The sequence below is a fragment of the Confluentibacter citreus genome (assembly GCF_002807055.1).
In the GTDB taxonomy this organism is placed as follows: domain Bacteria; phylum Bacteroidota; class Bacteroidia; order Flavobacteriales; family Flavobacteriaceae; genus Confluentibacter; species Confluentibacter citreus.
Genome location: NZ_NIXN01000007.1, coordinates 1 through 230,686 on the forward strand (window position 1 = coordinate 1; position 230,686 = coordinate 230,686).

General features: G+C 33.7%; 211 protein-coding genes, 2 tRNA genes, 1 rRNA gene and 1 riboswitch (1 of these 215 cut by a window edge). Of the genes, 80 read left to right on the forward strand and 134 right to left on the reverse strand.

Annotated elements, in window-relative coordinates; translation table 11 throughout:
- Positions 1–152 precede the first annotated feature (152 nt).
- Together rrf and CDH49_RS12800 are read left to right on the forward strand one after the other, a co-directional pair.
- Positions 153–260: ribosomal RNA gene (rrf, locus tag CDH49_RS12795) — 5S ribosomal RNA — on the forward strand.
- A gap of 124 nt (positions 261–384) precedes the next feature.
- Entirely contained in the window at positions 385–891 is a 507-nt protein-coding gene (locus CDH49_RS12800; protein ID WP_100615934.1) for a hypothetical protein, read from the forward strand.
- A gap of 1 nt (position 892) precedes the next feature.
- Here CDH49_RS12800 and CDH49_RS12805 read toward each other — a convergent pair whose 3' ends face one another.
- The 5 genes from CDH49_RS12805 to CDH49_RS12825 all read right to left on the reverse strand — a co-directional run bounded on the left by CDH49_RS12805 (position 893) and on the right by CDH49_RS12825 (position 7,513).
- On the reverse strand, positions 893–1,123 hold the full coding sequence (locus CDH49_RS12805; protein WP_100615935.1) for a DUF6095 family protein: 231 nt from the start codon (positions 1,121–1,123) through the stop codon (positions 893–895).
- The gene (gene murQ / locus CDH49_RS12810; RefSeq protein WP_100615936.1) at positions 1,110–1,931 is read right to left on the reverse strand and encodes an N-acetylmuramic acid 6-phosphate etherase; all 822 of its coding nucleotides are present in this window, start codon (positions 1,929–1,931) and stop codon (positions 1,110–1,112) included. The genes CDH49_RS12805 and murQ overlap by 14 nt, the downstream gene beginning before the upstream one ends.
- Before the next feature lie 88 nt (positions 1,932–2,019).
- A complete protein-coding gene (locus CDH49_RS12815; RefSeq protein WP_100615937.1) occupies positions 2,020–2,844 on the reverse strand; it encodes a DUF4249 family protein in 825 nt (274 codons plus the stop codon).
- 4 nt (positions 2,845–2,848) lie between these two features.
- Positions 2,849–5,224, reverse strand: coding sequence for a TonB-dependent receptor (locus CDH49_RS12820; protein ID WP_100615938.1), 2,376 nt, complete (start codon positions 5,222–5,224; stop codon positions 2,849–2,851).
- Positions 5,225–5,302: 78 nt separating this feature from the next.
- On the reverse strand, positions 5,303–7,513 hold the full coding sequence (locus CDH49_RS12825; protein WP_100615939.1) for an NADP-dependent isocitrate dehydrogenase: 2,211 nt from the start codon (positions 7,511–7,513) through the stop codon (positions 5,303–5,305).
- A gap of 402 nt (positions 7,514–7,915) precedes the next feature.
- On the opposite strand from CDH49_RS12825, the gene CDH49_RS12830 reads away from it, so the two are divergent.
- Both CDH49_RS12830 and CDH49_RS12835 read left to right on the forward strand, forming a co-directional pair.
- Positions 7,916–9,256 carry a glycoside hydrolase family 2 TIM barrel-domain containing protein gene (locus tag CDH49_RS12830; protein ID WP_100615940.1) on the forward strand — a complete coding sequence of 447 codons (1,341 nt, stop codon included), beginning with the start codon at positions 7,916–7,918 and terminating at the stop codon, positions 9,254–9,256.
- A 67-nt stretch (positions 9,257–9,323) separates the two neighbouring features.
- The gene (locus tag CDH49_RS12835; protein WP_162296722.1) at positions 9,324–13,019 is read left to right on the forward strand and encodes a glycosyltransferase family 2 protein; all 3,696 of its coding nucleotides are present in this window, start codon (positions 9,324–9,326) and stop codon (positions 13,017–13,019) included.
- Positions 13,020–13,728: 709 nt separating this feature from the next.
- On the opposite strand, the gene rplS is transcribed toward CDH49_RS12835, so the two are convergent.
- The 5 genes from rplS to CDH49_RS12860 all read right to left on the reverse strand — a co-directional run bounded on the left by rplS (position 13,729) and on the right by CDH49_RS12860 (position 17,378).
- Positions 13,729–14,079 (reverse strand): 50S ribosomal protein L19, encoded by a 351-nt coding sequence (gene rplS, locus CDH49_RS12840; RefSeq protein ID WP_100615942.1) that lies wholly within the window; start codon positions 14,077–14,079, stop codon positions 13,729–13,731.
- Positions 14,080–14,215: 136 nt separating this feature from the next.
- Positions 14,216–14,893, reverse strand: a complete 678-nt coding sequence (gene trmD, locus CDH49_RS12845) for a tRNA (guanosine(37)-N1)-methyltransferase TrmD (RefSeq protein WP_100615943.1) — start codon at positions 14,891–14,893, stop codon at positions 14,216–14,218.
- A 208-nt stretch (positions 14,894–15,101) separates the two neighbouring features.
- Positions 15,102–15,503 (reverse strand): hypothetical protein, encoded by a 402-nt coding sequence (locus CDH49_RS12850; protein WP_157805317.1) that lies wholly within the window; start codon positions 15,501–15,503, stop codon positions 15,102–15,104.
- A gap of 185 nt (positions 15,504–15,688) precedes the next feature.
- Positions 15,689–16,444 carry a DUF2490 domain-containing protein gene (locus tag CDH49_RS12855; RefSeq protein ID WP_157805318.1) on the reverse strand — a complete coding sequence of 252 codons (756 nt, stop codon included), beginning with the start codon at positions 16,442–16,444 and terminating at the stop codon, positions 15,689–15,691.
- A complete protein-coding gene (locus CDH49_RS12860) occupies positions 16,422–17,378 on the reverse strand; it encodes a TerC/Alx family metal homeostasis membrane protein (RefSeq protein WP_100615946.1) in 957 nt (318 codons plus the stop codon). The genes CDH49_RS12855 and CDH49_RS12860 overlap by 23 nt, the downstream gene beginning before the upstream one ends.
- Positions 17,379–17,667: 289 nt before the next feature.
- Between CDH49_RS12860 and CDH49_RS12865 the strand changes: the two genes are divergently transcribed.
- From CDH49_RS12865 to CDH49_RS12885, 5 genes are all read left to right on the forward strand, one after another.
- The gene (locus CDH49_RS12865) at positions 17,668–18,153 is read left to right on the forward strand and encodes an Hsp20/alpha crystallin family protein (protein WP_100615947.1); all 486 of its coding nucleotides are present in this window, start codon (positions 17,668–17,670) and stop codon (positions 18,151–18,153) included.
- A 186-nt stretch (positions 18,154–18,339) separates the two neighbouring features.
- On the forward strand, positions 18,340–19,068 hold the full coding sequence (locus tag CDH49_RS12870) for an energy transducer TonB (protein WP_100615948.1): 729 nt from the start codon (positions 18,340–18,342) through the stop codon (positions 19,066–19,068).
- Between the two features lie 363 nt (positions 19,069–19,431).
- Positions 19,432–20,778 carry a histidine kinase gene (locus tag CDH49_RS12875; RefSeq protein WP_100615949.1) on the forward strand — a complete coding sequence of 449 codons (1,347 nt, stop codon included), beginning with the start codon at positions 19,432–19,434 and terminating at the stop codon, positions 20,776–20,778.
- Between the two features lie 11 nt (positions 20,779–20,789).
- The gene (locus CDH49_RS12880; protein ID WP_100615950.1) at positions 20,790–21,089 is read left to right on the forward strand and encodes a 2TM domain-containing protein; all 300 of its coding nucleotides are present in this window, start codon (positions 20,790–20,792) and stop codon (positions 21,087–21,089) included.
- Positions 21,090–21,181: 92 nt separating this feature from the next.
- The gene (locus tag CDH49_RS12885; RefSeq protein ID WP_100615951.1) at positions 21,182–21,937 is read left to right on the forward strand and encodes a LytR/AlgR family response regulator transcription factor; all 756 of its coding nucleotides are present in this window, start codon (positions 21,182–21,184) and stop codon (positions 21,935–21,937) included.
- Between the two features lie 296 nt (positions 21,938–22,233).
- On the opposite strand, the gene miaA is transcribed toward CDH49_RS12885, so the two are convergent.
- The 7 genes from miaA to CDH49_RS12920 form a co-directional block, all read right to left on the reverse strand.
- Positions 22,234–23,139, reverse strand: a complete 906-nt coding sequence (miaA, locus tag CDH49_RS12890) for a tRNA (adenosine(37)-N6)-dimethylallyltransferase MiaA (protein WP_100615952.1) — start codon at positions 23,137–23,139, stop codon at positions 22,234–22,236.
- On the reverse strand, positions 23,132–23,977 hold the full coding sequence (locus tag CDH49_RS12895) for an ion transporter (protein ID WP_100615953.1): 846 nt from the start codon (positions 23,975–23,977) through the stop codon (positions 23,132–23,134). The genes miaA and CDH49_RS12895 overlap by 8 nt, the downstream gene beginning before the upstream one ends.
- Before the next feature lie 45 nt (positions 23,978–24,022).
- Entirely contained in the window at positions 24,023–25,981 is a 1,959-nt protein-coding gene (locus CDH49_RS12900) for a DUF3857 domain-containing protein (RefSeq protein ID WP_100615954.1), read from the reverse strand.
- The gene (locus CDH49_RS12905; protein ID WP_100615955.1) at positions 25,978–27,348 is read right to left on the reverse strand and encodes an exonuclease domain-containing protein; all 1,371 of its coding nucleotides are present in this window, start codon (positions 27,346–27,348) and stop codon (positions 25,978–25,980) included. The genes CDH49_RS12900 and CDH49_RS12905 overlap by 4 nt, the downstream gene beginning before the upstream one ends.
- Before the next feature lie 43 nt (positions 27,349–27,391).
- Positions 27,392–28,060: a YggS family pyridoxal phosphate-dependent enzyme gene (locus CDH49_RS12910; protein WP_100615956.1), complete on the reverse strand. Its 669-nt coding sequence runs from the start codon at positions 28,058–28,060 to the stop codon at positions 27,392–27,394.
- Between the two features lie 64 nt (positions 28,061–28,124).
- Positions 28,125–29,015, reverse strand: coding sequence for a 3-hydroxyacyl-CoA dehydrogenase family protein (locus CDH49_RS12915; protein WP_100615957.1), 891 nt, complete (start codon positions 29,013–29,015; stop codon positions 28,125–28,127).
- Between the two features lie 146 nt (positions 29,016–29,161).
- On the reverse strand, positions 29,162–30,121 hold the full coding sequence (locus tag CDH49_RS12920; protein ID WP_100615958.1) for a Gfo/Idh/MocA family protein: 960 nt from the start codon (positions 30,119–30,121) through the stop codon (positions 29,162–29,164).
- A 158-nt stretch (positions 30,122–30,279) separates the two neighbouring features.
- Here CDH49_RS12920 and CDH49_RS12925 point away from each other — a divergent pair, with 158 nt between their 5' ends.
- On the forward strand, positions 30,280–30,921 hold the full coding sequence (locus CDH49_RS12925; protein WP_100616135.1) for a protein-L-isoaspartate(D-aspartate) O-methyltransferase: 642 nt from the start codon (positions 30,280–30,282) through the stop codon (positions 30,919–30,921).
- A gap of 194 nt (positions 30,922–31,115) precedes the next feature.
- On the opposite strand, the gene CDH49_RS12930 is transcribed toward CDH49_RS12925, so the two are convergent.
- From CDH49_RS12930 to CDH49_RS12960, 7 genes are all read right to left on the reverse strand, one after another.
- Entirely contained in the window at positions 31,116–31,892 is a 777-nt protein-coding gene (locus tag CDH49_RS12930; protein ID WP_157805319.1) for a carboxypeptidase-like regulatory domain-containing protein, read from the reverse strand.
- Positions 31,889–32,707, reverse strand: a complete 819-nt coding sequence (locus CDH49_RS12935) for a carboxypeptidase-like regulatory domain-containing protein (protein ID WP_100615960.1) — start codon at positions 32,705–32,707, stop codon at positions 31,889–31,891. The genes CDH49_RS12930 and CDH49_RS12935 overlap by 4 nt, the downstream gene beginning before the upstream one ends.
- Positions 32,708–32,873: 166 nt before the next feature.
- A complete protein-coding gene (locus CDH49_RS12940; protein WP_100615961.1) occupies positions 32,874–33,662 on the reverse strand; it encodes a carboxypeptidase-like regulatory domain-containing protein in 789 nt (262 codons plus the stop codon).
- 106 nt (positions 33,663–33,768) lie between these two features.
- A complete protein-coding gene (locus tag CDH49_RS12945) occupies positions 33,769–35,652 on the reverse strand; it encodes a DEAD/DEAH box helicase (protein WP_100615962.1) in 1,884 nt (627 codons plus the stop codon).
- Between the two features lie 438 nt (positions 35,653–36,090).
- Positions 36,091–37,323, reverse strand: coding sequence for a M48 family metallopeptidase (locus CDH49_RS12950; protein ID WP_100615963.1), 1,233 nt, complete (start codon positions 37,321–37,323; stop codon positions 36,091–36,093).
- A gap of 74 nt (positions 37,324–37,397) precedes the next feature.
- Complete coding sequence (locus CDH49_RS12955) at positions 37,398–38,219, reverse strand: TrmH family RNA methyltransferase (protein WP_100615964.1); 822 nt, start codon at positions 38,217–38,219, stop codon at positions 37,398–37,400.
- Complete coding sequence (locus CDH49_RS12960; RefSeq protein WP_100615965.1) at positions 38,212–39,294, reverse strand: DUF3810 domain-containing protein; 1,083 nt, start codon at positions 39,292–39,294, stop codon at positions 38,212–38,214. Before CDH49_RS12960 ends, CDH49_RS12955 begins: the two co-directional genes overlap by 8 nt.
- Positions 39,295–39,367: 73 nt before the next feature.
- Here CDH49_RS12960 and CDH49_RS12965 point away from each other — a divergent pair, with 73 nt between their 5' ends.
- A complete protein-coding gene (locus CDH49_RS12965; protein ID WP_100615966.1) occupies positions 39,368–40,831 on the forward strand; it encodes an aminoacyl-histidine dipeptidase in 1,464 nt (487 codons plus the stop codon).
- Positions 40,832–40,931: 100 nt separating this feature from the next.
- Here CDH49_RS12965 and CDH49_RS12970 read toward each other — a convergent pair whose 3' ends face one another.
- From CDH49_RS12970 to CDH49_RS12990, 5 genes are all read right to left on the reverse strand, one after another.
- Positions 40,932–41,738, reverse strand: a complete 807-nt coding sequence (locus CDH49_RS12970; protein ID WP_100615967.1) for a hypothetical protein — start codon at positions 41,736–41,738, stop codon at positions 40,932–40,934.
- Positions 41,739–42,027: 289 nt separating this feature from the next.
- On the reverse strand, positions 42,028–42,402 hold the full coding sequence (locus CDH49_RS12975) for a DUF2200 domain-containing protein (protein WP_100615968.1): 375 nt from the start codon (positions 42,400–42,402) through the stop codon (positions 42,028–42,030).
- 447 nt (positions 42,403–42,849) lie between these two features.
- Positions 42,850–43,428 carry a YciE/YciF ferroxidase family protein gene (locus CDH49_RS12980; protein WP_100615969.1) on the reverse strand — a complete coding sequence of 193 codons (579 nt, stop codon included), beginning with the start codon at positions 43,426–43,428 and terminating at the stop codon, positions 42,850–42,852.
- A gap of 30 nt (positions 43,429–43,458) precedes the next feature.
- The gene (locus tag CDH49_RS12985) at positions 43,459–44,433 is read right to left on the reverse strand and encodes a manganese catalase family protein (RefSeq protein ID WP_100615970.1); all 975 of its coding nucleotides are present in this window, start codon (positions 44,431–44,433) and stop codon (positions 43,459–43,461) included.
- Positions 44,434–44,509: 76 nt separating this feature from the next.
- Positions 44,510–45,058: a hypothetical protein gene (locus CDH49_RS12990; RefSeq protein WP_204524829.1), complete on the reverse strand. Its 549-nt coding sequence runs from the start codon at positions 45,056–45,058 to the stop codon at positions 44,510–44,512.
- 476 nt (positions 45,059–45,534) lie between these two features.
- Here CDH49_RS12990 and CDH49_RS12995 point away from each other — a divergent pair, with 476 nt between their 5' ends.
- A complete protein-coding gene (locus CDH49_RS12995) occupies positions 45,535–47,502 on the forward strand; it encodes a hypothetical protein (protein WP_100615971.1) in 1,968 nt (655 codons plus the stop codon).
- A 1-nt stretch (position 47,503) separates the two neighbouring features.
- Positions 47,504–48,304: a DUF2490 domain-containing protein gene (locus CDH49_RS13000; RefSeq protein ID WP_157805320.1), complete on the forward strand. Its 801-nt coding sequence runs from the start codon at positions 47,504–47,506 to the stop codon at positions 48,302–48,304.
- 27 nt (positions 48,305–48,331) lie between these two features.
- On the opposite strand, the gene yidD is transcribed toward CDH49_RS13000, so the two are convergent.
- From yidD to CDH49_RS13025, 5 genes are all read right to left on the reverse strand, one after another.
- Positions 48,332–48,553 (reverse strand): membrane protein insertion efficiency factor YidD, encoded by a 222-nt coding sequence (gene yidD / locus CDH49_RS13005; protein WP_100615973.1) that lies wholly within the window; start codon positions 48,551–48,553, stop codon positions 48,332–48,334.
- 152 nt (positions 48,554–48,705) lie between these two features.
- Positions 48,706–50,187 (reverse strand): cysteine--tRNA ligase, encoded by a 1,482-nt coding sequence (gene cysS, locus CDH49_RS13010; RefSeq protein ID WP_100615974.1) that lies wholly within the window; start codon positions 50,185–50,187, stop codon positions 48,706–48,708.
- Between the two features lie 57 nt (positions 50,188–50,244).
- Complete coding sequence (gene folE, locus CDH49_RS13015) at positions 50,245–50,922, reverse strand: GTP cyclohydrolase I FolE (RefSeq protein WP_100615975.1); 678 nt, start codon at positions 50,920–50,922, stop codon at positions 50,245–50,247.
- A gap of 174 nt (positions 50,923–51,096) precedes the next feature.
- Positions 51,097–52,614, reverse strand: coding sequence for an OmpP1/FadL family transporter (locus CDH49_RS13020; RefSeq protein ID WP_193434739.1), 1,518 nt, complete (start codon positions 52,612–52,614; stop codon positions 51,097–51,099).
- A 120-nt stretch (positions 52,615–52,734) separates the two neighbouring features.
- Positions 52,735–53,775, reverse strand: coding sequence for a hypothetical protein (locus CDH49_RS13025; protein ID WP_157805321.1), 1,041 nt, complete (start codon positions 53,773–53,775; stop codon positions 52,735–52,737).
- A 103-nt stretch (positions 53,776–53,878) separates the two neighbouring features.
- Between CDH49_RS13025 and proS the strand changes: the two genes are divergently transcribed.
- From proS to rpsT, 3 genes are all read left to right on the forward strand, one after another.
- Positions 53,879–55,357: a proline--tRNA ligase gene (proS, locus tag CDH49_RS13030; protein ID WP_100615977.1), complete on the forward strand. Its 1,479-nt coding sequence runs from the start codon at positions 53,879–53,881 to the stop codon at positions 55,355–55,357.
- 149 nt (positions 55,358–55,506) lie between these two features.
- Positions 55,507–55,578: transfer RNA gene (locus CDH49_RS13035), tRNA-Glu, on the forward strand.
- 24 nt (positions 55,579–55,602) lie between these two features.
- Complete coding sequence (gene rpsT / locus CDH49_RS13040; protein ID WP_100615978.1) at positions 55,603–55,854, forward strand: 30S ribosomal protein S20; 252 nt, start codon at positions 55,603–55,605, stop codon at positions 55,852–55,854.
- Between the two features lie 255 nt (positions 55,855–56,109).
- Here the strand turns inward: rpsT and CDH49_RS13045 are convergent, their stop codons facing one another.
- The 6 genes from CDH49_RS13045 to rho all read right to left on the reverse strand — a co-directional run bounded on the left by CDH49_RS13045 (position 56,110) and on the right by rho (position 61,768).
- Positions 56,110–56,871 (reverse strand): YoaK family protein, encoded by a 762-nt coding sequence (locus CDH49_RS13045; RefSeq protein WP_100615979.1) that lies wholly within the window; start codon positions 56,869–56,871, stop codon positions 56,110–56,112.
- The gene (locus CDH49_RS13050) at positions 56,855–57,346 is read right to left on the reverse strand and encodes a hypothetical protein (protein WP_100615980.1); all 492 of its coding nucleotides are present in this window, start codon (positions 57,344–57,346) and stop codon (positions 56,855–56,857) included. Before CDH49_RS13050 ends, CDH49_RS13045 begins: the two co-directional genes overlap by 17 nt.
- Before the next feature lie 4 nt (positions 57,347–57,350).
- Complete coding sequence (locus CDH49_RS13055; RefSeq protein ID WP_100615981.1) at positions 57,351–57,836, reverse strand: hypothetical protein; 486 nt, start codon at positions 57,834–57,836, stop codon at positions 57,351–57,353.
- Between the two features lie 94 nt (positions 57,837–57,930).
- Positions 57,931–59,301: a sensor histidine kinase gene (locus CDH49_RS13060; RefSeq protein ID WP_100615982.1), complete on the reverse strand. Its 1,371-nt coding sequence runs from the start codon at positions 59,299–59,301 to the stop codon at positions 57,931–57,933.
- Positions 59,285–59,998, reverse strand: a complete 714-nt coding sequence (locus CDH49_RS13065) for a response regulator transcription factor (protein WP_100615983.1) — start codon at positions 59,996–59,998, stop codon at positions 59,285–59,287. The genes CDH49_RS13060 and CDH49_RS13065 overlap by 17 nt, the downstream gene beginning before the upstream one ends.
- A gap of 114 nt (positions 59,999–60,112) precedes the next feature.
- Positions 60,113–61,768: a transcription termination factor Rho gene (gene rho, locus CDH49_RS13070; protein WP_100615984.1), complete on the reverse strand. Its 1,656-nt coding sequence runs from the start codon at positions 61,766–61,768 to the stop codon at positions 60,113–60,115.
- A 194-nt stretch (positions 61,769–61,962) separates the two neighbouring features.
- On the opposite strand from rho, the gene CDH49_RS13075 reads away from it, so the two are divergent.
- Entirely contained in the window at positions 61,963–62,373 is a 411-nt protein-coding gene (locus tag CDH49_RS13075; protein ID WP_100615985.1) for a DUF4293 domain-containing protein, read from the forward strand.
- Positions 62,374–62,465: 92 nt separating this feature from the next.
- Here the strand turns inward: CDH49_RS13075 and CDH49_RS13080 are convergent, their stop codons facing one another.
- Positions 62,466–62,963 (reverse strand): metallophosphoesterase family protein, encoded by a 498-nt coding sequence (locus CDH49_RS13080; RefSeq protein WP_100615986.1) that lies wholly within the window; start codon positions 62,961–62,963, stop codon positions 62,466–62,468.
- 113 nt (positions 62,964–63,076) lie between these two features.
- Here CDH49_RS13080 and truA point away from each other — a divergent pair, with 113 nt between their 5' ends.
- The gene (gene truA, locus CDH49_RS13085) at positions 63,077–63,820 is read left to right on the forward strand and encodes a tRNA pseudouridine(38-40) synthase TruA (RefSeq protein ID WP_100615987.1); all 744 of its coding nucleotides are present in this window, start codon (positions 63,077–63,079) and stop codon (positions 63,818–63,820) included.
- Positions 63,821–65,587 carry an ABC transporter ATP-binding protein gene (locus CDH49_RS13090; RefSeq protein WP_100615988.1) on the forward strand — a complete coding sequence of 589 codons (1,767 nt, stop codon included), beginning with the start codon at positions 63,821–63,823 and terminating at the stop codon, positions 65,585–65,587.
- Between the two features lie 3 nt (positions 65,588–65,590).
- On the opposite strand, the gene CDH49_RS13095 is transcribed toward CDH49_RS13090, so the two are convergent.
- From CDH49_RS13095 to folP, 4 genes are all read right to left on the reverse strand, one after another.
- Entirely contained in the window at positions 65,591–66,373 is a 783-nt protein-coding gene (locus CDH49_RS13095; RefSeq protein ID WP_100615989.1) for a DUF3667 domain-containing protein, read from the reverse strand.
- The gene (locus tag CDH49_RS13100) at positions 66,373–67,158 is read right to left on the reverse strand and encodes a diadenylate cyclase (RefSeq protein ID WP_100615990.1); all 786 of its coding nucleotides are present in this window, start codon (positions 67,156–67,158) and stop codon (positions 66,373–66,375) included. Before CDH49_RS13100 ends, CDH49_RS13095 begins: the two co-directional genes overlap by 1 nt.
- A 35-nt stretch (positions 67,159–67,193) precedes the next feature.
- A complete protein-coding gene (locus CDH49_RS13105; protein WP_100615991.1) occupies positions 67,194–67,877 on the reverse strand; it encodes a hypothetical protein in 684 nt (227 codons plus the stop codon).
- Between the two features lie 107 nt (positions 67,878–67,984).
- Positions 67,985–68,809 carry a dihydropteroate synthase gene (folP, locus tag CDH49_RS13110; RefSeq protein ID WP_100615992.1) on the reverse strand — a complete coding sequence of 275 codons (825 nt, stop codon included), beginning with the start codon at positions 68,807–68,809 and terminating at the stop codon, positions 67,985–67,987.
- Between the two features lie 161 nt (positions 68,810–68,970).
- On the opposite strand from folP, the gene CDH49_RS13115 reads away from it, so the two are divergent.
- The 7 genes from CDH49_RS13115 to CDH49_RS13145 all read left to right on the forward strand — a co-directional run bounded on the left by CDH49_RS13115 (position 68,971) and on the right by CDH49_RS13145 (position 74,318).
- The gene (locus CDH49_RS13115; RefSeq protein ID WP_100615993.1) at positions 68,971–69,516 is read left to right on the forward strand and encodes a DUF1599 domain-containing protein; all 546 of its coding nucleotides are present in this window, start codon (positions 68,971–68,973) and stop codon (positions 69,514–69,516) included.
- 32 nt (positions 69,517–69,548) lie between these two features.
- Complete coding sequence (locus tag CDH49_RS13120; protein ID WP_100615994.1) at positions 69,549–70,643, forward strand: BT_3928 family protein; 1,095 nt, start codon at positions 69,549–69,551, stop codon at positions 70,641–70,643.
- A gap of 60 nt (positions 70,644–70,703) precedes the next feature.
- Entirely contained in the window at positions 70,704–71,780 is a 1,077-nt protein-coding gene (locus tag CDH49_RS13125) for an ABC transporter permease (RefSeq protein WP_100615995.1), read from the forward strand.
- A gap of 26 nt (positions 71,781–71,806) precedes the next feature.
- The gene (locus CDH49_RS13130) at positions 71,807–72,295 is read left to right on the forward strand and encodes a TlpA family protein disulfide reductase (RefSeq protein ID WP_100615996.1); all 489 of its coding nucleotides are present in this window, start codon (positions 71,807–71,809) and stop codon (positions 72,293–72,295) included.
- Between the two features lie 73 nt (positions 72,296–72,368).
- Positions 72,369–73,118: a triose-phosphate isomerase gene (tpiA, locus tag CDH49_RS13135; protein ID WP_100615997.1), complete on the forward strand. Its 750-nt coding sequence runs from the start codon at positions 72,369–72,371 to the stop codon at positions 73,116–73,118.
- Positions 73,119–73,159: 41 nt separating this feature from the next.
- Positions 73,160–73,996, forward strand: a complete 837-nt coding sequence (gene prmA, locus CDH49_RS13140; RefSeq protein ID WP_100615998.1) for a 50S ribosomal protein L11 methyltransferase — start codon at positions 73,160–73,162, stop codon at positions 73,994–73,996.
- Positions 73,997–74,045: 49 nt separating this feature from the next.
- Positions 74,046–74,318, forward strand: a complete 273-nt coding sequence (locus tag CDH49_RS13145; RefSeq protein WP_100615999.1) for an ATP-dependent Clp protease adaptor ClpS — start codon at positions 74,046–74,048, stop codon at positions 74,316–74,318.
- Positions 74,319–74,388: 70 nt separating this feature from the next.
- On the opposite strand, the gene CDH49_RS13150 is transcribed toward CDH49_RS13145, so the two are convergent.
- From CDH49_RS13150 to CDH49_RS13175, 6 genes are all read right to left on the reverse strand, one after another.
- Positions 74,389–74,595 carry a YgaP family membrane protein gene (locus CDH49_RS13150; protein ID WP_100616000.1) on the reverse strand — a complete coding sequence of 69 codons (207 nt, stop codon included), beginning with the start codon at positions 74,593–74,595 and terminating at the stop codon, positions 74,389–74,391.
- Positions 74,596–74,617: 22 nt separating this feature from the next.
- Positions 74,618–76,030 carry an MBL fold metallo-hydrolase gene (locus tag CDH49_RS13155; protein ID WP_100616001.1) on the reverse strand — a complete coding sequence of 471 codons (1,413 nt, stop codon included), beginning with the start codon at positions 76,028–76,030 and terminating at the stop codon, positions 74,618–74,620.
- A gap of 82 nt (positions 76,031–76,112) precedes the next feature.
- Positions 76,113–76,901 (reverse strand): sulfite exporter TauE/SafE family protein, encoded by a 789-nt coding sequence (locus CDH49_RS13160; RefSeq protein ID WP_100616002.1) that lies wholly within the window; start codon positions 76,899–76,901, stop codon positions 76,113–76,115.
- A 1-nt stretch (position 76,902) separates the two neighbouring features.
- Positions 76,903–77,316: a DUF6691 family protein gene (locus CDH49_RS13165; protein ID WP_100616003.1), complete on the reverse strand. Its 414-nt coding sequence runs from the start codon at positions 77,314–77,316 to the stop codon at positions 76,903–76,905.
- Positions 77,317–77,318: 2 nt separating this feature from the next.
- Positions 77,319–77,876, reverse strand: coding sequence for a YeeE/YedE family protein (locus CDH49_RS13170; RefSeq protein ID WP_100616004.1), 558 nt, complete (start codon positions 77,874–77,876; stop codon positions 77,319–77,321).
- Between the two features lie 82 nt (positions 77,877–77,958).
- Positions 77,959–78,591, reverse strand: coding sequence for a Crp/Fnr family transcriptional regulator (locus CDH49_RS13175; protein ID WP_100616005.1), 633 nt, complete (start codon positions 78,589–78,591; stop codon positions 77,959–77,961).
- 84 nt (positions 78,592–78,675) lie between these two features.
- Between CDH49_RS13175 and CDH49_RS13180 the strand changes: the two genes are divergently transcribed.
- From CDH49_RS13180 to CDH49_RS13225, 10 genes are all read left to right on the forward strand, one after another.
- Positions 78,676–78,749, forward strand: a tRNA-Arg gene (locus CDH49_RS13180).
- A gap of 425 nt (positions 78,750–79,174) precedes the next feature.
- Complete coding sequence (locus CDH49_RS13185) at positions 79,175–83,341, forward strand: hybrid sensor histidine kinase/response regulator transcription factor (protein ID WP_100616006.1); 4,167 nt, start codon at positions 79,175–79,177, stop codon at positions 83,339–83,341.
- A 273-nt stretch (positions 83,342–83,614) separates the two neighbouring features.
- On the forward strand, positions 83,615–86,638 hold the full coding sequence (locus CDH49_RS13190; protein WP_100616007.1) for a SusC/RagA family TonB-linked outer membrane protein: 3,024 nt from the start codon (positions 83,615–83,617) through the stop codon (positions 86,636–86,638).
- Positions 86,639–86,668: 30 nt separating this feature from the next.
- Positions 86,669–88,360, forward strand: a complete 1,692-nt coding sequence (locus CDH49_RS13195; protein ID WP_100616008.1) for a RagB/SusD family nutrient uptake outer membrane protein — start codon at positions 86,669–86,671, stop codon at positions 88,358–88,360.
- Positions 88,361–88,476: 116 nt separating this feature from the next.
- Entirely contained in the window at positions 88,477–90,294 is a 1,818-nt protein-coding gene (locus CDH49_RS13200; protein ID WP_100616009.1) for a glycoside hydrolase family 2 protein, read from the forward strand.
- Between the two features lie 89 nt (positions 90,295–90,383).
- Positions 90,384–91,553: a glycoside hydrolase family 5 protein gene (locus CDH49_RS13205; RefSeq protein ID WP_100616010.1), complete on the forward strand. Its 1,170-nt coding sequence runs from the start codon at positions 90,384–90,386 to the stop codon at positions 91,551–91,553.
- Positions 91,554–91,624: 71 nt separating this feature from the next.
- The gene (locus CDH49_RS13210) at positions 91,625–92,995 is read left to right on the forward strand and encodes a hypothetical protein (protein WP_100616011.1); all 1,371 of its coding nucleotides are present in this window, start codon (positions 91,625–91,627) and stop codon (positions 92,993–92,995) included.
- Positions 92,996–93,005: 10 nt separating this feature from the next.
- Positions 93,006–94,379, forward strand: a complete 1,374-nt coding sequence (locus CDH49_RS13215) for a glycoside hydrolase family protein (protein ID WP_100616012.1) — start codon at positions 93,006–93,008, stop codon at positions 94,377–94,379.
- 232 nt (positions 94,380–94,611) lie between these two features.
- The gene (locus CDH49_RS13220; RefSeq protein ID WP_204524830.1) at positions 94,612–96,012 is read left to right on the forward strand and encodes a 3-keto-disaccharide hydrolase; all 1,401 of its coding nucleotides are present in this window, start codon (positions 94,612–94,614) and stop codon (positions 96,010–96,012) included.
- A gap of 14 nt (positions 96,013–96,026) precedes the next feature.
- A complete protein-coding gene (locus tag CDH49_RS13225) occupies positions 96,027–96,974 on the forward strand; it encodes an SMP-30/gluconolactonase/LRE family protein (RefSeq protein WP_239970666.1) in 948 nt (315 codons plus the stop codon).
- A gap of 107 nt (positions 96,975–97,081) precedes the next feature.
- On the opposite strand, the gene CDH49_RS13230 is transcribed toward CDH49_RS13225, so the two are convergent.
- From CDH49_RS13230 to CDH49_RS13295, 14 genes are all read right to left on the reverse strand, one after another.
- Complete coding sequence (locus CDH49_RS13230; protein WP_100616013.1) at positions 97,082–98,623, reverse strand: GMC oxidoreductase; 1,542 nt, start codon at positions 98,621–98,623, stop codon at positions 97,082–97,084.
- 2 nt (positions 98,624–98,625) lie between these two features.
- On the reverse strand, positions 98,626–98,970 hold the full coding sequence (locus tag CDH49_RS13235) for a hypothetical protein (RefSeq protein ID WP_100616014.1): 345 nt from the start codon (positions 98,968–98,970) through the stop codon (positions 98,626–98,628).
- 457 nt (positions 98,971–99,427) lie between these two features.
- Positions 99,428–100,420, reverse strand: coding sequence for an L-glyceraldehyde 3-phosphate reductase (gene mgrA, locus CDH49_RS13240; protein WP_100616015.1), 993 nt, complete (start codon positions 100,418–100,420; stop codon positions 99,428–99,430).
- Between the two features lie 20 nt (positions 100,421–100,440).
- On the reverse strand, positions 100,441–101,133 hold the full coding sequence (locus CDH49_RS13245) for a carbohydrate-binding protein (RefSeq protein WP_204524831.1): 693 nt from the start codon (positions 101,131–101,133) through the stop codon (positions 100,441–100,443).
- Between the two features lie 176 nt (positions 101,134–101,309).
- Positions 101,310–102,644 carry a glycoside hydrolase family protein gene (locus tag CDH49_RS13250; protein WP_100616016.1) on the reverse strand — a complete coding sequence of 445 codons (1,335 nt, stop codon included), beginning with the start codon at positions 102,642–102,644 and terminating at the stop codon, positions 101,310–101,312.
- 6 nt (positions 102,645–102,650) lie between these two features.
- A complete protein-coding gene (locus CDH49_RS13255) occupies positions 102,651–104,852 on the reverse strand; it encodes a glycoside hydrolase family 3 N-terminal domain-containing protein (RefSeq protein WP_100616017.1) in 2,202 nt (733 codons plus the stop codon).
- A 24-nt stretch (positions 104,853–104,876) separates the two neighbouring features.
- Complete coding sequence (locus tag CDH49_RS13260; RefSeq protein WP_100616018.1) at positions 104,877–105,779, reverse strand: sugar phosphate isomerase/epimerase family protein; 903 nt, start codon at positions 105,777–105,779, stop codon at positions 104,877–104,879.
- Complete coding sequence (locus CDH49_RS13265; RefSeq protein ID WP_100616019.1) at positions 105,779–107,092, reverse strand: MFS transporter; 1,314 nt, start codon at positions 107,090–107,092, stop codon at positions 105,779–105,781. The genes CDH49_RS13260 and CDH49_RS13265 overlap by 1 nt, the downstream gene beginning before the upstream one ends.
- Positions 107,093–107,114: 22 nt before the next feature.
- Positions 107,115–108,296, reverse strand: a complete 1,182-nt coding sequence (locus CDH49_RS13270) for a Gfo/Idh/MocA family protein (protein ID WP_100616020.1) — start codon at positions 108,294–108,296, stop codon at positions 107,115–107,117.
- A 21-nt stretch (positions 108,297–108,317) separates the two neighbouring features.
- Positions 108,318–109,316 carry a glycoside hydrolase family 5 protein gene (locus CDH49_RS13275; protein WP_100616021.1) on the reverse strand — a complete coding sequence of 333 codons (999 nt, stop codon included), beginning with the start codon at positions 109,314–109,316 and terminating at the stop codon, positions 108,318–108,320.
- Positions 109,317–109,334: 18 nt separating this feature from the next.
- Positions 109,335–110,219 (reverse strand): phosphotriesterase family protein, encoded by an 885-nt coding sequence (locus tag CDH49_RS13280; RefSeq protein ID WP_317044395.1) that lies wholly within the window; start codon positions 110,217–110,219, stop codon positions 109,335–109,337.
- A gap of 17 nt (positions 110,220–110,236) precedes the next feature.
- Positions 110,237–111,256: a glycoside hydrolase family 5 protein gene (locus CDH49_RS13285; RefSeq protein WP_100616023.1), complete on the reverse strand. Its 1,020-nt coding sequence runs from the start codon at positions 111,254–111,256 to the stop codon at positions 110,237–110,239.
- A gap of 10 nt (positions 111,257–111,266) precedes the next feature.
- The gene (locus tag CDH49_RS13290; protein ID WP_100616024.1) at positions 111,267–112,220 is read right to left on the reverse strand and encodes a sugar phosphate isomerase/epimerase family protein; all 954 of its coding nucleotides are present in this window, start codon (positions 112,218–112,220) and stop codon (positions 111,267–111,269) included.
- Between the two features lie 318 nt (positions 112,221–112,538).
- Complete coding sequence (locus tag CDH49_RS13295; RefSeq protein WP_100616025.1) at positions 112,539–114,143, reverse strand: PKD domain-containing protein; 1,605 nt, start codon at positions 114,141–114,143, stop codon at positions 112,539–112,541.
- A gap of 334 nt (positions 114,144–114,477) precedes the next feature.
- On the opposite strand from CDH49_RS13295, the gene CDH49_RS13300 reads away from it, so the two are divergent.
- Genes CDH49_RS13300 through uxuA form a run of 3 tightly spaced genes read left to right on the forward strand, consistent with a single transcriptional unit; the run spans position 114,478 to position 117,876 of the window.
- Positions 114,478–115,824 (forward strand): Gfo/Idh/MocA family protein, encoded by a 1,347-nt coding sequence (locus tag CDH49_RS13300; protein WP_100616026.1) that lies wholly within the window; start codon positions 114,478–114,480, stop codon positions 115,822–115,824.
- 25 nt (positions 115,825–115,849) lie between these two features.
- Complete coding sequence (locus tag CDH49_RS13305; RefSeq protein WP_100616027.1) at positions 115,850–116,677, forward strand: SDR family oxidoreductase; 828 nt, start codon at positions 115,850–115,852, stop codon at positions 116,675–116,677.
- A gap of 20 nt (positions 116,678–116,697) precedes the next feature.
- On the forward strand, positions 116,698–117,876 hold the full coding sequence (gene uxuA / locus CDH49_RS13310) for a mannonate dehydratase (RefSeq protein ID WP_100616028.1): 1,179 nt from the start codon (positions 116,698–116,700) through the stop codon (positions 117,874–117,876).
- A 521-nt stretch (positions 117,877–118,397) separates the two neighbouring features.
- Here the strand turns inward: uxuA and CDH49_RS15890 are convergent.
- Positions 118,398–118,532, reverse strand: coding sequence for a hypothetical protein (locus CDH49_RS15890; RefSeq protein WP_262496641.1), 135 nt, complete (start codon positions 118,530–118,532; stop codon positions 118,398–118,400).
- 13 nt (positions 118,533–118,545) lie between these two features.
- Here CDH49_RS15890 and gntA point away from each other — a divergent pair, with 13 nt between their 5' ends.
- Together gntA and CDH49_RS13320 are read left to right on the forward strand one after the other, a co-directional pair.
- On the forward strand, positions 118,546–119,214 hold the full coding sequence (gene gntA, locus CDH49_RS13315) for a guanitoxin biosynthesis heme-dependent pre-guanitoxin N-hydroxylase GntA (RefSeq protein ID WP_100616029.1): 669 nt from the start codon (positions 118,546–118,548) through the stop codon (positions 119,212–119,214).
- The gene (locus CDH49_RS13320) at positions 119,211–119,840 is read left to right on the forward strand and encodes a DUF1989 domain-containing protein (protein WP_100616030.1); all 630 of its coding nucleotides are present in this window, start codon (positions 119,211–119,213) and stop codon (positions 119,838–119,840) included. Before gntA ends, CDH49_RS13320 begins: the two co-directional genes overlap by 4 nt.
- 100 nt (positions 119,841–119,940) lie before the next feature.
- On the opposite strand, the gene CDH49_RS13325 is transcribed toward CDH49_RS13320, so the two are convergent.
- The 21 genes from CDH49_RS13325 to CDH49_RS13415 form a co-directional block, all read right to left on the reverse strand.
- Positions 119,941–121,965: an outer membrane beta-barrel protein gene (locus CDH49_RS13325; protein ID WP_100616031.1), complete on the reverse strand. Its 2,025-nt coding sequence runs from the start codon at positions 121,963–121,965 to the stop codon at positions 119,941–119,943.
- A gap of 13 nt (positions 121,966–121,978) precedes the next feature.
- The gene (locus tag CDH49_RS13330; protein WP_100616032.1) at positions 121,979–123,703 is read right to left on the reverse strand and encodes an Ig-like domain-containing protein; all 1,725 of its coding nucleotides are present in this window, start codon (positions 123,701–123,703) and stop codon (positions 121,979–121,981) included.
- A 287-nt stretch (positions 123,704–123,990) separates the two neighbouring features.
- Positions 123,991–124,551, reverse strand: coding sequence for a helix-turn-helix domain-containing protein (locus tag CDH49_RS13335; RefSeq protein WP_100616033.1), 561 nt, complete (start codon positions 124,549–124,551; stop codon positions 123,991–123,993).
- 229 nt (positions 124,552–124,780) lie between these two features.
- Positions 124,781–124,951 carry a hypothetical protein gene (locus CDH49_RS15760; protein WP_193434740.1) on the reverse strand — a complete coding sequence of 57 codons (171 nt, stop codon included), beginning with the start codon at positions 124,949–124,951 and terminating at the stop codon, positions 124,781–124,783.
- 35 nt (positions 124,952–124,986) lie between these two features.
- Complete coding sequence (locus tag CDH49_RS13340; RefSeq protein WP_100616034.1) at positions 124,987–125,148, reverse strand: DUF1328 domain-containing protein; 162 nt, start codon at positions 125,146–125,148, stop codon at positions 124,987–124,989.
- A gap of 77 nt (positions 125,149–125,225) precedes the next feature.
- Positions 125,226–125,891: a hypothetical protein gene (locus tag CDH49_RS13345; RefSeq protein ID WP_100616035.1), complete on the reverse strand. Its 666-nt coding sequence runs from the start codon at positions 125,889–125,891 to the stop codon at positions 125,226–125,228.
- 11 nt (positions 125,892–125,902) lie between these two features.
- Positions 125,903–126,235, reverse strand: coding sequence for a hypothetical protein (locus CDH49_RS13350; protein ID WP_100616036.1), 333 nt, complete (start codon positions 126,233–126,235; stop codon positions 125,903–125,905).
- Complete coding sequence (locus CDH49_RS13355) at positions 126,222–126,614, reverse strand: phage holin family protein (protein WP_100616037.1); 393 nt, start codon at positions 126,612–126,614, stop codon at positions 126,222–126,224. The genes CDH49_RS13350 and CDH49_RS13355 overlap by 14 nt, the downstream gene beginning before the upstream one ends.
- A 29-nt stretch (positions 126,615–126,643) precedes the next feature.
- Positions 126,644–126,910: a YtxH domain-containing protein gene (locus CDH49_RS13360; protein WP_100616038.1), complete on the reverse strand. Its 267-nt coding sequence runs from the start codon at positions 126,908–126,910 to the stop codon at positions 126,644–126,646.
- Between the two features lie 38 nt (positions 126,911–126,948).
- A complete protein-coding gene (locus tag CDH49_RS15645) occupies positions 126,949–127,104 on the reverse strand; it encodes a lmo0937 family membrane protein (protein WP_157805323.1) in 156 nt (51 codons plus the stop codon).
- Between the two features lie 25 nt (positions 127,105–127,129).
- Complete coding sequence (locus CDH49_RS13365; RefSeq protein WP_100616039.1) at positions 127,130–127,552, reverse strand: hypothetical protein; 423 nt, start codon at positions 127,550–127,552, stop codon at positions 127,130–127,132.
- 17 nt (positions 127,553–127,569) lie between these two features.
- On the reverse strand, positions 127,570–128,136 hold the full coding sequence (locus tag CDH49_RS13370) for a hypothetical protein (protein ID WP_100616040.1): 567 nt from the start codon (positions 128,134–128,136) through the stop codon (positions 127,570–127,572).
- 294 nt (positions 128,137–128,430) lie between these two features.
- A complete protein-coding gene (locus CDH49_RS13375; protein ID WP_100616041.1) occupies positions 128,431–130,218 on the reverse strand; it encodes a CHASE3 domain-containing protein in 1,788 nt (595 codons plus the stop codon).
- Positions 130,219–130,222: 4 nt separating this feature from the next.
- Positions 130,223–130,669 carry a response regulator gene (locus CDH49_RS13380; RefSeq protein WP_100616042.1) on the reverse strand — a complete coding sequence of 149 codons (447 nt, stop codon included), beginning with the start codon at positions 130,667–130,669 and terminating at the stop codon, positions 130,223–130,225.
- 19 nt (positions 130,670–130,688) lie between these two features.
- A complete protein-coding gene (locus tag CDH49_RS13385; protein ID WP_100616043.1) occupies positions 130,689–131,240 on the reverse strand; it encodes a helix-turn-helix domain-containing protein in 552 nt (183 codons plus the stop codon).
- 111 nt (positions 131,241–131,351) lie between these two features.
- Positions 131,352–132,470 carry an AI-2E family transporter gene (locus CDH49_RS13390; RefSeq protein ID WP_157805324.1) on the reverse strand — a complete coding sequence of 373 codons (1,119 nt, stop codon included), beginning with the start codon at positions 132,468–132,470 and terminating at the stop codon, positions 131,352–131,354.
- 120 nt (positions 132,471–132,590) lie between these two features.
- Positions 132,591–132,776 carry a CsbD family protein gene (locus CDH49_RS13395; protein ID WP_100616045.1) on the reverse strand — a complete coding sequence of 62 codons (186 nt, stop codon included), beginning with the start codon at positions 132,774–132,776 and terminating at the stop codon, positions 132,591–132,593.
- A 26-nt stretch (positions 132,777–132,802) separates the two neighbouring features.
- Positions 132,803–133,309 carry a Dps family protein gene (locus CDH49_RS13400; protein WP_100616046.1) on the reverse strand — a complete coding sequence of 169 codons (507 nt, stop codon included), beginning with the start codon at positions 133,307–133,309 and terminating at the stop codon, positions 132,803–132,805.
- 143 nt (positions 133,310–133,452) lie between these two features.
- Complete coding sequence (locus CDH49_RS15840) at positions 133,453–133,605, reverse strand: SsrA-binding protein (protein WP_100616047.1); 153 nt, start codon at positions 133,603–133,605, stop codon at positions 133,453–133,455.
- Between the two features lie 499 nt (positions 133,606–134,104).
- On the reverse strand, positions 134,105–135,883 hold the full coding sequence (locus CDH49_RS13410; RefSeq protein ID WP_100616048.1) for a M56 family metallopeptidase: 1,779 nt from the start codon (positions 135,881–135,883) through the stop codon (positions 134,105–134,107).
- Position 135,884: 1 nt separating this feature from the next.
- Positions 135,885–136,244, reverse strand: coding sequence for a BlaI/MecI/CopY family transcriptional regulator (locus CDH49_RS13415; RefSeq protein WP_100616049.1), 360 nt, complete (start codon positions 136,242–136,244; stop codon positions 135,885–135,887).
- A 141-nt stretch (positions 136,245–136,385) separates the two neighbouring features.
- On the opposite strand from CDH49_RS13415, the gene CDH49_RS13420 reads away from it, so the two are divergent.
- Positions 136,386–137,339, forward strand: coding sequence for a calcium/sodium antiporter (locus tag CDH49_RS13420; RefSeq protein ID WP_100616050.1), 954 nt, complete (start codon positions 136,386–136,388; stop codon positions 137,337–137,339).
- Positions 137,340–137,428: 89 nt separating this feature from the next.
- Here the strand turns inward: CDH49_RS13420 and CDH49_RS13425 are convergent, their stop codons facing one another.
- On the reverse strand, positions 137,429–138,451 hold the full coding sequence (locus CDH49_RS13425; protein WP_100616051.1) for a glutamine synthetase beta-grasp domain-containing protein: 1,023 nt from the start codon (positions 138,449–138,451) through the stop codon (positions 137,429–137,431).
- Positions 138,452–138,742: 291 nt separating this feature from the next.
- On the opposite strand from CDH49_RS13425, the gene CDH49_RS13430 reads away from it, so the two are divergent.
- The 4 genes from CDH49_RS13430 (at position 138,743) to CDH49_RS13445 (ending at position 145,989) form a co-directional block, all read left to right on the forward strand.
- A complete protein-coding gene (locus CDH49_RS13430) occupies positions 138,743–140,929 on the forward strand; it encodes a glutamine synthetase III family protein (protein WP_100616052.1) in 2,187 nt (728 codons plus the stop codon).
- Between the two features lie 81 nt (positions 140,930–141,010).
- Positions 141,011–142,189 (forward strand): AIR synthase related protein, encoded by a 1,179-nt coding sequence (locus tag CDH49_RS13435; protein WP_100616053.1) that lies wholly within the window; start codon positions 141,011–141,013, stop codon positions 142,187–142,189.
- A gap of 103 nt (positions 142,190–142,292) precedes the next feature.
- Complete coding sequence (locus CDH49_RS13440; RefSeq protein ID WP_100616054.1) at positions 142,293–143,252, forward strand: DUF3078 domain-containing protein; 960 nt, start codon at positions 142,293–142,295, stop codon at positions 143,250–143,252.
- 184 nt (positions 143,253–143,436) lie between these two features.
- Complete coding sequence (locus tag CDH49_RS13445) at positions 143,437–145,989, forward strand: adenosylcobalamin-dependent ribonucleoside-diphosphate reductase (RefSeq protein WP_100616055.1); 2,553 nt, start codon at positions 143,437–143,439, stop codon at positions 145,987–145,989.
- A gap of 59 nt (positions 145,990–146,048) precedes the next feature.
- On the opposite strand, the gene CDH49_RS13450 is transcribed toward CDH49_RS13445, so the two are convergent.
- Genes CDH49_RS13450 through CDH49_RS13460 form a run of 3 tightly spaced genes read right to left on the reverse strand, consistent with a single transcriptional unit; the run spans position 146,049 to position 148,254 of the window.
- Positions 146,049–146,603, reverse strand: a complete 555-nt coding sequence (locus CDH49_RS13450) for a hypothetical protein (protein ID WP_100616056.1) — start codon at positions 146,601–146,603, stop codon at positions 146,049–146,051.
- Positions 146,604–146,630: 27 nt separating this feature from the next.
- Positions 146,631–147,554, reverse strand: a complete 924-nt coding sequence (locus tag CDH49_RS13455; protein WP_162296723.1) for a hypothetical protein — start codon at positions 147,552–147,554, stop codon at positions 146,631–146,633.
- 37 nt (positions 147,555–147,591) lie between these two features.
- Positions 147,592–148,254: an ATP-binding cassette domain-containing protein gene (locus CDH49_RS13460; RefSeq protein WP_100616058.1), complete on the reverse strand. Its 663-nt coding sequence runs from the start codon at positions 148,252–148,254 to the stop codon at positions 147,592–147,594.
- 404 nt (positions 148,255–148,658) lie between these two features.
- Between CDH49_RS13460 and prfA the strand changes: the two genes are divergently transcribed.
- From prfA to pyrF, 3 genes are all read left to right on the forward strand, one after another.
- Positions 148,659–149,735 (forward strand): peptide chain release factor 1, encoded by a 1,077-nt coding sequence (gene prfA / locus CDH49_RS13470; RefSeq protein WP_100616060.1) that lies wholly within the window; start codon positions 148,659–148,661, stop codon positions 149,733–149,735.
- A gap of 61 nt (positions 149,736–149,796) precedes the next feature.
- On the forward strand, positions 149,797–150,156 hold the full coding sequence (locus tag CDH49_RS13475; RefSeq protein WP_100616061.1) for a four helix bundle protein: 360 nt from the start codon (positions 149,797–149,799) through the stop codon (positions 150,154–150,156).
- A 34-nt stretch (positions 150,157–150,190) separates the two neighbouring features.
- Positions 150,191–151,009, forward strand: coding sequence for an orotidine-5'-phosphate decarboxylase (gene pyrF, locus CDH49_RS13480; RefSeq protein ID WP_100616062.1), 819 nt, complete (start codon positions 150,191–150,193; stop codon positions 151,007–151,009).
- A 248-nt stretch (positions 151,010–151,257) separates the two neighbouring features.
- Here pyrF and CDH49_RS13485 read toward each other — a convergent pair whose 3' ends face one another.
- Positions 151,258–151,455, reverse strand: a complete 198-nt coding sequence (locus tag CDH49_RS13485) for a Lacal_2735 family protein (RefSeq protein ID WP_100616063.1) — start codon at positions 151,453–151,455, stop codon at positions 151,258–151,260.
- A 92-nt stretch (positions 151,456–151,547) separates the two neighbouring features.
- Positions 151,548–152,249 carry a DUF4197 domain-containing protein gene (locus tag CDH49_RS13490; protein ID WP_100616064.1) on the reverse strand — a complete coding sequence of 234 codons (702 nt, stop codon included), beginning with the start codon at positions 152,247–152,249 and terminating at the stop codon, positions 151,548–151,550.
- Positions 152,250–152,410: 161 nt separating this feature from the next.
- Between CDH49_RS13490 and CDH49_RS13495 the strand changes: the two genes are divergently transcribed.
- Positions 152,411–153,886: a catalase gene (locus tag CDH49_RS13495; RefSeq protein ID WP_100616065.1), complete on the forward strand. Its 1,476-nt coding sequence runs from the start codon at positions 152,411–152,413 to the stop codon at positions 153,884–153,886.
- A 6-nt stretch (positions 153,887–153,892) separates the two neighbouring features.
- Positions 153,893–154,471 carry a hypothetical protein gene (locus CDH49_RS13500; protein ID WP_100616066.1) on the forward strand — a complete coding sequence of 193 codons (579 nt, stop codon included), beginning with the start codon at positions 153,893–153,895 and terminating at the stop codon, positions 154,469–154,471.
- On the opposite strand, the gene purU is transcribed toward CDH49_RS13500, so the two are convergent.
- Positions 154,468–155,322, reverse strand: coding sequence for a formyltetrahydrofolate deformylase (gene purU, locus CDH49_RS13505; RefSeq protein WP_100616067.1), 855 nt, complete (start codon positions 155,320–155,322; stop codon positions 154,468–154,470). The two genes, CDH49_RS13500 and purU, sit on opposite strands and share 4 nt — an antisense overlap.
- A gap of 501 nt (positions 155,323–155,823) precedes the next feature.
- Here purU and CDH49_RS13510 point away from each other — a divergent pair.
- The gene (locus CDH49_RS13510) at positions 155,824–156,402 is read left to right on the forward strand and encodes a Crp/Fnr family transcriptional regulator (RefSeq protein ID WP_100616068.1); all 579 of its coding nucleotides are present in this window, start codon (positions 155,824–155,826) and stop codon (positions 156,400–156,402) included.
- Positions 156,403–156,643: 241 nt separating this feature from the next.
- On the opposite strand, the gene CDH49_RS13515 is transcribed toward CDH49_RS13510, so the two are convergent.
- Positions 156,644–157,039, reverse strand: coding sequence for a hypothetical protein (locus tag CDH49_RS13515; RefSeq protein ID WP_100616069.1), 396 nt, complete (start codon positions 157,037–157,039; stop codon positions 156,644–156,646).
- A gap of 117 nt (positions 157,040–157,156) precedes the next feature.
- Here CDH49_RS13515 and CDH49_RS13520 point away from each other — a divergent pair, with 117 nt between their 5' ends.
- Positions 157,157–157,600 carry an Lrp/AsnC family transcriptional regulator gene (locus tag CDH49_RS13520; RefSeq protein WP_100612506.1) on the forward strand — a complete coding sequence of 148 codons (444 nt, stop codon included), beginning with the start codon at positions 157,157–157,159 and terminating at the stop codon, positions 157,598–157,600.
- 103 nt (positions 157,601–157,703) lie between these two features.
- Here the strand turns inward: CDH49_RS13520 and CDH49_RS13525 are convergent, their stop codons facing one another.
- On the reverse strand, positions 157,704–158,672 hold the full coding sequence (locus tag CDH49_RS13525; RefSeq protein WP_239970671.1) for a YpdA family putative bacillithiol disulfide reductase: 969 nt from the start codon (positions 158,670–158,672) through the stop codon (positions 157,704–157,706).
- Positions 158,672–159,877, reverse strand: coding sequence for an MDR family MFS transporter (locus tag CDH49_RS13530; RefSeq protein WP_100616070.1), 1,206 nt, complete (start codon positions 159,875–159,877; stop codon positions 158,672–158,674). The genes CDH49_RS13525 and CDH49_RS13530 overlap by 1 nt, the downstream gene beginning before the upstream one ends.
- A gap of 471 nt (positions 159,878–160,348) precedes the next feature.
- Between CDH49_RS13530 and CDH49_RS13535 the strand changes: the two genes are divergently transcribed.
- Positions 160,349–160,954 (forward strand): DUF1684 domain-containing protein, encoded by a 606-nt coding sequence (locus CDH49_RS13535; protein ID WP_100616071.1) that lies wholly within the window; start codon positions 160,349–160,351, stop codon positions 160,952–160,954.
- 371 nt (positions 160,955–161,325) lie between these two features.
- Here the strand turns inward: CDH49_RS13535 and CDH49_RS13540 are convergent, their stop codons facing one another.
- The 4 genes from CDH49_RS13540 to CDH49_RS13555 all read right to left on the reverse strand — a co-directional run bounded on the left by CDH49_RS13540 (position 161,326) and on the right by CDH49_RS13555 (position 166,094).
- Entirely contained in the window at positions 161,326–162,522 is a 1,197-nt protein-coding gene (locus tag CDH49_RS13540; protein WP_100616072.1) for an FG-GAP repeat domain-containing protein, read from the reverse strand.
- 238 nt (positions 162,523–162,760) lie between these two features.
- Positions 162,761–163,231, reverse strand: coding sequence for an OsmC family protein (locus CDH49_RS13545; RefSeq protein WP_100616073.1), 471 nt, complete (start codon positions 163,229–163,231; stop codon positions 162,761–162,763).
- Positions 163,232–163,535: 304 nt separating this feature from the next.
- On the reverse strand, positions 163,536–164,843 hold the full coding sequence (locus tag CDH49_RS13550) for a voltage-gated chloride channel family protein (protein WP_100616074.1): 1,308 nt from the start codon (positions 164,841–164,843) through the stop codon (positions 163,536–163,538).
- Positions 164,844–164,873: 30 nt separating this feature from the next.
- Positions 164,874–164,941, reverse strand: a riboswitch (Fluoride riboswitch).
- Between the two features lie 130 nt (positions 164,942–165,071).
- Positions 165,072–166,094, reverse strand: a complete 1,023-nt coding sequence (locus tag CDH49_RS13555; protein WP_100616075.1) for an SRPBCC family protein — start codon at positions 166,092–166,094, stop codon at positions 165,072–165,074.
- A gap of 171 nt (positions 166,095–166,265) precedes the next feature.
- Between CDH49_RS13555 and CDH49_RS13560 the strand changes: the two genes are divergently transcribed.
- The gene (locus CDH49_RS13560; protein ID WP_100616076.1) at positions 166,266–168,305 is read left to right on the forward strand and encodes a dipeptidyl-peptidase 3 family protein; all 2,040 of its coding nucleotides are present in this window, start codon (positions 166,266–166,268) and stop codon (positions 168,303–168,305) included.
- Between the two features lie 533 nt (positions 168,306–168,838).
- A complete protein-coding gene (locus CDH49_RS13570; RefSeq protein WP_100616078.1) occupies positions 168,839–169,225 on the forward strand; it encodes a pyrophosphohydrolase domain-containing protein in 387 nt (128 codons plus the stop codon).
- Between the two features lie 166 nt (positions 169,226–169,391).
- Here CDH49_RS13570 and CDH49_RS13575 read toward each other — a convergent pair whose 3' ends face one another.
- Positions 169,392–170,456, reverse strand: coding sequence for a branched-chain amino acid aminotransferase (locus CDH49_RS13575; RefSeq protein ID WP_100616079.1), 1,065 nt, complete (start codon positions 170,454–170,456; stop codon positions 169,392–169,394).
- A gap of 87 nt (positions 170,457–170,543) precedes the next feature.
- Between CDH49_RS13575 and CDH49_RS13580 the strand changes: the two genes are divergently transcribed.
- The 3 genes from CDH49_RS13580 (at position 170,544) to CDH49_RS13590 (ending at position 172,853) form a co-directional block, all read left to right on the forward strand.
- The gene (locus CDH49_RS13580; RefSeq protein ID WP_100616080.1) at positions 170,544–171,044 is read left to right on the forward strand and encodes a DUF4920 domain-containing protein; all 501 of its coding nucleotides are present in this window, start codon (positions 170,544–170,546) and stop codon (positions 171,042–171,044) included.
- A gap of 2 nt (positions 171,045–171,046) precedes the next feature.
- The gene (gene mnmD / locus CDH49_RS13585; protein WP_100616081.1) at positions 171,047–171,721 is read left to right on the forward strand and encodes a tRNA (5-methylaminomethyl-2-thiouridine)(34)-methyltransferase MnmD; all 675 of its coding nucleotides are present in this window, start codon (positions 171,047–171,049) and stop codon (positions 171,719–171,721) included.
- A gap of 226 nt (positions 171,722–171,947) precedes the next feature.
- Positions 171,948–172,853, forward strand: coding sequence for a TIGR01777 family oxidoreductase (locus tag CDH49_RS13590; protein ID WP_100616142.1), 906 nt, complete (start codon positions 171,948–171,950; stop codon positions 172,851–172,853).
- A gap of 26 nt (positions 172,854–172,879) precedes the next feature.
- On the opposite strand, the gene CDH49_RS13595 is transcribed toward CDH49_RS13590, so the two are convergent.
- Together CDH49_RS13595 and CDH49_RS13600 are read right to left on the reverse strand one after the other, a co-directional pair.
- Positions 172,880–173,293, reverse strand: a complete 414-nt coding sequence (locus tag CDH49_RS13595; RefSeq protein ID WP_100616082.1) for a Dabb family protein — start codon at positions 173,291–173,293, stop codon at positions 172,880–172,882.
- Between the two features lie 74 nt (positions 173,294–173,367).
- Positions 173,368–174,051 carry a TonB-dependent receptor plug domain-containing protein gene (locus CDH49_RS13600; protein ID WP_100616083.1) on the reverse strand — a complete coding sequence of 228 codons (684 nt, stop codon included), beginning with the start codon at positions 174,049–174,051 and terminating at the stop codon, positions 173,368–173,370.
- A gap of 164 nt (positions 174,052–174,215) precedes the next feature.
- Here CDH49_RS13600 and CDH49_RS13605 point away from each other — a divergent pair, with 164 nt between their 5' ends.
- The 6 genes from CDH49_RS13605 to CDH49_RS13630 all read left to right on the forward strand — a co-directional run bounded on the left by CDH49_RS13605 (position 174,216) and on the right by CDH49_RS13630 (position 180,790).
- Positions 174,216–174,767, forward strand: a complete 552-nt coding sequence (locus CDH49_RS13605) for a nucleotide exchange factor GrpE (protein WP_100616084.1) — start codon at positions 174,216–174,218, stop codon at positions 174,765–174,767.
- Positions 174,768–174,819: 52 nt separating this feature from the next.
- Entirely contained in the window at positions 174,820–175,938 is a 1,119-nt protein-coding gene (dnaJ, locus tag CDH49_RS13610) for a molecular chaperone DnaJ (RefSeq protein ID WP_100616085.1), read from the forward strand.
- Between the two features lie 284 nt (positions 175,939–176,222).
- Entirely contained in the window at positions 176,223–177,149 is a 927-nt protein-coding gene (locus CDH49_RS13615) for an ABC transporter ATP-binding protein (protein ID WP_100616086.1), read from the forward strand.
- Positions 177,150–177,153: 4 nt separating this feature from the next.
- Positions 177,154–178,467: an ABC transporter permease gene (locus tag CDH49_RS13620; protein WP_100616087.1), complete on the forward strand. Its 1,314-nt coding sequence runs from the start codon at positions 177,154–177,156 to the stop codon at positions 178,465–178,467.
- 1 nt (position 178,468) lies between these two features.
- A complete protein-coding gene (locus CDH49_RS13625; RefSeq protein WP_100616088.1) occupies positions 178,469–179,374 on the forward strand; it encodes a mechanosensitive ion channel family protein in 906 nt (301 codons plus the stop codon).
- 252 nt (positions 179,375–179,626) lie between these two features.
- A complete protein-coding gene (locus CDH49_RS13630; RefSeq protein ID WP_100616089.1) occupies positions 179,627–180,790 on the forward strand; it encodes a sigma-54-dependent transcriptional regulator in 1,164 nt (387 codons plus the stop codon).
- Between the two features lie 58 nt (positions 180,791–180,848).
- Here the strand turns inward: CDH49_RS13630 and CDH49_RS13635 are convergent, their stop codons facing one another.
- Positions 180,849–181,595 carry a hypothetical protein gene (locus CDH49_RS13635; protein ID WP_100616090.1) on the reverse strand — a complete coding sequence of 249 codons (747 nt, stop codon included), beginning with the start codon at positions 181,593–181,595 and terminating at the stop codon, positions 180,849–180,851.
- Between the two features lie 125 nt (positions 181,596–181,720).
- Between CDH49_RS13635 and CDH49_RS13640 the strand changes: the two genes are divergently transcribed.
- The gene (locus CDH49_RS13640) at positions 181,721–182,587 is read left to right on the forward strand and encodes a PPK2 family polyphosphate kinase (RefSeq protein WP_100616091.1); all 867 of its coding nucleotides are present in this window, start codon (positions 181,721–181,723) and stop codon (positions 182,585–182,587) included.
- 89 nt (positions 182,588–182,676) lie between these two features.
- Here CDH49_RS13640 and lysA read toward each other — a convergent pair whose 3' ends face one another.
- Positions 182,677–183,912 carry a diaminopimelate decarboxylase gene (gene lysA, locus CDH49_RS13645; RefSeq protein WP_100616092.1) on the reverse strand — a complete coding sequence of 412 codons (1,236 nt, stop codon included), beginning with the start codon at positions 183,910–183,912 and terminating at the stop codon, positions 182,677–182,679.
- A 203-nt stretch (positions 183,913–184,115) separates the two neighbouring features.
- On the opposite strand from lysA, the gene sucC reads away from it, so the two are divergent.
- On the forward strand, positions 184,116–185,309 hold the full coding sequence (gene sucC / locus CDH49_RS13650; protein WP_100616093.1) for an ADP-forming succinate--CoA ligase subunit beta: 1,194 nt from the start codon (positions 184,116–184,118) through the stop codon (positions 185,307–185,309).
- 32 nt (positions 185,310–185,341) lie between these two features.
- On the opposite strand, the gene CDH49_RS13655 is transcribed toward sucC, so the two are convergent.
- On the reverse strand, positions 185,342–185,707 hold the full coding sequence (locus tag CDH49_RS13655) for a DUF1456 family protein (RefSeq protein WP_100616094.1): 366 nt from the start codon (positions 185,705–185,707) through the stop codon (positions 185,342–185,344).
- 359 nt (positions 185,708–186,066) lie between these two features.
- Here CDH49_RS13655 and CDH49_RS13660 point away from each other — a divergent pair, with 359 nt between their 5' ends.
- Positions 186,067–186,468, forward strand: a complete 402-nt coding sequence (locus CDH49_RS13660) for a hypothetical protein (RefSeq protein WP_100616095.1) — start codon at positions 186,067–186,069, stop codon at positions 186,466–186,468.
- Positions 186,469–186,533: 65 nt separating this feature from the next.
- Here the strand turns inward: CDH49_RS13660 and uvrB are convergent, their stop codons facing one another.
- From uvrB to CDH49_RS13690, 6 genes are all read right to left on the reverse strand, one after another.
- A complete protein-coding gene (gene uvrB / locus CDH49_RS13665; RefSeq protein WP_100616096.1) occupies positions 186,534–188,537 on the reverse strand; it encodes an excinuclease ABC subunit UvrB in 2,004 nt (667 codons plus the stop codon).
- A 27-nt stretch (positions 188,538–188,564) separates the two neighbouring features.
- Positions 188,565–190,271, reverse strand: coding sequence for a T9SS type B sorting domain-containing protein (locus CDH49_RS13670; protein WP_100616097.1), 1,707 nt, complete (start codon positions 190,269–190,271; stop codon positions 188,565–188,567).
- 86 nt (positions 190,272–190,357) lie between these two features.
- Positions 190,358–195,253 (reverse strand): T9SS type B sorting domain-containing protein, encoded by a 4,896-nt coding sequence (locus CDH49_RS13675; RefSeq protein ID WP_100616098.1) that lies wholly within the window; start codon positions 195,251–195,253, stop codon positions 190,358–190,360.
- 126 nt (positions 195,254–195,379) lie between these two features.
- Positions 195,380–198,103, reverse strand: a complete 2,724-nt coding sequence (locus CDH49_RS13680) for a T9SS type B sorting domain-containing protein (protein WP_100616099.1) — start codon at positions 198,101–198,103, stop codon at positions 195,380–195,382.
- Between the two features lie 28 nt (positions 198,104–198,131).
- Positions 198,132–198,962, reverse strand: coding sequence for an ABC transporter permease (locus CDH49_RS13685; RefSeq protein ID WP_100616100.1), 831 nt, complete (start codon positions 198,960–198,962; stop codon positions 198,132–198,134).
- Position 198,963: 1 nt separating this feature from the next.
- On the reverse strand, positions 198,964–199,860 hold the full coding sequence (locus CDH49_RS13690; RefSeq protein WP_100616101.1) for an ABC transporter ATP-binding protein: 897 nt from the start codon (positions 199,858–199,860) through the stop codon (positions 198,964–198,966).
- Positions 199,861–199,998: 138 nt separating this feature from the next.
- On the opposite strand from CDH49_RS13690, the gene CDH49_RS13695 reads away from it, so the two are divergent.
- Positions 199,999–201,057 (forward strand): hypothetical protein, encoded by a 1,059-nt coding sequence (locus tag CDH49_RS13695; protein ID WP_100616102.1) that lies wholly within the window; start codon positions 199,999–200,001, stop codon positions 201,055–201,057.
- 12 nt (positions 201,058–201,069) lie between these two features.
- Here CDH49_RS13695 and CDH49_RS13700 read toward each other — a convergent pair whose 3' ends face one another.
- The 6 genes from CDH49_RS13700 to CDH49_RS13725 all read right to left on the reverse strand — a co-directional run bounded on the left by CDH49_RS13700 (position 201,070) and on the right by CDH49_RS13725 (position 206,267).
- Positions 201,070–201,585 (reverse strand): IS1096 element passenger TnpR family protein, encoded by a 516-nt coding sequence (locus CDH49_RS13700; protein WP_100616103.1) that lies wholly within the window; start codon positions 201,583–201,585, stop codon positions 201,070–201,072.
- Between the two features lie 36 nt (positions 201,586–201,621).
- Positions 201,622–202,644: a COX15/CtaA family protein gene (locus tag CDH49_RS13705; protein ID WP_100616143.1), complete on the reverse strand. Its 1,023-nt coding sequence runs from the start codon at positions 202,642–202,644 to the stop codon at positions 201,622–201,624.
- A 60-nt stretch (positions 202,645–202,704) separates the two neighbouring features.
- Positions 202,705–203,076, reverse strand: a complete 372-nt coding sequence (locus CDH49_RS13710; protein WP_100616104.1) for a four helix bundle protein — start codon at positions 203,074–203,076, stop codon at positions 202,705–202,707.
- 73 nt (positions 203,077–203,149) lie between these two features.
- Positions 203,150–204,568 (reverse strand): CCA tRNA nucleotidyltransferase, encoded by a 1,419-nt coding sequence (locus CDH49_RS13715; protein ID WP_100616144.1) that lies wholly within the window; start codon positions 204,566–204,568, stop codon positions 203,150–203,152.
- A 59-nt stretch (positions 204,569–204,627) separates the two neighbouring features.
- Positions 204,628–205,188 (reverse strand): L-threonylcarbamoyladenylate synthase, encoded by a 561-nt coding sequence (locus tag CDH49_RS13720; RefSeq protein ID WP_100616105.1) that lies wholly within the window; start codon positions 205,186–205,188, stop codon positions 204,628–204,630.
- Positions 205,189–205,199: 11 nt separating this feature from the next.
- Positions 205,200–206,267, reverse strand: coding sequence for a glycosyltransferase family 4 protein (locus CDH49_RS13725; protein WP_100616106.1), 1,068 nt, complete (start codon positions 206,265–206,267; stop codon positions 205,200–205,202).
- A 96-nt stretch (positions 206,268–206,363) separates the two neighbouring features.
- Here CDH49_RS13725 and CDH49_RS13730 point away from each other — a divergent pair, with 96 nt between their 5' ends.
- Together CDH49_RS13730 and CDH49_RS13735 are read left to right on the forward strand one after the other, a co-directional pair.
- Entirely contained in the window at positions 206,364–207,140 is a 777-nt protein-coding gene (locus tag CDH49_RS13730) for a DUF5672 family protein (RefSeq protein ID WP_100616107.1), read from the forward strand.
- Between the two features lie 45 nt (positions 207,141–207,185).
- Positions 207,186–207,950, forward strand: a complete 765-nt coding sequence (locus CDH49_RS13735) for a Kdo domain containing protein (RefSeq protein WP_239970669.1) — start codon at positions 207,186–207,188, stop codon at positions 207,948–207,950.
- Between the two features lies 1 nt (position 207,951).
- Here the strand turns inward: CDH49_RS13735 and CDH49_RS13740 are convergent, their stop codons facing one another.
- The 3 genes from CDH49_RS13740 to CDH49_RS13750 are packed head-to-tail and all read right to left on the reverse strand — an operon-like array spanning position 207,952 to position 210,587.
- Entirely contained in the window at positions 207,952–208,707 is a 756-nt protein-coding gene (locus tag CDH49_RS13740) for a glycosyltransferase family 2 protein (RefSeq protein ID WP_100616108.1), read from the reverse strand.
- The gene (locus tag CDH49_RS13745) at positions 208,704–209,771 is read right to left on the reverse strand and encodes a glycosyltransferase family 9 protein (RefSeq protein WP_100616109.1); all 1,068 of its coding nucleotides are present in this window, start codon (positions 209,769–209,771) and stop codon (positions 208,704–208,706) included. The genes CDH49_RS13740 and CDH49_RS13745 overlap by 4 nt, the downstream gene beginning before the upstream one ends.
- The gene (locus tag CDH49_RS13750; RefSeq protein WP_100616110.1) at positions 209,772–210,587 is read right to left on the reverse strand and encodes a 2,3,4,5-tetrahydropyridine-2,6-dicarboxylate N-succinyltransferase; all 816 of its coding nucleotides are present in this window, start codon (positions 210,585–210,587) and stop codon (positions 209,772–209,774) included. It abuts the gene before it with no gap.
- 331 nt (positions 210,588–210,918) lie between these two features.
- Between CDH49_RS13750 and CDH49_RS13755 the strand changes: the two genes are divergently transcribed.
- The 4 genes from CDH49_RS13755 (at position 210,919) to CDH49_RS13770 (ending at position 212,886) form a co-directional block, all read left to right on the forward strand.
- Positions 210,919–211,212 (forward strand): hypothetical protein, encoded by a 294-nt coding sequence (locus CDH49_RS13755; RefSeq protein WP_100616111.1) that lies wholly within the window; start codon positions 210,919–210,921, stop codon positions 211,210–211,212.
- A gap of 96 nt (positions 211,213–211,308) precedes the next feature.
- Positions 211,309–211,719 (forward strand): Holliday junction resolvase RuvX, encoded by a 411-nt coding sequence (gene ruvX / locus CDH49_RS13760; RefSeq protein ID WP_100616112.1) that lies wholly within the window; start codon positions 211,309–211,311, stop codon positions 211,717–211,719.
- A gap of 90 nt (positions 211,720–211,809) precedes the next feature.
- Positions 211,810–212,397: a peptide deformylase gene (gene def, locus CDH49_RS13765; protein WP_100616113.1), complete on the forward strand. Its 588-nt coding sequence runs from the start codon at positions 211,810–211,812 to the stop codon at positions 212,395–212,397.
- 54 nt (positions 212,398–212,451) lie between these two features.
- Positions 212,452–212,886, forward strand: a complete 435-nt coding sequence (locus tag CDH49_RS13770) for a DUF5606 family protein (RefSeq protein WP_100616114.1) — start codon at positions 212,452–212,454, stop codon at positions 212,884–212,886.
- Positions 212,887–212,924: 38 nt separating this feature from the next.
- Here CDH49_RS13770 and CDH49_RS13775 read toward each other — a convergent pair whose 3' ends face one another.
- The 11 genes from CDH49_RS13775 to CDH49_RS13825 all read right to left on the reverse strand — a co-directional run bounded on the left by CDH49_RS13775 (position 212,925) and on the right by CDH49_RS13825 (position 226,983).
- Positions 212,925–214,895 carry a DUF349 domain-containing protein gene (locus tag CDH49_RS13775; RefSeq protein ID WP_100616115.1) on the reverse strand — a complete coding sequence of 657 codons (1,971 nt, stop codon included), beginning with the start codon at positions 214,893–214,895 and terminating at the stop codon, positions 212,925–212,927.
- Positions 214,896–215,008: 113 nt separating this feature from the next.
- Positions 215,009–215,746, reverse strand: a complete 738-nt coding sequence (locus CDH49_RS13780; RefSeq protein WP_100616116.1) for a shikimate dehydrogenase family protein — start codon at positions 215,744–215,746, stop codon at positions 215,009–215,011.
- Positions 215,739–216,758, reverse strand: coding sequence for a DUF368 domain-containing protein (locus tag CDH49_RS13785; RefSeq protein WP_100616117.1), 1,020 nt, complete (start codon positions 216,756–216,758; stop codon positions 215,739–215,741). Before CDH49_RS13785 ends, CDH49_RS13780 begins: the two co-directional genes overlap by 8 nt.
- Positions 216,758–217,678 (reverse strand): DUF368 domain-containing protein, encoded by a 921-nt coding sequence (locus CDH49_RS13790; RefSeq protein WP_100616118.1) that lies wholly within the window; start codon positions 217,676–217,678, stop codon positions 216,758–216,760. The genes CDH49_RS13785 and CDH49_RS13790 overlap by 1 nt, the downstream gene beginning before the upstream one ends.
- Before the next feature lie 51 nt (positions 217,679–217,729).
- On the reverse strand, positions 217,730–219,118 hold the full coding sequence (locus tag CDH49_RS13795) for a tetratricopeptide repeat protein (protein ID WP_100616119.1): 1,389 nt from the start codon (positions 219,116–219,118) through the stop codon (positions 217,730–217,732).
- A 147-nt stretch (positions 219,119–219,265) separates the two neighbouring features.
- The gene (locus tag CDH49_RS13800) at positions 219,266–220,447 is read right to left on the reverse strand and encodes an aspartate aminotransferase family protein (RefSeq protein ID WP_100616120.1); all 1,182 of its coding nucleotides are present in this window, start codon (positions 220,445–220,447) and stop codon (positions 219,266–219,268) included.
- Positions 220,447–222,246: an OstA-like protein gene (locus tag CDH49_RS13805; RefSeq protein ID WP_239970670.1), complete on the reverse strand. Its 1,800-nt coding sequence runs from the start codon at positions 222,244–222,246 to the stop codon at positions 220,447–220,449. The genes CDH49_RS13800 and CDH49_RS13805 overlap by 1 nt, the downstream gene beginning before the upstream one ends.
- 109 nt (positions 222,247–222,355) lie before the next feature.
- A complete protein-coding gene (locus tag CDH49_RS13810; protein WP_100616121.1) occupies positions 222,356–223,627 on the reverse strand; it encodes an adenylosuccinate synthase in 1,272 nt (423 codons plus the stop codon).
- Positions 223,628–223,639: 12 nt separating this feature from the next.
- Positions 223,640–224,092 carry a Fur family transcriptional regulator gene (locus CDH49_RS13815; protein ID WP_100616122.1) on the reverse strand — a complete coding sequence of 151 codons (453 nt, stop codon included), beginning with the start codon at positions 224,090–224,092 and terminating at the stop codon, positions 223,640–223,642.
- A 26-nt stretch (positions 224,093–224,118) separates the two neighbouring features.
- Positions 224,119–226,338, reverse strand: coding sequence for a RelA/SpoT family protein (locus CDH49_RS13820; RefSeq protein WP_100616123.1), 2,220 nt, complete (start codon positions 226,336–226,338; stop codon positions 224,119–224,121).
- Between the two features lie 72 nt (positions 226,339–226,410).
- Entirely contained in the window at positions 226,411–226,983 is a 573-nt protein-coding gene (locus tag CDH49_RS13825; RefSeq protein ID WP_100616124.1) for a non-canonical purine NTP diphosphatase, read from the reverse strand.
- A 77-nt stretch (positions 226,984–227,060) separates the two neighbouring features.
- Between CDH49_RS13825 and CDH49_RS13830 the strand changes: the two genes are divergently transcribed.
- Entirely contained in the window at positions 227,061–227,429 is a 369-nt protein-coding gene (locus CDH49_RS13830; protein ID WP_100616125.1) for a DMT family protein, read from the forward strand.
- A 103-nt stretch (positions 227,430–227,532) separates the two neighbouring features.
- Positions 227,533–227,832, forward strand: coding sequence for an HPF/RaiA family ribosome-associated protein (locus CDH49_RS13835; protein WP_100616126.1), 300 nt, complete (start codon positions 227,533–227,535; stop codon positions 227,830–227,832).
- A 79-nt stretch (positions 227,833–227,911) separates the two neighbouring features.
- On the opposite strand, the gene rlmH is transcribed toward CDH49_RS13835, so the two are convergent.
- A complete protein-coding gene (rlmH, locus tag CDH49_RS13840) occupies positions 227,912–228,385 on the reverse strand; it encodes a 23S rRNA (pseudouridine(1915)-N(3))-methyltransferase RlmH (protein ID WP_100616127.1) in 474 nt (157 codons plus the stop codon).
- Positions 228,386–228,510: 125 nt separating this feature from the next.
- Here rlmH and nadC point away from each other — a divergent pair, with 125 nt between their 5' ends.
- The 3 genes from nadC to priA all read left to right on the forward strand — a co-directional run.
- Entirely contained in the window at positions 228,511–229,371 is an 861-nt protein-coding gene (gene nadC, locus CDH49_RS13845; protein WP_100616128.1) for a carboxylating nicotinate-nucleotide diphosphorylase, read from the forward strand.
- Between the two features lie 90 nt (positions 229,372–229,461).
- Complete coding sequence (locus tag CDH49_RS13850) at positions 229,462–230,400, forward strand: YihY/virulence factor BrkB family protein (protein ID WP_100616129.1); 939 nt, start codon at positions 229,462–229,464, stop codon at positions 230,398–230,400.
- A gap of 3 nt (positions 230,401–230,403) precedes the next feature.
- On the forward strand, positions 230,404–230,686 hold the 5' end (the start) of the coding sequence (gene priA / locus CDH49_RS13855) for a replication restart helicase PriA (RefSeq protein WP_100616130.1). It continues 2,171 nt past the right edge of the window; only the first 283 of its 2,454 coding nucleotides appear in the window; it begins with the start codon at positions 230,404–230,406; its stop codon lies beyond the right edge, outside the window.

Consider the following 230,686-nt stretch of genomic DNA (forward strand, 5'->3'; position numbering starts at 1 on the left):
TATTAGTTTTAAATGATTGTTGTTGTAGTTCATGATCTTGTTTCAATATGTTAAGATATTTGGCAGTCCACACTGCCGGTTGATGGTCAATGGTTATTGGTTGATGGCATTAGTGCCAATGGCCATGGGCAGACGGCCAACAGCCAAAAGTTTAAGGTGGTTATAGCGACGGGGCTCACCTCTTACCATTCCGAACAGAGTAGTTAAGCCCGTTAGCGCCGATGGTACTGCGAAAGTGGGAGAGTAGGTCGTTGCCTTTTTTGGAAGCCCTGCATGGTAATCATGCAGGGCTTTTTGTTTTTGTATAGGTGTGGTGAGTGGGTTATTTTAAATACTAAGGGAAAATAGTTTTTAAACCTAAAAATTTTAATTAATTTAGGCTACATGAACGTAATTATCCAATCTACTTTAAAAACACTTCAAAAGTCTCAATATATTCTTGCCAATTTATCTAATGAACAACTGTCTAACAACTCTATACCTCCTTATTATTCAAGTATTGGGTCCCATATTAGGCACATTTTGGATTTTTATGATTGTATATTGAATAAAGATTTACATAATCAAATTGATTTAACAGCTAGAAGTAGAAATAGAGCTGTTGAAAATTGTTGTATTCTAGCATTAGAGTATTTAAGTATAATTATTGAAAGGCTTAAAGATTCAGATTATAATATAGATGAAATAATTATAGTCAAAGATGACTTGGGTTTAGGAAAGATTGAGATGCCATATACTTTAGGAGCAGTATTATCGCAAGCTAATAGTCATACCATACATCATTATGCTATTATAAACTATATATTAAATGGTTTAAATATTCCTTTAGAAGATTCCGATTTTGGATATAATCCTAGTACTCCAAAGCAAGCAATACAAATTAATGAATAGTTTACTTTTTAAACATGCTATTCATTATAATGTTAATGCCTTTGAATATTAAAAAGATAGCCAATGCAGAAACTAGACACCCAAGTATGAGTATAGGTAAGTAAAGAGGTTTTTCTTTGTTACTAAAGGCTATACTAAGTAAAATAGGACCAGTAAAAAGGCTTAGAATGGCAAAAATCAAAATTTTTATGCCTTTTGCCAAAACGTTTTTATCTGTTTTACTTGTTTCCATGCTTGTAGTTTTTTATTGCTAATCGTACATTTTTATAAGTATCTAATAAACTTTTTGCTTCTTCTTGTTGGATATTCAGTTCTGCCATTATCATTTTGGTGCCTCTATCAACGAGTTTATTGTTGCTTAGTTGCATATCCACCATTTTGTTTCCTTTAATATGCCCTAACTGAATCATAGTCGTGGTGGTGATCATATTTAGAACCATTTTTTGGGCAGTTCCAGCTTTCATTCTAGAGCTTCCTGTTACAAATTCTGGACCGACGATGACTTCAATAGGAAACTGAGCGGTCTTAGACAACGGGCTATCCTGATTACAGGTGATACAGCCTGTTATAATATTGTTGTTATTGCAAAGTTCTAAAGCGGATATAACATAAGGGGTTGTACCAGAAGCGGCTATTCCTACAACTACGTCGTTTTGGTTAACATTGTAAAATTGTAAATCTTCCCAACCCAGTGTTGTGGAGTCTTCAGCAAATTCAACGGCTTTTCTAATAGCTGTATCGCCTCCAGCTATGAGTCCAATTACTAGATCATGAGAAACACCAAACGTGGGTGGACATTCTGAAGCATCTAAAATACCTAACCTACCACTAGTACCTGCACCCATATAGAATAAGCGTCCGCCTATTTTTAATTTAATAATTATCTGTTCGATTAAAGTTTCTATTTGAGAAAGTGCCTTTTCAACAGCTATAGCCACTGTTTTATCTTCATTATTAATATTTTTAAGCAATTCTGAGACACTCATCATTTCCAGATGGTTATAATTAGAATCTTGCTCGGTAGTTTTAATAAAGTTCATTTGATAAAAATACGATTTTAGATAATGTGATTGTAAACCAATATCATCCTTTTAATACTTAATAAATATTTTTCAGTATAAACAAATTTTATTCTATGGTATAAATAAATTGATCCGCTTCAGAGAGTCTGAAATAGCCAAAAGGATAATTGCTAGGATTCGTTATATTAACACAGTTCCCCCTTATACTGGTAGGTTGGGTTTCAAAAGGGCTGCCATTTTCATCACTTTTTTGTTGGAGCAAAAGAAAAATAAATTCATAAAATCGCTTTGAAACCCCATAATTTCTGATGATTATTTCATCTCCTGGTTTTAGGTCTTCTTTACTGAAAAATCCAAATATCTCATTTCCGTTGGTAAATTCATCATCATAAATTTCTAAATCAACTAGAGAATTTTTATCATTAATAAATTCGAAGAAATAATAATTCTCTTCATTTTCAGGATCATTATAATAGGCTTTGAGCTCTGTTTCGTCACCTGAAAAACCTTTATCGTTTTCTTGTTCTACACGGGTTATAGAAGTGACCGATTTTAAGAGTTCAGTACCAACATAGGTTTCATTTTGGTAGATAATAGTTAGGGTATATGTTTCATTAATCTTAGGAATGAAATTATAGGTTACATAGATACCTGTGTCTTCATTCTCAGTGAAAACAAAGGTATTATTACTGCTATCCGTAACTGTTATTTCGGCATTGTTGGCAGGTAGAATTTGTGTGTCAAAGTAAGGAGCTGATAATGATAATTTTATTGCTTGAAAATTACCAGGAGTACCTTTAAACCAATTAATAGAAGCTTCAATGACCAATTTTGGAGGAATATTGGGAGCATCGATTTGAATAACATCTTCGCAAGCTGTTGCCAATATACAGATAAATACGAGTAGTGTTTTTTTGAATAATGAATTCATAACATTAAAACTTAAAATTATAAGATACAGACGGTACTATGCCGAATATAGATAATCGCGTTGCTTCGTTAAGCCCACTTGTTTCATTACTTCCAAAGCGAATGGAAGCAGCATTTCTTCTATTATAAATATTATAAATTCCAAAAACCCAATAGCTTTGCAAGCCTACTTTTTTGTCTGGTTTTGGTGTGTATGTAGTCGAAATATCCAACCTGTGATACGAGGGTAATCTATTGGAATTCCTTGGCTCGAAATTAGGAACATTCACGCCATTATATATGTATTGCGAGTTAGGATACGTTGTTGGTCTACCCGTTTGAAATAAAAAATTGGCATTTAGCTTCCATTTTTCAGAATACTTATAGTTTGCTGTTAATGAAACATCATGTGTTCTATCATGTGGGGTGTTGTACCAATTACCATTGTTAATACCTAATTCATTTGGTGCTCTGCCCTCTGTTTGTTGTTTTGATTTTGAAAGTGTATAAGCTATCCAACCATTCAACCTGCCTTCATTTTTTTTAAATAAAACTTCTAAGCCATAAGCTTCGGCGTTACCATTTAATATAACCTGTTCAATGGCATTATTGGCTATCAGATCGGCTCCATCAATATAATCAATTCTGTTTTTTACTGTTTTATAAAAACTTTCAATCTCAAGCGAGTAATCTGTATAGTTGAAGTTTTTAAAATATCCAATAGCATACTGGTCTAGTAATTGGGGTTTAATATATTTTCCACTGGGTGTCCAAACATCAAGTGGTGTTGGAGAGCTTGTATTGGATAATAAATGCAAATACTGGCTCATTCTATTGTAACTTGCTTTTATAGACGATTTATCGTTAAGTTGGTAAGCCATTGACAACCTTGGTTCTGCGTTAAAGAATGATTTTATTACATCGCTTCTTTTGAAATTTTCTGTACCAATGGGATTTGCCTTTTCATAAATCTGTAAATTGTCATTAAAGACAACTGCTTGATCATTTTCATAAACATTGAGTTCATCTTGTCCTAAACTTAAGAAGGAACTAAGTCTTAACCCAAAGGAGACTGCCAATTTATCTGATAATTGATATTCAGAATCTAAATAGATAGCATTCTCAAAAGCATATTTGTCTATCAGTTTAAAAGTACTAATACCTGAAGTTGGAGTTGTAGGCTCTATTTTTCCCGGATTAAATTTGTAATATATACTGTTTAAACCAAATTCGAGTTTCATTTTATTATTCAAATAATATTTAAAATCGTATTTTAAATTGAAGTTTTGAATACCAGAGTTCCATTTAAACTCCACAAAATTGAGTTTTAAATCATAATAATAATCTGAGTAAATTAATGATAAATTGGTAAACAGTTTATTTGAGAACAGATGGTTCCATCTTAAATTAAGAATGGAATTACCATAAATGTTCTCAAAAGAATCTGCAATTGTAAATACATCGCGACCAAAGTAACCAGATAAGTAAATATTGTTTTTATCATCTATTTTGAAGCTTAGTTTGGTATTTAAATCATAAAAATAGGCTTCATTATTAATATCAAACAGCGGTAAAAATAAATGGGCATAACTGGAACGTCCTCCAAAGAGAAACGAACTTTTATCTTTTTTTAAAGGGCCTTCAATAAGTAACCTGCTAGAAACTATACCAATGCCGCCGTTAGCATGAAATTCTTTGCTATTGCCATCTTTTTGATAAATATCCAATACTGATGATACTCTACCTCCATAGCGAGCAGGAATACCTCCTTTGTATAACTTTAAGTCTTTAATAGCATCTGGATTAAAAACAGAGAAGAAGCCAAATAAGTGAGACGAATTATAAATGGTAGCTTCATCTAAAAGAATCAAATTTTGGTCTACTGCACCACCTCTAACATTAAAGCCAGAAGACCCTTCGCCTGCATTTGTTACCCCAGGTAACAAGGTGATTGCCTTTATAACATCTGCCTCACCCAAAACAACAGGTATGTTTTTTATGGTATTGGATGTTAAGCTGTTAATGCTCATTTGGGGCTTTTTTATATCTAGTTTCTCAACGTTTTCGATAATTATTATTTCGTTTAGGGTTTCTACATTTTCTTCTAAACTATAGTTTTTAGTAATATTTTGAGAAAGATTTATAGTGTCTATTATTGTATTATAACCAATGGATGATATCATTAATTTATATGTTCCTTTGGGAACTGTGATGGAAAAAAAACCATATTCGTTTGAAGATGTACCTAATTCAATTTCAGGGAAGTATAGATTAACCCCTATGACCGTTTCGTTACTTTTTATTTCAAATATAGTTCCGCTTAAAGTGAATTTTTCTTGTGAATTTGAATGGAAACAATTGAAAAAGAAGAGTATAGTGAAGCAGACAAAGATGTTTTTCATCAATCAATTTTTTTTGATAAATGTAAAAAAAATGCCTCTTATTAAGAGGCATTTTATATAAACTTTATATTAATAGTTTTAGCTTAGAATAGTATTGAAGGTTTTGCTTGGTCGCATCGCTTCATTAACAAGCTTTTCATTTGGGAAATAATAACCCTCTATGTTTACAGGGCTTCCTTGAATGCTGCTGAGCTCATTTAATATGACAGATTCATTGCTTGCCAATTCTTTAGCAATAGGAGTGAACTCTGCTTTTAAACTGCTGTTCGAGTTTTGTTTAGCTAGTGCTTCAGCCCAATATTTAGCTATGTAGTAATGGCTTCCTCTATTATCTACTTCTCCAACATTTCTAGAAGGACCGTTATTGTTTTCCAATAATTTTTCAGTAGCTTCATCAAGTGTTTCGGCTAAAATTTTGGCTTTCTCATTTTTGTTTACTTCACTAAAATGTTCTAGTGATACCGCTAAGGCTAAAAATTCACCTAAGGAATCCCAACGCAAATGGTTTTCGTTTATAAATTGTTCAACGTGTTTTGGCGCAGAACCACCAGCACCTGTTTCAAACAAACCGCCGCCATTCATTAAAGGTACAATGGACAGCATTTTCGCACTGGTACCAACCTCTAAAATAGGGAACAAATCGGTTAAATAATCACGTAATACGTTTCCGGAAACCGATATGGTATCTTTGCCTTCTTTTAATCTTTTGCAAGTAAATAATGTGGCATCAACAGGGGATAAAATTCTTAAATCTAATCCTGTCGTATCGTAATCTTTTAAGTATGTGTTTACTTTTTTAATCAATTCAGCATCATGGGCTCTGTTCTCGTCTAACCAAAAAACGGCAGGTGTTTCGGAAGCTTTGGCACGGGTTACTGCTAATTTCACCCAATCTTGTACTGGGGCATCTTTAGTTTGGCACATTCTCCAGATATCTCCTGTTTCCACAGGGTGTTCTAATAATGTTTTTCTAGAAGCATCTAAAACACGTACAACACCATCAGATGCGATTTCAAAAGTTTTATTGTGAGAGCCGTACTCTTCAGCCGCTTGCGCCATTAAGCCAACATTAGGTACTGTTCCCATTGTTTTAGGATCAAAAGCACCGTTTTCTTTGCAAAAATCGATAGTTGCAGTATAAATACCAGCATAACTACTATCTGGAATGACGGCTTTAGTGTCTTGAAGTTTGCCTTCTGGGTTGTACATACGTCCCGAAGTTCTAATCATAGCAGGCATGGAAGCATCAATAATCACATCACTTGGCACATGAAGGTTTGTAATACCTTTTTCTGAATTCACCATGGCAATGGCAGGACGTTTTTTAAATTCAGCAGCAATATCAGCTTCAATGTCTTTACGTTTTGCTTCGGGCAATTCTTTAATTTTTTCAATTAAATTACCAAAACCATTGTTGACATCAACGCCTATTTTATCGAGAGTTTCACCATGTTTTTCAAATACATCTTTAAAGAATACTTTCACAGCATGTCCAAAAATAATAGGATCACTAACTTTCATCATGGTGCCTTTCATGTGCAAAGAAAATAGCAAATCTTTCGCTTTCGCGTCAGCCACTTGGTCTTCAAAAAAGGATACTAACGCTTTTTTGCTCATTATGGTAGCATCAATTATTTCACCTTTTAGCAGAGCAAATTTATCTTTTAAAATGGTTATGTTTCCTTTGCTATCAGTATGTTCAATTGTGATACTTGTTGCTTCTGGTAAGGTTAAAGATTTTTCATTACTAAAAAAATCGCCACTAGACATGGTGGCAACATGTGTTTTGGAATCTTTGCTCCATGCACCCATGGAATGTGGATTCTTTTTGGCATAATTTTTAACCGCTTTTGGTGCACGTCTATCTGAATTCCCTTCACGAAGGATTGGGTTTACAGCACTACCTTTTATTTTGTCGTATCGAGATTTTGCTTCTTTTTCTGAATCGGTTTGTGGCTCATCTGGATAGCTTGGAATGGCATATCCTTTGGATTGTAATTCTTTTATAGCTGCTTTTAACTGTGGAATGGAAGCACTAATATTTGGAAGTTTCACAATATTTGCTTCAGGTTTTGTGGCTAATGCACCAAGTATCGCCAAATCATCAGATACGCGTTGTTCTTCTTTTAAAAAATCTGGAAAAACAGCTAAAATTCTTGCAGCTAAAGAAATATCTTTAGTTTCAATTTCAATTCCTGAAGATTTAACAAAGGCTTTTACTATTGGTAATAATGAACGTGTTGCTAAAGCAGGAGCTTCATCTGTTTTTGTATAAAAAATTTTAGACATTCGGGTCCAGTTTTTAAGTTAGTAAAATAAAAAATGCAATTTCATAAAATCCATAAAGACTTTTTTCGCGATGCGAATATACAAAATCTATAAGGTTTTTATAGGGTTATAAATACTATTGTAGAAGTTTTATTATTGTTAGTAAATACAAATATGGTTTTTTATTAATTCTTAAAATATTACATTATATAGTATTAATTCTTGAAATTGATATTCAAGAAACAATCTATTTTTTGGTTTTATATTGTATTTGAAATTGGTTTTGTATGTTATTATAATTCCAGTCTATTATCAAGTTTTGTTAAAAAAGCTTTACAGGATTGCTTTTTTAAATGTTTTAATTATTAGTGTAAGATTTAATTGATACATTTGTATGCTATTAATTTTGACCACATAATTTTAATGAAGAGACTTATTAAAATAGTTTTCTTGTTTATTGTTGTTTTTTTAGTTTCACTAGTTTTTCTCCTCCTATATACCCATAGAGATAAAAAAAGCGTTGTAGACAATACAAAAGATGTTTACATTGTTGAAGATTCAGTTGGTTTTAAGCTTTTTAGAAAAGGTGAACCGTTTATAATTAAAGGAGCTGCTGGCAATGGAGAGCATTTAGAAGCCTTATCTGATATTGGGGGAAATACCATTCGTTTATATGACACTACAAATATTCAATCGATTTTAGATAGAGCTTATAATAATAACATAGCTGTTATTGTTGATATACCCATTCCTAAATATGATAAAGAATATAATTTCTATTCTAATGAAGAAAACATCACGGCTTTAAAAAGTACTGTTAAAAATTTTGTAAATGCCTATAAAAATCATCCTGCTCTGCTATTCTGGAGTATGGGGAATGAACTTGAATATCCAGAGGTTTTTATAAAGAATGATTTTATAAAAACATTCAATGATTTAGTTGATATGGTTCATGATTTAGATCGTAATCATCCAGTTGGGACGAGTAATCAATATGACAGATGGCAAATTTTAAGTATTAATCTTCATTCTCCCAATCTTGATTTCATAGGGTTAAATATATTTGGCAGCTTATATGGTCTAAGTAGTCGATATGATGAACTAAGTTATTTAATAAAGCAATTGCCTTACTATATAAGCGAATTTGGAAGTAGTGGACCATGGGAGTCAAAGACGACATCTTGGGGTGCGCCTATAGAATATATAAGTACCAAAAAAGGAGAGCAATATGTAAATCAATACAATTCGTTTATAGCTACAGATAAAAAATCCATGGGTAGTTTAGTTTTTTATTGGGCCCAAAAACAAGAGCGTACTCATACGTGGTTTAGCATATTTGACGAAGAAGGAAGAAAATCTCAAATTTATTATGACATGCAAGCATGTTGGGGCGAATCCGCAATTAAAAATGATTTTCCGCCAAAATTAAAGGATATGACGATAAATGGGAAAAGAGCTGAAGATGAATTGATTTATAAACCGAACGATGTCAAAACAGCCACCTTACATTTAGAGGGTATAATCGATGCTGCTTTTAAGTATCAATGGGAAATTTATGAAGAAGGTTGGTATTATAAACTATATGATAATGAAAAGAAGCCTAAATTGATTTTGAAGAGTTTAGAGAATCAGGGCGATTTAACATTTACGTTTATAACCCCAAATATTGAAGGACCATATAGGATTTTTGTTCATGTGTATGATGAAAAAGGAAATTTTTCCACAGCCAACATACCTTTTTATGTTTTAGAAGCCCATGATTGATGCTAATTTTTTAACAAATCCTAGAAAAAGGGACTTATTTGCCCTAAGGTTAATTATTATAATTGCCTTGTTAACTATTTTTAATTTTTTTTTCTGGTTTCTTCAACCTGAATTAATAGAAAACCCCTTTTTATTTTGGCTCCTTACCAGTGTTATACTATTTGATAGTCTGAGAATTATTTATATATGGTATCACTATTGGGATGTAAGTGTACCTGTAAAGCCAATTTCCGACAAACAATTTACGGTAGATATATTAACTACTTACTTCCCTGGCGAACCTTACGACATGATAGTTGAAACGCTTTTAGCTATCAAAAAAATTAATTATCCTCACACCGCTTATTTATGCGATGAAGCTAATGATGCTTATTTAAAGGATTTTTGTAATAATAACGGCATTATCCATGTCACAAGAGATAACAGGATTAACGCTAAAGCGGGTAATATTAACAATGCCTTACAGCAAGCAACGGGTGAAATTTGTCTAATTCTTGATCCAGATCACGTTCCCTTATCAAATTTCTTAGACGAAGTAATACCTTACTTTGAAGATGAAAATATAGGATTTGTTCAAACCGCTCAAGTATACTATAATGTAGAGGAATCGTCTGTGGCCAAAGGAGCTGCACAGCAAACATTTCATTTTTACGGTCCTCTTATGATGTGTATGAACTCATATGGAACGGTTAATGCCATAGGCGCGAATTGTGTTTTTAGACGAAAGGCGTTAGATTCCATAGGTGGACATGCTCCCGGATTATCTGAAGATATGCATACTGCCATGCAACTCCATGCCAAAGGATGGAAATCTATATACGTTCCACAGGCATTTACAAAGGGATTGGTGCCAGCGTCGCTAACCGCATATTATAAACAACAGTTAAAGTGGTCTAGGGGTACTTTGGAATTATTAGTATCGGTTTATCCTAAGTTATTTAAGAATTTTACATGGAGACAAAAAATACATTACGGAATATTACCTATGCATTATTTGTCGGGTATTTTTTTTCTGATTGGTTTTTTGGTGCCTATAATTTCTTTATTCAATGCTTCTCTGCCTTGGAAAGGGAATATTATAAATTTTGGTCTTATCTACATGCCTATGTTCATTTCTATCATAGGTATTCGTCTGTATATTCAGCGCTGGGTAATACATAAAAGCGAACGTGGACTCCACATACTGGGAGGTTTGTTAATGATTTGTTCATGGTGGGTTTTACTAATTGGATTTATATATACGGTAATTAGGAAGAATGTTCCTTATTTGCCAACCCCAAAAAATGATAAGGAGTTAACAAATTTTAAGTTATTGATTCCAAATCTAGTAATTGCTATATTGTCTATTGTAGCGGCCATCTATGGATTAAGTGTAGATTATACGCCATTTTCACTATTTATGGCGGGCTTTGCTCTAATGAATGCTTTTTTCATGTTTTATACTCTAGTTTTTGCTTATGAAAAGCCTCCATTAGAGAATATAAAATTTGATGAAAACCATAAGTTATATACCAAGACCATAAGGAACAGTGCCTTTAATTTTTTTAATAAATTGGCTTTGCCTATAATTTTGTTTTCAATTTTTATATGTGGAAGTCTTCTATACTATAGGGAATACATTAAATGGACTGGTGTTTCCCCAATTGTTAAAGAAAAAAATATTATTAATTATTTGGGCATTTATGCCCCTAGCTCAGATAATGGTCTTACCGATTTTAATGAAATAAAAAAAACATTAAATAATACTGATGAAAATTTTGATTTAATTTCTATATACATAAGTTGGGATGCCAATACTGAATCCAATTTTCCCAGAACATTGGTAGATTCAATATTTGAGCAAAAATCCATACCTTTTATTACATGGGAACCTTGGTTAAACACTTTTGAAAGTGACAAAAGCATAGAAGGAAAGCATGTTTACGATCTTATAGTAGAGGGATATTTTGATAATTTCATGGCCAATTTTGCAGATGATTTAAAATCATATAATCGTCCCGTTTTTCTCAGATTTGCCCATGAATTCGACAATCCTTTTTATCCCTGGTATGTAGAAGGGGAAGATGCAGCAACAAAGTTTAAAACCGCGTGGATTCATACCTACGAAATATTTAGAAAACGGGGGGCAAATAATATTGTTTGGATATGGAATCCGTGGAAATCAGAAAATATGGTGTCTTATTATCCTGGAGAATCATATCTGGATTGGATTGGTGTCAATATTTTAAATTATGGAGAGTTCAATGAAGATAGAACAGGACATGATTTTAAAAGTTTGTATCAACCTTTTCATGATGAACTCAAAAACCTACCATTAACTCCCGTAATCATATCTGAGTTCGGGTCTTTGAAATCCAGTCATCAGGAAAAGGATCAAAAAGATTGGCTAGACGAAGCATTTGAAGTCATGGCAGATGATTACCCTGAAATTAAATCCATTATTTATTTTAATAGCAAATATGATAACAATTGGCCTGAAGGAGAACGCCATAATGAGTATTTAGATTGGTCTGTGGCCTCAAAGCAACTTACAGAAACTTCATTTGCTAATAAAGAAGTGCCTAGCTATGTATTCCAACCTTTAGCAAATTTAAAAACACATGACACACAGTTTATTAAAAAAAATAACACCTTAGAGAATATTAAAGGGATTAATTATAAAAAGGGTCATAATTGGAAAAGTGACTATTATGTGCTAAATAGAAATAATTTAATTGACGACTTTCAAAAGCTTAAAACGCTTGGGGTAAATACCATCAAATATCAACTAAATTCTACATACGATTATAATGTATTAATGATTAGTGAGATGTTTGAAATGGATGTTTCACTCAGTTTTTGGATCCCTGAAGATGTTGATTTTATGATTGATACATTAAAAACGCAATCATTAAAATTTGAAATTCTAAAAAAAGTAAAGTCTTTAAAAGAGAATAAACATATTATCTCATGGAATATTGAAAATGATGTGCAATACAATCAAAAAAACTTTTTCCATAAACCAGAGCTTTTGTATCAAAATAAAGCTTACCTATTGTGGTTGAAAAGTCTTGTGGAAGAAATTAAAATATTAGATCCTAATCGACCATTGGTAGTAGATGTTGAAATAAATAAGCAATCCATTTTTCATATAAATAGGATAATAAGTAATATAAATGGAATAGACGCCATTGGGATTGTAGTTAAAGAGGATGGTTATTTGGATGAAGTTTTAAATCATATTAAAAAATCAGGAAAGAATTTTGTCCTTAGGGAAATTGGCACAGATAATTTTGTAAAACATGAAAACAGTATTCAAAATGAGCCTTTTTACATCACCTCATGGCAGGATAAGCATGAGAGTAATAAATTGGATTTTTATGGATTAGTAGACCGAAAAGGCAGATATAAAGAAGACTATTACACATTACATTCTAAATTAGCAAAAACAAACTACAAAGCTGTCTTTCCTAAATTTAAAATTTTAAAACCATCAAAATTGATATTTGATAATACCCCATATACTTATCGTGCTATGTTTTATGATGATAGTAAGGGCTGGACATTTGCAACAGATAATGATGGTTTTAAATTTGAATGGTCTTTGATAAAATGTGATGATTATGGTAACTACCTTGCCGTAAAAGATGTAGGTTTTAATGCTACTTTAAATTTAACAGCACCGGAAAAGAATGAGAATTATAAGCTGCTTTTAACTATTATAAAGGGAGATAAAATAACTACCTCCCTTACAAGTTTGAAGACGCCTGTATTGAATAAATAGGTATATGACTTAAAGGTAACACTAGAAATTGAAGAATACTCTAAAAAACAAAAGCCATATCACATAGAAATTAATCTATTTTGATATGGCTTTCTTTGAAGTAGTAGGACCTGACCTATTTAGTATTACTACTAAATCAACTTAATCTTTCGAGTAAATCTTTTCAATGCAAGTATTACTATTTCAACGAAACATTTTAATTGTAATTATCAAAATGTATTGACATATTACTAAAATGTTTCAGTTTATTGTTTCTTTTGATGCTTTTCAATCTATTGTTTGTTTTTCACAATCAATACACTTCTAAGCATTGCTCCTACCAAAGCAAGCCCTTTCGGAACCTACTTTTTTTCAAAGCTTTCAATCACATTAGTTATTTAGCTGTTGTACATCTAAATCTATCTATGATATCATGGTTTTTTGCTCACACACGCTTACACGTGGCACAACAAAACCTCAAAAAACAATTTTTTTATAAAGAACGTTACTTCATTTAGAATGTCAATATAAATTCACTTTTACATGAAACCAACCGAGGTTGTTATTTAATTCTTATGCTAAGATACTTTAAGAAATCAAAAAAACAAATTTTTCAGACTATTAGATATCAACGCGTTATGAACTAGAGTTATTAACTTTTGTTAATAAAAAAAGCCTTGATACTATCAAGGCTTTTAAGTTTCTGTCTGAAAAACAGAAAGTATATTTATTAGTGTCTACTTTCTTTAATTCTAGCTTTTTTACCAGTAAGACCTCTAAAGTAGAAGATTCTAGCTCTACGAACTTTACCTCTTTTGTTAACTTCAATTTTTTGCAAAGCTGGTAAATTAACTGGAAATATACGTTCCACACCTACAGTACCAGACATTTTTCTAATGGTAAATGTTTCTGATGCTCCACTACCTCTTCTCTGAATAACTACACCTCTAAAAAACTGGGTACGAACTTTTTCGCCCTCTCTAATTTCATAGTAAACAGTAATTGTGTCTCCAGCTCCAAACTCTGGAAAGTCTTTTTTCGTTACAAACTCGTCTTGAACAAATTTTACTAAAGATTCCATATCTTTAAATTTAATATTGATTAATTCGAAACAACATTCACGATTCTCGCCAGAGGTTAACCCGAAATTGGGTGCAAAGATAATTAAAAAGTTAAAAGTTAAAAGCTAAAAGCCAAAAGTTTTTAAAAATAAGTATTTAATCTTCTAGCAAGTCGGGCCGTCGTTCTTTGGTGCGCTCGTAAGCCTGTTCTTCACGCCATTTTTCTATTTTTGGTAGGTTGCCGCTAAATAAAAGTTCGGGAACTTTCCAACCTTTATACTCACGTGGTTTTGTGTAAATAGGAGGCGCCAATAAATTATCTTGAAACGAATCGGTTAGGGCAGATGTTTCGTTGCCCAAAACCCCTGGGATTAATCTAATTATAGCATCACAAAGTACGGCGGCTGCCAACTCGCCTCCAGATAACACATAATCACCAATAGAAATCTCACGGGTTATAAAATGGTCGCGTACACGTTGGTCTACACCTTTGTAATGGCCACATAAAATAATGATGTTTTCTTTTAATGATATGTGGTTTGCTATGCCTTGTTTTAGGGTTTCGCCATCGGGTGTCATATAAATAACCTCGTCGTAATGGCGTTTTGCTTTTAGTGCAGAAATACATTTATCAATAGGTTCAATCATCATAACCATACCTGCGCCACCACCAAATTGGGTGTCGTCAACCGATTTATAATTATCACTCGTATAATCCCTTAAATTGTGAAAATGCACTTCGACCAAATTCGCTTCAATAGCGCGTTTTAAAATGGAAGCTTCAAACGGACTTTTAAGTAATTCAGGTAAAACGGTAATAATATCTATGCGCATGATGTTGTTTTAAAACATGCAAATATAGGTTATTTGGAGGATAGTTTATTGGTGAGGATTTTGGTTTTGTTTAACGTGTCGCGGCTTCACGAAGTGGCGAACTTCCTAATCGCATATTTTCCACTAAGATATATTTCTTGCGAAAGATAAACGTCAACTTTGCATTTTTTTCGCCATTTTGCGAAACCGATGTTAGCGATAGTTATTATTACCATAAATTGGTTTCTATTGAGTAGATTAAAAAACATACAAGACAAATTTCGTTTTGCTCTTTTTCATTTTCATTAGTAAACTCTAAAATTAAATTATACCCATCTAAATCAAAAACTTTTTTTAAGGATACTTCTGCAATTAAAACATTATCGCAATAAATTTTGGAATACGGTTTCTTTAAATAAAAGTTTAATAAATTGTGAGTTATTTTTATAGAAAGATTATTTACGTAAAACACATTAGTAAATAAATTTTGCTTGACGATTTCAATTTTATAATTAAAGTCTTGAAATAACACTTTCTTTCTTAAAAAACCAAACCTTATTTTGGCTCGAAATTTATCATCAAAGATTTCTCCATATGTAAAGGAAAATGGGATTTTAGTTTTTCGAATCATTTTAAACGATTCTTTTCCATTTTGTTTAACAGATATATTTCCTTTATTTTGAATGTTGATTTCGACCATTTATATAATTATCGCTAACTTTTAAGATATGAATAATTTCAATTACCTATATCAAACGTTAAACGAATGTAATAGAAATCTTCTACAATATCAATTTTAGAAAGTAAAAATGTAGGTTACTCAGTCTTATTACTTTTACTTAAATCCAAATTATGCCGTATTTGCAACCAAAATACATTTGTTTGTCTGTAAGTTCCAGATGTGGATGTTGAGGCATATTGACTGTTCCAAGTGGGAGAAATGGAAAGACTTTTATTTAATTGAAAGGTTGGGCTTACTACAAACCTATTTTGATCAAATGTTTTATTAACCGTTTGCTTTCCTGAGTTAATGAAAATTTCATCATTAATCCTTAATAAAAACAGGCTTTCAGGATTGGTTTTTGATAATTTAAATAGGGTGAAGCTTACCGCAAAACTATACCTAAAACGAAAATTGAAGGTGTTATTTGAATCATTTAAGGGATTGAAAAAACGTTCTTCAACACGAAGTCTGTGATTGATTTTAATGTTGTTAAGGGTATTTGTAAACACCAACTCTTGATGCGGACGGTATTCCATTCTATTTAAAGTATCTTGTGAATAAAAGCCAGAATAGGCAAAACCGGCTGAAATCCTAAAATTTTGCTTTATGGTATATCCTAAAGCAGACCTTACAATAAATTGGGAACTTTCATTAAAGTCATCTTTCCATCTATGACTGGCATCAGCAAGCAGCGTCCAATTTTTGTTTAATTTGGTTTCATTATAATATTGGAGCCATTGTTGGTTTTCGCGTGTTACAATTTTGTTTTGCGCACTCGTTTTATGAATTAAAACGGACGAAAAAAAAAGAACAATAACTAAACGTTTACATATCTTTTTTAGAATCAATCTTTCTGATATTTAAAGTCGAAATATAGATACCAACCCCTAATGAAAGGCCAATAAAAGATAGCGAGAACCATTCCGGGATATGAAAAAACTGTGAGCTAATCAATTTTATCGAAACAAATAACAGGATGGAAAAAACGCTGTATTTAAGGTAGGCAAATTTTTCCAGCATGCTTGAAAGGAAAAAATAAAGCGAACGCAAACCCATAATGGCAAAAATGTTAGAACTGTAAACAATAAAAGGGTCTGTGGTGATTGATAAAATGGCAGGAATACTATCCAATGCAAACAATAAATCCGTAAACTCAATCGTAATTAAGGCACCAAATAGGGCAGTGAATACTTTTTTGCCATCAACAACAGTCGTGAATTTTTCGCCATCAATAATTTTGGTAAGCCTAAAAAACTTTGATAAACCTTTGCTTTGTTCCTTTTCTTTATGTTCTACGTCATTTTTCAACATTTTTATAGCTGTAAACAATAGGAAAAGTCCAAAAACAATACTCATTCCATGTACTTTATTCATAAGAACCAATCCTAAATTAATTAAAATGGCCCTAAACACAATGGCACCCAAAATACCCAAAAACAAAAGTCTATGCTGAGATTTAAGTGGGATTTTAAATGAGGCAAAAATGGCTGCGATCACAAATAAATTATCAACACTTAATGATAATTCAACCATATAGCCGGTTAAATAATTTAAGACAGCCTTATTAGGAGTAAGGTTGGTAGGATTATCAACAATCTGGGAATTATAAAACCAATAGATTAAAATAGAAAATAAAAGGCCGTTGGAAACAAAAAAGATAGTTTCATAAATGGCTTTTTTGGTAGATGATTGTGTGCCTTTTTTGTGCAATACAAAAAAATCAAAAAACAAAAGCGCGAAAGCGTAAACTATTAAAATTATCCAAGGTGTTGTAAAGTCCATTTTGAATTAGGGGTTAAAAATCAAACGAAATTAATTGATTTCTACTCAAAAACAATGCATGTGCCCTAGTTTATTTTTTTTGATATAATAGGCTGTTTTTTAGAAACTTAACATTGTGTACTTGTGAAATTATGACAGTTTTTTATACTTCAAAAATGAAAAACTGTCATTCGTTTGTTAACGTAACATTAAAAAAAAGACTATTATCTGTCAGTTTGTGTTTTGGTATTTTTTTTGTCACTTATTTATTAAAATAGATAAAATAATGTTTAACTAAAAATTTTTAATTATGAGCAATTTAGCAACAGTAACAAAAAATGGAGGTTTAACAACAACTAATAAAAATAGATTGTCAAACTTCCCAAATTTATCAACATGGCTAGAAGATTTTCCTCTAGGTGAATTTCCAACCTTGTTTTCGTCAAATTTTAATACAGGTATTTCGCTGCCTAAAGTAAATATTAAAGAAGTAGCGGATGCTTTTATTGTTGAAATGGCCGTCCCAGGATTGAAAAAATCTGATTTCAACATCGATTTAGAGAACCATGTGCTATCTATTTCAGCAGAAATTAAAGAAGAAAACAAAGAAGAAAAGGAAGCAGGTTATACCCGTAGGGAGTTTGGTTATTCATCATTTAAAAGAACCTTTACGTTGCCAGAAACTGTACAAGACGACAAAATTAAGGCCACATATAATGAAGGTATTTTAAGTGTGCATCTTCCCAAAAAAGAAGAAGCCAAGCAAAAACCAGCGAGAACCATTAGTATTTCTTAAAACTAAAATTTACTGGTATTTAATACACTTAAACCAGTTAAAAACACTACAAGCTGCCTTATTAAAAGGCGGCTTTTTTTATTTTATGAAATTAAAAATTTTGATGATTTTTTTGGGTACGACATGATAATTGTCATAGTAAATAATGGTTCATTGGAATAATTTTACATCATAAAAACAAGAGTCATGCAAGTTAAAAAGAACCCAGAAGCAGAAATTGGCAGAAATAGCAGTTTGTATTTTGCCATTGGACTTAATATCATGTTATTCATCACATGGCAGGCATTAGAATTTAAAACTTATGATAAAGCAGATATTGATATTGGGGTATTGAATTTAGAGAAAGAAATAGAAGAAGAAATACCAATTATGAATATAAATACGCCGCCACCTCCACCGCCACCGGCCATATTGACCGAAACAGTTCAAATTGTTGAAGATATTGAAGATGTTGAGGAAACGATAATCGAAAGTACCGAAACAAATCAGGATGATAGAATAGCAGATGTTGTTGTTAATGTTCGTGATGTAGCCGTTAAGGAAGTTGAGGAGGAAGTAGAGGTACCTTTTGCGATTATTGAAGATGTTCCTGTTTTTCCTGGCTGCGAGAAGGTAAGTAAAGCTCAAAAAAGAGCTTGCTTTGAACAGAAAATGCAAGCACATGTGGTGAAAAACTTCCAATATCCACAAGTAGCGTTAGATTTAGGAATACATGGTAGGGTTTCTGTGATATTTACAATCGATAAAGATGGTAGTATTACAAAAATAAGAACACGGGGACCAGATGCGACTTTAGAAAATGAGGCTGTACGGATCATAAATACATTGCCAAAGATGATACCTGGTAAGCAAAGAGGAAAACCAGTACCAGTGCCATTTAGTTTGCCAATCAACTTTGTTATGGCAGCTAATTAAAAAGATAAACCATTAGTTAGGTTTTATATTGAGTTTGATTGTTTTAAACGGTTAACCATAGATTATGTGGTTAGCCGTTTTTTATATGGTTGCTTTTAAATTACAATTCAGCGGTTATAAATTACAATTCGGTTAATACCTTTTTTATTTTCTCTACTCTCATAAGATATTTGTTTCATAATTAAAAAAAACGAAAACATGAAACATCTAATCCCTATAACCACCTTATTGGTTTCGGCATTGCCAAATGGGCAGCCAAATTTAAAATCCCATTGGAACTTTTTATTAACTTTAAAGCAGAAATACCATTAAAAAATTGACTACAATAACCTTGCAAAAGCATTGTAATCTTGAAGAAACACTATGACAAAATTGATTAAAAATATCATCGTAACGTTTATAATTGGTTGCTTGGTTTATATAATTAGCAGCTTTTTATCCCATGGATTCAGATATGAAAGTTTCAATGAAGGTATTATCGATTTTTTAATGTATCAGTTATATGCTTTTCTTCTCGGGTTTTCCAATCTGTATTTTTTCAATTATTTAGAAAGACTTACATGGAAAAAAAGAGATAAAATAAAACGTATAAGTATTGGTATTATTGGTTCGACGGTAGTAACGTTACTAGGGTTGTTTTTAATTAGGGCACTAACGGCCATGATGTTTAACGGTAAAACATTTTTTGCTTTTATAGCAGACGAACGTTTTAGGTATTACCAATTCGGACTATGGATTACCATAACCATCGTTATCATTTTTCACATTGTATATTATTACAATAAGTATCAGCAAAACAAAATAAAAGAACAAAAGGTTATTGCGGGTACGGCAAGTGCTAAGTTTGATGCTTTAAAAAATCAGTTAGACCCCCATTTTTTATTCAACAGTTTAAATGTGCTGACGAGTTTAATTGAAGAAAATCCAGAAAATGCTCAAAAATTCACCACATCGTTATCCAAAGTATATCGCTATGTTTTAGAACAAAAGGATAAAGAATTGGTCTCGGTTGATGAAGAATTGGAGTTTGCTAAAACGTATATGTCTTTATTAAAAATGCGTTTCGAGGACAGCATTGTTTTTGAAATGCCCGAAAAAGCATCCAATCCAGAAAGTAAAGTGGTGCCTTTATCCTTGCAATTGCTTTTAGAAAATGCCGTAAAGCACAATATGGTAACCTCTAGTAAACCATTGCATATTAAAATTTATGAAGACGGTAACTATTTAGTTGTAGAAAATAATCTTCAATTAAAAGACATCGTAAAAAAGAGTAGCGGCGTGGGCTTAAGCAATATCATGCAACGCTACGATTTATTAACAACCAAAAAAATAAGTATAAACAAAGAAGCCAATAGGTTTGCAGTAGCCATCCCTATGCTCACAAAACAAATATCAATTATGAGAACACAACAATCAGAATCTAGAATGGAAGATAGCTATATAAGAGCTCGTAACCATGTTGAAGAACTTAAGAATTTTTATTACAGCCTAGTATCCTACGTCTTTGTAATACCCTTTTTAATATTCATTAATTATAGAACCTATTGGGGTTTCCAGTGGTTTTGGTTCCCCATGTTAGGCTGGGGAATCGGGTTGGCAGTTCAAGCCTTTAGGGTATATGTTAGCGATACATTTTTAGGAAGTACTTGGGAAAAACGCAAGATAGAACAGTTTATGAGACAAGAAGAAGAACAAAAACGTTGGAACTAAACACCTTTATCATGGAAAAATATAAAAAAGAAGATGCTTATATAAGAGCAGAAAAGAGGTTAAAAGAGCTAAAAGGCTTCTACTGGCATGCGTTCTGGTATGTTGTGGTCAATTTATTTTTAATCGGAATGGTTGTGGTAAATGGGGGTGATATAATGCATTTTGGCACATTTTCTACAGCGCTTTTCTGGGGGATTGGTTTGGGTTTTCATGCCTTAGGTATATTTGGTAAAAACCTGATGTTCTCTAAAGATTGGGAAGATCGAAAAGTTCAGGAATTTATGGATAAGGAGAAAAAGAAATGGGAGTGATTTGGTTTTCAGTCGCAGTCGCAGTTTTCAGTTTCAAATAAAATCTTGATAGCTTAGCATCTTTGTAACTTTGAACCTTTACAATTAAAAAAATGAAAGTAATTATTATAGAAGACGAAAAACCATCCGCTCGCCGTTTGCAACGTATGTTGGAAAAACTAGGAATTCAAGCAAAAACCATGTTGCATTCGGTGGAAGAATCCTTGGAATGGTTTCAAAACAACCAGCATCCCGATTTGATTTTTCTGGATATTCAATTGAGCGATGGTTTGTCGTTTGAAATTTTCGAAACCATAGATATTAAAAGTGCTGTTATTTTCACCACAGCTTATGATGAGTATGCGTTGCAGGCGTTTAAACTGAATAGCATCGATTATTTGTTAAAACCCATTGATGAAGACGATTTGGCAAAAGCCGTAAAAAAATACCAAGACCGTATACCACAAAAGCAAACCGTAAATATCGATTTTAATGATATTAAAAAACTGTTGGTAAACCCAATAGACCGCGAGTATAAAAAACGCTTCTCAGTAAAGGTTGGACAACATATCAAACTGATTAATATAGATGACATCGAGTGTTTTTACAGTGAAAATAAAGGCACGTATTTGCATTGTACCGATGGTAGGAATTATTTATTGGATACCACGTTGGAACTCTTGGAAAATGAGTTGGAACCAAGAACCTTCTTCAGGATAAACCGTAAGTTTTTTGTAAACATTCGCGCCATAAAAGATATGGTAAGTTATACCAATTCGCGTTTACAAATAAAACTAAAAACGTATAATGCTGACGAGGTTATTGTAGCAAGGGAACGGGTCAAGGATTTTAAGGAGTGGTTGGAGTAGAGGTTTTAAAGGTTGCTTTTAACTTTCAAAATATGGATAGTTTCAATTATCTATATCGATAGTTAAACGAATTTAGAATTTTTTTCTCACAAAGTCATTTAAATATTTAACAAAGCAATGGTTTATGTATATATTTAATTAAATGAGCTTCTCGATACAATTTTCTCATGCTTCGAAAATCACTCGAAGTGACATTTGGTTAATAATATCAAATTTAGTTAGCCTGTCAGTTCGAGTGAAATAGTGAGGCACGAGCTATTTTGTATCGAGAACCATCTTTAAAAACAAACACTCAATTAATGTATTTTAGATTCTACACTTTCAATAACAACCTCAAAATCCACCAAATAATCAAACCACAAAATACTGTCATCTTTTTTAAACCAAGTGAGTTGGCGTTTGGCAAAGCGGCGTGTGTTTTTTTTAATCTCAGAAATGGCAAAATCCAAATCACATTCACCATTTAAATAATTAAAGAGTTCTTTATAGCCTACTGTCTTTAAGGCATTTAAATGTTGGTACGGCAACAAACTTTCCACTTCTTTAAGTAAACCTGCTTGCATCATCATGTCTACACGCTGGTTAATGCGGTTGTAGATAATGGGTCTGTCAGCAGTGAGTCCAATCGTAATGGTTTTAAAATTACGTGTGACTTTCTCTTTATTTAAAAAAGACGAATAAGGTTTGCCTGTACCGATGCAAATTTCTAAAGCACGAATCACCCGATGCGGATTATCAATAGCAATGGTTTTATATGAGGTTATATCTAATTGCTTTAATTGTTCTTGTAAATAGGGAAGTCCTTTGGTTTCTAGATCGGTATTTAGTGTCTCACGTATGTTACTATCAACTTCAGGAAAATCATCTAAACCTTTAGTAACTGCATCTACATACAATCCAGAACCGCCAACCAAGACAACTACGTTTTTGGTTTTAAAAAGCGTTTCTAAACATTGCAGTGCATCCTTTTCAAAAGCACCCACGTTATAATTATCTTGAATGGATTTATGATGAATGAAATGATGTTTTACGGTAGCGATTTCTTCTTGTGTTGGTGCCGCAGTGCCAATGTGCATTTCTTTAAAAAACTGTCTCGAATCTGCCGAAATAATCTCTGTTTCAAAGTGTTGTGCCAGTTTAATGCTTAAAGCAGTTTTGCCAATGGCCGTTGGGCCCACAATAGAAATTAAAAACTTAGTCATCATGTAGTTTATGGCCACAATTATGGCAAAATTCGGATTTCTCCATGTGATCTTGTTCACCACAACTCGGACAAGGGTTTCGGTTTCCGATTAAAAAGATACTTCCTTTACGCTTAGATTGTGCAAGTTCTGCGGTAACAATACCTGTTGGTACAGCAATAATGCCGTAACCTAAAATCATGATGAACGAGGCCACTACCTGTCCCAATGGTGTTATGGGGTGTATATCTCCGTAGCCAACCGTGGTTAGGGTTACAATGCACCAATAAATACTCACAGGAATACTTGTAAAACCATTTTCCTTACCTTCAATCACATACATTAATGAGCCTAGAAGTACACATACCACAAGCACAAAATAAATGAATATGACAATCTTGGTTCGACTCGTTTTAAGGGCCAATCTGAGTTGTGATGCTTGTCCCATGAAACTTACCAGATTAAGTATTCTAAACAAACGTAACAGTCTTAATGCCCTAACAACCGAAAGTATCTGGGCTCCACCCAAGAAAAACGAGAGGTACATGGGCAAAATGGCTATAAAATCTATGATGCCATAAAAACTAAAAATATATTCCGAAGGTTTTTTTATGGAGATAATGCGTAGAATGTATTCTATCGTGAAGAAAATGGTAATAATCCATTCACATATAACAAAAAATTGGTGGTACTTATCATCTATAAAATCGACTGTTTCAAGCATCACCATGAGTACACTCAATAAAATTAGCCCAAGTAATACAAGATCGAACAATCTGCCCATCATGGTATTTGTACCATAAATGACAATGTGCACTTTCTGCCGGAAGATATCGAATTTAGATTTTTCTGTATCCATAAAAAACTATAGATTCAAATCTACAAAAATTATAGTTGAGAATCTTTAAATCTTCTTTATTACAATGGTGGCGTTTTTTTGAATATCCACAATTTTGGTCATGAATTCCTTTAGGTAGGGGTAATATTCTGGAGCATAGAGCGCTTCTTTAAAATCGATTCTCAATGTTAAGCTAGCAGTTTGTCCCAAAGTCTTAGAAGATAAAGCTACCATACCAGTATTATTAGGTAAAGCTACTATGAAATCCTTAGGCAATTCCAAAACAGCATACTTGTCTCCCAAATTGATATTAAGCATATAAAAATAGGAGTCCTTGTAGCCAAAATCTATTGGGTAAGTCCGTTCTTGCAATTTAAAAGGGTTTTCGCTGAAGAATTTAACCAAAAAAGGATTTAGATATAGGTTGTCCCCAATAGTCTCTGTCTCTAACGAGATATTATAGGATTCAGAAAAATCTGGACTTGTCTTACCTTCCGTGGTTATTTCATGATTGGTTATTTCAATACTTGGATAATTATTTTCGAGCCCATTAACATAGGCCTCTTTATTTGGATAATAGGACTTTTTAAAATTTAGTGAATGATACCCAGTACTTTTGCCACTAATGCTGCCTACTAATTTGTCGTTTTCATTAAAATTTAGGGTAGCATTATATAAATATTGTGAAACATTTTTTGGTGCGATGTCAATCCAGTTGCTTCCTTTTTTAAAGTCTAGCAGACGACCATATAGATTTAAACATCTAAAAGGAAGTTCCCCAAAACTTAAATAGCTATCTGTGGCATCCAATAAATATGTTTTGTTATCAATGGTAGCTTGAACAATTAAATAATTAAATTCTGAAATTACTGGAAATATTTTAGTTGCAAAGCCATTATTTCTAGTCGATAACAACACAGGTTTTACTTGAATACCAGTTCCTTCCAATAAATTATGGAGCAATATATTTATTTCTGAAACATTCCCAGATTTATCTTTAATAATATCTTTTACAGATACATCCTTAAAAATATGATACTCTTCATTCCATGTATAATTTTCTTGTACATAATTGTAAACAGCCATTGCTTTTTTTAAGGCGTCTGGCTCGTTTAAAATAGTTGATGATAATAATTCATCTGCTTCAACGAACCTAGATAGTTGCCTTCCAATGTTTTGATCTTTCTCCAGCTCTTTATCTACGGTTTCCCAAGTTTTAGCATAATCATTTTTAATACCTTGAAAGTCAGTAAAGGTTTGTAGTTCATACTCCACCCGAGCTAAATAGTTTGTTTTGTGGGTCATGTAGTCCTCCTCAATAAATGCAGGTATATTTTTCATTACATATAGAGAATTGCTACAATCGGCTGAACCGCCATTTGGGACTTCAAGACATCTTTTCTCTATTTTAGATTCATTAATAAACAGTTCCAGTCCACCGACTAATTTTATGTGATAGTTCCAATTTCCGGGGATGCTAGCGGCGTATTCACTATGCAACTTTGGGATACTGCTTTGAAAATTCCATCCTTTATAATTAAACATAAAAGGAGATGTTAATGTGTAACTATATGTTATTACTGACCCTTCTTGTATGTTGGGCATTGTGAATTTTACTAGTGTATGGTTCTCATCATATTTTTCAGTGAAAATATCTTTGGCCTCTAAATTGGTTTTAACAACCTCTCCATTTATTAAGTTATAGATGGTTGCAATAATTTTATCCACCTTTTCTGAATTACGCTCATTATTATAAAGTGGAATGGTAATGTTGGCATTATCAAAACCTTTTCGGTTCAAAATTTTTATTTTATGCTGAACATCCGTTTTTAAATTAAATTCATTTTTATCAACATAACTGTTTCCGCGTTCATATATTACGAGTGCATTTGCAGTTGTATCTCTTTTAAAAGTTCTTGATTTAATATCATCTAATGTTGCCCTATAATTTTCGGAATCATAATTTTCTTGTGAGAAACCTAGAGCGCTTAATGTAAAGGTGAAAAATAAGAAGAATTTTTTCATGTCTGATTGAAGTAATGTTGTTTGACTTGCTTGTTTTTCCTTAAATAACTTTGAATAATATGTTGGGTGTCTCTATTATTTTCCATAGGTGTAATAATAGATTCTAAAACCTCAATATTATTGATTTGATAATTCAAATTAAAAAAGCCTAAGCCCTTAAAAACACCACTTTCAATCAGAATGGCGCTTCGTTCGTCAATATCACGACCTCTATCAATAATCACCAAGTTTTTATTTTTGTAACTATTTTTGTTGATAAGGGCTTCCACACGTCTATTATAATCTTCAGGTGCTTCTTTTTGAATACAGGCACCGGCGCATTCCTTGATGTCATATTTAAAACAGCTTGTTTTTGTGTTGTAAATACCGGCTAATTTTTGACATAATTGGTATTCTTCCACCATATGAAACATAAATGTTTTGGCGCTTTGCCTGTTGGCAAATGTGGTAATGGGATTTTTACGGCCATCTACAATATCAATTTTAAGATTGATGTAGCCATGATCATCAACGAAACTATACAAGGCATGTGTGAAAACTTTTCGGCGTAATGCTCTATTGTAAATGGGATTGTTGCGTTTTATTTCTTCACTTTCTTTTAAAAGCGCTACCAATTCACTGCCTGTAGCTTCGTAGGTTACGGCAGCAACTTGCATTTGTATTTTTTTTGATTTTGGATTTGTATTTGTAAAATGCTGATTGACGCGCTTTTTTATATTGTTGCTTTTGCCAATATATATAATTTCACCGTCAGATTTATGCATATAATACACCCCGGTAACCGCAGGTATTTGTTCAATAATATTAATATGTCTAGGTTCTAATTGATGCTTCGGGTTTAAACGAATGGATTCTTGAATGATGCTTTTGGTGGAATCTTTATCAAGCAACATTTTAAACAGTTTAACGGTCGCCATGGCATCTCCAGAGGCTCTGTGTCTATCGGCTACAGGAATTCCAAGCGATCTTACCAATTTGCCCAAACTATAAGATTCTTGATTCGGGATTAAATCTTTTGCTAGTTCGACCGTACACAGTGATGGGCGTTCAAATTCAAATCCCAATCGTCTGAATTCCGTACATAAAATGCGGTAATCGAACTGGGCGTTGTGAGCCACTAAAATACAATCCTCTGTAATTTCTACAACGCGTTTGGCTATTTCATAAAACTTTGGGGCACTGCGTAGCATACTACTGTTTATACCAGTAAGATTCACTACAAAGGGTTGAATTTCCCGTTCTGGATTTATAAGACTGATGAATTGATCAACGATTTCATGACCATCGTATTTGTAGATTGCTATTTCGGTAATGCCTTCTTCATTATACTTGCCTCCAGTAGTTTCTATGTCTAATATTGCGTACAAAAATATTTGTTTATTTGTTTTTTGTGGAGTTGTTTATTCGTTATTAATTATAATTTCGTTCTCCGAAAATACTGCTTCCAACGCGTATCATGGTACTTCCACAATCTATGGCAAGTTTATAATCGCCACTCATGCCCATGCTTATAATTTCTGGCTTAAAGTTAAAAGATTCCATGGTTTTAAAGCCATCAAAAGTGGTTTTTAACAACGTGAATTCATTTTTTATTTGGTTGAGGTCTTCCGTAAAAGTTGCCATGCCCATAACGCCAACAATCTTGATATTTTTCAATTCTGAAAATGCTTTTGATTGAATAATGTTTGATGCTTCATGAGGTTCCATTCCAAATTTGGAATCTTCTGAAGCTATTTTAATTTGAAATAAACAATCAATCACCCGATTGTTTTTTATGGCTTCTTTATTTATCTCTTCTAAAAGTTTAAAATTATCAACGCCATGTATTAAACGCACAAAAGGGGCCATATATTTTACTTTATTGCGTTGTACGTGCCCAATCATATGCCATTCGATGTCTTTTGGCATCTGCTCATACTTGTCAACCATTTCTTGGATTTTATTTTCCCCAAAAATGCGTTGACCTGCATTATAGACTTCCATCAAATCACTTACGGGCTTTGTTTTAGAAACAGCTACCAATGTAACATGAGGTGGTAACTCGGATTTAATATGGTATAGGTTTGCTTTTATGGACATTAATTGTTGTTTAGGCGTTTAATTGTTTAACTGTTTAATTGTTTTTAAGTTTAAACGCATAAACTTACTTCAAGAATTGTTTAGAGATTTCCTCAGCTTTTTTACTTTCGGAATAATCATAAAATCCTTCCCCAGATTTTACGCCCAATTTACCAGCGTTCACCATATTAACGAGTAAAGGACAAGGTGCATATTTCGGATTTTTAAAACCATCATACATCACATTTAAAATCGATAAGCAAACATCTAGACCAATGAAATCTGCCAATTGCAAAGGGCCCATTGGGTGTGCCATGCCTAATTTCATCACGGTATCAATCTCATGAACACCGGCAACGCCATTGTAAAGTGTTTCAATAGATTCATTAATCATGGGCATTAAAATACGGTTGGCCACAAACCCAGGGTAATCATTAACTTCCACAGGTATTTTTCCTAAGGTTTTGGAAATATCCATAATGGTTTTTATTACTTCTTCGCTGGTGTTATACCCTTTTATGATTTCAACCAAAGGCATTAATGGTACTGGATTCATAAAATGCATGCCAATAACCATGTGTGGTCTATTTATCGCTGATGCTATTTGTGTTATGGAAATAGAGGAGGTGTTGGTTGCTAAAATGGTATCCTCTGGGCAAGCGGCATCTAGCTGTTTAAAAATAGTAAGTTTTAAATCGACGTTTTCAGTCGCAGCTTCAATCACCAAATTGGCATATTCAACGCCTTCTTTAATGTTGGTGAATGTGGTAATATTTGATAACGTGGTATTTTTTATAGCTTCAGTGATGCTTTCCTTTGCCACCATTCTGTCTAAGTTTTTGGAAATGGTTTCTAAGGCTTTTTTTAAGGCAAGGTCATTGACATCAATAAGCTGCACTTTAAATCCGTTTTGAGCAAAGGTATGTGCTATACCATTGCCCATAGTGCCTGCTCCAATAACTGCTACGTTTTTCATTTTAATAGTGCTTTTTTCATTCCCTCAGGAGGGAATCCCATTATTTATTCGTCATTGCGAATCTCACTTTTTTGTGATGAGGCAATCTTTCGAATAAAAGATAAAATTAAACGGATTGCCACGTCATGCTTCCTCCCAATGACGTATTAAAAACAATTAATTATTTGATTAGCCACACGTAACGCTTCGGTACCATCATGTAGCGTAACCGCAGGTTTTGTGTTATTGTTTATCGCATCAGCAAAGCTTTCCAATTCATCTAGAATGGAATTGTTTTCTGGTATCGGCGGATTATCAAAATAGATTTGTTTTTTTACGCCCTCCGCATTTTCAAGAACCATGTCAAAGTCCCCAGGATTTTCAGGGGCATCCTTCATTTTTACGACTTCACATTGCTTGGTTAAAAAGTCCACCGAAATGTAAGCATCCTTTTGAAAAAATCGAATCTTACGCATTTTCTTTAACGAAATTCTACTAGCAGTTAAATTGGCAACACAACCATTTGTAAATTCAATACGTGCATTGGCTATATCGGGCGTATCGCTAATGACAGCGACACCACTGGCCGAAATATGTTTTATTTTAGAATTTACGGTGCTTAAAATAATATCAATATCGTGAATCATTAAATCCAATACCACAGGAACATCGGTGCCACGAGGATTAAACTCAGCTAGTCGGTGAGATTCAATGAACATCGGAGATTTCACCTCGTCCTTAACAGCTAAATAGGCGGGATTAAAACGTTCTACATGGCCCACTTGTCCTTTTACATTGTGCAGGGCAACCAAAGCTCTTATTTCTTCGGCTTCTTCAACGGTATTGGTAATGGGTTTTTCAACAAAAATATGTTTACCTTTTATAACGGCTTGTTTGGCACATTCGTAATGGGAGAGGGTTGGCGTGACAATATCTACGACATCTACGGCATCAATAAGTGTTTCAATGGAATTAAAGAATTTATAACCAAATTCTGCTTCTATTTTTTTACCGTGAGTATCATCGGCATCATAAAAACCAACAAGATTATATTTTTCTGACTGTTGTAGAAGTCTTAAATGAATTTTCCCAAGATGACCTGCACCAAGTACCCCAACGTTTAGCATAATATTTCCGTTTTAAACAAAAATAGCATAATTAACACATGATTTTGGTATAATGCTGCTAAATTTTAATCGTAAATTATTAAAAAATAAATTCTGTTTAAATAGTTTTAAGCTTAAAAATGTTTGACTAATTTTAGCATTGAGAAATGACGCTACTTTTGAAAGATACATTTAAGCATAAAGGATTACGACAGCAATTAGTTACTGTGTTAAAAGGCAAGGGAATAACGGATGCAAATGTTTTGAAAGCCATAGGGAATGTGCCCCGACATTTATTTATGGATTCTGGTTTTTTAGATTATGCTTATAAGGATATGGCGTTCCCGATTGCGGCCGACCAAACCATCTCACAACCTTATACCGTTGCATTTCAAACGGAATTACTTCAAGTTAAAAGAGACGATAAAATTTTGGAAATAGGTACAGGGAGTGGCTATCAAGCAGCCGTTTTATGTGAACTGGGTGCTAGAGTTTACAGTATAGAACGTCAGCAAGAATTATTCAAAAAAACGAGTGTGTTTTTACCAAAAATAGGTTATCGTGCCAAAAAGTTGATTTTTGGAGATGGTTATAAAGGTTTGGTTGAAGATGCCCCGTTTGATAGTATTATTGTAACTGCTGGCGCGCCTTTTGTGCCAAAACCATTGTTAAGTCAGTTAAAAACAGGAGGAAGGTTGGTGATTCCTGTTGGAGAACATACACAAATTATGACTTTAATTATTAGGAAAGACACTAAAGAATTTGAACAACATGAATTTGGTGAATTTCGTTTTGTGCCTTTGTTGGAGGATAAGAATTAATATTTAGAAACTCGTTGGGCAGAATTTGTATTAACAAATCTAATAGTATAGCTTCTCGATACGATTTTCTCATGCTTCGAAAATCACTCGAAGTGACAAATAGTGTTATAATATTAATTTTAGTTAGCCTGTTCTCGAGTGAAATAGTGAGGTACGAGCTATTTTGTATCGAGAACCCTTTAAAAAATTTGGATTTAATCCTTTGTTTTTCCCTTTTCATAATCAGATAAAAAGGTTTTGAAGGCTTTACTGTGTTTGAATAATTCCTCTAACAATAATATTCTTTTATCTTCTTTTAGAAATGTATCATTAATGTTTTGGGCTTCAAAATATTCGAAAAACAAATTCTTATATTCCAAAGGTATTTTTAACTCATTAACTAAAAAGGTATCATTTAATAAGTTGTCTTTAGCAAACAAAGAATCCAGTTGTTTGTAATTAATAGGTTCTACAACATCGGGTTTGAATTTTTCTTTCTTGAAAAGTTTTCCAATAAGTGAAGCTATTGCAATAAAATCCAAACCATAACTTGGTGCCTGTCCATACAAATGTGGATTTTTTTTAATGTCATCAGCAATTTGGGCTTTTAAATCGGTTGTATATGCTTCTGCGTCAAACTCTTTATTTTTTGAACGATCAGTCAGCACAACTTCATCAAGATTGTTCATTATTTTTTTTAATTCAATAACGATGCTGTTTTCAAAATGGTCTTTGGTTAAGACTTCTTTTTTTTGTTCATAAAACAATGAAGAAAAAACGAGCGTGTCGTTAATAGAAGCGTTTATTACGAAGTTACCCGCATCATCTGAATAGGTTGTTACTTGTTTTGAAAGATTGAAAACCTTAATGTCTTTTAGTTTGGATTCTGCATCATAAATAACCCCACGTATGGTTTGGGAATTCATGGCTAATGGTACTAAAAAGATTAAAGCAATTAGCTTTAAAACTTTAAAATATCGTTTTGTTTTCAATATTCTATTTCTACGTTTATGGAATATGCACCCGGGACTTTATACCAAGAGCCTTGACTGTTTTTTCTAAAATAGCCCTTTCCTTTGGTTAAAATACCACCTAAATTAATTTCATAGGGGTTTTTAAAATCAGTTATGAACTCAACACTAACAAAGAAATCTTCGTCAAGATAAATGTTATATGATGTTAAATCCATTTGAATCCAACCTGGTTCAATTCGTTTATGTTGTACAATGTTTTGAAAAATTATTTTTTCTCCCGGAGCATCATCCACATTTTTGTAAAAGTTTATTCTGATGTAGCTGCTATCTATTTTAAAACCACGTAATAGATACATGTTAACATAATTTATTTTAACAGATTTACTTGGAATATTTATTCTTTGTGCTGCTTCAATAACATCCATGTCTTTAGATATGATTGGAGCCGATAAAAACGGATTATAACTTTTAACTCCAACCTTACTATGTCTTTTCTTTTTATTTGAGATGATGACTTCGGCGAGTTCATTGGTTTTAGGCTCTAGATAAAGCGTTTTGTCTTTAATGCTCCTTATGGGGATTTTTAAGGTTTCGTAATTGACATGGCTGATGGTTAAAGAGTCTGTTGAGAGTTCTTGTGGAATCTCTAAGAGGAACTTTCCTTCTAAATTCGATATGGTCCCTTTGTTTTTGTTTTGAATCCCTATGTTAACGAATTCAATAGGTGCTTGCGTTTTGGAATCCATAATGGTTCCGCTCATTTCAATATCTTGTGAAAATACTTGGTAAACGCATATTTGAAGTAAAAAAGATAGGTAGATGTTTCTTTTCATCCAGTTGGTATATTAATTTAGATAGAAATCAAATTAATACAATCTGCGTAATAAAAAACCTATATTTAACACTATTTAACTCGCTTGTTAATAGAATTTTATGAAATTCTGGTGGAATCTTTTTGTTTACTATGGAAGAAGTAAAGAAGTAATTTGTCTGAGACTATTACAATTTGCCTTCTCGGTCTCTGTTAAGTACTTTGTACTCTTCATAGCATTCACTGATGGCATCTAGTATTTGAAGGTCGTTTGCCGTTTGTATAAACCCCTTTGAGTAGTTGCACTGACTTACAATTTCGTCTAAATCCACTTTGTTTACTTGTAGTAAAACGGTTAGCATTTCACGGTCAAATCGTGAGGCGAGTAAGTTTCTTATTTCATCATCTTCCTTCATCTTTTTAAGCTTTCGCAATTCATTTGGTTTTTTACCAAACATACGATGTAAAAAATCGGCAGGATTAAAAATAGAACCTAATACTTTGTTGATGGTAGATTGTCTACCAGCCTCATAACCTGTACTTGGCAGTCCGGAAATACTATAACGGTAATTTGTGTTTATAGCAGGAACTTGTTTAATATCAACTTCCAAATACCCTGTAAGTTTTAATTGGTTTACTACAACTTCTTCAAGCGCAAGGGCTAGTTCGGTAAGTTTAATAGTGGTAGTTGCTCCATCACCATATTTTAACCAATCGTTAGTAACGCGTACTTTTATGGATTTAAAGCCCAAATAAGAGAAGTGCAAGGTGTCATTTACATTTGCGGGAATTTCAAACTCACCATTACTGTTGGTGCTGGTTCCAATGACTTTATTGAGGTTTACAATGTTGACACTTTCTAAAATTTTGTCGTCGGAAGCATCAACAACAACACCTTTTACTCTTCCTGCCTCTTCTTGCGAAAAGCAAAAAGCTGAAGACAATAGTATTGAGAAAAGTAAAAGGTAGTGCTTCATTCTATATGATAGGTTAATTCTAATTTAGTCATAAAAATACTAAACTAAACCTTAATTCTAGTTTTTAGAATTTTATTTTGACTTAAAATTAACAAATTAAGGTTGATTAACGTCTAGAACGTCTTGGTCTTGATGCGCCAGAATCACTTGGTCTGGCATCACCTTCAGAACGTCTAGGGCCTCCTTTTGGCTTAAAATCACCGCCGGTACGTCTTGGTCTGGAGGTATCATCACTTCTTCTATCGCTTCTGTTTCCAAAATCACTTCTAGGAGCAGAACGCCTTTCTCCGCCACGTTTTTCGTCACGTCTTCCGCCGCCTCTTCTATCGTCGCGTCTTCCGCCACCGCCACCGCCACGGTTTTCAGATACTTCAACATTCACATATCTATCATTATGCTTAAAGTCGGTGAAAAAAGCCAATACTTTTTCTTGTAATTCCTTTTCGGTATTAAAGAATGAAAAACTTTCTTTTACTTCCACTTTAAAAACATCATCCCTACCAAGTTCTAAAATATCTTTTAAAAAGTCTTTTAAACTCATCCAATCGTAACCATCCTTACTACCCACGTTAATAAAATAACGTGTAGAATCAGAATTGCTTCCAAAATCACGAGTCCGTTCCCTGCCACCTTCTCTACCATCTTCACGGTCGTCACTTCTGCCTTCGGATATATTAAGGTTTTTAGATTTTTTATAGTAATTATAGAAACGGGTAAACTCTACCGAGAAGAATTTTTTAATTAATTCGTCTTTTGAAGTATCGGCAAATAATTCGTTTATCTTAGACAGGTAGTCATCAATTTCATGATTGATTTCTGTGTTATGGATTTTATTGGCAAGCGACATTAATTGCACTTCACAAATTTCCATACCATCTGGAATATCTTTCTTGATAAAATCCCTTTTAATAATGCGTTCAATGGTTTTTATTTTACGCACTTCACTTTTAGAAACAATAACCATAGAAACCCCCGTTTTTCCGGCACGTCCTGTGCGTCCAGAACGGTGTGTGTAGGTTTCGATTTCATCTGGCAATTGGTAGTTAATAACGTGTGTAATATCATCTACATCAATCCCACGAGCAGCCACATCGGTTGCTACCAACATTTGAATTTGGTTTTTACGAAACGAATTCATAACCATATCCCTTTGGTTCTGACTTAAATCACCATGCAAAGCACCTGCGCTATAGCCATCTTCAATAAGTTGTTCCGCTACTTTTTGAGTGTCGCGTTTCGTTCTACAAAATACCACCGAAAAGATATCTGGATTCGCATCTGCCAAACGTTTTAAAGCATCATATCTGTCACGAGCATTTATTAAATAATATTCATGGGATACCTGACTTGTGCTTTCATTTTTATTTCCTACGGTGATTTCCACAGGATTTTCCATGAATTTTTTGGCAATAACAGACACCTCTCTAGGCATCGTAGCCGAAAACAACCAAGTACATTTTTCTTCGGGAGTATTCGATAGAATATCCGTGATATCCTCATAAAATCCCATGTTAAGCATTTCATCAGCTTCATCTAAAACAGCATATTCTATTTTAGAAATATCAACCAAACGTCTGCTTATCATATCCTTTATACGTCCAGGCGTCGCTACAATAATTTGAGCACCTTTTTTTATATCCCTCGCCTGATCTGTAATGCTTGACCCACCATAAACTGCTACTACGTTAAGTCCTTTGCAGTACTTGCCGTAAAGTTTCATTTCGTTGGTGATTTGCAAACAAAGTTCGCGTGTAGGGGATAAAATAAGACCTTGGGTAGTTCTACTTTCAATATCTATTTTTTGCAACATTGGGAAACCAAATGCTGCGGTTTTGCCAGTTCCTGTTTGTGCAAGAGCGACTAAATCGGTTTCTTTTTCTAATAAAATAGGGATGGCTTGGCTTTGTACATCACTTGGGGTTACAAACCCTAAATCGGTAACAGCGCGTAAAAGGTCCTCATTAAGACCTAAATCTTGGAATGTGTTCATTCTTGTATAAGTATTCGATTTTGTTATGTGGTGTTACATAAGAAGCGAATCGACATACTTAACTTAACCTTCTTGTAACACATCCTCTCTCTGAGGAATTTAACTCATTTTTGAGTTTGAAGCGGCAAAGATAATCTTTTATTTGGGATTGACGATTTTTGATTGACGATTTTTGATTTTTTAATTATTTAGGCGTTTTAACACGCTTTACTCAAGTAATTTTATTTCAATATGGTACTCGTGAATATAAATATTTCACTACTCGCTCCCTCCTGCGGTGGGGAGCTCAAACAGACCGTTCAATCGTTAACGGGGTTACTCACTTAACGTCATTGCGAGTAGGAACGACGAAGCAATCTGTTTAATTATAGTTCCAAATCATGAGATTGCTTCGTGCCTCGCAATGACGGCATGCTTGCTTCGTACTTCGCAATGACGTTATCTCCTCAAATTTACAATCCGTTGCAACAACGTAGGGTGTGAATAATGCATAAACACATACGCTGGATGTGGCGTTAAATTGCTCAAACTGTTTTTAGAAAGTTTTTTAAGTGAGGTTATAAGTGGTTCTGCTTCATAGGTGTTTTTAGCATAATCGTCCGCTTGGTATTCAAATTTTCTGGAAAACAGATTCATGATTAAGCTTGTGATTTCAGAAATAGGAGCATACAATAATCCGAAAGCAATCAAACCAATATGAAAACTGGGTATCTCAACACCCAACGCGTTTGATAACAACGGATTGGAGATAAAAAGCGATAAAATATAAAGCATCAATCCCGTCATTAATATGGAGGCAAATAGGTTAAATATGATGTGTTTCTTTTTATAATGTCCGACTTCATGCGCCAAAACAGCTACAATTTCTTCTTCATCCAAATCATTAATCAATGTGTCATAAAGTGTCACACGTTTTTCGCTACCAAAACCAGAAAAATAAGCATTGGCTTTGGTACTACGTTTAGAGCCGTCAATGACAAAAATTTTATCCAATTTAAAGCCAACGGTTTGGGCATATTCCGATATTTTGTCTCTTAAACTTCCTGCTTCCAATGGTTTTTGTTTGTTGAATATGGGCACAATAAGCTTGGAATAAAACATATTCATAAACAACACGAATACCGCTACTAAAGCCCAAGCATATAGCCAAAAATAAGTGCCTGTAGATTGATAAAACCAAATAATTAATGCTAAAATGCCACCGCCAACAACGGCCATCATAAGCCAACCTTTAAGTTTATCAAGGATGAAAGTTTTTTTGGTTGTTTTGTTAAACCCAAATTTTTCTTCAATTACAAATGTGCTATAATATGAAAAAGGCGTTGTGATAATATCGCTGCCAATCATAATGATTCCGAAGAATATTAAAGCGATCATGATTGGGTTATCACTAATGCTTCTGGCGATAGTATCAACAAATTCAAAACCATCAAAAAACAAAAAAGCGAGTGTTAACACCAAAGAAAATGTAGAAGTTATGAGTCCGAATCGGTAATTGGTGGCTTTGTAATTCTGAGATTTTTTGTATTCGGTTTCATCATAAACATCTTGTAAATCTTTTGGAAGTGCATCATTAAAATGTCTCGCATTTAAGGCATCTAAGATTTTATCAACTATAAAGCTGATGATTATTATGGTGATGATGATGTAGAATAATAGTGTTGAGGTCATGGATTTGGTTTTCAGTTCACAGTTTCAGTTTTCAGTAGCATCACTTTGCAGCTTTGTGTCTTGGCGAGCTAACCTTATTTAAATTTCCGTTGTCTTTTAGCTTCAAAAATAAGAATTCCTGCGGCAACAGAAACATTCATGGAATCGATATCTCCTTCCATGGGAATGATGATATTTTGTGTAGCGTTTTTTAACCACTCATCACTTAATCCTGTGGCTTCCGTGCCAACAACAATGGAGGTTGGTTTGGTGAAATCTTGGGTGTCATAATGAACTGATGCCTGCAAAGCAGCACAATAGATATCTATTTTTTTTGATTTTAGAAATGCAATAATTTCCGAAGTTGTACCAGTGCCTATTGGATTTGTAAACACACAACCCACACTTGAACGAATGATGTTTGGATTGTATAAATCGGTTTTCGGATTGGCTATAATAACAGCATCCACACGAGCAGCGTCTGCCGTTCTCAAAAGAGCACCAATATTGCCTGGTTTTTCGGGAGCTTCGGCCACTAAAATTAATGGATTCTTAGTTTTAAATATCAGTTCACTTAAGTTATGTTCTTTACTTTTTGCTACTGCTAAAACGCCTTCCGTAGTATCGCGGTAAGCTAGTTTTTGATATACCTCTGTGGTAATTTCGATGGTGGTTGGTTGTTGAATTGTTGAATTGTTGAATCGTTTAGTTGTTAAGTTGTCTAGTTGTTCTTGACTGATTATTTCTGGATTGAACAAAATAGTTTCCAACTCGTAACCACCTTTAAGCGCAAGCATGATTTCACGTTCACCTTCAATTAAAAATAAACCGCTTTTTTTGCGTTCGCGCGACTTGTCTTTTAGCTGTATTAACTGCTTGATGTATGGGTTTTGTATACTACTAATTTGTTTATTCATTATAAATTAAATCAGATTCTTTTTCAAAATAATTAACCAATAGAGCCACCACATAACTGTAACTTTCCATGCCTTTTGCTTGGTTGTTGGCTTTTAAGAAATTACTATAAAACACTTTAAAAAATGGTTCTAACGGATTATCGTAAGCATCCATAAAATTACGGACTTCTTCAAAGTTACTTAAAATGCCTTTGTTTACGGTTTCTACTAAAGTATTGAATAAGGCTTCATCCCGCCTGTATATTTCATTCAAACAAAACCGGAGCGCAAAGGTATATCCTGTATATTTAAAATAGATATCATCATGATTTATCGCGGCTAAACATCCAATAAAATTAGCTTCATTTTCTGCGGCATAGCCTAATTGATGAGCGATTTCGTGCGATGTAGTTGTTGGGAATAAATAAATGGGTATCAAGGCATCTACTTGCGCTTCGTTGGTAAACGGATTTAAATAACCCGTAAAACCCATATAGGTTAATGGATAACTAAACAACGACTTTTTAACACTTTTCGAGTGATATTCTAAATCTGGAAATACGCTTTTTAAATTTTTATAACCCAACGGAGCAAGTTCTAAAATATCCGATTTACTATAAGGCAAGTCGATTTTAGTTGTATCATTTTTTTTGATTTCCACATACAGGGCATTCGACTTTTCAATTAATTTTGTAGTAACTAGAATCAATTGTTCCGTGGTGTAATCGGCTTCCAGATTTAGGTTTTTATGCAGTGGTAATCGGTGGTAGTTCATGCCCCATAACAAATGAAACGTCAAGTAAAATAGGGCAACTGCCGAAAACACATCGATAAACCATTGCTTTGTGTCTTGTCTTAAACGTTTTCTGTTTATATAAAACCACCTTAGCATATAAATAATGGCACAGGCATATACCAAATCTCCAAAAGAAAACGGCATCCAACCAAGCGTATATCTAAATATTTTAGAAACAAATTGATAAAAACCATTGCTGTAATACTGTTCAATAAATTCAGGATAATGAGACAACCATTTTATAATGATATACTGCGGAATGATGGACAGCGCCAGTATGGTTTTTTTGTCTTTAAGCATGCTTCAAAAATAAGCAAATGTTTATTAATCCTATTCAGAATAACTACCTTTGTAGAACACCATTACAAATGTTATGAATTCAGAAATAAGAAACATTCAACCAAAATCCCTTTGGAATAAATTCGCCGATTTAAATGCCATTCCTAGAGCCTCAAAAAAAGAGGCACGTGTGATTGCGTTTATGAAAGATTTTGGGAAGTCGTTGGGATTGGAAACCATAGAAGATGCCGTTGGAAATGTCATTATTAAAAAGCCGGCTACTAAAGGTATGGAAAACAGAACTACCATTGTGATGCAATCGCATTTGGATATGGTGCACCAAAAAAATAATGATACTGTTTTCGACTTTGATACACAAGGCATTGATATGTATGTGGATGGTGATTGGGTAAGAGCGAAAGGCACGACTTTAGGAGCGGATAATGGTTTGGGCGTTGCCACGATTATGGCTATTTTGGAAAGTAAAGACATTCCGCATCCAGCTATTGAAGCTTTGTTTACCATTGACGAGGAAACAGGCATGACAGGTGCTATGGGATTGAAAGACGGATTATTGACTGGCGAAATTTTATTGAATTTAGATACGGAGGAAGATAACGAAATAGGAGTAGGGTGTGCTGGAGGAATTGATGTCACGGCGACACGCGAGTATCAAGAAGAAGAAACACCTGAATTTAAAATCGGGTTTAAAATCACCGTGAAAGGTTTGCAAGGTGGACACTCAGGGATGCAAATCCATGAAGGTTTGGGCAATGCCAATAAAATCATAAACCGTTTGTTATTTGATGGTTTTGAGCATTTTGGGTTACGGATTTCTGAAATGGAGGGTGGGAGTTTGCGAAATGCCATTCCTAGGGAAAGTCAAGCTATTGTCGCGATTGATGCCATACATGAAGCGAGTTTTTTATCTGAAATGGATGCTTTGGCAACCGTAATAAAAACAGAATTTAAGACGATGGAACCTTATTTAGAAATCAGTGTTTCTAAATGTGAAACTCCCAAAATGATTATGGATTTAGGAATTCAAGAAGGTTTTACAAGGGCTTTGTACGCAGCCCAAAACGGCGTTTACAGCATGAGTGCCGATATCCCTAATTTGGTGGAAACATCCAACAACATTGCCAAAGTGGTGATAAAAAACGGCACTATTAAAGTAGATTGCCTCACACGTTCATCGGTGGAAACGGCTAAAATGGATTTGGCAAATTCGTTGAGAGCTTGTTTTGAATTAACAGGTTGCGACGTGACGTTTTCGGGTGATTACCCAGGATGGACACCTAATATGGATTCTCCTATTTTAAAAGTCATGACCAAATTGTATGAAGATTTAAATGGCGAAAAACCGCATGTAGCGGCTTGCCATGCCGGATTGGAATGTGGTATTTTAGGAAAAAATTACCCGAACATGGACATGATTAGTTTTGGACCCAACATTAAAGGTGCACACTCACCAGATGAACGTGCGCAAATATCATCGGTACAAAAATATTGGAAGTTTGTATTGGAGATTTTGAAGGGGATTCCTGAGAAGAATTGATTTTTTTATTATGTTGACTAAAAGGCACGGCTCATGGTAGTACCTTTGATTAAAACACGTGTAATTTTTATTTCAGACTATACTAATGATTTTACAATAATCAAGTGTTTAAAGAGCCCAATATGTAGGGGTAGTAAATGGAAGGGGAAGCATACACCTCATTTTCATAATAACTGAAAATTTTCTGAAGAGCTTCTTTTTTATTTGAAATAATAGTATTGGAGTCAATTGTAGGTCCATTTACAAGATTGATTTGTTGCTTGTCAAATTTTGGAATCACTACTGTAATAGGAACACTTGCTAATGTTGCCAGTCTGACAGGGAGTAAAGAAGCATTGCATTTTTTACCAAAGTAAGTTACTTGACAGCAGCGAGATCTATTCTCGTTGTCTCCAATAACAACAACAAATTTTTTGGAATTCAAATGAGAGACTAACTTTCTAATTTGGGATAAACTAGCATTAGAAACATTTAAATGTCCAGTTCGCTTAATCCAAGGACCACCTGCAAAAACTAGTGCAAAATTGTTAGAGCGGCACCATTCGGCAAGTAATTTCGCCCATGGTGTATGAGGAATAGCTATAATGCACCCTAATTCGGGTAAAGTAAGTTTATTGTTAACAAGTTTGATGGCTTTAGAACGAAAAGGAGTCCTAAGTGTAACAGACAATAATCTTCTCATCATTCTTGTAAACCAAATTTTTTGAAGCATTTTTTCATATCCTTCAGGAGAATTAAAAATTATATCTGAAATTTTAGCCCACCTTCTTTTAATTAAAAATACGTGAAAAAAAGCAATCACTATGGAAAGTGTATTTAATAGTTGAATTGGTAAAAGTAAATATAGCGGTTTGGAATACTTTATAGACTCTGCTGATTTGTCGAGTAAATAAATTTCCTTTTTCATCTTGGTTAGGAATTTAATTATGAAGGGATTTTAGCTATTACAAATAAGCATTATCTGTTTTAATGTTTTTTATAAAGCATGTAATTAAAGATAATAAAATTTTGTTTACCAAAAGAATCACACAGATGATCGTGGTTTTTTTTACATGTATAAAGGTTGCTTGTTTAGGTTTGTCATCCTTTTTGATACTTTTGCTATCTATAGAGACAATTCTGATATAGTATAAGTAATATGTGATTTTTTAATATTACACAACTACAATGATATGAAATCGTTTTAATGATTTATATCAGACCTTAAACGAACCTCGCAATATCTTCTCCATCTTACGTCCTTTTGCCAATTCATCTACTAACTTATCTAAATACCTTACTTTTTGGGTTAAGGGATTTTGGATATCCTCTACGCAATAACCACAAATAACTCCGGTAATCAGTTGCGCGTTAGGGTTTATGTGAGCACCCTGAAAAAATTGATCAAAAGTCACTTTGTCTTCAATGAGTTCTTGCAGCTTTTTTTCATCATAACCTGTCAGCCAAGTAATTACTTGGTGTAACTCGTCTTTCGTTCTGCCTTTCTTCTCAACTTTTGTTACATAATGTGGATATACTGCGGCAAAGGTCATGTTTGCTATTCGCGCATCGTGATGGCTTGTATCATTCATAATATTAGCATTGTTGATAAACGAATATAATTGAAATTTTTTATTGAGTCAAGTAAACGTCATTGCGAGGAAGTATGACGAAGCAATCTGTTTAATTTTAGTTCTACATTATGAGATTGTTTCGTTCTTCGCAATGACGTTTAGATTTAGTTCTACATTATGAGATTGTTTCGTTCTTCGCAATGACGTTTAGATTTAGTTCTACATCATGAGATTGCTTCACTGCGTTCGCAATGACGTTTGATTTCAAAATTTTAAACATAAAAAGCCACCTCATTTAAATGAGATGGCTTCAAATATTCAATTCTTAAAATAGGATTAAAACATTCCTAATAACCACCAGATAATTACAAAAACGATGATGGTTCCTAAACAGCCTCCGCCTAATTTTTTAGCGCCATAGCCTGCTATTATTGCTTTGAAAAAATTGTTCATGCTTTATTGAATTTATGCTTTTAATTCAGCTGCTTCCACATTTATAGCAGATGTAGCTACTTTTGATAGTTTCTCATCAGCCGCTTTTTCTTCATTAAGGGTCGCTTCAAGTAATTTCACGGCTTTAGCTAAATTTAATGTTTTTGCAAACTGACGAAGTGTTCCGTAAGAAGCAATTTCGTAATGTTCTACTTTTTGACCAGCCGAAATAATGCCTGCATCGCACATGGCACCTTCTTCGCAGGATTCCATGATGTCTTCAGCCTCTTTAATGAGACCTTCCATAGCATCACATTTTTTGGCACTTGCTTTTTTATCTATCGATTCAAAAACCTCTTCCAATCTGGTCACTTGGTTTTTAGTTTCTTCAAGATGACTTGTTAGCGCATCAATCAATTCTGGGGATGTTGCGTTTTTAATCATCTTTGGAATTGCTTTTGTTAATGCTTTTTCAGCCCAGTAAATGTCTTTCAATTCATCTTCAAATAATTTCATAAGTTGAGATGATTGCATAGAACCATTAGATGATCTTTCTTTTGACTGGTTTCCGTTTTGGGACGTAGTCGTTGAATTTGATTTTTTATTTTCCATTTTTAGTGAATTTAATGATTAAAAAAATTATTATTTATTGTTTTTGTTTGAACTGGCTTCAACCGATTCTTCATAAACTGACCAACTCATGACGCCATTTTTAGGAAGCGTGGCTTTATCTACTTCTGCTTTACGCTTCGCAGATAACGATTTGTTGTCTTTTTGAACAGATTGTTCTGTTCGTTGTGTACCCTTAGCTTTTTCGTCTAGTAAGCCATTGGTTTCTTGAACATGTTCAAGAGGATGGTCAATAACTTCCCATTCTTCTTTCATTTCTGGACTTTTGCCTTCATTCCAAGGGCCTTTAAAATCTTTGCCATTAGACATGTTAAAGTATTTGTTGCTAAAGCGCGGGTCACTTTGTAAAATGCCAGGAGGAAAGTTTGGTTTAATATTATCCAAAGCCGCTTGAAACATTTGAAAGTGGGCAACCTCTCTAGTCATTAAAAAACGCAATGATTCTTTTACATACTCATCGTCTGTAAATTTCATCAAGTTTTCATATACCATTTTTGCACTGGTTTCTGCGCCAATGTTTAAACGAAGATCGGCTGTTAAATCGCCCATACCCATAATGTAAGATGCATTCCAAGGATTGCCAACACTATCGGTAAGTGTTGGTGTACCGCCACTAACAATGAAGAAGTGAGGATCTATCATGGCATCGTGTATGTAACTTTCTTTTGCCGTTTTGCCATCTAACATTTTGGTCAAGTCAGATTCATCCGCAGCATTTTTCAATTCACCGTTAACGCCTGTGAGTAACATTTGAATCGTGGCACCTACAATTTCTAGGTGACTAAATTCTTCTGTGGCAATATCCATGAGCATATCATATTCGGCAGGATATGCTTTTCGGCAACCAAATGCCTGTACAAAATATTGCATAGCGGCTTTTAGTTCGCCATTGGGTCCCCCGAACTGTTCAAGGAGGAGTCTTGCAAAACGCACATCAGGTTTTGAAACCCGGGCGTTGAATTGTAATTCTTTTACGTGATGGAACATAGTTTCTATATTTATCGCTTAGATTTTAAACGGAATGAACTGTATGGTCATTCCGTTTTTAGTTGCAATAGAAATTCTAATTGTAGATTTCTTCACCTTTATTAGTACGCCAGTTGTTTTCAAAATATCTGGCATCTTCATCATTACGAGGTTTAATCCCCATAACTATTTGTCCTTCTTTGATTCCGGATTCATATAACTTTGCACGTGCTTCAGGAATTCCTGAGCCTACGAGTGCACCGATTATTCCACCTGTAAGACCACCTGCACCGGCTCCTGCCAGACCCGCAGCAAGAGGGCCCGCTATAACAATTCCAAGTCCTGGAATAACTAAACTAGTTCCAATGGCTGCAATAACGCCTACAATGGCACCAACAGTACCTCCAATAGCAGAACCTTTTCCTGCACCTTCGGCAGCTTTGGTTCCTATTTCGGTGTTTTTGACATCACCCGAAAAATGTTTTTTCCGTGTCTCGTCAGACATCACTAAATTGATATCGTCTTTTGTATAACCTCTTTCTTGTAAAGTGTTATAAGCATTTTCTGTACTTTCACGGTCGCGAAACATACCTGTAAGCATGCCTCTGTATGTTGTGTTGTTTTCGCCCATTTGATTTTCTTCCATTTTGATATTTATTAAAACTGTGAATAATTAAACGGTTGATTGCTTTTTACAAAGTTGGTAAACATAAAAACGTATAGTGTTATACAATTTCGGAAAGAACTTGTATGATTTACTTATTCCCCCTTGGAAGAAAGGGAAAATAAATATGTTTAAAAAGTTATGGTGCTATGTGTTAAAGGGTTAAAATGAAATTTAAGCGATGGCCTTAGCCTAGCGCAAGGAATTTATTTGTTTTTGTTGACAAAAGAAACAGGGTAGATTGGTGCTAAAAATATTTTTAGAATGATTATTTTATGGGTAAAACCTTTTATGTGTATTCGGAATATTTGTTTAAAATCTAGTTTAGATTGCGTTGGCATCATGATGTTTTTAACAAAACTTTAGAAGTAAAGAGGCGTCCAATACTTAGTAGACGCCCGTAAATGTTAATAGAAACAACGTAAATAGTATAATTTGTAAACATTATTACTTAATAAATGAAATCTTTATCAGCCAACTGCAGTCAAGGGCTCTACTACTTTTTACTGCTTAAATTCTTTTTTTTATCTTTTCCAACCTTTGTGTTTTCACAAGAGATTAAACAGTACGATAGTTTATATAAACCACAGTCATCACATCTAGGACATGCTAAGTTTGATTATTATCTCAATAAAAAAGGCGAAGTTATTAAGCATGGTAAATTTATTTATAAAAGCGAACAGAAAGATAGTATCTCCCAAAGTACTGCCCTCGTTAATTCTTGGAATGGCCAATATAAAAATAACATTAAAGACGGTAAATGGATTTATGAAAGTCAATCCCATGCTGTAAAAATTGAAGGGGTTTCAGAAGCGTCTGTCCAATACACAACTTCAACCAATGAAACATATAAAAGCTTGGGATATAAAGATGGTTATCCAGACGGAGCGTTTAATTTTAAAGCTAATTTGTATGAAGATAAAAATCTTGTTAAAAATACTGAGACGCTCACGGCTAATTTAAAAGATAAAAAAATTAATGGTGATTTTGAGTTGTCTTTTTTGGATAAAGCCCATGAAAAAGTTACTGTAAAAGGAAATGCTACAAATGGTTTGATGCAAGGTTTTTGGGAGTTTTATTACCAGAAAGATAATATTAAAGAAAGAAGGGAATACAAAGAGGGCATTCTTTTAACACTAACTAAAATAAAGGGAAAAGACACTGTTCTAAATTTAATTTATCCACAAAGTAAAACCATAAATGAGGCTCTAACCGGTGGTGCCACCGACCCATTGATCAATAGTCCACTTAGTCTTATTTATAGTGATGGCTATCCCAGAAATTCACCATACATTACGGCTCAATTAGAAGGCGAAAAAATCTTAAATAATGCTTTGCAGACGATATTTAAATACGATACAGACGTGTTTAAGAGTAGCAGTTTGCCGTTAGGAACTAATAGGGCTTTTTACCCATTGAATTCTGATGAAAAAGATCTATTAAAAAAATGGGAAACCACAGAAGCCAACTTTCGGAATAAAATAAACACCATTAAAACATTAGAAATAGATAATCTCACATTTGTAAAGGACAGCACCATCCAAATAATTATCAATTGGGCAATAAAGCAAGATTCCCTTAAAAACTATATCAAGCCTTGGAATGACATTTTACTTAAAGAACAGATAGAGTATTATAATAGGCAAGGGCTGTTAATTGATTATGCAAGGGACATATTAGAAAATGATACAATCACCACAGAAAATGGTGCACACGTGTTTCACTATGAGCCTAAGGTTCAAGAAAAACCAAATTTTCTGTCTTATATAGTGCTTAATTTTGAAGACCGAACACATGTCGCAGACTCATTAATTACTGTTTTTAATAGGAAAGTTGAAGAATTGCATTTAGAAAATGAAGTGCTAAACGTTAACAAGAAAATTGTAAATAAATCTAAAGCTATAGATTCCATTTATAAACAATCATTAGGATATGATAAATTATATACACTCATCACCAAAACAAAAGAGTATTTTGTAAAGGAACAATTTGAAGATAATTTCAATCAATTTATTGCTGAAGTCGAAGTCCCTTCAAAAATCAAACAAGGAGAAGCTATATTATCAAGTTTTGAACTCTTAAATAAAACGTACCAAGTGTCTGCTGATATTGGTAAGAGAGCTAAAGAGTTGGATTCTCTATACACAGATTATGTTTTTGACCCATTTACTTATAGCGACCAGGTTCCAACACGTTTAAAAAAACGTCTATACAATATAATTACAGATGAAATGACTTCCCAGCTTATAGGGCAAGCGCATATTACCTACCAAGAACCAGCAGAAGTGCTAAAGAGAGTGAACAAAATTTATGCACTTCAAGATCGGCTATATTTTCTAGTTGATAAAAACACGATTAAACTCGAACGAAAACTTAGAAGGAATAAATCTTTGGATGAAAGATTAACGTTGCTAAATGCATTTTAATATGAAGCATTTATTAAAATGTATTATTGGTTTAATGTTCGTCTTTCATAATAATTTTGCACAAGACAATACCCAAAAAACCTATAAGAACACGGAAGGTTTATGGCTTGGAGCCTACACTAAATACCGCTTAAACGAAAAGATGTTCTATTATGGTGAATACCATTATAGGCGTACTAATGATTTTATTAAAGATATGGGACAAGTCTATCTAAGATTTGGGCTAACCTATTTGATTAATAAAAATGTTGAAATTACGGGTGGCGTCGTCACACCATTATATTGGGCACCTCAGCAAGATATTGAAGGACAGGATAATGTCGTACCACAGTTCCGATTTTGGGAACAAATTCTTTTTGTACAACCTCTCGAACGATTGAAGCTTTATCATCAATTCCGTTTTGAACAACGCTGGAGGCGCGATTTTATTGAAGACTCGCCATTTGAACTCACCCATAGGTTTCGTTATAAAATATCCGGTTATTATCCTCTTAACAAACCAAAACTGGTTAATAAAACATTGTTTTTATCCTTTTATGAAGAAATATTCATCCAAGCTGGAAAATCAATAACCTATGATTATTTTGAGGATAACCGAGTCTTTTTAGGTTTAGGATATATTGTTAATGAAAACATACAACTTCAAGCTGGATATATGTGGACCTTTAGATTTGCTGGGTCCCCAACTAGTTTTGAGCATCGTCATATACCGCGACTGAGTGTGTACCACAATTTAGACTTTTATAAAAAACGTTTAGAGAGGCGTAAAGAAAGTGTTAGAATTTTAGACAATGAGTTTTAACTTTTATAACCCTAATTAGTAAGGTTATCATGGTACTGGGTCGTAACCAGAACCGCCCCAAGGATGGCAACTAAATATACGTTTTATGGCTAACCAACCTCCTTTAAACAAACCATGTTTTTTTAAAGCTTCTTTACTGTAGTGCGAGCAGGTGGGTTGATATCTACAGCTTGCAGGCGTTAGGGGTGATATCAGTGTTTGGTAAACTTTAATCAAGAATAAGAATGGTATAATGAGGAGTTTTTTCATTTCAATAGTTTAATCGTTTAAAAGAATATCAAGCGGCTTTACAATTATACGACAAACATCTTCACTATATGATGTTAGTTGTTTGTCTTTTGCTGTTTATTCGAAACGTACCAGACAATTAAACAATTACACGATTAAACGAATCCACCAAATTACGACAAAGAAAAAGTCGTTCCTTCTTTACCATCCTTCAACTGGATACCAGCTTCAGCCAATTCATCACGTATTTTATCAGACAATGCAAAATCTTTATTAGCTCTGGCGTCTTGTCTTAATTTGATTAAAATATCAACAGCGGCTGATAATTTATCCGTTCCAGAATCGGTTTTTGTTACGTTTTTTAAACCTAAAACATCAAAAGCAAAAACGTTTAAGGTTTCTTTTAAAAGAGATAAATCTTCAGAGTTTAATGTTTGGGAACCCTCTTTAACTTGATTGATGTATTTAACCGCTTCAAATAAATTAGCAATTAAAATAGGAGAGTTAAAATCATCATTCATCGCATCATAACACGATTGTTTCCATGACTTTATATCTATTGAGGATGTTTCTGAAGCCTTTAAATCATCTAATAAATTAATAGCATCCATCAATCTGTAAAATCCCTTTTCGCTGGATAATAAACCGTCATCCGTTAAATCGAGAACACTTCTGTAGTGTGCTTGGGCATTAAAAAAACGTATAACACTTGGTGCAAACGCTTTACTAAAAAAATTATTATTTCCTGACAATAACTCATCTGGATTCACAATGTTCCCTGTTGATTTCGACATCCGTTGCCCATTTAATTGCAACATATTGGCATGCATCCAATAATTTACAGGTGATTGACCTTTAGCAGCTTGGTTTTGGGCAATTTCACATTCGTGGTGGGGGAATTTCAAATCCATACCACCACCATGAATATCAAAATGATCACCTAAATATTTGGTGCTCATGGCTGTACATTCTAAATGCCAACCTGGAAATCCATCGCTCCAAGGCGACGGCCAACGCATGATATGTTGCGGTTCAGCTTTTTTCCAAAGTGCAAAATCCTGTGGATTTTTTTTATCGTTTTGCCCGTCCAATTCACGGGTATTATGAATTAAATCGTCTAATTTACGTTTGCTCAATATGCCGTAATCGTTGTTCTCATTGTATTTATGAACATCAAAATATACAGAACCATTGGCTACATAAGCAAAACCATTGTCTATAATGTTTTTAATCAATTCAATTTGCTCGATAATATGACCCGTTGCCGTAGGTTCAATACTTGGTGGCAAAAAATTGAATGTATTTAATATGTTATGAAAATCAACCGTATAACGTTGCACGATTTCCATAGGTTCAATTTGTTCTAAACGCGCTTTTTTGGTGATTTTATCTTCACCGGCATCCGCATCATTTTCCAAATGGCCAGCATCGGTAATGTTCCTTACATAGCGGACTTTGTAGCCTAAATGTTTAAGATATCGGAATATCATATCAAAAGACATAAACGTCCTTACGTTCCCCAAATGTACATTGCTATAAACGGTTGGTCCGCACACATACATGCCTACATGACCTTCATTTATAGGTTTAAATTGTTCTTTTTTTCCTGAAAGCGAATTGTATATGTCGAGTTTTTGATGATGATAAAGTTGCATTGGTGTTTGGTTGTTGATTTGTTTAGTCGTTGAGTTGTTTAATCGTCAGGTAACCAACTAAAATTTAGTTTCAAGTTTTATGTAATCTAAAAATTCCCTGCGCGTGGCTTCTTCTTTAAATTTTCCACCAAACTCGGATGTTACGGTGCTACTTTCCACATCTCTGATCCCTCTAGAATTTACACATAAATGTTTGGCATCAATAACACATGCTACATCTTGTGTGTCTAAGACTTCTTGAAGTTCTTTAACAACTTGTATGGTTAAACGCTCTTGTACTTGCGGGCGTTTGGCATAATAATCTACAATACGGTTCATTTTTGAAAGCCCAACAACCCTTCCACTAGAAATGTAGGCAATGTGCGCTTTACCAACGATGGGAAGTAAATGATGCTCGCAAGTGGAATACACGGTAATGTTTTTTTCAACCAGCATTTCGCCGTATTTGTACTTGTTTTCGAATGTTGAGGCACTTGGTTTTTTCTTAGGATCTAAACCACCAAACAATTCCTTTACAAACATTTTAGCAACTCTGTTTGGTGTGCCATTTAAACTGTCGTCTGTCAAATCCAAACCCAACGTTTCCATAATATGGCGAACATCGTCTTTAATGATTTCTATTTTTTCTTCAACAGAAAGTTTAAAAGCATCCGCTCTCATAGGTGTGTTTGATGAGGTTCCAATATGATCTTCACCTAAAGCATCAAAATCCTCAATGTTTTTCTCAATTTTCATGTGTTCAAAAAACTTATTTTTAGTGGCAAAGATAAGTAATTCCGATTTGTTATGTTTTGTATTAACAAACAATTAATGCCTTCAACAACCAATCCAGAATCTATTGTAATTTATTAAATGAAAAACGCCTGGACTATATAGGTTCAGGCGTTTTAAAAAGGTGTTTAAAATATATTAAATATTGAAAGCTAATGATAGTGTTATATTTGAATTCTTATTAAGAACATTAGCTGTATCGGTTAGACCAACATTGTATAATGGTATGTCTGAATCTCTTTCGAAATAATCATAAGTTAAATCCAATTTGGTATTTCCAAAGTTATAGCCTAAACCTAATGAATATCCATTTAAATCGCCTACTGTAAAACCGTTTGCATAGGGACTTTCCTCAAAGCGATAACCACCTCTAAAACTCACTTGTTTTACTTTATATTCTGCACCAATTCTATAAGTAGAAGCGGCGGTTAATACATTGCTAACATCGTTATTTAAACCAACAAAATCTGATGTTGGTTTAAATTTAGTGGTGCTGTAATCTTTATGGGAATAATCGAAACTTATTAAGCCTTGTGTGCCAAACACATAAGCCAAACTACCTGTTATCTTTGCAGGCGTTTGTAATCTGTAATTAGGATATACATTTACAATTTGAGGATTTATGACAGCTGTAATATTTGAGCCATTTTCATCTCGCACAGAAGCTAAATATTGTGTTGTTTCTTCTGAAATTGAGTACCATGTTGACGAATCGTAGGTTAAACCAACCCTGAATTCGTTACTTAGTTTTAAGATACCTCCCAATTGAAAAGAAAAACCATTACCAGATGTGGATAGTGTATTCCCAAATTCTATGCTACTTATTAATGAGTTGTTGTTGGAATTGTCCTCATAAAGAGACGTAGTACGGTTATAATTTATAAAATGGGAATTCAAGTTTAAACCTAAATATAGATTGTCTCCATACTGTGCGGCCATGTTGAAAGCAATTTTGCCATTTAATCCTGTCGCTGCATAATAATAATCATGGTCAAAAGTTCCATTCGCCAGATTCGAGGTGTAGGACGTATTATTGTCGTCATCAACATCTGGCTCAAGTATATATGATTGATATCCTAAAAATGCTTGTTGATGCGCAAAACCAAACACATCGCCAATATCAGAATACGCAGCGGTTATAGATTCATTACCGATTAACGAAATATCTCCTAATCTCACACCGTCAGCATAGTTTAGAAAGTAAAAATCAATGGACTGATTGTTGGTATTGGTTCCAACGGCATTCCAAGTATCATTATAGTTGTTGGTCTTATCGTAAGCCACTCCGATAGTGAATTTTCTCCACGGCGAATTTGAGTTGTTATTGGCAAATACGAAAGATGCGCCACCTTGATGAATGCCGAAGTCAGATTCCGAAATAGAAGTAAATCCATTAAAATATTGGGTATCATTCTTTGTGCTTAAATTTGAAAGGGAAAAGGATGCATGACTTTGGGCAAAAACAGCTGCGCCAGCAGGGTTAATACTTACGGCGCTCATATCGCCACCCAAAGCGCCAAAAGCACCACTCATCGCTCTAAAACGAGCGGTTCCTTGAATTTCACTTTGTGAATATCTTACGGCATCAGAGATGTCTTGTGCGTAAATGTTAGACATAGATAGCAAACCTATGAATAGGAATTGTAACTTTTTCATATATGTAAAATTTGATTTTTTAGCGATCATATATGGTATCACCTTTTGATGTTGGTATTTGTTTGCAACAAACAGTTTTTTAATGGTGATTTCATACAGATTTATTTTTTTATTATGATATTAACGTCTTCTTCCTCCACCTGATGAAGCACCAGAACTATTGCCACTTCCAGAAGATCTAGAGAATGACCCAGAATTACTGCTACCACTGTTAGTAGATCTAGAATAATTTCCAGAATTAGTATTAGAGCTATTAGAATAATTAGTGTTACTTCTCCTAGATTGAGTAGAATTGTTATTGTTGGGAGAAGATGTAGCATTACTGCTATTTCTTCTTAACGAATTATTGTTAATAGTCGATTGAGAATTATTGCTGCCGTTAGTTCTACTATATGGACTAACCGTTGTGCCGCTTCTTCTGTAAGAACTATTGTATCTAGAAGTGTTGTTGTTATTATATGAGCTGCTTCTAGTGCCTATATTATTTGAAGGATAGCTGTTTCGTCTGCTGGCACTGTATGATACATTATTTCTGCCATAAAATCCGTTGCCATAAAAGTTGTTGTACCCATTAAATGCATAAAACCCCGGATTATACCAACCACCATAAAAACCGCCATAGAAACCACCATAAAAAGGATCATAAAACCCCCAATTATTCCAACGATTGCCATAGAAGCCGCCGTAAAAAGGATCATAAAAGCCCCAATTGTTCCAACGGTTACCATAGAATCCGTTAAAAAACGGTCTGTTCCACATACCTATGCCTCCCCAGCCAAAGCTTGGTTGTACATTAATAGTTACTTGGCTGTTAGTTTGTCCCCAACCACCATTACCTTGGTAGTTATTGTTATTTGGATCCTCGTCTGCATAATACTCACTTTGATATGAATCAATATCAGTAAAAATAGCGCCTTCATCATTTATACCGTCATATTCTAAAGCTTTGCTTTTAAAATAATTTTGATAGTAATCATTAGAATTATTTGGGGCGTCAACAACAGCATCTTGATTTTGAGAAATAGTTCTTGGAGCTTCACCATAAATACCATCATTGTCCACACCAACGTATTGGTAAGAACCACATGATGACACCACTAATACCAATGTGAAAATTGCTATTAAGGATGTTTTTCTTTTTAAGTAGTTAATAAATTTCATATTTCCAGAATTTTTTTTATTGTTGAACATAACAAAAATAGTTAGTTTTGCCAAACTATTTCTATATTTAACATAATCACAATTTTTGTGCCAAAACACATGTATGAGCAAAAAACTTACCAGTAGATCAGAGGATTATTCAAAATGGTATAATGAACTTGTTGTAAAAGCTGATCTAGCTGAGAACTCGGCAGTTAGGGGTTGTATGGTGATCAAACCTTATGGCTATGCTATTTGGGAAAAAATGCAGGCTGAATTAGATAAAATGTTTAAGGAAACAGGCCACCAAAATGCCTATTTCCCATTGTTTGTTCCTAAAAGTTTATTTGAAGCCGAGGAGAAAAATGCCGAAGGTTTTGCTAAGGAATGTGCCATTGTAACACATTATAGATTGCAAACCGACCCTGACAGACCAGGTAAATTACGAGTAGATCCAGATGCTAAACTGGAAGAAGAATTGATTGTGAGACCAACATCTGAGGCAATTATCTGGAACACATACAGGGGCTGGATTCAGTCATATAGGGATTTACCCTTATTAATCAATCAATGGGCGAATGTAGTACGTTGGGAAATGCGTACGCGTTTATTTTTACGCACAGCGGAATTTTTATGGCAAGAAGGACATACAGCACATGAAACGAAGGCAGAAGCTATTGCTGAAGCGGAGTTAATGAACAATGTATATGCCACATTTGCGGAAAATTTTATGGCAATTCCTGTTATTCAAGGATTAAAAACTGAGAGTGAACGTTTTGCAGGTGCCGATGAAACCTATTGTATTGAAGCATTAATGCAGGATGGAAAAGCATTGCAAGCAGGGACATCTCATTTCTTGGGGCAGAATTTTGCAAAAGCATTTGATGTGAAATTTGCAAACAAGGAAGGAAAACAGGATTATGTTTGGGCAACTTCTTGGGGAGTATCAACCCGTTTAATGGGTGCGTTAATTATGACGCATAGTGATGACCATGGCTTGGTATTGCCACCAACGTTGGCTCCTAACCAAGTGGTGATTGTACCAATTTATAAAAGTGAGGAAGAACTGAATGCTATTAATGACGTAGCTAATGGTATTTTAAAGGATTTAAGAGCTAAAAACATCTCCGTTAAGTACGATAACAGGGATACGCAGCGTCCAGGAGCAAAATTTGCCCAATATGAGTTACAGGGAGTGCCTTTGCGTATTGCGATAGGTCCAAAGGATTTAGAAAATGGTACTGTTGAAATTGCAAGACGTGATACATTGACAAAAGATGTTGTTCCTGTGGGTAGTTTAACCGAAGTCGTTGAGAATTTGTTGGCAGATATTCAAAAAGCATTATTTAAAAAGGCACTAGATTTTAGGGATTCCCATATAACTGAGGTGGGAAATTTCGAAGAATTTAAGTCTGTTTTAGAAAATAAAGGTGGTTTTATCTCAGCACATTGGGATGGCACTAATGAGACTGAAGAGAAAATAAAGGAGCTTACTAAGGCCACCATTAGATGTATTCCATTGAATAATAAGGAAGAAGCAGGCGTTTGTGTGTACACAGGAAAACCTTCAAAAGAGCGAGTCTTATTTGCAAAAGCATACTAATTTATTTTTTTTTCAAAAAAGATTAAGTAGGTCTTGTGACATTTAAAAATAGTTGTATTTTTGCATCCGCAATGGAAACATTGTGTGTTATTTGAAAAGTGTTGCAAGTTTAATTTTTATAATTATATTTGCACTCTCAAAAAAATAATGGCCCGTTCGTCTATCGGTTAGGACGCCAGGTTTTCATCCTGGTAAGAGGGGTTCGATTCCCCTACGGGCTACAATTAAAAAAAAACAAAATTAAAATGGCAAATCACAAGTCATCGTTAAAAAGAATTAGAAGTAACGAAACTAAACGTACAGTAAACAAATATCAGCATAAAACAACTCGTAATGCTATTAAAAAGTTACGTGAGTTAACTGATAAAAATGAAGCTGAGACGTTATACACTTCAGTAGTTTCTATGTTAGACAAATTAGCAAAGAAAAATGTTATTCACGCCAACAAAGCGGCTAACCTTAAATCTGGCTTGTCTAAACATATAGCAGCACTATAAGACTGAGTTACAAATTGTATTTATAAAAAAAAACCACTTCAAATAGAAGTGGTTTTTTTATTTTATATGATGTCCTGTCCTGAAATAACGTTATGTAAATTACATCGTTATGGAAACACCTAATCCAATGAAACTAATAAATGAAAACTTATAAAATCAAAAACAGCATCCAAAACGTTTTGGATGCTGTCTAATTTAATTATTATTGTCTAATAATCTGTTTCGATTTTTAGGACTAGTGAAAGACATCCAATTTTAAGTAGTTTCTAGAATACTTTTCCTTAGTTTGCTAGTTCTTTTTATGCGAATAAATTTTGTTACTTTAAGCTTATAATACTCATATAAGATAATAAATCCAATAACCGCACTTACGGCAAAGAATACTAAAAACTTAGCTTCATAGTAAATAACTCCCGCTACAATACCCCCAGCTAAATATGATGCGGCGATGGCCAACAAAACATTAAATTTAGAACGCAGTTGTTTGTTTTGTCTGTATTTCTTTTTAGTGAACATGGCCGTTAGTATCCCTACATCTGTAGTCAATCCGGTTAAGTGTGTTGTTTTAACCGAAAAATTTGAAATACTGGCTGTTAATCCATTTTGTATGCCCATTGCAAAAAGCATGGTTCCAACCATTATTTCTGTTTCCGATAGTGTTTCCCGATAATAGAAATGGCCATAATAACCTACAGCCAACAAGCATATAATTTCTATTATTAAAGGAGCTGAGTGAGCCAGATAAGAGTTGTTTTTATTGAAATTTATAATAATAATGTTAGAAACAAAATTTCCTATGAAGAACAAAAATATCCATGCAAACACAACGGAAGCTTGATACCAATTTCCTTTTGATATTTCTTCGGCTAATATGGCATAATGACCCGTAACGTTGGAAGTAAAAGCAAAGAATATAATTAAGGACGTAACATTCACCATGCCAGCAGAGAAAGCCGAAAGTGACCCTAATTGGATGTTGTCCTTTAATGTTCTACTATTACTAAATTTTCTGAGCATATTTGTCTTCTTTTATTCTTTCAAAAGTCATTTTTACAATTCCCTTAGCTTGGATATCTGTACTAAAATAGAGAACCATTTGGTCGTTGTTTAAAACTTGAATATTATAATGTTCAATTTTATTGGTATTATGGGATAACTCTAAAATATTACCTCTTCCTTTCATGGTCCATGACAACATTTCGTTGTTTATGTCAGATGTCAATTCCAGATTTCCGTTTGAAGAGAAATTCCAAACCTCTGCTTCATGGATAATCAATTCTTTACATATTTCAGTTTTTATAGCATCGCTTATTTTTTTGTCAGCGTTGATATTTTCTGATTTTTCATATTCCCATGATATTTCTTTCCACGAACCTTCAATATGCTTCGTTGGAGATACCAATACCATTGTGTTTATAATGGAAATTATGAATCCTACAACTAATAAGGTGCTGGAAACTAAAACAATGAGATTTGAATTTTTTATATTCATAATCTTATGAGGTTAAAAGTTTGAATAGGCTGCTTCCTTGTGTAGATGTAGCATATTCCTTTGCGTAGCTAACGGTTTCAGTATACAAAGAAGATTTTTTTATAAAAGGGACTATATCAAAGCCTTGCTTATATTTATAATCCATAACATCATCAGATTCAGGAATTACGGAATAATTGATTTGATTACCTTCTATAAAGGCGTTGAATGCGTTTTGGTTAAAGCCATGAAAAAGTTCAACCCTTAGAGAGTTGATTTTAGAACTGTATTTGTTCATGATAATTTCTTTAGCCTCTGTGAATTCGTTGTCTTCCAATTCTTTTAGGACACTTTTAGTAGAGTAGAAAAGAAGATCGGATATAGACCATGATAGTCTTTTTCCATATCCAAGAATAATATTTACTTTTTCGTCTTGTTCGCTATTTAAAGCATTTTTTAAAATAGATAATGAGTCTGCGGTAAAATCAGTTGGGATAAGAATTGTTTTCATAGATATTGCTTTTTACGATTTTGTTTGAAGCAAATCTAGAGGGATGGGTTTAAAAGGGGTTTAAAATGAGATTAAAATGAGATTAGAAAATATGTTAAGAAAATTTAAAAAGGGGCAGTTTTATTTCAACCATAGTTTCAACGTTTTCTTCAGAAGATACAATTAATTCGCCATCATGCATTTTTATGAGGTTTCTGGTAAGAGGCAAACCAATACCGTATCCTTCATGAACTCCCACGTTAGAAGCTCTAAAAAAAGGATCGTAAATATAAGGCATATCTTTTTTGGGGATTCCTATACCATGGTCTTTAATAATGATGATGGCATTTGTATCTGAAACTGCTAAAGCAACATATACGTCTTTTTTATCTGAATATTTGCAGGCATTAATAAGTAAATTTGAAATTGCAAGCTCCAATAATTGGGAATTTCCCATGATTTTAAGCTTGTCGGATGTTTCCGGTAGCAGGCTAAAGTCTATATGAACTTTCGTATTGCTGTAAATTTTTTCAACAGTTTGTACAGCATCCATGAGTACTTGGTCTACTCTTAATAGCTTGTTTTTTTGCACTTTCCCATTAAAACCTGTTTGTGCCAAATATAGAAGCGCTTGGGTTTTTTTACTGAGTTTCTCAGCTTCTTCAAGTATATTGGTCAGTGCTGCTTCATAATCTTCTGTGCTTCTCTCTTTGGTAAGGGTAACTTCTGCTTCTCCTATAATATTGGTTAAAGGTGTATTGAGCTCGTGAGAGGCATTGCTTATAAAATTATTTTGTGTTTCAAAGGAGGCTTCCAGCCTGTTTAGCATATTATTAAAGGTAAGCGAAAGTAATCGTAGCTCTGCATTTTTTTTAGGAATATCCAATCGTAAATTCAGATTTTTTGTGCTAATGGTATTCATTTTTTTAATAATGCTCCTTAAGGGTTTTACCACCACGCGAGAGAAAAAGTATGATATTAGAAAAATAATTACAACCGAAAATATGATGGCAGTTATAAGTGAATTCTCTAAATAAGCCATGTGGTGTGTACTATAATAATTTTCGGCAGAAGCAAAAACCAGGTAGTCTTTGTTTTCGGAAGATGTGTAATAGACTAAAGAGTAAAATGTATTGTCTTTTTTATAAAATGCCCGTTTTTCTTCTTTTCCCTTTTGTATGAAATCATTAGGTAATTCTAGTTTTTTTAAGTCTGATTCTGAAGTCTTACTGGCTAAATCTATAATAGTTATTTTTTCATTAGGTAATTCTTCCAGATAGTCTTGCCTAATTTCTTTAATAGTTCTGGTATCGTTTCCACTTTCTAATAGTATGGTTGCTGAAGTTATTGCCCTAATTTCAAGTCTCTTGAAAAAATCATCATAAGAGAAATTGGCAATAGAATAATAGATAAAGCCACTAAATATAAGCGTGAATAGTAAAAAGATGGACGATAAGAATAAAATTATTTTAGTTTGCGTTTTCATCTGGTTCTTTTAGTACATAGCCCATACCAATAATAGTTTGTATTAGCCTAACTGAATTTGGGCGTTCTAATTTTTTCCTTAAATAATTTATATAAACATCTACTACATTTGTTCCAAGATTAAAGTTTATTCCCCAAACATGGTCCAAAATAGTGTTACGGGAGATAACCCGTTCTTTATTATTTAAAAATAGAAGTAAAAGATTATATTCTGTTAATGTTAGGGATAGTTCAACGCCATTTCTTTTGGCTATTTTTTTTGAGTCGTTTACTTCAATATCAGAATATGTGTAGAGCTCTTCTTCAGCATTGAATTCGTAATCTTCAGAGCGTCTTATTAAACTGTTTATTCTTGCCGTTAATTCAATAAACTTGAATGGTTTTACTAAATAATCATCGGCACCCATATCCAATCCATGTGCTATATTTTCAACACTTCCCAGTGCTGTTAAAAACAAGATAGGAACTTGTTGATTGTTGTTTCTTATTCTTTTACAAATTTCAATGCCATTAATATCGGGTAACATGATGTCAATAATAATGAGATTAAATTTATTGCCAAGTGCCCAATCAAGTCCATGTTCACCATTCAAAGCAATCGTTACTTCAAACCCTTTTTCAGTAAGTCCTTTATTTATAAAAGCACATACTTTTGTGTCATCTTCAATAAGTAATATTTTTTTCTTTGAGTTGGGCATACGTTACATGTAAAACTTTACCTATTTAAATATAGCTATAAATTGAATTCTAAAAAAAAAATGCTTTTGAAATTGTGATTCCAAAAGCATTTTTAAAAGTTTGTTAAAATGCTTTTATCCGTTCATGGATATTAAAAATTCTTCGTTATTTCTAGTTTGTTTAAAGCGTTCGTTAATGAACTCCATAGCTTCAACAGGGTTCATGTCTGCTAAATATTTTCGCATCACCCACATACGTTGAATGGTGTTTTCGTCTAATAACAAATCGTCTCTACGTGTACTTGATGATGTTAAGTCGATAGCAGGGAAAATTCTACGGTTGGATATTTTTCTGTCCAGCTGAAGCTCCATATTTCCAGTTCCTTTAAATTCCTCGAAAATGACTTCGTCCATTTTAGAGCCTGTTTCTGTTAAAGCCGTTGCAATAATGGTTAAAGAACCGCCATTTTCAATATTTCTGGCAGCCCCAAAAAAACGTTTTGGTTTGTGCAACGCATTAGCATCTACACCACCACTTAATATTTTACCCGATGCTGGTTGTACCGTATTGTAAGCTCTTGCTAAACGTGTAATGGAATCTAAAAGAATCACCACATCATGTCCACATTCCACCAAACGTTTTGCTTTTTCTAAAACAATATTAGCAATTTTTACGTGCTCGTGTGCTTCCTTATCAAACGTTGATGCAATAACTTCTCCACGGACATTACGTTGCATATCGGTGACCTCTTCAGGGCGTTCATCAATAAGCAATATCATTTGGTAAACTTCAGGATGATTGGCAGCAATAGCATTCGCCACATCTTTAAGCAACATGGTTTTTCCTGTTTTGGGCTGTGATACAATCATACCACGTTGTCCTTTTCCAATAGGAGAAAATAAATCCATGATTCTTGTAGAGATGGTACTTTGTTTTTCTGCTAATTTGAATTTTTCTTTAGGGAACAATGGCGTTAAATGCTCAAAGGATACGCGGTCTCTGACCACATTTGGATTTTGACCATTAATTTTGCTCACTTTTATTAGAGGAAAATATTTTTCACCTTCTTTTGGAGGTCTTACATGACCTAGAACGGTATCGCCGGTTTTTAAGCCAAACAAACGTATTTGAGATTGCGACACATAAATATCGTCTGGTGATGATAAGTAATTATAATCCGATGATCTTAAAAAGCCATAACCATCCACCATAATATCCAATACACCTTCACTTTCTATGATGGCATCAAATTCAAAATCCGGTTCACGATAGCGATTTCTGCCATCTTTATTGCCAGTATCAACATTACCGTTCTTTTGATTTGGGTTTTGGTTTGGATTTTGATTTGGGTTTTGGTTTTTATTTTTATGCTGAGGGTTATTATCTCTTTTTTGATGCGGTTTTTGGGCCTCTTTTGGTCTTGGATTCGGAACATTTTTTGTTATTTGTTCTTCTTTCTTCGGAACAATAGCAGCCACGGGCTCGTTTGCAGATTCAGTTGTAATAGTCTCTACTAAAGGTTTTTCGTCTTTCTTAGGTTGGGGTGTGTTTTTAATAGGTTTTTGAACACGCGCTCTAGGTTTTTTTTCTTCTTTATTAGATATTTCTTTACTAGGCAATGTAGGTTCTGCTACTTCGGTTACAACTTTTGGGTCAGCTGCTTGTTTGTCTAATATTTGGTAAACTAAATCTTGTTTTTTTAATGTGCGGTATTTTGGTATGTCCAATTTCTGCGCAATCTCTTGTAAATCAGAGAGTTTTTTATCGTTTAACTGTGAAATTTCAAACATTGATGTTGAATTGAATATTTTATTTTGAAAAAATTTTGAATTATTCTGAAAAAATGATTTTTTAATCTGAAGAATTAACAACTTACTACTGTGATTGTTGTGAATTGTTACTGCAATTATACAACTTATTTTTAATTTTTAGCACTAATTTTATAAAGAAACTGTTATTTTTGCTTCCAAGTTTTTTTAATGATATGTTACAGCGAATTCAGACTATCTATTTATTAATAGCTTTCATTATTTCTGGTGGATTAATATTTATTTTCCCTATTTGGAAATTAAATGATGGTGTAGAGGTATTTGCAACAAGTAGTATATTGATTTCATGTTTGTTTTTTGGTTCTGCTATATTATCATTAATAGCTATATTTATGTTTAAGAACAGGAAGCTTCAATTTGTATTGGGCCGACTTGCCATCATATTAAACTTTTTTTTACTAGGATTTTTTGTGTATCAATCTCTAACGGTATCTGGAGAGGCAGAAGCTTCCGAGAAAGGTATTGGGATGTTCCTTCCTATTGTTTCTATCGTTTTTTTGGCTCTGGCCAATAAAGCCATCAAAAAGGATGAAGATCTCGTAAAATCTGTAGATCGATTGCGATAAACCTAACATCTTAGTAGTATTAGTGCGTTAGCCCAAGGTGAAGATCTTGGGCTTTTTTTTTGTCCCAAACTAAAAGCATCCTGAATGGAGTATTAATGCCGTTTTTCAAATTCTATGACTTCTAAATTATCAATTTTACTGCCATCAATCGTAAAGCGTAACATGGTACGTGTTTTATGAAATCCATGTTTGCCAACAGCGCCAGGATTCATGTGAAGCAAATTTAATTTTTTATCGGGCATCACTTTTAATATGTGTGAGTGTCCACAAATAAACAGTTTGGGTGGGCGCAACCTAATTTCATCACGTATTCTCATATCATAAGTATTTGGATAACCTCCAATATGGGTTATCCAAACATCCACATTTTCACACATAAAGCGATTGTTTTCTGGAAATTCCATGCGTATTTTGTTGTCATCAATATTGCCGAATACACCTTTCAGGGGCTTTAATTTTTTAATGGCATCCGTTACTTTTAAATCACCAATATCTCCAGCATGCCACACTTCATCTGCTTGTTTTACATATTTTAATATGTCATCATCTATATAGCTATGGGTATCAGAAAGTAATAATATTTTTATCATAAATTAAGTTCGCTGTAGCGAATATCTTTTAATATTTAATTAAGAAAGCTAACTTCGTAGGAATAACAAATCTGTCTATCTTTGTCGTTTTAACAAAAGTATTAAAAAAATAGGTGAGGTATTTTATTGAACTTTCTTATAACGGCAAGGCATATCATGGTTGGCAAAATCAGCCAAAATCTATTTCTGTGCAAGAAGTTATAGAAGATAGTTTGTCTAAGTTATTAAGTGACACTATAGCTATTGTTGGAGCCGGCAGAACGGATACAGGTGTGCACTCATCACAAATGTTCGCTCATTTTGATACCGAAATAGCTTTTAGGGAAGACGATTTGGTTTTTAAACTTAATTCTTTTTTGCCGAAGGATATTGCTGTACATACCATTTTTAAAGTAAGAGACAATGCTCATGCGCGTTTTGATGCGTTAAGCAGAACGTATTTATATAGAATCACATTCCAAAAAAATGTGTTTACATTTGATAACACGTTTTACGTGAAACAAGATTTGGATGTTGATACCATGAATGAAGCTTCAAAAATCTTATTTCAGTATAAAGATTTTCAATGTTTTTCAAAAAGTAAAACAGATGTTAAAACCTTTGATTGTGATATTATGGAAGCTGAGTGGTTTTTTAAAGAGGACGAACTTCATTTCGTCATAAAGGCCGATAGGTTTTTACGAAATATGGTGAGGGCGATTGTTGGAACGATGATAAATATTGGAATAGGTAAATTGAATATGGAGGATTTGCATACCATAATAATATCTAAGAATAGGAGTGAAGCTGGGTTTTCCGTACCTGCTCATGCGTTGTATTTAATAGAGGTTGCATATCCAAATAACTTAAAACTTTAGATGAGCGATAAAAAGGAAAACAAGTTTGATGTTAATTTATTTTCGCGGCTGCTTAAATATATAAAGCCTTATACCACGATTTTTGTAGGCGTTTTGGTGTCTGTGCTTATTATTGCAATATTAGCTGCATTAACGCCTCATATCTTGCAAATAGCTGTCGATGAAAATTTAGCCAAAAACGAACTCGAAGGGTTTTCATTTTATATTATTTTAATGATTGTTCTCTTAATCCTGGAGTTTGCATTTCAGCTTATATTTATTTATTATTCGAGTTGGTTGGGACAAAATGTGGTGAAGGATGTTCGGGTGAAATTGTTTAATCACCTACTTAACTTTAAAATGAAGTATTACGATAATTCTTCAGTAGGGGTACTCATTACACGTTCTGTAACGGATATGGAACGTATTGCAGATATTTTTGGACAAGGATTATTTACTATTTTCAGGGAATTGCTTACCATGATAGTGGTATCAGGTTTTATGATTTACAAAAGTTGGAAACTAAGTCTTATTGTGTTTATAATATTGCCTTTGTTGATGTACGCCACCCGTATATTTCAAAAATACATGAAAATTGCTTTTGAAGATGTGCGTAATGAAGTGTCCAACCTCAATTCCTTCGTTCAAGAACGATTAACGGGCATGAAAATACTCCAGCTTTTTGTTAGGGAAGATATTGAAAGTAAAAAGTTTAGAGAGATCAATGAGCGTCATAAAAAAGCATGGTTAAAAACCATTTGGTACAACTCCATATTTTTTCCGGTAGCAGATTTGGCATCGTCACTCGCCATTGGTTTGGTAGTTTGGTATGCCGGTTTGGCCATGGTCATAAACGATGGGGCAACGCAAGGTCTTATTTTTGCTTTTATCATGTACATTCCTAAACTTTTCAGACCATTGAGCAGGATTGCAGATAACTTTAATGCACTTCAAATGGGTATGGTCGCTGCCAATAGAGTATTTAATATTTTGGATACCAATTCGCAAATTGATGATAAAGGCACTAAAAATATCACGCATTTTAAAGGCGATATTGTTTTTAAAGATATCTACTTTAGCTATGTTGAAGACGAAACGGTTTTAAAAGGTGTGTCTTTAGAAGTTGAAGCCGGACAAACCGTTGCCATTGTTGGAGCTACAGGCGCAGGAAAATCGACCATTATTAATTTATTGAGCCGCTTTTATGAAATAGATAAAGGTGTTATTACTGTTGATGGTATTGATATAAAAGATGTGACTTTATTATCCTTAAGAAATCAGATTTCAGTGGTTTTACAAGATGTCTTTTTATTTGCAGATACCATTTTAAGCAATATTACCCTTAATAAACCAAACATAACCGAAGCCGAAGTTCAGCAAGCTGCTAAAGATATCGGCATACACGATTTTATTATGAGTTTGCCCGATGGTTATCATTATAATGTTAAAGAACGTGGTGCGATGTTATCTTCTGGTCAACGTCAATTAATCTCATTTTTAAGAGCTTATGTATCCAATCCGAGTATTTTGGTTTTGGATGAAGCAACTTCTTCCGTAGATTCTTATTCAGAACAGCTTATTCAAAATGCCACCGATAAAATAACAACAGGAAGAACATCCATTGTTATAGCGCACAGATTGGCAACTATTAAAAAAGCTGATAAAATTATAGTGATGGATGCGGGTGAAATTGTGGAGCAAGGCACACACAATGAGTTGCTTAAAAAAGAAAATGGATACTACAAAAACTTATATGAAGTTCAATTTTTAAAGGAAGAAGTGATTTAGTTTTTATTTTGCGGGAACCAAATCCTGAAGGGATAGGTTTTCTGTAATAATTATCAAAATAGTCATTATTATAGAGAGCACAACGTAAATAATAAAGCCTAAAGGCAAAAACGCCAGTGTTTTCATTAGCATTTGTTTTCCGTTTAATTTGAATAAGCGTTTTAAAAGAAAAATGTGATAAATAAACAATAGGAAATAAATCCCTAAACTAAAAGTCATGTAACTTTTTGGGGCAATCAAAATGATAAATACTGTTAAAAATATGGACACTATGGAAGATAATGACATGGTGTATAAATAAATTACAACATGTTCTGTAAAGTTGTATTTTTTGTTTAGGAACACTATCCAAGAAATGATTGCAAAAGCAGGAATTATAGAAAAATATATAAATGAACTGTAATCGAAAATAAAATTAGATAAAGCCTCATTAAGTTTTTCTTGCCCTTGATAATTAGAAAACCCCGAAAAATCCATGCCCTCTTTCAGGTTGTCTTGAAAAAAGAATAAATAAAAGCCAGAAAGTGTAAAGGAGATGGCTAAAAAATTAACAGGATTTATATACTTTTTTCTAACGCCATTCACATAACTATCAATGACTTCATCAGGTTTTACAAATAAATTAGCAATGGTTCTAAAGAACTTGTTATCGTAGTTTAAATAGGTTTCTGTAAATTGCTGAAATAAATTTTTTAAAGTTAATCTTTTTTTAACAACCTGAGCGCCACAAGAATTACAATATTGGCTTGTATCAGTTAATAGATGATCACAATTTTTACAGTTCATTAAGCCAAATCATTTTTAATAATTTCAGTAAGCTCCGCATTGTCTTTAAACAACACGAATTCGCCATCCTTAAAATAAGAAATATGTCCTGTTTCTTCACTGACAGCCAATGCCACGGCATCTGTTTTTTCGGTAACTCCAATAGCGGCTCTGTGGCGTAATCCAAAACGTCTAGGAATTACTTTATCGTTATTAACTGGAAGAATAACACGGGTTGCTTTGACTATATTATTACTGATTATTATGGCCCCATCGTGCAACGGGCTGTTTTTGAAGAAGATACTTTCTATAATGGGTTGCGTGACTTTAATATTCATTTCGTCACCTGTTGCGGTTAGGAAATCTAAATTATTATTGCGTTCAAAAACAATTAAAGCACCCGTTTTGGACATTGACATTTTATTGCAAGCAGAAATAATGGTATCTACATTGGTTTCATCACCGGTTTCGGTTTGTAAAAATTTAAATTGGGCTAAAAACTTTCCTTTTTTACTAAAATTGGTAGAGCCAACCATAAGCAGGAATTTTCTAATTTCGGGCTGAAAGACCACAATAAGCGCAATAATACCAACCTTCATAAACCCCCCAAGAATGCTGGTAAGCAATGCCATATTTAAAAAATCTGTAAGTCTAAAAATCAAATAAATAATAATGATACCAATAAAAATATTAATGGCAACAGTGCCTTTTATTAACTTGTAGATGTAATAGAGTAGAAGTGCTACCAAAAAAACATCTATGATGTCTATAACCGTAAATTTTAAAAGGTCTTTAAAGATTTCCAAGGTATATGGGTTTTGGTAAATTTAATAAAATATGGTTAATTATGGAGAAACTCTTGATTTGATATTTTGAGATGTTTAAAATCAGATTTTAACAGTATGGATTTATAGGTGATATACTCTTGAAATGACAACTGCTCATTAAAATTTAAATATATAGTAGTTTGCGTGGTGTCCAATTTTTTTAAATGATCTAGCAACTCGTTTTTGTTGGTCATGATTATAAAAGGTTCGGAATTCGGATTGATAATCGAAATCTCGCCATCCAAATTAAAGCTAATCGGTTTTATGTTTTGCTTATTTTTAAATTCTGTAATTTTTGTCATATACGTTTCAGAAGATTCTTCATGGTAAACCAGATCTGTAAATTCAATAAATCCTAAGGTTTTTTTGCTTGTATCATTACAGGTGAAATAATTTTTGGCGTTTTCTCTTTTGTGCTCCGAGTTTTGCTTTTTATTCTGAAGAAATTTTACTTGTGGGAATACTTGCTTTAAGGTTAAGCGCTTATCCACATTTACCAACCAATTGGTAGAGCTTATTAAGTTTTTTCTATTGAGTTCAATATTGTCAGGATTCGATTCGTCATAAAATAAATATGCAGCAGAGATATCCTGTATTTCAGAAATGGTTGAATGATTAATTTCAGGAAGCTGAACCGCTTTATCCTTTCCGCAGGAAATAATAAACAATAAAAAAATAAGTGGGTATGTGTTTTTCATAGAGAAGAGTTAGATAGTTAGATGTTTGGAAAGTTAGACGGTTAGACAAGTTAGATGGTTAGAAATTTAGATAGTTACAAGATTAAACGATTCAACAGTTAAACACATCAACAACTCAACGACTCCACTAATTTAATACATTCCATAGCCTCTTTAACATCATGAACCCGTAAAATGGAAGCGCCTTTTTGTAAAGCAATGGTATTTAAAACAGTGGTACCATTTAAGGTATTTTCCGGTGTTGTTTGTAAGGTTTTGTAAATCATGGATTTTCTTGAAACTCCAACAAGCATAGGTTTTTCCAGCATTTTAAATAATTCCAAATGATTCAATAATTCGAAACTCTGTTCGCGTGTTTTAGCAAAACCAAAACCGGGATCTACTATGATATCTATAATTCCCAAGTGTTTGGCGGCAGCCAACCGTTCCGAAAAATAAAACAAAACATCTTTAATGACATTATTATAATCTGTTTGCATCAACATGTTTTGTGGCGTGCCTTTCATGTGCATCATGATGTAGGGCACTTTTAAATCGGCAACGGTTTGTAACATGTTCTCATCCAATTTTCCGGCAGAAATATCATTAATCAAAGCCGCGCCAGCTTCAATACATTGTTTTGCAATTTGGCTTCTAAAAGTATCAATGGACAGCAAGGTTTTAGGAAATTTATTCAAAATTAAACTGACGATGGGCAATATGCGTTTTAATTCTTCATCTTCTGTAATATGCTCGGCATTAGGTCTGGAACTGTAAGCACCAACATCAATAAACATAGCACCATCATTGAGCATTTTTTCAACATGAACTAATATGTCCTTATCATTTTTATGCTTTCCACCATCATAAAAAGAATCTGGCGTGATGTTTAAAATACCCATCACTTTCGGTGGTATTAAGTCGATAAGTTGCCCTTTACAATTTATGGTCATTTATGCGATTCTGAGTTCAAGGTTTAAAGTTCAAAGTTAAACTAATTATTCAAAAAATTGAAGTGGGTAAAAATGGAACTTGAAACTTTGAACTTTAAATTGTAGAAACTTTGAACTTTAAACTATTTAAGCGAAATTTACAAAAAAATCAATTTATTTAAATGCAGGAAACTTCAAAACAATACGATGCAGTTATACAAATCTGTAAAAATTTATTCATAAAAAAAATGAGTGATTACGGTAGTGCTTGGCGAATTTTAAGATTGCCATCCTTAACCGACCAAATTTTTATAAAAGCCCAACGCATACGAAGTTTGCAGCAAAATGCTGTTAGAAAGGTAGATGAAGGTGAAGTTAGTGAATTTATAGGCATCATCAATTATTGTATTATGGCATTAATACAATTGGAAAAAGGCGTTGTGGAACAACCCGATTTATCAGCTGACGAAGCCATAAAATTATATTCTGAAAAAGTAGCCATCACCAAAAAACTAATGGAAGATAAAAACCATGATTATGGTGAAGCTTGGCGCGATATGCGAGTGAGTAGTTTGACGGATTTAATTTTGCAAAAACTATTACGGGTCAAGCAAATAGAAGATAATGCCGGCAAAACTTTGGTAAGTGAAGGCATCGATGCCAACTATCAGGATATGATAAATTATGCGGTTTTTGCATTAATCCATTTGAACATACATACTAATTAAATAGATTCCTGCCCACACAGGACAACCACATTATGAAAATCATTATTCACATTTCAAGATTCTTAGTAGGAGCCTTATTTATTTTTTCAGGATTTATAAAATTGAACGACCCGCTGGGGTTTTCTTACAAACTTGAGGAATTTTTTTCGACAGATGTTTTAAATATTCCCTTTTTACAACCATACGCATTATTGATTGCTGTTTTTGTTGTTGTTTTTGAAGTGGTTTTAGGTGTTTTTCTGTTGATAGGCTATAAGCCAAAATTTACGGTTTGGAGTTTGTTGATTATGATTGTGTTTTTTACATTTTTAACCTTCTACGCTTGGTATTTTGATAAGGTTAAGGATTGTGGGTGTTTTGGAGATTTTTTAAAGTTAAAACCTGTCGAGAGCTTTATTAAAGATGTCATTTTATTGGTTTTCATACTCATTCTGTTTTTTGGTATGAAGCACATAAAACCCTTGTTTGGAAAATTGGTAACAACGATTTTAGCTTTGTTAGGTTTTATTTTGAGTTTGTGGTTCGCATATCATGTATTGATGCATTTACCTTTAATAGATTTTAGGGCTTATAAAGTAGGGAACAACATTAAGGATGGTATGAGTGTTCCTGAAAATGCCGCAAAGCCCATTCAGGAATTTTATTGGAAGTTTAACATTGATGGTAAAGAAGAAATCATTACAACCAATGGCTCTTATCCAGATGTTAAAGGTGATTATGTCAGTGTAGAGAGTAAAATTATAGATGAAGGTTACCAGCCACCCATATTGGATTTCTCAATTGAAAGTGATGATGAAGACTTAACGGACTATTTTTTAAGTGAAGACAAGCTCATCATGGTTGTTTCCTACAGTCTAGAACACATAGATAGAAGCTCTTTAAATGCATTAAAAAAAGTGACTGATGAAGCCATTAAAAAAGGTTATACAGTTATTGGTTTGACAGCATCTGGGGCTGATGCTAAAAGAAATATTAAAGAATCCTATCACTTAGATTTCGATTTTTATTTGTGTGATGAAAAAGCACTTAAGACGGTTGTAAGAGCCAATCCAGGGATATTAAAACTGAATAAAGGCACCGTCATTCAAAAATTACATTATAATGATATGGATGATTTGGAACTGTAATTAATAATCCAAAATCTAGGGTAAACAACTTAACATTTAAACGATTAAACGTTTTTAACACTGATACGTTATCTACTAAATAAAACTTTTTACGCACTGCTCACATTGTTTGGGGTGGTAACAGTTATTTTCTTTTTATTTAATGTGCTTCCTGGCGATCCAGCTCAAATGATGTTAGGTCAAAATGAAGACAGCGAACAACTGTTAACCATCAAGAAAAAGTATGGATTTGATAAGCCAATCAGTACCCAATATTTGTATTATTTAAACGATTTGTCACTTATTTCCTTTCATTCAAAAACCCCTGAAGATTATACACATTTAACTCCAAACAAATACACTGCCATTAAATTGTTTTCTATTGGAAATACAACAACGGTTTTAAAGTTTCCATATTTACGGGAATCCTTCACAAAACAAGGAAAAAAAGTGAGCGAAGTTTTGGCCGAAACCTTGCCAAACACCTTTGTTTTGGCTGTAACGGCCATCATCATCGCCATGCTTTTAGGCGTGTTTTTAGGAATAGTTTCAGCACTTTATAAAGACACTTGGCTCGACAAAACCATACAAATTTTAAGCACCTTTGGAATGAGCATTCCATCGTTTTTTAGTGCTATTTTATTTGCATGGTTTTTTGGTTATGTATTGCACAGATATACACATTTAGAAATGACTGGTAGTTTATATGAGATGGATGATTTTGGAGAAGCCATACATATTAAATGGAAAAATTTAATACTCCCTGCCGTGGTTTTGGGTATTCGTCCTTTAGCTGTAGTGATACAGCTCATGCGTAATTCCTTATTGGAAGTTTTTAATCAAGATTACATTCGCACAGCAAGGGCAAAAGGCTTAAGTGAGTATCAAATTATCAGGAAGCATGCGGTAAAAAACGCATTAAACCCCGTAGTTACGGCTATTTCAGGTTGGTTTGCATCCATGTTGGCTGGTGCTGTTTTTGTGGAATATATTTTTGGTTGGAACGGGCTAGGCAAGGAAATTGTTAATGCGTTGAATACATTGGATTTACCAGTCATTATGGGGGCGGTTTTAATCATTGCTTTGTTATTTATAATTATCAATATTTTAGTAGACATCATCTATGTTTGGTTAGATCCTAAAGTAAAGCTCGACTAACCTGTTTCAACAAAAATTTCATAATAATGAAAAAGATAATATACATATTAATTTTAGTAGTTAGTTTTTTCAGTTGTAAAACTGATATTCCAACCAAATTTTCAGATGAAGCCTTAAACGATACGTTTATAACACTAGAAGGCGATTCCATTCCATTCAAAGATATTTTACAAGCTCATGAAGGCAAAACCATTGTCATAGATGTTTGGGCGTCATGGTGCAGTGATTGTATAAAAGGCATGCCGAAGGTGAAGGTGTTGCAAGATGATTTTAAAGATGTGGTGTATCTCTTTTTATCATTAGATAGAAGCCAAGAATCTTGGAAAAAAGGTATTGAAAAATATAACGTACAAGGAGCGCATTATTTTATGCAGTCGGGATGGAAAGGCCCCTTCGGAACGTTTGTTGAACTTGATTGGATTCCACGTTACATGATCATTAATCCGGATGGAACCATTAAAGTATTTAAAGCTATAGAAGCTGACGATAATAAGCTGATTGAAGCATTAAAATAACTATTTTTGCATTGAAAACATTTTAATTAGTAACTATAATAAAATCCCTTCCTTTGGGAAGGTTAAGATGGTAATGAGAAAACAAATCGTAGCAGGAAACTGGAAAATGAATAATGATTTAGCGCAAACAGAAGCGTTAATATCCAACTTAAAGAAATACACAAAAATATCTGATGCATCTATTATGGTAGCGCCAACGTTCACCAATTTGTGGCATGCTTATCAATCTTTAAAAGGCACTAATATTGAAGTAATTGCACAAAACATGCATTTTGCTAAAAATGGCGCTTATACAGGAGAAATAAGTGCTAGTATGCTTAAAAGCATTGGTGTGGAAACTGTTATCTTAGGACATAGTGAGCGTCGTGAATATTTTAATGAAACGGATGAGTTATTGGCAAAGAAGGTTGATGCGGCTTTAGAGAGTGGTATGAAAGTAATTTTTTGTTTTGGTGAAGTTTTGGCAGATAGAAAGTCTGGCAATCATGAAAAAGTTGTAGAAAGCCAAATAAAAAATGCCCTATTTCATTTACAAGCGTCATCATTCTTTAATATTATTTTGGCTTACGAACCAGTTTGGGCTATCGGTACGGGCGAAACAGCAAGTCCAGAGCAAGCTCAAGACATGCATGCGTTCATTAGAAAAACGTTATCAAACAAATATGGTTCTGATGTGGCTGAAGGAATTTCTATTCTTTATGGAGGCAGTGTAAAGCCAAATAACGCTCAAGAGATATTTTCCAAACCAGATGTTGATGGCGGTTTAATTGGTGGTGCGGCATTGAGTGCAGACGACTTTTTTGCTATTGTTAATGCGTTTTAAAAAATCATGTTATTTCTACCCAAGTAGAAATTAATTATAAAATGTCAAATACCATTTATATAGGTTACGAGTTCAAAGTGAAACCACTTGAACCAGGGGTTGAAATTTTAATTGCAGAACTAGGATACGCAGGTTTTGAAAGCTTTGTAGAAACCGACGAAGGCGTTTCGGCTTACATTCAAAAAGACGAATGGAACGATGCCATTTTAGAGGATATTCAAATATTAAAATCTCCTGAATTTGAAATTAGCTATAGCTTTAATGAAATCGAGCAAGTTAATTGGAATGCGGAATGGGAGAAGAATTTCAATCCCATCATCGTTGATGGTGAGTGTTCTGTTCGAGCACCGTTTCACGAAAAGCCCAAAACAAAATATGATATTATTATAGAACCCAAAATGAGTTTTGGCACGGGCCATCATGAAACAACGCACATGATGATTCAGCATATTTTAAAAACAGATTTACAAAACAAATCGGTTTTAGATATGGGGTGCGGGACGGGTGTCTTGGCTATTCTAGCGGAGATGAAAGGAGCAAAACCCATAGATGCGGTTGATTATGATAATTGGTGTTATTTAAACAGTTTAGAAAATGTTGAAAGGAACAATCGTAAACACATCACGGTTATAGAAGGTGATGCTTCTGTATTAAAGGGTAAAAATTATGATGTGATTATTGCGAACATCAATCGGAATATTTTATTAAACGATATGGGAGCTTATGTATCATCATTAAATAAAAATGGCATCTTGTTTTTAAGCGGTTTTTATAACGATGATATTCCTACAATCCAAGCAGAATGTGAAAAATATAAGTTAAAGTTTGAAGAAAAATTAGAAAGAAACAATTGGGTTTCGCTAAAATTTTTAAATTAGTAAACTAAATCGTTTTCCTTTCAAAAATTCTTACACACAAATAAGAGCTATGAGTACAAAAGAAAAAGCCTCAGAATTATTAGTTGAAGAAGCAGTAAGCACGCAAAATGAAATTGTTCTCTATAATGATGATGTAAATACGTTTGATCATGTTATAGAAACACTTATTTATGCTTGTGATCATTCCATGGAACAAGCGGAACAATGCTCTATCATTGTACATTATAAAGGGCAATGTACCGTAAAAACAGGATTGTACGACGACTTAAAGCCACGTTGTTCTATGTTGTTGGAAGCGGGTTTAAGTGCTGAAATTATTTAAAAACGTGTTTATTTGATTCTACCTGTAGCACAACCACTACATTTCAAATCTTGTATTTTTAAAGTTGGTTTTATTTTTTCACTTTACATGTATTCATGCCTAATGCTAGGTAAAGCGGACAAAAACTAATAAAACTAGTTAGCACAAAAACAACAGAAAATGCCATTAAAATATAGGCTAAAGTACCTTCAATGGTATCTGTAAAATATAATACAGCAATAGCGATCGCTATTATAATCCTAATGCCTCTGTCTAAATCACCCATATTTTTTTTCATAATAAATAAAATTTAGTTAGAATTAAAGTGTTGTTGGACATACGTAATCCGATAATGGAACATCTGTATTTTTAAGCGTTTCAATACCACCAGATATGTCAATTAAATTATTAAAACCTCTTGCTTTTAATATCGAAGCAGCTATCGCGGAACGATAACCGCCCGCACAATGCACATAATAGGTTTTGTCCTTGCTTATGGCATTCATATTTTCGTTAATATAATCCAATGCGAAATGTTTAACATTTTTTCCTTTCAGATGTGTGGAGTGATATTCACCATCTTTTCTAACATCAAGCACATTCAAATCTTCTTCTTTAAATCGTTTTGAAAAAATTTCTGCAGAAATGGATTCCAATGATTCTATATCCTTACTTGATGCCACCCAAGTATTAAAACCACCTTCTAAATAGCCTAAGGTATTATCGTAGCCCACACGGGATAATCTTGTAACTGTTTCTTTTTCTTTGCCAATGGGAGTCACCAATAAAATAGGCTGTTTCAAGTCGGTTATTAATGCCCCAACCCAAGGTGCAAAAGCACCATTTAAGCCAATAAAAATGGAATTTGGAATATGTCCTTTGGCAAATTCCTGTTCGGTTCTAACATCTAAAACCAATGCATTTTCGTGGTTTGCAACAGTTTCAAAATCCTCAGCAGATAAGGCGATATTTCCTTTTTCAAGAACGGTTTCAAAGGTATCATAACCTGTTTTATTCATCATGGCATTTTTAGCAAAGTATTGTGGTGGTGGTGGAATACCATCCAAAACTTCTTTTATAAACGCTTCTTTAGTCATATCAGCTCGTAGCGCATAATTGGTTTTCTTTTGCTCCCCAAGTAGTCCAACCGTATCCTTACTTAAATTTTTACCACATGCCGATCCTGCACCATGTGCTGGGTAAACAATAACATCATCAGCTAACGGCATGATCTTATTTCTTAAAGAATCATAAAGCATGGCAGCTAAATCTTCTTTTGTAAGGTCGGATTTAATAGCTAAATCAGGTCTTCCAACATCACCTAAAAATAAGGTGTCTCCAGAAAAAATAGCATGGTCTTTTCCGTTTTCGTCAATTAATAAATAGGTAACAGATTCTAAAGTATGCCCAGGTGTATGAAGTACTTTTATAGTTATGTTTCCTAATTGGAATATTTCATTGTCTTTTGCAATATAGGCTTCATAATCGGTTTTTGCTGTGGGACCAAATATGATTTTAGCACCTGTTTTTTTTGCTAAATCAACATGACCAGAAACAAAATCGGCATGAAAGTGGGTTTCGAATATATATTTAATTTTTGCTTTTTCATTGGCGGCTTTATCAACATATGGTTGCGTTTCCCTAAGAGGGTCAATAATAGCGACTTCACCATTAGATTCTATATAATAGGCACCTTGTGCTAAACATCCTGTGTAAATTTGTTCTATTCTCATATGCTTCCTTTTAAATAAAAAATATTTTATTAAAAATACGAAATAGATTAGAGTTGGTTTGTAACTTATGTCACATTAATAGCTATAGTTCTTTGTATATAATATAAATAGCCATTAAAAAGGTGAAATAACCAAATGCTCTTTTAAGAATGTTATTGGAAACAAATTTTGATAGACTACCACCAATTATAATTCCTAAAATAGTTAAAGAAGAAAAAAACAATAAGAATGTCCAATCAACATAAAGGTTATGCAAATCACCCATAAAGCCTATCAACGAATTTATGGCAATAATGACCAAAGATGTACCAACGGCTTTTTTCATGGGTAAATGTGCCCACAGTACTAAAGCGGGAACATAGAGAAAACCACCACCAGCACCAATAATTCCCGTAATAGTGCCAATAATTAAGCCTTGAATAAACGTTTTATAATAGGGTTGATTTATATAAATAAGGGTGTCTTCTTTAGTGTTTTTTATCATGGAAAATGAAGCAAGAATCATGATAATAGCAAAGAATATCATAATTGCCATATTCTTGGTAATGGCAAAATCTCCAATGGTAAAAAGCGTTTCTGGAATGGAATGAACTAAGTAGCGTCTTGAAAAATATACCGCTAAAAATGAAGGAAATGAAAATGCAATGCCTGTTTTAAAGTCAACCAATTTTTTACGATGTTTTTGAATAACACCAGCAAGTGATGATGTACCCACCACAAAAAGGGAATAGGCGGTCGCAATAATGGGACTAAAACCTAATAAATATACCAATAATGGCACCGTTAAAATAGAGCCACCACCACCTACAAGTCCTAAAACCAAGCCTACAATTAAGGCTCCTATATATCCTAGAACGTCGGTTACTTCCATGTTAATGAGGCAATTTATCTTTTATAACTCCATATAGAAAAGTGCCAACTAAGGCTGATGCTATTACAATAAGCATAGAATAAACGCCAGTTCCTAATAATATGTACATGGGGCCCGGACATGCTCCAATGAGTGCCCAACCCAATCCGAAAATAGAACCCCCAATAATATATCTTATAAAGCCTTTGTCTTTTGAAGGGAAACTAATAGTCTCGTTTAGAGTGTTTTTAACAGATCTTTTTTTAGAAATCAAAAAAAACAACATCCCTGAGAGAACGGCAGTGCCGATGATGCCATACATGTGGAAGGATTGAAACCTGAACATTTCATAAATACGGTACCATGAAACAGCTTCCGACTTCACTAAAACGATTCCGAAAAATATACCGACCAATAAAAATTTAAAATGCTTCATAATTAAAATATTAGAGGTAATATTAGATTTGTCATAATCAAACCTCCAATAAAAAAGCCTATGACGGCTATTAAGGAAGGTTTTTGTAAGCTGCTTAATCCCGTAATGGCATGACCCGAAGTACATCCGTCAGCATAGCGTGTTCCAAAACCAACTAAAAGACCACCTATAATTAAGATTAGAAGACCTTTGCCAGACATTATAGATTCAAAATCATATAATTCTTTAGGGACTAAATTAGTGCCTGCATTGTTAAAACCTAAGTCGCTGAGTTCCGAAACGGTTTTAGGGTTTAGGTTAGTAACTACACCATTAGATAGAAAATTAACGGCAATATAACCGCCAATAATAGCACCAATCACAACCACCAAGTTCCATGATTGTTCTTTCCAATCCACTTTAAAGAAGTCTGAAAATTTATTGGCACCCAACATGGTGCACATGGTTTTAAGGTTGGATGACATACCAAATGTTTTTCCGAAATAAACAAGAAGAGCCATTACCAAAGCAATTAAAGGGCCAGAGACATACCATGGCCATGGGTTTAAAATAAAATTCATACCTGATAGATTAGTGTAAATATATAATGAAGTTAAACTTCGTTCTGTAATAAATGTTACGTATGTAATTAACAATGTTTATTTAAACCAATACTTCTATTTTATTACGGCTTATTTTAATTTTATGTTCATTTTCAAGTTGTTTTAAAAGTCTGGAAATAACAACTCTTGAAGTATGTAAATCTTCTGCGATATCTTGATGTTTGGTGTCAAGTGTATTACTATCGTGAAGCATCACTTTGTTTTTTAGGTATTTTAAAAGACGTTCGTCCATTTTCATAAAAGCTAGAGTGTCAATGGTTTCTAGCATTTCATTAAAACGGGTTTGGTAGCTTTCTAATATGAAGTTGCGCCAACTTTCATTGGAGTGAAACCATTTTTGCATGTATTCTACGGGAATCAAAACCAAATAGGAGTCTATTTCTGCAACGGCTCGAATTTTACTTTTAGTAGTACCCATACAACAAGCAAGCGACATGGTGCAAGTTTCACCGGCTTCCAAAAAATAAATTAGCAAATCGTCGCCTTCGTCATCTCCTCTAAGAATTTTAATACTGCCACTAAGCAGTAACGGTATATATTTTAGTGGCTGATCGACATCTATTATGATGTCATCTTTTGAAAAATGCCTAAAAGCGCCTACTTCCAAAATTTCTTTGATGAGGGTTTCATCTAAAATATGATGAAACTTTTGGTGTACCAATTCGTTTGTCATACTCAAAGATAATCATTTTATAAAATTGAAATAAATTGTTTGGTAGAGAATTAATAAAAATACTATATTTGCACCCACAAAAAAGGCCTCGTGGCGCAACTGAATAGCGCACTTGATTACGGCTCAAGAGGTTACTGGTTTGAATCCAGTCGAGGTCACAACAGAATCCTTAACATCCTTTATTTATAAGGTGTTGAGGATTTTTTTATTTTCGTTTAATAGGAACTACTTATAATTTATTCTCTCCTCTAAATAATTTCTAATATTTTCAATTAAGCCGATGCTTTAAAGAAGCAATTTTTAAACTAGTTTCTGAGTATAACATACAAATAGCATTAAATTTCGGTAAGGCGATTTGGGTAAATTTAATACAGTATTAGGACTGCCAAGCCTTGATTTATTAATGTTGAAATTCCAATATCCAAGTATAAAAGAACAAATAGCCCCCTAGTTAAGAACGAATAGAGACTTAGTTATTTTGTTTTTAAATTTATATTGTTTGTTATATAGAATACTTAACTTGTAATTGATTATAAGACTATTAGATATTCAATATTTACTTTATTTAAATCATTCTGCTTTTATGAAGAGTTCATTTGTTTTCAAGATATTTTTGATTTTAAGTTTTCATTTCTCTATAGGTTTGATAGCTCAAGATACTGATCTGCATTTTGAGCATGTTAATTATGATAATGGATTTCCTCAAAGTATGATTTCAAGTATTGAACAAACCGAAAACGGCTTTATTTGGATAGGTACAGAAAACGGTTTAGTTAGATATGATGGATACAGTTTTTTAAGATATGTAAGAGATATAAATAAAAAAAACAGTATTAGTAATAATCATATTAATGTGATATATGAAGATGTTGATAAAAATTTGTGGATAGGGACAAACAATGGCATAAATTATTTTGATAAAAAGAAAAATACATTTTTAGGTGTAGATATTTTGCCAATCAAAGGGGGACGGAATTATATCTCATCAATAATTGAGGACCAAGACAATAATTTAATAATAGGCACTTTTGGTGGTGTTAAGCGTTTAAATAAAGAAAAATTTAGCCTTGAAAATATTTCCGATAATTCAAACCATGAAATATTCACAAGAAGCAGGGTGCTTTCTCTATTCAGTCATAATGAGTTAGGGATCTTAGTAGGTACTGCACAAGGTTTAAAGTGTATAAACCCTAAAAGTGGAGAGTTGGTTGAATTACCTCGTGTTTTTAATGAAAACAAAATTATTTTATCTGCTAAGATTTGGAAAATTATTGAAGAAAAAAATGGTGATTTGTGGTTTGGTACAGAGAGTATGGGTGCGTTTTTATTTTCAAAAAAAAATAACACTATAATAAATTTCTCAACAAACAATACTAGTAATAGTATAGCTTCTAATTGGATACATGATATGGTAATTATGGATACCAACACTATTTGGTTTGCTACTGATAATGGATTAAGTGTTTATAAAAAAGACAAAAACAAATTCCATAACTACAAGCACAACCAATTAAATAATTATAGTATTTCAGATAATGAGGTAAAAAGCATATTAAAAGATAGAGATGGTAGTATTTGGCTAGGAACTACAGGGGGTGGAGTGAATTTTTTTAATCAAGCTAATTTAAATTTTATTAACATTAGCGAAACTATTAAGCCAAATTTTGGTTTAACAGTGCCGATGGTTAGTGCTATAATCAAAGAAGGTGAAGATGCTATATGGGCAGGCACTTATGGCGGTGGCTTAAATTATTTAGATTTAAAGAATCAAAAAAGTTACTCCTATTTAATTAATAATGCTGATGAAAAAAATACTGTTAACAGAATTATATCACTTATAAGTAAAGATAAAGACAATTTGTTATGCGGCACCATTAATGGCGTTTATCAATTTAATAAAAGCACTAAAGAATTTAAAAAAATATCTCTTAATAACAATAACGCATTGCCCCTCAACGAAAGAATTGAAATAACAACGCTCTATTTAGATAATGATGATGTATGGGTTGGAACTTTAGGTAGTGGATTAAAAAAAATCAACAAGAACGGAACTGTAGAAACATACACGGCCGATGATAAAAGTTTAGATAATATAAGTGATAATTTTATTGAGGATATTGAGCATAGAAATGACGGTCTTTGGATTGCTACACAAAATGGATTGAATTTTTTTGATAAAAAAATAAAAAAATTTACAGCAGTTTATAAAAGTAATGGTGCTTTTTCGCTTTCAAATAATGCACTAACGGCATTGTTTACAGATTCTAAAAATAGGCTTTGGATAGGAACAGATTTTGGAGGTTTAAACTATTTTGATGAAAAATCCCAGAAATTTCATTTAATTAATAAAGAAATGGGGTTTACAGATGAACCTATTAAAAGTATTTCAGAAGACATTAACGGAAATCTTTGGGTTAGTTCTAACGGTCAACTTTTTAAGATTAAATTCAAAGATTTCTTATTGCCGTTTAAAGATTCTAATTTTGAGATTACCTCATACTCTTCAAAAGATGGCTTAATTTCCAAGGAGTTTTCTGCAAATTGTAGTATGCGTCTTGATAATAATAATCTTGTTTTTGGTGGATCTAAGGGTTTAACAATTTTTAATCCAAATAAAATAAGTAAAAACACCAACCAAAACGACATAGTTTTTACCAAGTTAATTGTAAATAATGAGGAAATTGCGGCAGGCGAAGCAGATTCTCCCATAGAAAACAACATAACGGAAACCTCAGAGATTACCTTAAATTATGATCAGCGCTATGTTGGACTCGATTTTAGTGCCTTAAATTATGTAAAACCAGAAAGTAATATTTATTCATATAAATTAGATACATCTTCAAGAATTGATGATTGGCATGACATAGGAAACCAACACAGTATTAATTTAACAGCTTTGAATACGGGAACATATTACCTGAAAGTAAAAACGTCAAATGAGGAAGGTGTTTGGAACCCAAAAATAAAAATCTTAAAAATAACAATACTTCCTCCTTGGTGGAAAACATGGTGGGCTTATCTTATATATTTTATTTTATCTATAACTATAATGATTATTGTAGTGAGGTTTTTCAAGAATAGAATTGAATTTAAACGCGCTTTGTTTTTAGAACATGTTGAAAATGAAAGACAACAAGAATTGTCCCAAATGAAATTAGAATTTTTCACAAATGTTTCACACGAGTTTAGAACGCCTTTAACGCTAATAAGCGGCCCTGTTGAAGAGTTAATCCAATCCGCTGAAAAAGACTCAAATCTAGAGAGGAAGTTAAAAACAGTTAAGCTTAATTCCGATCGTTTGTTAAAGCTAGTTAACGAGCTGATAGATTTTAGAAAAGCCGAAAAAGGAAGTTTGAAGATTTACTGTGAGCAACAGGATATTGTTGCATTTTGCTTCGACATCTACGAATCTTTTAGGGGCATTGCAACCGAGAAAAAGATGGATTATAAATTTGTTTTAAATATAAATACTGCTCAGGTCTATTTTGATAAAAATCAAATGGAAAAAGTTATCTATAATTTACTTTCCAATGCTTTTAAATTCACAGGTAAGAAAGATAGAATAACATTGGCTGTTGAGCAAAGAAATGATGACTCCGAATGGATAGACATAAAAGTTAAGGACAATGGTATTGGTATTCCTGAGGATTATAAAACAAAGATTTTCAACAGGTTTTTTCAAGTGAACGACCGTACTATGCACAATAAAGGAAGTGGAATTGGTTTGGCACTTAGCAAAAGTATAGTAGAATTGCACCATGGGGAAATTTTTATACAGGAAGAGAAAGATCCTAATTTTAAAACAATTTTTATAATTTCATTAAGAAAGGGCATGCAACATTTTAAAAAATCTCAAATTATGGAGAACAATTTTGTTTCAGATGATATTGAGATTCCTGTTTTCAAAGTCCAACAGGAAATTGGTTCTAATCAAATCTTACAAGATGAAGACATAGAACACGTGGACGGTAGTAAAAAAACGATTGCCGTAATTGATGATAACGAAGAAGTCTTGTCTTTTATTTTCGATATTCTAAGTCCAGACTATAACATCATAAAATTTAAAAATGGAAAGCTAGCAATAAACCACATGGAAAAAGATATCCCCGATCTCGTGGTGTGCGATGTTATGATGCCTGAAATGGATGGTATAGAATTTTGTAAATACCTAAAAACGAATCAAAGTACCAATCATATACCTATCATTTTGCTTACGGCAAAATCATCAACTGTTAATAGAATTGAAGGGCTCTCCACAGGGGCAGATTCTTATATTTCAAAACCTTTTAGTATAGATGTTTTAAAACTCAATATTGCTAATTTATTGTCATCAAAAGAGATTCTTCGTCAAAAATATAGCGGTAGGTTTATTGTTGACTCCGATCTTGAGCAGCTCTCTTCGCCCGAAGAAATATTCATTAGTAAATTAATGGAAATAATTGAAACCAAAATGGAAAATCCGGAGTTTGATGTCAATGAGTTGGTTAAGGAAATTGGTATGAGTAGAACGGTTCTGTATAAAAAAGTACAAACACTTACAAACCATTCGGTAGCAAGTTTGATAAAGCATATTAGACTTAAAAAAGCTTCAGACATACTTAAGAACACTAATTATCCAGTTTCAGAAGTGGCTTATATGGTTGGTTTTAATGATAGAAAACATTTTAGTAGAGAATTTAAAAAAGTTTTTGATGTATCACCAACTACCTATAAGGCATTTTTGGATAAATCGATAGGTTCCTTAAATTAAAATCTTCTTAAACGGTTAGTTAATCTAAGCTTAGGTTATTTGAGCCGGGATAAGGCGCTTCACAAAAGTTTATGATTATCAAAAATAACTGAATGATTAAGTTTTTTTTTAAAAAATAACCCTTAGTTAATGTAAAAACAGTGGGTTATGCACATTCATACCCCTACAAACGAATATATTCCTCCCCGCATTCCTGTTAATAATATACACTTTTGTATTGTAAATCACTAACGGTTTATTAATCAAACTAAATACTAATTAAATTTATTAACAATGAAAAACAACAATTATGAAAACAAGTTTTTTCAAATAAGAAATTATTTCAAATCAAGCTTAATATTCTTTTTGTGCATTATTTTTAATAATGTCCATGCTCAAGAGAAGACAATTACTGGAAGAGTAGTTGATGAATCTGGTGTTCCGTTAGCGGGAGTGAATATCATCATTGAAGGTACTCAAACGGGTACGCTGTCAGATTTCGATGGTAATTTCACTATCAATGCACCCTCAAATAGTAAATTAGTCTTCTCTTACGTAGGTATGAAAGCCCAAACAGTTTCTATTGGTAATCAAACTCAATTGAATACGGTAATGCAAGAGGATTTATCTGCGTTGGATGAGGTTGTTGTTGTTGGCTATGGAACGAGAAAAAGAAGTGATATGATTGCTTCTGTCACCTCCGTTGACCCTGCAAACATGACAAAGGTGGCTACTGCAGACGTCGCTGAGATGTTAAGAGGTAAAGCGGCCGGTGTAAGGGTGACATTAGGTGATGGCGGACCTCTTGGAAACTCTTCAATAGTAATACGTGGACAAAATGCTCTTAATGGAGAACTAACAGGTGCTTACATAATTGTAGATGGTGTACCCGCAGGTTCAATTAATGATATAAATCCAAATGATATCGAATCACTGGAGGTCTTAAAAGATGCTGCAGCGTTAGCTATATACGGCTCTAGGGGCGCTAATGGTGTTGTTTTAATTACTACTAGAAGAGGTAAATTGGGGATTACTAGCATTAATTATAATGGAGCTACAGGGCTCCAAACATTTAATAGGGCTTTTGATATTTATTCCGGAGATGAGTTTGCCCAATTAAAACGTGAAGCTTTTAGAACTTCCAATGGTGGTGTTTACAGACCTGATTCAGAAATTTTTTCTGCTCTAGAATTGGAGAGTGTACAAACAGGAAATTATATAGATTGGGAAAAATTAATTTTAAGAACAGGTACAACCCATAACCATCAAATAAGTATTTCTTCAGGTACGGAAAAAACTAAAGTTTATTCTAGTTTTAACTTTTTTCAAAATGAAGGGATTATTCCAAATTCTGCAGGAACTAGAGTTTCTGGTAGGTTTAATATTGATCAAGAAGTTACTAAGTGGTTGAAAGTTGGCGTTAATACATCTTTACAGTATTCTAGAGAAGATGGACCTAATGTAGGGGGCATACTTCTTACTGCAATAAGTACATCACCTTTAGGACGGGTCTTTAATGATGATGGTAGCCTCCGGTTTTTGCCGGGTGATTTTTCAGAAAACAGAAATCCGCTCATTGATTTATATGAAACAAATACAAGAGACGATAGTAGAAACGACATAGTAAATATTTTTGCCGATTTAACCCTTTTTAAAGGTTTAAATTATAGAATAAATGCGAGTAGAAGATCTTGGAACAATAAACAAAGAAGCTACAATTCCACAAATTCAGTTACAGGTATAATAAGAGGAGGTATTGGAAGTGGATTTATATATTTTCAAGATAATGAAGAATGGCAAGTAGAGAATATTTTAACCTACAAACCTGAGTTTAAATCGGACAAGCACAAATTAGATATAACAGTATTACATTCGGCATCCGAGCAAAAATATACAAATTTTAGAAATACATCAGATCAAATTCCAAATGACATTCTTGGAATAAATGGTTTAGAGACTGCCTTAATAAATATACCTTTAATTGCGGAATCCAGAAGTGGATTAGTATCTTTTGCTGGTAGAGTAGAATATGGGTATGATTCTAGATATTATATGTTGGTATCCGCCAGAGCTGATGGATCTACAAGATTTGGAGTAAATAATAAGTGGGGATATTTTCCAGCAGTAGGTGTAAGTTGGAATGCCCATAACGAAAGCTTCTTAAAAAACATAACTGCTATCAATCAATTAAAATTTAGTTCAAGTTATGGTGATATTGGTAACCAAACAATAGGTAATGGGGGTACATTAACCTCTGGTGTTCAAAGAGATTACATTTTAGGCGGGCAGCAAGTTTCCGGGCTTATTCCAGGCGATAGATTGGCAAACCCAGATTTAAAATGGGAAACGACTACAACATTGAATGTTAAAATGGATTTTGGATTTTTATCAAACAGGATCAATGGTACTGTTGAGTGGTATGATAGCAGAACTAGAGATTTACTACAAAGTGAATCATTACCAACGGGACTAGGATATACTAATAGACTTGTTAATAAAGGAGAAATACAAAACACTGGTATAGAAGCAAATTTAGATTTAGGTATAGTTAGAACTAACGATTTGAAGGTAAACTTAGGGTTTATATTCACAAAAAACACAAATAAATTACTAAGTCTTGGCGGCATAGATGGTGATGGTGATGGTAGAGAAGATGACAATGTTGGGAACAGATGGTTTATTGGAAAATCTTTAGGAGGACATTTTCAACGAATGGGAATTGGTATTTTCCAGCAAGGTGAAGATATCGTAAATTCTGCTCAACCTACCGCAATGCCTGGTGATATTAAGCAGTTAGATGTTAATGGAGATGGTATCATTAATGATGATTTTGACCGTGTTTTTACCGATGGTGTTGAAGCTTGGTTTGGAACAGTGAGTCTAAATATGGAGTATAAAGGCATTGATTTTTCTGCTGATGTAAACATTGTTGAAGGCAGAACCAGATACAACACCTTCCTGGTAGGTTATAATGAAGGAGGTTCTCTAAGAGGTATTAAAAACGGTATTAAACAAAATTACTGGACTCCAGAAAACCCAGGAGGTAATTTCCCAAGGCCATCAGAAGCTAACGACCCAACAAATCTTTTTACAATAGCACTTCAAGATGCTTCTTACATACGTTTGCAGAATGTTACGTTAGGGTACTCTCTACCTAGTCAAGCATTAGATATATTGGGCCTGAACAAATTGAGATTTTATGTAACAGGAAGTAATTTAATAACAATAACTGATTACCAATCATTTAGTCCAGAGAAAAACCCTAATGAGTATCCAGAAGCTGTAACTATAGTGGCTGGATTACAATTATCGTTTTAATAATAGTATATAATCATTTTAAAATAAAATATGATGAAAAAAAGTTTAATTAAAATATATGTATTTACACTATTTGTGTCAATAGTTAGTGTGTCTTGCGAAGACTTTCTGGAAGATGCAATTTTAGATCAAGTGTCTGAAGAAAGTATTTATTCCACAGTTAATGGTTTAGAGGTAGGTGTGAATGGTCTATACAATCAATACCGTTCATACAATGCTCCAGCAGGGGAAGCTGGTGGTGGAGGCATTAGAGCACAAATGTTTTTTATGGCTGCGGATGATTTAGGCCAATTTAGAACATATACGACACCATATCAAACTGAAAGTCATACACCAGCTGGTTTTCCAGGTTATAAATGGGTTGAAGGCTATCAACTAATTGATAGATGCAATGCAATAATTCAAAATTCTGAAAATATTGCTGTTGAAGGAGCAGATTTAATACGTATGAATCGTATTGTTGCTCAAGCTAGACTAATGCGTGCCGAACTTTATATCGATCTTATAAGAATGTATGACAACATCCTATTAGATACTACAGCAACTACCGCAGAAAATGCAAACGACCCAATTACTTATGAAGTGGCAGATCCAGTGGCTGTATTTGAGGTAATTGATGGTGATTTGGATTTTGCCATAGAACATTTAGGATATAATGAAGATTATGGTAGATATAATAGATCGGTAGCCAGACACCTTAAAGGTAAAAGCTCCATGTGGCAAGCGCAGTATTTGCCAAGTATTGGCATTACATCTATTAATGTAACTGCAAAATACCAAGAAGCTGCAGACCAGTTTGATAAAATAATTACTGAAAGTGGTAGAACTTTAGTGCCAATAAATCAAGTTTTTGGAGAAAATTTAAACCACAACGAAATGTTATTTGCAATAGTTAGAGATCAAGATAGAGGTTCGACAGGTGCAGGTGATAATTTAGCTGGTGGCGCAGGCACTTGGCTTGGAGCTGTTTTTACAAATAGACTTTATGAGCACGGTAGCGGATTATTTATTCACTCTGCAGAGAATGGTGGGGAGGCTTTAGGATGGGCATATCCAAATAACTACTTACAAGAATTATATGGTACACTTGTCATTCCCAATCCTGCCAGACCATGGGGTAGACAAATTATTACCAATGACTTAAGGTACACGGCTTATTTTTATCCAGAAACTTATGTGTCTAACAATCCTAACTCACCAAGATTTGGGGAAGTAATTCCTGTAACAGATTTTGAAAATGATATTAGAAGATACCATTTTAGTTCAAAGAAATTTTTCGATGCTGAAAAAGGAGATAGAACAAATGATAGCTGGAAAGACTATCCTATGTATAGATTGGCAGAAACATTTTTGTTAGGTGCGGAGGCTCATAGCAATCTTGGAGAAACAGCCATCGCTTTAGAATACATGAACAAAGTGAGACGTAGAGCCTATGGATTGGAGTATAATACACCTGCTCCATCAGTAGATTTTACAACATGGACTTTAGATACCTATTTAGAAGAATCAGCAAGAGAGCTTAATTTAGAAAGGAACCGTTGGTTTTTGTTGAAGCGCTTAGGTATTTTGGTAGAAAGACAACGTTTGCATTACAGATTTGGTGCTAATGCAGCTCAAGTGGTAACAAATGCCTTTCCAATGGCAGATTTTATGGTTAGACTTCCAATACCTCAAAATCAGATTGATTTAATGAAAACATTTCCTCAAAACCCAGGATATTAAAAATTTAGTTAATGTTAGTTTAGTTTAATTGTTCAAAAGAGGTTTGAGATTACTTTTCCATTGAGTTTTTAAAAGCCTCTTTTTATTGTTAATTATAATGTGAATATAGAATAGATATGTCAAAACCAATAATTAAAAAACTGATTATAGTATTACTGTTTGTATGCTCTGGGGTATTAAACACCTTTGCGCAAAAAACAATTCAAAACATACATGGTAGAAATCAAGTAAGTCTGAATGGAAGATGGAACTATATTATAGACCCCTATAAAATGGGGTATTTAGATTATAGACAGGAGCCATTCGATGAAACAAAATCTGGTAAAGGTGGTTTTTATGATAATTTAACAAATCTAAAAAAAACAGAAAGAGCTGAGTATGATTTTACTTTTGAACCAACGTTAGAAGTGCCTGGTGATTGGAATTCTCAAGATCCCCGTTTAAATTTTTACGAAGGAACCTTATGGTATAAAAGAGATTTTACTGTAATTACTAACAATAGTAATAGGTATTTCTTGCATTTTGGTGCCGTTAACTACGAAAGCCATGTGTACTTAAATGGGAAAAAATTAGGCGTTCACAAGGGTGGATTTACCCCTTTTCAATTTGAAGTAACAGACAAAGTGGTAGAAGGAAACAACTTTGTTGTTGTTATGGTAGATAATACCCGGAAAAAGGATGAAGTGCCTACTATTAATACAGACTGGTGGAACTATGGTGGTATAACCAGAGATGTAACTTTGGTTGTAACTCCTAAATCGTTCATTACCGACTATAAAGTGCAACTAGAAAAAGGCAATAATAAAGTAATTGAAGGTCATATCCAATTAGATGGATTTCAAAAAAATGAATCTTTAGTCATTGAAATCCCCGAATTAAAAATCAAAAAATCATTTGAATCTGATGATAACGGGATGGTTACTTTTAAAATCCCTATTAAAAACATAACCTATTGGTCACCGGAAACACCTAAGCTATATGATGTAAAAATAAGTTCATTGCATGATAACATTTCAGACAAAATTGGTTTTAGAACCATTAAAACACAAGGAAAAGATATCATTCTAAATGATAAATCCATTTTCTTAAAAGGTATTTCAATGCATGATGAAAATCCATTAATTGAGGGAAGGTTGAGAGGAGAAGGCGATATGAGAATGATGTTGCAATGGGCCAAAGATTTAGGTTGTAATTATGTGCGTTTGGCTCATTATACCCACAATGAAACCATGTTGCGTTTAGCAGATGAAATGGGATTAATGGTTTGGGCAGAAGTGCCTGTATATTGGACGATTTCATGGACAAATGCAGAAACATTCAAAAATGCAGAAAACCAATTAACAACTGCTATTGAGCGCGATAAGAATAGAGCCAGTATCATTATTTGGTCTGTTGGAAACGAAACACCTGTTACCCCTGAAAGGAATGTATTTATGGGAAATTTGGTAGATATAGCCAGAAGCACTGATGATACAAGATTAATAGCCGCAGCGTTAGAAGTTGAAAGACATGGGTATACAGTGACTGTTGAAGATAAACTCGGAGAGAAATTAGATTTAGCAAGTTTTAACGAGTACGGAGGTTGGTATTGGTCTGATGCTAAAGAATTACCAAAATATTCTTTTGATATCAAGTTTGATAAACCGGTAGTGATTTCAGAATTTGGTGCAGGTGCTTTAGCTGGTTTTCATGGAGATGAGGATACCATGTGGAGTGAAGAGTATCAAGAATTAATTTACATCAATCAGTTAGAAATGCTCGATAAAATTGATGGCTTAAGAGGGATGACTCCTTGGATACTTGTAGATTTTAAATCACCAAGACGTCAGAATCCTGTTTATCAAAGTTTTTGGAATAGAAAAGGGTTAATTTCAGAAACAGGCAAAAAGAAAAAAGCCTTCTTTATTTTAAAAGAATATTACAGTAAAAAATAAAAAACGATTATGGAATGCGCTATAAGATCTCTTTAATATGAATATAGATTTATAGCACTGACCACTAAATACAAATTAAAAATAAGCAGATGAAAAAGATAAAATTTTTAATAGGATTAACCATATTGTTGGGATTATCCTGTAGTACAAACGATTCAGTTGAATTGATCAATGGTGATAATGGAAATGGTGGAGGCGAGGTTATTGTAGATGAACCAGATCCAGATACGGGAGATGGCACCGCTTTAACAGCTAAACAAATCGTAACGGCCATGGGGCCTGGTTTTAATCTTGGTAACACGTTTGAAAATGGGAATAATACCACCACCTATGTAGCAGCCAAGCCAATCATAGACCTATTCAAAAATGCAGGTATGAAACATATAAGAATTCCTGTAACTTGGATGGATAGATTTACGGCCAATGATCATCTTGCTGATGGCAATGGGAATGTAGATTATCAAAACACAAGATTTAAAGAACTTGTAAAAGTAATAGACTATGCCATTAGTTTAGATTTGTATGTGGTTATTAATACACATCATGAGCATTGGCTAAAAGATTTTTATAATGGCTCCGCTACCTTTGATAACAAATTTTCTACATTATGGACAGGGATAGCAACATATTTTAAAGACTATTCTCACAAACTTATCTTTGAAGTGCTTAATGAGCCAGAAGGTACTTTAGGAGAATGGGGAGGTACTTGGCCCGATCCAAATAATGCAACAGCACTAACGTACACTAGAAAAGTAAACAAGGTAGGGTATGATGCTATTCGTGCTGCTGGGGGAAATAATACAACGCGCTTGGTTATGGTTGGTACTAACGGACAAGGAAACGAAGTAATGATTGAAGAGGTATATCCTTCAAAAGCAACACTTCCAGGAGGGGGAACAGATAAGTATTTATCAATTCAAGTTCATAGTTATAATCCTTGGGCATTTTGTGGACAAACTGGAAGCAATGCTGCTTTTCCTGGGAATAGCACTTTTGAGAATGCCATAAAAAAGGTAGGCATACATTCAAGACTTTTAGATGTTCCTGTTAATTATGGAGAATTTGGTGTAGGTCGAGATGGAAATACTGCAGAGCGCAATACCGATATTGTTCGTGGATATTATAAAACATTTGCTACAACAACACTGAGTGAAAATATGTCTTACAGTGTATGGTGCGACAGAGGTTGGTTTGGTTTAATAAACTCTACGGGTACAAGTTTTACAAATAATATAGTGCCAACTATGTTAGCTAACTAATCACTATTGAGGTCCTTTTAAAAATTGCCATTCATACTTTTAAGTAACAAAATTAAATACAAGAATTAAGCATGAGAAACAAAGTTGCTTTTGGATTATTATTACTATTTATAAGTGTTTCATGCAAAACACAAGAATCTGCAACAAATAAAAAAAATGATAAAGCATATCAAAGTTCTGATAGAAGTCAGGACAGAAACAAAGTACCTATTAGCCCAATATTAGTTGGAACCAATGTTTGGTACATCGACCCAAGTAAACAGGTTTGGGATTTAACGCAACAATCTGGAGTAAAATCAATTCGAATTGGAGGACATGCCTATGATAAAAAAATGCCTTCCAAAGAACAATTGATAGATTGGGTAACAAAAATTCAAGCGATTGGTGCCGAACCCATATTACAAGTTTCCCAATATAATGATCCCAAAGAAGCAGAAGCTCTTGTTAAACTTTTTAATGTTGATTTAGTTACCGGAAAACCAATTAAATACTGGAACATAGGTAACGAGCCATGGTTGCAAAATGGCAAGCCAGCTTTATCAAAAGTAGGCGACATGGTAGAGGCCTTTTTTAAACCTCGCGCCGTTATTATGAAGGCAATAGATCCTACCATAAAAATTTACGGTCCAGATTTTTGTTATTATATCGATGAGGCCATAAACGATTTATTTGGAGGGGAAAATGATATAGCCGGAAAAATACCTGGTAAAGATTATTATTATAGTGACGGTATTTCTTGGCATCGCTATCCACAAGATGGCAATATCAATTTGGCTTACGAAGGTATTGAAGATTTTAAAAATTCGATTATCAAGTGCAAAGCAAAAGTCGACAGTGTTAATGCTTTGCATAATAGATCAGGAGCTGATGCCTTAGGTTGGGGGTTAGGAGAATACAATGCCAAAGGAGGGCCAGAAGTGCATACTTGGGAAAACGGACAAATGTTTGGAGGTATTCTTGATTTATGTATGAAATATGGCGCCACCTATGCTACTTCTTGGAGTATGTTTGAAAATGGAGGTAATAGAAAAGGAACTGATTTTAGTTTTATAGACGGCAAAAACATGATACCTAGACCCAGTTACATACACATGCAAATGATTGCACAAAATTTTAGTGGTCATTATGTTGAAGGTAAATCCACGTTAGCAGATATTATAGTATTTGGTTCAGTTGATGGTACCAAAATAAGCGTTATGATTATGAATAGATCTAATAGACCAGTGTCATATACATTAAATCTCAATTATGATAATGCTGTTGAAGATAAAGCTTTAACATTATTAAATATCAACGCTGATAGCAACATCTCCCATAGTGATACCATTGAAGGATTAGCTTCACATACCTTGATCTTTAATAATAATGATATAGAAAAGGTTGTTTACAGCAATGAAAATTTTTTAAAGGAAAGTCCTTCAGTACAAACAAAATTTAATTAAAAAAAGAATAATGAAAAAAATAGTTTTCGGTTTAAATCTCTTAATATTTTTATGTAGTATAAGTTGTAGTAATGATACTTCTATCGTTTTTATAGATGGAGATGCTATAGAAAATGAAGAACCCGTTCTCGTGCCCACCGATGGTATTCCAATTAGTCCAATGCTGGTTGGAAATAATGCTTGGAGTTTTTCAAGAAATATCACAGATCAAGTCTGGAATTTAACTGCGGAAAGTGGTGTGCAAAGCATAAGAATTGGAGGGAATGGCTATAATAATGACATGCCTTCTAATGCCATTTTATTAGACTGGGTTACTAGAATACAGGCTATGGGAGCAGAACCTATCATGCAGGTTTCGCAAGTAGCTTCGGCTGCTTCTGCCGCCGCTTTAGTTAAGTATTTTAATGTGGATTTAGCAAGTGGGAAGCCCATTAAATATTGGAACATAGGTAATGAGCCCTGGTTGTTTTTTAATAGACCAGCAACATCCACTTTGGGTGATAGAATAGAGCCTTATTTTAAAGAAAGAGCAGCAGCAATGAAACTTATAGATCCAACTATTAAAATATATGGGCCTGATTTCGCCTATTACATTGAAGATGCTTTAAATGATTTGTTTGGAGGTAAAAACAATATTGCAGGAAAAGTGCCCGGAAAAGATTATTATTATTGCGATGGGATTTCTTGGCACCGTTACCCACAAGAGGATAACATAGATTTAGCATACGCAGGCTTAGAAGACTTTAAAACCTCTATAATAAAATGTAAAGCAAAAATTGATGCTGTAAACATACAATTGGCTAGAACTGGTAATGATGCACTAGGATGGGGTATTGGCGAATATAATGCTAAAGGGGGTCCGCAAGTTCATACCTGGAAAAACGGACAAATGTTTGGAGGCATTCTAGGCCTATGTATGGAGTATGGTGCAACTTATGCGACCAGTTGGAGTATGTTTGAAAATGGAGGGAACAGACAGGGAACGGATTTTAGTTTTATTGATGGAGCCAATATGACGCCACGAGCCACGTATAGGCACATGGAAATGATAGCTAAAAATTTTAGCGGTAATTACATAAAAGGTAAATCATCTAAAAGCGATGTTATTGTCTTTGGTTCTGTAAACGGTAATAAAATTAGTGTTATGGTCATTAACAGGGCAAATGCTGTAACGTCTTTCAATCTTAATTTAAACTATGATACCGTTAATACAAGTGGTGGTATAGGTTTGAATATAGATGCAGATAGTAGTTTGTCATACACAGGTAGCATTGAGGCTTTAGCGACACATACCTATGTTTTTGAAAATAATAAAATTACACGAACCGCTTATACAAGTAGTAATTTTTTAAATTCCCAACCACCCGTAACTACAGAGTTATAAATACAATCCTTCGTATAATGTATTATCATTAGGTTATCATAAAAAAAAATTAAAATATGTCCGGAAGCTATTTTGTTAACAAAAGCTTCAGGATTTTTAATACAATCTTACAACTATTAAAAGCATTGGTTATGTTAAAATGAATGTTTGCTACACTATAAAAGAATTCTTTAATGCCAATTTTTAATATCAATTTAGATATTTGATTAAACTATTATTAAAATTTAAAATCATGAATTTTCACCAAAAAAACGACTTACATAAAACAAAATGGATGGCCAGTATAGTACTGTGCTGTTTTTTAAGCGCATACGCCCACGCACAGGACAATTGGGAACTACTCTTCAATGGAAAAGATTTCTCTAATTTTAATAAAATTAATGGCGATGCTGTTTATCTCATTGAAAATGGTGAAATGGTTGGTGTATCTCAAGCGGGTACTAGAAACACCTTTCTTGCCACTAAGAATCAATATGGTGATTTTATATTAGAGTTTGATGTTTTAGTCGATAATGGTCTAAACTCTGGGGTTCAATTTAGAAGTTTATCAAATTCCGAATACAGAAATGGTGTTGTTCATGGCTATCAATGCGAAATAGAAACAAGTCCAAGAAAATGGTCGGGTGGTATTTATGATGAACAAAGAAGGGGTTGGTTATATCCTTTAACAAGAAATAACAAAGCCCAAAATGCCTTTAAAAATGGGGATTGGAACCATTATAGGATTGAAGCCATTGGGCAAAACATTAGAACTTGGGTAAATGGCTTGCAGTGTACAAATCTTGTAGATGATGTTACCTCTAGTGGTTTTATAGCCTTTCAAGTACATGAAATTTATAATGATGCAGATGAAGGAAAAAAAATTAAATGGAAAAATATTAGAATAAAAACAACCGACTTAGAAGCCTCAAGAAACCAAGTTGATGGAGATGCTCCAGAAATTAGTTTCTTAACAAACGCATTAACACCCAACGAACAGCGATTGGGGTGGAGGTTGTTATGGGATGGAAAAACAACTACGGGTTGGCATGGTGCAAAAACTAAAAACTTTCCAACAAAAGGATGGCTAATTGAAAATGGTGAGTTAAAAGTACTAAGCTCAGGGGGAGCAGAATCTGAGAACGGTGGGGACATTATAACGGATTTAAAATATCATGACTTTGAATTAAGTGTAGATTTTAAAATATCAGAGGGAGCTAATAGTGGTATCAAATATTTTGTGGACCCTCAGTTAAATTCAGGGGCAGGCTCTGCAATAGGATTGGAATTTCAAATTTTAGATGACAATAAACATCCCGATGCCAAATTGGGCACCAATGGCAATAGGACTACCGCTTCTCTATACGATTTAATTACGGCAGACAATCCTGACACGGGAAAAGGAAAATCTTTTAAAGGCATTAATCAATGGAATAATGCTAGAATAGTAGTCAAAGGTGGCCATGTAGAGCACTGGCTAAACAATGTTAAGGTAGTTGAATTTAATCGCTTTAGTCAAATATTTAGAGCTTTGGTAGACAGAAGTAAATATGAGCCATGGAAAAATTTTGGCACGATTCCTTCTGGTCATATATTATTGCAAGACCATGGAGATGCCGTATCTTTTCAAAATATTAAAATAAGAGAGTTTTAAAATAACGATCAAACATGAAATTGAATACTAAAGAAGTAGTAATAATAGTATTGATGCTTGCACTATTTAATGCTTGTAAAGGTAAGTCCGAAAATATTTCTCAAGAGGAAAATGCCGCCCATGAAGAAGAATTACCATTAATTGCAGAAGGGGAAGTTCTTAAATTAGTAGCTGATGATTATGAATTTACAGAAGGACCTGCTGTTGATGCCCAAGGGAATGTATTTTTTACAGATCAGCCCAATAATAGGATTATGAAGTGGGATGCTGAAAAAGATACGGTATCGGTTTATTTGCAGCCCGCAGGAAGATCTAACGGTTTGTATTTTGATAATAATGGGAATCTCTTAGCCTGTGCTGATGAAAAGTTCGAGTTGTGGCAAATAGATGCCAACAAGAATATTACCATATTACTAGATAATTACAAGGATAAAAAACTCAATGGTCCGAATGATTTGTGGATAGATAACAAAGGCGGTATTTACTTTACGGACCCTTACTACCAAAGACCTTATTGGACGCGAACGCTACCAGAAATGGAAAGCAAAAATGTTTACTATTTAACTCCAGACAGAAGCGAACTTAAAGTAGTGGCAGAAAATTTGGTACAACCCAATGGTATTATTGGTTCGCCAGATGGCAAAATGATTTATATATCAGATATAGGTGACACCAAAATTTATTCCTACAGAATTAATGACGATACAAGCCTTTCTAACAAAACGTTATTTGTTGAAGAAAAATCTGATGGTTTGACGTTAGATAATAAAGGTCATTTATACATAACTAATGATAAGGGTGTAACAGCTTTTAATACCAAAGGAAAACAGGTTTTAAATATACCTATAAACCAAAGTTGGACAGCAAATGTGACCTTCGGGGGTAAAGAGCAAAACATCCTTTTTATTACCGCAATGACTTCAGTTTATACGTTAAAAATGAACGTAAAAGGGGTGAGGTAGTTAATCTATATACTATTCTCAAGTATAAGAAAGGAAGTTTAATAGTGTTTGAGTAATACTTTTAGTTTATTAGAAATTTCATTATACTAAGCTGTCTTGTTCTAAAATTACCATTTCATCTTTTCTTTGATAAAATCTGATAACCTAATAGATAATGCTACAATAGTAAGTGTTGGATTTGGACCGCCTGCCGTTGGAAAACAAGCAGATCCTGCAACATATAAATTATTAATACCGTGAACTTGACAATTTATGTCTACAACACCTTTTTTAGGGTCTGCATCCATACGAGTGGTACCTATATGATGATTACCTCCATGCGTATCTTCAGGAAATGTAGGATCGTTTGCATCTCGAAATTCTTCCCTTAATTTTAGCCTGCCAAGACCACTGGCTCCCATTTCTCTTCCAATTAAATAGTATATGGTGCGAATGCTTCTTTTGTCAAGAAAGGTTAAGTCCCAATTCATGTGTGCTTTAGGGACACCAAGACCATCTTTTTCAGTACCTAAGCTTACTCTTGAATTTGGATTTGGAGATTGCTCCATACGTATGTTCAAATGGAATTTTTTGCCTATAGCTCCCATGCCAAATTTAGCTTGTGTATCAGCTTCTTCCCACAAATCTGTCATATCCTTAATATAAGATTCCGTTTCTTCATAATGTTTCCAACGATCTAAACGTAATTGGTTATCTACGGTTTCAGGAAGCAGATTGACAGAGGACGTTCCATTTAGTATTTTTTCTTGTTTTTGAGCCTCATGAGTTATACCTAACTCACCAGAGACTTTTGTAACACCCATTTCAAAATTATATAAATTGGTTGCAAAAGGCTTTATCATATTGAGTTCCGCTACATTCAATTCAATATGTTCCATAAAATAACGACCAACCAAGTCGTTGTCATTACCCAAGCCCGCTTTTGCTTTACTATTTGATGCCAATAAAAGTCGGGTGTTTTGGATAGCACCACAAGCCAAAATAAAGTGCTTTGCCTTTACAGTATGGGTTTTTCCGGAATAATTTTTTACAATTACTTGTTCTATTTGAGATACATTGTCGTTGGTCTGAATGTCGACCGCATTAGCATATGTGTATAGATGAATATTTTTTGCATTTAAAATAGTTTCTTTATATATGTTGCCATAACGAGCTTGGTTATACTGCCAAATTTTTGTACGTATTACTTTTTCGTTTAGTGGAAACGGATACATATATGGCAGTTTTTTTTGCCAAAATTTTAAATCGTAATTATATGGCCCCAATTGTATGGTTTTATGGGCACGGTCATAAAACGGGTCTAAATCTTTTTTCTTTAAAGGCCATCCACTGTAGGGCACCCAGTCTCTTTCTTCAAAATCTAATTCGTCAAATGGTGAACAAAATCCTGCCCAATGGCCAGTTGTTCCTCCAAAGTAATGTAAACGACTACTTGTGAAATCTGGAAATTTTTGTCCCGATGAGGTGCCTTTATATAGTTGTTGTACTTTTTCATCATAATCAAAGCCACCACCTTCAAGCAAGATTACTTTATGGCTGGTATGTATCCATTCTAATGCCATGCTAATACCCGCAGCACCAGCGCCAATGATGCATAAATCACCCTCAATTAATGTATTATTGTTTAGTTGTCTGGCATCAATATGCATGGTTAGTAAGTTCTAGTTAATGAAAATAGAGCGCATTGGCGTCCCTCTGTTATTGATAAAACCCAACCATTTAAAACGAGTGTTTTGCCAGCTTTATAGTCTTCCTCAATTATGTTATCGATGCTGAATCTCTTTTCCAATAATAATTTTAAAAGATAATCTGCATCATTTTCGTTTGGGAAAAGCCTTAAATAGTCTTCACCTATCCAGAGAAGAGTTTCTCTTCCCCATATGTAAGTGAGATGATGAGGGAATTTTAAATTATGTTCCCTACTTATCCAAATAGTTGGTAGGGCAACGGTAGCGGCAGCTAAAGATGATAATAAAATGAAATTTAGTCTTTTCATATCATTATTAATTTTTTAAAATAAGTAATAATCAAATGTGATTATTTATGGATAAAATAGAGGTAGTCATTTATCCGCTTTATGGGTAAGGAATGTTTTAATTAAAAATAAAGGTTCCATAAATTTTATATAGAACCTTTAAAGCTATTAATCATGATTTCATCAAATAAAATGTACAACTCATTCTTTAAGTAAATTTTGAAATGGTTAATTTTCCATTTGATTCTATTTTCAGTAGGTAATCACCGCAATTTAAAAATAATCTCTATAAATGGGGTGGACTAAAATGCGCTTATAGGGTATGTATTGTATTTATTAAAAGTAAATTAAGGGTTGCAATCTGAGTTTTAAAAAACCAGCAGTATCAACCAACTTATTTGCCCTCTTCAGAAAGTATAAAATCTATAAAAGCTTTTATGTTTCTTTCAGGAGTATCATTAGTGATATTTTTAAAAAATCAACTTCTCAAGATGGTTTCTATGGCTTGTAATTCTTCCGAAGAAAATGCCGGATGATTATTTATACCCACGGCATCTTCAATATGCGATACCTTACTGGCACCAATAATGACTGAAGTTACTCTTTTGTCCCTTAAAACCCAAGATAAGGCTAGTTGAGACATTTTCTGACTACGTTTTTTAGCAATCTCATTCAAGGCTATTACTTTTTTTATGTTGGTTTCGTTAATATCGGATGTGGTTAAAAAACTATCTGGTTTTGATGCTCTTGAACCTTCGGGAATACCATGCAAATATTTATCGGTTAATAAACCCTGAAACAGCGGACTAAAGACAACAGAACCAACTCCAGTTTCTCCTAACACATCTAATAATCCATCTTCAATCCAACGGTTAAACATACTGTACGGTGGTTGATGGACTAAACACGGCGTACCTAATTCTTTCAATATGGTAATAGCTTTTCGTGATTGTTCTGGGTTGTAAGAAGAAATTCCTGCATATAAGGCTTTTCCTGATTTAACAAGATGATCTAATGCCATCATGGTTTCTTCTACTGGGGTGTTTGGGTCTGGTCTATGGCTGTAAAATATATCCACATACTCTAATCCCATGCGTTTTAAACTTTGGTCGCAACTCGCAATTAAATATTTACGAGAACCAAAATCACCGTAAGGTCCTGGCCACATGCCCCAACCAGCTTTTGAGGTGATAATCATTTCATCGCGATACGATTTTAAATCGTTCTTTAATATTTTTCCAAAATTTTCTTCCGAAGATCCTGCGGGTGGTCCGTAATTATTGGCCAAATCAAAATGTGTGATACCTAAATCGAAGGCGCGGAGCACCATATTTCTACCATTTTCAAAAACATCAACACCACCAAAGTTGTGCCATAATCCAAGTGAGACTAAGGGTAAGTCTATACCACTTTTTCCACATCGGTTGTATTGCATGCCATCATATCTTTTATTGTCCGCTATGTAACTCATGGTATTTATTTTTAATGTTTTTATTTTAATAATTTGAACTCCAAATAATCATAATTCATTTGGCCAACGGCCACAGTGAGAAGTGTGATGGTTTGAATTCCTTTTTTAAGTGGTATTGTTCCTAAATCATGTATATAATTCCAATGATGCCATTGGCGCCATGCAATTGGGTCGTCTTTATGAAAGGTTGTGGGAACATTCAATATTCCTGAATTTCCTGTTTTATTGGATACCACGGAAATTTTTCCATTTTGGTTAGAGGTGTACATTAATCCAATTTGATAAACGCCAGATATTTTTACATCTATTGTGTATTTAGTCCATTCTCCTGCTTGAGTCCAGCCCACGTATAATTGATCTTTTTCGGGCTGAACGATGTTGTATTTAGAATTGTCTATGCTATCATGATACTTCGTAAATGAAATATCTACAGCTTCATTAATTCTAAAAGTGCTTAAATAATCGGTTCCTCTGTTTAAATTACCACTACCACTATTTTTTGTGTCGTTATCATGATAGGCGATACCTTCACCACCAAAGTTGTAATACTCGCATTCTAGTTTACCGGGAATGGTCTGCATCCCTTTTTTATATACCTCATCTGCATAAATGCTTTTGTGGTTTTTTAATGCGGCATTTTTATGACAAGAAAATAATATAAAGCATAAACTAACTAATATGATGGAAAGGCTAATATTATTTATTTTTTTCATCTAATTTGAATGTTTATGAGATTTACTTATTTACAAGAATATTATTTGTGGCATCTTGTACAATTTTAATATTGTTAAAACCTCTTAAACCACTAAATCCTATAGATATTATTATTTCATTGTTTAAAGTGATGGGTTGACCGCCTTCACATGGTATTAAATCTGGTAGTGCATTGTTAGTTGTTAATAGTTGTTGGGGGCAGGTTGTTTATGGCCATTTCCAGATCATACATTATTTGATAGGTTTTGTTGCCGCTGTTATCAAATTTTAAAAGTATGGTCGATTGCGGCTTGGAAACCAATTTATAGTTAGCCTTTATGTTTTTTGTGGCGCTGATAGTCAAATCATTAGTTCCATTTACCTGATTGTTTATGGTGTTTAAATCGATGTTTAATGAGTTTGTTTCGTGTTGATTCATAATGATAATGGTTGTATCATCATCTGTTTTTGATCCAAACACTTTCAGATAAGGATTGCTAGATTTCATTTTAATGTAAGATCCTTTCATGTTTTCTGCCATCATTTGCATGTGATAATAGGTTGAATGAGGTAAAAATTCAGGAGGACCTCCAATGTAGCCAAAGTAGGTACTCGCTCTGTCACTTTCTTGAATACACCAAGGTGTAACGGTGAAGGCATTGTGTTCCATGGCCATTGAAAATACATCTACCCAAAATTGTCCATTGATGAATGAAGGTACTGCAATACCGGAAACGCTTAAATCATCTGGGTTGTCATAGGTAATATTAAATTCTGTAAGTCCCCAAATCAAAGCATCTTCACCAGCTCTATCATATTTTTTGTTAGCAGCTTCCAAATCTTCTTTTAAGTCTAAAATCATACCCCGCATTTTTGAAACTGAATAAAAAATAACATCCGATCTTGAATAGTCTTTAGCATTTGGATAGTTGTGGAAATTTATGCCATCTACATACCAATTACCATTTTCATCACGACCCGCAAGGCTATTTTTATCATTTAGTAAAAGAGCTTCATAAGCCTCATTGTAATAAGCTGCTAAATCAGGGACATGAATTTTGATGGTAGGGTCAACAGCTTTCATGGCAGAAGCATGTACTTTTATGTATGAAGAAATAGAATCTACCGTCATTTTTGCCATGTGGTAAGGTTCATTTCCAATAGACCAGAACTTTATTTTGGTAGCTTCATTGCTATTAAAAAACGCCACTAATTTTGCGGATTCTTCGGCAGATTTATGTTGCGACACCTGCATTAAAGGCTCTGCGCCAATAGATTTGATAGCAGTTACCCATTTTAATAACGTTTCATTATCGGGCATATTTCTATTAAATCCATTGCCTCCAATTCTAATAATTTTAATGCCACTTTTTTTAATCTTTGGCCATAATTGGTCTATATAACCTGTTCTGTTTTCAGCCTTATCTGTAAGCCACATGTTTTGTCCGAATAAATACGGACTTATTTCTTGTCCTTTTAATTGGTTCACTGTGGTAATGAATACCAGTAATGCGATGCTAATTTTTTTCATTTTTATTTAATCTATTATTTGAAAACTAATTTTCTGTTCATTCACTATAACAAAGTAATCACCTGCTTCTAAATGTTTCTTTCCAAAACTATCTACATAACTTAAATCGCGCATGGGGTCTATTTCAAACCGATATATTGCTTTTTCTCCTGCCTTAATAAATTTTTTATCGAAGAATTGCAGTTCTTTCATGGGCCTGGAAATGGTAGCAACAGGATCTTTTATAAACCATAAAACGGCTTCTTTTCCATCGATGTCTCCCGAATTTGTAACTTCTACTTCAGCAGTTAATGTCTCACTTCTTTTAATTTGAGTTGAAGATAATTTGATATTACTATACTCGTAAGTTGTATAGCTTAACCCATGCCCAAACCAGTATAAGGGATCTCTGGGGATGTCTTGATAATGTCCTAGAGTAGGTCTTGCCGATTCACGCATGTTATAATAAATGGGAATTTGCCCTGTACTTTGTGGAAAGGTTATGGATAATTTACCTGATGGATTATGTCTGCCAGATAAAATACCAGCAACCGCTGAACCCGCCATGGTACCAGGTTGCCATATTTCAACTACGGCATCTGCTAATTTATTTAATCTTATAAGCTCAAGTGGCCTTCCGCTAGAAAGCACTAAAATAATGGGTTTTTTAGCTTTAAGTAATTCTTCAACTAAATCTTCTTGAATTTTTGGTAAAGCAATACTAGAACGCGAACCGTTTTCACCACTCCAATTCTTTTTTTCTCCTAAAAAAACAATGACGACATCCGATTTTTCAGCAGCTTTTAGGGCCTCTGAAAAGCCATTTCTATCATCACCATCAAAATCACAGCCTTTAGCGTAATGCAAATCTGCTTTATTTTTAAACTCTTTTTCCAATCCTTCATAAATGGTTTCAACGTCTTCCGGTCTTCCCATGCCTTCCCAGCTACCCATGATGTTTATTGAATCTTTTGCCATCGGTCCAATAATTGCCAAGTTTTTATACTTTGATGAAATAGGAAGTGTTTGATTATCATTCTTTAATAAGACCATTGATTCAGAGGCAAGTTGTTCGGCTACTTCTAAATATTCTGGCAATAAATAACGGTTCTCTTCTGAAACGACATCAACATAAGGATTTTCAAAAAGGCCTAATTGCATTTTTACACGTAATATTCTTCGAACAGCCTCATCTATGGCTGTCATGGAAATTTTGCCTTCTGCTACCAACTCAGGTAAATAATCTACATATACATCATCAACCATATCCATTTCTACACCAGCTAAAAACGATTTCATTCCAGCTTCTTTTTTGTCTTTAGCGACCCCTTGTTCTACTAAATTTCGAACAGAACCCCAATCTGAAATCACAAATCCATCATGGTTCCATTTTTCTTTTAGTATTTCTGTTAATGTATAATGATTAGCCGATGCAGGAACACCAGAAATATCATTAAAACCACTCATTACCGTAGCTGCTCCAGCTTTAATACCAGCTTCAAAAGGTGGTAAAAATGTTTCCCAAAGGGTTTGCATAGAAACATCACTGTAATGGTAATCTCTACCGCCTTCAGATAGGCTATAACCAACATAATGTTTTAAGCAGGCGGCAATGGTATATTTATCGGCAAGGTTAGCACCTTGATAGCCGTTTACTGCTGCAATGGCGAATTGCGATGTTGCATAAGAATCTTCACCATAACCTTCTGAGACACGTCCCCAGCGGGCATCCCTAGCTACATCCAGCATAGGTGAAAACGTCCAATCTAATCCAGATAGCCAGCTTTCTTTGGCTGATATTTCGCAAGATTTTTTAACCAGATCGGTGTTCCAAGAGCAGGCTTGTGCCAAAGAAATTGGAAAAATAGTACGGTAGCCATGAATACAATCAAAACCAAAAATGATAGGAATGCCTAAACGAGATTCTTCCATAGCTTTTTTTTGAATTTGATTTCGGTATTCAGGATGGGTGCTTCTATAAAGCAGTGAGCCAATTAAGGGACTAACGGCTTTCATTTTATCGCCAATGTTATTTGGGTTAGCGTTTTGCCCGTAGGTCCATTGGTTCATTTGTTTGATTTTCTCATCTAATGTCATCAGTCCTAGTAAATTTTCAATGCGATCCTCAATAGGCGCATTTTTGTCCTTGTAAAGTGGTTGCCTAGTTTGTGAAAAGGAGCTTATATTACAAGTTACTAATAGGATTATGGTTAAAATATTTCTCTTCATTTGCTTATAGTTTGAGGTATTGATTTAATTTAATGCTGAAAGAACGTCTTTAAAAAGTTTTTTTACTTTGATTTTTGGGTCGCCAGAACCGAGCGTTTCTATAGGAATATAGCCTTGATAGCCCGAAGGTTTTATGATGGACATGAGTTTATTTAAATCGGTTTTAGTTTCAATACCGTTCACATAAACATATTCTTTTATTTGCCAGCTAACGGCATAAGGGATACAGGCCTCAATATGGGTGTATGGATTTCCAGATTTAAAACTTCCAATGTCAAGAATCAGTCCAAACCATTCTGAATCAACACGTTTTATGATATCGATAACTTGGTCTGATGTCTTTATAAAATCCCAATGATTTTGAATCCCAATTATAACGCCATGTTGTTTTCCGTATGCAACACATGCTTTAATGGCGTCAATCATGTAGCTAGTTACCTCATCATGGGTAAAACCATTTGGTAATGCTTCACCAGCAAAAATGCGAATGATAGGAATACCCATTTTTTCAGCAGCATCAACCCATGATTTTACTAATTGAATACTTTTATTACGGATTTCACTGTTTGGACTGGTGAAATTAGTTCTAACACCGGTACCACTAATGTCTAAGCCTAAAAGAAAGGCTTGTTGTTTAACTTTATACAGATAATCGTTTGGAGGCACATTGGGGTATCCATCAAAATAGTAGGCTGTAATATCCACGGCATCAAATCCAATAGCGGCACAGTAAGCCATTAAATCGAAAACATCCATACTACCATTTGATAGTGGTTCATTAAATGAATAGGCGTTTAAACTTGATTTAAGCCTTGTTTTTGCGTTTAAAGTTGAATTTTGTGACTGTGCATTCAGTTTAATGGTAAGTAAAACAGACAGCATTAAGCCAAGAAATAGTATTTTTTTGAAGTGCTTTTTGTGGGTCATTATAAATCAACTTTTGGCATTTTTGGAACTAACAAGTTGAATAGCCCCCAAGCAATTAAGTAGGCTAGAGCACAAAAAATAAACATGAAATAATAGCCGGTTTCTATTTCTCCACGGTTATTAAAATGATCTAATAGTAATCCAGCAGATTTAGCAACAATCACACCGCCCACAGCACCAATCATGCCACCAATGCCCACGACCGATGCCACTGCTTTTTTAGGAAACATATCAGAAACTGTTGTAAATATATTGGCAGACCAAGCCTGATGTGCTGATGTTGCCAATCCGATAATTAAAATGGCGTACCAATAATTTATTTTCCCTAATTCTTGTGCGGCCAGCATGGGCAAAGCTAATATGGCGAATAGCAGAAGTGCTGTTTTTCGTGCTTTGTACAAGGGCCATCCTAGTTTCATAAAATAGCCAGAAAGCCATCCGCCCGCAATGCTTCCAAACATAGCCATGGTATATACTACGGCAATTGGCAATGCTAAGTCTAGTTTGGTCATGCCATATTCTTTATTTAAGAAGGAAGGCAACCAAAACAATAAAAACCACCAAACGGGGTCTGTAAAGAATTTTAAAAGTGCAAAAGACCAGGTTTGTTTGAATTTTAATAATTGAACCCATTTTACTTTATCTTCAGTTTTTGTGGAAAGGTCATCCATATCGTCACTATGGATATAATCAAACTCTTCTTTTGAAAGTTTTTTATGTTTGGCAGGTGTTTCATAAAACATAAACCAAAAAATCAGCCAAACAAGTCCAATGGCTCCTGTAATAATAAAAGCCCATTCCCAACCAAGTGTAAGCGCTATAAGTGGTACCGTTAAAGGCGCAATAATAGCACCCACATTAGTACCTGAATTAAAAATACCAGCTGCTAAAGCGCGTTCCTTTTTAGGAAACCATTCGGCCACAGTTTTTATGGCAGCGGGAAAATTTCCAGCTTCACTTACACCTAAAAAACCTCTAGCAACACCAAAACCAAATGTGCTGCGCGCAAAGGCATGACCAATGGCAGCCAGACTCCAAACCACTAATGAAAGGGCATAGCCAAGTTTCGTTCCTATGCGGTCTATAAGATATCCAGCACCCACCATACCCAAGGCATAGGCAACTTGAAAGGCTACAACAATATTGGCGTAATCAGATTCATTCCATCCAAATAAAGGCTCTAAATAATCGTCTTTTAATAAACTAATTACCTGTCTGTCTAAATAATTTATAGTCGTTGCAAAAAATACTAAAGACAGAATTGTCCATCTGTATTTTTTTTTTGTTTCTAAGGGTACTTCTTTTATGGTCATTTATATTGTTGAACTAGATGCGTTAAAAAATGGTAATGGGTAATTCAATACCTTGTTTTGAAGCAGATAGGTAGCCTGTATAAATAGTAGCCATAACATCGGCAGCTAAACTGCTGTTGCTTTGTATGGGTGTATTATTGGCTACCGAATTGTAAAAGGCATCCATTTCATGTTGATAGCCATTAAACCATGCTTCGTCTGGCGATATATTGGACCAGCCTTGTTTTGTTCCTGTTTTTTCAACTACGTATATATCGTGGAAATTTTCATCAACAGGATTATAAGTTTGCATGGCATTATTAGGTGTGATATTGCAAATGGTTCGGTGGTTATTGGCATGAATCTCTAGGTGGTTTTTAACACCCCCATGAACTAATTCACTGGCAATAATATCAGCAATGGTGCCATCTTCAAAAACCACGTGTAAGCTGGCATAATCTTCAATATCGGTATATGTGTCTTTTAAATGGCCTTCATTTTTATAAGTGTCCATACGTGTTATGGCATGAACCCTAGCCGATATGGTTTTAGGGTGAATGGGTTTACCATCTCTGGAAATGCCTTCAACATGTTTTAGATAAATGGCAGCGGTAAGTGGATGTACTCCTTTACCCATTAAAGAGCCACCGCCAGATAATTTCCAAATTCCGTAATCTTTTGAATGGGATCCAGAATGCGATTGTTGCCCTTGAATCCATAAAATTTGAGCATCGGTTTTTTCAATGACTTCACGTTCTTTCTGAATTGCTGGCGCATATACCCAGTTTTCGGCATACATAATTAAGCCTTTGCTGTTCTTTTCAGCATCAAGCATTCGTTTAATGCTCTCAAGTGTTTTTTCTAATCCAACTTCTCTGGAAAAGGTATCACCGCTAAAATTTTCAGATTGGTCTCCAAAATAGCCGGTAAAAGGTTTTTCAACAATTACGTGCTTATTTTTTTTTAAAGCGGCTATAACAATAGGCTCATGGGTAACAGGTGGGGTACAAATATGTACAACATCGCAAACATTAAAGAGGTTATCTATATCATCAAAAGCCTTTATTTGGTATTCCTTGGAGAAAGATTCAAGTTTTTCCGGATTTTTAGAATAGGCACCTTCAACATTTATTTTGGCACTATAAACACGTTTCAATGCTTCCATATGAAACCTTGCTGCAAAACCAGTTCCTATAATGCCGACTTTAATAATTTGATTATTCATTTTTTCTTAATTAAAAATATTTTATTTTGGAATCAAAGCACGATATAGCCCTTCATTCCACTCATTTGTTTTCAAATTATAAATTCCAAAACCTTGATTCAATTCCCAATAACTCCAACTCCAACCTAATGAATCCGCTAATCTCGCAACATAGCTAGTCCATTTAATTCTAAATGCCATTTCTGTTTTGTTATAAACACCAAATTCCCCTAAATGTAAGGGTCTTTTGTGTGCTATGGACCAATCTTGAGCTATTTTAAGATCGTCGATAACAGTTTGCTCGGGCATGGATTCTGTTGGCCATTCAATACCACTTATGTCTTTACGTTTAGGATTCCATTCGGCTCCTTGATGGGTAAAATCAATAGGTTCGTAATAGTGAATGGTTACAATAATATTTCTGTCGGCTTCAGGTAATTCTAAATCCTTTAAATATTTAATTTGATTACCGTAAATAGTGCCAATTAAAATGGTTCTATTGGGGTTACTTTTTCTAATAATTCGGTAGGCCATTTTGTAAAAATCATTCCATAAATCTGGTGCTACATTGGGCTCATTAGCAATTTCAAAAAGTATTTCACTTGGAGCATCTTTATAATGTTCCGCTATTTGTTGCCAAATGGCATAAAAGGCTGGAGCAACACCTAGTGGGTCATTTTGAATAACATGATGCTGATGAAAGTCTATTATTGGGATTAAATTATTGGCTAAAGCGTTGTTTACGGCTTCATCCAGCATATCAAAAAAAGATGGCTTTAGAGTAAAATCCGTTTCACTTAGAGTTTCTTTGAAAGGTGCTATGGGAATCCTTACGTTATTAAATCCAGCCTCTTTAATGATTCTATAATGATTAGCATTCATATTCTCAATATTGGGAATATTAATACCTCTGTTAAGTCTTTTGTTCAATTCAAAAGCGGCATTGTTGATGGAATCTATTTGTGCTTGTAGGATGGTATTGTTGATTAGAAAAGCAACAACAACTACTTTAAATATTTTATTTTGAAAAAGTGATTTCATAGTTTAAAGTTATATTTATTATTGATTTGAAAAAGCATTTTTTGGATTTTCAACTAAAAGTTGGTTAATGTCATTTTCTGTAAATCCAGCAGTTAGTATTTCAGGAATAAGTACATCAGGAATGGCATCGTAGGGTCTTATTTTTTGTCCTCTCGGAAAGCTGTTGCCATCATGGGATATTAATATTTTATGAAGTAGTTTTTTAGATTTGAATTCTTTTAGAATAGTTATATAGTGGTTTGTGTTTGATGCAGTAACACCATCTAAGGAAATCCATAATCCTTTTGAAGCCTGTTCTAATAAGTAAGCCGTATTTTCAATTTTATTGGCATGAACCCAAATTAAAGCATCATAACGAACATGATGCTTTTCTAAAAGGTTAAGTTGTGCTTCTATAGCCTCAATATTTTCAGCGGTATGTACTGCGAGTGTAAGTCCTGTTTTTTTATGGGTTAAAACACCAGCTTCGAATAACTTTTTGTCTATTTCAGAAGGCATGCCGGCATCAAAAGCTAACTTTATAAAACCTGGTTTTATGTTTGTGCTGTCTATACCATTCTCAAATTCTGAAATCCATTTTTTTGAAATAGCTTCTACACTTTCGTTATAGGCAAACTCAGGAATATAATTATCGTTCGCTGCGCCATAATATCCTGTATTAGTAACAATTTGTATACCTGTAGCCTCTGAAATTTTTTTCAACAAGTCCACACGTCTTCCAAAAAAAGCAGTGGTACAATCAAAAATGGTATGGATGCCTTTATCTTTTAAATTTTTTAAATAAGGAATGATTTGTTTGAAGGCCGCTGCTTCATTGTAATTGCTTGCGTCATTGACGTTAGCACCAAAATTAGACATGATATGTTCATGTGTTAATGTCATTCCCATATTATTGATATCTATCGTACCCGTTACGGTATTTAATTTTTTTTTTCGATGGGAAGCAGCGCCTCCTTAATAGGTGTGTTCCATTGGTCTTTGTCGATATCATACACAATAAAATCGGAATCAAATTGCCAATAGCTCCAACTCCAATTCCTGGCTTCGGCTTGTCTGGCAACATAATTGGTCCATCGTACTCTTGATGCCATATCGGCTTTTTCGTAAGCCCCAAATTCTCCAAGAGTGAGTGGTCTGTTATGTTCCTTGGACCAATTTTGTGCTACATCAAAATCTCTATTCACGTCTTGTTCTTCTTTTTCAGTGTTAGTCCAAGTAATGCCACTTAAATCTTTGTTTTTGGTAGACCATGGTGCGCCTTGATGTGTGAATTGAATGGGCGAGTAGTAGTGAATGGCCACAATAATGTTGCGGTCGTTTTCTGGTAATTCTAAATCTTTTAAATAATTTATTTGATTGCCATATATGGTGCCGATTATTAATGTTCGGTTAGGGTTGGAACTTCTAATGATTTTATAGGCTTCATGATGAATCTCGTTCCATAATTCAGGCTTCATATTTGGTTCGTTGGCGATTTCAAAAAGCACCTCATTAGGTAAATCTTTACAATGTTCTGCTATTTGCTTCCACATAGCCAAAAACATGGGCTTTGTTCCTATGGGGTCTTTTTCCATGGCACCGTGCTCATGAAAATCGACAATGGGAATTAAATTGTTTTTTAAGGCTTCTTTAATAATCCAATCTAGTGTTGAAAAAAACTTAGGGTCGATGGTATAAGCATCATCCATAGAAAATCTAAAAGGTGAAATTTTTACACGCACATTACTAAAACCTGCCTCTTTAATTAATTTAAAATGTTTTTCTTTCATTCTCCCTTTTGAAAAGTCATTCCAAATAGGGTCATAACCAATAATATTGACGCCTCTGCCTAATTTTTCGTTTTGACTGAAAGCATATTCATTGGTGTTATAATTTTGGGCATTTATTTTAAAATGAGAGACTAATATTAGAATGACGAGTATTAAACCTGATTTTTTCATTTTTATGAGTTTATTGTTTTTTGTCAGTGCTAATTGCTTCTAAAGCGGCATTAAGTTGGGTAAGCATATTTTCAACACGTTGAAAAGGATCGTAAAAATCACCCCGAACTTTTAGTGTTTCAACAGGTACATAGCCTTTGTAACCGCCATCTTTAATTATTTTGACTAACTTTTTATAGTCTGTTCGGGTAGTTCCTCCATAGCCATCCGTAAACTCTTTTACTTGCCAATTGATGGCATATGGAACTAAAGCTTGAATATCTTTATAGGGGTCATCAGTAGTAAAATTGCCTGTATCTACTATGATGCCAGCCCATTTTGAGTTGACTCTGTTTAAAACATACAGACATTGTTCGGCAGTTTGAAGCATTTCTCCATGGTTTTGTATCCCTATTTTCACATTGTATTGTTCTGCCATTGGTAATAATTCTTTGTAACATTCTATCATCCAACCAGCTGGTTCTTCCCAATTGTCTTCATAGCCTTTAGGAATAGCCCCTGCAAAAACACGCAACACAGGCGCACCGAGTTTTGAAGCTGCTACAATCCATTGTTTTGCTAATGCAACTCCTTCCGCACGCACTTTTGGATCGGGCGAAGCAAAATTATTACGAATGCCAGTACCACTAATGGCTATACCGAGTTCATGGGCTCGGTTTTTAAAGTTGGCTAAGTAATCATCCGATGGTACTTTAGGGTAGGTTGGAAAGAAATACCCTGTTGGGTCCAGCGCTTTAATGCCTTGGTAATCGCACCAATCCAATAAATTTAATAGTGAGTACATTTGTTCTTTGTCCCTAGGGTCTTTAGCCTCCATTAAGTCACAAAAAGAGTAGGCATTTAATCCAAAAACAATGTCTTGCTTTTTTTCTTTTTTTAGTTCTTGGGCCATCCCCGATTTGCAAGAGAGACATAAAATGGAAAAGGCGAGTAGTGCGGTAAAACAATTGTATAATGATTTCATAAGAAATATATTTTTAAGTTTTTGTTTGTAATATTACTATTTGTCTAATATTGAATGAATTGGTAAGGGTATTCTATTTTTATTTTAAATCTGTTTTTAGTTTCAAACACGAATATATTGTGTCATGTTCTTGATGTGTTTATTATAAATTTAGTGATAAACAAATTTCACCATTAATTGAAAAATTGGAAGGTTGGAAACATGCTTATAATAGGGTCGATTTGTTTTTTTTAAGTAAAATTCAATTTAGAGTATGATTAAAAAAATCCGTAAAAGAGAACTTTCACGGATTTTATATTTAATTAAAAAAAACGACTATTAGTTTTCACTTAAAAAGATGTCATCAATAAAAACAATCCAAGAATCTGCAGTAGCAGTATAATCGCTGTCATCCGTTCTTATAGTAAATGATGTTAAAGCTGCTTTTGATGCTGGCGTTGCTGAAAGAGAGCCCAAATTACCATTTAATTTGATGTCGTCAAATGGAATTTTTAGTAGATGCCAAGCACCATCCCATGCCATCCCATATGCAGGCGCCCCTGGATCTAAAACCACCCAGAACTGACCAGCGCTAGTATTATGCCTTACTCTGATTTTTTTATTGGTCGTGGTTTTTATAGCTACGTTTAAGTAATTATATGCAGATGCGTTTAAGGGTGAAGTTGTAAAACTCATGTGCGATAATCCAAAACCATTTTGGTTGTTTCCAGAATTAACAGGATCAAATGTAAAACTATAGGCGTTATTGCCTTCAAAGGCACCAGATGTTAAAGATGCAATGACAAGATTTCCATTATTTGTAGGAGTAAGACCTAGATTACTTGTAGTTACATCCCGCTCGGTGAATATACCTAAAGTGTTGCCGTAATCTACACATGGTGAAGGAACGTTACCAGAAACAATGTATTGGATTACATTTAAGAATAATTTAGTTCCTAAGTCATTATAGGTGTAGGTGCCTGTTCCCGCTAAGTACATTCTTTTACCTACATGAACTCCGGCACCTGTATAAGCTGCAGTGTTTTCGTCCCACTCAACTATTGCAGCATTAGTACCATCAGTACCTATTAAAGCACCGCTACCAACTCCGGCAGTATCAGGGGTATTTAAAGTTCCAGTAGTAACAACACCAGTATTACTAGCGGTTAGGTCAATGCCTGTAAATATAGGATGTGTTTCTAATATAGCATTTACACTAGCTCCTCCTGTATCTATACCACCATCTGTGCTAAAAAGTTGTAATCTAGAAGTTCTCGATACGTAAGGACTCATTACAAGAACTGGAGTAGTAACTGACATCCAATTTGCTCTTACGGTTGCATCAGTTCCATAAGCACCACTATTGTTGTTTCTGGAAATAATTACCAAATCAAAACTGTTAAGCGTTGTAACACCGGCAGCATTAAGGTTTTCATATTTTGCAGATACTGCTTCAACTGTATGACCTGCGGCTTCAAGTGCTGCAATATAACCAGCTTCATTAGCAACATTGTTTGTAGCAATAGCAATATTATAAGTTCCTCCATCTCCACAAGGAGGTGTCACTGGGCCAGCATCAGGATCTTCCTCAACTATTATGGTTATCGATTTTGAGTCTGTCGTATTATCAATGTATTTAACAGATAATTTTGCTTCGTAAGTTCCTGGTGCATTATATGTTACTGTAACATTGGCGTCAAGTGAGCTACTAGGGCTTCCTCCAGGGAAAGACCACTCTGCGGTCTGAGTTTTATATGTAGCACTTGTGAAATCTACAGTTTCACCTTCTATTATGGTGTTGACAGATGCGCTAGCATCCACGGTACCTTTCTCGTAAATAGTTACCTCCCTAATGTCATCTTCACAGGAAAGTATTCCAACAGAAATAAAAACAAAAGCAACAAAATAGACAGCTTTAAATTTGATTAAGTTTTTTAAAATCATGATTAATAAGTTTTATTTAGTAATTAGTTTGAAATTTTAACAAAGATTTTAAATTCTATTAGTATTAAGGTGTCTTATAATTTTTCTTAAGGGGTTGATTTGTACAGAATAATTTAAAATAGGGGATTGATACAAAGAAATTGTTTTGCAACAGCAACATAATATTTATAAATGGATTCAGATTTTACATTACTAATAACTTTTTTTAATAAAATAAGAGATGGACATATAGCACCCCTATTAAAGATATTTGTATGAATGGGCTTTTCTCAAAAAATAGAACTTTGGAGGATGAATTGAACAACATGTTTGATTTTAATTTAACACATTTCAGATGGCTACAAATAGGAGAAAATTTATAAAAACTACAGTGTCAGGTGTCTTGGGAGTAGCATTTAGTAACTCGGTTAATGCCATGTCTGCTAAAAGTTATAAAAATATTACAGGATCAAACGATAGGATACACGTCGCGATTCAAGGCTTAGGAAGAAGGTACGGTGCTTATATTGATGCTATATCTGATAAAAATAACAACATACAACTGGTTTATTTGTGTGATGTCATGAAAAGTCAACGTGATAAAGCTGCTGTAGCATTTTCGAAAGTAATTGATTATAAACCAATTCTTGAAAACGATATTAGAAAGATTATCAACGACAAAAACATTGATGCCATTTTTATGGCAACCCCCGATCATTGGCATGCCCCAGGAGCCTGTATGGCCATGCAAGCAAATAAGCATGTGTATTTAGAGAAACCATGTAGTCACAATCCGCAGGAAGGCGAGTTGTTAGTTGCCTATCAGAAACATTATAATAAGGTCGTACAAATGGGGAATCAGCAACGTTCTTCATTAGAATCTATCGAAATTATCAAGGATATTCATCAGGGAATTATTGGAGATGCCTACAAAGCTATTGCGTTTTATAGAAATTCCAGAGGTATGGTACCTGTTCAAAAACAAGCAGCACCGCCAGATGGATTAGATTGGGAGTTGTTTCAAGGACCAGCACCCAGAAGAGCATACACCGATAATACATGGGATTACAATTGGCATTGGTATGGTTGGGATTATGGCACAGCCGAAACAGGAAATAATGCGACTCATGAATTGGATATTGCACGCTGGGCTTTAGATGTAAAGTATCCAGAGAGGGTAGATGTCTATTCAGGTAAATTTCAGCATAAAGAAGATGGCTGGGACATGTACGATACCATGGAAGCAACATTTAAGTTTTCAGGCAATAAAACCATACAGTGGGATGGGCAAAGTAGAAATGGATATAACAAGTATGGTTCTGGAAGAGGTACTATTATTTATGGTTCAAAAGGTTCTGTTTACATAGATAGGGGCGGCTATAAACTTTTTGATCTTAATGGAAAACTGATAAAGGAAAATAAATCCACCCAAACAGAAGAGGGCGTAGGTTTAGGTGGCGGCGGTAATTTATCAACACGTCATGCTGTTAATTTCTTTGATGCCATAAGGGGCAAAACAGCTTTAACCTCACCAATTGAGGAGGGTGCTATCAGTCAGATGCTTACCCACTATGCTAATATTTCATCTAGAATAAATAGTTCTTTTGAAGTAGATGAACAAACAGGACGTATTTTCAATAGAGAAGCCATGACATTATGGTCAAGGACCTATGAGCCAGGGTGGGACATAAAACCTATATAATAACAGATTAATCAATACAAAATAAATGAGTAAAGTAGTAGTAGTAACTGGTGCCGGGGGTGTATTATGCAGCACACTTGCAAAAGCGCTCGCCAAGCAAGGTCATAAAATAGCTGTTTTAGATTTAAAATTGGAAGCCGCTGAAATGGTGGCTAATGAGATCAAGGCTGCAGGTGGAACAGCTATTGGTGTTATGGCAAATGTTTTAGAAAAGGCCTCTTTGGAAGCGGCAAAAGCAGAAGTAAATAATACATTAGGAAGCTGTGATATTTTAATTAACGGCGCAGGAGGCAACCATCCTTTAGGGACAACTTCTAATCCACATTTGCTGGAAGAGGATTTGTTAAATGACACCCAAGGTTTTAAAACCTTTTTCGATTTAGATACGGAAGGCATTAAATTCGTTTTCAACTTAAATTTTATTGGCACGTTATTGCCAACGCAAATCTTTGCTAAAGATATGGTCGGTAAAAAGGGTTGCAGTATCTTAAATATTTCATCCATGAACGCCTTTACGCCATTAACCAAAATACCCGCATATAGTGGTGCAAAAGCAGCTGTTTCCAATTTTACACAATGGTTGGCAGTACATTTTTCAAAATTGGGTATTCGAGTAAATGCCCTAGCACCTGGATTTTTCTTAACAGACCAAAATAGAACATTATTAACCAATTCAAACGGCAGTTTAACACAAAGGGGACAGCAAATTATAGACCAGACCCCAATGGGCCGTTATGGTGTACCAGAAGATTTAATAAGTACAACCTTGTATTTATGCGATGATGCATCATCTTTTGTAACAGGTGTCATTATTCCTATTGATGGCGGGTTTTCCGCTTATAGTGGGGTTTAACAAATATTTAAATTTTATTTATGGAACAAACATGGCGTTGGTACGGACCCAATGATCCCGTATCCTTATCAGATATAAAACAAGCAGGTGCCACAGGAGTCGTATCAGCTTTACATCACATTCCAAACGGAACCGTATGGAGCATCGATGAAATCAATAAAAGAAAAGAAACCATTGAAAGTAAAGGGCTTACATGGAGTGTTGTGGAAAGCATTCCGGTGCACGAAAATATTAAAACACGCTCAGGAAACTTTCAGACATATATAGAGAATTACAAAAAAAGTATCGAAAACTTGGCGAGTTGTGGGATCTATATTGTGTGCTATAATTTCATGCCTGTTTTAGATTGGACTAGAACCGACTTAGCTTTTGAAGTAGAAGATGGCTCAAAGGCATTACGTTTTGATGTTACGGCATTTGCAGCATTCGAACTGTATTTATTGAAACGGTCAGGCGCCGAAAATACTTATTCAGAAACTCAAAAAGCAGAAGCTAAAGTGTATTTGGAAAAGCTCACCGAGGCAGAGACACAAACATTGGTAAAAAATATCATAGCAGGGCTTCCGGGTGCAGAAGAAGGCTATACGCTTGAGCAATTTCAAACCACCTTAGACACTTATGCCCATATTGATGCCCAAAAATTAAGGGATAACTTGGTGTCTTTCTTAAAGCAGATCATTCCGGTGGCATCCCAAAATAAGGTATTGATGTGTATCCATCCAGACGATCCGCCATATCCCATATTGGGATTGCCCAGAGTGGTGAGTACGGAAGCGGATTATGCCTATTTGTTTTCTGAAGTGCCAGATAGGGCCAATGGCATCACTTTTTGTACTGGATCTTTAGGGGTTCGGGCGGACAATGATTTGGTTCAAATCCTAAGACGTTTTGCAAATAGGATTCATTTTCTTCACTTTAGAAGTACCCAACGCGATGAAAAAGGCAACTTTTATGAAGCCAACCATTTAGAGGGCGATGTGGATATGTTTAGTGTGGTAAAGGAAATAGTTATTGAAGAGCGTAGGCGTAAAGCAGCAGGTATGGAAGATGCGTTGATACCCATGCGCCCAGACCATGGCCACCAAATGCTGGATGATTTGCATAAAAAAACCAATCCGGGATATTCTGGTATTGGCAGGTTGCGTGGTCTTGCCGAATTACGCGGACTGGAATTGGGGATATCAAAAAGTTTAACATAACACGTGATTACAACTAAAACGTTATCACCGATATTTTTTCTAAATACCTATCAAAGTAGTCAAATACTATAATAGATTTACTGAACATATATACCTATTGATGCCCACTTATTTAAAATTTTTATTATTTATTATGCTCCTTTTTAATATTACAGCTGATAGAAAATTTAAGTAAGTGGAGGTAACCAAAATAAATAGTAAGGCGAAACGAATTAAGAATCTAAAGATTTTACCAGATTACTTAACTAATATTTAATTGATAGCGTTCGTATTTTTCTTTTTTGCGCACTTTTATAAAGAGGGTTATATCTAATTTTATTTGATAAACTTAAATAAGATAATTATGAGCGCTCAAGACAAAAAAGAAGCCCCAAAAAAAGTGGATAAAAAAGAGGATAAAAAAGACACTCAAAAAAAATCGCCTGCTAGTCAAAAGTCAGGAAATCCTCCAAAGAAAAAATAATCAATTTTTTTCTGCAAAAAGCTTCTGGCAACGACATGTTGTCAGAAGCTTTTTTAATTTAAAATATATATACATTTTGTCCTGTTTGTACATCTACTTTGTTGCTATTATATGAAGAAAACAATAATTCTATTTGATTGGATTTTGAATGAAGTAAACGATAACAGGCAGCGATTAAAAAAATAGTCATCATTAATAATCATTTTATGACTCAACAGAACGCTAATACAATTGAACTTGAATATCGAAATTTCATTATAAAGCAAAAACATCCTTGTATCATGGCTAATACGGTTTTTGCAATGGATAATTACCATTTAAAAATTTATGATGACATGACATCAGATAAGATAATAGCTCCCATTCTTTTGGATATTGAAACCTATTTAAATCAGTATGATTTTGATTCTAATCACTTTGAATCTTTAATGTTTTGTTTTAAACAAAATAATTTTAAATCAGAACTAGTGTTTGAAAATGCGCTGTGGATATTTTTACAACGACTGCATAATCATGATGATATAGTTTGGGATTTCAATGTAAGTCAAAACCCAAACGATTCAAATTTTAGCTTCAGCATTAAGGGAAAAGCATTTTATGTAGTGGGTATGCATCCAGAGAGTTCAAGAATATCTAGGAAAGCACCTTATTGTACAATCGTTTTTAATTTACATTGGCAATTTGAAAAATTGAGGGAGATGGGGACCTATCAGAGTGTTAAAAAGAGAATACGTCGACGCGATAAGAAATTACAAGGAAGCATTAACCCCGTATTGCGTGATTTCGGTTCAGATACAGAGACGAAACAATATAGTGGAAGGGCAGTGGGCCATCAATGGGAATGCCCTTTTAAACCTAAAAATATAAATGTATGAGTGCATTACATATTATAGCGCCTCAATCTGGTGCGGCATTTGAAATGAATAAAGGCGATATGCTTACTGTTATTGATCCGCTGGGTCAACAAGTAAGCGACATGGTGCTTTTTAATCGTGATGATATAAAAGAAAAAATATCCTCTGGAAAAACCATGGATTTTGAAGAAACCATATTATTAACTAAGGGACATTTTTTATGGAGCAATCGTTCACAAAAAATGATGAAAATTATGGAAGATATTAATGGAAGGAATGATTTTCTGTTAGCCCCATGCAGTCCAGAAACATTCAAAATCATGTATAATAATCCTACCTATCATCCAAGTTGCTTGGAAAATTTGAATAGAAATTTGATGGTTTATGGTATTGAATTAGATGATATTCCAACAGCTTTCAACATTTTTATGAATGTTCAGTTTGATAAAACGGGTAAGCTTAAAGTGTTGCCTCCAACGTCTAAGCCTGGGGATTTAATTAGGTTTAAAGCCGAAATGGATCTCATAGTAGGTTTAACAGCTTGTTCTGCCGAAGATAGTAATGGTGGGTTATTTAAACCAATCCATTATCTTGTCACAAATCCCCCTTTTACAAACCAATACAATCCAAAAACTCGAGGTAGTTGACGACAAATTTAAAACTAAAAATCATGTCAATATGGTTTTAATATAAAAGTAAAGGGCTGCCTAAATTTAGACAGCCCTTTACTTTTTAATCGATTTAATTTTATTTACGGGGAATGATGTCAATTATGACCGTTCTGTTGTAAAAACGTTCCTCAGGATGTTTGTTATCAAACTGTGACAGGTTGGTGTCCTCACCAAATCCATGCACTTCAAATGTTACATCTGTTCTGCCCGTTTTTGCCAAGGCTTCTTTAATGATTGTGTGTACGTCATTTGCGCGTGCTACAGACAATTTTTGGTTGTAAGCGGCATCACCTATTATATCTGTATGTCCATGGATAATAACTTTTCCACTGGTTGGTATCTTTGGTGTAACCACTTCAGTAAGATATTTGTTATACATCGCGATAGATTGAGAATCATTGAAGTTAAAAGGCACGCTAAAACGCATCGCTTCTTCATTTTTAGACGGTGTCCAAAGAACCATTTTCGTGGAGGTTTCTCTTACCACAGTTGATCCTTCTTTAGTGATTCCTATCATTTTCACTTTGTAAACACCTTCAGGTCGTGTACCCATTATTGTTTTGCCCGGAATGGTTACCACATCTTGTGTGTAAGGACCAAAGTTTTGTTTTTTGCCCTTGTCATCTTCTATTTCCAATGTCCAAGATGTAAAAGCATTTGCTCCCCCTTCATTATTAAAGGAAACATAACTTTCTACAGGTGCTTCTTGCACGTTTACAATTTTTACAGGTTTTAACGGTGCATCGGGACCACTATTAAACTCTATCAATAATGCTGGGGAATTACTTTCAATCGAAACCCTTCTGTCTCCCTCACGTAACAATACAAGCTCTTCAGTTGCGCCCGGTTGCTCGGATGGAATTTTTGGTTTATTTAGACCTTCAGTAGTTATTCTGGAACCAGCAATAGCGAAAACATCGGTTAAATAACGTTTTACGGATTCAGCCATTGTTTTTGCATCATCAATTCCTTTTTCAGAAGAACCAACCAGTTTAATATTGGTGCCCGGATTTTTTACCATACGGTCACCAAGAATATTTAAAATATTATAGTACACAACCATTTGTCTTTCAGAACGTCCTGAAAGATTAGCGGGTGTGAATAATTGCACATTTTCTTCTTTAAAATCCTTAACCTCATCTTTTTTCAATAATACATAACGGTTTGGAATCTCTGTAGAACCTAAATCGAAGAATACATAATTAATTACTGGAAACGTTTCTACAACAGTGCGCTCTGAAGGAATGTTTTCTGGAGCATTAACGGTGAAATTAACTTTTGGATCTGCAGCTTCCACTTCCTCTACAGTGGTATTTTTACCAACTCCAAATTTAAGAACGGCACCGGCCCTGATGGTTGTGATATTCCAAGTTTCATTCGACCTTGGTGACTGACCAAAATAGGGGTGAAATGCAACATATGGAGAAAGCACAAATTGTGTTTTGTTATTTTGAGATGACAGCGGGATGTCATATCCAGCACCAATTTGCATGGATATAATGGTGTTTTTTACTTCACTAAAATCACCTGTTTCTTCTGGTAACATTACCTGTTCTGGGAAATCTGGGTTTGGATGTAACTGATAGGTAAACGATTTATCCATATTGAAAGCGAAACGGGGGCCTGCATATAAATAAAAGTCATTTCTAAAAGGAGCAAAGCGTATACTTGGCTCAATAGTTAAGTAGCTCAGGTTGGTTGACAGGTCCATAGGGCAATTACATACCGACAATGTCTCATCAAATTCTCCTTTGCGGCTGTCGAGGCCAAATTGTAACATCATACCCCATAAAGAGCCAGGACGATAATATTCAATAGATGGTGCAAGATAAAGTCCTACACCAGAACCGTCACCAAATGCTGCAGGTACAGTTAAGTCGGCATTTAATTGCTGTGTACTGCCTTCATAGAAGTTGAAATTGGCTCCTGTTGCAACACCAAACCACCATGATGGTTTGGTATATGTATTTTGTTCCTGTGCCAATAATGGCGCTTGAATCGTGGCTATTATAAAAGTAATTAAAACAGCGCTTTTTAAATTTATTGTATAAGTGGACCAAACGTTGCCTAATCCCTTTTTTATATTATATTTTGTTTTCATGTTTCTAGGTAGATTAGGGTCTGTAAATAAAGTTTGTACTGGTCAAGGTAACGGCGCCATTGCTGCAAAGCATTCTTCCCTCGGCTTGTGAATAAGCATTCATGGTAACTGAAGTCAATGCGAGAACATTACCTTTAAATGACGTGTAATCTCCTATTACAGCTGAGCTTCCCACTTGCCAGATAATATTCTTTGCCTGTGCGCCACCTATTAGGATAACGTTACCACCTGCCGGTGATGGATATGGAGAACCTCCTACTGTGGTGAAATCACTTGCAATTTGGAAAATCCATTCTGCATTAGGATCACCTTGCCCATCAAGGGTTAAGTTTCCATTTTGTATCATCAAGGTTGAATTTGATTTATAAATACCAGGAGGAAGTGTTTGACCACCTAAATCTCCTGCAACTGTAGTCGGTGCAGGTGAAGTTGCTCCTTCAGCAGCTAGATAGGCTACGGTAAGATCATCTTTCGCCTGTAATAACATAGCTGGTACTGGGTCTGCATCATTAGCGGCATAAAAATCACCGTTGAATATAAGTCCTGGGCCACCATCTACGTCAAAAAAGCCTGTTATTGATGATCTAGCACCGGGATATATACCTATATCCAAATCATGAATTTCACTTGGTCCTGCATTATTGCTTACCGCGACTCCTGAGATTATTCCAAAACGTTCTACAGAGCCTAAATCAATTGTAGGATTAAATGGTGTTTCAATTGTCGTGAATTCCCATTCATAAACATTTGCTAATGGAATTCCTGCTGCATTAGTGGCTCCCGTAGTAATAGTGGCTTTGTATAAAGTGCCTGGTAAAAGATCATCTGAAGGAACAAAAGAAGCTGTTAAAGCGTTATAACTTATTGTACCTGTTACAAAATTTGTACCTTCCTGTAAAGTGAACGTAGTTTCATCTATAGAGTTAACATCCATTGGTTGACTAAATATTGCCGTGATTGTTTTATCAAGTGCTATGTCTATATCATCGTCCTCAGGATCTGTCGACATCACCATTGGAGATATCAAGTTTCCTGTGGTGAAGCTCCACACATAATCGTTTTCGAGTGGGATGGCGGTATCATTGGTAGCATCTGTAGTTATTGTTACAGTATATAAAGTATTTGCCTCAAGGTTAACCGTAGGGGTAAAAGTTGCTGTAACATCATTATAGGTAATTACACCTGTGATTGCTGTAGAACCATCCATTAAAATAAAACTTGTTTCATTTATGGAAAGTGCATCCATTGGTTGACTAAATGTTGCTATAATGATTTTATTTAATACAACATCAGTTTCATCGTCCTCAGGACTGGTTGAAATAACCATTGGAGACACAGTTGCGCCGGTACTAAATACCCATACATACTCTTGTTGTAGGGCATTACCGTTCAAATCCTTCACTGTAGTTTTTATTCTTCCAGTGTGAGTTGTGCCTACTTGCAGTGGTGCTGAGGGTGTAAAAGTTGCAGTAAGTCCACTATAGGTAACAGTACCTGAAATTGCTGCTCCAGACTCAATAGTAAACGATGTCTCCGTTATAGTGGCAGGGTTCATTTCCTCATTAAAAGTTACTGTTATAACCTGTGAAAGAGGTACATTGGTGTCGTTATTATCCGGATTGGTTGCAATTACCAGAGGGCATATGCCAATGGTTTCAATAAAGGTGTCTTCTTCGCAGGCTGCAAAAAGGACAAACATTATTAATGCAAAAATTGATAAGGGTCTAATTGTTTTCATTTATAAGTAGGGTTTAAAAGCATCCGTAATTGAACGGAATAAGCTTGGGGTCTTTGTATGGCAAAGGTGATTTCTTAAAGCAATAAAATTGTTACAAAATAAAAAGTATTAATTATAACATTCATACTATTTTATAATAGTAATCTTTAGACGGGTTGTTATCTAAATTGTGCCTATTACAAAAAATTATACAAGTTGCTTGCGCCTAAAAGAAATCAATAAAGAAGCAGAGGGAGAAGAGGCTACAAAAGTAGCAGTATTGATTAGTGTAGGACTTAAAAGATATATTAAAGGTCTTCAATATTAACTTTACGTTTTTCCTTTAATTGTTTGTAAAAACTAGGTGTGAGTCCGGTTATTTTTTTGAACTGATTTGAAAGTGCACCCACACTGCTATAATTAAGTCTATGGGAAATTTCGGTAAGATTTAATTCGTCATAGATGATCAGCTCTTTGACTCTTTCAATTTTATGTAGAAGAATGAATTGTTCAATCGTCATGCCTTGGGTTTCTGAAAAAATATTAGCGAGGTAAGTGTAATTATAATCCAGTTTTTCACTCAAGTAATAAGAGAATTTAATTTTTGGAATTTCATCGGAATGATGAATCATAGTGATAATTACATTTTTTATTTTTTCAATGAGCATAGCTCGTTTATCATCCATTAATAAAAGCCCAGATTTAAGTAAGATAGATTTGAGTTGCTCACGTTGTCTGTTGGATATTTCCTCTAGGGTAGTCACTTCACCTAAATCTACGGTTACATAACGCAACCCAAGGGTTTTTAACTTTTCTATCACTATCATCTTGCAGCGATTACTTACCATATATTTAATGTATAATTTCATTGGGAATTTTAGTAATTGGTTGGTTTAAACAGTTTATTTTAATCTGGATGATACCAGTAAATTGAAATAGGGTTTTTTACGTGTGTGTTACAGTAATATAAATTCTTTTTATAATTTGAGTGTTGGGGTTGGTGGTGTATTCAATTAAATGTTATAAAATTAAGATGATACATCATAAAAAACCACAAATTGCTTTGTGGTTTTTCGTGTTTTAAGATGTTTGCAATTATTAATCTACAGCATCTTCAATATCATCGGCTGCATCTTCAATGGCATCTCCAGTATCGTCTGCCGCACTTTCAACAGCGTCTTCAACTTTTTCTCCTGTTGTTTTTTCTCTACAGCTATTAAATGCTGTCATTGATAAAACGATTATAAATATATATGCTAATTTTTTCATGTTGTTAATTTTTAAGGTTATTGATTTTTTTGTTCTTATCTTCTAAAACCACCTCTTATAAGGGATAATATAAATAATACAATAAAAATGAAGAATAGTACTTTAGCTATCCCTGCTGAAGTTCCTGCAATACCACCGAATCCTAAGACTCCGGCAATGATTGCTATGATTACAAATGTTATGGTCCATCTTAACATAATTTTAATTTTTAAGGTTAATTATTGTGTTTAAATTGTTTTGTTTTTACTGTATACTTGCTAAAATGAGACCTAGATTATTCTTTTGCTTCAGCATTTTCTTCCGATTTTGCTCCCATTCTGTTAACCGTATACATAGGTGCAAACTTTAACTTAAGTCCAGCAATTTTTCTGTTATCCGCACTAGTAAGACCTTCATTTTCAACAGTATTTTTTCTGGTATCTATAGCTTCGTATAATAGTTTAATTTCGTCCCAATCTTCTCTAGAATAAGAGTCTTTGTTCGTTTCTACGGTATTAACAAATGTTTCATAAACACTTAATATATTATCTTTATTGATCCATGTAAAAGACATGTCACCACTATTATCATAATTTGATCCTAAAAGTGCCTTTCTAAAATTATCTTTGCTAATACGCATATCTTCTTTTTCTTTCTCGGCAATTAAGTTCGTTTTATAAGTCTCATATTTTAAAGTAGCATCATCAACATTATCTACTAAGACAGCTTTATCCTCGGTATCATTTATGTTCATACTTGCCATTGATTTATGGTTGTTATATCCATTTTCAATGTTTTCCCAATTAGAATAGGCTTCTGCATATTCTAGACTGGCTACAGAATCCACATAACTTTTATATTCTTCTACGCTTTGTTTTGCTAAATCTGCTTTTTCATCTTTGCATGATGCAAATAATAAGGCTAATGAGCAGATTCCGATTGTTAATTTTATTGTTTTCATGATTTTAATGTTTAGTGTTTAATTTTTTTTGAAATTATTTTTGTCGCTAGGTATTGTACACCATAACCAAATAAATTGGAGATTATGGAATGTGTTTTGCCTAACAATATTCTTTTTGATAAATAGCCTCCGGCCAAACTTATTACTGATTCCAGTACGTTACCTTTAACTTTGGGATCTTCTTTAATATCGTTTAACGCTCTGTTTAATAGTCTGGATGGTCTTAATTCTTGGATGGTAAGATCTAATTGGTCCTTTAGCTCGCTAATTTTTACTTTTTGTTTGTTTTCTAGAGCGATAATTTTTTCTTCCAAAATCTGACTTTGATTTTTATGATTTTTCATTTTCTTCAGTATTGGATTTTACAAATTCAGATCTTCTTGGTCTTAGTAGTTTTGATATTATCAGATTGGTTATGGGTGCTTTAATTAATGTATCATTGAAGAAATAGATGATGAGTGCAATAATTAAATAGAAACCAGAGACAATCAAGAAACCTAAATAATAAGCCCCTAGTAATTTGCCAATTAATAAACTAATAGCAATATTTACAAAAAGGGTAAATAAAGAAAATACCAAAGCTACTGCTATTCTTGAGACTAGAGAAGATACGACATCTGCCGTAACATCTATAGCATTCAATTTGTATAACTCTATACTAGTTTCGGTATATTCTTTAACTTTATCATAAAGTAATTCTATATGTTTGGCTGTGGTTTCCATTTATTATTATTTAACAGGATTTCAATTAATTAATAAGTTTTTTTCATGTTATCTTTTATCGCTTCTTTTTCTTTATTCAAGAACTCTTCACCATTTTCCTTGATAGAGCTATATTTATCAGAAACGGTATCTAAAAAGTCGTTAAAGCCTTCTTTTAGCTTGTCTTTAGCTTGTTTACTTTTTTCCGTAATTTTTTTTCTAGTTGTTTCTCCCTTTTCTGGGGCAAATAAAACGCCTAATGTTGCTCCTACTGCTACGCCTGCTAACAGACCTATTATTGTGTTACTTGTTTTCATTTTTGTTAATTTTAATTGTTATTATTTATTTTAATTTTCTAAATTCCTCTACCACCACCTATTAATCTTAATAAAATGGCGATTACTGCTATTACTAATAGAATGTGAATCAATCCGGTTGCACTATAAACAAATACTCCGAATGCCCAACCGATTATTAGGATGACTGCGATGATGTATAATAAACTTCTCATAATACTGTGTTTTATTGGTTAATTATTATTTTAATATTTTAAATGATTCTGCTATGTTGGATTTTACCTCCTCGGTATGCCCAAACGAATTTATTACTCTTTTTGCTTCTTCTAAACTTACCGATACACCAGAAGCATGGCCAGAATTGGTTACTACATTCCAAGTGTAAACTTTATTTCCTAGATCTTCATTTATTAAAGACATAGGGATAATATTCTTTTTAAGAATTTTTGCATTGTTTGTTAATAGTGCTATTTCCTCATTTACATCATCCATACTCAAACAAGTTCCTGTAAACGTTCCAAGTTCTGTTTCTATACTCCATTTATAAACTTGTATCACTTTCTCATCTGTTTTCATATCACTTTTTTCACCTGCTGCACCCACTGATTTTGAATACACCATATTTGATGCCGCTATACCTTTATCTATGATTGACTTTTCCATGATATTAATTTTACTATTTATATATCTTGAGATTTTTGGTTTAACTTATCTAAAGCAGATTGAATGCTCTGTATGTTGGATTTTAGTTCGTGAGTGTCTTTAATTGCTAAAATTTTGAACTCTACATTATTGGTTATTTTACCCAAAGTATCTAACAATTGTATTTGTGCTTCTATTTTATTTAAGATTAACTCCAATTTCTTTTCTATAAACTCATTGTTGTCAATGTCTTTTATTTCAAACTCACTATTAATATTCAGGTAGTTTGGAATTGAAATTAGTTTCTCTTCAGCTAATTTTTTGTAATTTTTCGATATTTCAAAGTGCGTCGTTTCTAACCCTTCGGTTATATGAGCCATATTATTTAAAGTATCAACATACTTTATAGCTTTACATAATTCTAGAATATCCAAGTTATTTCTTGAAACGCTTAGCAATAGCTCAGCCTCTTTTTTGTATATGCTTATTCTAGTTTGTATATCACTTACAATGTCATTCTTGTGTTCGTTGTTTTCTAAAATGTAATTACAAGAAATCAATGTGAGAGCTGCAATCACCGACAACATTATGTTTCTAAATTTCATTTTTATTTCTTTTACATTGCTTTACAAAGATGCACTGGTACAATGCTTTTTGTGTTATAACATTTTTTGCAATACTTATAGAATTTACACTTCTTTTGGTTTTCTGTTTTGTTAAATAAGTACATTACAAATATGCAATGGTATGCTACTTTTTATGTTACACTATTATGGAGTATGGTTACAATATTCCAATATTGCTGTATTTAACAATAAAAAGAATACATATATAATTAGGAATTTAGCGTCATATAAGACACTTTATATTTTTTAATTGCCAAGAAAAAAATAGGAATTTTACAAATAAGGAAAATAAATGGTGAATGTTGCACCAACATTAGGTTTGCCATTTGCGAAAATAAAGCCTTGGTGATTTTCAACTATTTTTTTACAGATAGATAAGCCTATACCGGTACCAGAATATTCATGTTTACCATGAAGCCGGTTAAACAGCACAAAAATATTTTCGGCATATTTATTTTCAAAACCAATACCATTATCTGTAATCGTAATTTTATGATAATATGGTTTTTTAGGATTTAATATTATCGGTTCATCTGAAGCTTTTGCTTTATTGTAAATAATACGGATTTCTGGAATTCTGTCCTTTGATTTGTATTTTAAAGAATTACTTATTAGGTTGGAGAACAGCTGTTGAATTTGAAAAGGAATGACTTTAATGGATGGAAATTTGTTTGAAGTAATAATAGCTTTTTCATCAGTGATTGATTCCGCTAAATCCTGTTGGGCATTTTTTAGCAATATATTTATATCAGCTAATTCAAATGCTTTGTCAGCTTTATTTGTCCTTGAAAATTGTAATAAATCATCAATTAACATCCGCATTCTAGTTGCGGCATTTTTTATTCGATCCATATACATCATTCCAGATTCAGATAATTTGTGGGCTTCTTTATCTTCAAACCTCGATAGGAAAGTCTGTATTTTTCTTAATGGCTCTTGTAAATCATGACTGGCAACATAGTTAAATGCTGAGAGTTCTTTGTTGTTCCGTTCTAATTCTAAATTACGTTCTTCTAGGGTTTTAAAATGTTCGATTTCAGTTGTAATATCTGTAGTTATCCCTAAAAGTTGTCTTTTTCCGTCAAGGTTTCTATGCAATTTTGCACAAGTTTTAAAGTGTTTAATCGTGCCGTTTTTTTGAATAATTCTATAATATATAAAAGGAAGGTCTTCATTTTTTGCCATCATTCTATCAATGTCCTTACGGAATTTTTCTATATCTTCTGGATGTACAAAATTCACAAAATTATCCAAGGTTGGTTGAAAAGACTGGGGTTTTTCACCTATTAATCTATATAAATTATCGGAATAGGTAAAAGTCCTTTCTTCTATGTCCCAAATCCAATTACCTTGCAGGCCGATAATTTCAGATTGTTTTGTAGATTCCTTAAAAATCTCTAATTGCTCATTAGCCGCTTTTATTTTTTTTAGGTCACTAATAATTTTACTATATGTAGCAAACATGAGCATTAAGGATAATAGTAAGACCACATATAAAAACATAGGGGTAAGCTTTAAATTGGACTCGTATGCTTCTTGCCTTTTATTTAACAACTGGTTACCAGTATCTATCATCCCCTTAATCTTGCCCCGTATGGTATCCATTGTTTTTTTTCCATTAAGGAAATTTTCCTTGAAATTCTCGTCGTTATAATTGCCAACTGAAGAAAACCTAAAGGATTTTTCAAAATACCACATGCGTTTATCTATTAAAACGTTGAGCTCTTTAAGATTGTTTTGTAAAGTGGTATTATCACTTCCCAACACTTTTAACTCCGCAAAACTGTAATTAATATTTTCTCTTCCAATATTGTATGGCTCAAGGTAAATGGGATCATTTGTTATTATAAATCCTTGTTGTCCAGTTTCGGCATCTTTTAAATGGGAAAAGATTTTTTCTAACTCAACGTTAGTTTTGTAGGTTTTCGTCAATAAATCTGAAGATTGGGACAAATCTTCTATTTTTTTATAAGTGGTGCCGCCAATTATGAGAATCACAAAAGCAGATATAAAAAAAATACTTTTTATCAGCCAAGATTTTTTAAATATTCTACTGGGCATATTTTTATAATCTTAGAAGGAAATTGTCCTTATTCAAACCATTTGTATAGTATTGCCAATTGATGGTAACGACCTCTTCTAATACTTTTTTGAGCGTTTTAAAATCATTGGGCTTTTTAATGTAGATATTTGCTCCCATAATAAATGTCTTTTCAATATCTTCTTCTGATGCTGATGTAGAATAAATAGCAATGGCTATATCCTTGAATTTATCATTTTTCTTTATCTCTTTCAAACATTCCAATCCAGATTTTCTGGGCATGTTTAAATCTAAAAACAAAATATTCGGGAATACAGAGTCTTCGGCATTTAAATAATCCATTAAATAAACCCCATCGTTAAAGGTTTTTACTCTTGTGGTTATTTTAAGTTCATCAAAAGCATCACAAAAAAATAAACGATCATCTTCATCATCGTCTGCTAATATTATATTTATATAATCTTCATGCATAAGGTTAGTTGGATTGGTTCTAGTTTAATTCGCGTCTTTTGGTAATGATACGCTGAAAGGCAGACGGGGTAATGCCTGTAGTGTTTTTAAACTGAGTACTTAAATGGGCTACGCTAGAATAATTGAGTTTAAATGCAATTTCAGTTAAATTTAGATTTTCGTTTATTATTAGCTGCTTTGTATATTCTATTTTTTGAATAATGATAAAATTCTCAATGGAAGTATAAGTGACTTCAGAAAACAGATTAGACAGATAACCATAACTATGGCCCAACGTATCTGACAAATAAGCGGAAGCTTTTAAGTTGGTAGCTGTTTCATTGTTAAATACCATATCTGTTATGGTATCTTTTATTTTTTGTACCAATATGCTTTTTTGATTTTCAACAATTTCAATGGAATATTCTTTTAAATCGTTGGAAAAACTTTCTAATCTATCTGCAGATAACTTTTCTAAAAGTTTTACCTCACCAAAACCAATAATTTTGTGTTTTATATTGTGTTCCAGTAATTTTTCATCTAAGACTTTTCTGCAAATGGCATTAAAATCAAATTTTAAATGTAATTTCATAAGAAATATTTGTCTTGTAAATTTAGAACTAATTATGAACAAATTTGCATAAGAATATTTAAACGTTTTTAGTTTTTAAATATTTTAAAGTTGTATGATTCAAAATTAACTTTAAATACTTGTTTTACTTCTTATTTTTTTCCATTTTTTTAATCTAGTTCTTGCTCTGCTATGCAGATGTTTATCAATAGGATCGCCTATTAAAAATCCGTAGGCATGAAATCCAGGTGTATTATCAAAAATTATTTTTAAAGTTGCCGTAATAGGTAGAGCCAAAATCATTCCTGCAATACCCCAAAGCATGGAAAAAACAATAAATGAGAGTATGGCAATAAAAGCATTAATGCTCACTTTAGAACCGGTTATTTTGGGCGTTATAAAATTGCCTTCTAAAAATTGTATAAACATAAAAATGGCAACAACCCCCAATGCGTACCAAGCACTGTCTTTGGTTGCTAATGCCACCATAGCAGGGATTAACGAACCAATTATAACTCCAATATAAGGGATTAATAATAAAATCGCTGCGAAGAAACCAAAAAATATGGCATGATCTATTCCCAAAATAAGCAACCCCGTGGTATTTAATATGCCAACTATAACTATTACTTTTATTAATCCTATTAAATAATTTTGTTGAATATTATAGACTTTGTCAATCATGTTGTTTAAAAAATCCTTTGATTTATATTTAAACGCCTTATAATAAAAAACCCTAAAAAACTGCCTGTAATACAAAAAGAAGAATAAGTATATAGGAATTAATACAAGATTACTGATTAAAGATCCTGATTGAGTTAAGAATTCTCCGATTTTATCAAAGTTGTTTTTTAGTATATTCTCAATTTTTAAATCAGATGAAAACAACGTATTACTGCTATTCATATTTAACATTTTTTGAATAGAAGCCGTTGCATCATTATAAAGTTTTGAAATGTTTTTTGTATAGTCTTCCCCATTATTACTTATACTATTTAATTGAAAATATATTAAGGCACCAATAAGGGCTGTAATAAAAAAAATAATAAGTAAGGAACATAAAGTAGCGAAAAGTCGATTAAACCTCCATTTATGTTCTAAGAATCTTTGAACGGGGAATATCATCACCGCTAGTATAATAGCATATAAAATGGGTATTAAAAGCGATTTTAGAATATATAAAATAAATACAATGGTAACAATGGTAAGTAATCCAAAAATAGGATGATAGTTTGTATTTTTTTCATTCATGTGGTTAAGATAAAATAAATATTTTAAATCTGCCTTACTAACCATAATAGTAATTCACTAACCAACCAACCAAAATTAACTATTAGAATTAAAAGTGGTTTTCGGGCAGATATTAAAATATTACAAATCTGAGATTATCTTATGCAATTCTTCTTTAGACTTACCTAATTTTTCTTGAAGTCTACCAAGCACTTCTTCCTCTTTACCTTCGGCCATTAACAAATCATTATCAGTTAATGTGGCATATTTTTGTTTTAATTTACCTTTTAATTCTTTCCAATTTCCTTTTAATTCTGTCGTGTTCATAATTTTAAGTTTTAAAATGTTAATTTTTATTCAGATAAACATATCCTTAAAGTCCGGGCTTTATAGTCGTGACCTTGGATGATAGCTTTTAAAAAGTCAGCAATACCAAAATCGTCAGCATCTTTTTCCATTTCCGAAATCATGCCTCTTAAATTTAAAATCATCCTTTCATGGTCGTTTAAGAGTTCTAAAAGCATCTTTTCTTGAGTGTCATTTTTAGCGCCTTCCCTTAACATGTAAGGTTCTATAAACCCAGACATAATACCAGAAGGTTTTGCATTAAGTTTATTAATGCGTTCAATAATGTCATCAATGATAAGTTCTATGCTATTGTAATGCGACTCAAAAAGTTTATGAAATTCCACAAAACTTTTGCCAGACATATTCCAATTACCAGAAACACTCCAATGAAACTTTCTTGTTTTTATATACAATACCATTTCATTTGCTAGAACAGCGGTTAAATTTTTAACACTTTTTGTTATGTCTGTCTTTCTAATGTCTATTGTTTCAACACTAATATGAGACGCCATAATTTTACCTGTTCTTGTTTCTAATTATTGTTGGTACAAAGTTAAGATAGGGAAAGTGGCTTAGGGTTACAGAATTTTTTGAGAATGTTATATAATTTTATGAATGCTAATAATGTGCACTAATAATATTTATATAAAACAAATCAATCTAGGGCGTTTTTGGTTATAAAATACCGCCAGCCAATGATAGCCATTTGTAATTTATTGGCTTTAGCCAAGTTTAATTGTTTTTTAGAATAACTGGGAAAAACTAGTTTATTGACTTTTGCTAAAATCTTGAATACCTGCTTTTTCATTTTTAAAATCCTTCTTAATATACAAAAATAGTAAAACTTATTCTAGACTAAGTTTTACTTGTTTTTGGTTTAGAAAATAATTGAAAAAATAATTTTAATTATAATTTCAATGACAAGTTCGGCAAGTGTGATCATAATGTTAGGTTTTAAAGTTAATAATTAAAGTTTGATGTTCAATTGAAATTTGAAGATATATATTTGGCAATGTTCACACCTCATGATTTTATTAAAATCGATGAATTTGCATATAAATATGTAACATAAAATATAATATTTATATCATATTTAGTAGTATTGCTTTTATTGAGGTTTAAATTATCAATATATAATTACATTTTATATTATAAACTGTTATAATTGTAGAGTGTTTTGGAGATATTTTTGAAAATTGTAGGGCATAAAAGTATATAAAACAACGTTTTTTATATTTTTCATCTTTTTACAAAACAAAAAAGCACTCCTTTTGGGAGTGCTTAAAAATGATAAAATGGCTAGCAATTTACTTTTTGGTGGTAATTTCTATAACACCGTTTTTTCCTTTGTCGCCATATTTTTTTGTAGCAGTTTCGTCTTTTAAAACGGTCATTGATTCAATTTTGTCTGGATTTAATTTTTCAAACTCTTCTTGTGGTGATTCTTTCCCATCAACAATCACTAAAGGATGTTTGTCTTTTCCAATATCCAATTTATGTCCAATTCTGATAGTTTTAGTTGAATCAGACATTGTGCCATATCCAACTACTGTCACATTGTTCATTGTTTTTCCTTCAAAGGTTTTAGCTTTTTCTTTGCTAGTGATTAATATAACACCGTTTTTACCTTTTTTACCGTATTTTTTTGTGTCTGTTTCATCTTTGTATATAATCACTTCATTGATGTCATCTGCAGTTAGTTTGCTAAATTCTTCATGCGATATTTCTTTACCATCAACAATAAATAAAGGAAATTCGTCTTCAACCGTAGATATTTTCAAAGTGATTAATACAACACCATTTTTAGCTTTGTCTCCATACGCTTTTATTGCAGCTTCGTCTTTCAATACTGTAAAATTTTCAATTTTTTCTTCATTTATAGCTTTAGCTATATCTTCTGTAACTTCCTTGCCATTTATTATATATAAAGGGGTTTTTTCAGAACTCGTTTGTATACCTCTTATCTGGATTTGTTGTATCAATTTAACATTAATAGGAGCATTATTGGTTACTTTAATTTTTTGTGTTTGCATACCTTCATAAGTAAAAACAAGTTCATCACCAATATTTGCCTTAATTTTATATTTGCCTTCATTGTTTGTTGTAACTCCAGAATTAGACCCGTTTTGAATCATAACTTTTTCAATGGGTTTATCATTAATATCGGTAACGGTACCAGAGATTATTATATCTTCTTTTAAAATAATAGTTGTATTCATATTAGGCTTAATGTCTTTTTCAATAAATACCTCTTGGGTATTAAAACTCATTAAGAATAAAGCAATAATTGGAGCAACCAACAAATACTTTAATTGATTGATTTTTTTTGATTTTGATTTGTGTAACATAACGATTCGTTTTTTGATTAATGAATTATAGAAATGATTGCTTAAAGCCATTTGATGAGATGGCATGCTTGTTTTAAGCAAGGTGTATTGGTAACTTTTTTTGCAGTTGTATTGTTTTAACGTGCGTTTGTCTGCAATAAATTCTAGGTTTTGTTTTAAATCCTTGTTATAAAGCCATATAAACGGATTGAACCAAAGCAACACACAAAACAACTGACTTATTAAAATATCTACGGAATGAAACTGTTTGGCATGCGTTTTTTCATGTTCAATAATGTGTTCCAATTCTGTTTGGCTGAATACTTTAGGATTGTAAATAATCCATTTAAAAAACGAAAAAGGGGAGGTGTTGTTTGGAGTTTCTATAAAAACAAAACCATCTTTTTTATTGCTTTTATTTTTATAGATTATCTTTATTAATGAGAATAATTGAATGAAGAAACGCACTGAAAAAAACGCAACACCTAATCCATATATTAGTGTCAAATAATCCAGAATATTAAAAGGTTTTTCAATGGGTTCTGTTGAAAGTTTTTGGGTTACTGTGATATCTGTAAATGATATAGGTGTATATTCAATATAAATAGGGATGACCAAAAACGGAATCAGCAATGATGATATAAGTCCGATTATTAAAAACCTTCGGTTCGCTTCAAAAAAGGTGTCGCGTTGTAAAAACAACTTATAGATGATGTAAAATATGGTGACCACCGCAGTGACTTTTAGTAGATATTCCATGCTATTTTTGGTTTTCTATTAATGCAATGATTTCCTTAAGCTCCTCAACACTAATCTTTTCTTCCTTCGCGAAAAACGATACCATATTTTTATAGGAGTTGTTGAAGTAATTATCAATAGCTGTATTCATAAACCCTTTTCTATAGGTTTCTTTGCTAACGATAGGGTAGTATTCATGTGTTTTTCCATAAGCTTTGTAAGATACATAGCCTTTCTCTTCCAAATTCCTTATAATGGTAGAGAGGGTGTTATAATGTGGTTTGTCTTCCTTAATTTCAGCCATCACATCTTTTACGAACCCTTTTTCCAGTTTCCATAAAATATGCATGATTTCTTCTTCTTTGTTTGTTAGCTTTTCCATTTTCAAAATTGATTTAAAACAAACATATAACTATTTTTATAGTTATACAACTAATCATATAGTTATTTAACGAAGTTTTTAGTTTTTTATTCCATTTTTAACTGTTAGAATGAAGTAGTATCTTCGTAAAAAAATAATGGTATGAGTATAGTTTTGGTAATTCTTGGGTTAGTGCTGCTGGTAATAGGGGGTGAGTTCTTGGTAAGGTCATCTGTGGCGTTGTCATTTAAGTTCAATATTTCAAAGATGGTTATTGGTATGACGATCGTGTCGTTTGCCACTTCTGCACCGGAATTATTGGTAAGTCTGCAAGCGGCATTATCGGGTTCGCCTGCCATTGCGATAAACAATGTCATAGGTTCTAATATTGCCAATATAGGTTTGGTATTAGGGATTACGGCTTTGGTGAGTCCAATAGCGGTAGATAAGTCCTTTTACAAGCTTAATTGGCCTGTAATGATGCTCTTTTCTTTAGTGTTGTATTATTTTTTGTATAATGATAATATGTTGTCTTTTATAGAAGGTGGTATATTATTTATAGGTATCATACTTTTTTTAGTAGTATTAATAAAAATGTCCAAAAAGTATGAGGAATCTGATTTAGCTGAAGAAGTCGATGAATTATTATCTGTTGTGTCTAATTTTAAAATTATTCTTTGGCTGCTTATAGGAGCTGCTTCGTTATATTTTGGTAGTGAATGGCTGGTAGAAGGGGCCAAAGATATTGCGTTATCCATTGGAGTAAGTGAAGCAGTTATTGGTGTATCGTTAATAGCTGTAGGTACGAGTGTGCCCGAATTGGCGGCATCGGTTATTGCAGCGGCTAAAAAGGAAAAAGCCATTTCTTTGGGAAATTTAATTGGCTCCAATATATTCAATATTGCCTCTGTTTTAGGTTTAACAGCGATGATTACTCCCATTCCTGTTACGGAACCATTAATTCTTAATAGAGATATTTTTTGGATGCTTGCTTTTGCATTTTTATTGTTGCCATTGGTTTTTATTCCTAAAAAATTTGAAATCACCAAGCTTAAAGGATTATTATTGGTTGCTGTTTATGGAGTGTTTATGTTTTTTGTTTTTACATCTAAATAGAATAGATAGACGTGTTTTTGAAAAATAAAAAAGGCTTACATGTTACTGTAAGCCTTCTTTATTATGAACAAAATTCTATTTAAAACTGATTATATCTTAGCAGATTTTACAGTTTTAATAATTCTAGCTGCAATTTTGTACGGATCACCATTTGAAGCTGGACGTCTATCTTCCAACCAGCCTTTCCAGCCTTTGTTAACTGTAATTAATGGGATACGGATTGAAGCACCACGGTCTGAAATACCATAAGAGAAATCGTGTATAGATGCTGTTTCGTGTTTACCTGTCAAACGTTGGTCGTTAAACTCACCATAAACTTCAATATGCTCTTTTACGAATGGGCGGAAAGCTTCGCATATTTTTTCGTAAACTTCTCTAGAACCACAAGTTCTTAATGTTGAGTTAGAAAAGTTAGCATGCATACCAGAGCCATTCCAGTCCATATCTTTTCCAAGTGGTTTTGGGTGGTATTCAATATAGTAACCATATTTTTCAGTAAGTCTGTCCAATAAATATCTAGCAATCCATAGTTCGTCACCTGCTAATTTTGCACCTTTAGCAAACAATTGGAATTCCCATTGTCCACAAGCAACTTCTTGGTTAATACCTTCAAAATTTAAACCTGCTTGTATACATAAATCGGCATGCTCTTCAACTAAATCCCTACCATGTGTGTTTAAACCGCCAACCGAACAGTAGTACATACCTTGAGGTTTTGGATAGCCACCAACAGGGAACCCTAAAGGTAACTGAGTTGCAGTATCCATTATAAAATATTCTTGCTCAAAACCAAACCAGAAATCATCATCAGAATCATCAATTGTTGCTCTACCGTTAGATGCGTGAGGTGTTCCGTCAGCATTATATACTTCGGTCATTACTAACCAACCATTAACACGTTCAGGATCTGGGTAAATAGCAACAGGAACTAAAGAACAATCCGAAGATCCGCCTTCTGCTTGTCTTGTGGAAGACCCGTCAAAAGACCAGTTTCCTATTTCTTCAAGAGTTCCTTTAAAGTTTTCATGCTCTTCTACTTTGGTTTTACTTCTCATGTTCTGAGTTGGATAATAACCGTCTAACCAAATGTATTCTAATTTAATTTTTGCCATAATAATAATTTTGTAGTTATTAGATATTGACACAAATATAATTTTTTAAGTTATACTGACCATTTTATAGGGTGGTTTTAACGAAGTGCTATGTTATTTTTATTTAAACCCCATTTTTTTATGGTATATTTTAAAAAAACCCCATTATTTTAAATTTATATTATAAAAATGTTAACAGAGCATTTTTATATTGATAAGAAAATATCTATTTTAATTATTTATTACGGACATGGATGCCTATTTTTGTAGTTACGTTTAATGCTTTAAAATATAAATTAATACTTTAAAACTATGTCAACATTAAGATTTCACGCAATTAAAGAATCTCTTGCAAACAGGCCAATTTTAATAGAGGAAAAAGAACGTCGTTCAGATATATTTGGTAAAAATGTTTTTAACGAAACTACCATGCGCCAGTATTTAACAAAGGATGCTTTTAATGGTGTTATGAATGCTATAAAACATGGTAAAAAAATTGATAGAAACATAGCTGATCAAGTAGCATCTTCCATGCGTGATTGGGCATTATCCAAAGGGGTTACCCATTATACCCATTGGTTTCAACCTTTAACAGGTGCAACAGCAGAAAAACATGATGCCTTTTTTGAAACCATTGGTGATGGTGCTTCTGTAGAAAAATTTGGAGGTGGCCAGTTGGTGCAACAAGAGCCAGATGCTTCCAGTTTTCCAAGTGGTGGTATTAGAAATACATTTGAAGCAAGAGGTTATACGGCTTGGGATCCTACATCTCCTGCTTTTATCTATGGAAAAACACTTTGTATTCCAACCATATTTGTTGCTTATACGGGTGAAGCCTTAGATTATAAAACGCCCTTGTTAAGAGCATTGCAAGCCATTGATAGTGCTGCTACCGAAGTATGTAAATATTTTGATAAAAACGTTAGAAAAGTCACTTCATCTTTAGGTTGGGAACAGGAATATTTTTTAATTGATAAAGCTTTGGTCGCCAGTCGTCCAGATATCATATTAACTGGTAGAACCTTACTTGGACATACTTCAGCAAAAGGACAACAATTAGACGATCACTATTTTGGTTCCATTCCCAATAGAGCATTAAATTTTATGCGTGATTTGGAAATTGAATGTATGTATTTGGGTATTCCCGCAAAAACGCGTCATAATGAAGTGGCTCCTAATCAATTTGAATTAGCGCCTATTTACGAAGAAGCTAATCTAGCTGTAGACCACAATTCATTATTAATGGATGTTATGGGGCGTGTCGCCTCTAGACATAATTTTAAAATATTGTTACATGAAAAACCATTTGCAGGCGTAAATGGTTCTGGAAAACATAACAATTGGTCGTTATCAACAGATACAGGAATAAATCTTTTAGGTCCAGGAAAAACACCTATGAGCAATCTTCAATTTTTAACCTTTTTTGTAAATACCATTAAAGCGGTTCATGAAAATGAAGAATTATTAAGAGCTACCATTGCATCTGCTGGAAATGACCATAGGTTGGGTGCAAACGAAGCACCTCCTGCCATCATGTCCGTATTTATTGGGGAACAATTAACCAAAGTCCTTGAAGAGTTGGAAGGCGTTACCAAAGGAAAACTTTCCCCAGAAGAAAAAACGGATTTAAAACTGAATGTGATTGGAAAGATACCAGATGTTTTATTGGATAATACCGATAGAAACAGAACATCACCATTTGCTTTTACAGGTAATAAATTTGAATTTAGGGCTGTGGGTTCGCAAGCAAACTGCGCAAATCCCATGACTGTTTTAAATACGATCGTTGCAAAACAATTAAAGGATTTTAAAGTTGAAGTGGATGCGCTTATAGATGGCAAAGGCTTAAAGAAAGACGAGGCTATTTTCAATATTTTAAGAGAGTATATTAAAGGATTAAAAGATATATTGTTTGAAGGTAATGGGTATAGCGAGGCTTGGGAAAAGGAAGCCAAGAAGAGGGGTTTAAGTAACAATAAAACAACTCCAGAAGCTTTAAAAGCCAAGATTTCCAAAAAATCGATTGCCATATTTGAAGAAATGGAAGTGATGAGTAAAATCGAAATGGAAGCCCGTTACGAAGTAGAAATGGAAGATTATATCAACCACATTCAAATTGAAAGTCGGGTTTTAGGTGATATTGCACGTAATCACGTTGTGCCTACAGCTGTTAAATATCAGAATATCCTAATCGATAATGTTAAAGGATTAAAAGATATTTTTGAAGGTAACTTCAAGAAATTAGCTAAAGAACAACTGGTACTTATCGAAGAAATTTCAACCCATATAGAGAGCATCAATGCGAATGTTACCAAAATGACCAATGAGCGTAAAAAAGCAAATAATCTTCAAGATATTGAAAAGAAAGCGCTAGGGTATTGTTTTAATGTAAAACCATTTTTTGACGATATCCGTTACCATTGTGATAAATTGGAATTGCTTGTTGATGACGAAATTTGGCCATTAACAAAATATAGGGAGCTTATGTTCACCAGATAGTTCATATCATTTAGAAAATCCTGCTTCAAAAAGCAGGATTTTTTAATTCAAAAAATTAAATTTGCAGCACAATACCATATTATGAGTCAAGAAGTAAGTAAGCGTTATGCAGGACGTGGTGTTTCGGCATCAAAAGAAGATGTTCACAATGCTATAAAAAATATCGATAAAGGTTTATTCCCAAAAGCATTCTGCAAAATTGTTCCCGATTATTTAACAAATGATGATAATTACTGTTTGATTATGCATGCTGATGGAGCAGGGACAAAATCATCTTTGGCATATATGTATTGGAGAGAAACTGGCGATATATCAGTTTGGAAAGGCATTGCGCAAGATGCGTTGATTATGAATATTGACGATTTGTTATGTGTAGGAGCCATCGATAATATCATACTGTCTTCAACCATTGGAAGAAATAAAAACCTGATCCCGGGCGATGTTATTTCAGCAATCATTAATGGAACTGAGGCACTGATTTCAGAATTAAAAACGTTTGGTGTTACCATTCATTCCACTGGAGGGGAAACGGCCGATGTTGGTGATTTGGTTCGGACTATCATTGTAGACTCTACGGTAACGGCTAGAATGAAACGAAGCGATGTGATTGACAACGCGAATATTAAAGCAGGCGATGTTATTGTGGGACTTGAAAGTTTTGGACAAGCGACTTACGAGACCTCTTATAACGGGGGTATGGGGAGTAATGGCTTAACGTCCGCTCGACATGATGTGTTCAACAAATATTTAGCAAAAAAATACCCAGAGAGTTTTGACGCCTCCGTTCCTGAGGATTTAGTCTATTCAGGACAAATGACATTAACAGATACCGTTACGGATTCACCTATTGATGCCGGTAAATTGGTGTTATCACCAACAAGAACATACGCGCCTATTATCAAGAAAATCTTATCAAAATACAGTAGTGATGTCATTCATGGCATGGTTCATTGTTCTGGAGGGGCCCAAACAAAAATTCTTCATTTTATAGACCAATTCCATATTGTAAAAGACAATATGTTTTCCGTTCCCCCTTTGTTTAAACTCATTCAACAGCAATCTAAAACCGATTGGAAAGAAATGTACCAGGTTTTTAATTGTGGTCATAGAATGGAATTATATGTTTCGGCAGAAATAGCTGAAGATATCATCTCCATATCTAAATCTTTCAATGTTGATGCTAAAATCATAGGACGTGTTGAAGATTCAAAAATCAAAAAGCTTACAATAAAAAGCGAGTTTGGGGAGTTTAATTACTAAATTCACGAAGTACCCTATAAATAGAATGGTTTTTGGCGAAATAATAATTTTTTAAATCACCCTTTAATATCTATTTTATCACACAAATGATTGATATTCAACCATGAAGAACTTTATTTTTATTTTATTTTGCTTCCTATTCAATGTCACAATTGCGCAACCCGATTCATTATTTTTAATAGATAAACAGGAAAAAGAAAAAGGACCCGAATGGATTCTAAAGAATAAATTCAGTGTAGACTTAAATGAAGTCACTTTCGTGAACTGGAATGCTGGAGGTAGCAATTCCATATCTGCATTAATAGGTTATCAATTTTCCTATGATTACTCTGATAAATACTTTTTCTGGAAGAATAGTTTAGTGGCAGGCTATGGTGTGAATGGACAACAAGGAAGGGAAACTAGAAAAACAACCGATCTTTTGGATGTAAATTCCAATTTTGGGTTTAGCCCAAACGAAAAATCAAATTGGTTTTATTCGGCTAGATTTAATTTTAAAACCCAATTTGCTGAAGGTTATCAATATCCCAATACAACTAACCCCATATCTAAACTTATGGCTCCAGGCTATTTGTTTTTTGGAGGCGGTATGGAATATGGCCGCAATATCGATAAATTGTCTCTCTATCTCTCGCCTATTACTCTAAAAACAACGTTTGTTTTAGATGATAATTTGGCTAATGCCGGTAGATTCGGAGTCACGCCAGCCGTTTTTGATGTAGATGGAAATGTTATCAGACCAGGAAATCGCTCAAGAACAGAAGCAGGTATTTTGATAACTAATAGTTATCAAATGGAAATTGCCCAAAATGTGGTCGCAAAAAGCAATTTGAGTTTGTATTCAGACTACATAAATAATTTTGGAAATATAGATGTGGATTGGCAAATGAATTTCAATTTTAAAGTGAACAGTTTTGTAAGAGCCACTTTTGAATCCCATATTAAATATGATGACGATGTTAAAACAACCGTGCCTTCAGCCATTGAAGGGGAATTTGACGAAGCGGGTGCTAAAATTCAATGGAAACAGTTTTTAGGTATTGGCTTTGCGGTCGATTTTTAAAAAATAGTATTATTGCTTTATTTCAAAAATTTGTTAACTTTTTGATGTTAATAAAAATTCAATATATTTAAAATCAGATTATTAACAAGAGTGTCTTGATAACTTTATGATAATTATCATGTTCTAAGTTCATTTTATTTTGTTATTTTATGGTTACTGTAAAAATCCTAACTTCAAAATAGCAATGAATCTAAACCTCACCAAAAAACCACTTAAAACCTATACTCAGGATGAAGCTTTTAACGCTTCGCTAACCTATTTTAAAAACGACGATCTAGCGGCTCGCGTTTGGTTGAATAAATATGCCTTGAAGGATTCCCAAGGAAATATCTACGAGTTAACGCCAAACGATATGCACCGTCGTATCGCAAAAGAACTGGCAAGGGTTGAGGTAAACTATCCCAATCCTTTAACGGAAGATGCCATTTTCGATTTAATTAAAGATTTTAAGTACATCGTGCCACAAGGTAGCCCGATGGCGGGCATAGGAAATCCGTACCAAATAGCGTCACTTTCCAATTGCTTTGTTATTGGGAATGCTGGCGATTCCGATTCGTATGGTGGCGTTATGAAAATTGACCAAGAGCAGGTACAGCTCATGAAACGCCGTGGTGGCGTTGGTCACGATTTATCACACATTCGTCCCAAAGGCTCTGCGGTGAATAATTCAGCGTTGACCTCTACAGGAATTGTGCCTTTTATGGAACGGTATTCCAATTCCACAAGGGAAGTTGCGCAAGATGGTAGGCGTGGGGCTTTAATGCTATCAGTATCCATCAACCATCCAGATTCAGAAGATTTTATCAATGCGAAGTTGGAACAAGGAAAAGTGACTGGTGCCAATGTCTCCGTTAGAATAGATGATGCGTTTATGAAAGCCGTTAAAAATGGAACAGAATATACTCAAAAATATCCCATTTTCAGCAGTCAGCCCAAAGTATCTAAAACCATTGATGCAACGACGTTATGGAAAAAAATAGTCCATAACGCATGGAAATCTGCCGAACCTGGTATTTTGTTTTGGGATACCATCATTAACGAATCCATTCCCGATTGTTATGCCGATTTAGGTTATAAAACCGTATCAACCAATCCATGTGGAGAAATTCCGTTGTGTCCTTATGATTCTTGTCGTTTATTAGCGATTAACTTATTTTCTTATGTAGATAATCCGTTTACAAAAGAAGCTAGTTTCGATTTCGGGTTATTTAAAAAACACATCGCGGCTGCACAGCGTATTATGGATGATATCATCGATTTGGAATTGGAGAAAATAGATGCTATTCTTCTAAAAATAGATGAAGATCCAGAATTAGATGAGGTAAAAGCCACCGAGCGAAATTTATGGATTAACATCAAAAAGAAATCCCAAGAAGGCAGACGTACTGGTATTGGCATCACGGCCGAAGGCGATATGTTGGCCGCCTTAGGTATTCAATATGGTAGCGAAGCTGGTAATGCATTTTCTTTGGAAGTCCATAAAACCATAGCTATAGAAGCGTATAGAGGCTCAGTAAATATAGCCAAAGAGCGCGGTGCGTTTTTGGTGTACGATTCAGAACGCGAAAAAAACAATCCGTTTATTCAGCGATTGAAAGAAGCAGATAGTAAACTGTATTATGACATGCTGGAATATGGTAGACGAAACATTGCTTTATTAACCATTGCGCCGACAGGAACGACCAGTTTAATGACGCAAACCACATCTGGTATTGAACCCGTGTTTCTACCTGTTTATAAGCGAAGACGAAAAGTGAATCCTGGAGATAAGGAAGCGCGCGTTGATTTTGTGGACGAAGTAGGCGATTCTTGGGAAGAATACGTAGTGTTTCATCAGCGTTTTAAACAATGGATGGAAGTGAATGGCATGGACACGTCCGTAAATTATTCCCAAAAAGAGATTAATAAATTGATTAAAAAATCGCCCTATCATAAAGCCACGTCCAATGATGTGGATTGGTTAAGTAAAGTCCGTATGCAAGGTGCCATTCAAAAATGGGTGGATCATTCCATCAGCGTAACTATTAATTTGCCAAGCGATGCGACTGAAGAGTTGGTTGGCGACCTCTATTTAAAAGCTTGGGAAGTGGGTTGCAAAGGCGTTACTGTTTATAGGGATGGTTCACGTTCGGGTGTTTTAATTGCGAATGACGACAAAGAAGATAAAAATCAAAATATACTAACACCATTTCCGACAAAGCGACCAGAAACCTTGGCAGCCGATGTGGTTCGTTTTCAAAATAGTAAGGAAAAATGGATTGCCTTTATTGGCTTGATAGATGGCAAACCTTATGAAATTTTTACGGGTTTAGCCGATGATGATGATGGTATTTTAATCCCACGTTGGGTAAATGAAGGGTTTATTATAAAAAACCGAAACGACGATGGCACCTCCCGATACGACTTTCAATATAAAAACATAAGGGGTTACAAAACCACCATTGAAGGCTTATCACATAAATTCAATCCAGAATATTGGAATTATGCCAAGCTTATTTCAGGAACGCTTCGTCACGGGATGCCTATTGATAAAATTGTCGATTTAATTAATAGTTTACAACTGGATAGCGAATCTATCAATACTTGGAAAAATGGTGTGGTTCGTGCCTTAAAACGTTATGTGGAAGACGGTACCCAAGTAAAAGGACAAGTTTGCGATGCTTGTAAATCGGAAAACTTAATATACCAAGAAGGTTGCTTAACCTGTAAAGATTGTGGGTCTTCTAAGTGCGGGTAATATTTTTTTAATTATGATTTTAAAAAGGAAGTTTATTTTTGAATTGGCTTCCTTTTTGTTTAATTGTAGAGTTGAGGATTGAAAGCTAAAATTATACCCATGCCTGCTATATTAAATCCAAAAACAGCCATCAATAATCCAATTATAAATTTTGAGTTTGATGAGGTTTCTTTTATTACTATTCCAACATTATTAACTGGGAGTGTATTTTGAAACATTCTTTTAGATAGTAACATTGATTCTTTAACTTCTAAATCTGCAATGTTTTTAAACTCAAATTTATATTTACCAATATTTTTGATTTCAAAATGATAAAATTCGGTTGATAATTTACCATTATGTCGGAATTTAAATTTGATTTGTTTTTCAAGCACATCTATTTTATTCCCATTGTTTGTTATTTGTAAGTCAAATTTATCTTTATTATTTGCATGACCACCGCCAATAAAGCAAACAGCATATAGTCCTTTTTTTTTAATATTTATTTCACTTGGATTTTCAGTAAAATTTAATTCTGCAATAGTTTTGCTTTTGTATTTTTTAATTAGAGTTTTCATTCCAAAAAAGAACATTGCTAATCCTGCTATCCCAAGTAATAAAAAAATTGCCTGCATATATTTATCTGTTTGTTTTTAAGTTATTTATCTTTTTGATAAATCATTTGATATGGAGTTAAATGAATCAATTATTTTCTTAATTCTATTTGACGCTTTTGACAGTGTTCCTTTTTCAAAGTTATATTTATGTGCTAGGTTTGAAATTGTAGATGAAGTAATACGAGAACACAACACCAATATATTTATATTATTACGTACGCCTTCATTGGGTTTCTTGAGTGATGAAACTAATTGTCGTATACTAATATATTCTGAATGAATATGGTTAGAGTATAAAGAGTGAATTTCTGATAAATCACCAATGTTTATTAAATTGTAGATTTCTTCTAGTTTAATTAATCTTGCAAATTTAGGATAAATCAACTGCCTTCTTTTGGATAGAGACAACTCTTTAAACTCATTTAATTTTCTGAGTTTTAATAATTCTATAGAAAGTTCTCTTCTTAATTTTACAATAGGAGGAAAATCCTTAGGATGTTTTTTAGTAATTTCAATTTGTTTTCTTAAGCCTTGGATCTTATATACAATAGTTCTTAAACTTACAGAATATTCACAATCAATGAAAAAGATATAAGATAAATTTATGAAACTTTCGATTTGTAATCTAGCTATAGAGGAGATTGCTGTTAAATCATTAATTTGTATTTCTTTTTTACGAACATTGATAATAGATCCATTAACCAATTTTAATATACTTGAATTATGATAGGTTATTTGAAACAGTAATTTTTCAAAAAGTCCTGCATCTTCAAATTTAATTCCATATTCGAATAAGTCCTGTATGCAATCACACAGTAAATCATTTAATTCAACGAGTATTTTCCGTTGATTTTCCAAGGACATATCTGTTAATTCTAATAAAGCTTTAAGTTTTTCTATACTTTCCGACATGTGCTTGATGCTTAATTGGCTATAGATAGCCAAGCAAACTTCGCTATTTTTTCTCACAACATCAAACTTAAAATATAAAATGAAATATTATTTTTTAATCAATAGAACCAATACTTAAATATTTATAATCCTCAAGTTCTTTTAGGTTATTAATAAGTTTTGACCAGCCATTTTTTAGAAGATAAATTGAATCTGACACATCAAAAATATGTTGATACATATGATCTGTGATGACAATCGCTTTTTGATGTTTTTCAGCCTCAATTAACGTTATTATTTTTTCAATATATAAAGGCGCTATATGCGAAAAAGGTTCATCCAACAAGATGATGTTGCTTGAAGATTTTAATATCAAATAGACTTCCATAACTCGACGTTCGCCACCAGAGAGTTTGTTGAATTTTAAGTTTTCATATAATGCGAACGATGGGAAGGTGTTTATGAAATCATTCCAATCCACATGAAAGAGTTTGAAAGCTGTTTTTATATTTAGATTATTGGGTATAAAATGGTGTTGCGGTAAATAAGATACTAATCCTGTTTGATAAAGCGGTTTTAAAATGGGCTTGCCATCGATTCTTATTAATTTGTATTTGGGGATTAAGTCTCCAAAAATGATTTTTAATAAGCAGCTTTTTCCGCAACCGTTGCTTCCTAAAATACCTGTTATGTTTCCTGTTTCCGCTTTTAAATAGATGCCATTTAAAATGCGTTTTTCTTTAAAAAATAGTTCTACGTTGTCTATTTCTAAAATCATACAAATCCTTTTATAATTGAAAGTATGGACATCGTTAAAAAAGCATCGATGATAAAAAACACGAAAAACAGCTGAAAAGTAGAAATACCTAAATTTTTATAGAATATAAGTTTTTGCTTAAAAGAAGATTCATTTATAAAATAAGCCAAGAAAAGAATCATGAATATTTTTCCTAAAATGACTAGGGAAATATAATGACCCAAAAGTATAAACAAGAATATACTGATTCCAAAAGACCAAAATAAAAAGGGCTTGTAAAAATAAAAGATGGTGGTTAGTTTTTGCATATTATATTGATAACGACTTAAAACCGAGAATATTTTTAGTATTCCATGATAAGATAAAAGTATGATATATAAAATTCATAAATTATCGTATTTTTGACCCACAATTTAAACAGGCAGATGTTAGAGAAATTACAAATAATAAAACAGCGTTTTGATGAGGTGAGTGATTTGATCATTCAACCTGATATTATGACCGATCAAAAGCGTTATATTTCATTAAATAAAGAATATAAAGACTTAAAAGTGCTGATTGATAAGCGCGCAGAATATATTCAAGTCACCGATAATTTAGCAGAAGCTGAAGCCATGCTTTCGGATAAAAGTGACCCTGAAATGGCCGAGATGGCCAAGATTCAGTATGAAGAAGCGAAGGCAAGAATACCAAAACTGGAAGACGAAATAAAGTTTCTTTTAATACCTAAAGACCCAGAAGACACTAAAAATGCGGTGGTGGAATTACGTGCAGGAACAGGTGGGGATGAAGCGAGTATTTTTGCAGGCGATTTATTTAAAATGTATTCCAAATATTGCGAAAGCAAAGGTTGGAAAGTCGATACGGTAGATTTTAGTGAAGGTACCAACGGTGGTTTTAAGGAAATCCAATTTGAAGTAACTGGAGAAGATGTGTATGGCACTTTAAAATTCGAAGCGGGCGTTCACCGTGTGCAGCGTGTGCCACAAACGGAGACCCAAGGTCGCGTGCACACCAGTGCCGCAACCGTGATGGTATTTCCAGAAGCCGAAGAGTTTGATATTGAAATCAACCCAAAAGATGTGCGTATTGATTTTTTCTGTTCGTCAGGGCCTGGAGGTCAATCTGTGAATACAACGTATTCCGCAGTGCGTTTAACCCACTTACCCACCGGATTGGTAGCGCAATGCCAAGACCAGAAATCGCAACATAAAAATAAGGAAAAGGCTTTTAAAGTATTGCGTTCGCGTTTGTATGATATTGAATTGGCGAAAAAGAATGAAGCGGATGCAGCTAAACGTGGCAGTATGGTGTCATCAGGCGATAGAAGTGCTAAAATCAGAACGTATAACTATCCACAAGGACGGGTCACCGATCACAGAATCGGATTAACGCTTTACGATTTAGGTAATATTGTAAATGGTGATATTCAACGTATAATTGATGAATTGCAGTTAGCTGAGAATACGGAGAAGTTGAAGGCTAATAGTGATGTGATGTAGGGTACTGGGTGCTAGGTGTTGGGTCTTGGGTTCAGGGTATAGGGTAACAAAAATTTGATAGATGAGGAATTTTAAAGAATTGGATGTTTGGAAAGATGCTATCGTGCTTGTAAAAGATGTTTACATGATAACAGAGTGTTTGCCCAATACAGAAAAATTTGGTTTAAAATCTCAAATAGCTAGATGCGTGGTCTCTATTCCTGCTAATATTGCTGAAGGTTGTGCAAAAGATTCCCAAAAAGATTTTGTTCGGTATCTTCAAATAAGCTTGGGGTCGGCATTTGAATTGGAAACACACATCATAATTTGTAATAGTCTTTCCTTCATAGTTGGAAAAGATTTTGAATTATTGAATGAAAAAATCAACATGCTTCAAAAAAGAATTAACTCATTAATTAAATATTCTAAAACCCAATATTAATACCAAAAAATCCAACACCCAGTACCTAAAACCCATGACCCAAAACCAACTAACTTCAGAAATCCAAAAAAAGAAATCCTTTCTATGCATTGGTCTGGATGTTGATTTAGATAAAATTCCATCACACTTATTACAAGAGGAAGACCCTATTTTTGCATTCAACAAAGCTATTATTGATGCAACGCATCATCTTTGCGTAGCTTACAAACCCAATACGGCATTTTATGAAGCCTATGGCTTAAAAGGATGGAAAGCCTTGGAAAAAACTATTAATTACCTAAACGAAAATTATCCTGAAATTTTTACGATAGCTGATGCCAAACGTGGTGATATAGGCAATACCAGTAGCATGTATGCCAAAGCGTTTTTTGAAGATTTAGGGTTTGATAGTGTCACGGTTGCACCGTACATGGGAAAAGATTCCGTTGAGCCTTTTTTGGCTTTTGAAGATAAGCATACTATTTTATTAGCATTAACGTCCAATGAAGGAGCATTCGATTTCCAGACAAAAACGGTTGAGGGAAAAGAATTGTATAAACAGGTATTGGAAACTTCTAAAACCTGGAAAAACTCACATAACCTTATGTATGTGGTTGGTGCCACAAAAGCAGAATATTTAGCGGATATTAGAAAAATAATTCCAGATAGCTTTTTATTGGTTCCAGGCGTTGGTGCTCAAGGAGGTAATTTGCAAGATGTTTGCAAATATGGTATGAATAAACATGTTGGGTTATTGATTAATTCTTCGAGAGGTATTATTTATGCATCTAATAAAGAGGATTTTGCAAAGATAGCGGCGCAAAAAGCCTTAGAGCTTCAGCAAGAGATGGAAGCTATATTAATTAAAAAGTAAAAAGACAACTTAATTCAGTCATTTAAAAGTTTGTACTTAAGCTTTCAGGATAATCGATTTTGCTGGTATCTTCAACAAAATTCACTATCATTTTCTCAAGTTCTTTTAGGCTGATAAGTTTACTTACGTTTGGCTTGATTTTACCAACTCTACAAAAATGGGGACTCATAACTTCGTTCTTTATAATACAAAGTACGAGTCTAGTTGTGTTTTGGATGTAAGACAAAGGTTAAATAAATGATAAAAAATTAAAGTTTACGTAAAGTCTTTTCTCTGGAAAGATATCTAAGCTCATTTATTTTATTAAGCAGCTTTACGGCTTTAAATTCGGAAATATCACTTAAAGCGGCATCAATCTGCCTTAAATTGTAAGCTTCCTCAACAAGTTCCTTGTACTGCTTGCTAAGTTTTGTTTGATTTTTCTTTATGAGATTAATTCGATTCATTTAAATGCTGAATAACAGATAATTAAATATACATTATTTTTTCGGATTTCAAAAAAATAATGATTTTTGAATTAAAATTTAATCTTCTAGCGTTAGTCTTGTAATGCAAAAACCCTTTTTAATAAATCAGTTGTTCTTGATGAAAAATTAGTCCGAATCTCTTTTTCTTCAACAGCAATCATGGTATAAACGCCTTTCAAAGCTTGATTGGTGACATAATCCGTTAAATTCGGATTCACATCGGTGGTAAAGGGCAAGGCATTATAGCGTGTTATTAAATTGCTCCAAATTTGGTCTGCACCAACTTTATTAAACGAATTTTTAATAATAGGATTGAATTTTGCATATAAAGCCGTTTCTGTTCTACTTGTTAAATATTGGGTCGCAGCGTTATCGCTTCCCAATAAAATATTTTTGGCATCGGCAAAGGTGATGCCTTTTACGGCATCCACAAAAATAGGTGTGGCTTCTTTTACGGCATCTTCCGCAGCTCTATTAAGCACTTTTAAACCTTCATCAGCCAAATTGCTTAAACCAACATCTCTTAAGGCTTTATCAACTTTTTTTAATTCATCCGGTAACAAAATCTTAACCATTTCATTTTTAAAAAAACCATCCGTTTGGGTCAGTTTACTTACTTGTTTGTCGATGCCCATATCTAATGCTTGTCTTAGGCCAGATGCAATTTCCTCATTACCAATAGTGCCTTGGGGAAGTTGGTTTATCACTTGTTGTAACTCAGCACAGGACGAAAAGATAAACAATGTAAGTAGGGCGATACATGATTTTTTCATAATAGTAGGTTTTAATAGTTTCAAAAATTTGAAATTATTTGTTCAGGTATAAAAATAGATTAAATCTATCTAAATATTAAAACAATTGATTTATTTTATTTCGAATTCAACGCTCTTTTTGGTAAATTTATAGAAATTGATTAACTATAAATCATATACCAATGACTAAAAAGACCTTAACAACAGCTGCAGGCGCGCCTGTGACCCATTATGAAGATTCCCAAAGTGTAGGACCCAGAGGCCCACTTTTGTTACAAGATTATTTTTTACACGAAAAACTAGCCCATTTTAATCGAGAGCGTATCCCAGAACGTATTGTTCATGCTAAAGGCTCTGGTGCTTATGGGACGTTCACCGTAACCCATGATATTTCGAAGTATACACGGGCTAAAGTTTTTTCTGAAGTTGGAAAAAAAACCAGAGTCTTTGTGCGTTTTTCAACTGTAGGTGGTGAAAAAGGATCTGCCGATACCGAGCGTGATCCTAGAGGATTTGCTGTTAAATTCTATACAGAGGATGGTAATTGGGATTTAACAGGTAACAATACCCCTGTATTCTTTATAAAGGACCCTAAGAAATTCCCTGATTTTATACATACCCAAAAGCGCGACCCATATACCAATTGTAAATCGCCAACCATGATGTGGGATTTCTGGTCCTTAAACCCAGAAAGTTTGCACCAAGTTCTTATTTTAATGTCCGACAGGGGAACGCCAGTAGGATATCGTTTTATGCACGGATTTGGAAGCCATACATTTTCTATGGTCAATGCCAATAACGAATATATCTATGTGAAATTTCATTTTAAATCCGCTCAGGGCATCAAGAATTTTACTGATGCTGAGGCTGCTGAGATGAAATCTAAAGACCCTGATTTTTCACAACGTGATTTGGTTGAAGCCATCGATAATGGTCATTTCCCCAAATGGAATTTGAAAATACAGGTGATGACCCTCGAACAAGCGAAAACGTTTCGATGGAATCCATTTGACTTAACCAAAGTTTGGCCACATGGTGATTATCCTTTAATAGATGTAGGCACGATGGAACTGAACGATAACCCAGATAACTATTTTGCACATGTAGAGCAGTCGGCTTTTGCGCCAGCCAACGTTGTAGATGGCATTGGATTTTCTCCCGATAAAATGTTACAAGGCAGAATCTTGTCTTATCCAGACGCCCATAGATACAGAATAGGGGTTAATTTTGACTCCCTCCCAGTTAATAAATGCCCTTATGCGGTGAATAATTATCATCGCGATGGCGCCATGAGATTTGATAGTAATGGTGGAAAATCACCCAATTACAGACCTAATAGTTTTGATGATATTGTGGAAGACCAAAACTATAGAGGAACTCCTTATGAACTTGATAGCAATGTTGTGGCATATTTTGACAGAAATGAGAATGATAATGACCATTACACCCAGCCAGGAAATTTATTCCGTTTAATGACGGATGACCAAAAGAAGAATACCATTAGCAATATTGTTGGTGCTATGAGTGGTGTTTCTGGACCCAAAAGAGATGAGATTATAAACAGACAATTATGTCATTGGTTTAGAGCAGATCATACATTAGGTGCAGCTATTGCAGAAGGTTTGGGTGTGGAAATTGACATGGCTCTTTTAAGATAACGCATAGTGGAAGATTCCCAACTTAAAATTGTAAATATCTCTGGAAAGGGTTTCAAAAAACAACTCCTTATATCTTCAAAGGAAGTGTCGACTTTACATACCTTTTTAAAAGAGATTATTAATGATAAAGTAATGATAATAAACACCAACGTAGGGTTGGATGTTTATTATCATTCATCAGTATGTTATAAAGATTTAATTGTAAACGCATTTTTACTTTTAACAACTTGTAGCGGGAAATCGATTAATGATTTTTATATAAAATCTTTAAGTTCCCTTACCGATATAGAAAGCGAAACCAATAGGTTTTTTGAAAAACTCATCAAAAACCCCTTGTTGTTTAAGAGCTATACAAAAAGTTTATTCAATCAATTAAAAATGAATTACAGCAACAATACTGAACTTATAGATGAATTGCTTGCGTTATGGCAAAATAAAATTTTGGAAACAAACCTTGGCAGTAACATATTGAAAGTCATGATGCCTTATATAATAAACTTGCAAGGCACTTATTTTGACACGCTCAATCAACCAATATTAAAGTCCTTAGCAAGGGAAACATTAAAAGATGCTCGATTTAATTAAGAGAAAATAACGGTTTTGTTATTGTAAACCATCACTTTCCTATTGGTATGTAATTTAACGGCGTTAGCCAGTACAATTTTCTCTAAATCCCGTCCTTTTGCAATCAAATCTTCAATGGAATGGGTGTGGGACACTCTCGCTACACCTTGGTCAATAATGGGGCCAGCATCCAATTCCTCGGTCACGTAATGACTGGTGGCACCAATAATTTTAACACCTCGTTTATAAGCGGAGTGGTATGGTTTTGCGCCGACAAAGGCTGGTAAAAACGAGTGATGGATATTAATGATCTTGTTGGGATATTTCGCTATTAATTTTTCTGAAATGATTTGCATATAGCGCGCCAAAACAATAAAGTCAATGTCATGTTTTTCCAGAAGTTCCAGTTGTTTATTTTCTGCTTCTATTTTATTATCTTTTGAAACAGGTATATGGTAAAATGGAATATTGAAACTATCTGCAATGGATTTTAAATCATTATGATTACTTATTATAAAAGGAATTTCTAAGAAGAGCTCACCAGAATTATAACGCCCTAATAAATCATATAAACAATGGTCGTATTTTGAAACAAACAAGGCCATTTTAGGTTTAATGGCTGAAGAATATATACGCCATTTCATATTGAATTTTGCAGCTAAATTCGTTTCAAAGGCGTCTTTAAAGGCTTCAGTTGAAAAACCATCAGTTATAAATTCACTTTCCAAACGCATAAAAAATATATTTTGCTCTCTATCTACATGTTGGTCTATATAAACAATATTACCTTCTTTTTCAGAAATGAAATTCGTTATGGAAGCAATAATATTTCTTTGGTCCTTGCAATGGATTAAAATGGTAATCTTATTCATGTGATTTAAAATAATTTCGTGGATAAAATTACCCAAAAATATTTAACAATAGCAATAGAATGTGATTTTACATTTTTTACTAAAATACAGTTGATATTTCGTCGCTTATTTTTGCAAATCTTTGTACGTCACAGCATTAATCGAACGCTTAAACTAATATAGTTTCAGAAAATAGTTGGACTAAATATCTCGGATTAATTTTACAGTGTTAATCCCAAATAATTTAACCTTTTAGCCATGGAAACAACTTTAAACTACGATTTCAAGAGACAATCAGAAAATCATTTAGATTGGCTGATAAATATTATTAAATCTGAAAAATATTATCAAGTTGAAGGTAATATTATTAATTTTCAAAATAGTGCTTATATAGATTAAACCAATCCATTTTAATAAACCTCAATCCTTATATATTTTATAAGGATTTTTTATTTTATGGCCAGTTGTAATATCATATATTGATTCATTAAATATTCTATATTTGATAATCAAAATTTTCATATGTCAGCCACAAAATATAACCATTTTTTTAGTATTGTTTTATTAAATTCCATACATCCCTTATCAAAATCACTCAATAAGTTTTTATCAAATGCACTTGTTTTCTCTCAGTATAAAAAAGGTGATTATATTGTGAGAAGCGGGGATTTTTGTGATAGGGTCCATATCACAAGAAAAGGTTTGGTACGTGGTTATTTTAATCATAATGGTAAAGAAATAACCACTTGGGTAAGTGTAGATAATGAGTTGGTTACATCCATATCAGGGTATTTTAAAAAAGAGCCTGCACTGGAGAATATTCAATGCCTTGAGGATACATTTACCGAAAGTTTAAGTTTTAATGACATGCATTTTGCCTTTCAGAACTTTAAGGAAATGAATCACTTAAATAGAATCTTGATGGAGTATTATTATCTTCATGCAGAATACCGTGCATTTATGGCTAGAATTCCAACAGCCAAAGACAGATATGAGTATTTTTTAAAAATCACAAATCCTGAAATTATTAAACGCTTACCAAATAAATACTTGGCATCACTGCTCAATATGCGTCCAGAAACGCTGTCGAGATTAAAGTAGGAGAGATGTTTAAAATGAAAGAATAATTGACATATGTCAATACGCCATGAATTTTTTAAAAATTAAATGGATTTCAAATGATACATTCGCATTGCTTTTCATACTTGAAGTGTATGAATGTAAATTGCTTTATATCAACAAGGTTTAATTGTTTTAGGGTAAGCAATCTAACTAACCAAAAACACACATCTACAGATGTGTGTTTTTTTTATGTAAAATATTTAAGATATATAGATGTATTTTATAAACTCAACATCCAATTACGTTGAAGCTTTTTAAATTTTCTCAATTCAGCACGCAAAATAGGTAGAAAGTCCTTGCCATTGCTGTTAGAACGTTCTAGTCTATAAGAGTTTTTATAAAGCAAATTGGTAAGGCGTCGTAAAGAGGCAATATGCTTGTGCTTTCTGTCTGAATAGCGTTCCAATTCAGCATTCACGATTTCGGGAGCCAAAGAAACGGATTGTTGAACAATGTCGCCTGAAAAATAGATGTTAACATCTTCAGAACCATCCTCTTTTAAACTGGATAAATCATGATTTAAATACACGGAAATATTTTGGGATAACGCAAAGATTTCCATCGCCTTTTTATAAATAGGCAACTCATACAAATGTGTAGGTGTATTAGATAACATGTGGCTCAAGCAATTTTATTCAAAATTACTCACTAATACGCGTAATCTACTTTAGAATTTAAAGTAAAATTGTATATTTGGTTTAATATTTAATTATTTATTGTTAAAATTCCTTAGATGAAAATAGATAATCTTAATTGGAAAATTTTAAAATGCCTCCAGCAAAACGCAAGACAGTCTAATGCGGAAATTGGTAGACAAGTTGGTGTGAGTTCGCCAGCGGTTTCTGAACGCATTAAAAAGATGGAAGATTTAGGGGTCATCCAAGGGTATAATACCTTGATATCGCCTTTTGAAATTGGCTATCAATTAAAGGCGATTATAACCATGAGAGCGTTTATGGGGAAATTAAAACCATTCTTGGAAAAGGTAAAAACCTATGACGAAATTGTTAATTGCTACCGTATTACCGGTGATGAAAATTTTGTGATGGAAGTGGTTTTAAAAAACCAAAAACATTTGGAACAGTTTATAGACCAACTCATTGTTTATGGCGAAACCAAAACCCAAATTGTGTTATCGCACGTTGTGAAACAAAAGGAATTAAAACCAGTTATTTAATTTAAATCATTCTTTATTATTATTTTTTATTCATTTTCATAGGTGAATTTGTGCTAATTTGTGTAATTCGTGGCAACTTAATTAAGTTTTATCTTTCTAATTCTTAGTTTGAATTATTAGCGATATGATTGGCAATTATTTTCGCATGAATCCTAGAGTTTTCAATAAACCATTTATGGGTTTCGTTGCCACCGCAAATCACGCCAGCTAGATACAAACCTTTAATGTTAGATTCCATGGTTTCTGGATTGTAGCTTGGGATTTGTTTTTCATCTTCAGAAAGCGTGATGCCACTATCTTTTAAAATTTCAAAATTCGGCAGATAACCTGTCAGTGCTACCACATAATCATTATCCAAAGTAATTAACCTGTCTGGTGTTTGGATGTCAATAGTGTTACCGTCAATTTTTATGACTTCCGAATTAAAATATGCTTTAATACTGCCTTCTTCAATACGGTTAACAATATCTGGACGCACCCAATATTTTACACGTTCTCCAATGTTTTCACCTCTTACAACCATAGTCACATGGCCGCCTTTACGCCAAATTTCCAAAGCAGCATCTACGGCGGAATTGCTGGCACCAATCACCACCACATTTTGTAAAGCATAATTATGGGCTTCCTTGTAATAGTGTGTCACTTTGGGAAGCTCTTCTCCAGGGATGTTTAATAATTTCGGAATATCATAAAACCCTGTACAAATAATAACCTTCTTTGAAACGTAGTTGTTTTTCCTTGTTGAAATAGAAAAACGTTCACCATCTTTTTTTATGGCATTTACCGTTTCATATAAGTTGATATGAAGTTTGTTGGAAGTGGCAACACGTCGGTAATATTCCAAAGCTTCATCCCTGTTGGGTTTTGGGTTGGTGCTGATGAATGGAATATCATCAATTTCCAGTTTTTCCGAAGTAGAAAAGAATGTCATATTCCTAGGATAATTAAATAGCGAGTTGGTGAGCGCACCTTTCTCAATTACTGCATAATCCCAGTGTCTTTTTTTACATTCTAAAGCGCAGGCAATCCCGATGGGGCCTGCGCCAATAATGATGATGTCTTTTTCTATTATCAAAATGTCGATTTTATTAAATTCTTATTCAGGCTAAACAATAGCAGCGCACAAATCAGCGCCACACCGCTAATAATATACCATGTGGCATCAAAACCCAGCCCATTTGCCATTTGTAAACCCGCATTGTGTCCAAAAATATGACCAATGGAAAACGCAATGGAATACAACGCCATATACTCCCCCTGATTTCCTTTGATGGCCCGATCTGCCGCAAACGCATTCGAAAAAGGAAACGCAATCATTTCACCAAAAGTCATGAGTAACATACCAATAATTAAAACGCCTGACCAAGCCGTTAAGTTAAGCACAAATAAACTGATTCCCGTTAAAAGCGTTCCAAAAAACATGAGCCCCAGTTTACTGTACTTAGTGTTTTCCAACCATTTTATCAAGGGCATTTCAAAGATAAAAATAAGAAACCCATTTAAGCCCAAGATGATGCCAATTTCCAGTTCACTCAGTTTATGAACGTCTTTATAATAAATGGGAATGGTTGAAAAATATTGTAAAAAGACAATCCCAAACAACGTCATGGCAACCAAGAACACTAAAAACGCCTTGTCTTTATAAGCTGAAATGGGACTGTCGTTCACAACAATATCAATAACCTTGGCTTTTTTCGGATTCAACACCCGAATCATCAAAAACGCTGCTAAAACACAAGTTACACCATCTACCCAAAATAGACCGGCATAACTCATACCAGTAATAATGAGTCCGCCCACAGCGGGACCCGCCGAAAATCCTAAGTTTATGGCAAGCCTAATTAAGGTTAACGATCGTGTTCTGTTTTCTGGTTTGCTATATGCGTTCAGGGCTACAAAAATGGCAGGTCTAAACGCATCTGCCGTTAGCATCACAACAAAAACACCAAAACACACCATTTCAAAACTGTCTGCCAATTGTAAGGCGATAAAAAGCAATCCGCTAATAAACAGACTTCCAACCATCACTTTGTAATAGCCAATCTTGTCGGTGAGTTTGCCACCAAGCCATGAGCCAGCTACAGAGCCTAAACCAAAAGCACTCATAATCCAGCCTATTTGGCTGATGCTAAAATGCAAATCCTCCTTTAAGTATAAAGACAAAAAGGGAATTACCATCGTGCCTGCTCTGTTGATGAGTGTAATTAATGCCAGCCACCAAACTTCTTTTGATAAGCCTTTAAAAGTGTTTAAATAATGGTTGAATAGTGTTTTCATGCTCCTAATCCCTCCAAAGGAGGGGCTTTATTAAATTAAATTTATAAATACTAGTGTCATATTGAGCGCAGTCGAAATGCCATTAACAACGTAACTTCCAATGTCTTCGACTGCGCTCAGACTGACATTTAGGTTTTATTTTTATTCTATTACCTCCATTGTCACATTGAGCGCAGTCGAAATGCCATTAACAACGTAACTTCAACTGTCTTCGATCCCGATAGCTATCGGGACAGACTGACATCAAAATATCTAAAACAAAAAAGTCCGACAGCGAAGTCGGACTTTTTAAATATTGTAACAAATGCATTCATATCACCACAATACATAAAAAGCCCGACTCTTATCTTTTAAAGAGGTGGATGGCTTCATACAAATAGTGACGTTGCGACGCATATTAATTTTATTTTTTGATGTTTCAAATTTATATAAAATATTCTTTAGTTGTATTTTTGTGATAAATTTTTTTACATGAAGCACTTAATTACCTTATTTGTGTCCATTATTTGTTTGACGGGTTGTGCGCAAGACAAGCGACCCATACAAGGCGAAACGGAATTTCAGCGTGAGTTGAATGCCGAATATAAAGACGCTTCCAAATCGCCTTTAAAGGACAAAGACCGCAAAAAGTTTGAGGGCTTAGACTTCTTTAAGTTTGACCCTATGTACGTGGTAAACGCCCGTTTAGAGCGCACACCAGACTCTAAATGGTTTAATATGCGCACCACTACCAGCCGCGTGAGCAAAGAGCGTGTGTATGGCATTCTACATTTTGAATTAAAAGGAAAACCCTACCAATTGAATGTGTACCAAGGTGAAGAAACCATGAAACTAGAAGGTATGGAAGACTATTTGTTTTTACCTTTTTTAGATGAAACCAATGGATTTGAAAGTTATGGTGGCGGACGTTACATCGATTTACGCATACCCAAAGGCGATACCATTGAGATTGATTTTAACAAAGCCTATAACCCCTATTGTGCTTATAACGACAAATATTCTTGCCCCATTGTACCACGTGAAAATTATTTACAAACTAAGGTGGAAGCAGGGGTGAAGGATTTTGGAGGGCATTAGGGTTTTGTATAAAATAGGTTTTGAGTTTTAAGCACCTAGTTTAGTAAAAATGGAACGAACTAGAGGAAAATCTGCACGATTTTCCAAGTAAGCCAGAACCAAGCAATGTGTTGGGCTTCATTGAGGATTGGAAGCGGCATATAAAAACTAAATAACTTATATATTTTTGCTTTTCGTTTATTCCACATTCAAAAGATATATACCATTCAAAAGAATAGCATGCCAACGATATTAGGTATGTTTGAGTTTCTAATTTTCCATTAACTAATTCGTGTATTAACAAAGGCAGGGAAGGGCCTTGATGCTCAAAGGTAACAAATTCATTAAATGGATTAGATTAAACCTTTAGGCATTGAATTGAGTGATTCTACTTAAATATTAGAAGTTTCTCCTTCATTGAGAATAACTGAAAAAGATGAATTTCTATCTACAGTAATAATATCAGGGAAACCATCAAGGTTAACATCGCTGACCTCAAATTTATTGATTGTATCTTTTGTTGCTATTTGAACAGGTGCTGAAAATGTGCTGTTTCCATTACCTAAAAAATAATAAAGGTTATTTGTTTGAAAATCAAATGTAATTATATCGAGGTTTCTATCGCGGTTTAGATCAGCAAGTCTTAGATAAATAGGATTCGTTATTGATGATAATTCTGGCGTTGTAAACGAAGGTTTAAATATGCCATTCCCATTTCCAAGGACAATCCTGATGGTATCAGTTGAGCCCTCAACAACAAATTCGCCAGCGCCATAAACGATATCGGGAATGCCATCGTTATTGATATCACCAATCGCATTATCGAAACTTTCCCCATGCTCAACGGGGATTTCTCCGGAAGTAAATGAGTTATCAACATTCTGGATAAATACAGGAATTTTATTAAAACTACCTGCAAGCACAATATCGGGTAACCCATCTTGATTGATATCTTTTATATTCATGTTTCTTGCTGTTGTATATTGAGATTCATAGGTTGCTTTTTGGGAAAAAGTACCATCCCCCTTTCCATTAAATATGTGTAGCCTTATAGGATTACCTGAACCATGAGAAATAGAGACTAAATCCAAATTTCCATCACCGTCCATATCAAATATTTTTGATAACCATCCATGAGTTCCCGTTGATACAAGCGGTCCCTCTTTGAAACTTTCTAAAGAATTGCCCATATGAACACGAATTCCATTATCCCAATAATAAGAAGTAAGAATGTCGGTCAATCCATCATTATTCAAATCAGCAAAGTCCCAAACCGTATATCCTGTTCTAATGGGATATATTACCTCATTATAAAAATGACCTGTTCCATCATTTAAACTAATACCAAAGCTGTTGGAATTTCTGGTATGAATATTTGCAGTAATGATATCAGGATAGGTATCGCTGTTTATATCTTTTGATATAATATAATAATTATTTAAACATGGGTATTGAGTAACATCCTTAAATCCTATCCAGTTTCCAGTCACATCATAGGATATGTCATCATTATCTTTTGAGCAATTGTAAAAAATAAGAGCAAAAACTATTAAAAATGTAGAGATTTTGATTGAAGTATAAGATTTCATACTATGCTTTTATTTCAAGATGAAAAAAGCATTATTTGGTTGCGTTATTTTCTAGTCAATTTATTTCAGGACGGGTCAAAATTGATGACAACGCCCGCATGTATGAAATGTTAGGGGCTAGCGGTCATCGTTACTGTCTGCCGTTACAAAATTTGTTGCAGGGTAGAGTGGTTCAAGTCATCATTAAACCCAAATATTCTATACATAATGTTAGCGGGTCGTTGTTCTTGATCAAATTTCAATTTGTCATTGCTGTCGGGTTATGTCTAACAGGAAAATTGACAGAGTTTGCAATAAAACAAAGTTCATTTGCCTTTTTATGTAATTCGTTTGCTTTCTCAACCATAGAATATTCTGATACAATTACAATTGGATTAAGTATCACTTCGATAAATTTTCCACCACCCTTTGAAGTGTCCACCATAACTCCTGTTGCGTTGTCTGTGTAGTCTAGAATTATTACACCTGCTTCGGAGCACAAATGTAAATACCATAGCATATGACAGTCAGATAAAGAGGATATTAATAAATCTTCTGGGTTATGTTTTGTCTTGTCCCCACGAAATGCCGGGTCAGAAGAACCTAAAATATCCGATTTGTTTTCAATAATTATTTGATGGCTTCTATCGTAATTTTTATAGTTGTCAGTTCCTGTCCCTTTATTTCCAGTCCACCTGATGGTCGCGTAATAGTGATGTTGTCCTTGCATAATATTTAAACTTGGATTCAATTAAATATTGTCTGTTTTGGTTTTACTTGGGCGTCTATTGCAATGCCCGCTAACGTGTTCGCGTATTTTAAGTTTTATTATTAATAAAAATATTAATTTATAAGTTATAAACCAGAAAGAACAAAAGAGGGGATAAGGTTATTTTGTGTATAGAGACATTGATCTCGTTTTTCTTGACAATCCCTTCTCTTTTCTAATTTAATTTCGTTAAGTTAAACTTCTTTTCAAAAATGAGGTGTTGAGAATGCGGGTTGGAAGTAACTATGCCCCAATAGGTGTAAAATTAAAGCTCATTCAACCGTTTTCCTAGTAGGTTTGAAAACCGTTGATGTTTCGCTTCTCCAATAGCTTGTCGTCTGTAAATACTGGTATGCCCAGAAAGTAAATAGGACACCAAGCAAGCAATGGCTACATAAACACCACATTCCGCACCAAATAATTCAATCGCCATGATGCTACAAGCAATGGGTGTGTTGGTGGCTCCCGCAAAAACGGCAACAAACCCCATGCCCGCTAAAAGTCCTGTGGGCAGTGGAATGAAAAACCCTAAGGCATTTCCCAATGTGGCTCCAATAAAGAATAGCGGTGTGACTTCGCCACCTTTAAATCCAGCGGCAAGCGTTACAATGGTAAATATCATTTTTAAGGCAAAATCATAAGCTGGCAATTGGTATTCAAAAGCATTCACAATGGTTGGAATACCTAATCCAATGTATTTTGTTGTGCCAATGGCCCAAACAGCCAGCGCGACAATCACTCCACCAATAAAAGGTCTTAATGGTGGATACCCTATATTCGATTTAAAAATACTTCCTGTTTTATGAAGGAGCTTACTAAACGTGGCGGCACACAACCCGAAAAAGACCCCGGCAATAACGGCATACCCGATATTTAAAAAAGAAATATCTGGAATGAGATCAATATGGTAATGCGTGTGTGGTGTTTGCCAAAGTTTGGTAACTAGGTCTGCAATAATAGCCGTGATGAACGCTGGGAAAATTGCATTATATCGTATGCGTCCAATTAGGAAAAATTCCAGAGCGAATATGGCTCCCGCAAGCGGTGTTCCAAAGACAGAACCAAATCCACCTGCTATGGCTGCAATGATCAATATTTGTCTGTCGGATACCGACAATTTAAATGGTTTACTAAATTGGTCGGCAATAGCGCCTGCCATTTGTAACGCTGTGCCCTCTCGTCCTGCCGAACCGCCAAAAAAATGCGTGGCTATGGTTCCTATATACACAAAAGGCGCCATTCTAAAAGAAATGATTTTTTTAGGTTCGTGAATGGTGTCAATCAATAAATTATTTCCTGCTTCAACGTCTTTGCCTAAATAATGGTAAAGCAACCCAATGAGTAACCCACAGATGGGTAAAAAAGCAATGAGCCATATATTGTTTTCCCGAAAATTGGTCGCCCAATTCAAGGATTGTAAAAATCCTGCCGAAGCGCTGCCAACCAAAAACCCGATGATAAGACAAATACATGTCCATTTAAGAATGTATGGGATGGCAGGATACTTCCTGGACCATACTTTTATGTTTAAGTTGATTTTTTTGCTGATTGCTTTTTTTTGACTTTTTTGCATAAATACTACCCGATTAAATGTTACCACTTAGTTTAATCAGGCGTCATCAGCTTTTTTAGAGCGGTTGGGTAAGGAAGAACACCATTTCCTTTATTACTTGAGCAAATATAAAAAAATATTCTAAAGTTTTACATTGCTTATCGATTTAGTCTGAGATATGTTCAGCCTATATCATATGATGTTTAGATAAGAAATGCTTCCATTGTCATATAAACAAATGACCATCAATTATTTAATAGCAATATAAATATCCGTTACCCAATCCGCCGGGTTGGGGTACTTGGTTTGGTCCGTAATATAAACTTCTAGCATGGTGCCTTCTTCGGCAAGCTCCAAACCATTTTTGGTGATATAAGCTCTAGCAACATCCCAAGCTTCTTTTAAATTGGTGTAGTTGCCTTTTAAGGTTGTTTTTACGGCTCTAAAAGTGGATAACTCGCCTGTTTGTACCTCGCTATCGGTGGTAATCACTCTATCGGTTGTTGGTACACAAGCAGAGAATATGGCGGCGTTGTTTTGTTCGTCCCAAGTAATGTAACTCACAAACGGTGCGCCAGCCATGGCAATGTTATTTTTCTGTGCATAATTGACGATTTTAGGAAGCATGTCTGAAATGGTGGATGCTACCTCGTCTATTTTAGAAGAAGTGGTACTGTACAAATAATAACCACCGCTATGGTTTGTAATGCCGCTGACGGTAATACTGTATTTTTTCATATCGGCAGTTACGGTGCTGTCTAATTTAAACAAACCGCGCTCAAAATCGGGGGCAGTGTTTTCTTCAATAGATCCGGAAAAAACGGTGAACATTTTGGTCATGAAGCTTTGTTTGCCTTCCATGCTCCAAGTTACTTTAGCGCCTGCTTCGGTGGGTTCGAAATCCCATTGAATATCCGATTCCAATGCAAAAGGTTTTATAAATGAAATATGTTGCGAAATAAATTGATTTTCATTGGCTGCAAGTGTTTTCATAGAACCTTCACCTAAAATAGCACCATTCCAACTGTAATGGGCACCAACACCAATGGTTTTGTCACCATACGTTAGGTTGGCATTGGGTTCTTGTTCCATCCACGGAGAGAAATCTGGCCAATTTTTAAAGTCATTAACCTTATCGAATATTACGGGGGCAGGGGCATTGATAATCCGACTTCTACTAAAGGAAAATTCGTTGGGTTGGACCGCGATATATATGGCTGTACCTATGATGGCTATTAATAATAAAAAGGAAATATATTTAAACGTTTTCATTATATTTTTTTGAAAATGACAAAAATCAAAGGTATGGATTATAAAATTATTATTGAAAAATTACTACATTTGTTACCTTAAAATTAAATATTCTTCAACTAAAAATCGATAATCGGTATTTTTCAATAATAATTTTTAATAAATAGAGTGACTAACAGTAAAATAATTCAAATGAAATTAAAATTAATCGCAAGTTTAATACTTGCAACAAGTATTTTGGCAAGTTGTGGCCAGAATAAATCTGAAAAAACAAATGACAATGTGAGTGTATCAACAGAATCTGTCTTTGATTACAAAGTAGATCAGTTTGCTGATGTTAAAGTATTAAGATACCGCATCCCCGATTGGGAAAAACTCACGTTAAAGGAACAAACATTGGTCTATTATTTAACCCAAGCGGGATTATCTGGCAGGGATATTATGTGGGACCAAAATTACAGACACAATCTGACGATTAGAAAAGCTTTGGAATCTGTTTATACCAATTATGCAGGCGATAAATCCACAGCCGATTGGAAAGCATTTGAAGTCTATTTAAAACGTGTATGGTTTAGTAATGGGATTCATCATCATTACTCTAGTGACAAAATAAAACCGGATTTTGGTGCAGAGTATTTAAAACAGCTTTTAACGGACACAAACACGGTTTTAGAAGGCGAAGCTTTTGATGTTATTTTTAATGACAAGGACACTAAAAAAGTAAATCAAGGGAAGGGTGTTGATAATGTGGCACTTTCGGCAGTTAATTTTTATGGACCAAATGTGACGAATAAAGATGTAGAAAGTTTTTATAAAACCAAAGTATCACCAAATCCGAAAAAACCATTATCCTTTGGATTAAACTCGCAATTGGTAAAGGAAAATGGCGTGTTAAAAGAACGTGTTTACAAATCGGGTGGTTTATATGGTTCTGCCATCGATGAGATTATTAAATGGTTGGAGTTGGCTAAAGGTGTTGCTGAAAATAAAAAACAGGGAGATGCACTTGGTCTGTTAATCGATTATTACAAAACAGGTGATTTACAAACTTGGGATGATTACAATGTTGCATGGACCACAGCGACCGAAGGCAACATAGACTACATAAATAGTTTTATTGAAGTCTATAACGACCCATTGGGGTATAGAGGCTCTTATGAAACGATTGTTCAAATCAATGATTTTGATATGTCCCAAAAAATGAAAGTGCTATCCGATAATGCCCAATGGTTTGAAGATAATTCCACATTAATGCCAGAACACAAAAAAGATAGTGTGATAGGTGTTACGTATAAAGTGGTTAACGTGGCAGGCGAAGCTGGTGACGCTTCTCCAAGCACACCAATCGGTGTTAATTTACCAAATGCCAACTGGATTCGTGCCGAAGTTGGTAGTAAATCCGTGTCCTTAGGAAACATTACCGATGCTTATAATAATGCAGGAAGCACTGGCCGTTTAAAAGAATTTGTAAATGATGACGAAGAGTTGCAGCTTACGGAGCAATACGGACAAGTTTCAGATAAATTACATACAGCGTTGCACGAAGTTATTGGTCATGCTTCGGGCAAACTAAACCCAGGCGTTGGAGAAACTAAAGAAACACTTAAAAATTATGCATCGACCATAGAAGAAGGACGTGCTGATTTGGTGGCCTTATATTATCAATACAGTCCTAAACTTCAAGAATTAGGATTGGTAGATGATTGGAAAAAAGCAGGTATGGCGGGATACAATGATTTTATACGAAATGGATTAGTAACGCAATTGATACGTTTAAATTTAGGTGATGATGTTGAAGAAGCCCATATGCGTAACAGACAATGGATTTCTGCATGGGTATTTGAAAAAGGAAAAACTGATAATGTGATTGAAAAAATCACTAGAGATGGAAAAACGTATTTTAATATTAATGATTATGATAAGCTTCGTGACTTATTCGGACAATTATTAAGAGAAGTACAACGGATAAAATCTGAAGGTGATTATACAGCAGCGGAAACGTTGGTGGAAACGTATGGTGTTAAAGTGGATCAAGCACTTCATGAAGAAATTTTAGAGCGAAACAAGCAGTTTGATTCGCCACCATATTCAGGTTTTGTGAATCCAGTGCTGGTTCCCAAATCCAATGATAAAGGAGAGATTGTTGAGATTAACGTGACATACCCTGAGACGTTTTCAGGGCAAATGTTAGAATACAGCAAACATTACAACTTCTTGCCAGAAATTAATTAAATGTATTTAGTGTCAACAAAAAAACAGAACCTTTTCAAGGTTCTGTTTTTTTGTTGACACTAAATACCAAAAGAATTAAATTTATAATTATTAGAACGCTGATGATGATTAAGATTTTCATTTCTTGATTGGGTTTAATAGCTAGATGCGCCATTTTACAAATGGTTGCGTAAAAAAGACTACTTTTTTTGCAAAAGGTTTAATTTATTTTATGCTATTAATATAACAGATTAGGTTTTTATTGCTCTATTTAGTTGTTAATTAGAGGCTTACTTGAAAAAGAATTTTATGGCAGATATAAATAAAATAAACCCAATAAAGGCAAGAAGTACCCATATACTACCTGAATAAAATTTCTTGTGAAGTTTCAAATCTTTTCTATACGTGTAAGCAATAACGATGGCAAAAACGATAATAAATAAAATGGCGAAATAGATTTGACCTTTAGTAAACATATGGTTATTTTTATGCAAATTTAATGAAAAACAAATTGAGATTTCCGCCTGCGCGGAAATGAAAAAAAGAGATATTATATGAAAAACAAATTAGACGCTGTAAAAGAATTTCATACAGCATTTAAAATTGGTCACCTAGAATCTCCAAAAGCAGATTTAGGAAAAGAAAAAAACAGGCTTCGATTTTATTTAATGAAAGAAGAAAATGAAGAATATTTAGAAGCCGCGAACAATAATGATTTGGTTGAAGTCGCCGATGCCCTTGGTGATATGCTTTATATTTTATGCGGCACCATTATAGAACACGGTTTGCAATATAAAATTGAAGCCGTTTTTGAAGAAATTCAACGTAGTAACATGAGTAAATTGGGCGAGGACGGACAACCTATTTATCGAGAAGACGGTAAAGTTCTAAAAGGTCCTAATTACTTTAAGCCAGATATAGATGCTATATTGAAGAAATAAAAAGAGGTTGTCTAAAAAGTCTATTTAGAAGTAAATTGTCACATTGAGCGCAGTCGAAATGCATTGATAATCTAATTAATAAGGTTTTCGACTGCGCTCAAACTGACATTAAAGTTTATTTTTTAGACAGTTCCCTTCCCTTTGGGAAGGGCTAGGGAAGGGCTTATTATACCTTCACTCTCCAACCAAATGGGTCTTCAGATTTGTTCGTTTGAATATCCGTAATATATTTTTTTATAAAACTAGCATAGGTATGCTCTAATTCCGGCAAATCATAATCGTTGCCTTTATATCCAAAACCAGAAATAGGTGATACAACGGCAGCAGTACCAGCTCCAAACATTTCTTTTAAGCTACCATCTTTAGCCGCTTTTACAACTTCGCTCACAGTAATTTTTCTAACTTCTACAGGGATACCTTCGGCTTTAGCAATATCAATAATACTTTTTCGGGTAATACCATCCAGTATTCTATCGCTGGTAGGTCCCGTAATAAGTGTGTCGTTTATTCTAATAAAAATATTCATGGCACCAGCTTCTTCAATGTATTCATGGTTTGTGTCATCTGTCCATATCACTTGCTGATAGCCTTTTTCAACAGCTAATTGAGTCGGGTAAAATTGCCCTGCATAATTACCTCCAGCTTTAGCAAAACCCACACCACCATTAGCAGAACGGGAATAGGTTTCTTCAATCAATACTTTAACTTTTCCAGAAAAATAAGCGCCAGATGGCGCTAATGCAATAACAAATTTATATTCGTCAGCAGGAGAGGCATGAAACCCATTACCTGAAGCAAAAATAAACGGTCTTATATATAAAGAACTCCCTTCTTTTTTAGGAATCCAGTTACTATCTACTTTTAAGAGGGCTTTTAAACCATCCATAAAAATCTCTTCCGGTAATTCAGGAATTGCCAATCGCTTGGATGAAATGTTCAAACGTTTAAAATTCTCTATTGGACGAAACAACCAGACAGCATCATTAGCATCTTTATAGGCTTTCATACCTTCAAAAACAGACTGCCCGTAATGGAATATTTTTGCTGATGGATCTAAAACAATAGGTTGATATGGCACGATCTCTGGGGATTGCCATTTACCATCTTTATAATCACATACCAACATGTGATCGGAAAATGTTCTTCCGAAATTTAAATTATCAAAATCTACATCATGAATTTTTGTAGTTTTTGTCCTTGTGATTTTTATATCACTCATTAATGTATTCATAAATTCATGTCTTTACGTGAACAAATTTAAGAAAATAGCGTTGAAAAAATGGGTATATTTACAACAAAACGTTAAAATTCAAACTTTATGAGTGTTAAAAATATTTTACTGCTATGTATTTGTGTTTTTCTATCAGCATCCTGCAAACAAAATGCTGAAAAAACGAATCAAACAGAGGACATTGTTGCATTTGCATCTTTTGGAAAGAGTTTTAGTAAAGATGATGCTTTAGAACCTATGGATGCCATCATGCAATATGAAATAATGAGTGTAGGTGATACGATTGATTCTAAAATAACAGCAAAAGTTAGTAGTGTTTGTCAGGCAAAGGGCTGTTGGATGACTTTAGACTTAGAAAATGGAAAGGAAATTATGGTAAAATTTAAAGATTATGGTTTTTTTGTTCCAAAAGATATAGTTGGCAAAGAAGTCGTTATTAATGGCCTTGCTTTTATTGATGAAATGCCTGTGGATGAACAACAGCATTATGCCGAAGATGCAGGAAAGACAACCGCCGAAATTGCGAGTATTGTTCAGCCAAAGAGAACCTTGTCTTTTGAAGCGGATGGTGTATTGATTGCACAGTGATTTTGGAACGTCAAGTTATTATTACAGCAGATGGTTCTTCAACCATATATTTACCGGAATGGGATGAGCCATACCATTCCAAACACGGTGCTATTCAAGAAGCATATCATGTATTTATCAAGCATGGTTTAAATTATTTATGTGAACAAGATTATAATCAAATATCTGTTTTGGAAATCGGTTTTGGCACGGGATTGAATGCATTTATCACCTTTCTGGAAGCCGAAAAGTTGAATATTTCCATTGATTATTATGGGGTAGAAGCATATCCAGTTTCAGCAGAAGATATCGTGAAGATGAATTATGTAACCGAATTAAAAGTAGAGGATAAAGATTTATTTTTTAAAAGCATGCATCAAGTGTCTTGGGAAGAAACACATAACATTATACCTCATTTTTTACTTACTAAACAAAACAAACTCTTTTCAGACATAAACGACCAAAATAAATTCAATATCATTTATTTTGATGCTTTTGGAGCTCGGGTACAACCCGAACTATGGACAGAAGCCATATTCCAAAAAATGCACGAAGCGTTAAAGCCCAATGGTGTTTTGGTAACGTATTCCGCAAAAGGAAGCGTGCGTAGAGCCATGCAGGCAGTTGGCTTCAAAGTAGAAAAACTACCAGGCCCACCAGGCAAGAGGGAAATGCTCAGAGCCACAAAAAGGCTCTGAGCATTCGGCGCCAGCCAAATGTTTACTTCGAAGAAGTCTCTGAGCATTCGGCGTTAGCCAAATGTTTACTTCGAAGAAGTCTCTGAGCATTCGGCGTTAGCCAAAGGTTACGCGCTTGTAAAGAAGCGTAGTCTATTTTATTATTCATTGTTAATTGTTTCTGTTAAACCTAATATAAATAGAACGTTTGTACTCTTATCATTTCGTAATTTTATAAAAAATGATTATGAGAGTTTTAATTACAGGTGCAACGGGGCTTATTGGGAAAGAAATAGTTAAACGCTGCCATATAAATAACATAGATGTAAATTACTTAACAACAAGTAAGTCTAAAATTGAACACACAAAAAATTACCAGGGATTTTACTGGAATACTACAAATAAAGAAATAGATACAAATTGTTTTAAAGAGGTTGATGCCATTATTCATTTAGCTGGTGCCTCTATTTCAAAACGATGGACTCCTGCTTACAAAGAAGAGATTATAGATAGTAGAGTTGAAAGCACCCAACTTTTAATTGATTCCTTAAAAGGAGAGTCTCATTCTATTAAGCATGTTATAGCATCAAGTGCCATTGGAATCTATCCAGATTCGATAACCCACTATTATGAGGAAACATTTAAAGGTTTTGAGGATACGTTTTTAAGTCAGGTAGTCACAAAATGGGAGCAAAGTGTGGATGGATTTTCGGAATTAAATCTATTGGTTTCTAAAGTTAGAACTGGATTAGTATTATCAGAAAAAGGAGGTGCGCTTCCAGAAATGGCGAAACCCATAAAATTTGGATTAGGTGCTTCTTTTGGAACAGGAGAACAATGGCAGTCGTGGATTCATCTTGACGATTTAGCTAATATGTATCTTTATATATTAACAAATGCATTAGAAGGCGTTTATAATGGTGTCGCTCCAAATCCTGTGACTAATAAGGAGTTAATAAAATCCATTGCTAAAACATTAGATAAGCCCTTGTTTTTACCCAGCATACCTAAAATGGCTATGAAATTGATTTTAGGGGAGATGCACACTTTGCTGTTTAATAGCCAGCGGGTAAGCTCTAAAAAAATAGAAAATAAAGGTTTCAGTTTTCAATTTAGCTATTTAAAACCGGCATTGGATGATTTGTTGGGATGATTTTTTTGGTTTTATCCCATCATAATTTAGTTCCAATAATCAATAACCAAAACATCATCCAAATGTGGACTTAAAACATCAACAAAGGCTTTATGTGCTGGATGCGGTAGGTATATAGCTCTATCTTCCTCGCTATCAAACGTGACCAAAAAACAATGTGTAAATCCTTTGCTTAATCCTTCAGGACTGTTGTTCAATCCCCATTCATAATCTTTAATTTCTTTAATTTCAGAAGGTAATTTCCCGAAAGCCGTTTCTACTCCTTTAATATCAGCAGGTGTTGACGTTTCTTTAAATTTGAATAATACCACATGGCGCAATTGTTTGGTCATTTCTTTTGTATTGGTTGTTATTTCAGGTTTATGGTCAGTGTCATTTTTTTTATCAACACAACTACAAATTAATATGGTTGTCAATAGCAGTAAAATTTTTATTTTCATTTGATTGTATTTAATGTTATTTAGTTATTACCTAACACTGTAAAAAGCTGTATAGCAAATTAATATTTCTTAGCTTATTTAGTTGTAATTAAAATAACGCCATTAGAACCTCTAGAACCATAGGCAACGGTTGCAGAGGCATCTTTTAACACATCAATAGATTTTATATCCCTTGGGTTTAAATTCTTTAATGAGCCATTATATGGAGAACCGTTAAGTATGATGAGAGGCGCATCGCTGGACATTAAACTGCGATTTCCTCTAATCGTAATTCCTAAATTCCCACCTTCTTCAACAACACTAACACCAGGAACGGTTCTTAAATAAGTTGCCATATCCAAATTGTTTTCTTGTTCTATAAATTTTTCGTCAACAGAACTAACAGATATGGTGCTTTCAGATTGCTTAATTTTTCCATAGCCTGTATTGACATCTTTACCTTCGTAGGGCTTAGCTTTTATGTTGTATTCAAGAAAAACATCATGTATATCCTTTCCTTTTACTGATATTTTTTGGGTTTTGTAACCTTGACTTATTTGGGAGAAAATCAATTTGCTTTTTGGGGGAACTAAGATGCTGTAAAATCCAGTTGAATCAGTAAAAACGCCCATATCATTACCTTTGATTTTCACGAAAACAGATTCTATGGGTTCGTCAAAATTGTTTTTTACAGTTCCTTGTACAGTTATATTTTGGCTATATAGCTTAAAACTTGAAATTAAAAGTATTGTTGAAATTATAAATATTTTATGTTTCATGATTGATTAAAAATTAATTTGTCATATTAACAAAAATATGATATTTAAAATAAATAATTTGTTTTATCGCTTTCAAAAAAAAATGAATGACATTATGACATTTTTATAATAATGGCAGTAATTTTGCCAATACGTTTACGTGTTTGTATTAATATCAGAAATATATGAGTAAAAAAGATAAGAAAGAGGATATAAAATCAGAAGAAGCAACCCAAACTCAAACAGAAACTGTTGATGTTGAGAAACAAGTTGTTGAAGAACAAACCCTTGAAGAAAAATTGCAAGAAGAATTAAAACAAGAAAAAGATAAATTTTTACGCTTATTTGCTGAGTTTGAAAATTATAAACGACGTACATCTAAAGAGCGCATTGAATTATTTGCAACAGCTAGCGAAGATGTCATGAAAACATTATTGCCAGTTCTTGATGATTTTGAACGTGCATTAAGCCATATTGACGATGATAAAGAAGCAGAAGCTTTACGAAAAGGCGTATTATTAATTTATCAGAAATTAATGAATACTTTGGAACAAAAAGGGCTAGTTGCCATTAAAATTGATAAAGGAGAGGCCTTTAATGCCGATAACCATGAGGCAATTACACAAATTCCCGCACCAACGGAAGATTTAAAAGGAAAAATTATCGATATTATTGAAAAGGGATATAAACTTGGCGATAAAGTCATTCGTTTTCCTAAAGTCGTCATTGGACAATAAAAAATATTAATTTAAAAGTTCTTTCCATTGGAAAAGGATTTAGTAAAGGAACATGGCAAAAAGAGACTACTACGAGATATTAGGTATCAATAAAAATGCAAGTGAAGCCGAAATAAAAAAGGCATATCGTAAAAAAGCTATTGAATACCACCCAGATAAAAACCCAGATAATAAAGATGCTGAGGCCAAGTTTAAAGAAGCTGCTGAAGCTTATGAGGTATTAAGCAATGCCGATAAAAAAGCTAAGTACGACCAATTCGGACATCAAGCTTTTGAAGGTGGCGGCGGCTTTAATGGGGGGAACATGAATATGGATGACATATTCAGCCAGTTTGGTGACATTTTTGGAGGTGCTTTTGGCGGAGGCGGATTTTCTGGTTTTAGCGGTGGAGGCGGTCAACGCCGTGTAAAAGGAAGCAATTTACGTATCAGGGTAAAATTAAATCTTGAAGAAATTGCCAACGGGGTTGAAAAGAAAATAAAAGTAAGACGTAAAGTTCAAGCACAAGGAACTACCTATAAAACATGCTCAACCTGTAATGGTAGCGGTCAAGTAACACGTATTGCCAATACCATTTTAGGGAGAATGCAAACATCATCACCATGTAATGTGTGCGGTGGTGCCGGACAAGTGATTGATAAAAAACCAGCCGATGCCGATGCACAAGGTTTAAAAATCATTGAAGAAACGGTTTCCATTAAAATCCCAGCAGGTGTTGTAGATGATATGCAACTTAAAGTCTCTGGTAAAGGAAATGAAGCACCAGGTCATGGTATTGCAGGCGATCTTATTGTAGTCATTGAAGAAGAAAAACATGATAAATTGCAGCGTGAAGGTGATAATTTGCATTATGATATGTATATAAGTTATCCCGATGCTGTTTTAGGAACCTCAAAAGAAATAGACACCGTAACAGGAAAAGTACGTATTAAGGTGGAAGCTGGTGTACAATCAGGTAAAATTTTACGCTTACGGGGAAAAGGAATTCCGAGTATAAATGGTTATGGCCGAGGCGATTTGTTAGTACATGTTAATGTTTGGACACCAAAAACACTTAGTAAACAACAAAAGGAATTTTTTGAATCCATGCAAAATGATGAGCATTTTGAACCGAAGCCAGATAGTACAGATAAATCGTTTTTTGAAAAGGTAAAGGATATGTTTTCTTAGTTATAAAGCTATAAAATAAAGAATCCGTATTTATACGGATTTTTTTTGCTTATAACTTATCATATTCTTTTGTTGATAATTAAAAAAAAACTATATTTGAATATCACTAATTCATTTTAGTGATATTTTTCTTTTTCATAGCAATTTTTTTCCCATCCTTAATTTATTGAGGGTGGGTTTTGCTTTTATAGCCATTCATTTAAATATTAAATTATCCAAAAAAGGTTTAAACTACTCCCTTAACATTTAATATATTTACGTTTCAAAGTCAATTAAAAACTAGAATGAGCAACTTACTAGAAGTCAATGGCGTTTCGAAAAACTACGGAGACTTTACGGCACTTAACAATGTGTCTTTAACGGTTCCCAAAGGAAGTATCTACGGATTATTGGGGCCCAACGGAGCAGGAAAAACAACCCTTATCCGAATTATTAATCAAATTACCATGCCAGATAGTGGTACTGTTTTTTTAGATGGAACGGCACTTAACGCAAATCATATAACGGATATTGGGTATTTACCGGAAGAACGGGGTTTGTATAAAACCATGAAAGTAGGTGAGCAGGTTTTATATTTGGCACAATTAAAAGGGTTAAGTAAAGCAGAAGCAAAAATACGCTTGAAATATTGGTTTGAACGACTTGAAATTGGTGATTGGTGGAACAAGAAAATCCAAGAACTTTCAAAAGGGATGGCACAAAAAATACAATTTGTGGTGACGGTTTTGCATAATCCAAAATTATTGATTTTCGATGAGCCTTTTTCGGGTTTTGATCCCATAAATGCTAATTTAATTAAAGACCAAATTTTGCAGTTACGGAATGATGGTGCCACGGTTATTTTTTCAACCCATAGAATGGAATCCGTTGAAGAGTTGTGTGATGATATTACATTGATACACAAATCGAATAAAATTTTAGATGGAAAATTGGTAGATGTTAAACGCCAATTTAAAACCAATACGTATGAGGTTGGTATTACAGTTCAAGAAAAATCCAGTTTACAACAGGAATTGTCACAAAAATTTCAAATAGCACCTGCTAATTTTAGAACATTGGGAGATGAGTTGAAGCTTAATATCAAACTTTCAGAAAACGATAAAGCAAATGATTTATTAAGCTTTTTAACATCCAGAGGAGATGTATCCCATTTTGTGGAATTGATACCAAGCGTGAACGATATTTTTATTCAAACAGTAAAGAATAATTGATAATATGAACCATTTACCACTCATTATAAAACGCGAGTATTTAACAAAGGTTAAAAATAAATCATTTATAGTTATGACTTTTTTAAGTCCGATTATCATGATTATTTTAATATCTGTTGTCGCCTATTTATCACAATTAAATAATGATAAACAACGGACAATATCCATATTAGATGAATCTGGATTAGTAAAAGATGCTTTTCAAAATTCAGAACATACAAAATACAATGTGTTTGAAGACATGACTTTAACAGATGCAAAGACGATTGTTAAGGAGACCTCAAATTATGGCTTATTACATATAGGTAAATTAGATACCATAAATTTTGTACCCACTCAGATGGAGTTTTATTCAGAAGAATCGCCTTCTCTCAGTTTGATTTCAGATTTAGAAGGTATTTTAGAAAATAAGCTTACGGACCTTAAATTGCAAAAAGCAGGTTTTGATATTGAGAAAATAAAAACATCAAGAGCTACTGTTTCTATTGAACAAGAAAGTTTTGAAGGTCAAAAAACTTCCAAAATTGACAGCGTTCTAAAGCTTATTTTTGGAGGATTGGCAGGGTATCTGTTATTTATGTTCATCATTATTTATGGTAATATGATCATGCGTAGCGTTATTGAAGAGAAAACAAGTCGCATTATAGAAGTCATTATTTCTTCAGTAAAACCAGTGCAATTAATGTTGGGCAAAATCATTGGAACTTCTTTGGCTGGTATTACCCAATTTTTAGTTTGGATAGTATTAGGTGGCGTTTTATTGATTATTATTTCTACAGTCTTTGGAATTGATGTTACCCAAATGCAATCACCACAACAACAAATGATGCAACAAGCCATGGAAAATCCTGAGGCGAATATGCAATTACAAGATATCATGACGGCGTTTTATAATCTGCCAATTACCAATCTTATTATTGCATTCATTCTATTTTTTATTTGTGGTTATTTATTATATAGTTCGTTATATGCTGCTATAGGTGCCGCTGTGGATAATGAAACAGATACCCAACAATTTTTATTGCCAGTTATGATGCCATTAATATTAGCTGTTTATATTGGTTTTTTCACCGTTATAGAAGATCCTCATGGTACGGTTTCAACCGTGTTTTCGTTTATTCCATTTACATCACCCGTGGTAATGTTAATGCGAATTCCCTTTGGTGTACCGTTATGGCAACAATTACTGTCATTATTAATTTTAATTGGTACATTTATTTCAATTGTATGGTTTGCGGCAAAAATTTACCGGGTAGGCATTTTAATGTATGGCAAAAAGCCTAGTTACAAGGAATTGATAAAATGGATGAAGTATTAAAATGAATCAGGATTTACAAAAAATAGAAACTAAAATTAAAGAAAGTTCTCTTTGGGAAAAAATCACGGAGATGCTCAATCAACATGTCGATTTTTCTAATGATATCAGTATTTCGGTTAGAGACGTACTAATTGTTATTACCATTATTTTTATAACCACGCTTATTTTAAGATTGGTTTTAAGAATTATTACTAGAAATCTTCCAGAAGATGATAAAGGTAAGTTTAACGTCGTTTATGGATATTTTAGATGGCTAGTCTATTTAATCATTTTGCTAATTACCTTAAATGGTTTAGGCGTCAATGTGACCGCCGTTTTTGCAGCATCAGCGGCATTAATGATTGGTATTGGATTAGCACTTCAAACATTATTTAAGGACATTATTTCTGGGGTTTTTATTTTAATTGACCAAACGGTTCATGTGGGCGATATTATAGAAATTGAAGGAAAGGTAGGAAGGGTAGAAGAGATTAAATTGAGAACTACTAGAGCTGTAACAAGAGATAATAGGGTTTTGATAATACCTAATCATTTATACCTGGATAACAGTCTTTATAATTGGACACAAAATGGCACACTAACAAGAGAATCTGTAGATGTTGGAGTAGCCTATGGTAGCGATGTTCAATTGGTAAGGAAGCTATTAATCCAGGCAGCCAGTACACACCCTGATGTATTATCAGAGCCAGAAGTTATTGTACTGTTTGCTAATTTTGGTGAGAGTTCATTAGATTTTAAAGTCATATTTACCTTAGCTGATAGTTTTGGGGCTAACGTGCCAAAAAGCGATATACGTTTTGAAATTGACAGATTGTTTAGAGAACATAATGTTTCCATACCATTCCCACAAAGAGATATTCATGTTTTTGAAAAGACGAAAGACTATAGACAAAAGGCACAAGACTAAAGATAATATATATTGGAATAGAGATTTTCTAGGTGCTTAGCATATAATTTTGGTTTAGTTTGCAAATTGAAAAAACGCAGTTGATTTATAAATGATAAAAATATATATTAAACAATCAAATAGTGATGTAAGAGTTATAAATTAATGATAATAGGACTAAAACCTGATTTATATAAAATAGATGTTTTGTTGGCGGTTGTCTTCAATCTTAAGTCTATTATCTTAAGTCTGTTATCTTAAATCTAAAAAAATATGCCCAAAATTTTAATAATTGAAGACGAAGCGGCCATAAGACGTGTGTTAGCAAAAATCCTTTCAGAAGAAAATGATACCTATCAAGTTGAGGAAGCCCAAGATGGTTTGGAAGGTATCGAAAAAATTAAAAACGACGATTTTGATTTGATTCTTTGCGATATAAAAATGCCTAAGATGGATGGTGTAGAAGTGTTGGAAGTCGTAAAAAAATTAAAGCCAGAAATACCTATTGTTATGATTTCTGGTCACGGTGATTTAGATACCGCTGTCAATACCATGCGATTAGGAGCTTTTGATTATATCTCTAAACCACCCGATTTAAACAGATTGTTAAACACAGTTAGAAATGCTCTGGATAAAAAAGAACTTGTTGTTGAAAACAAGCTACTAAAGAAAAAAGTCAGTAAAAATTTTGAAATGGTTGGCGAAAGTAAAGCCATTACACATATAAAAGATATTATTGAAAAAGTAGCACAAACGGATGCCAGGGTACTTATTACAGGGCCAAATGGAACGGGTAAGGAATTGGTGGCGCATTGGTTGCATCAAAAAAGTGACCGCTGTGAAGGCCCCATGATTGAGGTTAATTGTGCGGCCATACCAAGCGAGTTGATAGAAAGTGAATTGTTTGGACACGTAAAAGGAGCTTTTACAAGTGCTGTAAAGGATAGAGCTGGAAAATTTGAAGCTGCTAACGGAGGCACTATTTTTTTGGATGAAATAGGGGACATGAGTTTATCCGCACAGGCTAAAGTATTACGTGCCTTGCAGGAAAGTAGAATTCAGCGTGTTGGTAGTGATAAAGATATTAAAGTGAATGTTCGCGTGGTCGCTGCTACCAATAAAAATTTAAAAAAGGAAATTGAAGAAGGTAGGTTTCGTGAGGATTTGTATCATAGATTGGCAGTGATTCTGGTTCAAGTACCACCACTTAATGATAGAAGGGAAGACATCCCTATGTTGATTGATTATTTCACCAATAAGATAGCCGACGAACACGGAAATGCCAAAAAAGTATTTTCAAATGCAGCCATAACATTATTACAAAATTACGATTGGACTGGTAATATTAGGGAATTGCGGAATGTTATTGAACGTTTAATTATATTAGGCGGTAACGAAGTAAGTGAAAATGACGTAAAATTATTCGCTTCAAAATAAAATAAGCTCCTTAAAAATGAACACTTTAAGGAGCTTTGGTTTTTATATAATATTAGAATTATTTGTCACATGAATTTAACTGTGCTAAATAATTTGATGTTAATCCTTTTAAGCTGTTTAAATAATAGGATTTAATTTCTTCAACGCTTTTTTGAGACACATCAGTAGCTTTATCCTCAAGTTTTATTAGTTCATGCCCACAATTACAGACTTTTAAAGCGTTATTATAACTTTCAATGTTGGACGATATAGCAGTTTTATAAGAACTGATTATTTCTTCTTTTTTAAGTTTTAAGGCCATCTCATCCTGCTCTGCCATTTTTATTTTAATTTCTTCCGCTCTACGTTTTAAGTCTTCTTGTTGTTGTCTTAATTTTTCTTGCTCAATTTGTAAAGAAGATAATTGGTTGGTGTCATTGCTTACTTGAATATCTTTTGTAGGAACGGTGCATTTATCAAGTTCTGTAACACTTTCCTGTGCAATATCCCTAGCTCTTTTAACAAAAAAACGTCCATCTTCATAAGTTTCTGCAGTTTCTACTTTGCTTAAAAGTTGCGCACTTTCGAAGGCCATGTCAAACGCAGTTTCACAACCGCACGCTTTTAATTTCTTCTTTGAACGCTCAAAAGCTTCTAAAGATCTGTTAGCATAATATTTTAGGTGCGATATATTGTTGGAATTATAGGAAGATTTTACATGGGAGTACGCATAAATTAAATCTGAATTAGCATCATCGCAAGCTGTTTGCGCAAAAAAGACGTGCGAAGAGAGTAAAAATAATAAAAAAATGTAGTGTTTTTCCATAACATTTGGGTTTAAATTAATAAGTAGGCGTGTCAAATATATTAAAACCCTTATTAATAAGAATGTCGTTCATCGAATATATATTTTAGTATATTTAGGAGATATAATCAAATAAATAGTAAAATATGGAGTCTGTAAACATAGATGATTTTAAAATTACTTCGAAAATATCTTTAAAGGATGCGCGAACGAAAATGGTAATTGACAATGCCGATAAAGAAATTGAAGATATAAGGAAAAAGCTTGGCGATATTCAAGATACCATGTATGCGCATGGAAAATATGCCGTTTTAGTTTGTTTACAAGGTATGGATACAGCAGGAAAAGATAGTTTAATAAGGGAAGTCTTTAAAGATTTTAATGCTAGGGGAGTTGTGGTGCATAGTTTTAAAGTGCCTACGGAGTTAGAATTACGACACGATTATTTATGGCGTCATTATGTGGCACTTCCAGAACGAGGTAAGTTCAGTGTTTTTAATAGAACCCATTATGAAAATGTTTTGGTGACTCGTGTACATCCGTATTACATATTGGGAGAAAACATTCCAACGGTAAATTCGGTTGAGGACGTGAATGATGCGTTTTGGGACAAGCGTTTTGAAGAAATAAATAATTTTGAAAAGCATATTGCCGAAAACGGCACGATTATTTTTAAATTCTTTTTAAATCTTTCGAAAGATGAACAACGCGATAGGCTGTTAAGACGTCTGGATAAAAAAGAAAAAAATTGGAAGTTTTCTCCAGGCGACTTAAAAGAACGGAAACTTTGGGATGAATACCAAAAATGTTATGAAGATGCTATCAATAGAACCACAAAACCACATGCGCCTTGGTATAATATTCCAGCAGATGATAAAGATTCCGCTCGCTATATTGTTGCTAAAATCATGTACGAAACCTTAAAAGAATACACCGATATTAAAGAGCCTGAGCTTGATGATGATATTCAAGAGAATTTAAAAATGTATATAGAACAGTTGAAAAATGAGTAGATTCCAATGCTTTTGTGCTCTTAATATGTAAATAAGAAAAAATGCTCAACAAACGTTGAGCATTTTTAATAACTAAGATTTAATTAGGTTTATTTAACCAACTGTTTTTCTTTTTTTGGAGCAAAATCAATGGCTATTTGATTGTTTAAAATATCATCAAACGTTTCTCTTTTTCTAATTAAATGTGCTTTTCCTTGATACCATAAAACTTCAGCAGGTTTGAATCTTGAGTTGTAATTGCTTGCCATTGAAAAGCAATAGGCACCAGCATTTTTAAAGCACAAAATATCACCATCATTAATTTCATTAATACGTCTGTTATTTCCAAATGTATCAGTTTCACAGATATAACCAACTACCGTATAGAATCGTTCACGACCTTCAGGATTTGAAATATTGCTGATATCATGATGGGAACCATAAAACATAGGCCTTATTAAATGGTTAAATCCAGAATCTACTTGAGCAAACACCGTAGATGTTGTTTGTTTTACGGAATTTACCTGTGCCAAAAAGAAACCAGATTCACTTACCAAAAATTTTCCAGGTTCAAAAGCCAACGTCAGGTCTTTGCCATATTCTTTACAGAAATCATTGAATTTATCAGATAATTTTTGCCCCAATTCTTCAATATTGGTTTCAATATCGCCAGCTTTGTACGGCACTTTAAAACCAGAACCGAAATCTATAAACTCTAAATTTTTAAATTGTTTAGCCGTTTCAAACAAAATTTCACTAGCATATAAAAATACATCAATATCAAGAATATCACTACCAGTGTGCATGTGAATCCCATTAATGTTCATTTTTGTATTGTCAATAATACGCAGTAAATGTGGAATTTGATGGATGGATATCCCAAATTTAGAATCGATATGTCCCACCGAAATATTACTGTTCCCACCAGCCATCACATGCGGATTGATGCGAATGCAAACAGGCGTTTTTGGGTGTTTGGTTCCAAATTGTTCTAAAATAGACAGATTGTCTATGTTTATTTGAACACCCAGTTTTGCAGCTTCCTCAATCTCATGCAATGACACACCGTTTGGTGTAAAAATAATTTGTTGTGGCTTAAAACCAGCAGCCAATCCAAGTTGTACTTCTTGCATAGAAACCGTATCAATACCAGAGCCAAGCGTATTAAAAAACTTTAATATCGATATATTAGATAATGCTTTTACAGCATAGTTTATTTTTAGTTTTTTAACCGATTTAAAAGCACTTGTTAATCGTTTGTATTGTGATTCGATTTTTTCCGCATCATAAATATAAATGGGGCTTCCAAATTCCTCTGCTATTTTCAGCAACTGACCTCTATCCATAGTCTTTATTAATTTTCCGCAAAGATATTTTTTTAGTTTCAATAAAAAATAAATAAATAAAAAATTTTACAAATTAAACAAATTGTTAATTATTTAACAACTTGAAATTATATTTAGTTTTTTAAGCATTCACAAACAAAATATTAGTCTAATTAATAGGTATTATTTACATTTGCCTTTCTTAAAAAAAGATTAAGCAAGTTATGAATTTACACGAATATCAAGGTAAACAGATTTTAAGCAGTTTTGGAGTACGAATTCAAAGAGGTATAGTAGCCCAAAATGCAAAAGAAGCAGTAACTGCTGCAAAAGAATTAACTGCGGAAACAGGCACAAGTTGGCATGTTATAAAAGCACAAATTCACGCTGGTGGCCGTGGTAAAGGAGGTGGAGTTAAACTTGCAAAAAACATCAAAGAGGTAGAAGAGATTGCGGGTCAAATTATCGGAATGAATTTGATTACACCTCAAACATCTGCTGAAGGCAAGAAAGTACACCAAGTTTTGGTTGCTGAAGATGTTTATTACCCTGGAGAAAGTGAAACCAGTGAATTTTATATGTCTGTTCTATTAAACAGAGGCACTGGTAGAAATATGATCATGTATTCTACCGAAGGTGGTATGGATATTGAAACGGTAGCAGAGAAAACGCCACATTTAATATTTACTGAAGAAATTGATCCTTCTGTAGGCATTTTGCCATTTCAAGCAAGAAGAATCGCGTTCAATTTAGGGCTTTCTGGAAATGCTTTTAAAGAAATGACCAAGTTTGTTACCAACTTATATACAGCTTACATCAAATCTGATGCGTCATTATTTGAAATCAACCCTGTTTTAAAAACAAGTGATAATTTAATTTTAGCGGTGGATGCTAAAGTGACTATTGATGATAATGCGCTTTACAGACATAAAGATTATTTGGATTTACGTGATTTACGTGAAGAAAACGCTATAGAAGTTGAGGCTAAAGAAGTTGGGTTGAACTATGTTGATCTTGACGGAAACGTGGGTTGTATGGTTAACGGAGCTGGTTTGGCTATGGCAACGATGGATTTAATTAAACAAGCAGGAGGTGAGCCAGCAAACTTTTTAGATGTTGGTGGTACGGCAGATGCGGCTCGTGTGGAAGCTGCTTTTAAAATCATTTTGAAAGACCCAGCTGTAAAAGCCATTCTTATTAATATTTTTGGAGGTATTGTTCGTTGCGACAGGGTTGCACAAGGTGTTATTGATGCTTATAAGAATATGGGAACCATTAATGTGCCGATTATTGTACGTTTACAAGGCACCAATGCAGATATAGCAAAAGAATTAATAGACAACTCTGGTTTGGCAGTATTAAGTGCTACCGAATTTCAAGAGGCCGCAGATAAAGTTCAAAAAGTATTAGCGCAATAAGGGTTTTACTTAAAGTCAAAAAAAGAGCAACGTTATTCGTTGCTCTTTTTGTTTGTTTTAGAGTGTAATAAGCTTTTCTTTTTTACAAACTTCTTTGGTATCGCTTTCGCGGAAGCTTCGCCTTGTTGTGTTTCTCCAGTTTTGGAATTTTTGTTTTTTTCTTCGTTGGACATTTTAGGAGGCATGGGACCTCTTAAGTGAATTACCAAGCCATTTAAAAAATTACGTAAAATTTGGTCGCCACATTCCACATATTTTGGATGATCTTCTTTTCTAAAAAAAGCACCTAGTTCGCTTGTTGAAATTCTAAAGTCCACCAGCATCAAAATAGCTACAATATCATCATCACGTAGTTTTAATGCCACCCGTAATTTTTTCAAAATATCATTATTTGTCATAGTCCTTTGTTATATGTGTATTTCATCGATTTTAGCTATAGTTACCTGCCTTTCTAGCGTTTTTTAATTTTTTATAAAGATACCTTAATTTTTCTTGATTCAAATTAAAAATTTAAAATCAAATATTATATATAACTTATTGATTATCATTTAATTAATTATTAAAAACAAAATTATTTTAGTGTTATAATTGAGCAATATTAAGGTGTTTTTATAAGCCAAAAAAAAATATTTGAGATGAAATAAATAAAATCTACGATTAAATACAATTCACTTTTCGATAAGTTACATTATATCAACGATTATGAAATGGCACTTCTCCTTACCTTTATATTGTAAATAATTAATCTCTCAAAAGTATGGTTAATAGAGTAGAAAAGTTGAGTCTTCTATCCGAAATGATAGCTTTTGCTAAGTATGATAAGGACATAAAAAATATTGAATATAATTTTTTATTAGGTGTTGCGAGACAATTGGAAATATCTCGTGAAGACTTTGAATATCTAATAGAACATCCAGTAACTTATACGCATTTGAAATCCCATAGTGAGCGTATTGTACAATTCCATCGTTTGGTTTTGTTGATGAATATTGATAGTGAGAGTTCAAATAAAGGTGCTATAAAATTATATAACTTCGGTTTGAGAATGGGCTTAAGTCATGAATCCATAAGCAAAGTTTTATACTTAATGGAAAGTTTTCCAAATAAAATCGTTCCACCCGATGTTTTGATTGATATTTTTAAAACCCAATATAATTAAAAAGTAATTGTCAATTTAATTTTGAAGTGTTGAACCCTTAGGGTTATAGAAAAGCTAAAAGTTTATTAAACTTTTAGCTTTTCTAGTTTATCTTGATAACTTTTTATATCGTCACGTAATTTGGCCGCTACTATAAAGTCCAATGCTTTAGCCGCTTCTTCCATGAGTTTTCGCTTTTCACGGATTTTCTTTTCCAATTCTGGTTTACTCAAATAATTGCTCTCAGGTTCTGCGGCTCTAAGAGCTTCCAACTCATAACTATAAGTGCTCACCGAATTTTTGGATAAAGCATTGTCTAGACTTTTGTTTAAAGCCGTAGGCACTAGATTGTGTTTTGTGTTATATGCAATTTGTTTTTCTCGTCTGTAATTGGTTTCGTCCATGGTTTTTTGCATGCTATTGGTCACTTTATCGGCATACATAATGGCTTTACCATTTAAGTTTCTAGCTGCTCTACCAACGGTTTGGGTAAGTGAACGAGCCGAACGTAAAAAACCTTCTTTATCAGCATCTAAAATGGCAACTAGGGATACTTCTGGTAAATCCAAACCTTCACGCAGTAAGTTGACGCCAACCAATACATCAAATAATCCCTTACGCAAATCTTGCATGATTTCAACACGCTCCAAAGTGTCCACATCACTATGGATATATCTACAGCGAATTTGGATTCTATCTAAATATTTCGTCAGTTCCTCAGCCATGCGTTTAGTAAGCGTTGTAACAAGTATTCGCTCATCTTTTTCTACACGAAGCTGAATTTCTTCAATTAAATCGTCAATTTGGTTCAAACTCGGACGAACCTCGATAACGGGATCTAATAATCCTGTCGGACGAATCACTTGCTCCACATAAACACCATCTGTTTTTTGAAGTTCGTAATCGGCAGGAGTTGCACTTACATAAATAACCTGATTTTGTAAGGCTTCAAATTCTTCAAATTTAAGCGGCCGATTGTCCATGGCTGCAGGCAACCTAAAGCCATATTCTACTAAATTTTCCTTTCTGCTTCTATCACCACCATACATGGCGTGGACTTGGGAAATAGTCACATGGCTTTCATCAATCACCATTAAAAAATCATCTGGGAAATAATCCAACAAACAGAAAGGTCTTGTGCCCGGTAAGCGACCATCCAAATACCTAGAGTAGTTTTCAATACCAGAGCAATAGCCTAATTCCCGAATCATTTCCAAATCAAATTCTGTACGCTCTTTTAAACGTTTGGCCTCTAAATGTTTACCGATTTCCTTAAAATAATCGTGTTGTTTTACTAAATCATCCTGAATTTCTTTGATAGCGCCTTGTAATACATCTGGAGATGTTACAAACATGTTGGCGGGATAAATATTCAATCGGTCATATTTTTCAATGACTTTACTATTTTGAATATTAAAAGATTCAATATCTTCAATCTCATCTCCAAAAAAGTGAATCCTAAACGCATCATCAGCATAACTCGGAAAAATGTCTACGGTGTCTCCTTTTATTCTGAAATTACCATGATTAAATTCGCCCTCGGTTCTGGAATAAAGACTTTGAACGAGTTGATGTAATAATTTGGTTCGTGAAATAACTTGATCACGTTCTATAGATATCACATTTTTTTGAAATTCCACAGGATTACCAATACCATATAAGCAAGAAACTGATGCGACTACCAAAACATCACGTCTACCCGAAAGCAGGGAAGAAGTTGTGCTTAAACGCATCTTTTCAATCTCTTCATTGATTGACAAATCTTTTTCTATATAGACCCCAGAAACAGGAATGTAAGCTTCAGGTTGGTAATAATCATAATAAGATACAAAATATTCTACGGCATTATTGGGGAAGAATTGCTTGAATTCTGAATATAATTGAGCAGCTAAGGTTTTATTATGTGCTAAAACCAATGTGGGTTTTTGTACTTCTTGAATCACATTGGCTACCGTAAAAGTTTTTCCAGAACCAGTTACACCAAGGAGGGTTTGATATTTTTCATGACTGTTTATACCATCAACAAGTTGTTTGATGGCTTGTGGCTGATCGCCTGTAGGTTTAAATCCTGATTCAACTTTAAATTGCATGTTGCAAAATTAAGCAAAATATATGTGTTATCGTTTTAAAGCGAAATGTCCCAAAACCGTTCTTCCATCTTGTAATGATAATTTGAACCAATAATCATCTGTAGTTAGGGCATAGCTGTTATAAGTACCATCCCAGCCATTCTCTAAAGGACTTAGCTGTTTTAACAGTTTCCCATAACGGTCAAAGATATAGATATTGGTTTTTGCCTGGATAAGCGCATTAATGCCCTGAATCTGCCAAAAGTCGTTAATGCCGTCGTTATTTGGGGTAAAGAACTTAGGGTAGCCAATGACCGAAATTGGCAAGGTTGCCGTTCCGCAACCATTTTTGTCCTCTACAAGAAGCGTATATATCCCACCTTTTAAGTTATTGAAAACGGGTTCGTTTTGATAAGGATATGATACCAGTCCATCTTTGGATTCCAATGCGAACCAATAGTCGCCCACGCCTAGCAGTGAGGAATTTGTAATAGTGATGGAGTTGTTTTCGGAAAGGTCGACTACATTGATATTTCTTTGATCAATACTGGCTATTTCAGAGGCTGCAACAGAAACAGTTTCGGTTCTTGAGCACCCGGTTCCATCTGTCTTTGTTAAAGTGATTGAATAATCGCCGGGATTGTCAACGGTGAGTGTTGGTGAGGTTGCAATAATGTTACCATTTAGGGTCCAAGAATAGTTGAATGCCTCTTGGGAACTACTCTCAACTGGGTCTAGAACCAAACTGTGATTGGGATCAGATACGCAAAGGATTTGTCTTGGCTCGATATAAAATTCAGGTGAAGGATTTACTGTTAAAGTGATATGTTTGCCCAGACCAACACAATCATTATAAATTTTATTATCGACCCTAACATAAATATCTTGACTGTATGGCGAGCTGGCATTGCTGTAATTACTGATGTCTTCTATGGGATTGCTTTCTGAAAGGGCATCAGATTCGATGGTATAATAATTTATTTCCAAATCTTGGGGATTGGGGAACATATTTAAAATTTCGTAGTGAATGCTACTGAAATCGAATACGGAAACCCCATTGGTATCATCGCCATCCAAACCGTCACAGGCATAAAGGCTTCTCGTGAAGGTAATTGGGATTTGTGTATTGACGACCCTAAGGTTGACCTGCGATGTGCTGAAACACCCGTTAACATTTTCAACCCTTGCCCAGACCGTATCGGAACTTGGGATGGTATTCGTATAGTTAATTGAATTTGTTATTACACTGTCGCCAGAAATGGCATCAGCTTCGGATTCATAAAAGGTAAATATTTCATTGCTTGCGTTTGCCGATATTTTATCAGCCACTTCATTTATATTGAACTGGCTAAAGCCATCCAAATCATTTTCACATTGCACAAGCTCTACTAAAGGTTCTACAACTGGAACCGGATAAATAGTGACAGTTTCAATATAAGTAACGTTTGCTGTTGAATAAATGGGGTTTGATAACGGGCCCCCCACTACTGCAATTTCGCCTGTGAGGGTAATATTGTAGCTGCCAGGTGCTGAAAAAACATGCGTAGGGTCTCTATCTGTAGATGTATTATTTGCTCCAGTTACGGGGTCTCCAAAATCCCACATAACATCGACTATTCCTCTATTGTATAAATAAATCTCTGTGGTATGACCAAAGCATTGATTATCAAAGGTAAATGCGGGAGGCCTTTGTGCAAAACCATTGTTGAACAAAAGGATAATAAAAGTGAATAAATAAAAATCTAGTTTAGACATAATAATACTAATATACAAAAATCATTTAAAATGTTGTTTATTAGTATTTTATATTGTTTATGGGTGATAAAGAAAGTATTAAAACATTATCTTTTTAAGGCAAAATGACCTTTTATGGTAAACGCATTGCCTTGTTGAACGATGTTGGCAACATACCAATAATCATCTGCTGGCATATTGGCACCATTATAAGTTCCATCCCAGCCTAAGGATGCGTGGGATAAGGTTTTTAGAAGTTTACCGTATCGATCATAAATGTAAACAATAGTGCCAGGTAATTGCGTAAAATCAACTACATGCCATCTGTCAAAATACCCGTCGTTATTTGGGGTGACAAATTTAGGGATATCGAAAACGGTTACTTCTCGGGAAATGTCTGCACAGCCATTTAAATCTCTAACGGTTACAATGTGGGTCCCTAAGGTAACGTTTTCAAATACATTGGATTCTTGTGGTTCGCCGCCATCTAAAATATAGACATAATCGCCAATTCCTGAAACATCCACCGTGATACTATTAGGATCGGAGAAATCAACTGTAGCTGTAAAGTTTATATCTGCTATAGCGGATTCAATAACGGAAAATGTCTTTTGAGGAGATTCGCAATCAGGGGCATTCGCATAAGTTCTGGTTATTGTTATCCAATAATTACCAATATCACCCAAACCTAATTCTATTTGAGGTGTGGTTTCTCCAGTGGACCATAAATAAGTATCATTAGGGTTTCCTGTTTCTGCATCTACAATTAATGGTAAATCGTTTATACATAAAGGAATAACATCGTTTACAGTTATAACAGGTAGCGGATTTACAATAACGGTGAATTGTGTGATATCATAACAACCAGTGTCGTTATTTTCCAATCTTGCATATATAATATCGCCATTCATTGCCGGATGCAAACTGTTCACAACATTAGTTCCTGCTTCAGCATGTGTTAAATTGGTATGATAACTAACGGTAAACATGGCGGCATTTTGAGTTCCTAATACATCATCATTATTTTGTGATAAATCAAATTCAAAAATGCCATCATAATCATCATCACATTCCACTAAATTTGGTGGCGTATTGGCAATGGGATTTGGATTGATTTGCAAATTGAAATCGGTAGTAATGTAGCAACTTGAATTGATATTTGTAAGCCTAACGTAAATAGTATGGTTTGTTGATGTGTAATTGAATGTATTTCCGATGGGTGCTGTATTGTTATCAGCATCAGTTGGTGAATTATGGTACGAAATATTTGCCGAACTGGGATTGTCTAAAAGCATGCTGTTTACTTGTAACAAATCAAACGTATCAGTGTCGTTATCACAAATTTCGAGGGTTCCAATAGTGTTGAAAACTGGTGGAGATTCAACCACAAGTTCTAAAGGAATTACCGAAAAACATTCGGTAATGGTATTAGTCACTTTAATATAAACGGTTTTAGAATCTGAAATATAATTTGTTGGATTGTTGATAGCTGAACTATTATCTAAAGCATCTTCTTGATTGATATCATCAAAATTTTCAAAGTAATGAACTACAATCGTTTGGATTCTATCTAAATTTTGATAATCGGCATTATCAAGGTTAAATGTCGTCACACCATCAAAACGATCCAAATCAGTGTCGCATACCACAAGTGGATTCGCTTCAGTTAGGTTTGGTAAAGGGATGATATTAATGGATAAGTTATCTATCACGACACATTGGGTATCTGTACCTTGTATTCTAACAAATAAATTCTGTGGATTTGTCACATTAGTATATTCTAGTGGTACTGGATTAGACCCTACTTGAGCTGCGTTATAAGTTAAATGAAACGTAACATTCAGGTTATTTGGATTTGGGGATCCTTGCCGAATCTCTTCAATTTTATCACCCAAATTAAACGTATGTCTTTCATCATTACTTTCATCATCACATATAAAATAATTTTCAAAATCAGTATTATAAACAGGGTTTGAAGAAACCCTAATAGTAAATGAATCGGTTGCAAAACAATTAGGATCAGTTATGTTTTCCACACGAACGTAGATGGTTTGTGTACTAGATGTATTAACGTATGGAGCATTCTTATCAATAGCATTTGCAGTAATTCCATTTTCAGCATCTACTTGATTTTCAAAGTAATAAACAGCTTTGTTTAATTGTCCGTTTAAAATCTCATTATCTTTAACTGAAAACAAAAAGGTTTCAGTACCATTATTATCATCCTCACAAATTTGCATTATTTCTATATCAGGAATAATGGGCAACGTATTAATAATAATCTGTTGAGGTACAATTTTATAACATTCAGCATTTTCTACCCTTACATAAATAGTTTGATTAGTAGTATTGTATGAAGCCCTATCAGAAACAGGAATTGTATTGGTGTTTGCTTCTGCATCTTCAAGGGATGTAAATAAATTTATATTGAATAAGCTAGGATCGGAAACTACATCGTTAGAAATAGTATTGAGATTTATTATTGAAAATCCATCTGGATCCGTATCACAAATAATAATAGGGTCGAGTGTAACCGTATCGGGGGCTGGAATAATCTGGATATTGAAATTTGAAACTGTTGCACATCCCGTATCTATATTTTCAATTCTAACGTAAATAGTTTCTGTTCCAGTTACTGTATGAAAGGGCAGGAGTTGGTTAAAGTTATTTTCAGCATCTGTTTGGTTGGCGAAATAAGTAGCTGTAAAATCTGTATTACCATTGGTTACAATGTCATTAAAAGTAGATAGGTCTACACTAATGGTACCATCTGTAACATCGTCATCATTGTCACAATAAGTTAGTGGAGCAACAGGGTTAAATAGCAGAATTGGGTTAACTATCAACCTAATATCGGCAACCTCCTCACATTCACCGTTGCTTATCCTTAGATATACTGTTTTAGGGCTTGTATTGCTAACGGGATAGCCTACGTTTTTTGGAATGGGGTTAATAGCATTTAATCTATCAGCTTCATTGTCATAAAATGTTACTGTAACATTAGGGATATTATTCGCTATATAAGTTTCAACAATATTTAAGTTAAAAGCTATAAAGCCACTATTGCCCTCCGTATCACAGAGTGCATAATCCTGTATACCAGTTGCTGTAAGCAATAAATTGGTATGAATTTCTATGGGAACTATTGAAGGACAGCCTGTAGTATTGTCTTCAACCCTCACGTATACTGTTTGCACATTTTGCTGTGTATTCGCATAATTGGAAGGATTAGCAATGGGGTTTGTTCCAGATTCAGCATCATTAAAAGTTTCGTGAAAAGATGTTGTTACACCAGATATGCTTCCTAAAATATCTCCTAAAACCTCTGTTAAATCGAATGTGGCAAAGCCATCTAAGTCAGTATCACAAGCATCAATTCGCTGAGTATCTCTATTGATATTTGGGCTTATTTCAACATGAATATCTAAAGTTGTGGTGTTTATACAACCCGTTTGCAGATTATAAACCCTTACATAAACCATGTCGTCTTGTGCGCCATTTATATAAGTTACTATTGGGTTGTTTCCAAAACTGGCATCAGATTGACTGGTATGGTATGACACTATTAAATTACTTTGTCCACCTGTTATTTCATCATCTTTTTGTCTTAAATCAATGATAGTGAAACCATCGGGTGAAGAATCCCCATCACAAGCATCAAGTCGTGTTGGCGGTGTTATATTTGGAATTGGATTGACTATTAAATTAAATGCTGTAAAACCTAAACAGCCAGTATCTATATTTTCAATTCTAACATATATGGGTTGTGGACTAGTTGTGTTTTGAATAGGTGTTGTTATAGCGTTTATATTGTTTCTGGCATCGGCATCAGATAAATGGTAAGTATATACAGGATTTGTAAATGAAATCGGAATATTATTTTCGATGTCGGTATTTTTATTTGATAAATCGAATGTTTCAAAACCATCACCACTTAAATCGTCACATAATTCGAAAGTAGAAATGGGGTTGATGCTTTCTTCTGTATTGAGAACGACGACAATTTCATCTTCCTCTACACAAGTAGCCCCCAACGGAACTGAAACTTCAGCTTTATAAGTGCCGCTTTGAATGGCATTTAATGTACTATTAGTTTCTCCAATAAGCGCAACATTGTTTAAAAACCATCTATAGGTAGCGGAAGGATTTTGGATATCAGCATTTAAAACAACGGAACTGGCACAGGTTGCAATGTCTTCACCAAGGTCTAATATATTAAAACTATCACCTTCAATAAATACGGCAGAATCAAAAGTTTGATCAGATTGATCAGCAATTACTAATTTTATATGGTATTGCACATAAGGAATAATGGTTGTAGATGCCGTTAATACAGTTGTTCTTCCTTTATAATTTGTGTCACCTATATCAAAGCCGTCAAAATATTGTTCGTTTACCGCAGGACAATTTGGTGCCAGTAGGGGATGAATAGTTCCTGTATTTACTGGAATATTTGTATTAGGAATTAATGCTATATTTTGATATGGTGCTACACTTCCAGTGGGTCTTATTAAAAAAGCAAACCCATCAGAAAATTGGCACGAATTAATACCCTCATATTCCTCTGAAGCCAATAAATAATTGAATTGAATTTGATTTGATGCTGATATAATATCAAACTCTATGGATGTAGCATTGAGTGTATTGCTAACTCCTAAAGCAGCTTCTAAATCAGGGTCGGATCCCCAAGCAGTAGACCCTTCACTAAGTGTTGTTGTTATTGAAGAATTTCCGGCAGATAAGGCATTTCCAGTAGAGAGCATAATACCATTTTCAAAAGGGAAGTTTGAACTTGCCCTATTAAATTCACCGTAACTTACAATCCCATCGTTACTTCCATTAACGGACGATGTAATGTTAGAAACTTCAACACAACCATTTACAAGGTTATTAATTATTAAATCTTCTAGGCTGTTTGGATTGTTTACTGTAATTTTTTGTGCATATGACATGGAAACGCTACAAAGTAGCATAGCAAAATAAAAATATAGGTTTCTAATCATGTAGCGTTATTTGGGTAAAACGATCTTGATAGCAATTTAAAACGCGAAAATTACATCTATTTTAGATGAAATGCAAAAAAAAACGATGAAAAGCGTTTTTTTTTATATTTTGTGAAGTCAATGAAATTAATATTTCAATGTAAAATGATTTTTAAATACACGTCCGTCTTGAAGTTTTACAGAAAACCAATAATCATCTGAAGGTAGTCTTTGTCCATTAAATCTGCCATCCCAGCCTTCACTTAAAGGATCTAATTGTTTAATTAATTTTCCAAACCGATCATAAATAGTGATGTTGGTATTTGGCTGAAACATATCTGATACCCCTATTATTTGCCAACTATCATTAACGCCATCGTTATTTGGGGTGAAAAATTTTGGATAGCCAATTATGGATACTTGACTATCTACAACGCCACAATTATTCTCAATATCTTTCACATAAACGGTATAAATACCAGGGTAAATTTCATCAAACATATTACTGTCTTGGTAAGGTTTGTATACATTATTTTGAGAATCATACAACGCATAATTATAAACACCTTCACCAGTTACTAAAACTGTTACGGTATTATTCTCTGTGACATCTTCTACTTTAATATCATTAAAAGTGGCGATATTTGAAGATTCCACGTTAATAGTCTTGGTTTTACTACATCCATCCATTTTGCTGGTCACTGTGACAGTATAATCGCCAACGGCATTTACTTGAGTCTGGTAGTTTGTATCTCCATTGGACCATAAATAGGTATAATTATTTGGATTATCATCTATAACACCGGCATCAAGGGTGATGTATTCTGGTGATTTATTTAAACAGTAATAATCTTTACCAGTAAGTTGAATATTAGGCAATTTATTCACGATTAAATCAACTTTACTGATACCATAACAAGCATTTGAGTTTTCTACTCTTGCATAAATGGTTTGAAAATATGGTTGCGTATTTGTATAGTTAACACCTAATTTTTTGACCTCTAGAAGCGCATCTTCGTAAGTTTCATAGTATGATATGTCTAAGTCTATGACAGGAATTCCATCCAATATTTCGGCATTGGCTTCATCTAAATTAAAAACATGCAACCCATCTTCAACGCCATCATCATCGCATACAGGAGATAAAACACTATCGTTAACATCCGTTAAGCTAACTGCTAAAGTCAATTCCGAAAAAGAGAAACAGCCAGTATCTATATTTGTTGCTTTCGTATAAACTGTTTGAGGATTAGAACTATTTTTATAAGAATGACCATCAATTTCCATAGTCCCAGCTATATCAGTAAAAAAATTATAAGCTAAAGCAGCTCCATTGGAGGGGTCATTATAAGCTTCATATAGGTTAAAAGCTGTAATACCGTCTTTTAAACCATCTTCATCACATTGAATTAATGTTTTGTTTTCAACGGTTGGGTTAGGATTAAACAACACATAGGCTTGTCCTTCAATTTCACAATCCCCATTATTGGGGTTTATGAGTACTTCATAATGTCCACTAGAGGTCACCGATAAATCAAAAGTATTGTTGGGTAATAACATTTTGTCTCTTGTCCAAGTATAGGTAGCGCCTAATATGTTTTCAGAAGTTAGTTGGTATGAATCACCATCACAGAGGGCTAAACTAATGTCACTTTTTCCATTCTTAATGATGTCAATTTGTGTATTAAATAATGATTGAATAAAAGGGGGGAGTCCTTGTGAAGATTCATTTGGGGACAGATTTATTGCGTTATGCTGATAGTTACTAGCCGTACCAACATCATTGGGGTTATTTATAACACCTAAATAAGGCAGTCCTACTTGATAAGTAGCTGTTAAAGCTCTATATATTCTCCCATCGGGTCCTAATTGCAAGCCGCCTCTATATAATTGTCTATCATCAATAATCACTTGAGAAGTTTGGATGTTAGTTTGCGTTAAATCAAACTGTACTAAAGAAGAACGATGGTTAGTAGGATCATCATCTAAATCAAAACTATTGCTTTGAAATGCATTTGAGGAATGTACATATAATAACTTACTATTGGGTGAAAATTCCAATCCATAAGGAAAATTGTTTTGAGAGTTTATTGAGAGACTAATGGGGTTGGATACTATGCCAGTAGCTGTATTAAAATCATATAAAAATAATCTATCTGCCGTAATGTTGTTGGTGTTATTGGATGTGAAATTGGCACAAGCCATCTTAGTGCCATCTGGTGATAGTTTTAAATAACCCCTGGGGTCTGTTATATCAATTGGAAAAGTCGATTTTTCAGAATTACTATTTACACCATTAATACTAACTTCAAAAGCATGAAAGGTATTATACCTATCTGTATTTCCGTCAGCAGAAGCAAACGAAACTACCCACATGGATTTAGAAATACAGTCTTTTAGAACCGCTGTTATTTTTTCTGAGCTAGCGTTTAGCAATCTTATGTTATAATCGGTAACAGCTCCCAAACCATTATTTAAAGTGATGTCAACAACCGAATAGTGCAAACCCGTATTATTAAATTGAGAACCAACCGTAAATACATAATAAATATTGGGGTTATCTGGTTTCGGAACTATAATGGCAGACTGTGTGCTAGAGCTATCTCCAAGCAGCCCTCCAGCCAAAACCTCATGATTTTTATTCCAAATAGTGGTTCCGTCTGTGTAAAATAATAAATTGCCGGTATCATCTGATATAGAAGTACAACCTTCATAAGTAATAAGCGAACCATCATCTAAAGATGTAATTGTACTGTTGGCTTGATTAAATTTTATGCCCGCGCCGAAACCAAAATACCAATTAGCAGCTTCACTTTGAGCAAATAGGGTTATGCTTGAAAAACAGAATAAGAGGGATATGAAGTATTTCATCTTTAGTTGGCAAATGCCTTTAAAGATATTATAAATCCCTCTTTTTCAATAATAAATACGATAAAAATATAAATAGGGCAGTCCAACCAATTACAATAGTTATTTCATACCAATGGATAGCGTAATCAAAATTAAATTTTTCGCCTATCTGATTGGCCACCGATTGTACGGCACTTAGTCGCGTAAAGGGCTCCTTTATAAGGTTTGACATTGCATTTAAAGGAAAAAATTGCATTATGGTACTAGCAATTTCAGGATTGGTATTCCACCTTAAAACACCAAATACAATACCTTCTATAAATTGCCAAACTAAAAGAAACCCTAGTGCAAATGCAGATCGTTTAACCAAAATGCCCAAAAATAAGCAGAAAGAGAAAAAACCAACTAGTTTTACAAAAAAGGCCAACAGATATTCCAAGTCAGAGAAAATGATACTGAATTCTGTATAACTTGAAAAAATCAATCCCAAAACCAACGATACTGTAAACAGAAATAAGGTTGAAACTAAGGAGAGTAATATTACAGTGTAAAATTTAGATAAGATAAATTCCTTTTTACTTAATCCATCAATCAAATTTTGTTTTATGGTTTTATTACTATACTCGTTGGACATCATGGACACGATGACAATGGCAAGGAATAATTTAAAAATAGCAGAAATGTAGCTGTTAAAATGCCATACATATGGGAAATTAAAAATACCCATTTCAGCCAAATGAAATTTTATGGGGCCAATATCAAACTTAATAGCAGCCACAAGCGCAATAGAGGTTAATAAAACAAAATAGGTAATGATTAAAATTTTACTAGACCGGCTATGTTTTAGTTTATGTAATTCTATATTCAGTAGTCTGTACATGTTATTGGTTGTTGGTTAATGTTAAAAATTGCTCTTCCAAGCTTTCTTTACGTTGAACAAGATGTGTTAAAACAATCCCTTTTTCAAAAAGTAATTTGTTTAATGTTTCAGATTTCAAGGGTTCATTTAAAAAAGCTGTTACGAGTTGCTCATTAACTTTAATAGTTGCAAATGAGGGATGATTTTCCAGAACTTTAACCAATGCTTCGATATTACTACATTTTAATTCAAAAAAACCATGACTGGAAATCATCTCGTCCACACGTCCAGAGTATAAGTTGACTCCTTTTCGCAATACCACTACATGAGAACATACTTTTTCAACCTCATCCAGTAGATGAGATGCCAATAATATGGTTGTTCCTTGGCTTGCAATTTGTTTAATAATCTCTCTAATCTGATGTATACCTTGTGGATCCAATCCGTTAGTAGGTTCATCAAGTATTAAAATTTCAGGGTCGTTTAATAGGGCAGAGGCGATGGCTAAACGCTGTTTCATGCCTAACGAATACGTACTGAACTTACTATCTTTTCGTTCTAAAAGGCCCACAATCTCAAGTTTCTCTTCTATTTTGCTTTCATCAACACCTTTAATTTTGCAAACCAATTTTAAATTCTGTACAGCGGTCATATAAGGATAAAAATTAGGACGTTCTATAATAGCGCCAACTTTTTTTAAAGCATCATGCGTGGTCGTATTCCCATCAAACCATTTAAAATCGCCAGATGTTTTATTCACCACATTTAATACAATACCTAATGTTGTTGATTTTCCGCTACCGTTAGGTCCCAAAATACCGTAAACATTGCCTTTGTTTATGGTAAAGGATAAATCGTTGACGGCTGTTAAATAGCCAAATTTTTTAGTGAGATTGCTAATGGTTAGTATAGAATCCAAAGTACATTAATTTTTAACTGATTAATCCTGATAGTTATCAGGGTACAGCTAGGTTAGTTATAAAAGTATGACGATAGTTAGTATATTTTGTTACATGGGTATTTTAAAAAGCATTAAATTTGAGTCATATAAATATGTATGGACGATTTAAAGATTTCCAAGAAAAAACCTTCTTATCCTATAAACTCTAAATTGCACAAGTATCTTTCAGAGTATAATAGGAATATAAAAATGCCTATTTTTTATGATGACTTGAAGCGATTTCAAGGTTCGGTGGTGGTTTATGATAAAGAAGATATTGATACGTTGTGGGTTCGTGTATATTATAATGAGTTTGATAGAAAGGAAATTGATTTATCATTAAAAAAGGTTTACACCATTTTACATTCCGATGGCAATGAAAACACGATTCCATTCTTAAATGTCGATGCTATTGATTATTGTACATTTGGAAATTCTAATCCTTTCAGAATAAAAGTCAGGAATATTTTGAATGATAATTTCACATATTTTTATGTGAAAACGGCAGATGCTTCGCGTATTTATGGTTTAGAGCTTGAGCACATGTTATCACCTTACAATCTTAATTTTTTGGTAAGTAACAATACATTGATTGAAGAACACATAGCAGGTATTCCTGGCGATGTGTTTATAAAGGATATGTTGCCGCATTGTACCAAAAGCGAAAAATCACAAATAGCCAAAGAGTTTGTTAAGTTTAACGAACGTTGTATGATACGCCTTTTGGGCGATATGCGCTCGTATAATTATGTGATTGTGCCTACCCACGATTTTGATCATGTGGTTTATAAATTGCGGGCGATTGATTTTGATCAACAATCCTACGAAGGAAAGTTTAACATCTATAGGCCCCAGTTTTTTAAGGAAAATTTTAAAATGGTGGAATTGGTTCAGGAATGTTTTGAAAGACTTTCCATAGACCAGTATAAAATTGAAGAACGTTCTATTTTGGTAAAACGTTTAAAAAGTTTTCATGGAAGGATTGACGAACTTATTGAATGTATGGCAGAAGATGTGATTTCTAAGCCTGAAAACGTCGATTTATTAAAAGGAAAAATTTACGAATATACTCAAGATGAAAAGTTTCTGAAATGCCAATCTATGGGGGAAATTCTTAAAAATGCTTTAGACTTTTTGACTAACAATTACGAAAACGTCAATCCAAAAGGATTTTAATAAACTGAACATTTAATTCCAGTTTTCATCAAAATCAAGATTTTCGTAATCGTCTATATCTAGATCATCTTCAAATTCATCAAAATCATCATCAAAATCATCTGCTTCAAACAATTTTTGTGGCGCATCATCGGGCACTTGGCCTTTTACAAACATGACGTTAGGGTAGGTTATCCCTTCGGATTCTTCTACAATTTCAGCTAACTCCACAAAAAATGTCCACATACTAAAGAAATCGTATACATAAATTAGTTTTGGACTTATTTCATGAACCACATCATTGATAAGGGTTTCGCTCATTAATCTTGCGGAATTATCGTCACTTAAATCAAATAAAGAGATTTCTTCTCCTTGTTCCCAAGTATCATCACTAACATAAAATGATGCCATTTCTGTACCATCAAACCCAAAAGATTGGGTAATAATATTATGTAAATCTTCAAGGGTGTCGGTTTCACGGATTTCTAAATCGCGAAACACATCATCTTCGGTATCATTGTCAAGAATAACTCTAAATCTGTAAATCATTGTAAAAAATTATATTGCAAATGTATGTTTTTTATATTACTTGCTAAATCTGTGTAGTGTAAATGTCATGGCACTTAACAGAAAAAAGGCTCCAACTTGGTGAACAACTCCTAACCAAACAGGCACTTGTAAAAGAATGGTTAAAACGCCTAATAAGAATTGAATACCTACTAGAATTAATAGGTTATTTATTCCTAAAGTTTGGTGTTTTGTAAGTGTCAGGTTTTTGGATTTGTACCAGATAACAGCTATAAAGATGACGACTACATACGCTAACATTCTATGAACAAATTGTACGCCACTTTTGCCCTCAATGAAGTTTTTGTATAACGGACTTTGCTCAATATAAACCGTTTCGTGCATAAATTTACCTTCGCTCATCATGGGCCAGTGGTTGTGTATAAAACCAGCGTCTAAACCTGCAACAAAAGCACCGTAAATGATTTGAAGCAACAAAATGGCTAGTCCCCAACGTATTAAATTCCTAAAAGAGGTATTGATATCTTTTTTCGAAGGAAATATTAAGTCCAAAGCGACCCAAAATGTGTATGCAAATGTTACAAAGGCCGTGGTTAAATGGGCAGCTAATCTGTAATGGCTTACATCTGGATTATCAACCAAACCGCTTTTTACCATGTACCAACCCAAAAAACCTTGAAAAGCACCCAAGCACAAAAGGATAATGGCTTTTTTTATAGTGGGTTTGGTAAGCTGTTTAGCGATTAAAAAATACAAAAAAGGAATTATGAAAACAATCCCTATAAATCTACCAATAACACGGTGAAACCATTCCCAGAAATAGATATCTTTAAAATCCTCTAGCGAAAAATGATTATTGAGTTTTTGATATTCAGGATATTGCTTATAAAGATCAAACGCTTCTTGCCATTCGGTTTCATTCATTGGGGGCAGCGTTCCTGAAATAAGTTTATAATTAGTAATTGATAAACCAGAATGGGTTAATCTTGTAATACCGCCCACAACAACCATAATAAATATTAGGACGCAACCAGTTAGTAACCAGTAAATTACTTTTTTGTTGTCTTTTGTTTTTTTCAAAGTTTTCAAAGTTTTTAAAATTTCAGAGTTTCAAAGCAGCAAAGTTTCAAAGCATCAAAGTTATTTAGATTTTAGGTTTACTTTGTTAATAAAGCTAGTTAGCATACGTTCAATTTCCCTAGAGTCTTCATACAATTCTTTAAATACATGTTCACTTAAAAAATTTAAGTTAAATGCAATTTCAATTTGTGTTTGTAATTCAAATAATGAACTAAGCCCTATATTTAAAAACCTCAGATAATCTTTTTGACCTTCTCGACCATATCCTTCTGCAATATTGCTAGGAATAGAAGTAGCTGAACGTTTTATTTGAGACGTTAAAGCATATAGTTCTTCTGAAGGAAAAGATTTTGTTTCATTATAAATTTTGGTTACAAAAGCCATTGATTTTTGCCAAACAATTAATTTTCTATATGTATGATTACTTTCCATTTTACTTCTAGTTTATTTTGCTTTTCAATTGTGCAACTCAGAAACTTTGTATCTCTGATGCTTTGCTACTTAGTTACTTTGCAATTTTTAAACCTAATCTCTCACCTTCTTTTAACATCAATTGATAAGCTGTTTCATACTCATTTGGAATCTCACCTTCTAAAATAGCTTCCTTTATAACATCTTTAATCAAACCAATTTCTTTTGACGGTTTTAAATTAAAGGTTTCCATAATTTCTTCTCCAGAAATGGGGGGTTGGAAATTACGAATATGGTCACGTTCTTCAACCTCAATGATTTTTTCGCGGACAATCTTGAAATTTTGATGATATTTACTGAATTTTTTAGGGTTTTTTGTAGTGATATCTGCTTCGCAAAGCACCATTAAATCATCTACATAATCACCAGCATCAAAAACCAATCTGCGAACGGCCGAGTCGGTGACTTCCTCATTTGCCAAAACGATGGGTCGCGAACTCATTAATACCATTTTTTGAACAAATTTCATTTTATCATTTAATGGCATTTTCAATCTTTTGAACAAATGAAACACCATTTTTGAGCCCGTAAATTCATGTCCATGAAAAGTCCACCCAATTTTTTTATTGAATTTTTTCGTAGGTGCTTTACCGATATCATGCAATAATGCGGCCCAACGTAACCAAAGGTTAATGGTATTTAAAGCAATATTATCAACCACTTCAAGCGTATGGTAAAAATTGTCTTTGTGCCTTTGACCTTCAACTTCGTCAATGCCTTTTAATGCTGTTAATTCCGGTAAAATGTAATCTAATAATCCTGTTTGTTCCAATAAGAGAAAACCAACAGATGGTGTAGTGCTTTCAAGAATTTTATTGAGTTCTACAACGATGCGTTCGTTAGTAATGATTTTAATTCTATCCTTATTTTTTGAAATGGCATGTAACGACTCTTCTTCTATTTTGAAATTGAGTTGTGTTGCAAACCGAATGGCACGCATCATACGAAGCGGATCGTCACTATATGTAATATCTGGATTTAAAGGTGTGCGAATGATTTTATTTTTTAAATCGTCTAATCCGTTAAATGGATCTAATAAGTCACCGAATTTATTCTCAGATAAATCCAAAGCAAAGGCATTGATGGTAAAATCACGTCTATTTTGGTCATCTTCCAAAGTGCCACTTTCAACGTCCGGATTTCTACTTTCTTCGTTATAAGATTCTTTCCGGGCACCAACAAATTCAATGTCAATGCCATCGAAATGTAGCATAGCGGTTCCATAGGTTTTAAAAACCTGAACTTTTGTTTTTTTAGGAAGATTTTTAGCGACTTGTTTGGCTAATTTTATGCCATCACCAATGGTAACAATATCAATATCTTTGGCATCACCTCTGCTTAAAATAAAATCGCGCACAAAACCACCTATTACAAAAGCATCTAACTCTAGCTCTTTAGCAGAGTGCGATATTATTTTAAATATGGGATGTTGTAATGCTTCTTTATAATTCATTTTTCGTTTTGCCACAAAACCCATGAATGCATATGATTTTCGTGTATTTATGGCTAAATTTATTGTCTAATAATTTTAACAACTCCATCATTTCCTAACTTAATAATAGACGATGGTTTGTTACAAATTTTTTCGCGATGCAAATTTACAACATAGTCCACACCTTTTAAAACCTCTGGAGCTATTTCTTTGAATGATTTTGGAGTGGGTTGTCCACTGATATTTGCAGAAGTAGACACAATAGCAGCGTTAAATCTTCGTAATAATTGAAAACAAAAATCATTATTTGGAATTCTTATGGCAATGGTTTTGTCTTCAGCTATTAAATTCTCAGCTAAATTTTGGGCATCGTCATAAATAATGGTGATCGGATTGTCCGCTACATCTAAAATATTAAATGCAACTTCAGGTACTTTTTTCACATATTTATTCAGCATTCTGTCATCTGCCACCAAGCAAATAAGGGCTTTACTATCTTCCCGTTGTTTTAATTTAAATACTTTTTCCACGGCTTCTGGGTTGGTAGCATCGCAGCCAATGCCCCAAACCGTATCGGTTGGGTAAAGGATAAGTCCTCCTTGTTTTAAAATTTGTAGTGCGCTATTTATTTCGGTTTGCATATGGGTTAATATTAAATTTCATTAAATATATTTTCCAGTTGTTCAATGCTTTTTTTCCATGAGAAATTAGTAGAAAAATAGTCATGTCCTTTTTGGGCAATTTTTATTCTGAATGTATCATCTTTTAAAAAGAGTTCGATTTTTTTAACAATGTCATCGACATCTTCGGGTTCAATAGCTAAACCTGTTTCATTGTTTATCAAATAATCTTTATGGCCTTCAATATTAGTTGCTATTAGAGCACATCCACAAGACAATGCCTCACATGCTGGCAGCCCAAAACCTTCATGAATACTTGGGGTTAAATAAATGGCATGAGAATTATATACATCTTCTAAATTTTCAGGTTGTTGATAATAATTAAAGTTTTCTGGAAAATCAATTGGTTTTTTGGGAGTACCAAACATGGAAATAACAACAGAAGGATATGCTTTCTTAATTTTAAGTAAAGCATCTATCCCATAAGAGGTTCCTTTCCTTTTTTCATTTGAGTAAAGCATCAGAATGGATGGTTTACGTTTTTCAATGTCATTTTTTACATAAAAAATAGAATTATCAATAGCGTTAAAAATGGTATATGTTTTTTTTGCTGATCGGGGATTGACAATGTCATAAAGATACGATGCTATAACAATATTGGTTGTATTGGCTAAAGTATATGATTTTAAAAGCAGGTCTTCATGACCTTTCCAGTTTTCATAATCCTGTATTAGGTTTATTTTTTTTCCTTTTCCATCACTCAATTTATCAACTTCTAACGCTGTTGCCCACCATGTAGAGATGATGAAATCGGCATCAGAAATATAGTCATCCGAAACCCTTTTGATATTAAACGATTTTATATTTGGATGTAATTGAAACCATTTAGGCCTACTTGTTTTTCGTAATTTGTGTAAAATAGCTCTTATAAAATAGGGTTTTTTATATTTAGTATAAGAAGTGTTTAAAGAATGATATATTTGTACATTGTATCCTTTTTCAGCTAAAAGAGTAGCATAAGTATACATGATTTTAGGACCACCATTTGGACGTTTTGTTGGAAAAGGTAATATAAAATTGATTTTTTTTGACCGATCCATGTACAAGGAATTTACATTCAATGATAATACTTAATTTTAATACATCCAAACTGAAAAATAGTCGAACTATCTTAGAACCGATAAAATAAAATATGTATGCAAGAAAAATTGGTGACCATAATCATACCAATATACAAAGTGAATCTTTCCCAGACAGAGCAAATGTCTTTAAATCAATGCATAAAAGTATTAGGCGATTTTGATATTGTTTTTGTTCAACCAGAAAAATTAGATAGTTCAACCATAAATTTTGGAGGAAAAATAAGAACAGAATTATTTCCAGATTATTATTTTGAAAATGTATATGGTTATAATCGCTTAATGTTATCAGAAGATTTTTACCAGCGTTTTTTAGATTATAAATACATGTTGGTCTATCAATTAGATGCGTTTGTTTTTAAAAACAAATTGAAGGAATGGTGCGACAAAGGATATGACTACATAGGCGCACCCTGGATTGCTTCCCCAAACACAGTAATAAAAAGAACACTTGGATTGTTTGATTCTAAACGAAAAAAGGAACGTCGTAAAATATTCTTTAAAGTAGGCAATGGTGGATTTTCTTTGAGAAATGTATCTAAAAGTCATAAAATAACCAAAGAAATGAAAAACGATATTGAAACTAACTTAAAGCGTGATAAAAATGATTTTTATATCATGGAGGATATTTTTTGGTCTATTACAGTGCCAAAACACTATCCTGATTTTAATATACCTGAATACAAAGAAGCTTTAGGTTTTGCAATGGACAGAAAGCCTAGTTTAGCATTAAAACTAAATAACAACGAGCTTCCATTTGGTTGTCATGGTATTGATAAACCAAAAGTAGAAGCATTCTGGAAAAATATTTTGATTTCAAATTACTTAGGGTAGAAATTAATTAGATAAATAATACATAAGAAGTTGATTTAGTAGCCAATGAAAAATCATGTTGAAATAAATTTACCTTTTAAAAATGACAGTCCTTTTTTTAATCATATTATTTTCAATTATGATAGTGAAGGCGAGTCATTCGGCAATCAAGACCGAAATTCATTAAAACTATTTCAGTTTAAGGACATAATGGTTAATGTCAAATCCTTTAAAGTTCCTAATGTCATTAATCAAATTGCCTATAGATTTTTTAGAAAAAGCAAGGCGCAACGTTCTTTTGAATATGCAAATAAATTAACGGAATTACACATTGGAACGCCACAACCTATTGCTTATTATGAGTTTACAACGCCTTTTTTATTTAAGAAAAGTTATTATGTAAGTGAGCATTTGGATTACGATTTAACCTATAGGGAGTTAACAATGGATTTAAATTATCCAAATCACGAAAATATATTAAGGGCTTTTACCAGATTTACCTTTGGGTTGCATGAGCATGGTATTCATTTTTTAGATCATTCGCCCGGCAATACGTTGATTCAATTAAATAACGGGGATTATAAATTTTATTTAGTGGATTTAAACAGAATGCATTTTGGGATACTTGATTTTGAAACCCGAATTAAAAATTTCTCAAAACTTACCATACATAAATCCATGGTTGAAGTTATGAGTGACGAATATGCTAAATGTTCAGGTTACGATTATAATAACGTATTTAACTTGATGTGGGAGGAAACCCAAGCTTTTCAAGAACGGTTTTACCGAAAAAAACGTTTAAAGAAAAAATTAAAGTTTTGGAAATCATAAGCTACTCTCTGTCTTTTCGTAATAACCAAAGTTTTACATAACGCATGAACACGACATATCCCTGAATGTATCCAATGGTTAAACCCACAACACCGTCTCTAAACCCACTTTGTAAAATATAATGTTTAAAAAACCCCCAAAACGGTTTTATAATAAAATGATAAGGTGTTAACATGCCCGTTTTTTTATCGTAATCCTTTGCCTGCCACGTAGCATATTTATTCATTTTATCCATATACTTATCAAGCGAGATATAGGTATTATGATAGAGCTTGTTTTTTAATTTTCCAATCGGTCCATCGGCAATAATTTCTTCATGTACATGTTTGTCTTCATATTTGCAAAAATCACGTTTAAATAATCTGATAACGCTGTCGTTTCTCCAACCACTATAATGAACACGTTCTCCCATAAAATGGTTCATTCTGCCTATCCAATAAGCCACTATGTTTGGATTTGGATTTTTGAGGATCTCCATAATTTCCGCTTTTAATTCAGGCGTCACACGCTCATCGGCATCAACAAGTAAAATCCATTCATATTTAGCTTGTGGAATGGTCCAATTTTTTTGTGAAGACGGATAATCAAATGGTCTTCTAATAACTTTTGTAGCTAGTTTTTCAGCCATTTCAAAAGTGCCATCTGTGCTAAAACTATCAACTACTAAAATCTCATCAGCAAAATTTACAGAAGCTATAACAGCTTCTATATTGTGTATTTCATTGCCCGCGGGAATAATAGCTGTAAGCTTGTTCATTTATTAAGGATGTTATCTAAAAACGTTTTTAATGCTTCTAAAAAAAATGAAGGTTTGAATTCTTTATATAAAGTTAAGGCTTCTTTTTTTATTTGTTTACCTTCTTTATTTTCAAAAAATTCAGGTTTATAGTCTTTTAAGTGAACCGATGTGTTCTTCTCACCTTCAAATGAGGCCCACGTTTTCTTTTCAATCCATGGTGAAAAAATGGTGAATGTTGGTATGTCTAAGGCTTTAGCCATATTAACAGCACCTCCTTCATTCCCAATCAGCGCATCACAACAGTAGGTAAGCGCCAGAAATTCACGAAGATTAGTACCAAAAACATTCATAAATATTTGTTTTTGAGTATCTGGTTTACATCCGTTGAATACAAATTTTGCTTCTTCACTTTGTTTCGGAATGTAATTAAACAAAACTTGAGCATTGGTTTGTTGTACTATAAAATCAATGACACGTGCCATATAGTCTAGCGGATACGTTTTATTTATGCCACTTCCTAGAACACTCATCATGAAAAGGGGTGTGTATGGATTTATGTTTGATTCTGTAAGTACTTGTTTAGCTTTTTCTTTTTCAGAATCCGTTACATAGATTTTTGGCTTGATAATATTTTTTGAAAGTTCAATATCAATAGGTTCCAGTAACTGTAATCGGTTTTCAATAGCTAATCCAGCAACAGAAGTTGATTCGTTTTTATACTTAATGGGATGTGTATAGATAAAAGAAGAATACGATTTATATTTCGAAATTTTTATTCTAGCACCACTCAAGGCAGAGATAAGGTTGCTTGATAATTTACTATACGCATCAATAAGGATATCGTATTTTTCTTTTCTTATTGTTTTGGTAAGGTTTAATAATTTTATTTTGCTCTTCTCCATTTCAGGAGTAAAAAAAATAAAATGATCTATAAACGGATTGTTTAGAACAACAGGATATGTATGTTCATTAATTAAATAGTGTAGTTGTGCTTTTGGATATTTTAAGCGAAGTGCTTCAAACAGAATACTGCTTGTAAGCACATCGCCAATCATTTTTTGCTGTATGATTAAAATTTTCATTTACACTGCCACATCATTTTCACGAAGTGCATTATTTAAAGATGTTTTCTTATCGGTACTTTCTTTACGTTTTCCTATAATTAAGGCACAAGGCACTTGATATTCTCCAGCCGCAAATTTTTTGGTGTAACTTCCAGGGATTACCACAGAACGCGCAGGTACTCTCCCTTTCATTTCAATAGGTGTATCACCAGTAACATCAATTATCTTGGTACTCATCGTTAATACCACATTGGCACCTAGAACGGCTTCAGTTTCAACATGTACGCCTTCTACAACAATACAACGAGATCCAACAAACACATTATCTTCAATAATTACGGGAGCTGCTTGTAAAGGTTCTAAAACACCACCAATACCAACACCACCAGATAAATGCACATGTTTGCCAATTTGTGCACAGCTACCAACGGTTGCCCAAGTGTCCACCATCGTACCTTCATCTACATAAGCACCAATATTTACAAAACTTGGCATTAAAATAGTTCCTTTTGAAATATAGGCACCATAACGAGCAACGGCATGAGGCACCACGCGAATACCTTTTTCAGCATAACCTGTTTTTAAAGGGATTTTATCGTGAAATTCTAGCGGGCCAGCTTCTAAAGTTTCCATTTTTTGAATGGGAAAATATAACACAACGGCTTTTTTTACCCATTCGTTCACTTGCCATCCTCCAGATATAGGTTCCGCAACTCTTAAAATTCCCGAATCTAATAGTGAAATAACCTTTCTAATAGCTGTTATTGTTGTTTCTTCTTTTAAAAGCTCTCTGTTTTCCCAAGCTTGTTCTATGGTTTTTTGTAATTCTGTCATTGATAATTATATTTTGGACAAATATAATATCTATCATTTAAAAATGGGAAAGAAATAACTTTAATATATGTTTTAAGAATGATTATAATGATGTCGCTCAACGAACATTTTTTTAGTAAAAGTACATTCGTTTTACCTTTGAAATAAAAAAATAAATCGATTAAATACATTTTGGACGTATTTAGTCTTTTAAATCGTGCATTTTATCTGTTTATCGATAAAAATTTGCCACTCCACTACTAATCGAATATCCAACGGCTTATAACTAATAAATTGTGTTCTAGGTTCATAGTGACTATATATTTGCTTCATCATAATAACCCAAATCAAAATGAAAACAAATTACATCTTATTAATTTTATTGCTTTCTTTCTCTTTCGCAAGTGCACAAGATAATTTAGAAGCTAAAAAAATTGAATCTACTGTAATAGTTTCTCAAAATAATGATGAGGTTTCTTTAAATGTTAATGATTCTGAAACTGTATCAACAATTAAAGATGACGTAACAACTGAAGCGACTTTAGTTCGTACTGATAGCGACATTAAAGTTTACTTAAACCGTATAAGAAACGTTGAAAATATTGATTTGTTATTTCCTAAAATAAATAAAACTGTTAAAGCTTAAAAATTCAAATATTAATAATTAAGGTTAAGTATTAAGAAAGGTTGTCTAAAAGGCAGCCTTTTTTATTTATTACATTATTTTTGTCAAAACATTTATATGTCTAGAATTTTAGCAATTGATTATGGTTTAAAAAGAACGGGAATTGCTGTAACCGATGAGTTACAAATTATTGCATCTGGGTTAACGACCGTATTTACCAAAGATATATTTACTTTTTTAAAAGATTATACGGCGAAGGAAAACGTAGAATTGTTTTTGGTTGGAGAACCTAAGCAAATGGATAATACAGCGTCCGAGAGCGAAGTATTAATAATTCCTTTTATTAACAGGTTGATTAAGGAATTTCCTAACATTCCTGTTAAACGAGTTGATGAACGGTTTACCTCTAAAATGGCGTTTCAAACAATGATTGATAGCGGTTTAAAAAAAAACCAAAGAAAAAACAAGGCGCTTATAGATGAAATTAGTGCCACACTTATTTTACAAAGCTATTTATATTCAAAATAATTTTTTGTTCAGAATATTTTTTTCAAACACAAAAAATTTAAATTCAAAAGTAAGTATTGTATTTTTACATCCAATAATTTAATAAAGTAAATGATATTACCAATTATAGCCTATGGCGATCCGGTTTTAAAAAAGAAAGCGGAAGATATAACAAAAGATTATCCGAATTTCGATGCACTTTTAGCAAACATGTTTGAAACCATGTATAATGCCTTTGGTGTAGGTTTGGCTGCACCTCAAATCGGACTTCCTATACGTTTGTTTTTGGTTGATACTGCACCTTTTTCTGATGAAGATTTAAGTGAAGAAGAGCAAATGAAATTAAAAGTTTTTAAACGTGTTTTCATCAATGCCAAAATTTTAAATGAAGAAGGTCAAGAATGGGCTTTTAATGAAGGTTGTTTAAGTATTCCAGATGTTAGGGAAGATGTTATAAGAAAGCCCAAAATTACAGTTGAGTATTTAGATGAAAATTTTAAGAAACATACAGAGGTGTTTGATGGATTGATCGCAAGGGTCATCCAACATGAATACGATCATATTGAAGGCATCTTGTTTACCGATAAATTATCTGGTTTAAAAAAGCGATTAATTAAAGGAAAACTCAATAAAATATCTAAGGGAGAGATTGATGTTGATTACAGAATGCGATTTCCGAATGCAAAAAAGAAGCGATAATATTTGTAAAACAATTATAAACAAATGATATTTGCCACCCCTTAAAACTAATTTATGAGTTTAGAAAAAATATTAGCAATTACTGGTAAACCAGGATTATATAAATTAATAGCACAAACACGCGGCGGTTTTGTTGCAGAATCTTTGTTGGATAAAAAAAGATTAACTGTAAACGTTAGACAAAATGTGAGTGTTTTAAGTGAAATAGCCATTTATACGTTAACCGAAGAAGTGCCTCTAAAAAAGGTGCTAGCTATCATAAAGGAAAAAGAAAATGGACAACCTACAACGGTAACTGCCAAAGATACTAATGATAAGCTTGAAGAATATTTCTTTAGCGTATTACCTGAATATGATGAGGATAGGGTATATGTTAGTGATATAAAGAAGATTGTTCAATGGTATAATTTATTGCAACAACACGATTTGTTGGATTTTTCAGAAGATATTGAAAAACCAAAATCCGAAACTGACGAAGAAGAAGAATAAAAGCATAAAAAAAAACCTCCAATTGGAGGTTTTTTTATTTAATACAATTCTTTTATTTTACTTAACTTTTTCTTCCAAAGTTTTAATTCGTCTTTATGGTTTTCGATATTATTGAGAACTTCTTTAACTACGGGATTATCCTCATCCACATTGGTAAAAAACTGTAAATTGTTTTCCAATTGATTGATTTGCCCCTTGATGTCGTCAATTTTTTTACTGATAAAGGAGCGTTCGTTATCAAGATTCTTGTTATTATCAGAATTATTTAAGTCTTCCAATTTATTTTCAAACTTTATCATTTCCAACTCGTCCTTATCCATTTTTAAATTAGAAAACAAGTCATCCAATACTTTAGAATATTTACCTTCTATATAACGTTTATCATTAGGAACCCTACCAATAGTATTCCATTGGTTTATATATTCCTTAATGGTTTCTAGGTCTTTTTCTTTATCTGTAGTTAATTTTAAGGATTTTAAAACCTCTAATAACTCTTGTTTTTTGTTGAAGGCATCATTACTTTCTTTGTTTTCGGCATTTCTGCTAGCATGAATTCTGTCAAAAAAATGATTGCAGGCCGCTTTAAATTGGTTCCAGATTTTATCACTGTCTTTTCTGGGAACATGACCGACTTTTTTCCAATCGTTTTGAATTTTTTTCATTAAAGCAGTAGTCACTTCAATATCATCACTATCCTTATTGTCTTCAGCTATTTTTATGAGTTCCAGTTTTTTCTGAAGATTTGTAAACTGATCTTTTTTTAACCCTTTGTAGAAAGCGTTCTTTTGTCTGTTGAATGTTCTAACGGCTGTTTTAAATTTAGCCCATGTAGATTCATTAACTTTCATGGGTACTTTGCCCGCATTAAAAAAATCGTTTCTTAAAGCTTCAATAGCCTTGATTTTATTTTGCCATGCACCATGCGATTTGGTTTCTTGACTATTTATCTCATTGATTTTGTTAATAATGTCAAGCTTTATGTCTAGGTTTTTCTCGTAACTTTTATCAATTTCTTGATAATAGGACTGGCGTTTATCATTTATGATTTTTGTAGCGGATTTAAAACGTTCCCAAATGGCTTCTCGGTGTTCTCTGTCTACAGGTCCTAGTTCTTCCTTCCACATTTTGTGAAGCTCTTGAAGTTCTCTAAACGCCCGCATGATATCGGTGTCTTGTGCCAATTCTTCAGCACGTTCAATGATTTTTACTTTGAGTTCTAAATTGTGTTTAAAGTCTAAATCACGTAAGTCCCTATTTAAATGCAGAAAATCATAAAACATTTCAACATGGTGGTGGTAACTGTTCCAAGCGTTATTGTATTTATCTCTTGGGATAGGGCCAGTCTTCCTCCATCGCTCTTGAAGTTCTTTGAAATGCTTATAAGTTGTATTAATGTTTTCTTCTACATTAATTAAACCTTTTATTTCTTCAATGATTTCAAGTTTGTTAGCTAAGTTTTGTTTAAGGTTTTGATCTAGATTTTTGCGGTGTTCTTGTAATTTATTTCTATACTCTTTACAGGCATTAACAAATTGTTTTTGAAATGGGGTTGTGTAAAAGAAATCTATTTCATTGCCACCATCACTTATAAAATCCGCCTTTTTTTCTTCCAACAAATCGTTAAACTGGGAGTTGAATTCAATTTTAATGGCGTCAACTTGTTTTTTTATGGCTTGAACTTTTTCATTTTTTACCAATCTTTCTAGTTCAACGGCAAGAGCTTCTAACGACATTTTGTCGTATTCCTTAAATTCTATGGTATGCCTGTCTTTATTGCCTTCGTCCTCTGAATCTTCTGCATTAGAATCATCAATCTCATTCAAAAGCTCGTCATGTCCTTCCGAATCTTTATTTTCAACGGGTATGTTTTCTACATCAGAAGTTTGGATATTTTCTGAATCAGAAGACGCTTCTTCCGTTTTTATGGTGTCATCCTCATTGTTTGAATGAATCGTTTGGCTATGCTTTTCCGTTCCATCTGCATTTTGCAGGTTATCTATCTCAGACATTTTAATAAATGTTTAGTTTCAATTAAATGTGTTTTGTGTTTAAAGATACTAACAAGTCGAGTATTTACAAAAAGGAGACGTACTTTTCTTTTATGCCCTGAAAGACATTTTTGCTATAAATCCCAAATAGACCATGATTTTTCGGCTTGTAATTCCAACATTTTTAAGCCATTTATGGTTGTTGCCTTATGTTCTTTACCTAGTTTTAGGAATTTGGTCTCTAAAGGGTTGTATATTAAATCGTAAAGAATATGCTTTTCGGTTATGGCATGATATGGAATATTAGGACAATTTTCAACGTTTGGAAATGTACCTAGCGGTGTACAGTTTATAATAATATCGAAATCTCTTATAATGGTTTCATTTAGGTCTTCATAAGTAAAACGAACATGTTGTGATGCTGTTCTAGAAACATAGGCATACTCAATATTTAACTCATTCAATACATATGCAATGGCTTTGCTGGCACCACCAGTACCAAGAATCAATACTTTTTTGTGGTGTTTTTTAAGGTATGGTTTAATGGATTTTTTAAACCCATAACAATCTGTATTATAACCAACAAGTTTACCATTTTTTTTAATCTTAATGGTATTAACAGCTCCAATGGCTTTTGCTTTTTTATCGATTTTATCCAAAAAAGGCATTACGGCTTGCTTATACGGAATGGTGACATTTAAACCTTTTAATCCATTGGTATTTTTTATTATGGAAGGAAACATTGAAATATCCTCAATATCAAAGTTGTCATAGGTAATATCTGTGATTCCCTCTTTTTCAAATTTTAATTTAAAATGGTTTCTTGAAAATGAATAGGAGATGTTTTTTCCTAACAGACCTAATTTATGCATGTGTTTTTCGGGTTTTTTGTCCGTACATTTCTAGGGCCAGAACAATAGCAATGCCAAGACATATAAATAATATGGCGTAAAAAGTTTCTAAACTTACTTCTGGAACAAATCGTTTAAAGTTTTCTACTACTTTTTCTCCTCTGGAATCATATATAAAGGAGCCGTCGCTGGTTAATTTGTATATGGTTTCTTTCCATGGCCAAACAACCCCTAATGAGCCTACTATAAATCCGATAATAGATGAAAGTGTGATGCTTTTATAATGTTTTAATATATAACTCAAAATATGGGAAAAGGTTACTAAACCCGTTATGGAGCCCAAAGTAAAAACAGCTAGAACCTTAAGCATCTTAATACGTTGTGGGTTGTTTATAAAGCTTAAATTGCCTCCTAAAATGTCGTAAAAAGTATCAAATAAGGCGTTTACGGAATCCACCAAAAGCAACACATAATTACCAAGAAGAATAAGTATAAAAGATCCAGAAAAACCAGGTAGCGTCATCCCAGAAACACTAATGATACCACAAAAAAATACAAACCATAAGTTATCATTTTCCTTTGCAGGATTTAAAAAACTAATCCCAATTCCTAATGTAATACCGATGGCTAGGGAAGCATAGGTTTTAAAATTCCAATCCCTAAAATCTTTGTTGATATAATATATAGAACCTATGATCATTCCGAAGAAAACACTCCAAACATATAGTTCATAATGTTTAATTAAATAATCCAAAACTAAAGAGACGCTAAAGTAGCTGATTATCATTCCAGAAAACAAAAGCACTATAAAACGACCATTTATGTAATTGTAAAAACTTTTAAATCGGCCGTTAATCAATAATTTAAATGCTTTGCCATTTACTTTTTTAAGTGAGTATATAAATTCTTCGTAAAAACCAGCAACAAAAGCTACTACACCACCAGAAATACCAGGAACTTTATTGGCAGCGCCCATTCCAATCCCTTTTAGGATAAGAAATATTTTGTCCTTAAGTGTTCTGGTACTTTCCATTACTGTTTTTTTGAACCTACTTTTTCTAAAATAAAAATACTTAAAAATCCAATAATCATTAAAATAGTAGCAGATAACAGCTGACTGTCACCATTAAAAGAAAAAGGCGAAACACTTTCTTGAAGTAATGGTTCTTTAATTCCTTTAGAGTTTGTGTACCAAGTTAATGTTTCTTTCCATGGCCAAACTTTGTTTAATGATCCAAAGATAAATCCAGTTAGAAGTGCCAATGTCACATTATGATAATTCTTAAACAGCCATTTTAAAGCATGGCTAAAACTTAATAAACCAACAACAGCTCCTGCAATGAATATTAAAAGTTTTTTAATATCAATATCATGAATAGCATCGCTTATGGTTTTATAAGCTCCCAGAATGATTAATATAAAAGAACCTGAAATCCCTGGTAAAATCATGGCACAAATAGCTATAGCACCAGCAAAAAACAAAAATAATAAACTGTCATTGGCAGCCATTACGGGAAGTATGCTGATATAAAAAGCGATACAAGCCCCAATAATCAATGCTATAATGGTGAATGCCTTCCATTCAGTAATTTGTTTGCCGACAAAATAAATACTAGCTACGATGAGCCCGAAAAAGAATGACCAAATGAGAACGGGATGGTATTCTAAAAGGTATTTGGCAAGTTTCATGAATGATATATAACTAATAACAATACCAGACAAAAGTGCCATAACAAAATTGCCATTAGCTTCTTTCCAGAAAGTGGCTATGCCTTCTTTTAAAAGTGTTTTAAAAAGAGAAGGTTTGATGTTACTAATAGTAGCGATTAACTCTTCGTAAATTCCTGAAATAAAGGCGATAGTTCCACCAGAAATACCAGGTATGGCATCGGCAGCACCCATGGCTAATCCTTTAAGAGTGATAATAAGATAATCGGAAAAACGTCTTTGCATATATTGGTTTTAAAGCTAAACCAAAGGTATACAATTTAGGTTAACGTTTTATTATTGATTTGCTTTTAGTAAATTTTTAACTTGGACTTTATTGATAATTTCAGGAAAAAGTTCATCTAGAATAAACGTGTAATCTTCGTTATATTTCAAACCGTTTTTTAGATGAAACGTGCCTTTGTCAGATTCATTCAACGTGAAGTAAAGTCCTGCCAAACGGTATTCAATTTCAGCATTTTCAGGGTAAAAGTCAACTGCCTGTTCAAAATTAAAAATAGCAGCTTGGGGTTCACCAAGTTTAATTAAAAGGTCGCCACGGGAAAGCCACGTATTTAATTCGTAGTTACCTAATTCCAAGGTTCTTTTGTAACCACGTTCTGCTTCTTCAAAAAAACTTAAACGCTGATTTATTTGGGAATATAATTTCCAATAGATAACATGCTCTGTATCAATATTAATGGCTTTATTAATGAAATAAAGAGCACGTTGATAATTTCTTTTTTTGATATAAAACCTGGTAATGGCAATCCAACCTTTATCCAATGACGGATCTTGGTGCAAGGTTTTTTCGTAAAATTGGATAGCCATGTCAGTATTATTCAGTTTTTCGTAGCAGGTTCCTATACGAAGCAAGGCATAAGGGGTCGGGTCGTCTAATTTAAGTGTTATGGAATAGCTTTCTATGGCATCTTCAAAACGCTTCAATTTTTCTAACACCTTTCCTCGTTCAATATAAGCGCCAACAAACGTGTCGTCAGAAATGATAGCAAAATCATAAGATGCCAATGCTTTTTTATATTTTTTTAAGTCAAAATATTGTTTTCCCAGTTGGTGCCATGCCACTTCACAATAGGGGTTTTTATCTAAGAAGATATTGAGATATTCAATACATTCTTCTGCTTGGTTTAAAAAATCAAAACAATATACAACATTATAGAGTGCCGAATAATCTTCGAAATCTTCTTCAAGACACTTCATAAAATATGTTTTGGCCTCTTCATATTCATCCAAAAACAAGTATTCCATACCAATAAGGGAATAAACATCTACGGCATCATCTGTAAGCTCCAATGCTTTTTTAAGAACGTCTATGGCTTGTAAATGATCGTCTTTTTTGGAAAATATATTTGCTTTTTGGATGTAAATTTCCTCATTGTGAGGCTCTAAAATATAAAGTTCGTTCAACAGTTCATCCGCTTGAATCAGCTTATCTTCAAAAACGTATATTTCAACTTTGAACAGCTTTAAATTAACAGAAGTTGGATGTTGTTGTAAACCTAATTTTATGGCTTTTTTAGCTAGCGCTATTTTCCCTTCGTTGAGATAGTGATGAATGATGTTTTCAAATTCTTCGGAATCGAAGAACAAAACATGATTCGTTTTTAGCATCGATTCAAACTTGGTAAGCGGCAGATTGTCGTTGTCATCATGACTAAGCTCCATAAGCACATTTGTAAGTGTTCTTCACCAATAAATTTAAGGCTTGAATCGAATTTTTCGTAAAATTTGCGTAAATGTTTTTAACAAAGTAATGAACACTTTTGTTTATAGTGGTTTTGTGTTGATATTCAGAATGTTGAATGAGGTTATTTAATGTTCAATAGTGTTTAAAACTTCAATAATGATATTGCATCCTTTGATTATTTCATCATTTGATATGGTTAAAGGCGGTGTAATTCGTACTGCCTTAGGCTCAAAAAGCAGCCAAAACAATATCAAGCCAAGGTCTTGGGATTTAAGAATAACAGTATTTGCGATATCAGCCGAAGGTGTTATTAAAGCCAACATCAACCCTTTTCCTCTAATTTCTAAAATGAGAGGGTGTACCAAAAGTTTGCGTATAAGTTGTTCTTTTTCTAAAGCTAATGGCATTAAATCACTTTCAGTAATTTCTTTTAATGTTGCCAATGCCGAAGCCGCTATAAGTGGATGCCCACCAAATGTGGTGATGTGTCCCAATTTAGGATTTTCTGAAAGCAAATCCATGAGTTTAGTAGATGCTGTAAAAGCACCAATGGGCATGCCGCCACCTAAACCTTTGCCAGTTACTAAAATGTCTGGAATACAATTGTAATGTTCAAAACCGAACAATTTCCCTGTTCTTCCAATGCCAGGTTGTATTTCATCTAAAATTAAAAGGGCGCCAACGTCGTTACAACGCTGTCTAACCTTCTCTAAATACCCATTGATGGATTCTACAAAGCCCGCACTGCCCTGAATGGTCTCTAGTATAACACAGGACGTTTTTGTGGTGATGTGTTTTAAATCATCTTCGTTATTAAAATTTATAAAGGTCACGTCTGGCAATAAAGGTCTGTATGCTTGTTTGCGGTCTTCATAGCCCATAACACTCATGGAGCCCATGGTGTTACCATGATAGGCATTGTGGGCAGAAATTATCCCGCTTCTGCCAGTAGCTCGTTTGGCCAGCTTTAAAGCGCCTTCAATGGCTTCTGTACCAGAATTTGTTAAATAGGTTTTCTCTAAAGGATAGGGTAGCTGTTTCGCAAGCAATTTAGTAAGTTCTACGGCTGGTTTTTGAATATATTCACCATAAACCATAACATGCAGATATTTATCCGCTTGTTCCTTAATGGCGTTTATGACTTTGGGATGATTGTGACCCAAAGGGGTTGCGGATACGCCAGCCACAAAATCCAGATACGCTTTATTATTGGTATCATATATGTAAGAACCATTAGCATGGGAAATTTCCATTGCCAATGGGTGAGGGGTGGTTTGTGCTTGGTATTTAAAAAAATCTGATTTCATTATTTCTGACCGCCAACGGAATCATTTGCTGGAGTAATGAGTTGGTTTTCTTCTTTGTCTTTTACTCGTTGCGGTAAATTTCTAGATGCTTTTGGGTCTTTGTCCTTATCCGTTTTTTTACTGGCTTCATCTGCTTGTTCTATGCGTTCCAACATGCCTTCGTCAAAAAAATCTTCTTGTGGGATATAATCATCAAGACCTTTTATAACTGGCAAAATTAAAGGAGGATCGTCTTTAAATAGATCTTCAACACTTCTTGGGCGTTCTTCATCACGCCAATCAAATCCTTTTAAAATTTTTTCGTTTTCAGGATATAAAGATTCTGGAGGAATAGTTCCATCAACTTGATTTAACTTTATTACTTCATCAACTTGCTTATTTGATATTAGTATTTTGATGCTTCCCGATTTAGACTTGTCAATACCAATAAGTTCACCATCATCATCTCTCAAATAATAAATGGATTGGGCGTTTTTAATGATATCAATATTATATAACTCGTTATTATCATCAAATAACCCTACTAGACGCATGCCATTAATTTGATTATAGCCCGTTCCAATAGAGTCTTTACTTATCACAAAAGCATTATTAAAGACAACGAGCGAATCTAATTTTTCGGTTTTTGTATCTGATATCAAATGAATGGTATCACCAGTCATCTGATTTTCTATATTCCAAAGAATGGGTTTAAGTTTTACTGAAAAGGCATCATTTTGAACACCTTTTGATATATTTATGAGTTGGGTAAGTCCCGTTTCCTGGTTCATATGAATGGAATCTGCTTTCCCACTCATATCCGATTTATAAAGTTTTACATTTCTGAATACTCTGGTGATGCGCTTTTCGGGTTTACCTGTGACCATTAGCGTATCGCCGTGAATATAAATAGAATCATTTTCTTGAAGGGTAATAGCATAGGCACGTTTGGTTATGAATAGGGAATCTTTAGCTTTAAAAACCTCGGCATAATGTCCTTTCACAATGCTATTATTTAAGGTATCTGTAACTTTAATATTATTGGTTGCCGATGCAAAACTGATGTTATTGTCGAAATATAAACTATCACCTATAATTTCTCGATTGTCATAATCTATTTTGGCATTTTTCATGGCATAGCCAATCTTGGTTTTGGTATCATAAAAGCCTTTTTCACAATAGGTTTTACTTTCTTCGGTAACGATGGTTGAAGGCCCAAAAAGATAGGCGTGCCCCGTATCCGAATAAAAATCGAAATAATTGGAGTTAATGGTAGCGTCTTTATTAACCAATACAACATCTTGTACAAACTTGTATTTTTTAAGGTTCATATAATATCGGCCTATTTTACTGGTAATGGTTCCAGAGGTGTCCTTTACAACGGTCCCTCCGTTTCTGTAAAAAGCTTCTTGTTTTAAACGATCAAAATATAAAGTGTCTGATGTAATCGTGGAAGTCGGATCTTTCAATACAACATCGCCACTAGCAAATGCTAATTGTGTTAACCCACTATATTCAACATATTTTGATGTCATGGTAATAGTGTCGCCTTGTACCATTTTTACATTGCCAAAAGCCTCTATAAAATTTTCGGCACTGTATTGTATGGCTCTGTCGCACCATAAATTGATGTTTTCGTGAAGCACGTGAACCTGTTGGGAATCGTCTCTTGTTAAAACTTTTGCACCTGGGTTGGCCTCATCCATATTGACCCTTCCAGAATAAAGAATTTCAATCTGCTTTTTTTCTTGAGCATGCCCATATATGAAGGTTGCTAAAAAAATGAGTACGATAAAATATAAAGAATGTAGCGCTTTCAAACTGAGATTATTTGTAGCAAAAATAACGATTAATATGATGTTTAAGTATATTGAAACAAAAAACGCTCCAAAATATTTTGAAGCGTTTAAATTATAATATAGAATCGAGCTATCTAAAAATAGTTTGTTTTCTGTCAGGTCCAACCGAGACAATAGTAATAGGAATTCCCAATTCTTTTTCTAAAAATTCAATATAATCATTTAATGCTTTTGGAAGTTGAGAATCTTCAGACATAGCTGTCAAATCTTCCTGCCATCCGCTAACTTCTGTGTAAACAGGTTCTACGTTTTCAGGTTCTATGTTGTATGGGAAATGATGGATGAGGTTTCCTTTATATTTATAAGCGGTACATACTTTTAAGGTTTTAAAGCCGGAAAGCACATCGCCTTTCATCATCATTAATTGGGTAACCCCATTAACTTGACATGCATATTTTAAGGCTACCAAATCCAACCAGCCACAACGGCGTGGTCTGCCTGTGGTTGCTCCAAATTCCTGACCTACACGACCCATAGTGGCGCCATCTTCATCAAATAATTCTGTTGGGAATGGGCCAGAACCCACACGTGTTGTATACGCTTTAAAAATACCAAAGACCTCACCGATTTGGTTTGGTGCTACACCTAGTCCTGTACAAGCGCCAGCAGCTGTGGTATTACTTGATGTCACATAAGGATAGGTTCCAAAATCAATATCCAGTAACGATCCTTGTGCGCCTTCAGCAAGTATGGTTTTGCCAGATTTTTGTGCTTGGTATATATATTCTTCAGAATCAATAAATTTTAAAGATTTTAAAACATCAATGGCTTTAAAGAATTCGGTTTCAAGTTCTTCTAAATCATATTCAATTTTTGCGTCGTAAAACGCAATCATAGATTCATGTTTATCAGCTAAAGTTCTATAACGTTCTTTCCAATCGCTTAATTCCAAATCACCTACACGAATACCGTTTCTGCCGGTTTTGTCCATATAAGTTGGGCCAATACCTTTAAGGGTAGATCCAATTTTAGCTTTTCCTTTTGAAGCTTCACTAGCAGCATCGAGTAAGCGGTGCGTTGGTAATATAATATGCGCTTTACGGGAAATGAGCAAGGATTTTCTGTAGTCTATATTCTGCTCTTCCAATTTATTTAATTCACCTCTAAAAATAACAGGGTCTATGACAACACCATTTCCCACTAAATTCATAGCGTCATCATGAAAAATACCTGATGGAATGGTGTGTAAAACATGTTTTTTTCCATTGAAAACTAAGGTGTGTCCTGCGTTTGGGCCACCTTGAAAACGAGCAATGATATTGTATTTGGATGTAAGTACGTCAACAATTTTCCCTTTGCCTTCGTCTCCCCATTGTAATCCTAGTAGTAAATCTACCGCCATTGTAAAAAATAATTATTTAGTTGATTTTCTGTTTCCGTAAAAATAAAGCGAGTGTGTATTGATCTCGATATCGAAAACTTCTTCTATTGTTTTTTTTATTGATTGAATTCTTGGATCGCAAAATTCGATGACTTCACCAGTGTCTGTTAGAATGACGTGATCGTGTTGTCTATCAAAATAGGACTTTTCATAATGTGCCTGATTTTGACCGAATTGATGTTTTCTAACCAAGCCGCATTCTAAAAGTAATTCTATAGTATTATAAAGTGTAGCACGAGACACGCGATACTTTTTATTTTTCATGTTTAGATATAGTGATTCTATATCGAAATGCTCTTCGCTATTATAAATTTCTTGTAAAATAGCATAGCGTTCAGGTGTTTTACGATGCCCTTTATTTTCTAAAAAGCTTGTAAAAACACTCTTAACAATGTCTTGATTTTTTGTATCTGTTGGTAAACTCATAATTGCAAATGCAAATTTACACTTTTTTACACTCTATATACCTTATCGATGCCATTAATTTTTTTAAGCATTTCAACAACCTTTTTCAAAATGGTATTGTTATTTACAATAAGGTTTATTTTTCCAGAGAATAGGCCATCGTTTGTTTCAAAGCTAAGGCTTTTCATGTTTACATGCATATTTTCTGAAATGATTTTGGTCACTTCATTTACCAATCCCATGTGGTCTATTCCAGAAATCATGATGTATGCTGAGAATTCTTGTCGTGTTGAATCTACCCATTTGGCGGGCATAATTCTGTAGGCGTAGTTTGATTGTAGACTTAAAGAATTAGGGCAATTTTTTTTATGCACTTTAATGCCTTCACTGACCGTTACAAAACCAAAAACTTCATCACCAGGAATGGGGTTACAGCACGTGGATAATTTATAATCAAGTTTTTCCTCTTCTTTTCCAAAAACCAACGAGTCATAATTTGCCGTGATTTCTTCCTTATCTAATTCTTCCTTAGGAATGTTTGCTTTTCTAGAAATCTTATTTTTCAGGAAACTCATTAACGCATTGCTTCTAGAAGAAGCAAACTCTTTGAGCATCACATTATCTATAGACCCGATGCCTACACGATAAAAAAGATCCAAACTTGTTTTAAGCTTAAAGTATCGAACCATTTCGTTGATACTGTTTTCATTTAATGTTATTTTAAGCTGCCTTAACTTTCTTCTTAAAATCTCTTTTCCTTCTTCACCAATAATTTTTCTGTCTTCTTTTAAAGCAGATTTTATTTTTGCTCGCGCTTTGGCTGTAGTGGCATAATCCAACCAATTGGCATTTGGTTTCGTATTATCTGAGGTTAAGATATCCACTTGATCACCACTTTCCAAGACATGGCTAAGCGGGACTAATTTGCCATTTACTTTGGCGCCACGGGTTTTCATACCTACCTCGGTGTGGATATTAAAGGCAAAATCCAACGGTGTGGCACCTTTAGGCAACGATTTTAATTCACCTTTTGGTGTAAAAACAAATATTTCTTTAGAATATAAATTAAGTTTGAATTGTTCAACAAAGTCAACCGCATTTGTGTCGGGATTTTCAAGGGCTTCTTGAAGTTTATTGATCCAATTTTCAAGATTATCTTCTTTTTCGGTGTCCTGTTTATATTTATAATGAGCTGCATAGCCTTTTTCTGCAATTTCGTTCATGCGCTCGCTACGTATCTGTACTTCAACCCATCGTCCTTTTGGACCCATAACCGTGATGTGTAAGGCTTCATACCCAGTTGATTTGGGCGAAGAAATCCAATCACGAAGACGCACAGGATTTGGTCTAAAATGGTCGGTTACTATAGAATAAATTTTCCAAGCCAAGAATTTTTCAGTATTTTCATCGCTTTTGTAAATAATTCTAATAGCAAACTTGTCATACACTTCATCAAAAGATACGCCTTGTTTAATCATTTTTCTTCTAATGGAAAAAATAGATTTAGGACGCCCTTTTATGGTGTATTCCAAACTTTCTTTATCTAAAGATTTTTTTATGACATTACTGAACTCCTTTATATATAAGTCTTGCTCTTCCTTGCTTTCTTTTGTTTTGAAAAGGATATCGTTGTATGTATCTGGTTCTAAATATTTTAAACCTAAGTCTTCGAGCTCTGTTTTTATGTTGTAAAGACCTATTCTATGTGCCAAAGGAGCATAAATATACATGGTTTCTGATGCGATTTTGATTTGTTTGTCCTCTCGCATCGAGTCCATGGTCTGCATGTTATGTAGTCTATCTGCAATTTTAATGATGATAACACGCACATCATCATTCATCGTAAGAAGCATTTTACGGAAGTTTTCTGCTTGCAGTGACACATCCATACCCTGTTCTTTACTTAATGAAGAAATTTTGGTAAGTCCGCTAACAATTCTCGTAACGGTCTCCCCAAAAAGACTTTCAATGTCTTCAATAGCATAATCTGGGCTATCTTCTACAACATCGTGAAGTAAGGCCGCAGCAATGGATGTTGCATCCAAACCAATTTCTTGGGCAACAATTTTTGCAACGGCAATAGGGTGAAATATATAAGCTTCACCAGATTTTCTACGTTGATATTTATGTCCGTCAAGAGCAACCTCAAAAGCCTTTCGTATTAATTTTTTATCATCTTCCGTTAGCGTGGTATAACTAACACTCAATAACTCTTTGTAGGCTTTGGTAATGGCTGCATTTTCTTTTTCTATGTCTTCCTCTGTCATAGACTAAATGTAGTGTAAAGAATATTAACTGCCAACTAGCTTTTTTGTTTTTTAATATTTAATTTTTAAGTTCTAAGAATTTAAAAAAGCGATTAATTGGGATACAGCTTTGCCGCGATGACCAATGGAATTTTTAAGGTTTAAATCCATTTCGGCAAATGTTTTTTGGTATCCATTGGGTTTAAAAATGGGGTCGTAACCAAAACCATTTTCTCCTTGTTTGCTATTAGTTATTTCACCTTCACAAATACCTGTAAATACTTGTTGCTGATTGTTAATTTCTAATGCAATAACGGTTTTAAAATGGGCTTTTCTATTTGGGTTATCTTTTAAAGCACTTAACAACGTATTCATGTTGTCGTTTGCATTTCGTTGTTCGCCTGCATAACGCGCAGAATAAATCCCCGGCTCCCCATTTAATGCATCAACTTCAAGCCCTGTATCGTCTGCAAAACAATCGTAGCCATAGTGATTTTTTATGAATTCTGCCTTTTGTATGGCATTTCCTTTTATTGAGTTTTGGGTTTCAGGAAGGTCTTCAAAACAACCAATATCTTTTAAACTCAATAATTTGATATGTTGGGGCATTAAGGCTTGGACTTCTTTTATTTTATTGAGATTATTTGTGGCAAAAACAAGTTGCATAAATTTTATTTTTTTCAAAATTAAGACAATCAAAAAAATAGACTAATTTAGTTTCATTTTTTAACAATATATTATCTATGAAGGGACTTTTAACCATTGTGCTTTTGGTATTGAGTAATACGTTCATGGTCATTGCTTGGTATGGACACTTAAAGTTTGCCGAGTGGAAATGGTTCAACAAACTAGGTTTAGTAGCCATCGTGTTGATTAGTTGGTTTATTGCTTTGTTTGAATATGCTTTTCAGGTGCCCGCTAATAAAATAGGATTTAAAGGACATGGAGGACCATTTTCACTTATTGAATTAAAACTTCTGCAAGAGGTTATAACCTTGGTGGTTTTCGCGATATTCACACTCGTTTTTTTTAAAACAGAAACGTTTAGAACCAATCATATTATAGCCTTTGTGTTTTTGGTCTTAGCTGTTTATTTTATGTTTAAGAAATGACACTTACATGAATATTTATGTTTTTTTTATGATGGATGTTAGGTTAAAATGATTGTAAAAAATGTAACTTCACTGTATAAACAAATTAAATAAAAATTAAGTTATGATTGTAAATTTTGAATATGTAGGTGTTGATGTAAGTGAAACGTTATCAGCATTCACTGAAGAAAAATTGAGGAAATTATTTGATAGATATGAGTTTTTAATTAGTGCTACCGTGTATTTTAAGCAAGACGAAAATGAACGTGAAACTGGTAAAATTTGTAATATTGAGCTAAGTTTACCTGGCCCTAGAATTTTTGCCTCATCTAGCGAACCAAATTTTGAAGTATCAGTTAGAGAAACTATCAGTGATTTAGAACGTCAATTAAAAAAGAGAAAAGAAGTTTATAAAACGTATTAAATCAATTAATAATGAAGAATTAATCATTAGCGATGATGGTTTTATAATTTTCACTTTACATTTTTCATTATTAATTATTTTACCTGTGGTGATAGGGTTCATTCTTTAAAATGGTGAATCCTCTGTACAGTTGTTCGGTAAAAAATAATCGAATCATTTGATGGGAAAATGTCATTTTAGAAAGTGATATTTTCCCATTTGCTTTGTTATAAACCTCATCAGAAAATCCGTAAGGGCCACCAATAACAAAAACCAATTGTTTGATGCCAGAGTTCATGTATTTCTGTAAATATTCAGAAAACCCTACGGAATCATATTGTTTCCCATTTTCATCTAAAAGAATCAACACATCTGTATTACTAATTTTTCCCAATATGAGTTCACCTTCTTTTATTTTTTGTTGGGTTTCACTTAAATTCTTGGCATTTTTTATATCTGGAATGATATCCAATTGAAAATTAATATAGTAAGATAACCTATTTGCATAAACCTCTATTAAGGATTTCAAGTCTTTATCATCGGTTTTCCCTATGGCTAATAGCTTAATGGTCATATGGCAAAATTAGTATTTAGTATTTATGAATAATGGATTTAAATTAAAAAAAAATACAAAATTCGTAATTCCAAAATTTCAATTAGCCAATCAATTTCTTATTTTAGCGCAAACTTTCTAAAACAATGATAACCAAAGAACAATTTGAATACGAGATAGAATTAATAATTTCTAATGCTATACGGGAAGATGTAGGTGATGGAGATCATAGCTCTTTGGCATGTATTCCTGAAAATGCAAGAGGAAAAGCAAAACTTTTAGTGAAGGACAAAGGAATTATAGCTGGTGTTAACTATGCTAAACGCGTTTTTGCTTATGTTGATAAAACCTTGAAAGTAGATATTCTTATTGAAGATGGTTCTGAAGTTACTTATGGTGATGTGGTTTTGCATGTTGAAGGCTCGCCACAATCTATATTAAAATGTGAACGTACCGTTTTAAATGGTATGCAACGTATGAGTGCCATTGCTACTAAGACTAGAATGTTCTCAGATTTGTTGAAAGGCACAAAAACAAAAATTCTAGATACAAGAAAAACAACGCCTGGAATCAGAATGCTTGAAAAATGGGCCGTAAAAATTGGTGGTGGCGAAAACCACAGGTTTGGTTTGTTTGATATGATTATGTTGAAAGACAACCATATAGATTTTGCTGGGGGCATTACAAGAGCCATTGAAATGACCAAAGAATATCTTAAGGAAACAGGGAAAGATTTAAAAATCATGGTAGAAGCGAGAGATCTAACAGAGGTTAAAGAAATATTGCAAAACGATGGTGTTTATAGGATTTTGATTGATAATTTTGATTACGAAGACACTAAAAAAGCCGTAAAATTGATTGGTGATAAATGTTTAACGGAATCTTCTGGAAACATTAATGAAGATACCATTAGGCATTACGCCGAGTGTGGTGTAAATTATATTTCCTGTGGTGCTTTAACACATTCAGTCCATAATATGGATTTAAGCTTAAAAGCGATAAAATAACATTCAAAGACTTCATAGTTTAATTAGTTATAGGGCTTATGTAACTCATTATTTTAATAACTTTGCTTTAAACCCTTATGCAAATTATTAATGACCAAACCACTTGAAGACAAGCTAGCGAAAATTCCTGTTTTAAATGTATTGGTTCGTTTTTTTAAACGATTTAAATTACCGGGCCTTGAGGGTTTGTCTCTTTATGATTTATTGGAATTATATGTTACTGGTATCGTAAAAGGCGCCTTAACAACTCGGGCAAGTGCTATTGCTTTTAGCTTTTTTATGGCATTGTTTCCCTTCTTATTGTTTGTTCTAATTATTATACCGTATGTGCCCATCGATGATTTTAAAATCGATTTTTTAAAGTTTTTGGAATCTTATTTACCCACAAGTACATCGGAATTTTTCTTTGAAAACATTTTTGAGAATATAGACCAATCTCAAAGGGGCGGATTATTATCTTCTGTTTTTATTTTATCCATTGCTTTAATGGCAAATGGCATTAATGCGTTATTTTCTGGCTTTGAAAATTCCTATCACAGTCACATAACAAGAAATATCTTCCGTCAATATTTATACGCTTTAAGCATTGCTCTAATATTAGCATTTTTACTTATTATTATGATTGTGTTCTTGGGTTATTTTCAAATTTATGTTGTAGAAAAATTGCTTTTGTCCATCAATGATGGTACAGAAAACAAATTACAAATGGTTTTTTGGTTTAATACGGTTAAATATATGTTTTCTGTTATTATGGTCTATTTTGCTACGGCTGTTTTATACTATTTTGGTACAAGGGAAGGCAAAGATTCTAAATTCTTTTCTATAGGCGCGCTATTTACTACATTTTTGGTTGCTCTTTTATCATTCTTATTCGGTATATATATTGAAAGCTTTAGCAATTATAATAAGCTGTATGGGTCTATTGGAGCGCTTTTAATATTGATGTTTTATCTATGGCTAAATGCAAATGTTCTACTTTTAGGTTACGAGTTAAACGTATCTTTAAATAGGCTTAAAAAAAGGAAATAACGTATGCAGTATTTCGTTGATGTTATTATTCCTATACCGCTTCAAAAGTTATTTACTTATAGCATTACGAAATCGGAAGCAGATTTTTTAAAAATAGGCATGCGAGTGTCGGTTCCCTTCGGGAAATCTAAAATTTATACAGGCATCGTTTATAACATTCATAATGAAGCACCCACGGTTTATGAGGCTAAGGAGATCCATCAAATTTTAGATGATTCGCCTATTGTAAACCAAAAACAATTGCAATTGTGGCATTGGATAGCCGATTATTATATGTGTACCCTTG

Excerpts from the sequence above, each read along its gene's own strand:
- CDH49_RS12800 (WP_100615934.1), top strand. The coding sequence starts at position 385 with ATGAACGTAATTATCCAATCTACTTTAAAAACACTTCAAAAGTCTCAA.
- CDH49_RS12805 (WP_100615935.1), bottom strand. The coding sequence starts at position 1,123 with ATGGAAACAAGTAAAACAGATAAAAACGTTTTGGCAAAAGGCATAAAA.
- murQ (WP_100615936.1), bottom strand. The coding sequence starts at position 1,931 with ATGAACTTTATTAAAACTACCGAGCAAGATTCTAATTATAACCATCTG.
- CDH49_RS12815 (WP_100615937.1), bottom strand. The coding sequence starts at position 2,844 with ATGAATTCATTATTCAAAAAAACACTACTCGTATTTATCTGTATATTG.
- CDH49_RS12820 (WP_100615938.1), bottom strand. The coding sequence starts at position 5,224 with ATGAAAAACATCTTTGTCTGCTTCACTATACTCTTCTTTTTCAATTGT.
- CDH49_RS12825 (WP_100615939.1), bottom strand. The coding sequence starts at position 7,513 with ATGTCTAAAATTTTTTATACAAAAACAGATGAAGCTCCTGCTTTAGCA.
- CDH49_RS12830 (WP_100615940.1), top strand. The coding sequence starts at position 7,916 with ATGAAGAGACTTATTAAAATAGTTTTCTTGTTTATTGTTGTTTTTTTA.
- rplS (WP_100615942.1), bottom strand. The coding sequence starts at position 14,079 with ATGGAATCTTTAGTAAAATTTGTTCAAGACGAGTTTGTAACGAAAAAA.
- trmD (WP_100615943.1), bottom strand. The coding sequence starts at position 14,893 with ATGCGCATAGATATTATTACCGTTTTACCTGAATTACTTAAAAGTCCG.
- CDH49_RS12850 (WP_157805317.1), bottom strand. The coding sequence starts at position 15,503 with ATGATTCGAAAAACTAAAATCCCATTTTCCTTTACATATGGAGAAATC.
- CDH49_RS12860 (WP_100615946.1), bottom strand. The coding sequence starts at position 17,378 with ATGGACTTTACAACACCTTGGATAATTTTAATAGTTTACGCTTTCGCG.
- CDH49_RS12865 (WP_100615947.1), top strand. The coding sequence starts at position 17,668 with ATGAGCAATTTAGCAACAGTAACAAAAAATGGAGGTTTAACAACAACT.
- CDH49_RS12870 (WP_100615948.1), top strand. The coding sequence starts at position 18,340 with ATGCAAGTTAAAAAGAACCCAGAAGCAGAAATTGGCAGAAATAGCAGT.
- CDH49_RS12875 (WP_100615949.1), top strand. The coding sequence starts at position 19,432 with ATGACAAAATTGATTAAAAATATCATCGTAACGTTTATAATTGGTTGC.
- CDH49_RS12880 (WP_100615950.1), top strand. The coding sequence starts at position 20,790 with ATGGAAAAATATAAAAAAGAAGATGCTTATATAAGAGCAGAAAAGAGG.
- CDH49_RS12885 (WP_100615951.1), top strand. The coding sequence starts at position 21,182 with ATGAAAGTAATTATTATAGAAGACGAAAAACCATCCGCTCGCCGTTTG.
- miaA (WP_100615952.1), bottom strand. The coding sequence starts at position 23,139 with ATGACTAAGTTTTTAATTTCTATTGTGGGCCCAACGGCCATTGGCAAA.
- CDH49_RS12895 (WP_100615953.1), bottom strand. The coding sequence starts at position 23,977 with ATGGATACAGAAAAATCTAAATTCGATATCTTCCGGCAGAAAGTGCAC.
- CDH49_RS12900 (WP_100615954.1), bottom strand. The coding sequence starts at position 25,981 with ATGAAAAAATTCTTCTTATTTTTCACCTTTACATTAAGCGCTCTAGGT.
- CDH49_RS12910 (WP_100615956.1), bottom strand. The coding sequence starts at position 28,060 with ATGTCCATAAAAGCAAACCTATACCATATTAAATCCGAGTTACCACCT.
- CDH49_RS12915 (WP_100615957.1), bottom strand. The coding sequence starts at position 29,015 with ATGAAAAACGTAGCAGTTATTGGAGCAGGCACTATGGGCAATGGTATA.
- CDH49_RS12920 (WP_100615958.1), bottom strand. The coding sequence starts at position 30,121 with ATGCTAAACGTTGGGGTACTTGGTGCAGGTCATCTTGGGAAAATTCAT.
- CDH49_RS12935 (WP_100615960.1), bottom strand. The coding sequence starts at position 32,707 with ATGAAAAGAAACATCTACCTATCTTTTTTACTTCAAATATGCGTTTAC.
- CDH49_RS12940 (WP_100615961.1), bottom strand. The coding sequence starts at position 33,662 with ATGAAGCACTACCTTTTACTTTTCTCAATACTATTGTCTTCAGCTTTT.
- CDH49_RS12945 (WP_100615962.1), bottom strand. The coding sequence starts at position 35,652 with ATGAACACATTCCAAGATTTAGGTCTTAATGAGGACCTTTTACGCGCT.
- CDH49_RS12950 (WP_100615963.1), bottom strand. The coding sequence starts at position 37,323 with ATGACCTCAACACTATTATTCTACATCATCATCACCATAATAATCATC.
- CDH49_RS12955 (WP_100615964.1), bottom strand. The coding sequence starts at position 38,219 with ATGAATAAACAAATTAGTAGTATACAAAACCCATACATCAAGCAGTTA.
- CDH49_RS12960 (WP_100615965.1), bottom strand. The coding sequence starts at position 39,294 with ATGCTTAAAGACAAAAAAACCATACTGGCGCTGTCCATCATTCCGCAG.
- CDH49_RS12965 (WP_100615966.1), top strand. The coding sequence starts at position 39,368 with ATGAATTCAGAAATAAGAAACATTCAACCAAAATCCCTTTGGAATAAA.
- CDH49_RS12970 (WP_100615967.1), bottom strand. The coding sequence starts at position 41,738 with ATGAAAAAGGAAATTTATTTACTCGACAAATCAGCAGAGTCTATAAAG.
- CDH49_RS12975 (WP_100615968.1), bottom strand. The coding sequence starts at position 42,402 with ATGAATGATACAAGCCATCACGATGCGCGAATAGCAAACATGACCTTT.
- CDH49_RS12980 (WP_100615969.1), bottom strand. The coding sequence starts at position 43,428 with ATGGAAAATAAAAAATCAAATTCAACGACTACGTCCCAAAACGGAAAC.
- CDH49_RS12985 (WP_100615970.1), bottom strand. The coding sequence starts at position 44,433 with ATGTTCCATCACGTAAAAGAATTACAATTCAACGCCCGGGTTTCAAAA.
- CDH49_RS12990 (WP_204524829.1), bottom strand. The coding sequence starts at position 45,058 with ATGGAAGAAAATCAAATGGGCGAAAACAACACAACATACAGAGGCATG.
- CDH49_RS12995 (WP_100615971.1), top strand. The coding sequence starts at position 45,535 with ATGAAATCTTTATCAGCCAACTGCAGTCAAGGGCTCTACTACTTTTTA.
- CDH49_RS13000 (WP_157805320.1), top strand. The coding sequence starts at position 47,504 with ATGAAGCATTTATTAAAATGTATTATTGGTTTAATGTTCGTCTTTCAT.
- yidD (WP_100615973.1), bottom strand. The coding sequence starts at position 48,553 with ATGAAAAAACTCCTCATTATACCATTCTTATTCTTGATTAAAGTTTAC.
- cysS (WP_100615974.1), bottom strand. The coding sequence starts at position 50,187 with ATGCAACTTTATCATCATCAAAAACTCGACATATACAATTCGCTTTCA.
- folE (WP_100615975.1), bottom strand. The coding sequence starts at position 50,922 with ATGAAAATTGAGAAAAACATTGAGGATTTTGATGCTTTAGGTGAAGAT.
- CDH49_RS13020 (WP_193434739.1), bottom strand. The coding sequence starts at position 52,614 with ATGAAAAAGTTACAATTCCTATTCATAGGTTTGCTATCTATGTCTAAC.
- CDH49_RS13025 (WP_157805321.1), bottom strand. The coding sequence starts at position 53,775 with ATGAAATTTATTAACTACTTAAAAAGAAAAACATCCTTAATAGCAATT.
- proS (WP_100615977.1), top strand. The coding sequence starts at position 53,879 with ATGAGCAAAAAACTTACCAGTAGATCAGAGGATTATTCAAAATGGTAT.
- rpsT (WP_100615978.1), top strand. The coding sequence starts at position 55,603 with ATGGCAAATCACAAGTCATCGTTAAAAAGAATTAGAAGTAACGAAACT.
- CDH49_RS13045 (WP_100615979.1), bottom strand. The coding sequence starts at position 56,871 with ATGCTCAGAAAATTTAGTAATAGTAGAACATTAAAGGACAACATCCAA.
- CDH49_RS13050 (WP_100615980.1), bottom strand. The coding sequence starts at position 57,346 with ATGAATATAAAAAATTCAAATCTCATTGTTTTAGTTTCCAGCACCTTA.
- CDH49_RS13055 (WP_100615981.1), bottom strand. The coding sequence starts at position 57,836 with ATGAAAACAATTCTTATCCCAACTGATTTTACCGCAGACTCATTATCT.
- CDH49_RS13060 (WP_100615982.1), bottom strand. The coding sequence starts at position 59,301 with ATGAAAACGCAAACTAAAATAATTTTATTCTTATCGTCCATCTTTTTA.
- CDH49_RS13065 (WP_100615983.1), bottom strand. The coding sequence starts at position 59,998 with ATGCCCAACTCAAAGAAAAAAATATTACTTATTGAAGATGACACAAAA.
- rho (WP_100615984.1), bottom strand. The coding sequence starts at position 61,768 with ATGTTTGAAATTTCACAGTTAAACGATAAAAAACTCTCTGATTTACAA.
- CDH49_RS13075 (WP_100615985.1), top strand. The coding sequence starts at position 61,963 with ATGTTACAGCGAATTCAGACTATCTATTTATTAATAGCTTTCATTATT.
- CDH49_RS13080 (WP_100615986.1), bottom strand. The coding sequence starts at position 62,963 with ATGATAAAAATATTATTACTTTCTGATACCCATAGCTATATAGATGAT.
- CDH49_RS13090 (WP_100615988.1), top strand. The coding sequence starts at position 63,821 with ATGAGCGATAAAAAGGAAAACAAGTTTGATGTTAATTTATTTTCGCGG.
- CDH49_RS13095 (WP_100615989.1), bottom strand. The coding sequence starts at position 66,373 with ATGAACTGTAAAAATTGTGATCATCTATTAACTGATACAAGCCAATAT.
- CDH49_RS13105 (WP_100615991.1), bottom strand. The coding sequence starts at position 67,877 with ATGAAAAACACATACCCACTTATTTTTTTATTGTTTATTATTTCCTGC.
- folP (WP_100615992.1), bottom strand. The coding sequence starts at position 68,809 with ATGACCATAAATTGTAAAGGGCAACTTATCGACTTAATACCACCGAAA.
- CDH49_RS13115 (WP_100615993.1), top strand. The coding sequence starts at position 68,971 with ATGCAGGAAACTTCAAAACAATACGATGCAGTTATACAAATCTGTAAA.
- CDH49_RS13120 (WP_100615994.1), top strand. The coding sequence starts at position 69,549 with ATGAAAATCATTATTCACATTTCAAGATTCTTAGTAGGAGCCTTATTT.
- CDH49_RS13130 (WP_100615996.1), top strand. The coding sequence starts at position 71,807 with ATGAAAAAGATAATATACATATTAATTTTAGTAGTTAGTTTTTTCAGT.
- tpiA (WP_100615997.1), top strand. The coding sequence starts at position 72,369 with ATGAGAAAACAAATCGTAGCAGGAAACTGGAAAATGAATAATGATTTA.
- prmA (WP_100615998.1), top strand. The coding sequence starts at position 73,160 with ATGTCAAATACCATTTATATAGGTTACGAGTTCAAAGTGAAACCACTT.
- CDH49_RS13145 (WP_100615999.1), top strand. The coding sequence starts at position 74,046 with ATGAGTACAAAAGAAAAAGCCTCAGAATTATTAGTTGAAGAAGCAGTA.
- CDH49_RS13150 (WP_100616000.1), bottom strand. The coding sequence starts at position 74,595 with ATGAAAAAAAATATGGGTGATTTAGACAGAGGCATTAGGATTATAATA.
- CDH49_RS13155 (WP_100616001.1), bottom strand. The coding sequence starts at position 76,030 with ATGAGAATAGAACAAATTTACACAGGATGTTTAGCACAAGGTGCCTAT.
- CDH49_RS13160 (WP_100616002.1), bottom strand. The coding sequence starts at position 76,901 with ATGGAAGTAACCGACGTTCTAGGATATATAGGAGCCTTAATTGTAGGC.
- CDH49_RS13165 (WP_100616003.1), bottom strand. The coding sequence starts at position 77,316 with ATGAAGCATTTTAAATTTTTATTGGTCGGTATATTTTTCGGAATCGTT.
- CDH49_RS13170 (WP_100616004.1), bottom strand. The coding sequence starts at position 77,876 with ATGAATTTTATTTTAAACCCATGGCCATGGTATGTCTCTGGCCCTTTA.
- CDH49_RS13175 (WP_100616005.1), bottom strand. The coding sequence starts at position 78,591 with ATGACAAACGAATTGGTACACCAAAAGTTTCATCATATTTTAGATGAA.
- CDH49_RS13185 (WP_100616006.1), top strand. The coding sequence starts at position 79,175 with ATGAAGAGTTCATTTGTTTTCAAGATATTTTTGATTTTAAGTTTTCAT.
- CDH49_RS13190 (WP_100616007.1), top strand. The coding sequence starts at position 83,615 with ATGAAAAACAACAATTATGAAAACAAGTTTTTTCAAATAAGAAATTAT.
- CDH49_RS13195 (WP_100616008.1), top strand. The coding sequence starts at position 86,669 with ATGATGAAAAAAAGTTTAATTAAAATATATGTATTTACACTATTTGTG.
- CDH49_RS13200 (WP_100616009.1), top strand. The coding sequence starts at position 88,477 with ATGTCAAAACCAATAATTAAAAAACTGATTATAGTATTACTGTTTGTA.
- CDH49_RS13205 (WP_100616010.1), top strand. The coding sequence starts at position 90,384 with ATGAAAAAGATAAAATTTTTAATAGGATTAACCATATTGTTGGGATTA.
- CDH49_RS13210 (WP_100616011.1), top strand. The coding sequence starts at position 91,625 with ATGAGAAACAAAGTTGCTTTTGGATTATTATTACTATTTATAAGTGTT.
- CDH49_RS13215 (WP_100616012.1), top strand. The coding sequence starts at position 93,006 with ATGAAAAAAATAGTTTTCGGTTTAAATCTCTTAATATTTTTATGTAGT.
- CDH49_RS13220 (WP_204524830.1), top strand. The coding sequence starts at position 94,612 with ATGAATTTTCACCAAAAAAACGACTTACATAAAACAAAATGGATGGCC.
- CDH49_RS13225 (WP_239970666.1), top strand. The coding sequence starts at position 96,027 with ATGAAATTGAATACTAAAGAAGTAGTAATAATAGTATTGATGCTTGCA.
- CDH49_RS13230 (WP_100616013.1), bottom strand. The coding sequence starts at position 98,623 with ATGCATATTGATGCCAGACAACTAAACAATAATACATTAATTGAGGGT.
- CDH49_RS13235 (WP_100616014.1), bottom strand. The coding sequence starts at position 98,970 with ATGAAAAGACTAAATTTCATTTTATTATCATCTTTAGCTGCCGCTACC.
- mgrA (WP_100616015.1), bottom strand. The coding sequence starts at position 100,420 with ATGAGTTACATAGCGGACAATAAAAGATATGATGGCATGCAATACAAC.
- CDH49_RS13245 (WP_204524831.1), bottom strand. The coding sequence starts at position 101,133 with ATGAAAAAAATAAATAATATTAGCCTTTCCATCATATTAGTTAGTTTA.
- CDH49_RS13250 (WP_100616016.1), bottom strand. The coding sequence starts at position 102,644 with ATGAAAAAAATTAGCATCGCATTACTGGTATTCATTACCACAGTGAAC.
- CDH49_RS13255 (WP_100616017.1), bottom strand. The coding sequence starts at position 104,852 with ATGAAGAGAAATATTTTAACCATAATCCTATTAGTAACTTGTAATATA.
- CDH49_RS13260 (WP_100616018.1), bottom strand. The coding sequence starts at position 105,779 with ATGACCCACAAAAAGCACTTCAAAAAAATACTATTTCTTGGCTTAATG.
- CDH49_RS13265 (WP_100616019.1), bottom strand. The coding sequence starts at position 107,092 with ATGACCATAAAAGAAGTACCCTTAGAAACAAAAAAAAAATACAGATGG.
- CDH49_RS13270 (WP_100616020.1), bottom strand. The coding sequence starts at position 108,296 with ATGAATAATCAAATTATTAAAGTCGGCATTATAGGAACTGGTTTTGCA.
- CDH49_RS13275 (WP_100616021.1), bottom strand. The coding sequence starts at position 109,316 with ATGAAATCACTTTTTCAAAATAAAATATTTAAAGTAGTTGTTGTTGCT.
- CDH49_RS13285 (WP_100616023.1), bottom strand. The coding sequence starts at position 111,256 with ATGAAAAAATCAGGTTTAATACTCGTCATTCTAATATTAGTCTCTCAT.
- CDH49_RS13290 (WP_100616024.1), bottom strand. The coding sequence starts at position 112,220 with ATGAAATCATTATACAATTGTTTTACCGCACTACTCGCCTTTTCCATT.
- CDH49_RS13295 (WP_100616025.1), bottom strand. The coding sequence starts at position 114,143 with ATGATTTTAAAAAACTTAATCAAATTTAAAGCTGTCTATTTTGTTGCT.
- CDH49_RS13300 (WP_100616026.1), top strand. The coding sequence starts at position 114,478 with ATGGCTACAAATAGGAGAAAATTTATAAAAACTACAGTGTCAGGTGTC.
- CDH49_RS13305 (WP_100616027.1), top strand. The coding sequence starts at position 115,850 with ATGAGTAAAGTAGTAGTAGTAACTGGTGCCGGGGGTGTATTATGCAGC.
- uxuA (WP_100616028.1), top strand. The coding sequence starts at position 116,698 with ATGGAACAAACATGGCGTTGGTACGGACCCAATGATCCCGTATCCTTA.
- CDH49_RS15890 (WP_262496641.1), bottom strand. The coding sequence starts at position 118,532 with ATGATGACTATTTTTTTAATCGCTGCCTGTTATCGTTTACTTCATTCA.
- gntA (WP_100616029.1), top strand. The coding sequence starts at position 118,546 with ATGACTCAACAGAACGCTAATACAATTGAACTTGAATATCGAAATTTC.
- CDH49_RS13320 (WP_100616030.1), top strand. The coding sequence starts at position 119,211 with ATGAGTGCATTACATATTATAGCGCCTCAATCTGGTGCGGCATTTGAA.
- CDH49_RS13325 (WP_100616031.1), bottom strand. The coding sequence starts at position 121,965 with ATGAAAACAAAATATAATATAAAAAAGGGATTAGGCAACGTTTGGTCC.
- CDH49_RS13330 (WP_100616032.1), bottom strand. The coding sequence starts at position 123,703 with ATGAAAACAATTAGACCCTTATCAATTTTTGCATTAATAATGTTTGTC.
- CDH49_RS13335 (WP_100616033.1), bottom strand. The coding sequence starts at position 124,551 with ATGAAATTATACATTAAATATATGGTAAGTAATCGCTGCAAGATGATA.
- CDH49_RS15760 (WP_193434740.1), bottom strand. The coding sequence starts at position 124,951 with ATGAAAAAATTAGCATATATATTTATAATCGTTTTATCAATGACAGCA.
- CDH49_RS13340 (WP_100616034.1), bottom strand. The coding sequence starts at position 125,148 with ATGTTAAGATGGACCATAACATTTGTAATCATAGCAATCATTGCCGGA.
- CDH49_RS13345 (WP_100616035.1), bottom strand. The coding sequence starts at position 125,891 with ATGAAAACAATAAAATTAACAATCGGAATCTGCTCATTAGCCTTATTA.
- CDH49_RS13350 (WP_100616036.1), bottom strand. The coding sequence starts at position 126,235 with ATGAAAAATCATAAAAATCAAAGTCAGATTTTGGAAGAAAAAATTATC.
- CDH49_RS13355 (WP_100616037.1), bottom strand. The coding sequence starts at position 126,614 with ATGGAAACCACAGCCAAACATATAGAATTACTTTATGATAAAGTTAAA.
- CDH49_RS13360 (WP_100616038.1), bottom strand. The coding sequence starts at position 126,910 with ATGAAAACAAGTAACACAATAATAGGTCTGTTAGCAGGCGTAGCAGTA.
- CDH49_RS15645 (WP_157805323.1), bottom strand. The coding sequence starts at position 127,104 with ATGAGAAGTTTATTATACATCATCGCAGTCATCCTAATAATCGGTTGG.
- CDH49_RS13365 (WP_100616039.1), bottom strand. The coding sequence starts at position 127,552 with ATGGAAAAGTCAATCATAGATAAAGGTATAGCGGCATCAAATATGGTG.
- CDH49_RS13370 (WP_100616040.1), bottom strand. The coding sequence starts at position 128,136 with ATGAAATTTAGAAACATAATGTTGTCGGTGATTGCAGCTCTCACATTG.
- CDH49_RS13375 (WP_100616041.1), bottom strand. The coding sequence starts at position 130,218 with ATGCCCAGTAGAATATTTAAAAAATCTTGGCTGATAAAAAGTATTTTT.
- CDH49_RS13380 (WP_100616042.1), bottom strand. The coding sequence starts at position 130,669 with ATGCATGAAGATTATATAAATATAATATTAGCAGACGATGATGAAGAT.
- CDH49_RS13385 (WP_100616043.1), bottom strand. The coding sequence starts at position 131,240 with ATGAAATTACATTTAAAATTTGATTTTAATGCCATTTGCAGAAAAGTC.
- CDH49_RS13390 (WP_157805324.1), bottom strand. The coding sequence starts at position 132,470 with ATGAATGAAAAAAATACAAACTATCATCCTATTTTTGGATTACTTACC.
- CDH49_RS13395 (WP_100616045.1), bottom strand. The coding sequence starts at position 132,776 with ATGAACACGACAGAATTAAAAGGAAATTGGAAAGAATTAAAAGGTAAA.
- CDH49_RS13400 (WP_100616046.1), bottom strand. The coding sequence starts at position 133,309 with ATGGCGTCTCATATTAGTGTTGAAACAATAGACATTAGAAAGACAGAC.
- CDH49_RS15840 (WP_100616047.1), bottom strand. The coding sequence starts at position 133,605 with ATGAAAAAGCAGGTATTCAAGATTTTAGCAAAAGTCAATAAACTAGTT.
- CDH49_RS13410 (WP_100616048.1), bottom strand. The coding sequence starts at position 135,883 with ATGGAATATCTACTAAAAGTCACTGCGGTGGTCACCATATTTTACATC.
- CDH49_RS13415 (WP_100616049.1), bottom strand. The coding sequence starts at position 136,244 with ATGGAAAAGCTAACAAACAAAGAAGAAGAAATCATGCATATTTTATGG.
- CDH49_RS13420 (WP_100616050.1), top strand. The coding sequence starts at position 136,386 with ATGAGTATAGTTTTGGTAATTCTTGGGTTAGTGCTGCTGGTAATAGGG.
- CDH49_RS13425 (WP_100616051.1), bottom strand. The coding sequence starts at position 138,451 with ATGGCAAAAATTAAATTAGAATACATTTGGTTAGACGGTTATTATCCA.
- CDH49_RS13430 (WP_100616052.1), top strand. The coding sequence starts at position 138,743 with ATGTCAACATTAAGATTTCACGCAATTAAAGAATCTCTTGCAAACAGG.
- CDH49_RS13435 (WP_100616053.1), top strand. The coding sequence starts at position 141,011 with ATGAGTCAAGAAGTAAGTAAGCGTTATGCAGGACGTGGTGTTTCGGCA.
- CDH49_RS13440 (WP_100616054.1), top strand. The coding sequence starts at position 142,293 with ATGAAGAACTTTATTTTTATTTTATTTTGCTTCCTATTCAATGTCACA.
- CDH49_RS13445 (WP_100616055.1), top strand. The coding sequence starts at position 143,437 with ATGAATCTAAACCTCACCAAAAAACCACTTAAAACCTATACTCAGGAT.
- CDH49_RS13450 (WP_100616056.1), bottom strand. The coding sequence starts at position 146,603 with ATGCAGGCAATTTTTTTATTACTTGGGATAGCAGGATTAGCAATGTTC.
- CDH49_RS13460 (WP_100616058.1), bottom strand. The coding sequence starts at position 148,254 with ATGATTTTAGAAATAGACAACGTAGAACTATTTTTTAAAGAAAAACGC.
- prfA (WP_100616060.1), top strand. The coding sequence starts at position 148,659 with ATGTTAGAGAAATTACAAATAATAAAACAGCGTTTTGATGAGGTGAGT.
- CDH49_RS13475 (WP_100616061.1), top strand. The coding sequence starts at position 149,797 with ATGAGGAATTTTAAAGAATTGGATGTTTGGAAAGATGCTATCGTGCTT.
- pyrF (WP_100616062.1), top strand. The coding sequence starts at position 150,191 with ATGACCCAAAACCAACTAACTTCAGAAATCCAAAAAAAGAAATCCTTT.
- CDH49_RS13485 (WP_100616063.1), bottom strand. The coding sequence starts at position 151,455 with ATGAATCGAATTAATCTCATAAAGAAAAATCAAACAAAACTTAGCAAG.
- CDH49_RS13490 (WP_100616064.1), bottom strand. The coding sequence starts at position 152,249 with ATGAAAAAATCATGTATCGCCCTACTTACATTGTTTATCTTTTCGTCC.
- CDH49_RS13495 (WP_100616065.1), top strand. The coding sequence starts at position 152,411 with ATGACTAAAAAGACCTTAACAACAGCTGCAGGCGCGCCTGTGACCCAT.
- purU (WP_100616067.1), bottom strand. The coding sequence starts at position 155,322 with ATGAATAAGATTACCATTTTAATCCATTGCAAGGACCAAAGAAATATT.
- CDH49_RS13510 (WP_100616068.1), top strand. The coding sequence starts at position 155,824 with ATGTCAGCCACAAAATATAACCATTTTTTTAGTATTGTTTTATTAAAT.
- CDH49_RS13515 (WP_100616069.1), bottom strand. The coding sequence starts at position 157,039 with ATGTTATCTAATACACCTACACATTTGTATGAGTTGCCTATTTATAAA.
- CDH49_RS13520 (WP_100612506.1), top strand. The coding sequence starts at position 157,157 with ATGAAAATAGATAATCTTAATTGGAAAATTTTAAAATGCCTCCAGCAA.
- CDH49_RS13530 (WP_100616070.1), bottom strand. The coding sequence starts at position 159,877 with ATGAAAACACTATTCAACCATTATTTAAACACTTTTAAAGGCTTATCA.
- CDH49_RS13535 (WP_100616071.1), top strand. The coding sequence starts at position 160,349 with ATGAAGCACTTAATTACCTTATTTGTGTCCATTATTTGTTTGACGGGT.
- CDH49_RS13540 (WP_100616072.1), bottom strand. The coding sequence starts at position 162,522 with ATGAAATCTTATACTTCAATCAAAATCTCTACATTTTTAATAGTTTTT.
- CDH49_RS13545 (WP_100616073.1), bottom strand. The coding sequence starts at position 163,231 with ATGCAAGGACAACATCACTATTACGCGACCATCAGGTGGACTGGAAAT.
- CDH49_RS13550 (WP_100616074.1), bottom strand. The coding sequence starts at position 164,843 with ATGCAAAAAAGTCAAAAAAAAGCAATCAGCAAAAAAATCAACTTAAAC.
- CDH49_RS13555 (WP_100616075.1), bottom strand. The coding sequence starts at position 166,094 with ATGAAAACGTTTAAATATATTTCCTTTTTATTATTAATAGCCATCATA.
- CDH49_RS13560 (WP_100616076.1), top strand. The coding sequence starts at position 166,266 with ATGAAATTAAAATTAATCGCAAGTTTAATACTTGCAACAAGTATTTTG.
- CDH49_RS13570 (WP_100616078.1), top strand. The coding sequence starts at position 168,839 with ATGAAAAACAAATTAGACGCTGTAAAAGAATTTCATACAGCATTTAAA.
- CDH49_RS13575 (WP_100616079.1), bottom strand. The coding sequence starts at position 170,456 with ATGAATACATTAATGAGTGATATAAAAATCACAAGGACAAAAACTACA.
- CDH49_RS13580 (WP_100616080.1), top strand. The coding sequence starts at position 170,544 with ATGAGTGTTAAAAATATTTTACTGCTATGTATTTGTGTTTTTCTATCA.
- CDH49_RS13590 (WP_100616142.1), top strand. The coding sequence starts at position 171,948 with ATGAGAGTTTTAATTACAGGTGCAACGGGGCTTATTGGGAAAGAAATA.
- CDH49_RS13595 (WP_100616082.1), bottom strand. The coding sequence starts at position 173,293 with ATGAAAATAAAAATTTTACTGCTATTGACAACCATATTAATTTGTAGT.
- CDH49_RS13600 (WP_100616083.1), bottom strand. The coding sequence starts at position 174,051 with ATGAAACATAAAATATTTATAATTTCAACAATACTTTTAATTTCAAGT.
- CDH49_RS13605 (WP_100616084.1), top strand. The coding sequence starts at position 174,216 with ATGAGTAAAAAAGATAAGAAAGAGGATATAAAATCAGAAGAAGCAACC.
- dnaJ (WP_100616085.1), top strand. The coding sequence starts at position 174,820 with ATGGCAAAAAGAGACTACTACGAGATATTAGGTATCAATAAAAATGCA.
- CDH49_RS13615 (WP_100616086.1), top strand. The coding sequence starts at position 176,223 with ATGAGCAACTTACTAGAAGTCAATGGCGTTTCGAAAAACTACGGAGAC.
- CDH49_RS13620 (WP_100616087.1), top strand. The coding sequence starts at position 177,154 with ATGAACCATTTACCACTCATTATAAAACGCGAGTATTTAACAAAGGTT.
- CDH49_RS13625 (WP_100616088.1), top strand. The coding sequence starts at position 178,469 with ATGAATCAGGATTTACAAAAAATAGAAACTAAAATTAAAGAAAGTTCT.
- CDH49_RS13630 (WP_100616089.1), top strand. The coding sequence starts at position 179,627 with ATGCCCAAAATTTTAATAATTGAAGACGAAGCGGCCATAAGACGTGTG.
- CDH49_RS13635 (WP_100616090.1), bottom strand. The coding sequence starts at position 181,595 with ATGGAAAAACACTACATTTTTTTATTATTTTTACTCTCTTCGCACGTC.
- CDH49_RS13640 (WP_100616091.1), top strand. The coding sequence starts at position 181,721 with ATGGAGTCTGTAAACATAGATGATTTTAAAATTACTTCGAAAATATCT.
- lysA (WP_100616092.1), bottom strand. The coding sequence starts at position 183,912 with ATGGATAGAGGTCAGTTGCTGAAAATAGCAGAGGAATTTGGAAGCCCC.
- sucC (WP_100616093.1), top strand. The coding sequence starts at position 184,116 with ATGAATTTACACGAATATCAAGGTAAACAGATTTTAAGCAGTTTTGGA.
- CDH49_RS13655 (WP_100616094.1), bottom strand. The coding sequence starts at position 185,707 with ATGACAAATAATGATATTTTGAAAAAATTACGGGTGGCATTAAAACTA.
- CDH49_RS13660 (WP_100616095.1), top strand. The coding sequence starts at position 186,067 with ATGGTTAATAGAGTAGAAAAGTTGAGTCTTCTATCCGAAATGATAGCT.
- uvrB (WP_100616096.1), bottom strand. The coding sequence starts at position 188,537 with ATGCAATTTAAAGTTGAATCAGGATTTAAACCTACAGGCGATCAGCCA.
- CDH49_RS13670 (WP_100616097.1), bottom strand. The coding sequence starts at position 190,271 with ATGTCTAAACTAGATTTTTATTTATTCACTTTTATTATCCTTTTGTTC.
- CDH49_RS13675 (WP_100616098.1), bottom strand. The coding sequence starts at position 195,253 with ATGATTAGAAACCTATATTTTTATTTTGCTATGCTACTTTGTAGCGTT.
- CDH49_RS13680 (WP_100616099.1), bottom strand. The coding sequence starts at position 198,103 with ATGAAATACTTCATATCCCTCTTATTCTGTTTTTCAAGCATAACCCTA.
- CDH49_RS13685 (WP_100616100.1), bottom strand. The coding sequence starts at position 198,962 with ATGTACAGACTACTGAATATAGAATTACATAAACTAAAACATAGCCGG.
- CDH49_RS13695 (WP_100616102.1), top strand. The coding sequence starts at position 199,999 with ATGGACGATTTAAAGATTTCCAAGAAAAAACCTTCTTATCCTATAAAC.
- CDH49_RS13700 (WP_100616103.1), bottom strand. The coding sequence starts at position 201,585 with ATGATTTACAGATTTAGAGTTATTCTTGACAATGATACCGAAGATGAT.
- CDH49_RS13710 (WP_100616104.1), bottom strand. The coding sequence starts at position 203,076 with ATGGAAAGTAATCATACATATAGAAAATTAATTGTTTGGCAAAAATCA.
- CDH49_RS13715 (WP_100616144.1), bottom strand. The coding sequence starts at position 204,568 with ATGAATTATAAAGAAGCATTACAACATCCCATATTTAAAATAATATCG.
- CDH49_RS13720 (WP_100616105.1), bottom strand. The coding sequence starts at position 205,188 with ATGCAAACCGAAATAAATAGCGCACTACAAATTTTAAAACAAGGAGGA.
- CDH49_RS13725 (WP_100616106.1), bottom strand. The coding sequence starts at position 206,267 with ATGGATCGGTCAAAAAAAATCAATTTTATATTACCTTTTCCAACAAAA.
- CDH49_RS13730 (WP_100616107.1), top strand. The coding sequence starts at position 206,364 with ATGCAAGAAAAATTGGTGACCATAATCATACCAATATACAAAGTGAAT.
- CDH49_RS13735 (WP_239970669.1), top strand. The coding sequence starts at position 207,186 with ATGAAAAATCATGTTGAAATAAATTTACCTTTTAAAAATGACAGTCCT.
- CDH49_RS13740 (WP_100616108.1), bottom strand. The coding sequence starts at position 208,707 with ATGAACAAGCTTACAGCTATTATTCCCGCGGGCAATGAAATACACAAT.
- CDH49_RS13745 (WP_100616109.1), bottom strand. The coding sequence starts at position 209,771 with ATGAAAATTTTAATCATACAGCAAAAAATGATTGGCGATGTGCTTACA.
- CDH49_RS13750 (WP_100616110.1), bottom strand. The coding sequence starts at position 210,587 with ATGACAGAATTACAAAAAACCATAGAACAAGCTTGGGAAAACAGAGAG.
- CDH49_RS13755 (WP_100616111.1), top strand. The coding sequence starts at position 210,919 with ATGAAAACAAATTACATCTTATTAATTTTATTGCTTTCTTTCTCTTTC.
- ruvX (WP_100616112.1), top strand. The coding sequence starts at position 211,309 with ATGTCTAGAATTTTAGCAATTGATTATGGTTTAAAAAGAACGGGAATT.
- def (WP_100616113.1), top strand. The coding sequence starts at position 211,810 with ATGATATTACCAATTATAGCCTATGGCGATCCGGTTTTAAAAAAGAAA.
- CDH49_RS13770 (WP_100616114.1), top strand. The coding sequence starts at position 212,452 with ATGAGTTTAGAAAAAATATTAGCAATTACTGGTAAACCAGGATTATAT.
- CDH49_RS13775 (WP_100616115.1), bottom strand. The coding sequence starts at position 214,895 with ATGTCTGAGATAGATAACCTGCAAAATGCAGATGGAACGGAAAAGCAT.
- CDH49_RS13780 (WP_100616116.1), bottom strand. The coding sequence starts at position 215,746 with ATGCATAAATTAGGTCTGTTAGGAAAAAACATCTCCTATTCATTTTCA.
- CDH49_RS13785 (WP_100616117.1), bottom strand. The coding sequence starts at position 216,758 with ATGGAAAGTACCAGAACACTTAAGGACAAAATATTTCTTATCCTAAAA.
- CDH49_RS13790 (WP_100616118.1), bottom strand. The coding sequence starts at position 217,678 with ATGCAAAGACGTTTTTCCGATTATCTTATTATCACTCTTAAAGGATTA.
- CDH49_RS13795 (WP_100616119.1), bottom strand. The coding sequence starts at position 219,118 with ATGGAGCTTAGTCATGATGACAACGACAATCTGCCGCTTACCAAGTTT.
- CDH49_RS13800 (WP_100616120.1), bottom strand. The coding sequence starts at position 220,447 with ATGAAATCAGATTTTTTTAAATACCAAGCACAAACCACCCCTCACCCA.
- CDH49_RS13810 (WP_100616121.1), bottom strand. The coding sequence starts at position 223,627 with ATGGCGGTAGATTTACTACTAGGATTACAATGGGGAGACGAAGGCAAA.
- CDH49_RS13815 (WP_100616122.1), bottom strand. The coding sequence starts at position 224,092 with ATGAGTTTACCAACAGATACAAAAAATCAAGACATTGTTAAGAGTGTT.
- CDH49_RS13820 (WP_100616123.1), bottom strand. The coding sequence starts at position 226,338 with ATGACAGAGGAAGACATAGAAAAAGAAAATGCAGCCATTACCAAAGCC.
- CDH49_RS13825 (WP_100616124.1), bottom strand. The coding sequence starts at position 226,983 with ATGCAACTTGTTTTTGCCACAAATAATCTCAATAAAATAAAAGAAGTC.
- CDH49_RS13830 (WP_100616125.1), top strand. The coding sequence starts at position 227,061 with ATGAAGGGACTTTTAACCATTGTGCTTTTGGTATTGAGTAATACGTTC.
- CDH49_RS13835 (WP_100616126.1), top strand. The coding sequence starts at position 227,533 with ATGATTGTAAATTTTGAATATGTAGGTGTTGATGTAAGTGAAACGTTA.
- rlmH (WP_100616127.1), bottom strand. The coding sequence starts at position 228,385 with ATGACCATTAAGCTATTAGCCATAGGGAAAACCGATGATAAAGACTTG.
- nadC (WP_100616128.1), top strand. The coding sequence starts at position 228,511 with ATGATAACCAAAGAACAATTTGAATACGAGATAGAATTAATAATTTCT.
- CDH49_RS13850 (WP_100616129.1), top strand. The coding sequence starts at position 229,462 with ATGACCAAACCACTTGAAGACAAGCTAGCGAAAATTCCTGTTTTAAAT.